The organism is Microbacterium sp. SORGH_AS_0862, assembly GCF_030818795.1.
In the GTDB taxonomy this organism is placed as follows: Bacteria; Actinomycetota; Actinomycetes; order Actinomycetales; family Microbacteriaceae; genus Microbacterium.
Genome location: NZ_JAUTAY010000001.1, coordinates 1,377,103 through 1,598,270, shown reverse-complemented (window position 1 = coordinate 1,598,270; position 221,168 = coordinate 1,377,103). Strand labels below are relative to the sequence as shown.

Genomic DNA, 221,168 nt, shown 5'->3' with positions numbered 1-221,168 from the left:
ATCAGGAGGATGTCGACGTCGCGGTAGCGCGCCTGGAAGGCGGAGCCCCGGTTGTTGGCGATCGAGTTGATGAAGTCGTTCGTGAACTCTTCGCTGGAGACATAACGCACGCGGATGCCGGGATACAGGCTCAGGGCGTAGTCGCCGATGGCATGCAGCAGGTGTGTCTTACCCAGACCCGAGTCCCCGTAGATGAAGAGCGGGTTGTACGCCTTGGCGGGTGCCTCGGCGACGGCGACCGCGGCCGCGTGGGCGAAGCGGTTTGACTGGCCGATGACGAACCGATCGAAGGTGTACTTCGGGTTCAGACGTGTGTCGGCGCGCGCGGATGCGGGATCCGCGGTTTCCGCGGCAGGTGCGGGTGCGGCGACGGGCTGCTCGATCACCATGGTCTGCACCGGCACTTCTGCCGTGAGGTGCGCGTCGATCAGCTCCGGATTGACGACGACCCTGAAACCGGTGACGTCGTTCGTCGACGCCTGCGCGAGCGCTTCCAGGATCATGGGACGAAGCCGCTTGTTGAGCTGGGCGGCCGTGAGATCGTTGGGAACGTCGAGGTACAGGAATCCCGACATCACGCCCTGAGCGACCGCGAGGTTGAGGAACCCGTGCATCTGCGGCGAGACCCGGGCGTCAGCGCCGAGGATCTCGAGGGCCGCCGACCACACCGGGACGTCGGGAGTGTCTTGCGCGGTCATGATCCCCTTCTTGGCCCGGCGAGAACGCGCCGGTGCGCGACACCTGTGGATAACTGCGCGAGCCACGCTAGTCAGCGAGGCTCCAGAGAGCAAACTCCGGCGTCGTTCCGGGGGTGTGTCGATTCGGGGGGTCGGGGACAGCGCTGTGGATAATGGCGGGTTGACCTCCACGGTTTGAGTTCTCGGGGTTCGCGCCTTAGTCTTAGTCGGTTGACTTATGCCCTCGAGGCAGTCCCCGACCACGTCTGAAGGCTTCGCCTTCGGGTGGCAACCGTTTCCCGGAGAGATCCCATGAGCAAGCGTACGTTCCAGCCCAACAACCGCCGTCGCGCCAAGAAGCACGGCTTCCGCGCTCGCATGCGCACCCGCGCCGGCCGCGCCATCCTTTCGGCACGCCGCGCCAAGGGCCGCACCGAGCTCTCGGCCTGACCCTTCCGTTGCTCTCGCGGCCGAACCGACTGACCGACGGCGCCGAGTACAAGGCTGTCGTCCGTCGCGGCGTGCGATGTTCCGGTCCCCACACCGTGACGTACGTGGTGGCATCCGGTGACGATCGCGCCGCTCGGTTCGGATTCATCGTGAGCAAGAAGGTCGGCACGGCGGTCGTTCGCAATCGTCTCCGCCGGCGGCTCAAAGCAATCTGCGCGTCCGCGCTCCCGACTGTGGTCAGGGGCGCGGACGTTGTCGTGCGCGTGCTGCCTGGCGGAGCGGATGCCTCGTTCGCCGAGCTCGACGCCGAAGTGAAGCGATGCCTGGCGCGGAGGGCGTCGTGAGCACCTCGACGCTGCCGATGGCGTCGGTCGGCGAGGCGACGATGCCTGAGCACGGCTGGCTCCGCGCGATTCCGCTGCTGCCGCGGAACATCATGCTCGGTCTTCTCCATGGTTACCGTGCGACGATCTCGCATACGTACGGCGATGTCTGCAAGTACTACCCGTCCTGCTCCGCCTATGCGGTGGGGGCGGTTCAGCAGCACGGTGCGGTGAAGGGCGCGGCGCTGACCGCGGCTCGAATCGCTCGGTGCCACCCCTGGGCCGAGGGCGGGATCGATGATCCGCCTGGCCACACGCACTTCTCCCACGCACTGACCCGGCACGGATTCGTCGTGCCACTGAGAAAGGACTGATCCCCGTGGATCTGGTACTTGCGACCGCGACGCAATCATCGGGCGGCTTCGACCTGATCGGGACGATCCTGTGGCCGCTCAAGTGGGTCGTCGAGATGGTGCTCGTCGCCTGGCACGCGATCTGGACGTTCCTCGGTCTGCCCGGCGATTCGGGTCTCGCCTGGGTCCTCTCGATCGTCGGCCTCGTGATCGTCGTGCGTGCGGCTCTCATCCCGCTCTTCGTCAAGCAGATCAAGAGCCAGCGCAAGATGATGGAGATCGCTCCGGAGCTGCGCAAGGTGCAGGAGAAGTACCGGGGCAAGCGCGACCAGCTCTCACGCGAGGCCATGAGCCGCGAGACCATGGCGCTGTACAAAAAGCACGGCACCACGCCGATCTCGGGATGTCTGCCGCTTCTCGTGCAGATGCCGATCTTCTTCTCTCTGTACAGCGTGCTGAACGACGTCGCGAAGCACGCGGCGGCCGGGATCGGTGGTGTCGGGTTCCTCGATGCGAACCTGACGTCCGAGTTCTACAACGCCAACCTCTTCGGTGCGTCTCTTCACGACACCCTCGTCGGCGCCTGGGGTCGGCCGGACGGCACGGTCACTGTCATCATCCTGCTCGTCCTCGTCGTCCTGATGATCGCATCGCAGTTCTTCACGCAGCTGCAGATCATCTCGAAGAACCTCTCCCCCGAGGCCAAGACCGGCCAGGCGTACCAGATGCAGCGCATCATGCTCTACATCCTGCCGCTGGCGTTCGTCTTCTCCGGCATCTTCTTCCCGCTCGGCGTCGTGGTGTACTGGTTCATCAGCAACATCTGGACGATGGTGCAGCAGTTCCTCGTCATCCGGAACCTGCCGACCCCGGGGTCCGAGGCCGCCAAGGCCCGCGAAGAGCGTCTTGCCCGCCGTGGCAAGGCCATCGACAGCAGCGGCAAGGTCGTCCCGATCGAGAAGTACCAGGCCGAGCAGCAGCGTCTGCTCGAGGAGGCCGAGCGCAAGCGCGCCGCTGCCCCGAAGCGCCAGCAGCCCGTGGGTAAGCAGCGCGCCAAGAAGCAGTCCGGCAAGCAGCCGCCCGCCGCCAAGAGTGGCGCCTCCGACTCCGAACCCTCCAGCTGAGGAGACCGTTATGACCTCTGAACTCTCCCCCACCACGACCGACACCGTCGAGCAGCTCGAGCAGGAAGGCGATGTCGCCGCCGATTTCCTCGAGGGACTCCTCGACATCGCCGACATCGGCGGCGATCTCGCGCTGGATGTCCGCAACGATCGTGCGTACGTGTCGATCGAGTCGGATGGTGACGACTCGCTTCGTGTGTTTTCCGACCCTGACACGGTCAGTGCGCTGCAGGACCTGACCCGTCTCGCCGTGCAGAACCGTACCGGTCGGTTTTCCCGCCTCATCCTCGACGTCAGTGGGTCGCGCGACGCGCGTCGCCGGGAGCTCGAGGCCTTGGTCGACCGTGCCGCCTCACGTCTGGAAGACGGCGCGTCACAGGCGTCACTCCCGGCGATGTCGAGCTATGAGCGCAAGGTCGTCCACGACATCGCGGCCGAGCGCGGGCTCGTCTCCGAGTCCTACGGTGAGGGCTCTCAGCGCCACACTGTGCTCCGTCGCGCGTGAGTGTTTCACGTGAAACATTGATGGAAGAACTCGAGCCGGAACCGGATGCGGCGTCCGCGATCTTCGGAGACGGGATCGATCGCGCCCGCGCCTTCACGCACAATCTCGCCAAGGAAGGTGAGTTGCGCGGACTGATCGGTCCGTTGGAGCTGCCACGGCTGTGGACACGCCACATCCTGAACAGCGCGGTCATGGCGCCGCTCGTTCCGGTCGGTCTCATCGGTGACGTCGGTTCCGGTGCGGGTCTCCCGGGTATCGTCGGGGCGATCGCACGCCCCGACGTCCGGTGGGTGCTCATCGAGCCGATGGAGCGACGCACCCAGTGGCTGCAGGAGCAGGTGGACGAACTCGCGCTGGAGAACGTGGAGGTCTTCCGTGGTCGGTCGCAGGACTGGACCCGGGGCGCCGTCCTCGATGCCGTGACCGCGCGCGCGGTGAGTGCGCTGCGCACGCTTCTTCCGATCACTGCACCCCTCGTGCGCGATGGCGGTGAGCTCGTCCTCCTCAAGGGTGCCGCTGCAGACGCGGAGATCGAGAAGGCCGCCAAGCAGGCTCGCACTCACCGGGTCGTCGATCTGCGCGTCGAGGTCGTGGGGGAGGGCCTTCTGGACGTTCCGACTCGGGTCGTCCGGGGGCGGGTGCAGAGATCCTGAGGCGATGTTTCACGTGAAACATCACGACGTGGCTGTCGATGGCGGCGATTAGAGTGGACAGAGTTCGATGCTGGCGAAAGGCGAAGTGTTTCACGTGAAACAATCCGACGACACCACGACGGACTTCGGCGACGACACCCCTCTTGCTCGCGAACTCGCGGATCTGCGCGCGCGACGTCGCGCCCTCGAGGACTCGGCCGTGACGCTTCCGACCGGTACCCGTACCCTGACTGTGTCCAATCAGAAGGGCGGTGTCGGCAAGACGACGACGACCGTGAATCTTGCGGCCGCGCTCGCGAGCGTCGGTGCTCGCGTGCTGGTGATCGACCTCGATCCACAGGGGAACGCATCCACTGCACTGGGCGTGCCGCACACCGCCGACATCCCGAGTGTCTATGACGTGCTGATCGACGAGTTCCCGCTCGCCGACATCGTCCAGACGAGCCCTGAGTCTCCGTTGCTGACCTGTGCGCCGAGCACCATCCACCTCGCCGGCGCGGAGATCGAGTTGGTCTCGCAGGTCGCACGCGAGCACAGGCTGCGCCGCGCGCTCGAGGAGTATCTGGCCGCCGCCGAGGAGCCGCCGCATGTCGTCCTCATCGACTGTCCGCCCTCGCTGGGATTGCTCACCATCAACGCCTTCACCCGCGGCGGACGAGGTTCTCATTCCCATTCAGTGCGAGTACTACGCCCTCGAGGGCCTGAGCCAACTGCTCGGCAGTGTGCAGATGATCCAGAAGCACCTGAATCCGCCGCTCCACGTATCGTCGATCCTGCTGACGATGTACGACGGGCGTACCCGGCTCGCGCAGCAGGTCGCCGAGGAAGTGCGCGCTCACTTCCCGAAGGAAGTCTTGAACACGGTGATCCCCCGCTCCGTGCGGGTATCCGAGGCGCCGAGCTTCGGTCAGACCGTCATCGCGTACGACGGCCAGTCGGCGGGCGCCGTCGCCTACCGTGAAGCTGCTGTCGAACTGCTGGCTCGCGAGGCCGATGAGGCTGCGTCGAGCACGAACGAAGGAGAACACTGATGGCCAAGCGAACGGGACTCGGTCGGGGGATCGGGGCTCTCATTCCGACATCGGAGGCTTCTGAGGCGCGTCCGGTCGACGTGTTCTTCCCCGGTGCGCCCGCCCCGACGAAGGATGCGGCGAAGGAAGACGCTCCGCAGGAGGATCTGCTCGCCGTGCCCGGCGCCCGCTTGATCCAGGTGGATCCGCACGCGATCGTCCCCAACCCTCGTCAGCCGCGGACGAACTTCGATCCGGACGACCTCGCGGAGTTGGTGCACTCCGTGCGCGAGTTCGGTGTGCTGCAGCCGGTCGTCGTGCGCGATACCGGCGACGGAACCTACGAACTCATCATGGGCGAGCGGCGTACCCGCGCCGCGCGCGAAGCGGGGCTGGAGACGATCCCCGCCATTCTCCGTGAGACCGCCGACGAGGACCTGCTCCGCGACGCCCTCCTCGAGAACCTCCACCGGTCGCAGCTGAACCCGCTCGAGGAAGCGTCGGCGTATCAGCAGCTGCTCGAGGACTTCGGTATCACCCAGGAACAGCTGGCGACGCGGATCGGACGGTCGCGCCCCCAGATCTCCAACACCATCCGCCTGCTGCGCTTGCCGGTTCCGGTGCAGCAGCGTGTCGCCGCCGGCGTGCTCTCGGCGGGGCACGCCCGTGCGATCCTGTCCGTTGAAGACGGTGAGAGCATGCAGCGTCTCGCGGACAAGATCGTGAACGAAGACCTGTCCGTCCGTGCGGCGGAAGCCGCGGCCAAGGGCGCCGCCTCAGTCAAGCGCCCGGCGCCGAAGGCGGGGGCGCGCCGCGCACATCTCGATGAGATCGCAGAGCGGTTGGGGGACCGCCTCAATACACGTGTGAAGATCTCCATCTCCGCACGAAAAGGCCAGATCGCGATCGATTTCGCCACCATCCAGGACTTGAACCGCATCCTCAGTGAGCTTGGCGAGGAAGAGCTCGGCTCATCTCGCTGACGTGAGCGGAGAATCGCTCCTGACGAACTGAAACGGGGCGCTCTGACGTGGTAGAACCACGTTCGACGCGGCGCCGTGACTTTGCGTCTCGAATCGGTTCGCTCGGTCAAGAGGCCGTGGGCGAGGACCCGAGGGCATCGGACGACGGCGATGCCCTCGGGGACCCCGTCCCCTCGCACGAAACGTAGGCTGGAATCATGACCTCCGAATCCCCACGCCGTCGAGCCAGTCTCGAACTGCTGCGGGCGGAAGCCGCGGACGAACTGGCCGCCCTCATCCATGAGCGACTCCGTGAGGGGGAGGACCCGTGGGACTTCATGGAAGACCTCCCCACGGTCGATGAGCTCGTCGTGTTCCTCCTGCGCGCCGAGAACATCGCCGAAGCCGGCGGCAGCAAGCCGTCACAGGCGCGCCACTATCGCGTGCTCCGTCAGATCGCCCTGGACTATCCGCCGCTGACCCGTGCCGTCTGGCGTCTGCTCGGCGACACGAATACCTCACGCCGGTGGGACGCCACCGTGCGGCCCGAAGCATCCTGAACCTCGCACGGAAGAAGCCCCCGGAGATTCTCCGGGGGCTTCTTCCGTCTGGGAAGCGGATCAGCCGATGAACGCGGCCAGATCCTGCTCGAGCGCGAACTTCGGCTTGGCGCCGATGATCGTGGTCTTGACCTCGCCGCCCTGGAACACCTTCATCGCCGGGATCGAGGTGATCTGGTACTTCATCGCGAGATCCGGGTTCTCGTCCACGTTGAGCTTGAGGACCGTGATCTTCTCGGGGTTCTCCGCCTGGATCTCATCGAGAACCGGGGCGACCATGCGACACGGACCGCACCATTCCGCCCAGAAGTCCACCAGGACAGGACCGTCTGCTTCGAGGACATCCTGGTTCCAGGTGCTCGAGCTGGTCGCCTTCGCGCTCATTGTCATTTCCCTTCGTAAGCCTTACTCGTACCGAACACCCGACGGGGTCCGGATGTTCCCTCAGACGACCGGCAGACCCTCGATCTGATCGGCGTCGGGCTGCGGTGCGCCCGCCTCGTCCAGCGCGGCGAGGAAGTGCTCCGCGTCCAGCGCGGCGATCGTCCCGGATGCGGCCGCGGTGACCGCCTGGCGGTAGGTCGGATCGATGACGTCGCCCGCGGCGAAGACACCGGGCACCGAGGTACGCGACGACCGTCCGTCGACCCAGATCGTTCCCTCGGGGGTCAGGTCCAGCTGGCCGTGGACGAGCTTCGTGCGAGGGTCGTTGCCGATCGCGACGAACACGCCCTGCAGGTCGAGCTCGCGCGTCGAACCGTCGACCGTATCCTTCAGCACGACACCGGTGACCGCCTCGTCACCGAGGATGTCGACCACCTCGCTGTTCCACACGAACTCGATCTTCTCGTTCGCGATCGCGCGCTCCTGCATGATCTTGGACGCGCGAAGCTCGTCGCGGCGGTGGATCACGTACACCTTCGTGGCGAAACGCGTCAGGAAGGTGGCCTCCTCCATCGCGGAGTCGCCGCCGCCGACGACGGCGATCGTGCGCTCGCGGAAGAAGAAACCGTCACAGGTCGCGCACCACGAGACGCCTCGGCCGGAGAGGTGCTCTTCCTTCGGCAGGCCGATCTTGCGGTAGGCGGAGCCGGTCGCGAAGATCACGGCCGCGGCCTCCTCGACCGCGCCGGAGCCCAGCTGGACACGCTTGACGGGGCCTGCGAGGTCGAGCTCGGTGACGTCCTGGTAGAGGATCTCGGCGCCGAACTTGCGGGCCTGCTCCTCCATCTTGGTCATGAGCTCGGGACCCTGGATCCCCTCGGGGAAGCCGGGGAAGTTCTCCACCTCGGTGGTGTTCATGAGCTCACCGCCGACCTCGACGGAGCTGGCGATGACCAGCGGCTTGAGGTTGGCCCGGGCCGCGTAGATGGCGGCGGTGTAGCCTGCGGGGCCGGAGCCGATGATGATGAGCTGACGCACGTGCGTTCTCCCTCGTGGTTTCAAAGTGCCCAACATATGGTATCCGCGGGACATTCCCGCGGTCCCTTTGTCAGCGTCTGGAAAGGATGCGGCGAAGCGGTCGCAGCGCCGGGGCGAGTTCAGGGGTGCGCAGCGCCGCAAGCACTCCCAGGTACACGATCAGGGTGACCGCGCCGATGATGCCGGTGCCGATGGCGCCGAAGATCTTGTCGGAGGTCGTCCACCCGGTGTCACCTCCGAGGAGGAGGTAGACCCCCCATCCGGCCGCGGCCGCCGGCAGCGCGGCGACGGTGTAGCGCGCGATCGCGACGAACCACGAACGGATGCCGAGCGAACCGATCCGGCGGCGCAGCAGGATGGCGGCGAGCACCGCTTGTACGGTGATGGCGATCGACTGACCGAGCGCGACGGCGGCCGCGAGCCATGGCGTCGGCGCGAGCCAGGCCGCGGCGAGGGCGGTGGCGATCACCAGAACCGCTTGCACGGTCGTGAAGACGAACGGTGTGCGCGTGTCGTCGTAGGCGTAGAACGTGCGCTGCAGGACGAAGAGCACCGAGAGCGGCAGCAGGCTCACGAGGTACGCGATGAGTACGGGGGCGAGCTCGGCCGCATCCACCGCGTTGTTCACGATGATGCGCGAGGCCGGGACCGACGCGACCACGAGCGCAGCCGTCGCCACGACGATCAGCAGGCTGATGATGCGGATGCTGCGCGACACGTCGCCGCGCACCTCATCGTCGCGGCCCGCCGAGGCGTGCTCGCTGATCTGCGTGAAGTACGGCGTCCCGATCGAGAGCACGATCACCGAGTAGGGGAGCATGAAGATGAGCCAGGCGGTCTGTGTCGCGAGCGTCGAGGCGCCGTCGCCGGTCGCCTCGGAGATGACCCGGCTCTGAATGAGCCCCGCGACCTGCCCGACGACGACCATCGCGGCGGTCCAGCCCGCCAAGCGGCCCATGTTGCGAAAGCCCAGTCCGCGCCAGTGGAAGTCGGGGCGCAACCGGAGCCCCGTGCGTCGCCAGGACACGAGCAGGATCAGTGCCTGCACCGCGATGCCGAAAGTGGCGGTGCCGCCCAGGGCCGCGATGGATGCGGCGCCCCAGTCCGACACCGCGGAGCGATCACCACCGATGACGAGCATCAGAAGCAGGAAACCGGCGATGGAGATGACGTTGTTGAGGACCGGGGCCCAGGTGAACGGCCCGAAGATGCGTCGGGCATTGAGCGTCTCTCCCAGGAGGGAGTACAGGCCGTAGAAGAAGATCTGCGGCAGGCACCAGTAGGCGAACGCGGTCGCCAGGGCGTGCTGCTCGGGGCTGTAGGCGGGCGCGTAGAGCGTGATCAGCACCGGTGCGAGCAGCATCGCCACAGCCGTCACGGCGAGCAGGACGACGATTCCCGCGGTGAACAGCGCGGAGATGAAGCGCTGGCCGCGATCCTCCCTCGCGCTTGTCCGCACGATCTGCGGAACGATGACCGCCGTGAGCACACCCGCCGAGATGATCGCGTAGACGTTGTTCGGCAGCTGGTTGGCCTGCGCGAAGGCATCCCCCGCGCGGGAGGACATCGTGCCGAGGACCGCCACCAGCACGATGGTGCGGATGAGGCCCGTGATCCGGGAGACGAGTGTTCCCGCTCCCAGCAGCACGCTCGCCCGGCCCAGTCCGCTCACGCGTTCTCCTCGTCGTCGGTGCGGCTCGCATCCGCCTTGTCGCGTCTGCGGCGCCGGACGGTGCGGACCACGCCGATGGTGAGGAACGCGGCCGCCACCACGACGAGCGCGGCAAGGCCGATTCCCTCCCAGTCGGCTCGGACGTTGACGTCGACCGTCTGCGTCTGGCCGATGGGCACGTACGCGGGGCTGCGCAGGCTGAGGTCGATCCTGACGTCGCCGTTGCCGATCCGTGCGTTCACGGGGACCTCGACGAGCGTGTTGGCGGATGCGGCGGCGACCACGGCATTCTCGCGTTCGACGTCGACGCGCAGATCATCCGGGGAGGCGACGAGCACCACGTTCACCGGGTAGGGCAGGTCGTTGCGTACCCAGAAGCGCAGGTTGGTTCCCGCCGTCAGCAGGTTGAGCGCCGTCGAGGGGACGATCGACACCGAGTCGAGGGTCGCCGTGGTCGCTTCCGCGTGTGCCGTGACGGCGCCCTGCCAGCCCGACGGATCGCCGAGCCATGCGCCGCCCAGCACCTGGAGGATGGCGGCGCGCTCGCGTCCTGTGAGCAGTGAGGGGTCGTCGAGGATCGTGGCGAAGCTCTCGATCTGCGCGGCGCCGGCGAGCATGCTCGTGAGTGCCGCCGGACGTGAGGGATCGACCGATCCCGCCGAGACCTGGAGCTCTGTCGGGGAGGCGCCGAGCAGGCTCGACAGACCCACGGCGGTCATGCCCGTGGTCGCCGCGGAGATCGCTCCGCGCAACCCCTGCGGGTCGCGGACGGCCGATCGTCCCAGCGTGACGAGGATCGGGGAGCCCTGCGCCGTCGCGGACGCGAAGGTCAGATGCGCAGCAGCGGCAGCCGCATCCGCCGCGCGGGTCGTGGGCTGAGTGGCGGTGGACGCGGCCTGCAGTGCCGCGGATGCGCCCGCCGACGCGACCAGCAGCTCACCGCCACCGGCCCGCGCGTGCGAGGTGGATGCGGCGGCCACCTGCGCGCTGTCGACGATCGTGATCGCGCCCGGCGTCGCCGCGGTGAGCCACCCGATGAGCTCAGGTGAGGCGGTGCCCGACGGCGGCCAGTAGATCGTGGAGGCGCCATCGGCGCCCACGTCCAGGAGCGCGTCGAGGGTCGGCGGCGTGGGGTCGGACTGCTGCGTGTCCGTCGGAGCCGGCGTGGGCGCGCTCGGCTGCGCCTTCAGATCCACGTACGCGTTCAGCGATGTCGGCGTCAGCGGCGCGCCGAGTCCCGCCGCGAACTGCGTGCTCACGTCGGCGTCGCCGTACTGCAGCGCGAATCGCGGGTTGGGCAGATCCATCAGCCGCTGGAGCCACGCCTGCGCGGACTCCGGAGCGGAGGTGCCGCGCGCCCGGATCGAGGCCACGATCGCGGGGTCGACGGCGAGGATCGCGGAGGTTCCCGAGACGGCGTCGAGCTGCGCGGTCAAAGCGCCGTCGGCCGCGGTGAGTGAGGCCAGCTGGTCGGTCGACAGCATCCCCGTCGTCAGGGCAGGCGCGGTGATGGGCACGATGACCGCGACGGTGCCCGTGGGGCCGGTGCCGATCGTGACCACGGAGCGCGCCGTCTCTCCGGCGACGCTGACCCATAGCGGGTAGACACCCGCGCCGCGGCCCGCGAGTGCGGGGTCGTCGGCCGCGACGACAACACTCGCCGAGCTCGACTGCCCGGGTTGCGTCTCCTCGATCGCGCTGGATCCGACGACGCGCCCCGCGGGGGCATCGGACGACCCGGACAGCCAGGCGTCGAGGGCGGCGGACCCGTCCAGCGGTGCGTCCGCGAGCAGCAGCTCCGCCGTCGAACCGGGGGTTCTCGCTGTCGTGCTGTTCTCGAGGGAGACGAGTGCGGTGAGCGCCTCGCCCGTCGCCAGCACGCCACCGGACAAGGGCGCCACCGACACCTCTACGGTTCTCGTCTCGGACGGCGAGGGCGTCGGGGTGGCGGCGGTCGCGGGGGTGGCGATCCCCAGCACGATCGCGACGGCGATGAGCGGCGCGAGCAGAAGTCGTCGCCGCCGGAATGCGGGGGTGCCCGTGCGGGCCGAAGTCGGAATCATTCGTAGCTGAGCAGGATCCTGTGCGGAGAATCCGCAGGGTCGGGAGCGAGTCTACGGGCCCCGGCCTGGGATTCACCGAGCGCACGCCCGGGTTGAATGGACTCATGCACACCGCCATCGCCCACCGCCTCGCCGACGATCTGCACGCGGCGGGTTTCACGACCGCGGTTCTTCAGTCGTTCATCGGCGTCGCCGCCGAGTCGGCGCTCACGCGGGCCGTCGCCGTGCCGGCCCGACGGGTGCTCGCTCGGCATCCGCATGAGGCGGTCGCCGTGCTCGCGCGCCTGTTCGTGCTGGGGGACGCCGTCGACGCCGCATCCGTCGCCGCGGCGCTGCCCATGACGGGACTCGAGGATGCGGAACGGCTCGGCGTGATCGAACGCCGCGGGCAGCGTGTGGTGCCCGCCGTGGCGCTGCGCCCGCACGTCTTCGCCGACGGCGGCGACGGATGGATCGCGAGCGATCTGGACGAGCTCGCCGGTGTCTTCCCGCTGCGCGCGGACCACGTGCTCGGCGTCGGCGGCGCCGGCAGGACGCTCGTCTCCCTGCTGCCGGCAACCGGGAACGGCCGCGCCCTCGACCTCGGATGCGGGTGCGGGCTGGTGGCGTTCGAGTTGCGCCGGAGGGGGTTCGAGGTCGTCGCGACCGACATCTCGCCCCGGGCGCTGTGGTTCACGCGGCTGGGTTCTGCGCTGAACCGGCTGGAGGGCATCGACGTCCGCGAGGGCAGTCTGTACGAACCCGTCGGCGACGAGCGCTTCGAACTGATCGCCTCGAACCCGCCGTTCGTCATCACCCCCAGGGTCGCCGGCGTGCCCGCCTACGAGTACCGGGACGGCGGTCGGGCCGGGGATGAACTCATGCGCGAGGTCGTCGCCGGTGCCGCATCCCATCTCGTCGACGGGGGGCGTGCGATCATGCTGGGCAACTGGGAGGACCCTGACGGCCTGGCGGGGCTGGAGCGGGTGCGCGCGTGGACGGAGGGCGTCGGCGCGTGGGTGATCGAGCGCGAGCAGCTCGATCCGGCCCGGTACGCGGAGCTCTGGGTCCGCGACGGCGGCACCAGGCCCGGCAGCGACGAGCACGAGGCGCTGATCGGTGCCTGGCTCGACGACTTCGAGACCCGCGGTGTCGCGGGCGTCGGGCTCGGCTGGGTGCAGCTCATGCGCGGTTCGGGACTGCGCCGCTTCGAGCGGGTCGCGCAGGGGGTCGACACCGCCGTGCTCGCCGCGCACACCGCCGCCGTGTGGCGGGCAGCGGCGTGGCTGGATCGCACCGATGACATGGTGCTCGCCGCATCCGTGCTGCGCGTCGCCGCCGACGTCACCGAGGCCCGGCACCACCTTCCCGGTGCGGAGGCGCCCAGCGTGATCGAGCTGCGCCAGGGAGGCGGACTCGCCCGCACGGTGTCCGCGGACCCGGCGCTCGCCGCGCTCGTGGGCGCGAGCGACGGGGAGCTGCCCGTCGGCGTGCTCATCGACGCCATCGCGGACCTGCTCGAGGTCGATGCCGGAGCGCTGCGAACCGACCTGCTTCCGAAGGTCCGGGAGCTCGTGCTGACCGGGATGCTGGAGGTGCCGCACCGCGCGGCCGATTAGGCTCGTTGCATGCTCAACATGGCCGAAGGTCTCTCGCGCCTGGGCACCCTCGCCTCCTCACCCGTCGTGGTCGTGCTCGCGGACGCCTTCGCGGACGCGGGACACGAACTGGCCGTCGTCGGCGGCCCGGTGCGCGACGCGCTGCTGGGGCGGACGACGCACGACCTGGACTTCACGACGGATGCGGATCCCGACGAGATCCTGCGCATCGTCACGCCGATCTCCACCGCGCAGTGGGACATCGGCCGGGCATTCGGCACGATCGGCGCCCGCATCCGCGGCGAGCAGGTCGAGATCACCACGTACCGGGCCGACGCCTACGACGGCGAGACCCGCAAACCCGTCGTCGCGTTCGGCGACTCGCTCGAGTCCGACCTCGTGCGTCGCGACTTCACCGTCAACGCGATGGCGCTCCGTGTGCCGGGCCCGCAGCTCGTCGATCCGCACGGCGGCATCGAGGATCTCGTCGCGGGCGTGCTGCGCACCCCCACCGATGCGCGGATCAGTTTCGGCGACGACCCCCTGCGGATGCTCCGCGCAGCGCGCTTCTCGTCTCAGCTCGGCTTCACGGTCGACGCCGATGCGGTCGCGGCGATCTCCGAGCTGCGTGAGACGCTCGGGATCGTGAGCCCGGAGCGCATCCAGGGCGAGCTCGTGCGTCTGTTGCAGACCGATGACCCCGTGCGCGGTCTGCGTCTGCTTGTCGACACGGGGCTGATCGACCTGTTCCTCCCCGAGGTGCCGGCGCTGCGCCTCGAGGTCGATGAGCACCACCACCACAAGGACGTCTACGAGCACTCGCTCACCGTGCTGCGGCAGACGATCGAGCTCGAGCGCACGCGGCATCCGGACGCCGCTCCCGACGTGCCGCTGCGCCTCGCGGCGCTCCTCCACGACATCGGCAAGCCCGCGACGCGCCGGCTCGAGCCCGGCGGCGCGGTCACCTTCCACCACCACGACGTGAAGGGATCGCGGATGGCGCGCAAGCGCCTGCGTGAGCTGCGGTTCGACTCGGCCACGATCGAGTCCGTCGCGCTGCTCATCGAGTTGCACCTGCGCTTCTTCGGGTACGCCGAGGGAGCGTGGACGGATGCGGCGGTGCGCCGCTACGTGCGGGATGCCGGCGACGAGCTGGAGCGCCTGCACATCCTGACCCGCGCCGACGTGACCACGCGGAACAAGCGCAAGGCCACGCGGCTGCGTCTGGCCTACGACGACATCGAGCGGCGCATCGACGAGTTGCGTGCGCAGGAGGAGTTGGACGCCATCCGTCCGGAGCTCGACGGCAACCAGATCCAGCAGATCCTCGGCATCTCGCCCGGGCGAGAGGTGGGCGAGGCGTACCGGTTCCTGCTCGATCTGCGGCTGGATGAGGGCGTCCTCGGGCCCGAGGAGAGCGAGCGCCGCCTGCGCGAATGGTGGGCGGCGCGGGGCTGATGCCCGCCGACCGGTGCGTGGCCGCATCCGGTGCTCGGCCGCATCCGCCCGACAGGAAAAACCGCCCATCAGGACGCTCTGACGCGAATCGTCCTGATGGGCGGACATCTCCTGCGGGAGGGATGCGGCGCCGGCTCAGACTGTGGCGGACGCGGCCTCTGCGATCGAGCGACCGCCATCGCGCGCGGCGTCCTCGGCGGCGGACTTGATGTCGGCGGCGATCTCGGAGAACTGATCCAGCGCGGGGTTCACACCCACGAGGGTGAACGAGCGCTGCACGACGCGGAGGTCGAGGCCCCACACGTCCTCGAGCACGCGACGCAGCCATGCAGTCGAATGGTCCCAGCCCTCCTTGGGCGTGCCGGCGTCGTAGTTGCCGCCGAGCACCGTGACCAGCACGGCGGGCTTGCCGCGCAGCGCCGTGCCCTGCGGATCGATGCGCGGGTCGGTGTAGGCCAGGTCGAACCAGGTCTTCGCGTGCTGCGAGACGCCGTAGTTGTAGAGCGGGACCGTGAGCAGGAGGGCGTCGGCGTCGATGAGCTCGTCGGCGAGGCGCGTCGCCAGGGCGAGGGCCTCGCGCTGCTCGGCGGTGCGGTCGGCGTCGGGCAGGTTCCTCCCGGTGACGGCGGCCGCCCACGCTGTGGCCGGGACCGGCTCGGCGGCGAGGTCGCGACGGACGACCGTCTGGTCGGCGTGGGTGGCGAGCCACTCGGTCTCGACGATGTCGCCGAGGGCGCGGCTGGCGGAGGTGGGGGGAAGGATGCTCGCATCCAGACGGAAGAGGGACATTGTGCTCCAATCGACCTAGCGGCTAGTAAAAAGAGAGTGACTCCGTGAACGCTAGCACGGCTAGACTGGGGTGCGTGGCCGCAGAGCAGCACGACGAGCGTCAGTGTGACGCCGCCGTGTCGCGCGCCTTCTCGGTTCTCGGCAAGCGCTGGAACGGCATGATCCTCGACGTGCTCGGCGAGGGGCCCCTGTCGTTCGTGGGGCTGCGCCGGGCCGTCACCGGCATCAGCGACGCCGTGCTCTCGGATCGCCTCGTCGAACTCGCCGACGCCGGCCTGGTCGTGCGCGATGTGGATGCAGGTCCTCCGGTCGCGGTCTCCTACGCGCTGACGGATGCGGGCGCCCGCCTCGTCCCGATCCTCGCCCAGCTGGGCGCCTGGGCCGACGGCAACCTCTCCGCCACCCGCTGACCCCCGCGTCCCCGCCTCCGCCCGCCGGCGCGCGCCCGTTCGCCGGTGCGCCCGCCCCGCCCCGCGCGCGCCCGTCCGCCGGTGCGCCGGTGCGCCCGCCCCGCCGTCAGCATGTCCCACTTCCTGCAGTGCATGTCCCACTTGGCGCAAGAAAGTGGGCCCGGAACTGCGAAAAGTGGGACATGGATGTCGATGACCCCGCACACACCAACGTTCCCCTGTCACAGATCGACGTCCGGACGTCGATCTGTGACAGGGGAACAGGGGGTGTGGGTCCACGAAGTGAGGGCGTCAGGGGGAGGAGCACCCTCAGGGGGAGGTTCCTCAACCGGGGCCCCTCGGCGCGGAGGTTCCTCAAGGGGTCCCACCGGACGGAGGTTCCTCAAGGGGCCCCTCGGCGCGGAGGTTCCTCAACAGGGGTACCTCGGGACGAAGGCTCCTCAGTCGCGAGGGTCGGAGTCGAGGGCCTCGCGCACCAGGTGGCTGATGTCGATGCTCACGATCCGCGCCGGTCCGGCGGGTGGGGGCGGCGGAGCCGCGGGGGCGTCACCGTTGGCGGACGCATCCGGGCGACCCTGACCGATCATGCTCATGGCGTCGCCTCCACCTCGGGTGCGGGCTCAGGAAGAGGCGCCGTATCCGTCCCCGTACTGGGCCCGAGCGTCGGACTCGGCGTCGGTTCCGTGCCGGCGTCCGGCTGCGCGGGCACGGCCGGAACCTGTGCGAACGGTGCGCGGGGCAGGGTCCCGATGGCGGTGTCCGCATCCCACTCGCTCACGCCCGTCGCCTCGCGCAGCGGGAACACGTTCCACAGCGGGGAGCGCCCCGTGCCCTCGTAGGCCGTCGTGACTGGACCCCCGCCGCCCAGGAAGTACTCGTCCCACCACCATCCGTTCATGACACCCTCGGTGCCGACGGTCGTCAGCGGGGTTCCCTGGTCGGTGTACAGCTGCACGTTCTCGAGCGGGTTGCCCTCGGCGTCGTAGGCGAACACGTTGCGCACGCGCTCCCCGTCCAGCACGAGACCGGGCTGAGTCGTGTCCATCGGGACGTAGTTCGCATACGCCGACTGCGAGGCGAAGTATTGCGGCAGCACCGTGGGCGCCGCGATCAGCGCGATCGCCGCGACGATCGTCGCCGCCACGTTGAGCGCGCTCCGCAGGCCCCGCACCCAGCGGTGAGGCAGCCACTTCCCGCGCCCCCACTGGATGCTGAGGAGCACCAGAGCCGCCAGGATCGCCCACGCCACGATGTTCGTGGGCACGTAGTCCGCCCTGCCGATGAACGGAATGGTCAGGAACACCAGCATGAGGTAGAACGCCACCCCGCGCGCGATCCACCAGACCGGGCGCAGCGACACGAGCAGATCGAGCGTGGCGGAGCCGAACCGGGATGAGCGGATGCGGGTGGCTGCCGCCTGCCGGGCGCGCTCCAGCTGCTCGCGCACCGGCACCTTGACGGCTCGACCGTTGCGCTCGGGAAGTCCCGCGGCAGCGCGGAGCTCCGCGGCGTAGGTCGCCGCATCCGGGAGGGAGAACGCCTCGCCGCTGTCTTCGGCCTGTTCGGACAGGTCGGCTTCCAGACCGTCGAGCAGGTCGTCGACCTCGTCGGCGGGCAGGTCGTTCAGTTCCGCGCGGACGGCGGCGGCGAAGGCCGGGATGTCGGCTCGGGGCTGAGTCGTGGCGTTCATCGTCCTTCTCCGATCGTGCGCAGCGCGGCGGGTTTTACGAGAGGCGTCGAGCAGCGTGCTCAGCGCGAGCGAGAACGAGGCCCAGTCCTCGCGCTGCGCGTCGAGTGCCGCGCGCCCCTGCGGGTTGATCGCGTAGTACTTGCGGTGCGGACCGCCGTCCGAGGGCACCACATAGCTCGAGAGCGACCCGGCGCTGTAGAGCCGGCGAAGCGTCCCGTAGACGGATGCGTCGCCCACCTCGCCGAGGCCGGCGTCGCGCAGGCGTCGCACGATGTCGTACCCGTAGGCGTCCTCGTGCTGCACGACCGCCAGCACGGCGGCGTCCAACACCCCCTTCAACAGCTGCGTGGTGTCCATCCGCGCTCCTCTCTCCTCTGCGAAGCAAGCTACCACGCAGTGCGCAGTAGTGCGAGCAGTGCAGTACCGTGTGTCGCACAACGACCCTGTCGCACCGCGTGCCGCGTGCCTACACTGAAGCCACCTGATCACCGTCGATCGGAGTCGTTGTGCCCTCGCCCTGGTCTCTGCGTCGCGAGGCGTCGGCCGAGAGCTCGCGCCTGCTGATCGAGCGCGCGCACGAGGAGTTCGTCGGCGGCAACGCGCAGGATCCGCGGGTCACCGCCGTGCGCGGTCTCGTCCGCGAGAGCTGGCAGCGCTCGGCCCGAAGCCTCGTCGGCGTGGAGGCCGTGCCGCCCCTGGATCTCATCTCGGACGAACTCGACGCCTACCGCCGCACACATCCCCTCGCGAGCGTCATGGACATGATCCGCCAGCTGCTGTTGCCGGGCGATGAGGACGAGTCGGGCGTCGTCGTCGCGGTGGGGGATGCGGCGGGCCGTCTGCTGTGGGTCGAGGGGGATCGCCGCATCCGCGACCTCACGGGCGACATGGGTTTCGTCGCGGGGGCGAACTGGTCGGAGCAGGCCGTCGGCACCTCGGCGCCCGGCACGGCCCTCGCCCTCGACACGTCCGTCCAGATCCGCGGAGCCGAGCACTTCAACCGGCTCGTCCAACCGTGGTCGTGCACGGCGGCGCCGGTGCGCGACCCGGAGAGCCGACGCGTGCTCGGGGTCATCGATGTGACCGGGGGCGCCGAGGTCACCACGCCGCAGGCGCAGTTGCTCGTCGACGCGACGGCGCGGGCGATCGAGGGGGAGCTGCTGGTGGCCAGGCTGCGGGCGCGCGCCGAACCGCCCGTGAAGAGCCGGCCCCCGCGTCGTACACGCGGCGCCACCGAGCACGCCACCCTCCGCGTGCTCGGGCGCGACCTCGCCGTGCTCGACGTCGTCGACGACCGGGGCACCACTGTGACCGAGCTGAGCGCACGGCACGCGGAGATCCTGCTCATGCTGGCGGTGCACCAGCAGGGGCTCTCGGCGGAGCGACTGGCCGCCCTCGTGTACGGCGAAGCCGCGCCAGTGGAGACCCTGCGCCCGGAGATGGTGCGACTGCGCCGGGTACTCGACGCCGTCGCCCCCGCGCTGATCCCCGCATCCCGTCCCTATCGGCTGACGAGCCCTCTCCAGACCGACGCCGACCATGTCGTGTCGCTGCTCGATCGCGGCGCGCACCGCGTGGCCCTCACCGCGTATCGCGGTCCCGTCCTCCCGGACTCCCGCGCGCCGGGGGTGGAGGAGCTGCGGCAGAGCGTGCAGGCGGCGCTGCGCGAATCCCTCCTCGCCGGGGCGGGGCTCGATGTGCTGCTGGCCTATGTCGACACGGATGAGGGACGCGAGGATGCGGATGCGCTGCGCCTCTGCCTCGGGATGCTCGCTCCGCGTTCGCCGCGTCGCGGGCCGATCGTCGCGCGCTTGGAGCAGCTCGGCGCCTAGTCGTCTCGACGCGCAACCCGATGCAACCCGGGGGTGCTTACGGTGTCGGGCAACGAGCGCGGCGCCGATGCCGCCTCCGTCCTGATCGTCGAAGGAGATGACATGACCATCGTTGAAGACGGCGTCTCGAGCGTCTACGCCGCCCCCGGGTCCCGCGGATCGGTCGCCGAGTACCGCAGCCGCTACGGCCACTACATCGGCGGCGAGTTCGTCGAGCCGATCAAGGGCCAGTACTTCGAGAACATCACCCCGGTCACGGGCAAGCCGTTCTGCGAGGTCGGTCGGGGTACGAGTGAGGACATCGACCGCGCCGTGGATGTGGCGTGGCAGGCGTTCGAGAGCTGGAAGAAGACGACGCCCGCCGATCGTGCGAACATCCTCAACAAGATCGCCGGCCGCATCGAGGCGAACCTCGAGAAGATCGCCGTCGCAGAGACGTGGGAGAACGGCAAGCCGGTGCGCGAGACGCTCGCCGCCGACATCCCGCTCGCGGTCGACCACTTCCGCTACTTCGCGGGGGTCCTGCGGGCGCAGGAGGGCTCGCTCAGCCAGATCGACGAGGACACCGTCGCCTACCACTTCCACGAGCCGCTGGGCGTGGTCGGCCAGATCATCCCGTGGAACTTCCCGATCCTCATGGCCACGTGGAAGCTCGCGCCCGCCCTCGCCGCCGGCAACTGCGTCGTGCTCAAGCCCGCCGAGCAGACACCAGCATCCATCCTCTTCCTCTTCGATCTCATCGGTGACCTGCTGCCGGCCGGCGTCGTGAACATCGTCAACGGCTTCGGCATCGAGGCGGGGGCGCCGCTCGCGCAGCACAAGCGCATCCGCAAGGTCGCCTTCACGGGCGAGACCACGACCGGCCGGCTCATCATGCAGTACGCCTCGCAGAACCTCATCCCGGTGACGCTGGAGCTCGGCGGCAAGAGCGCGAACATCTTCTTCGAGGATGTGGCCCGCGAGCGCGACGCCTACTACGACAAGGCGCTGGAGGGCTTCACGTTCTTCGCGCTGAACCAGGGCGAGGTCTGCACCTGTCCGAGTCGTGCCCTCATCCAGCGCTCGATCTACGACCGGTTCCTCGGGGACGGCCTGGAGCGGGTCGGCAAGATCGTGCAGGGAAACCCGCTGGATCCCGCGACCATGATCGGCGCGCAGGCTTCGAACGACCAGCTCGAGAAGATCCTGTCCTACATCGAGATCGGCAAGGCGGAGGGCGCGAAGCTGCTCGCGGGAGGGGAGCGCGTCGACCTCGGAGGCGACCTGTCCGAGGGCTACTACGTGGCACCCACGGTGTTCGAGGGTCAGAACAGCATGCGCATCTTCCAGGAGGAGATCTTCGGTCCGGTCGTCTCGGTCACGAGCTTCGAGGGCTTCGACGACGCCATCCACACCGCGAACGACACCCTCTACGGTCTGGGCGCCGGGGTGTGGAGCCGATCGGCCGACACGATGTACCGCGCCGGGCGCGGCATCGAAGCGGGGCGGGTGTGGACGAACACGTACCACCAGTACCCGGCGCACGCGGCCTTCGGCGGATACAAGCAGTCGGGCATCGGACGCGAGAACCACCTGAAGATGCTCGATCACTACCAGCAGACGAAGAACCTGCTCGTCTCCTACGCCGACGGGCCGATGGGCTTCTTCTGAGTCACGCCCGCCGCATCCGTGTCCCACTTTCCGCAGGAATCAGGGGTGAAACCTGCGGCAAGTGGGACACGGGATGCGGCAAGTGGGACACGGGATGCGGCAAGTGGGACACGGGAGGAAGGAAAAAGGGATGGACGAGGAACCGATCGAGCGGACGGCGGAACGGGTCGCGGTGACGGATGCGGCCGCATCCCTGCTCGTGGAGCTCACCGCGCAGCACGGCCCGCTCATGTTCCACCAGTCGGGCGGATGCTGCGACGGCTCCGCACCCATGTGCTACCCCGTCGGCATGTTCCTCACCGGACCGAGCGACGTGCGACTCGGCGCGCTGCGCGTCGCCGATCTCGCGCCCATCGAGGTCTTCATGTCCGAATCGCAGTTCGAATACTGGAAGTACACGCACCTGACGATCGACGCCGTACCGGGGCGCGGCGCGGGGTTCAGCGTGGAGGCGCCGACGGGGATGCGGTTTCTTATCCGGTCCCGGATGCTGGAGCCCGCGGAGCTCGAGGCGTTCGGCCTCGCGGCGGGCTGATCAGACGCCGACGCGCTCGCGCGCGGGAGCGGGCGCGACGACGACCTCCGGGTCGGGGTCGCGGCGGAAGATGATCTTGAAGATCGGGAAGAACACGGCGCACGAGATGAGGGCGTTGATGAGCATCGTGACGACGTCGGCCAGGGTCTCGCCGGTGGCGCCCATCGCCCAGACCGTGATGAACAGGTCGTACACGGGCGCCTTGTAGAAGCCCTGCAGCGCTGCCGCACCGAACGTGATCACGACGTAGGCGAGCGTGTACCAGAGCGCCGCCCACCACGGGTTGCTGTTGGACTTGAAGGTGATGTTGCGCTGCGCGAAGAAGTTCACGACCTGCGCGATGGCGAGAGTGAGCTGCACGGCGAGGAAGTAGGCGAGCCCGCCCCCGCCCGCCGGAAGAGCGCCGGCCGCGTAGTCGAAGATGAAGTAGTCCGAGCCGATGGGCAGGGCCTGGAAGCCGGTGTCCACGAGCGGCGTGAGGGCGAAGACGGCCTTGAACACCGGCATCAGTACGAGCTGGAGCACCGTCATCCCGACGTTGAGCAGCGAGAACACGATCAGCTGCGCCCACGTGGGGCGGGCGTCGGCGAAACGGGTCCATCCCCGTCGGATTCCTGCGAACATCCGTGGCTCCTTCCGAGGGCTCCGCCGGGCACCTGCATCCCGGTCCCGCGCGACGAAGCCGCAGCGAGTCCATCAGGCGTAGGAGCCTCCGACGTCGACGCCCGCAGAATCTGTCGGTTCCGCCGCACGAACGGTCACCGACGAGAACGACGAAGGGATGCGACCCCTGCGGGCCGCATCCCTTCGTCCGTGTGAGTCGTGGGACTCAGGCGCAGAGCTTCGTGAGCTCGTCGGACGCCGTCTTGAGGCGCTCGCTCGAGGCCTGCACGTCGTCGTTGATCTTGGTGAGTTCCTCGAGCTTGGAGGGGTCGGAGCCCGCGGCGGCGAGAGCCGACATCGACTCGCCGATCGTCTTGTACTCGTCGGAGACGGCCTGCAGCGGCTTCTTCACGTCGGGGTTCGTGACCTCGGCGAGGGCGTCGTCGAGTCCCTTCTGCACCGTCTCGAACAGGTCGGTCGTGGCCTCGCTGTCGCCCGAGGCGGCCGCCGACATCGAGTCGGTCAGCTTGCTCTGGGCGTCGCTGAGCTTGTCCTGGGCGATGGAGCACGCCTCCTGGACGGACTGCGACGAGGCGGCCGCGTCGCCGCCGCCGTTGTCTCCGCCGCCTGCGCAACCGGCGAGGGCGAACAGGGCGATGGCCGAAAGGGCGAGGGGTGCGAGTTTGCGCATGAGAATCCTCCGTGTGCTGCGTGTGCGGACATGGGTCCGCCCCCGTCACGGAAGACGCCCCCGCTCTTCACGCTAGAGGGCCGCCGCGGCCCGTCGTCCCCCCGTGAGAGGGATCTCATTCTGTACTAAGGATCGACGTAGGCTATGCCGGTGGATACGACGCGCATCGCGGAGGCGATCGTGCGTCGCTTCGCCCGCCGCACGAATCTCATGATCGCCTCGCGCACAGTGCGGGTCGACACCGCGCCCGCCCACCGCGTCGTCGCCGAGCGACTCACGGCTCTGCTGCACGATCTGGGTGCGGTCCTCACGACCGGGGCGGCCTCGGATGCGGGGATGCTGCGCTTCGACTTCACGGCTCTTCCCGCCGGCGCGGATCCCACGGATGTGCCTGTCCTCCTCGGCGGCGCGCCGCTGCCCGAGCGGCCCGACGCCGCGGCACGCATCGCCTTCGCCGCCTCTCACATGCCGGTCTCGGCGACCCTCGCCGAGGACATCGACGTGCGGGGTCTGCGCATCGGCGTGTGCATGGTGCTCGAGCCGAAGACCGCCCAGCTGGCGCTCCTGCTGCGCTCTCGCGGCGCCGACGTCGCGGTCTACGGTCACCCCGACGAGACGGATGCGGCCGTCGCCGCGGCGCTCGCGCAGCGGGGGATCCCCGTCGACGGCGGCGCCGACCTGTCGGGTCTCGAGGAGCGCGCGGCGGCCGAGAGTTTCCTGCGCCGGGGCTTCGACATTCTCATCGACGACGGCTCGCACCTCATCCGCCTGGCCCACGAGATCGACCCCGCGATCGCCGCATCCTGGATCGGTGCGAACGAGGAGACCACTTCGGGTCTCACGCCGCTGCGGCGGATGGATGCGGCGGGGCTGCTGCGCACCCCGGTCATGGCCGTCAACGACGCCGCCGCCAAGACTCGGTTCGACAACCGCTATGGCACCGGCTTCTCCTGCGTTCTGGCGATCGCGGACCTCCTCGATCAGCACGGGCTGACCGTCCGCGACCAACCCGCGCTCGTCATCGGCTACGGCCCCGTCGGCGAAGGCGTCGCGGCATACCTGCGCGCCCTGGGTGCGGCCGTCTCCGTGGCCGAGGTCGACCCGGTGCGGGCTCTCACCGCGCGCCACGACGGCTATGCGGTCGGCCCCGCATCCGCATTGGCGGACGGCGCGCTCGTCGTCTCGGCCACCGGCGTCGCCGGCACGATCGACGCGGCCCTCGCCGAGCGCGCCGTGGCGATCGCCGTCGCAGGCGGCGTGCCGGGAGAGGTGACGGCGGCGGCCGCCACATCCGCAACTCTCCTGCTCGGTGCCGGCGGAGCGGTGAACATCACCGCCGCCGAGGGCAACCCGATCGAGATCATGGACCTGTCGTTCGCGGTGCAGCTCGCCGCCCTCGACCACCTGCTGCGCACCCGCCCGGGTGTCGGCGTGCACGCGCTCCCGTCCGAGATCGACGACCGTGTCGGCCGTGCGGCGCTCGCCGCCCGCGGCGTGCGGATCGACGAGCGTTCCGCGACCGCCGGTTCGGACGGCGACTGGCGCTCGGCCCGCTACGAGGAGACCCGCGGATGAGCGTGGTGCTGTACTCGGCCGATCTGGTGCTGCCCATCACCGCACCGCCGATCCCGCAGGGAGCGATCGCCGTCAGCGGCGGCCGCATCCGCCACGTCGGCGATCGCGACTGGGTGCGCCGCGAGCTCACAGCCCGCGGCGCCTCGTTCACCGAGGTGCACTGGCCGGGGGTCCTCCTGCCGGGGCTCGTCAACGCCCACTCGCACCTGCAGTACACGGGCATGGCCGAGGTCGGTCGCGGCAGCTACCGCGGCTTCGAGGACTGGGCGGCAGCGTTCGACCCGGTGTACGAGCGCGGACACGACTGGAAGGCGGATGCGGACGCCGGAGCACGCGCGGTGATCGAGGCGGGCACCACCGCTGTCGCCGACATCGTCACCGATGCACCCGCAGCCGGTGTGCTGCACGACGCGGGCCTTCACGGCATCACCTACTGGGAGGTGATGAGCTGGACCAACGCCGACTGGGCGGCGACCGGCAGAGCGCAGGTCGAGGCGGCGCTGGACGCGCTGCCGTCCCCACCCGGCACCGGGCTCTCGCCCCACGCGCCGTACTCGCTGGACGTCGAGCCGCTGCTGGAGATCCCCGACATCGTGCGCGAGCGCGGCGGCCGCATCCATCTGCACCTCGGTGAGGCCGCGTTCGAGCGCGAGTCGGGCGGCCCGCATCCGACGCCGTGGCAGGAGCGTCGCGCCGGCAGCTTCCGCGAGCTGCGCGGCGACGGTTTCGGCACGGGGGCGACCGAGTTCGTCGATCAGCTCGGCGTGCTCGGACCCGACTGCCACATCGCGCACGGCGTCTACATGACCGCACGCGATCGCGCCCTGCTGCGCGCCCGCGGCACCTCCGTGGCGCTCTGCCCCCGCTCCAACGCCGTCATCGGCCTCGACGAACCGCCCGTCGCCGCCTACCTCGCCGAGGGCAACGGCATCGCCGTCGGCACGGACTCCCTCTCCTCGAGTCCGTCGCTGGACCTGCTCGCGGATGTGGCGGCGCTGCACCGCATCGCCAGGGCGCAGGGCTACTCCGACCGAGCTCTCGCGGCTCAGCTGCTGCGGGCCGCGACCCTCGGCGGCGCGCACGCGATGGGCATCGACACGGGCCCCGATCGCACCGGCTACCTCGCGGTCGGAGCCCTCGCCGACCTCGCCTTCCTCGACATCCCCGTCACGACGATCGACGACACGATCGAGCACCTCGCCACCGACGGCGCGGGCCACGCGGCGGCCACCGTGATCAGCGGCGGGTTCCGACACACGACACCCTCCTTCACCGAGCACACCGGAGTCAGCGCATGAGCACCCGTCCCGCCACCGCCGTCACCCTCGATCTCGCTCCGCATCCCGAGGGCGGTTGGTTCCGCCGGATGTGGACCGCGACCGCAGGGGTGGAGACGCCGACGGGCCCTCGGCCGGCGGCCACCTGCATCCACTACCTACTCACACCCGGCGAGCACAGCGCGTGGCACGTCGTCACGAGCGACGAGATCTGGCTTTGGCACGGACCGGGAACCCTCGAGCTGAGCTTCGGGGGCGAGGGCGACGAGCCGGTCGCCGAACGCACCGTGACCCTCGGGCCGGACCTCGCCGCCGGACACCTCGCGCAGGTGACGGTGCCGGCAGGCGTGTGGCAGTCCGCCCGGCTGGGCGGCGAGGTCGAAGCGCTCGTCAGCTGTGTCGTTTCGCCAGGTTTCAGCTTCGAGGACTGGCGACTCGCGCGTGATCTAGGCTGAGCGCGGCGTCGGCCACAGCAACCCGCCGACGCCCGACCCGACACCCCCTCTTCCTGCTTGGAGTCCCCGTGATCACGACCTCCCGCCTCCGGCGCCTGACCGCCGGTGCCGCCCTCGGCGCCGTCGCAGCGCTCGCCCTGACCGCCTGTGCCTTCGCGGGGGAGTCCGCCCCCGCCGCATCCGAGGACGGGTCGCTTCCGACCCTCACCGCGGGCAAGCTGACCATCGCCACCGGCGAGCCGGCGTACGACCCCTGGATCGTCGACAACGACCCCTCCAACCAGAAGGGTTTCGAGTCGGCCGTCTCATACGCGCTGGCGGAGAAGCTCGGCTTCTCGGCCGACGACGTCGTGTGGGTGCGTTCCACGTTCGACAGCGCCATCGCGCCGGGGCCCAAGGACTGGGACCTCAACATCCAGCAGTTCTCGGTGACCGACGAGCGCAAGCAGGCCGTCGACTTCTCGTCGCCGTACTACACGACCTCGCAGGCCGTCGTCACCTCCGACAGCTCGGCCGCGGCGAACGCGACGACGATCGACCAGCTCAAGGGCTACACGGTCGGCGTTATGAGCGGCACGACCAGTTACACCGTCGCCGCCGAGGAGCTCGGCACCGACAAACTCAGCGTCTTCAACAACAACGACGACGTCGTGCTCGCCTTCCAGTCCGGCCAGATCGACGCGTTCGTGATCGACCTGCCCACCGCTTTTTACCTCGCGAACGCCGAGCTCGACGGCGGCAAGATCCTCGGTCAGTTCGCCGACACGACCGGCGGCGACCAGCTCGCCTACGTGCTGCCCAAGGGCTCGGAGCTGACCGACCCCGTGTCGAAGGCGCTCGACGAGCTCCGCGCGGACGGCACGCTCGACGAGCTGCAGAAGACCTGGCTCAGCGAAGCCGTCGACGTTCCGGTCCTCGGCTGAACATGACCACGACCGACGCCGCGTGGCAGCCGAGCGAGCTCGAGCTCGCCCGGCGCGCCACGCGGCGCCGGCAGTCCACGAGATCGGTGCTGATCGCCCTCGCCAGCACCGTCGTCTTCGTCGCCGTCATCGGCTACGCGATCGTCTCCAGCCCCGGCTGGGAGGACGTGCGCCGGAGCTTCTTCGACGTCGACATCGCGCTCGCCGCCTTCCCCTCGGTGCTCGCCGGGCTGTGGGTCAACATCCAGGTGCTGCTGGTGGCTGCCCTCGCCGTCGCTGTGATCGGCACGCTGCTCGCCGTGATGCGCTCGCTGCGCGGCCCGGTGTTCTTCCCGCTCCGTGCCCTCGCCACCGTCTACACCGACCTCTTCCGCGGGATGCCGCTGCTGATCGTGCTGTACCTCGTCGGGTTCGGCATCCCCGCGCTCGGCATCTTCGGCCGCGTGCCGGTGGTGCTCTGGGGCACGATCGCGATCGTGCTCACCTACTCGGCGTACGTCGCCGAGGTGCTGCGCGCGGGCATGGAGGCGGTGCATCCCTCGCAGCGGATCGCCGCCCGGTCGCTCGGACTCAGCCACGCGCAGACCCTGCGCATCGTCGTCATCCCGCAGGGCGTGCGCAAGGTCGTGCCCGCTCTCATGAACGACTTCGTGTCGATGCAGAAGGATGTGGGACTCATCTCCGTCCTCGGTGCCGTCGACGCCGTGCGCGCCGCCCAGATCCAGGTGGCCGCGACCTACAACTTCACCCCGTACATCGTGGCGGGGCTTCTCTTCGTGGCCATGAGCCTGCCGATGATCCGTCTCACCGACTGGGTCTCGGCACGTCTCGCCCGCCGCGAGCAGACCGGGGGTGTCGTGTGAGCGTTCTCGACGTCATCGGCGTGCGCAAGGACTTCGGCGACCACCAGGTGCTGCGCGGCATCGACCTGACTCTCGCCCAGCACGAGGTCGTGGTGCTGATCGGAGCCTCGGGCTCCGGCAAGTCGACGCTGCTGCGCACGATCAACCTCATCGAGCAGGTCGACGACGGCCGCATCCTGCTCAGCGGCGACGACATCACCGATCCCACGGTCGATCAGGATGCGGTGCGCGCCCGCATCGGCGTCGTGTTCCAGCACTTCAATCTCTTCCCGCATCTGCGCGTGATCGACAACGTCACCCTGGCGGCGCGGCGCGTACACGGCGTGCCGCGCGAGCAGGCGCGTGCCCGCGGCATGGAGCTGCTCGAGACGCTGGGCCTCGGGGCGAAGGCTCGTGAGTTCCCCGACCGCCTCTCGGGCGGGCAGCAGCAGCGCGTCGCCATCGTGCGCGCGATCATGACGGATCCCGAGCTCCTCCTGCTGGACGAGATCACCAGCGCGCTCGACCCGCAGCTCGTGGGCGAGGTGCTCGATCTGGTGCGCGAGCTCAAGACCCGCGGCTCCACCATCCTGATGGCGACGCACGAGATGTCGTTCGCGCGGGAGGTGGCCGACCGCATCGTGTTCATGCAGGGCGGCACGATCATCGAGCAGGGGACACCCGCGCAGGTCTTCGACGCGCCGCAGCATCCCGAGACGATCCGGTTCCTCGAGCGCGAACGTCGCGGCGGCGCCCTCGCCTGAGCCCGTGCAGCGCTGGGTTTAGCGGGGGAGGGAGAACAGGAAGACGAGCGCCAGCACGTAGGCGCCGACGAAAGCCGCCAGGATGAGCAGGCCCTTGAGCAGCTCCCGCTTCTGGCGCAGACGCCGACCGCCGGCGGCGACGGCGGGCGGTGGGGTGATCAGCGGAGGCAGCGGCTCGTCGGATGCGGTCTCCGGCAGCTTGTCATCGCGCCAACGCGTCCATCGGTCGAGCTTCTGAGTGACGGCATCGACGGTGGTCATGAGCCACGTCCAGGTCGCGGGGTCCGTGGTGACCAGAGGACGCTTCGCGTACAGGAACAACCAGTCGTCGACGATCTCGACATCCAGCTGGGCGGCGTTGTCGATGAGCCGCGCCATGATGTCCGGCGTGAAGAGGTAGAGCGCGTCGCGTTCGTAACCTTCGGGGCAGTACAGCGCGAAGTACTGGTCGAACTCGCCCTCGAGGCTCAGGCGCTGTCCAGGGCCGAGCGTGACGGGCAGGTTGGACTGTCCCCACAGGCCGTTGTTGCCCAGAGCGTCGAGCACGATGTTCGGCAACGCGGTATCGAGCTTGATCGCCACGTAGCCCCAGTGGTACTTCGCACCCCGTTGGTTCGAGTAGCGGTAGTTCGCGAACTCGACGAAGCGGCCGCTTTCGCGGCGCAGGACGGGGAAAGCTGCGCGGAACTTGCCGCGGTGGAAGATGACACCCGGCAGATCGCGGTCGATCTCCTTCCACTCGTTGGCGAGCCCGTTGGCCCGCGCGAACATGTCGGTCCGGTACTTGAAAACGTGATGCCGTTCGACAGCCTCGCCCGACAACCTCCATCCGCCGGCAGCGAGCAGCAGGGCGCCGAGCAACGGCAGCACTCCCCAAAGAAGCGTGACCTCGAGGGATTCGCCCACGAGACCGACGAAGACCGCGAAGAGCGCGAAGGCGGTCCCGCCCACCCCGAGCAGCAGCATCGCGTTGCCGAGGGCCCCGTCGTCGGGTCCCGTCCTGGTGGGATTCCTGCGGGTGAACTCCTTCAGCTCGGCCGGGTCGACCGGAGCGGTGAGCGGCGTCGTGTCGAGCGTCATCGGTTCACCGCGTCCGCGTCCCATTGCAGCGACGAACCCGCGGGCAGCGGGAGGGCCTCGAGCGCGGGGTCTGCGCACAGGGCTTCGATCAGCTCCGCGTCGCCGCCGACGATGGTGGAGTCGAAGTCCACCTCGGTCGCCAGCACCCAGGATCGGTCCGAGGGCCACACGAGCGACGGGGATGCGGCGAACTGGGCGAATCCGGCGCGCTCCATCTCTTGGTCGCGCCACGGGACCTCGTGCGGCCACATCGGATCGGCGAAGACGTCCAGCGGTCCCCAGAACAGCACGTAGTCGCGGCCGGGCAGCGACAGCCGCGGTCCCCGCGAGACGGCGTCGTCAAGGATGCCGGACTGCCAGCTCTCCTTCGCATACGGGCGGTTGAAGGGGTCGTGCATCGCGTGGGCGAGCATCTCCTGGTGGCGCTCGAGGTCCGGCTCGTCGGACGAGGAGGAGAGGAACGCCCGCGTCGGCGCGATCCCGAGATGGCCGACCAGTCCGCCCCAGCCCTCCCACACGGCGGCGTAGCCGACGGCAGTGCCGCGGGCGGCGAGGTGCTGACCGATTGCGGCGAGAGTCGCCGCATCCAACTCGCCCTCGCGCGGGGCGTCGTACTCCCACCCGTCGTCGGAGCGCGAGCGTGCGCCGTAGACAGGGCCGTCCACCGGCGCGCGGCCGACCAGCGCGCCCCACTGTGCCGTGGCGTGAAGCTCGGTGCCGAAGGATGCGGCCGCGTCCCGCCATCGGGCGGCCTCGGTGTCGATCTCGGGCTGCGCGTCGGCGAAGGCGTCCCACGCGCGGCGGTGCTCGTCCTGCGGAAGAGGCGGCCACGCCATCCCGACCGGCCGCGACCGGGTCGTCGGATGGAACACACGGGCATAGGCCGCGAAGCCGCGGGGAACGACATCGTGCACGGTCCCCTGCCAGGGATCGTCCGTCCGCTCGCGCAGCCAATCGCCGACAGAGACGTCCGGGGTCCACTCCATGCGGCCACGCTACCGGCCGCGATCAGGCCTGGATGCGGCGGCGGGCCGCATCCGCTAGACTTCTGAGGTTGTCTGGACACGTCTGTGTCCCGACACGTGCATTACACCCTCCTGCTGCCGGGAAGTGCCCGGTAGCCGTTCTAGTCCGAAGGAGGTGGGTTAGTGACGCACTCGCACCAGTACGAGCTCATGGTCATCTTCGACCCCGAGATCGACGAGCGTCAGGTTGCCCCCAACCTCGACAAGTTCCTGAAGGTCATCACCAACGATGGCGGTTCGGTGGACAAGGTCGATGTCTGGGGCCGTCGTCGTCTCGCGTACGAGATCCAGAAGAAGTCCGAGGGCATCTACGCCGTCGTCAACTTCGTCGCCACCAGCGAGGCCACGCAGGAGCTCGACCGTCAGCTGAAGCTGAACGAGTCGATCCTTCGCACCAAGGTCCTCCGTGCCGAAGAGGCGATCGCTCAGGTCGCCGCCGAAGCCAAGCGCTCCGAGGAGAAGGCAGCCCGCAAGGCCGCCGCTCCCGCGAAGGCAGCGAAGGCCTAAGGCTCATGGCCGGCGAAACCGTCATCACCGTCGTGGGTAACCTCACGGCCGATCCCGAACTGCGTTACACGCAGAACGGGCTCCCCGTCGCGAACTTCACGATCGCCTCCACGCCGCGCAACTTCGATCGCGCGTCGGGTGAATGGAAGGACGGCGAAGCGCTGTTCCTTCGTGCATCGGTGTGGCGTGAGTTCGCCGAGCACGTTGCGGGTTCGCTGACGAAGGGAAGCCGTGTCATCGCGACCGGCCGCCTGAAGCAGCGCTCCTACCAGGACCGTGAGGGCAACAACCGCACCTCCATCGAGCTCGAGGTCGACGAGATCGGCCCGAGCCTGCGCTACGCCACCGCTCAGGTGACGCGCGCAGCCGGTGGCAACAGTGGTGGTGGCGGCGGACAGTCGCGTGCCCAGGTCGCCGACGAGCCGTGGGCGACCCCCGGCTCGCCTGCCGGCGGCAACAACACGGCGAACGGTGCCGACGCATGGGGCGCCCCCGGCGCCTACGGCGACGACACCCCGTTCTGACAACACACTTCTTCTTAAGGAAACAACATGGCTGGAAAGTCGAGCGGCGACCGCCGCAAGCCGCGGAAGGGCGCGAAGAACGCTGCTCCCGCGAAGGCGATCCGCGTCGGCGTCATTGACTACAAGGACGTCGCCACGCTTCGCAAGTTCATCTCGGAGCGTGGAAAGATCCGCGCCCGTCGTATCACCGGTGTCTCGGTGCAGGAGCAGCGTCTGATCGCCCGCGCGATCAAGAACGCCCGTGAAATGGCGCTCCTGCCCTACGCTGGCGCAGGCCGGTAAGGGGTACCGACATGGCAAAGCTGATTCTCACGAACGAGGTCACCGGGCTCGGTAGCGCCGGTGACGTGGTCGAGGTCAAGAACGGGTACGCCCGCAACTACCTCATCCCCCAGGGCTTCGCTGTCGCGTGGACCCGTGGTGGCGAGAAGCAGGTCGCGTCGATCCGCGCCGCCCGCGAGGCTCGCGCGATCCACGACCACGAGGACGCCGTCGCACTGAAGAACGCTCTCGAGGCCGACAAGGTCAAGCTCACCGTCAAGGCGGGCGCTGAGGGTCGTCTCTTCGGCTCGGTCAAGACCGAGGACGTCGCCAACGCCGTCAAGACCGCCGGCATCGGCGAGATCGACAAGCGCAAGGTGCAGTTCACGTCGCCGATCAAGTCGGTGGGTGTGCACGAGGCCACGGTTCGTCTTCGCGACGACGTGACCGCCGTGATCTCCCTCCAGGTGGTCGCCGCGAAGTAACGCCTTCGGGCATGCCGGATGGCGGGGAGTCGATGAGACTCCCCGCCATCCGCCGTTTCCACCCTCAGATCTGAGCGTGACGGCGGCGGGCGATCAGCGCGATGAGCGCGCCGAACCCTGCCAGGAGGAAGGCGCCGAGCGCGAGGCCCGCCACATCCGCTCCGCCGGTCATCGCGAGCGATCCGTCAGCAGCCCGTGCGTCTGCGCTCACGACGCCGGTCACGGCAGCGGGGCTCCCGTTCGCACCGGGCGTTCCCGGGGTGCCGGGGGTACCAGGCGTTCCGGGGGTACCAGGCGTTCCGGGAGTGCCGGGCTCACCGGGCGTGCCGGGCTCGCCGGGGGTACCGGGCTCACCGGGCGTGCCGGGCTCGCCGGGGGTACCCGGCTCACCGGGCGTTCCGGGCTCACCAGGGGTACCGGGCTCACCAGGGGTTCCCGGGGTGGTACCCGGGTTCTCGGTGGTCGCGTCGCCGGTCACCGAGATGGCGTTGCCGCCCAGCGTGATCGGCGCCGTGATGGGAAGACCCAGCTGCGTCCCGCCGAGGATCCCGTCCTCACCCGAGGTGAGCGCCGGGACCGTGCCGTTGCCGGTCGGAGCGGCCGTCTCAGCGTCGGTGGAGGTGCTGTCGCCCGTCAGCGAGATGGCGTTGCCGCCCACGGTCACGGGAGCGGTGATCGGTGCGAGCACCTGCGTGCCGCCGAGGATGCCGTCGGTGCCGTCCGTCATCGCGCCGCCCGCGCTGCCGGTGCCGGTGGTGCCGGACGCCGTGGCGGCGTCGGTCGTGGTGCTGTCTCCGGTGAGGGAGATGGCGTTGCCGCCGACCGTGACCGGTGCGGTGACGGGTGCGACGACCTGGGTGCCGCTGACGGCACCGTCGGAGCCGCCGGTCATCGCGCCGTTGGTGCTGCCGGTGCCGGTGGTGCCGGACGCCGTGGCGGCGTCGGTGGTGGTGCTGTCTCCGATGAGGGAGATGGCGTTGCCGCCCACGGTCACGGGAGCCGCGATCGGGGCGACCGCCTGCGTGCCGCCGAGGATGCCGTCGGTGCCGTCCGTCATCGCGCCGCCCGCGCTGCCCGAGCCGGTGGATGCGGGTGCCGTGACGGCGTCGCTCGTCGCGCTGTCGCCGAGCAGCGAGATCGCGTTGCCGCCCACCGTCACCGGAGCGGTGACGGGCGCGACGACCTGGGTGCCGCTGACGGCACCGTCGGAGCCGCCGGTCATCGCGCCGTCCGCGCTGCCGGATCCGGTGGTTCCCGTGGCGGTGGTGGCGTCCGTGGTGTCGCTGTCACCGAGCAGCGAGATGGCGTTCCCGCTGACGGTGGCCGGGGCGGTGACGGGTGCGACCACCTGGGTACCGCCGGCGACGCTGTCGGTTCCGTCGGTGGTGGCGGGCGAACCCGCATCCGATGTCGGCGCGGCGGGAGCCGTCTCGGCGCCGGACGACGTGCTGTCGCCGGTGAGCGAGATGCTCGTGCCGCTGACGGTGACGGGGATCGTCACATCGACCAGCGCCTGGGTGCCGCTGGCGACCCCATCGGTGCCTGATGTCTCGTTCGAGCCCGTGCTGGCCGTGGGCGCGGCCACCTCGGTCGCCGCATCCTGCGACGCGGAGTCTCCCAGCAGGGAGATGGCGTTGCCGCTGACCGTGACGGGGACCGCCACGTTGATCAGGCCCTGGGCGCCCGAGAGCAGGCCGTCCTGCCCGTCTGTCTCGGCCGCGTTCGCGACCGTTGCTCCGGCGATGGCGATGCCGCCGCCGATGAGTGCTCCGAGGAGCACTCGCTTTGCGAATGTACGCATGATTCTGTCTCCTGATTGATCGATTCGGACCGCGCGGAAGCGCGGATGCACGCGAGCGTGCAGGGATGTGTCGCGTGCGAGACGCGACCCGAATCGGTCAGTCGGGGGCGACGTCGGTGTCGAAGACCGGGGAGGAGGGAAGATCATCGTCGCCATCGCGGGGAGCGACGGCCGAGCCTGCAGAACCAGGCCACGCGGAGCCGTTCACCCATCCGAGGGCGAAGCTCAGCGGGCCGGACGAGGAGCCCGAGGAAGACGAGCCGGAGGGCGCAGAGCCCTCCCACGGAGCGGAGTGTCCAGGCAACGGCGGTGCGCCGAAGAGATCCAGGCTGCGGGCGGGCGCGGCCGCACTCGGCGTGGCGAACGCGGCTCCGCCGGCTCCCGCGACGCTCGCATGGCGCGCGTCCACCGTTGCTGTCAGCGCGGCCACGAGGGCTGCGGTGGCCGCTTCCTGCGTCGGGTGAGGACTCGCGCCGGGCTCGGACACCTGATCCGTGCCCGGAATGGGAACGGACGGGACGACTCCCCCGTTCGTCGGCTGACCGGGCGTGCCGATGACGGTGCCGACCGTGTCGTCCACCGAACCGACCACACCGGGAACAGCGCCGACCACGTCGGAAACGACGCCCACCACGCTCGGAAGGTCGATCGCGCCGACGACGTCGGAGACGACGGGAACCGGCTCCACGATCCCACCCACCCCGTCGACGACCGGCTGCACGACGTCGGTGACGACCGGCTGCACGATCTCTGTGACGACGGGTTGCACGATCTCCGTGACGACGGGCTCGACGACGGGCTGAAGCTCCGGGACGACCTCGGGCACGTAGGCGACGGTGTCCGACACGGCGGTCGTCACGGTCGAGACCGTCTGCGAGGCCGCATCCGTCACGGGGGCGACGGGCGGAAGGATGTCGCCGACCGCGCCCGTGGTCGCGCCGACGAGGTCTGACGCCGCGCCTGTGACGCCGCCCACGAGCCCGATCAGGCCGCCGCGATCGTCGTCGTCCGCGTGCGCGGAGGAGGTGGAGGTCAGTACGGAGACGCCCGCCCAGAGCAGGCCGACGCCGGCGGCGAGCAGGAGAATCCGGCCCACGCGTCGCGGTGATCCGTTCACTGACTCGTCCACGTCACCCCCTGTGCGTCATCGTCAGGCCAGTTGTGCCCGGCAATTTACTGGTAGGCGGGTCTGACGTGAGGGGGCTTGCGCAATGGGGGGAAACGTGGCAGGCGCCAGCGTGCCGAACTCCTCATCCCAAGACCGGACCTGTGCACAACTCAGGTCGATTCGCAACCTTAAAGCAGGACTTCAACCACATGACATTCCGCAGGTGTGGGTAACGCGAAATCCCAGATCAAGAGCCTGAAAAGTGGTGTGTACGGGAGGCTGTTATCCACTTATCCACAGTATCCGTCCACAGGGTGCGCGGCGTTTCGCGCAATTTCCCCACAGGGTTATCCACAGGGCCGTTTGCATGGAGAATGGGCCGACTTTAGCGTGGGGGAGGCTTCAGAGCCGGCCCGAGAAAAGGGCCCGCGTGCGTCAGGGGAGACGCGATGTCGGAGGCGGGTGATGTGCTTACGCATCGTCCCGTTTCTGTGTGCGCGGGTGCGCGGAACGCGGGTCGATCACGTTCGAACAGCGACGCCTTCCGGCGCCAGAGGGGAGTGTGGGCACTCGTGTCCATCGCCGACATCCCAGCGGACCGCCTCGAGCCCCGACGCGAGTACGAACGAACGCCCCCGCATGACGTGCTCGCCGAGCAGAGCACCCTGGGCGGCATGCTCCTCTCGAAGGATGCGGTGGCCGACGTCATCGAGAGCCTGCGCGGCGCGGACTTCTATGTTCCGAAGCACGAGCTGATCTTCGAGGCCATCCTCACGCTCTACTCGCACGGCGAGCCGACCGACGTCATCGCCGTCACCGACGAGCTCATCAAGACCGGCGACCTGCAGCGCGCGGGCGGCGCCGACTACCTCCACACGCTCACCTCGATCGTTCCGACGGCGGCGAACGCCGGCTACTACGCCTCGATCGTCTCCGAGCGGGCGTTGCTGCGCCGCCTCGTCGAGGCGGGCACGCGCATCGTGCAGATGGGCTACGCCGGTCAGGGTGAGGCGACTGAGATCGTGAACTCGGCTCAGGCCGAGATCTACTCGGTCACCGGAACCGAGACCACCGAGGACTACGTTCCTCTGACGACGGCGGTGGATGCGGCCGTCGAGGAGATCGAGGCCGCCCGCGGTCGCGATGGTTCGATGACCGGTGTGCCCACGGGCTTCGCCCAGCTCGACGAGCTGACCAACGGCCTGCACGGCGGTCAGATGATCGTCGTCGCCGCCCGCCCCGCCATGGGTAAGTCGACCCTCGCGCTCGACTTCGCCCGTGCGGCCGCGATCAAGCACAACATGCCCGCGATCTTCTTCTCGCTCGAAATGGGCCGCAGCGAGATCGCGATGCGTCTGATGAGCGCCGAGGGTGCCATCCCGCTGCAGAACATGCGCAAGGGAACCCTCGACCAGCGCGACTGGACCACCGTCGCCGCCACCCGCGGCCGCATCAACGACGCGCCTCTGTACATCGACGACAGCCCCAACATGACGCTCGTCGAGATCCGCGCGAAGTGCCGCCGCCTGAAGCAGCGCGTCGGACTCAAGATGGTGATCATCGACTATCTGCAGCTGATGACCAGCGGCAAGAAGGTCGAGTCCCGCCAGCAAGAGGTCAGCGAGTTCTCGCGTGCGCTCAAGCTGCTCGCGAAGGAGCTGCAGGTTCCCGTCATCGCGCTCTCGCAGCTCAACCGTGGGTCCGAGCAGCGCCAGGACAAGCGCCCGCAGGTGAGCGACCTGCGTGAGTCCGGCTCGATCGAGCAGGACGCCGACATGGTCATGCTGCTGCACCGCGACTCGGTGTACGACAAGGACGTGCGCCCCGGCGAGGCCGACCTCATCATCGCGAAGCACCGTAACGGCCCGACCGCGACGATCGAGATCGCCTTCCAGGGTCATTTCTCCCGCTTCACCGACATGGCCGCGGGGATGTAGCGGGGCGTTCTTGCAGATTCCGGCTGATCACGTCCGATTCCGAGTACAAATGTCCCGAAGTGTCCAATTGGACATTTACCCCTCGGGAGGTCGCGAAGATGCGAGGAAGAGAAAGTGACAAGCCGCGAGATGCTTGACGTCAACGCTCCTGCCGCACGTCACATTCCAGACGACCCCGCGGTTGTCGATCTGCTGTCGTTCGATGCCATCGCACAGACCATCACCGATGCACTACTCGGTCAGCAGCTTGACCCGGTGGCACTGGGGCTCTCGGGAAACTAAGGCAGCGGCAAGACCACCGTGCTCAACCTCGTCGAAAGCGAAGTCCATCGACGCGCGACCGGGCATCGCCTGATCGTCGTCGTCAGGACAACTCCGTGGCGCTGCGACCCGACGGTGGGGGCAAAGGAGGCCTTTTACTGGACCGACGACGGCAACTCTTCGTTTCTCGGTGCTCTCGGACCCTCCCTTGGGCGGCTAGGCGCGGTACGTAAGCTCAACATCGATTTAGTACGCGTTGCCGTCGCCGTGTACAGCTCGTGCTGGCTTGACGCGTACGGATTCTTCGGGACCGATGTATGGCGGATTCGGAGCCGGTGAGCTTGTGAGGAAGACTGGTGCGGTGAAGGACAACCCTCGATCGCGTCGCGGCCGCCCGGTGGGCGGTACTGAGTTGAACCGCCAGGAGGTGCTCAGGGTCGCGCTGGGGATCGTTGATCGGGATGGTTTGTCGGGGATGACGATGCGCTCTCTCGCTACCGCTGTGGGGGTGCGGCCGAGCGCGTTGTACTGGCATTTTCGGACAAAGGAGCAGCTCGTCGGGGAAGTGTCGGCGTTGGTCTTCGACGACCTAGAGCTGGCAGACGACCAGGGAACACAATGGGATCTCTGGCTCGCCGATCTGGCACGGAAGATGCGCAGTGCGATGCATGAGCATCCACATTTGGCAGGGATCGTGACAGGTCAGATGCTCGTTACCGACCGCGGCCTGCCCTTGGCGGAACGCATCTTCCGAGTCCTTGATCGCGCTGGTTTCTCCTCGACCGAGCTGGTTGAGGTCTACAACGTGTTCTTCGGCGTCGTCCTCGGCTGGGTGGCAATGGAACTCTCAGCCCCTCCACAGGGTGATGACGATTGGCAGGCAACTCTCGCGGCTGACCTGAGAGCTGTGGACAGCACCCTTTTTCCCACGCTCGCACGAGTGATGCCGGTCGCCGAGGACCAGGCGTTCATGTTGCGATGGACCTCGGGGCAGGCAAACCCACTCGATTCCTCGTTTACAGTGATGCTTGAAACAGTATTTGCGGGGCTACGTGTTCGTTTGAGCTGAAGCGACGCATTGTTCTCACTCGGGTTGGCCCGGTGTTGTCGCGGCGGCGGCGCTGGTTGCGGGCGCTTCTTCCCGAGCGGCGATCTCTTCGATCTCACGTGAGCGGGCTAGACCGTTGAGGAGAGCGTTGAGCATTGTCTCGAAGCTGGACCCAAGGGGCGAGCCGGCCCCCGATTCCCACCGCAACATGTATGCCCGGTTTGCCGCCAGCGGCCAGAGATCCCGGATGTTGGGATAGCGGTCAGTGTCGGCCGTGAGCCCTTCGATCGCGGAGCGGGCGCTTCCGCCGGTCTCTTCAGGATTCGCGGCGAACTCACCTGTGATCCATCCGAAGACGGCTCCGGTGACTGCGTTGTATGCGCGCACGAGGTCGTGCCCTGCGAAGCCTGCACGCCGCAGCGCCGCGATCGTGTGTTCGGCGATGTCCAGGGAGGACTGGCTGGTCTGGATGTTGCTGACGAAGTATGCGGCGAATCGTGGGTGGCTTCCGATCACCTGCCGAGTCCGTAGGCCGAAGGCGAATAGCCAATCTCGCCAGGGGAGGTCTGCAGGTGGCAGCTCAATACGCGACAGCACTTTCTCGCAGACCAGACCGAGGAGCTGGGACCGGTTGCCGACGTGCCAGTAGAGCGACGCCGGGAATACCCCCAGCTCGGATCCGAGACGACGCATGGTGAGAGCATCGATTCCCGACCGGTCGATGATGTCAAGCGCCGTCGTGACGATCTCATCCGGGGTGGTCAGAGCTCGCGACGTTGACGCCTTCCCGGTGGTCTCCTCACTCATGCCTTGATGATAACGATGCCAGTCATCACAACCCCGTGAGCAGGCGAGCGGGGTTGATGACCGTCATTGTGTCGAATTCTTCATCCGTGACTCCAGCTGTGCTGAGCGCCGCGCGGAAGCCGTCGAGGATGAAGCCGAAGCCGTTCCCACCTGAGGCGCGGAGGTGCGAGGTCAAGCACACGTCGTGACTGAGGAGGATGCGTTCGACATGGCCGGCGCGGATGAGCTTCACAATCTGCGTCACGCGGAAGTCCACCGCCGAAGGCGCCGCGGTGTTGATGGTGTCGAAGCCGACCGTGACTCCTCTCCTGATGAGGCTGAGGGCGTAATCCGGGTCGGCCACGGTGTCGACGTGGCCAACGACGACGCGGGTGGGGTCTACTCCTTCGTGGGAGAGGATGTCGAGCTGAGCGTGCCCGACAGGCCACCGTGCGGCATGGGTGTACAGCAGCGCGTTCGTGCGGCGGCTTGCTCGCGCCGCCGCACGGAAAGAGCGTTCTTCGGTAGCGGAAACGAACCATTGATCGGCGCCGATCTCGCCGATGATGCCGGCACGCGCGCCCGTGCCTGGGATTCCCGCCGTGAGGTCGCGGACGATGTCATCGGCGACATCGTCGATAGTGAGCCGGTCGAAAAGTGCTCGGTCGATGAAGGGGTCTCGGTAGTGCCCCGTTCCGAGCACTACCTTGACCCCGGTCGCGTGGGAGACGCGAGCCACAGCAAGGACGTTGTCAGCCGCGCGGGTCTGCCCAGGAAAGGTCGCTGTAAACACTGGGTCCGCGGCGAGAGTCGAGCCGGGTGTGAGTTCTGCGGTCGTCAGATCCCAGATGGTTCCGCCGCCCTGGTTCGCAAAGACCGACAGTTCCTCAACAAGCAACGTCTCGTCCGTGACGAGACCGTCGCCGCGGCGCTCGCGCATCAAGTTGATGAACAGGTGCTCGTGCGGCAGGGTGACGCCGAGGTCAGCGACGTTGACCTCCTCCCCGGTTGCGGTAGGGACCGTGCTCATCGTGCCGACTCGGCGAGAACGTGGCCCACTTCGAAGGCCAGGTCAGCTTCGACCCGCGTGAGGACGCGGTTGAACCTGCTGATCAGATCGCTCATTTCCTGAGGGGTGATGGTCAGCGGTGGGGCGACAAGGACTGCTTCGATGTAGCCGCCGGTGGTCGGATACAGGAGAAGGCCTTCCGCGACGGCGGCTTTGAAGATGCGCGCCGCGAGCTCCCCTTGAGGCCGCGCGGTCGTGGCGGCTCTGTCGACGAACTCGACTCCACGGAGCATCCCGCGTCCGCGCGTGTCAGCGATGAGGGGGTGCTTGTCGGCGAGATCGCGCAGTCCCTCGGCGAGGGTGGCTCCCATGGCTTGCGCACGGGTGACGAGCTGCTCCGAACGGAAGACGTCGAGGACGGCGCCGGCCACAGCTGCCGAGAGAGGATTGCCGCCGTAGGTGTGACCTCCCAGCACACGGCCGCTGCCGGTCTCGATGGTGTGGAGGATGCGCGCGTCCACGAGTGTTGCCGCGATGGGCGTGTACCCCGCACCGAGTGCCTTGCCCACCGCCACCAGGTCAGCCCGGATGTCGTCCTGGAAGGAGGCCAGGATCTCGCCCGTCCTACCGAGGCCCGACATTACTTCATCGGCGATGAAGAGTGCGTCGAACTCGTCGCACAGCGCACGCAACCCCCGCAGGTACCCGCGCGGGGGAGTGGTGGCGGCGAGAGTGGCGCCACCAACAGGCTCGATGATGATCCCTGCGAGTTGGGTGGCATAGCGCTCGAACACGGCACGGGCCTCGGTAAGGAGCTGTGCGCAGTACTCGTCTTCGCTCAGATCGCCCTGGTCCGCGAATGCGTAGGGGGTAGGCAGGGCTGGGATGTCGAGGGCGATGCCCGCGATGGCCTTGCGGCGGGCGTGCCCGGAGGCGGAGAGCGCGCCGAGGGTGTTGCCGTGGTAGCCGCGCCGGGCGGAGAGAAAGACGGTCCGCTCGGCGGCGTTGATCTCCTGGAAGTACTGCAACGCGAATTGCATGGCGGCTTCGACGGCCTCCGAGCCGGAGTTGACGAACCAGATTCCTGCGTACCCGGTGAGCTCGGCGAGGTGGTCAGCGAGCTCGACGAGCGGGGCGCTCGTGAAGGCCCCGCGATGCGTGAACGTGACACGGCCCGACTGCTCAGCGATCGCCGAGAGAACGGCGGGGTGGGCGTGGCCGATGGCGGTGACGACCGCGCCCGAGCAGCCGTCCAGGTATCGGGTACCGTCGGCGTCCCACAGCCAGACACCATCACCGTGATCGATGGTGGGCAGCTGGGCGTTGAGGGCGTTGTGGATCAGTGTGGAGCTCATAGTCACAACACGGCTTTCAGGAATTCTCGGGTACGGGCATGTTGGGGCGAATCGATGACTTCGGCGGGAGTGCCGTCTTCGACGACCACTCCGTCCGCCATGAAGACGATGCGGTCGGCGACTTGACGGGCGAAGCCGATCTCGTGGGTGACGACGATCATGGTCATGCCCGAGGCGGCGAGATTCCGCATCACGGCGAGGACGTCACCAACCAGTTCCGGGTCTAGCGCGCTGGTCGGCTCGTCGAACAACATGACCTTGGGGTCCATGGCAAGGGCGCGCGCGATGGCGACCCTCTGCTTCTGCCCGCCGGAAAGCGCGGACGGGTAGGCGCTCGCCTTGTCGGCGAGCCCCACGAGCGTCAGCAACTCATGCGCCCGGGCAGTGGCTTTCGCTTTCGGGATTCGTTTTATGCCGATCGGCGCTTCGACAATGTTCTGCAACACGGTCATGTGCGGGAAGAGATTGAAGTGCTGGAACACCATGCCGGTGCGGCGGCGCTGTGTTGCGATCTCGGCCTCTTTCAGCTCGTACATTCGGCCACCGGCTGCCCGGTAACCGACCAGTTCGCCGTCAACCTCTATGCTGCCGGCGTCGACGGTCTCGAGGTGGTTGAGCGTCCGCAACAGGGTGGTCTTGCCCGAGCCGCTGGGGCCGATCAGGCAGACCACCTCGCCGGACGACACCTCGAGGTCAACGCCACGGAGGACGTGGTTGTGGCCGTATGACTTGTGCACTCCGAGTGCTGAGACGAGTGGGCGTGCAGGAGAGGTCGTTGTCATCGGCGGACTCCCTTCGTGGCGACCCGTTCAAGGAACGACTGGCAGATAGACGCGGCAATGACGAGGAGGAAGTACCAGAACGTGGCGACGGCGAGCATCTCGACGACGCGGTAGTTGGACGCGGCGATGTTCTGCGCTTCAGTGAGTACGTCCCCGCCCGCGATGATGGCGACGAGACTGGTGGCCTTGATGAGGGTGACGAACTGGTTACCCAGCGGTGGGATGATCAGACGGAAGGCCTGAGGGAGAAGTACACGGCGCATGATGTAGCCGGGCGGCATCCCGAGGGCCGCCCCGGCCTCGCGTTGTCCGACATCAACGCCGAGAACTCCGCCGCGGACAATCTCAGCGACGTATGCGGCCTCGTGAAGGGCGAGCGCGATCACGGCCGCGGTGAATGGTGCGATGAGGTCGTTCGTGTCGAGGGCGAAGAACCGCACATCGGTGAAGGGGATACCGATCGACACCTGCTGGACGATGAGGCCGATGTTGCCCCACAGCAGGAGCTGCAGCAACGCCGGAATGGAGCGGAAGATGGTCACGTACGTCGACGCGATGAGACGCAAGACCCTGTTGTGAGACAGACGGGCAATGCCGATGAGGGTGCCGAGCAGGACGCCGAACACCATGGAGAGCACCGACAGTTGGATGGTGACCCACACGCCCTTGAGGATGCGAGGGTTGAAGAGCCATTGCCCGGTCACCCCCCAGTCCAGGCGAGGGTTGGTGGCGAGGGCCGTGACGACGGCGATCATCAGCGCGGACAGGGCCGCCGCGACGATCCAGGGCAAAACTGCGCGGCGTCGGATGACACGGGGAGGTGTGGGGGTGGCGGGGTCCGTCACTGGAGCGCGAGGCGAACGCACGGGGGGAGTGGTCATGGAGTTCTCCGCTTGTGATCCGGCCCGAGCAGGTGGTGACGCTCGGGCCGGATCTGTCGGTTACTGGTTGACGGGGAACGCGGCGGTCGACCCGGTGTTCACCCCGATCTGGTCGGTCTCCAGCGCTATGTCGGCGACATCCCACTTCTGAAGGATCTGGGTGTACGTGCCGGTGTCGTACAACTTCTGAAGCGCGCCCGCGAGAGCCTTCGCGAGGTCGACGTTGTCCTTGGTCACGCCCATGGCGAATGGGTAGTCGGGATAGTTCGCGTCGGTCACAGCAAACGCTCCTCCGGAGGTGTCCACGATCCCCTGCAAGATCATCCGGGGAGCGACATATGCGTCCGCACGGCCGGACTGCACCTGCGTGAGCGCGTCCTTGGGGGAGGGGAACGCGGTCACCTGGACGGGATCGGACCCGCACGACTCCGAGCTGACCGTGTTCGCGCGCTTCTCTTGCTGACTCCCGGACACCACGGCGAGGACCTTGCCGCACATGCTCGTGATGTCGGTGATCGTCGACCCGGCCGGCACCAGAAGCGTGGATGTGTTCTGGAACTGCGGCACCATCGTCAGCACCTGCTCACGAGCAGGGCTGTCCGACAGGTAGCCCATCGACAGATCGAGGTTGCCAGACTGTATCGCGGTCACGGGGTCGGCCGTCTCCTCCCACTCGAACTGCACACCGAGCACCTGGCCCAGGGCGGCGCTGAGATCGACGCTGATGCCCTCGGGCTCACCTGCGTCGTCCGTGAAGATCGACGGCTTGAGCGCGTAAGGTGCCCCGACCTTGAGGATGCCGGACGACTGGGCGCTTTCAGGAAGCAAGGCATGCAGAGCCTGATCGACGGACTCGGTCGGGATCGGTTCGGACGTTTCGGTTTCGGCGCCCGCGTCAGAAACGCCGGACGAACAGCCCGCAAGAAGGGACAGGGTCAGGGCGCCTGCGGCCAGGGCCGGAGCCAACCGCCGCACGCGAGTCAGAGTGGACATGCGATATCTCCAGGTCTAGTTGAACAGTGTAAAAGAAGCTGTGTGAACTGACTGTCCTGTGCTTTTGTTTCGCCGGAGTTTCGGAGGGTCGCGTCTCATGTAACAGTTGTCCACCGTTAAATTCGCTTCCTCAAGAACACGCCGAACCTTGGCCGGAACCGCCCTCCGAGGCGCGATTCAGGACGACTCGCGGTGATGCTCCCAGCCCTCGAACGCCGCTGACCCGGGCGACTGGCTGTGGCTCCGCACTGCGTTACGAGGCCGTAACGTAGAAATGAAAATGAGCGCCGTTCATCACAAAATGAACAAAGATCTTTTATGGTCTGACCAGCGGACCCACTCGCCACACCTTGTCAATGCTTCTAAGGAACAGATCGATGCCTCTTTCCCGCGCCGTCGCCAACCACCTTGTCGACAACTACCTCGCTGCTCTCGCTGCCGCCAACATCAAGGCGGTACTGGGTCTGTTCGCAGACGACAGCGTTGTCAGCTCCCCGCTGTACGGCGACCTGGCCGCGAACGAGTTTTACCCGCTGCTGTTCGCGGACACCGCTCAGTCCTCCCTCACCTTGCGCAAGACGCTTCACGACATCGACGGGGCAGACGCGACCGTCGCGTTCTGGTTCGACTTCGCCTGGACCCTTGCCGACGGAACGCCCGCCCCCTTCACCGCAGTCGACGTCGCCGAGCTCGACGCCACCGGCCGCATCACTCATCTGCACATCGTCTACGACACCCACCCGATCCGCGCGGCATGGGAAACCCAGCAGAAACTCAGCAGCACCTCCGACTGACCCGAACCCGGAAGTCAGGACCGCTCATGCAGCTAAAAGCCGAGCCGCACCGACACTTCGCCGGTGAGCGCTCTTAGTCTGCGTCCGTAAGTCGCAGCTTCACAGCACGACGCATTCGCATTTCGATCTCCTCGATCATCACCGGCGTGACGGAGACGGATACCGGTTGCGCGATCGTATGGTTCTCTGGTCCGCCGGCGGCAAGCGTGACACGACACTCTGGCGCGTCGTCTGAGGGGGGTCAGCGCGAACGACCGAGCGCCTGCTCGATCAGGGGCACCTGAAGCGGCAGACGGACGAGCGACGCCGCGAACGCGGCCCACGCTTTCAGGGTGCGCCGGCGAGCGGCCCGGCGGCCGAGATCGACGCTCATCTGCGCATTGGCGGGCCAGACCGCGGCGAGCACCACCGCGCTCGCGCGGCCTGCGGCCACGCGTGTCGACGGCACAGCCAGGCCGGCCGCGCACGCCAATTCGGCGACGCCCGAGACGATCACCAGCGCCTTGTCCCACCGTCGAAGCGCGCGAGGGATGATCGGCGTGAAGACGCTCGGTCGCACGAGGTGGATGACGCCCGACACCGCGAACGGGATCATCACGATCCATGGGATGCGGGTTGCGGGCTTCTTCGCGCGGCGTGCCATCAGGCCATTGTCCGACTGTTCGCTCGGAATCGGGCGCGAAGCTCCGCAGCCCACGTCGACTCGCCGCCGACTCCGCCCATCGGCACAATGGACGGATGCCTCGCATCCAGCTGACCGGAACGCTGATCTGCGCGAACGAAGAGCAGGCGGCGATCGTCGCGATGCACCTGCCGGGCCACATCGAGCTCACGCGAGCGGAGGCGGGATGCACGCGGTTCGACGTGACACCGACGGCCGACCCGCTGGTGTGGGATGTGGCCGAGCTGTTCGCCACGGAGGAGGCGTTCCGCGCGCACCAGGAGCGCGTCGCGGCGAGCGACTGGGGCACCGCGACCGCCGGGATCGAGCGGAAGTACTCGATCCAGCAGCTCGCCGACTGACCCTCGGACCCCCGGCACCTGCGCCCGTGTCACTCGCTCGGCGTCCGGGGTGTCTGTACGTTGACCGGGCGGGGTGAGACGAGACGCCGAAGCGAGGGAGCAGGGATGCGGTACGACCTCAAGCGAGATCTCGGGGCGTTGTACAAGCCTCCGTCCGGTCGGTTCGTCCGGGTCGACGTGCCCGAGATGCAGTACCTCGCGATCGACGGGCACGGCGACCCGAACACCGAACCGGCGTACCGGGCCGCGGTCGAGGCGCTGTACGTGTCGGGCTATCAGGCCCGCAGCGCGTTCAAGACACGCACCGGTTCAGACTTCGTCGTGGGGCCCCTCGAAGGACTGTGGTCGAGCGACGACCCCACCACTTTCGTGCAGGGCAGGAAGAGCGACTGGGACTGGACCATGCTGATCCCGCTGCCCGCCCCGGTGAGTGCGGAGGACGTCGCGGCGGGGCTCGCCGCCGCATCCGCGAAGAAGCCCGGCGCACCGATCGCGCAGGTGTCGCACCTCACGATGACCGAGGGGCTCTGTCTGCAGACCCTGCACGTCGGCTTCTACGACGACGAAGCGCCGGTACTGGCGCACCTCCACGACGAGCTCATGCCGGAGCTCGGTTTCACGTGGAACGGCCGGCACCACGAGATCTACCTGGGGGATCCGCGGCGTGCAGCGCCCGCAAAGCTGCGGACCATTCTGCGCCAGCCGGTCATCCCAGCCTGACGCGCGGGCGTTTCGACTCGCGGTGCTCGCTCAACGACCGGCGGGCACCGCATCCGCGACCCGTTCGGAGAGTGAGCGCGCCGCGGCGGCGAACTCCGGCGGAGCCAGCACGGTGAACGGCGCATCGAAGCGCAGGATCCACGACAGTACCCCGGCCCACGACCACGACCCGACGCGGATGCGGCACGTCGCCTCGGAGACGGCGACTCCCTCCGCGTCCCCGAGCCACGGCGTGGCAGCGCGAAGTGGCAGCTCCAGCAGGACCTCGCCGTAGACGGGCCACGTCTCCGGGCTGTCGGAACCCTTCATCCGCGCCGAGAGGAACGCCACGGCATCGCCGTGGGGAATCGGCCGCGGTGCGAACGGCGCTCCGAGTGGGATGCGGGGCACCATCCGGTCGAGCCGGAAGATGCGCCAGTCCGCGGCGTCGAGATCCCACGCGACCAGGTACCACCGACCGCCGCGGGCGATGACGGCATGCGGCTCGGCGTGGCGGGATAGGTCGTCGCGGTAGTCGAAACGCAGGACGCGGCGGTTCTCGGTCGCGGCGCTCGCCGCCTCCAGTACGGCAGGGTCGACGGTGTCCGAGCCTGCGGCGTCGGTGAAGCGGATGCCCTCGATGCGGTGCCGGAGCCGGGACGGCATGACCTGCCGCACGGTGGCGAGGGCGCGCGCGGCGGCCTCGGCCACATCGACACCCGTCGCGGGAGCGCTCTGCAGGGCGACGGCGATGGCGACTGCCTGCTCGTCGTCGAAGAGCAGCGGCGGCAGCTCGGATCCCGCGGCGAGTCGGTACCCGCCGTCCGGACCTTTCGCCGCGTCGATCACGTATCCCAGCGCCCGCAAGCGCTCGATGTCGCGCCGCACGGTGCGCGGCGTCACGCCCAGGCGCTCGGCGAGCACTCCGCCGGGCCAGTCGCGCCGCGCCTGCAGCAGCGACAGCAGCGACAACATGCGGGAGGACGTCGCGGACATGTTCTCCATTCTCGATCGACTAGCGGACAGAAAGCGTCCTCTATGTGGTCGAACGTGGAGATCGCGGCGCTCGCCGCATCCCATCTACCGAGGACGCACCATGACGATCACGACCACCACCCACCTCAACTTCCGCGGCGCCGCACGCGAGGCGCTCGAGTTCTATCAGTCCGTCTTCGGCGGCCACCTCATCGTCGCCACCTACGAGGACATGCGCATGCCCGCCGACGCGCCCGGTGCCGACCGCGTCGTCTTCGGCCAGCTCGAGAGCGCCGACGGATTCCGCGTCATGGCCTACGACATCCCCGGGCAGGATGCGGGCGCCGCGGATGCCGGAACGACCAGCCGCGCGAACGGCGTGACCCTGACCGACCGCACGTTCTTCCAGTCCGTGCGCGGCCAGTCGCTCGAGGAGATGACGGTGATCTGGGAGCGTCTCGCGGAGGGCGCCGACATCATCGAGCCGCTCGCCGCCTCCGCGTGGAGCCCCGGCTTCGGCATGCTCACCGACCGCTTCGGCGTGACGTGGGTCGTCGACGTGCAGGCGGCCTACGCCGGCTGACACACTCCCGGTCGTTGAGTGGGCGCGGTGAGACGAACGGGGCCCGCTCAACGACCGGTGCCGCTGTATCCAGCGTTGGACGGGACTGTCCGACAGGACGGCCCGTGACGCCCGCTGCGGCGATCACCGCTCTCGTAAGGTGAGCACGTGTCGCTGTTGATGACCCTGACCTCCGGTCTGCTGTGGCTGACGGCGGGCAAGACCCGCCGCGACTTCTCGGGCAGCACGTACCTGCAGGCCGTCGATCCGGGTCGGGCGCCGGCGCCTGTCCCGCGAGGCGCTGCGCGCTGGGGTTCGATGAGCGTGCAGGAGATCGCGGGGCGGCCCGTCCGACGTTGGCAGCCGGCCGACCACGTAGCGGGACGAGAGCTGATCTACTTCCCCGGCGGAGCGTTCGTGAAGCCGCTCGCAACGGCGCACTGGTGGATCATCCGCAGGCTCATGACGCGCACGCGCGCTGCCGTCACGATCGCCGACTATCCGCTGACCCCGGAATACACCTACGAACAGGCCCGAGCTTTCGTCGATGCGGTCTACGCGCATGTGGCCGACAGCCCCGGTACGACGACACTGTTCGTCGCCGGAGACTCCGCCGGCGGCAACGTGGCGCTCTCGCTGGCGCTTCGCGTGCGGGACGAACGCCGTCGCCCGATCGACGGCCTCATCCTGCTCGCGCCGTGGGTCGACCCGACGATGCGCAATCCCGAGGCGGCGCGTCTGCAGCGCCGCGATCCGTCGCTGCGCTGCGATGGCCTACGCGCGGCGGGTGTCGCGTGGGCGGGGACCCTGCCGACAGACGACCCGCAGATCAGCCCGATCTTCGACAACCTCGCCGACCTGCCGCCGACCCTGCTGTTCCAGGGCGGACGCGACATCTTCCTCGCCGACGCGCAGCTCTTCGCCGCGAAAGCGTACCGGGCGGGCAGCCCGGTACGGCTGATCGTCGAGCCGGACGGCTTCCACGTGTACCCGGGCGCGTACTGGACGCGCGAAGCGCGCGAGGCCTACGACCTCGTCGCGCGCTTCGCGGACGACCCGGCGGGCGTGAGCTCGGGCTAGATTCTCGCCATGGCGGATTCGGACGAACGCTTTGCGGTGATCCAAGCCGCGGAGACAGCCCTGCTCTCGAGCGCGATCCGTGGCGACCAGGATGCGGCGGCGGGACTGCTGCATCCCGACTTCACCGAGATCGGACGCTCCGGACGCCGTTGGACGCATGCCGAGATCCTCGACGCGCTCGCCGACGAACCATGGCGGGACGCCCCGTCGACCGACGAGTGGTGGTTGGTGGACGTCGCGCCCGACACGGTTCTCGTGACGTACCGCCTGCGCGCGGCGACGACCGTCAGCCGGCACTCGTCGCTGTGGGTCGTGTCGGACGGGATGCCGCGCATGCTCTTCCATCAGGGCACCCTCGTACCGGACGACTGAGCGCGCGCGTCACTCCTTTCCGGTGTCGGCTGGCTCGTCCGACTCGCCGGAATCGCCGCCCTTGGACGTCATGCCGATGACGAAGAAGCTCATCGCGAGCACGAAGAACGGCAGTGCGACGGCGATGTTGTCCATCGTCAGCTAGAACGCGACCGCGATCGCGAGGAACGGGATCGCCACGGCCACGTACGTCGAGTTCCAGGACTGCTTCTGGTCGCTCATGACGCGAGCCTACGAGTGCGCCACCGCGTTGCGGATCCCCCTCGAGACGGAGAACGCACTCTTCTCACGGCCCGCGCCGGGTTGCTGCGTCGATGCCGATGCCTACGCTCGTCGGCGGTGCACCCCTTCTACGATCCGACCCTGACCTACGAGCAGAACTACGCGCGCGGGCCGTTCGGCGCATTCGCCGAGCCCGAGCCCGAGCCGGATGCTGTCGCCCCTCGCGTCGGAACCCGCTTCCTCGGCCGGCCGGTCGGCATCCCGTTCGGCATCCCCGCGGGGCCGCTGCTGAATGCACGCTTCGTGGCGGCCGCCTTCGCGCACGGCTACGACCTCGCCGTGTACAAGACCGTGCGCACGCGCGCGCACCCGAGCAACCCGTTTCCGAACGTGCTCGCGGTGCACGTCGACGGCGACCTGACCCCGGATGCCGATGCCGTGTGCGCGGACGGCGACTTCACCCCGCCGCTGTCGATCAGCAACTCGTTCGGCGTGCCCTCGCGTGACCCCGACGTCTGGCAGCCCGACATGGCCGCCGCGGTCGCCGCCGCGGGGGACGGGCAGCTGCTCATCGGCAGCTTCCAGGGAACCCGAGGCTCCAGCGGCGATCTGGCGCTCGTGGCCGATCACCTCCGTGCCGCCCGGCTCGTGGTCGAGACCGGCGCACCGGTGCTCGAGCTCAACCTGTCGTGCCCGAACGAGGATGCCGCATCCCTGCTCTGCTTCGACATCCCGCGCGTGCGCCGCATCCTCGCCGTCGTGAAGGACGAGATCGGCGACGTCCCCCTGCTCGTCAAGCTTGCGTACTTCGACACGGATGCGGCCCTCGAACGGTTCGTCGACGCGACCGCGGAGTTCGTGGCGGGCTACGCGGCGGTCAACACGATCCCCGCCCGGCTGGTGACCGCATCCGGGGCACCCGTGCTCGGCGCCGGACGCGAGAGCGCGGGCGTGTGTGGCGCCGCCATCCGGTGGGCGGGGCTCGAGATGACCCGCCGGCTCGCCCGCATCCGCGCGCTCCGCGACGCCGACTTCGCGATCGTGGGCACCGGTGGCGTGGCGAGCGCGGCGGACTACCTGGCCTACCGCGAAGCGGGAGCGGATGCGGTGATGAGCGCCACGGGAGCGATGTGGCGCCCGCGCCTCGCGCGAGAGGTGGCGCGGGTCGCCTCGGCGGGCTGACGTCGGCTCGGGCATCGGGGATGCTGCGCGCGGGCTCCGGTCGGAGGTTCGGGGCGGAATCCTCCGACATCGGGCCGAATCCCCGACGGAAGCGGAGGGGCGACGACCGCGACGGAAACCACTCTGAGGTAGCAGGCGCGAGATACTTCCGAGGGATGTGGGCCTGTCGCCCCGATTCGTAGCGTCGAGGGGTGGACGTCGTCACCGATCTCATCCTCCAAGCCGCCGCCTCGCCGTGGCTGCTGCCGGTCATGTTCGCCGCGGCCGTGATCGACGGGTTCTTCCCGCCGATGCCCAGCGAGACCGTGCTCGTGGCCGCGGCCGCCGTGGCCGCCACCACCGGAGACCTGCCCATCCTCGTCGCCCTGTGTCTCGTGGCCGCGCTCGGTGCCGCCATCGGCGACAACATCGCCTACGCGATCGGTGGCAGGGTCGGCACGACCCGGTACGGCTGGATGCGGCGGCCCCGCGTCGCGGGAGCCTTCGAGCGCGCCCGCGGGACGCTGACTACGCGCGGTGCTCCCCTCATCCTGGGCGCCCGCTACATCCCGGTCGGTCGGGTCGCCGTGAACATGTCTGCCGGAGCGTTGGGGTACCCGTGGCATCGGTTCGCTCCGCTGAGCGTCGTCGCCGGCGTCAGCTGGGCGCTCTACAGCGTCGTCATCGGAACCCTCGCGGGTCAGTGGCTCGGCGACCAGCCGGTGCTGAGCGCCGTGATCGGCGTCGCCCTCGCCCTCGGGGTGGGCATCGCCATCGACCGCATCGCCGCGGTGCGTCGCCGCGTCCGCGACATCCCCGAGACGACGGAGCGCGAGCCGGCGTCGGCCACACTGGGAGCATGACCGAGATCCCGCGCTCCGCCCCGCGCTCGCGCGCGCAGATCCTCGGGCTCGTCGCGCTCGCCGTCACGGGCGTCGCTCTCTTCAGCGTCCTCGTGCCGCTGCACGCCGTCTTCTACGGCACCCCCCTGGCGCTTGCGATGCTCCTCGGCGCGGGCGTGTGCGCGGCGCCGTGGATCTCCCTCACGCGCCCACGCACCGCCATCGTGGTCTTCGGCGTGACGGCCTTCGTGCTCCCCCTGGTCGTGAGCGTTCCGCACGACGGCGCGTGGCCCTGGCCGTGGTCGGTGCCCGCGATGATCGCCTTCGTCGTCTTCGTGCTGGTGATCACGACGCTGCACGGCTGGCGACTCGGCCGCTGGCCGTGGGCCGTCGGCAACCTCGGTTCGCTCGTCGCGCCGCTGATCATCACGGATGCGGCGCCCGCCGCCACCGCGAACCTGATCGTGACCGCGTCGATCTCCACCGCGGTGCTGCTCATCGGAGTGCTCCTGGCGGGCCGCATCCGGTTGAACGAGCAGCTCACCCGCGAGCGCGAGCTCACCGCATCCGAACAGTCCCGGCGCATGCTCGTCGAGGAGCGCACGCGCATCGCCCGTGAACTGCACGACGTTCTCGCCCACAGCATGTCGGTCATCCAGGTGCAGGCTTCCACCGCCCGTTACCGTCTCGCCGGCCTCTCCGACGAAACGGTGCAGGAGTTCGACGACATCGCCGCGTCGGCGCGTGCGTCGTTGGGGGAGATGCGCCGGCTGCTGGGTGTGCTGCGCACCGAGGAGCAGACGCCGGAGCTCGCGCCCCAGCAGGGAATGGCGGACATCCCCGACCTGGTGGACAGCGTCCGTCGCGCGGGCGTGCAGGTGGGCCTGTCGCTGGCCGTCATGGCCACCCCACCCCCCGCGGGTGTGCAGATCGCCGCGTATCGCATCGTCCAGGAGGCGCTGAGCAACGCGGTGCGCCATGCTCCCGGTGCGGCCGTCGAGGTCAGGGTCGAGGCGCGCGACGGGCACGTCACGATCCGCGTGCACAACACCACGTCTCCCGAGCAGGCGGTCGACGCCTCCGGAGCGGGTCACGGACTCCGCGGCATCCGCGAACGCGTCGCCCTGCTGGGCGGAACGGTCACCGTCGGCACCGATCCCGCGGGAGGATGGACGGTGGCAGCGACACTGCCCACCACCGGCGAGGAGTCCCCATGAGCATCACCGTGCTGATCGCCGACGACCAGGCGATGGTGCGCGCAGGCTTCGCCGCGCTCCTGGACGCGCAGGACGGAATCCGCATCGTGGGACAGGCCGCCGACGGGCAGGAGGCGGTCGCGCTCGCGGCGCGGCTCGATCCCGACGTCATCCTCATGGATGTGCGGATGCCGCAGCTCGACGGCATCGCGGCGACCCGCCGCATCCTCGGGCCCGCGTACCCCGCCGCACACGTGCCGCGCATCCTCATGCTGACCACGTTCGACATCGACGACTACGTGTACGACGCGCTCCAGGCGGGAGCGAGCGGCTTCCTGCTCAAGGATGCGCTTCCCGAGGAGCTCGTGCAGGCCGTCCGGGTCGTCGCCGCCGGGGACGCCCTGCTCTCGCCCCGCGTCACACGACGTCTCATCTCGCAGTTCGCCACGCAGAAGCCGCGCGAGCCGCGAGGCGGAGCGCAGCTGGCGGAGCTCACCGACCGGGAGCGCGAGGTGCTGGTGCTGCTCGCCAAGGGCATGTCGAACACCGAGATCGCGAGCGAGCTCTTCATCGCGGAGCAGACCGTGAAGACGCATGTCGGCAAGCTGCTCGCCAAGATCGGCGCACGCGATCGCGTGCAGGCCGTGATCTTCGCCTACGACGCGGGCCTCGCCGAGCCCGCATCCTGAATCTCACTCCGAGGTAGGGGGTCGGACGACCCCTGGGAGTGATGCCGCAGCACGCGCCGCATCCATAGCCTTCTCGAGACCCACTCGAGGAGGACGCATGGTCATCACGCTCACCGCACCGCGGACCGCGATCGCACCCGCTGCGGGCCGCGACACCGGGATCGATCTCGCACGCGCGATCTGCGTCGTCATCGTCGTTCTCCTCCACGCCGTCATGGTCGGCGTCACCGTCACCCCCGCGGGTCCTGTGTTCGCGAACGCCGCCGAGGGCACCGCCTGGTTCGCCCCGCTGACCTGGGTGGCGCAGATCATGCCGCTGTTCTTCGTCATCGGCGGCTACGCGGGCGCGCTCGCGTATCGACGGATGCGCCGCACCGGTGGCACGGCGGGGGCCTTCGTGGCGGCGCGCGTGCACCGGCTGCTGGTGCCGGCCCTGCTCACCTTCGCCGTCGTCGCCGTCGCGCTCGCCGCCCTCCTGGCCGCCGGCGTCGACGGCGAGCTCGTGCGGATCGCGGGCTTCCGTTACGGGCAGCCGTTGTGGTTCCTCGCCGTGTTCCTGCTGTGCCAGGCGCTGCTTCCCGCGCTGCTCGCTGCCCACGACCGTGCGCCGTGGCTGACGATCGCGCTGCTGGTCGCCGCCGCCGGCGCCGTCGATGTGATGCGCGCGGTCACCGGCATCGATGCCATCGGCATGCTCAACCTCGCGTTCGTCTGGCTGGCGCTGCAGCAGCTCGGCTTCGTCATGGCCGACGGCACGATCGACGCGCTGCGCCGACGCACGCGCGTCGTCATCGGCGTCGCGGCGGTCGCCGTGCTGGCGGCGAGCATGATCGGAGGCGTCTTCTCGGCCGATCTCTACGAGAACCTCAACCCGCCCACGACGGCGCTGCTGCTCGTGGGGATCGCGCAGACCGCGCTGCTCTCGCTGCTGCGCGCACCGCTCGCCGCGGCGAGTCGTCGTCCGGCGGTGGCGGCGTTCACCGGGTTCGTGACGGCCCGCACCATGACCATCTACCTGTGGCACATGCCGGTGCTGCTCACGATGGCGGGGGCCTCGGCGCTCGTCGCCCTCACCACCGGTGTCGAGCTGCCCGAGCCCTCGAGTCCGACGTGGTGGCTCACCCGCCTGCCGTGGTTCGTCGTCGCCCTGTCGCTGACGGCAGTGGTGGCGTGGGCGCTGGCGGGTCTCGAGCGACGCCGGATGCCGCGGCCCACCGCATCCGTCGCGCGCATCTCCCATGCCGTGCTGCTCGGACTCGCGGCGATCGTGCTGCTCCTGGCTGCGGGTACCAGCGTGCTGACCGCCGTCGTGGCGATCGCCCTCGGACTCAGCGCCCTCGCCCGCATCCGCGCCCAAGGGTCGGCGCTGACGGCGGGCTGACGAGGCCGGCCTGCTCCGTCGCGTTGGAGAAACGGGCTTCGGTCGGAGGTTGCGGCCTGCATCCTCCGACATCCGCGCGAATCTCCGACCGGCGGTGACCAGCCGACACGGGCGAGACCGCTCAGGCGCCGCTGAACCAGAGCCAGGCGATGGGGGCGATCATGACGACGCCGAGCACGATCGGGGCGATCGACAGGCCGTAGGGCGTGCCGCGCCGCGCGCCCACGGCGACGCCGCCGACACCCAGCAGCAGCACGGCCGCGCCGATGACGGCGAGCATCGGGATGAGCAGGATGCGCAGCCACCAGATGGGGTTCATGTCGGGGATGAAGCCGATGAGGAAGATGCCGAGGGTCGGCAGGATGGCGATCGCCGCCATGGCCACACCGGTCGTGCCCCACGCATCCAGCTTCGGCTTGCGGCGGCGGATCGGCTGATCGGATGCGGTCACTTCTCCCCCTCGGTCGACTGTCCGACAGTACCGAACCGGCTTCGCCTGTCACAGATCGACCGCTTCGCGTCGATCTGTGACAGGCGAGCGGGGAGGGAAGCGGGAAGGAGAGAGGTGCGCGGGGAGGGCGGCGGGTAGGAGAGAGGCGAGCGGGAAGGAGAGAGGCGAGCGGGAAGGAGAGAGGTGCGCGAAGCGGGGGAAAGGAACGCGAAGCGGGGAGGGCGGACGCGGGCGCAGCGGGGCCGGGAAGGTCAGCCGACCGTGGTGCCGAAGAGGCTGCCCACCGCGTAGGTCGCCACGAGCGCGAGTGCCCCGCCGATCACCGTCCGCGCGATCGCGCGGGGCCGGTTTGCGCCGCCGATCCACGCCGCGACGTAGCCGGTGATCGCGAGCGCGATGAGCACCGCGACGAAGGTCAGGGCGATGCGCAGCGGATGCGGTGCCAGCAGGATCGTGGCCATCGGCAGCAGTGCCCCGACGAAGAACGCGATGGCGGAAGCGAGCGCCGCGTGCCATGGGCTCACCACGTCGTCGGCGTCGATGTTGAGTTCGGCCGAGAGATGCGCCTTCAACGCATCCTTCGCCGTGAGCTCCTTGGCAACCCGGGTCGCGGTCTCTTCGCTGAGCCCCTGCGCCCGGTACAGCCCGATGAGCTCCTCGAACTCCTCCTCGGGCTGCTCTCGCAGTTCGCGCGTCTCCTTCGCGATGAGCGCGCGCTCGGAGTCGCGCTGGCTCGACACCGACACGTACTCGCCGAGTGCCATCGAGATGGCGCCGCCGACGAGAGCAGCCGTGCCCGCGAGGAAGACGGGGGCGACGTCGGAGGTCGCCCCGGCGACGCCGACCACGACGGCGGCGGTCGAGACGATCCCGTCGTTGGCGCCCAGCACACCCGCGCGCAACCAGTTCAGGCGCTGCGACAGGCCTTGACGGTGCGGCTCGTCGGGGTGGACCCCGTACTCGGCGGATTCGCTCACGCCGTCAGGCTATTGCCGCGCCGCAGCACCCGCCACGAAGGTAAGGCGGCGCTTGCGGCTCAGTCGACCGCGCGGCGCACGAGCTCGCGGAACGTCTTCTCGGCGGCGGGCGTCATCTCCAGCACGGCGAAAGAGGTCGGCCACATCTCGCCGTCATCGAGCGTCGCGGTCTCGTTGAAGCCGATCGAGCCGTAGCGGGTCTCGAACTTCGACGCGGGCTGGTAGAACACCACCACCTTGTCGTCCTTGGCGTACGAGGGGAACCCGTACCACGTCTTGGGTGCGAGCCCCGGTGCCTCCTCGGTGACGATGACATGCAGTCGTTCGGCGATCTGGCGGTCGCTGCCGGTGAGCGCGTCGATGGCCTCGAGGCAGGCGTCATACTCCTTCGCCCGCTTCGCGGCGCCCTTCACGCCCTTCATCTCCTTCAGCTCGGCCGCCCGCTGCTTCATGGCCTCGCGCTCCTGCGCGGAGAATCCTGTCGTGCTCATGCCTGCTGCTCCTTGTTCTGCTGGATGCGGATGAGGTTGCCCGCGGGATCGCGGAACGCCGCATCCCGCAGCCCGTAGTCCTGCTCGATGGGTTCCTGCACGATATCGGCCCCCGAGGCCTCGACGCGTGCGAAGACCGCGTCGAGATCGTCGGTGGCGAGGTTCACGCCGAAGTAGCTGCCCTTGGCGATCAGCGCGAGCAGGAACTCCTGCTCCTCGTCCGACAGATCGCGCCCGACGCTCGCCGGGTGCAGCACGATGGCGGTCGAGGGCTGGCCGGCGGGTCCGACCGTGATCCAGCGCATCTGCTCGTATCCGACGTCGAGTCGCACCTCGAACTCGAGCACGTCGCGGTAGAAGGCGAGCGACGCCTCAGGATCGGTGTGCGGAAGGAAGCTGGAGTGAATCGTGATGTCCATGCCGCTCACGCTAAGGCGCCGATCATCCGTCACGCTTCTCGATTCCTGACCGGACGTGTGAGGTGCTTGGCGATGCAGGGCAGCATCCCCTCGCGAAACGGCGGATCCAGCGTGCGGTACACGCTGGGAGGCACGCCGACGAGCTCGGTGAAGCGCGTGCTGAATGTGCCCAGCGATGAGAAGCCGACCGCGAAGCAGATCTCGGTCACACTCAGATCGCCGCGGCGGAGCAGCGTCATCGACCTCTCGATGCGCCGCGTCATCAGGTACTGGTAGGGAGACTCGCCGAACAGGCGACGGAACTGCCGGCTGAAGTGACCGGCCGACATCGGGATGCTGCGTGCCAGCGCTTCGACGTCGAGCGGCTTCGCGTAGTCGCGGTCCATGCGGTCGCGCGCTCGCCGCAGCTGCGCGATCGTCGCCAGGTCGGGAACCTCCACGAGGCGATCATGCCAGCGGCTCAGCGCGCACGGCTACGCACGGCGCCGGCCGCGCACAGGATGACCGCTGCTCCGCCGAGCACGGTCGCCCAGGTCAACGGTTCGCCGAGGATCAGGGCCGCCCACACGATCGAGAGCACCGGCTGCACCAGTTGCAGCTGGCTGACGCGCGTGATGGGCCCGATCGCCAGCCCGCGGTACCAGGCGAAGAAGCCGAGGAACATGCTCACCACCGCGAGGTAGCCGAACGCCGCCCACTGGCCCGGCGTCGCCGTCGGCGGCTCGGCGACGGCCGAGACCGCCGTCAACGCGGCCATCACGGGGGCGGCGACGACGAGGGCCCACGAGATCGTCTGCCACGAGCCGAGCTCGCGCGCCAGCAGCGCTCCTTCCGCGTATCCGATCGCGGCGGCGGCGACGGCCCCGAGCAGCAGCAGGTCCGACCAGTGGAAGCCGCCCCATCCGCCGCCGATGACCGCGAACACCGTCGCCGCGACGGCACCGGCGGCAGTGAGAACCCAGAACGTCCGTCCGGGGCGCTCGCCGGCGCGCAGAACGGCGGCCACAGCGGTCGCGGCCGGCAGCAGCGCGATCACGACGGCGCCGTGGCTCGCCGGTGCCACCGTGAGCGCGTAGGAGGTGAGCAGCGGGAAGCCCGCGACCACGCCGCCGGCCACCACGGCGAGCCGCATCCATTGACTGCCGCGCGGCAGACGCGATCGGGTCGCGGCCAGGGCGATGGCGGCGAGGGCCGCGGCGACCACCGCGCGCCCCGCACCCACGAACAGAGGCGACAGCGAGGCGACGGCGATCCGCGTGAAGATCACCGTGAACGAGAACGCCAGCACGCCGAGCGCGCCCCAGAGCAGTCCGGATGCGGCAGATCGCGTCATCCCCCGAGTCTGCCCGCGCGGGGCTTCTCGCCACGGGGGCCAATCCGCAGTGCGTGGCCGCCGGGCTCGCTCAGGCGCGGGAGAACTCCGAGGCGCGCGCCACCTGCTCGGGTGTGGGCGTCACGCCCGTATAGCGCGCGAACTGCCGAGCTGCTTGGAGCGCGATGACCTCGGCGCCCGTGATGACGGCGACGCCCCGTTCGCGCGCGGCGCGGATGAGGGGGGTCTCGGACGGAAAGGCGACCACGTCGAACACGCGCTCCGCCGCTTCGATGTGCGCCGTGCTGAAGGCGAGCGCGTCCGCATCCGCCCCGTTCATGCCGAGCGGCGTCACGTTCACGATGACCGCGTGCCCGGGCGCCGGATCCTCCGTGACGGCCTGGAACCCGTAGCGCCCCGCGAGAGCCTGGCCCGCCTCGGCGTTGCGGGCGACGACGGTGAGATCGCGGAAGCCCGCACCGTGGAACGCCGCGACGACGGCCTTCGCCATCCCGCCCGACCCCCGCACGAGCACGGATGCGGCCGGGTCGACGGCGTGCTCGGCGAGCAGCTGCGCCACGGCCTCGTAGTCGGTGTTCGAGCCCGACAGCCGGCCGCCGTCGTTGACGATCGTGTTCACGGAGTCGATCGCGGCCGCGGACGGCTCGATCTCGTCGAGCAGCGGGATCACGGCTTCCTTGAAGGGCATCGACACGGAGCAGCCGCGGATCCCCAGGGCGCGAACTCCCGTGATCGCCCCCGCGATGTCATCGGTCGTGAACGCCTTGTAGACGAAGTTCAGACCTAGCTCGTCGTAGAGGTAGTTGTGGAAGCGCGTCCCGATGTTCGAGGGTCGCCCGGCCAGCGAGATGCACAGGGTCATGTCCTTGTTGAGAATCGGCACACCTCATTGTGTCGCGCGAGCGGCCGCCGTCGTCCGTTCACGGCAGGCTCCTCATCAGCACGACCTAGACTGGGGGTATCCGTTCCGCCGCCGTCCCCACCTCACGAGTCGAGCCATGACCAGCAGTTCTTCCGCGCGCGCCTTCGAGCCGCGCCACCTCCAACTGGTTCGAGCCCTCTTCGCGGCCGTCGCGGCCGTCATGATCACGTTCTCGCCGGATCACTCCGCCGCGGTGGGACTGTCCGTCTTCAGCGGTTTCGCGATGGCGTCGGCGATCGTGTGGCTGCTCTCGGCGTGGCTCGTGTACGGCCCCGGTCAGCGCCGGCTGCCCGTCGTGCTGGGTGCTCTCACCCTCATCGCTGGCGGTGTCTCCGGCATCCCCACCCTGCGCACGACGCTGGCCTTCTTCGTGATCGTCATCTCGTGGGCGCTCGTGACCGGCCTCATCGAGGGCATCGCGGGCCTGCGGGGCCTGCGCGCCGCAGAGCGCGGCAGCGTCGCCCGTTCCGAGGCACGCGACGCGTTGACGGTCGGCATCGTCGGCGTGCTGCTCGCGCTCGGCACCCTCGCCGTCCAGCCCGCCTATGCATTGCAGTACAGCATCGAAGAGGCCGGCTCCTTCACGCTCACCGGCATCACGATCGCCGTCGGACTCTTCGGCGGCTATGCGGCGATCATCGCGGTCTACCTGGGGATCGCGGGCTTCTCCCCGCGCCGCGAGTCCGCCCCCGCGCCCGAGGAGGCGGCATGACAGACAAGCCCACCCGTCGCGACCTCATGAAGCCCGCTCAGCTGATCGGGCTCGCTCTCGCGGCCGCTCTCTTCGCCGGCATCGTGACACTCGTCTCGATGGGCTTCTTCCAGAACCGGGTCGCCGGACAGTCGGGCCACGCCCTCATGGTCGGCGGCATCGTCGCCGGCATCACCTTCATCGCGACGCTCGTGATCATCGCGCTGCTCATGCTCGCGGTCGACCCGGCGCAGGTGAACCGCACGGTCGATCGTGCGGTGCTGCTGCCCAAGGAGGAGTCCGAGGACGCATCCGGCGACAGCCCCGCATCCGACTCCGCCGACGGCGACACCCCGCCCCGCGCCTAGCGTCTGCGCGCCTGCGGGGACACGCCCTCGGGCGGGCCTCCCGCTCGCGCGGCCCCACACGCGCGTGTCTTTACCATCCCGCGAGACTGCATCTTTCGCACGAGATCACGGGTGAACACAGCGATCTCGTGCTGAGAATGCAGTCTCGCGTGGGGAGATGGGATGGGCCCCATGCCGTGACCCCGGATGCGGCGCGCCCCGGATGCAGGGAGCCCGGCCCCCGAATGCGGCGCCGCCCCGGACGCGCGCCGCCGCCCGGATGCGAGGAGCCGCCGGTCGTCAGGCGCCGGTGACGAGAGAGGCGGCGAGGCCCGTGTAGGTGGCCGGGGTCAGCGCGAGCAGGCGCTCCTTCGCCGCGTCCCCGATGTCGAGGCCGCGCACGAACTCGGCGAGATCGGCACCCCCGACGCGATGACCGCGGGTGAGCTCCTTCAGCAGCGCGTACGGGTCGGTGATGTGCGAGCGACCCGCGACGACCTCGGCGCGGATGACGGTCTGGATGGCCTCGGCGAGCACCTCCCAGTTGGTGTCGAGGTCGGCCAGCAGAATCTCGCGCGAGAGCGAGATCTCGCCGAGCCCGCGCAGCAGGTTGTCGAGCGCGAGCAGCGAATGACCGAACGCGACGCCGATGTTGCGCTGCGTGGTGGAGTCGGTGAGATCGCGCTGCAGGCGGCTCGTGACCAGGGTCGCGGCCAGGGTGTGGAACAACCCTCCCGCGATCTCGAGGTTCGCCTCCGCATTCTCGAAGCGGATGGGGTTGATCTTGTGCGGCATGGTCGACGAACCGGTCGCGCCCGCCACCGGGATCTGGGCGAAATAGCCGAGGGAGATGTACGTCCACACATCCGTCGCGAGGTTGTGCAGGATGCCGCCGGCGTGCCGCGCGCGGTCGTAGAGCTCGACCTGCCAGTCGTGTGACTCGATCTGGGTGGTGAGCTCGTTAAACCCGAGCCCCAGTCCCTCGACGAACCCGCGCGAGATCTCGACCCAGTCCGCATCCGGATCGGCCGCGAGGTGGGCCGACCAGGTTCCGGTGGCGCCGGAGAACTTCGCCAGGTACTCCGAGGACTCCAGCTGTGCGAGCACCCGCTCCAGGCGCCACGCGAAGACGGCGATCTCCTTGCCCATCGTGGTGGGGGTCGCGGGCTGACCGTGGGTGCGGGCGAGCATCGCCGCATCCGCCAGCTCGACAGAGATCGCCCGCAGGCGCTCGATGACCTGCCGCAGCTTCGGCAGCCACACCTGCGTCACGGCGCGCTGGACCGTGAGCGCGTACGAGGTCGAATTGACGTCCTCGCTCGTGAGGGCGAAGTGCGTGAGCTCGGCGATGCGGTCGAGTCCGAGGGAGGACAGGCGATCGCGTACGAGGTACTCGACGGCCTTCACGTCGTGACGCGTGACGGCCTCGCGTTCGGCGAGCCAGTCGATCTCCGCCTGACCGAAGTCGCGGTACAGCGCGCGGAGGGATTCCTTCTCGGTGTCCGAGAGCGGCGACTGTCCGAACAGGCCCCGGTCGGTGAGGGTGATGAGCCACTCGACCTCGACCTCGACGCGGGCGCGGTTGAGTCCTGCTTCCGAAAGGAAGCCGCCGAGGGCGGAGACGGCGGCCTGGTAACGACCGTCGAGGGGGCTGAGCGGCTGGGCGGGGAAGTTCGACACGGTACTCCGTCGAGGGCGGTGGGCCGCGCGGGTCATCCCGCGGAGCGGATGGCGGGTTCGAGTTGCCGGAAGAGCGCCCGGCACGCGCTCTCGATCATAGCGAGCACCTCGTCGAACGCCTCGGGGCCGGCGTAGTACGGGTCGGGGACATCCAGGTTGTCGTCGGTCTGCGGGTCGAACGCGCGCAGCAGCACGACCTTGTCGGAATCGTTCTCCGACCGCGCCCACGCGCGCAGGTTGCGTTCGTGCGATCGGTCGAGGGCGATGACCAGGTCGTTGCGCTCATAGTCCGAGAAGTCGAACTGGCGGGCGCGGTGATGTCGGCCGTCGTACCCGTGGCGCTCGAGGGCCTCGACCGTGCGCGGATCGGCCGGCTCGCCGACGTGCCAGTCGCCGGTGCCGGCGCTCGTGGAGATCACGCGGTCGCCGAGCCCCACTGACTCCGCGAACCAGCGGAAGACGATCTCGGCCATCGGGGATCGGCAGATGTTCCCGGTGCACACGAAGACCACGCGGAACGGCGAGGACGCGGGCATGGCTCCATTGTGGTCCTGACGACCTCTCCTGCACAGTCGCGATCTCGCGGCGAGCGATCCTCGGATCGGATGCGGCCGCGCCTCGCGCCTCTGACGCGGAGCGAGCATCGGGGGATGGCAGACACCCTCGACGATGTCGTCTTCTCGTTCGACGCGGCGCGGCGCGACGTGCTCTCGGCTGTGGAGCTCATCGAGACGGTCATCCGCGATGCCTCGGGCCTCGCCGCGGCGACCGCCTGGGCGTCGCCCGCGATGGGCGCCTTCCAGCTCGCGCACGACGCCTGGACCACCGCGCTCGCCGATGAGCGCCGGCGCCTGCTCGATCTCGACGACGTGATCGCCGAGATCCGCACTAGGGCCTTGGTCACGGGTGGCGGCAACCTCTTCGGATGGTCGTCGTGACCGACGAGGTCGACATCTCCTCCGGCGGAGCGGTCGCCGTCGACACGGCGCGGTTGCGGGATGCGGCCGCAGTGCTGGTCGGGGCGGCGGCGCGGCTGGACGAGGCCGTCGCCGACATCGCCCGCGCCGATGCCCGGATCAGCGCGCACATGCTGCCGGTGCTGGGGCTCACCCAGGACGACCGCCTGCGTGAGGTGGGCGCACTGGCCGATCGCGCGCGGGAGCAGCAGGATCGGCTGCTGATGTGCGCGGCGGCGTACGAGCTCGCCGAGATGCGTGCCGAGGCGGCTCTCGCATCCGCCGTGGGAGACGCGGATGCCGTCGCGCACGCTCGAGACCGCATCGCCGCGATCGAGCGGGCCTACCCCGGGGCCGCAGAGCTGCTGCGGGCGGATGCCGGCCTCGGCGGCGGCTGGGCGTGGTTCACCCTGCTGATGCCCTTCCTCGCCGGGGCAAGTCTGGCGTCGGGGGCGGCCATCGCGCGCCTCACCGCGGCTCGCGGCCGCATCCCGTTCGGCACGCACCTGGCGCCCACGGGACGACCCGTGCCGGAGATCGTGCCGCTTCCCCCCGCCGAGTATTCGGCCGCGGCCCCCGCAGCCCTCGCGCCGGCTCTCGGCCGGATCCCGCAGGGCGGCGAGGCGCGGGTGCGCATCGAGAAGTACGCGACCGCATCCGGAACCGCGTACGCCGTGTACGTCGCCGGCACGAGCGGACTCGGCGGCGACGAGGTGTGGGACATGCTCTCCAACCTCCAGGGGTACGGCGGGGAGCAGTCCGACGCCTACCTGGCGCTGACGGCGATGCTCGCCGAGGCGGGTGTGCGCCCCGGCGACACGCTCTATCTCTACGGCCACTCGCAGGGCGGGATGCTGGTGGGCCAGGTCGCGACGACCGGAGACTACGACGTGCGCGTCGTCGGGACCGCGGGCTCGCCGACCGCCGCCGACCCCGGCGCCGAGGCGATGGCCGTCGACCTGCGGCACGGCGACGACCCGGTGGCGATGCTCGCCGGCGGAGGGTTCGCCACGCGCGTGGGGGCGGAGGGGAGCTTCGTCGCCACGCGCGTCGTGGACCCCGCGCCGGGCCCGCAGGATCTCGGCTTGCCCGCGCACCATCTCAGCGCCTACGCCGACACCGCCGAACTCGTCGACGCTTCGGCCGATCCGCGCGTCGCCGCGGTGCACGAGCGCATGGCCGAGCTCGAGGGCGCCCGTCTCATCTCGACGCAGGAGTTCGGGGCGCGCCAGGTCGATGCCGTGCCCCGGCGGCGCGGCGGTGCGGTCAGTCCCGTCGCTTCGGGCGCAGGATGACGCCGAAGATGCCGTTGATGACGGCGATGACGAGGGCCGCGACGACGCCCCACCAGAAGCTCTCGACGCGCAGGCCCCAGTCCCAGAACTCGGTGATCCAGCTGGTCAGCCAGAGCAGGAACCCGTTCACGATGAGCGAGAACAGACCGAGTGTGAGCACGTAGAGCGGGAACGCGATCACCTTCACGACCGATCCGACGATCGTGTTCACGAGTGCGAAGACGAGCGCCACGATCAGCAGCGACAGCACGATCTCGAGCGTTCCGCCCGGCGGGAACGCGATGACGCTGACGCCGAGCACCGGGATGAGGGTCACGACCCAGATGGAGAACGCATTCACCACGACGCGGATGAGAAAGCCCATGCCGGAAGTGTGGCACGCGCCCCGCTTCCGCGCTCCTAGACTCTCGGTGTGACAGAGCCGATTCCCGTTCGTGTGCGCCCCGAGATCGCGGCCCTGCCGGTCTACCGACAGGGAAAGCCGGCCGGTGCCGACGCGTTCAAGCTCTCGAGCAACGAGAACCCCTTCGCGCCGCTGCCGCGAGTGCTGGCCGCCCTCCGCGCCGCCGAGACGGTGAACCGCTACCCGGACGCGACCGCGGCGAGGCTCCGCGTGCGTCTGGCCGAGCGCTACGGCGTCGACGCCGACGAGGTGCACATCGGCGCCGGAAGTGCATCGCTGCTCTCGCAGCTGATCCTCGCGGTCGCGGGCCCCGGCGACGAGGTCGTCTACGCGTGGCGGTCCTTCGAGGCCTACCCGAGCTTCGTCACGGTCGCCGGCGCCGACCGCGTCGAGGTGCCGCTGACGTCCGAGGGCCGTCACGACCTGGTGGCGATGGCCGCGGCGATCACGCCGCGCACGCGCGCCGTCATCGTGTGCAGCCCGAACAACCCCACGGGCCCGGTCGTGACGCAGGACGAGTTCGACACCTTCGTCGCGGCGGTTCCCGCCGACGTGCTCGTCATCCTCGACGAGGCGTACGCCCGAGTTCGTGACCGCGCCGGATGCGGTCGACGGCCTGCGCCGCACGGGCGTCACCCGCCCGAACGTCGTGGCGCTGCGCACCTTCTCGAAGGCCTACGGGCTTGCGGGGCTGCGCATCGGATACGCGATCGGCCACCGTCGCGTACTGGATGCGGCGCGCGCCGTCGCCATCCCGCTCTCGGTTACCGCCACCGCCGAAGAGGCGGCGCTCGCGAGCCTCGACGCCGACGCCGAGCTGCTCGAGCGCGTGCGGGTGATCGCCGAGCGCCGCGACCGGGTCGTCGCGGGACTCCGCGACGCAGGATGGCGGGTCCCCGACGCGCAGGGCAACTTCGTCTGGCTCGCCACGGGAGAGGCCACGACCGACGCCGCGGCGGCCTTCGACGAGGGCGGCTTGGTGGTCCGCCCCTTCGCGGGAGACGGCGTGCGGATCTCGATCGGCGAAGAGGAGTCTGTCGAGCAGATCCTACGAATTGCCGCATCCGTTGTACGTGACCTCCCAGAGGGCCATCCCGCCAGCAGATAGCGTAGAGCCCGTGACCTCGCCCGACACGTTCTCTCCGGCCGACGACGACGCGCGGATGGTGCGGGTGCTGGCGGCGGACGGTTCGTTCGCGCCGACCCCCGCCGCCGAGCCCTACCTCGCCGCCGTGGCCGCGATCGACGACGCCCAGCTCGAGACCTTCTACCGCGACATGGTGGTCGTGCGCGCCTTCGATCGGCAGGCGACGAACCTGCAGCGTCAGGGTCAGCTCGCCCTCTGGCCGCCGAGCTGGGGTCAGGAGGCCGCGCAGGTCGGATCCGCCCACGCCGCGAGAGCGCAGGACCACCTCTTCCCCTCGTATCGCGAGCACGTCGTGTGCACCATCCGCGGCGTCGACCCGATCGACATCGTGCGGCTCATGCGCGGCCTCACCCACGGCGGGTGGAACCCGTACGACCCGAAGAACGGCAACACGCACATCTACACGCTCGTGCTCGGCTCGCAGACGCTGCACGCCCGCCGGCTTCGGCATGAGCCTCGTCTTCGACGGCAAAACCGGCACCGGCGACCTCGACCGCGACGAGGCCGTCATCGTCTACTACGGCGACGGCGCGTCCAGCCAGGGCGATGTGCACGAGGCCATGGTCTTCGCGGCGAGCTATCGGGCACCGCAGGTGTTCTTTCTCCAGAACAACCAGTGGGCCATCTCGGTCCCCGTTGCCACCCAGGCCTCGGCGCCGCTCTACCGTCGCGGCGAGGGCTACGGCATGCCGAGCGTCCAGGTCGACGGCAACGACGTGCTGGCGAGCTTCGCCGTCACGCGCCAGGCCCTCGACGAGGCGCGCGCCGGCGGCGGACCCCGCGCGATCGAGGCGATGACGTACCGCATGGGCGCGCACACGACCAGCGACGACCCCACCAAGTACCGCACCTCCGCCGAGGAGCAGTCCTGGGCCGAGCGCGACCCGATCGCCCGGATGGCGGCCTACCTGCGCTCGCGCGGCGCGTCGGACGCGTTCTTCGCCGACGTGGACGCGGCCGCCGCCGACTACGCCGAAGACGTCCGCGCCCGCACGGTGGCGCTCGGTTCCATCGGCACGGAGATGATGTTCGACCACGTCTACAGCGAGCCGCATCCGCTCGTCGACGAGCAGAAACGCTGGCTGGCCGAGTACGAAGCGTCCCTCGAGGGAGGTCAGGCATGAGCGAGATGACCACCCTGCCGATGAGCAAGGCCCTGAACGCGGGTATGGCCCAGGCCATGCGCGACAGTGACCGCGTGCTGCTGATGGGCGAGGACATCGGTCCGCTCGGGGGCGTCTTCCGCGTCACCGAGGGCCTGCAGGCCGAGTTCGGCAAGAACCGCGTGATCGACACCCCGCTCGCCGAGTCGGGCATCATCGGCGCCGCGATCGGTCTCGCGATGGGCGGGTTCCGACCCGTGTGCGAGATCCAGTTCGACGGCTTCGTCTTCCCCGGGTTCGACCAGATCACCACGCAGCTCGCCAAGCTGACCAACCGTCACGAGGGCGCGCTGCGTATGCCGGTGGTCATCCGCATCCCCTATGGCGGGCACATCGGCGCCGTCGAGCACCATCAGGAGAGCCCCGAGGCGTACTTCACGCACACCCCGGGCCTGCGTGTGGTGAGTCCGTCCACGCCGAACGACGCGTACTGGATGATCCAGGATGCGATCGCCTCCGACGACCCGGTCGTCTTCCTCGAGCCGAAGAGCCGCTACTGGCCCAAGGGCGAGGTGGACCTGTCCGCTCGCGCGCTGCCCCTGCACGCCTCCCGCATCGTGCGGCGGGGCACCGATGTGACTCTCGTCGGGCACGGCGCGATGGTCTCGACCCTGTTGCAGGCGGCCGCGCTCGCCGAGAGCGAGGGGACCAGTTGCGAGGTCGTCGACCTGCGCTCGCTCTCGCCGGTGGATTACGGCCCCATCCTCGATTCCGTCGCCCGCACCGGGCGCATGGTCTACGCGCAGGAGGCGCCGCAGTTCACCTCGCTCGGCTCCGAGATCGCCGCGACCGTCACCGAGCGCGCGTTCTACTCGCTCGAGGCACCGGTGCTGCGCGTGTCCGGGTTCGACGTGCCCTTCCCGCCCGCCAAGCTCGAGGGGCAGTACCTGCCCGATGCCGACCGCATCCTCGAGGCCGTCGACCGCGCCCTCGCCTACTGACCCCTCCCGCCCCTACCGACGCCCCATCCCGCCCCTCATGACCGCGAGAATGTCCCCACGTCCACTCCAGGGCAGCTACGCTGCCGCGGAGCCTCTGGACGCGTGCGCCCAGTCTCGAGGGTGAGGAACCGGCGAAAGGAACCGCAATGAGCACGCAGACCTTCCACCTCCCGGATGTCGGCGAGGGTCTCACCGACGCCGAGATCGTCACCTGGCACGTCAAGAGCGGTGACACGGTCGCCGTCAACGACGTGATCGTGGAGATCGAGACGGCCAAGTCGCTGGTCGAGCTGCCGTCGCCCTTCGCGGGCGTGGTTGGCGAGGTGCTCGTCGAGGAGGGGCAGACGGTCGACGTCGGAGCTCCCATCATCACCATCGCGGATGCGGCGGCTCCCGCATCCGATGTCCCCGCGCCCGGCGACCCGGTGCTCCCCGCGGCCGAGCCCGAGGCCGGCGGTTCCGTCCTCGTCGGCTACGGCTCCGCCGGTGCCGTCACCTCGCGACGCCGCAAGCCCGCCGCGGCGCCGGCCGCATCCGCCGCCGGGGTCGTGGCGAAGCCGCCGATCCGCAAGCTCGCCCGCGACCTGGGCGTCGACCTGTCCGCGGTGACGCCGAGCGGTGCCGGCGGCGAGGTGACGCGCGACGACGTCGTGAAGCACGCGTCGCAAGCGAGCGTGTTCCGCAACATCGAGACGCCGGAGTGGCCCGAGGTGCGCGAGGAGACGATCCCGGTCGCCGCATCCGTCGCCGAGGCCGACCCGCGCGAGGAGTCCATCCCGGTGCGCGGCGTGCGCAAGGCGACGGCCGGCTCGATGGTGCGAAGCGCCTACTCCGCCCCGCACGTGACGGTGTGGACCGACGTCGACGCGACCCGCACGATGGAGCTCGTGAAGCGCCTGAAGGCGTCGCCCGACTACGCCGACACGAAGGTCTCGCCGCTGCTGATCATGGCCCGCGCGGTCATCTGGGCCGTGCGTCGCACGCCCATGGTCAACGCCGCCTGGGTCGACGGCGACGACGGTGCGCAGATCAACCTCCGCCACTACGTGAACCTCGGCATCGCGGCGGCGACGCCGCGCGGTCTGATCGTCCCGAACATCAAGGACGCCCAGAACCTGAGCATGCGTGAGCTGGCGAAGGCCCTGGAGCGCCTGACGCTCACGGCGCGCGAGGGCAAGACCCCGCCCGCCGACCAGCGGCAGGGCACGATCACGATCACCAACATCGGCGTCTTCGGGATGGATGCGGGGACCCCCATCATCAACCCGGGCGAGGCCGGGATCATCGCGATGGGAACGATCCGGCAGAAGCCGTGGGTGGTGGACGGCGAGGTGCGCCCGCGCTTCGTGACCACGGTGTCCGGTTCGTTCGATCACCGCGTCATCGACGGTGACGGCATGAGCCGCTTCATCGCCGACGTCGCCGCCGTGCTCGAGGAGCCCGCCCTCCTCGTGGAGTGACCCCGTACGTGGCGCACATCGCCGCTCGCGGTTGTGTGCCGTTCGCGGTGGTGCCGTCGGCCTATGCACGAGTTGCGTCGCATCTGCGCAGATGCGACACGTCTCCGCATCCGCCACAGTCATTCTCTGTCGCATCTGCGCAGAAGTGTGGCGGATGCGGCGGCGCCAGGCCCGCACGATACGCCCCCAGCGCCCCCGCTGCATTGGATGCGGCTCACCGAGCCCGAGGCAGAACGCCATCACGGCCTGGTGTGCCGGCAGGAGCGTCCGCGTGGAAGGGCCACACTTTTGCGCAAGCGCGCCTGTCAATGACTGATGCGTTTGCGCAGAAGTGGCGCAGATGCGCACATGCGACGCAACTCGGTCAGAGAGGGGGCGAGAGCGAAGAACGGTGAGATCGGCGGAAAGACGCGGCGGATGCGGATGCGGCACGCGCCGGATGCGGGCACTGTCGTGGCCGCGAAGCGCCTGCTGCAGCGATTTTGATAACGATTATCAGTAGGCGTAGAGTGACCGCCATGCCCCTGAAGACCCGACTTCTCCTCGTGCCCGCCTTCGTCGCCGGCGCCGCCCTCACGCTCGCCGGATGCGCGTCGGCCACGGCCGATCCGTCGCAGAGCTCCGCATCCGACGGCGCGATCACCATCGTCACCTCGACGAACGTCTACAGCCAGATCGCCGAGGAGATCGCGGGGGATGCGGCCACGATCACGCCCGTGATCTCGTCCGCCGCGCAGGACCCCCACGACTACGAGGCCACCGCAGCGGACCAGCTGACGGTCCAGAAGGCCGACCTCATCATCCAGAACGGCGGCGGCTATGACGCGTTCATGGACTCGCTCATCGACGCGAGCAAGTCCGAGGCGCCGGTGATCGTGGCCGCCGAGTACTCCGACAGCTGGCAGGGCACCGAGGCGACCGAGCACGACACGGAGGAGCTCGAGGCGAGCCCGCACTCCGAGCTGGAGCACGACCACGACCACATCGAGGGCTTCAACGAGCACGTCTGGTACGACCCGCACACGATCGAGCACGTGACCGAGGCCATCACCGAGGAGCTCTCGCGTCTCGTTCCCGACAAGGCGGACACCTTCCAGGCGAACTCGACAGCTTTCCTCGCACAGGTCGCCGGTCTCGAGAAGTCCCTCGACGACATCAAGGCTGCCCACGGCGGTGCCGAGGTCTTCGTGACCGAGCCGGTGCCGGGCTACCTGATCGCCGCTGCCGGACTCGAGAACGCCACGCCGGACGAGTTCAGCGAGGCCGTCGAAGAAGGCCAGGACGTTCCGGCGGCCGTTCTGCTCGAGGCTCTCGACGAGGTCAAGTCGGGAGAGGTCAAGGTCGTGATCGCCAACGCGCAGGCGGGTGGCGCCGAGACGATGCAGATCATCGACGCGGCGGGCACCGCGGGTGTTCCGGTGCTCGAGTTCACGGAAACGCGCCCCGACGACCAGACTTACATCCAGTGGATGCAGAAGAACATCGAGGACCTCGCCGGAGCCCTCGCCAAGTGACGCCCGAGCGCGACCCGCTCGTCATCGCGTCCGCTGCGCTTCGGCGCGGCGGACGCGACTTGTGGCGCGGGCTGGATCTGACCGTCGCACCCGGCGAGCTGGTGGCGGTTCTGGGCCCCAGCGGCGCGGGCAAGACGACGCTGTTGCGGGCCATCCTCGGCCTCGACAGGCTCAGCGAGGGAACGATCACCGCTCTCGGGGCGCCGGTCACCCGTGCGGGGAACCGGCGCATCGGTTACATCCCCCAGCAGCGCCCGCTGCCGCGCGACACCTCGATGCGCGGGCGCGACGTCGTCGCCCTCGGCGTGGACGGCCACCGCTTCGGCCTGCCGATCTCCCGCCGACGTGACCGGGCGCGCGTCGACGAGCTCCTCACCGCCGTGGGTGCTGAAGCCTTCGCCGACCGTCCTGTCGGACTTCTCTCTGGCGGGGAGCAGCAGCGGCTCCGCGTCGGACAGGCGCTCGCCGACGATCCGCGCCTGCTGCTGTGCGACGAGCCGCTGACGAGTCTCGACCTCGCGAACCAGCAGGCCGTCGTGTCGCTGATCGACCGGCATCGCCGCGAGCGCCAGGCCGGCGTCCTGCTGGTGACCCACGACATCAACCCGGTCCTCGACACGGTCGATCGCATCCTCTACATCGCCGGCGGCACCTTCATGCTCGGCACCCCCGATCAGGTGCTCGACTCCGCCGTGCTCAGCGACCTCTACGGCGCGCCCGTGCACGTGCTGCGCGCGGGCGGACGCCTCGTCGTCGTCGGAGCACCGGATGCGGAGCAGTCGCACCATCACCATCACGACCACGAGGACCACGCATGAACTGGAGCGACGTCGGCGACGCGCTGTTCGGAGGCGTGGCACCAGTACGGCCAGATCCTCGAGCTCGTACAGAACTCGGTGTGGGCGGGCGCCGTCCTCGGCATCGTCGGCGGTCTCGTCGGCGTGTTCGTGATGCAGCGCGACATGGCCTTCGCGGTGCACGGCATCAGTGAGCTCTCGTTCGCCGGCGCCGCTGCCGCCCTCCTGCTCGGCTTCGACGTCGTGACGGGATCCATCGTCGGCTCGATGATCGCCGCCGCGCTCATCGGCTGGCTCGGCTCCCGCGCGCGCGACCGGAACTCGATCATCGGCGTGTTGATGCCCTTCGGTCTCGGCCTCGGCATCCTCTTCCTCTCGCTGTACAACGGGCGAAGCGCCAACCGGTTCAGCCTGCTGACGGGCCAGATCGTCTCCGTTCAGACGGGGCAGCTCGGCGTGCTCATCGCGATCGCCGCCGTGGTGCTGGTGGGCCTGCTGCTCATCTGGCGCCCGCTGCGCTTCGACTCGCTGGATCCCCAGTCGGCCGCCGCTCGCGGCGTGCCCACGAGGGCGGTCTCGCTCGCGTTCATGCTGCTGCTCGGGCTCATCGTCGCCGTCGCCGTGCACATCATCGGCGCCCTGCTCGTGCTCGCGTTGCTCGTGACCCCGGCGGCGGCCGCGATGCGGATCTCGACCGGCCCGCTCGCGGTGCCGCTGTGGGCGGCCCTGTTCGGTGTCGTCTCCGCCGTCGGCGGCATCCTGCTCGCCGTGGCCGGCACCCTGCCGGTGAGCCCGTACATCACGACCATCTCCTTCGTCATCTACATCGTCTGCCGCGCGATCGGAGCACGTCGCGACCGTGTGACGCGTGCCGCCTGAGAAGAGCGCCCGGCCCGCTGCCAGGGTGCGCGGGTAGGATTCGGGCATGGCTCAGCGCAACACCTGGCAGCGCGAGCGCGTCCGCGAAGCCCTCTCCGACGCGCAGGGTTTCGTCAGCGCCCAGACGCTGCACGCGCGGCTGCGCGACGACAACACCGGCATCGGCCTGGCCACCGTCTACCGCGCACTCGCCGGGCTGGCCGCCGGCGGCGACGCCGACTCGCTGCAGAGCCCCGAGGGCGAGAACCTCTATCGCGCCTGCGTAACGAGCGGCCATCACCATCACCTCATCTGCCGGCAGTGCGGTCTCACCGTCGAGATCGAGGCCTCGGAGGTCGAGGAGTGGGCTCAGCGCACGGCCGCGAGCCACGGCTTCACCTCGGCCGAGCACGTCGTCGACATCTTCGGGCTCTGCGGTGCGTGCACCGCCGCCCGGGCGAATGAGCGTGACGACTAGTCGCACCGAGCGCGCGAGGTCGGCGCCCCCGCGGCGCTCGACCGGCTCGCGTACGTCCGTGGCGCTCAGTCTCGGACTGGCGCTCATCGTCGTGATGGCGGCGATCTACATCTTCGCCCCGCAGCTGCTCCCGGCGGACGTCCCCACACGCCTCCAGGACGGCGTGACGCTCGCGCTCAGCGTGCTCATCGAGTCGCTGCCGTTCGTGGCGCTGGGCGTCGTGCTCTCGATCCTCGTCCAGGTGTGGCTGCCGGCAGGAGTCCTGGAGCGGTGGATGCCCCGTCGCGCCTGGGCGCGGCGGGCGGTGCTGTCGCTGCTGGGCATGATCGTTCCGGTGTGCGAGTGCGGCAACGTGCCGTTCGCACGCGGTCTGCTCATGCGCGGCTTCAGCGTCTCCGAGACCATGACCTTCCTGATCGCGGCGCCGATCGTGAACCCCATCGTGATCATCACGACGCACCAGGCCTTCGGCTTCAGCGACGGCATCCTCATCGCCCGCTTACTGGGCGGCTACGCGGTGGCGAACCTCATCGGGTGGCTCTACAGCCGTCACCCCTCACCCGACGCGCTGCTGACCGATCGTTTCCGCGCGACGTGCGAGGTCGTCGTGCACGAGCGCGGCGGCCGCGGGCGCCGCTCCCTGGCACAGTTCCTCGTCGAGCTGCGCGCGGTCATGCCCGCGCTCGTGATCGGCTCCGCGCTCGCCGGCGCGGTGCAGGTGCTCGTGCCGCGCAACGCGCTGCTGGCGATCGGTTCGAACCCCGTGCTGTCGATCGTGGCGATGATGATGCTCGCGATCGTCGTCTCCATCTGCTCGAACATCGATGCCTTCTTCGCGCTCTCGTTCGCCTCGACCTTCACCCCTGGCTCGCTGGTCGCCTTCCTGGTGACGGGTCCGCTGGTGGACGTGAAGATGATCGCTCTGCTGCGCACGACCTTCTCCACCCGCGCACTCGTCGGGATCGTGACCACGGTCCTGTTGTTCGCCTTCGCGCTCGGAGCGGTGGTGAATCTCCTTGCGTAGCGTTCTCACCCGGTGGCTGGGCGCGGGGCTTGCCGCAGCCTTGGCCGTCATCACCCTGGTGCTGGCCGTCACCGGCCGCATCGGCCTGTACATCAACCCGGACGGGGCGTGGTTCGCGATCGGGATGGCCGTGGTCGTGCTCGTCGGAACGGCGCTGAGCTTCGTGCTGCCGCTCGGGGCGGAGGACGACCACGGCCATGACCACGGCGACGCCCCCGATGAGGAGCATCCGCATCACGGCCACGAACGCCGGGTGTCGGCGGGCGCCGTGGCCGCGGTGGCGGGCGGCGTTCTCGCGTCGGGCGTCGTGGTGACGATGCTGGCGCTACCGCCGGCATCCCTCTCGGCGGAGCTCGCCGCATCCCGCGACGTCGGTGCGCCGCCGTTGTTCGCGGGATCGGATGTGGTCTCACTCGCCTCGACCGGCGACACCTCGAAGTTCGGGGTGGGGGACTGGGCCGCGGTGTTCGCCACGGCGACCAACCCCGACGCGTTCGAGGGCGATGCGGTGACGCTCACGGGATTCGTCAGCGGCGACACCGACGGCGGGTTCGATCTCAGCCGTCTCGTCATCACGCACTGCGTGATCGATGCGCAACCCGCGCGCCTGGCCATCTCGGCGGATGCGGCCGCGCCGTCCACGGGGCAGTGGGTCACCGTCTCGGGCACGGTGCGCGCGACCGGATCCGGACAGCTGGCGATCGTCGCCGAACAGGTCACGCCGATCGACGAGCCGAGCGATCCCTATGAGTACTGAGGGCCGGCGCCCCTCGCGGCGCGAGCAGTCCCGGCGCCGCCGCATCCGCGCGTATCTCGGCGCGTTCGCGATCGTGCTCGCGGTGCTGGCGCTCGCGGGCGCCGCCGCGGGAGCGGTCGGGACCCTCCAGGGCCCCCGTGTGACGAACGTGCAGTTCGACCCACAGGCGGCGGTGTCCACGTCCGGCTCACGCCTGATCCTCACCACGTCGCAGACGCTCACTTCGATCGACCCCTCGCAGGTGACGGTGAGTCCCGTCGCGGACTTCGCGGTCGAGACCTCCGGCCGCAGCATCGGAGTGCGCTTCACGCTGCCCCTGCGCGACGACACCGACTACACGGTCTCCATCGCGGGTGTCACGGGGCAGGGTTCGGATGCGGCCGTCACGCTCACCGAGAGCTTCCACACCCCGCCGCTGTCGGTGTACCTGCTGCAGCGCGGTGAGGACGGCGAACACGACACCGTCTTCCGAACCTCGCTGTCGGGCGAGGATGCCGTCCCCGTCTTCACGCACCGGCACATCGAGGACTTCCGCGCGACGAGTGCACACCTCGTGATGTCGGTCGTCGACGACGACGGCTCGAACGAGCTCATCGTGACCGACCCCGACGGGACGGGACAGCGTTCGCTGCCGCTCCCCGGCACGGGGCCCATCCAAGACCTGCAGACCGCCGATCGCGGCGAGACCATCGGCTACACCTACACGGACCCCGACATGTCGGCCCAGGGGGCCCGGGCGAGCGTGCTCTACACCGCCTCGCTCAAGCCGGCCGACGCCGACACCCCGCCGACCCGCATCGACGTGTCGGGGGAGCCGGCGAGCGTCGCGCAGTGGAGCTTCGTCCCCGACACCGACAGCATCCTCATGCTCTCGTTCCAGGGCCGGCTGCTGCTCGCGCCGCCGTCGGGGGAGGACCCCGTCGATCTGGGGGCGGCCGCGCAGATCGAGGGCATCGCCCGCGGCTCGACAACGGCCATCGTGCTCCGCGCCGACGGCCTGGTCACGATCTCGCTCGTCGACGGCTCGGAGGAGCCGCTCGTCTCGGCGCAGGATGCGACGGGCTATCTCGGCGGAGTCGTGCCGCTCACCGGCGATCGGACGCTCCGTCAGTACACCGACCCGAACGGCGCGGGCTCCTCGCTCCTGCTGGTCGACGGCGAAGGCCACGCGAAGCCGGTGTTCACGGTGGCGGCGAGCTCGGCGCTGCTGCAGACGTGCGTCTCGCCGTCCGGTCGCTACGCGGCCGTGCTCGTGCAGCCGGATGCGGCGAAGAACCCGTACGTGACGAGCTACGCCCTGCCGGTGCCCGAGACGGTCGAGACCCACATCCTGGATCTCGACAGCGAGACCGAGGTGTCCAGCCTCGGCGCCTTCGACATCTCGTGGTGCCGGGTCCCGCTGCGATGACGACCCACGTGCCGGCCACGCGCGAGGCGCTGAGCGCCCTGCCGGTGGAGGTCGCGCCGCTCCTGCTCGACGCACTGCTGGAGACCGAGCTCGACGGCGAACGCGTCGTGCTGCGCCTCAGCGAGGTCGAGGCCTACCACGGCCGCGGGACCGGTGACGTCCCCGATCCCGGTTCGCACGCGCGCATGGGGCCGACGCCTCGAAACGCCACGATGTGGGGCGAGCCCGGGCACCTCTACGTGTACCTGAGCCACGTTAGATATCGATAACCATAGTCTCACCGATTCGTGGTCTGATCTCGACTTTTTTGGCGGCAACGTGGACGGTTATGCGCTCGATGAGATCCCGGAGGCCCTCTCGGCAGGCTTTCACGCTGGATACGTCCCACGTCTCGAGCAGCAGACGTGCGCTCGCTTGTGGCAGTTTCGGGGCGATGGCGATTGAAGCCTCGTGCCGAGCGAGCGTGGCGCTCAGGGTGCTGATGCGAGCGTCGTAATGCTGTGCGGTAGCAGAGTAGGCACGCTCGGGGATCTTTCCACTCGTGAAGTCGACGGTCAGTTTCACCAGCGCTTCGTTGAGATCTTGGATCTCGCGGGCGAGGCGCTGCGCCTCCGTCTGCGGCGGTGAGACATGCTCGCGCTCCGGGAAGTGCTCGAGATGGCTGTACTGCGCCAGCCAGGCGCTGACGGCTTCCTCGACTGCCTTTAGGCGGACGTATCCCGGACCGTGTTCGGGAGTGAAAGACAGGCTGTTGCAGCGGTACGCGATGTAATCGGCTCGGCCAGGGTGCGCCGCATTGCGCACTGTCTGCCCGTACATTGCGACGCCGCACGAGCCGCACGTGAGCAAGCCCGACAGCAGGTAGTTGGCGCGCGGCGCCCGCTTGCCAGCACGCTCAATCCGCAGGGCGCGGTATCGCTCGAAGGTTTCGGGCGATACAAGACCCTCGTGCACGCCGGGGCGAGTCTCGCCGTGGTAGGTCACCTGACCGCTGTGAATGGGGGAATCGAGAAGGCTCGTCACGGTGCAGCGCTCCCAGCGGGTGCGTCCCCGCGCGGTGAGATAGCCGTGCTGCTCAAGCCATCGTGCAAGTGTGGTCGTGCCGTCGCCGCTGATGTACATCTCGTAGAGCTGTGGAATCGCCGGGGCCTGATCGGGGTTCGGCGCGATGGTGCCGTCGTCGTTGTGGAGCCATCCCCAGGGGACGGTGCCCGGCGGGAGTCCCCGCTTGAATCGAGACTCCTGCACCTCTTTCCACTGCTCGCCGATGCGTTCCGATTCGAACGCGTTCATCTCGACCATGACACCGCGCCCAAATCTGCCGGCGGCAGTGGTGTCGTTGGGCTCAGTGGCGGATTCGATCGCGCCGCCAGCCACGTCGATGCGGTCGGCGGCGACGGCCCAGTGCTTTCGGTTTCGCGATAGCCGCGACCAGCGCCAGAGCACGATGACATCCGCGCGGCCCTCTTCGACAGCGGACATGACGCGTTGCACGGCGGGGCGCTGCCAGGTCCGTCCCGAGATGCCAGGGTCGGCTTCCACGTCTACGACGGCGTACCCCTGTCGATCGCAGTACTGACGGCAAGCCGTCTCTTGGAGCAGCAGGCTGATGCTCTCTTCGCGGTACGTCGACTGGCGTAGATAGAGGATCGCGCGCGGCGTCGAGGCGGCTGCGCGGATGGCTGCGTTTCTCATGCGTCTCCCGGTTGCGAGTGTCTGATGGGTAAGACAGTATCGAACATCAGTTCGAAACTATGGGGGAGACATGACTCTGACGGTAGGCCAGGTGGGCGAGTTCGCGGCAAAGATCGGCGTGAAGCCGTCAAACCTGCTGCGCTGCTACGCGCGCGGATGCCTTGTCGAGCACGTCGCCTGGATCAACCCCGAGTGCCTGGCAGATCTCAGCGAGCGCGGGGACGGGGATATCCCGCTTGCCGTTGAGGTAGCGCAGGAGCGTGCCCTTAACCATGCCGGCCTTCTCTGCGAGGGCTTCGACGGTTATCTGCTGGGCTCCGCGCTCTCCGCGTAGTTCGGCCGCTACTGCCGCATTGAAGCGGGCTGCATAAGACGCCATGCGGATAACTATAGGCCCATACGGATAACTCTGGTCACCACTCGACGACGAGAAATGACCACACGGTGACCAAACGGTGTGCTACGGTATCCGCATGGTCACCAAGAGGGCAGCGACACAGGGCGCGGACGCAGTTCGAGCAATCGCAGACGCGGAGGGCGTGAAGCGCTCTTCGCTGGCGAAAGCGGCGCACGTGAGTGCGTCTCCGATCATGCGCATGATCCGCCGCAAGGGTGAGCTGACGGTGGGAGAGGCCGCGTCGCTCGCAGCGTCGCTCGGCAAGACCCCGGCGCAGCTCATCGCTGAGCAGGCGAGGCGCGCATCGTGAACCCTGTCGAGCGCTTCCGGCGTCGCATGTCGGACGACTACGCCGAACTGTCGAAGCTGACCGTCGAGGAGCACGCCAAGCGCGCGCACCGCGTCGGAGGCCCGTCGCTCGAAGCGCTCGAAGCGCGCATCCGCGAACTACGCGCGATGCCGCTCCCGGTGGCCGCTTAGGCCAGCTACCAGCAGGCCGATTCAGGGCCGTATCGCTGGCACGCATCCGCACTTTGACAACTCCACAGGGATAACCCTCACCGAGGGATACGGGGAACTCGGCTCGTCACGCGCTTAGCGTCGGCCGCTCCCAAAACGGACACGAAACGCGATGACGCGCGGGGCAAACCAACGGACGTGTTCAGGACGACAGGTGAGGGGACGAGGGATCAGTGCACCGAACACGCGCGCAGCCTCCATCGGACGGAATGCCGGGACGACCGGCCTCTTGCGCCCTTCCGAGGTGTCGCGCCGTGTGGCGTGCAGATCCCACGCCCTGACCGACCGGTGGACACAGGTCCGACGTCGGCACTGCGCGGGTTCGACTCCCGCTCAGGGCACGGGGGTGAGCAGCAGGCGAGCCCATGACGAAAGGACGGGGCCGTGAGCACCGTTGCACCCGCGCCCACCGTGGCGCCCCAGACAGAGCCCGACACGACCCGCGCCGCCCTCGAGCTGGTGGCGGCGCGGCACGGGATGACCGTCGAGCAGTGGGAGGAGCGCGCAGCGTTCCTCGACCGGCAGGAAGCGCGACACCGCGCGACCGTCAACATCATGCGGCAGACGCCGCGCTACCGAGAGGGGTTCGCAGCGTGAGCATCCGAATCGCAGTCGAGCGTCGTGCTGCGGCGTTCGCGAAGATCGCGCCCTACATGAGCGCCGACAAGCGGCGCGCGCTCGCCGAGGAGATCGCCGAGGAGCTGCGACCGTTCCGCGCATCGGGTGGCGCGACGCAGTCGACGGCGCCGGAGCCGGTCGAGCAGCCGCTCCCGCCGATCGTCGATCCGCCGGGAACGCTCAGTGTCGTGTCGTTCCTCGCCGAGCGGGGATTCCAGTCGGCGGCGCTCGTGAAGGCGACCGGCAGGCTCACGTCGATCTTGTCGCGTGAGTGGGTGGCCCGCTACGGCGACGATCCCGAGCACCCGGTGGGGGTCATCCCCGCGACTGAGCGGCCGCTGCTGGAACGTCTCTACGACCAGCACTCGCTCGAGCTGCTGCTGCTGTCGAAGGTCGCCTGATGCCCGATCCGTACTCCGTAATCGTCGGGCTCGTCGCGGTGATCCTCGTGTGGGCGTGGCTCACGGATGGACATTTCGATGACGACGACCCGAGTCGCCCTGCCACCTGAGAGGACACATGACCATCACCAAGCCGATCGCGCTCGTCAGCTCCAAGGACGAGAACGCGTGGCACAAGGGGCGCCGCTCCGGCGTCACGAAGACCGACGTCGTGCGCCTCATCTCCGGCGGCATCCGCACGAAACAGCAGATCTACGCCGAGAAGCAGGGCGAGGGCCGGTTCCACGGCAATCAGCACACCGAACGCGGCCACGTGCTCGAGCCTGTCGTGCTCGAGTGGGTCGAGCGCAGCCTCGGCATTCCCGAATCGGGCACCCTGTACGCGCACGGCGAGAACCGCCGCCACCTCGCCACCCCCGATGCCTACGAGTGGGTCGACGGCGAGGGAGCCCTCGTCGAGATCAAGACGCACTCCGGCTCGTGGGCGACCGGTGTCCCGCTGAAGATCCTCCGCGACATCTACTGGCAGGCGTACGTGCTCGGCGCCGGCTATGCCGCGCTCGCGCACTGGGAGGTCGACGAGGAGGGGCAGCCGCTCACGATCGAGCCCGAGTTGATCGAGATCCCGCTCGACGCCGACGAGACGGCGCGGCTCATCGCCGCCGCCGACGACTACCTCGCCTGGGTCGATGCCGGCCGCCCCGAGTTCGACGAGGCCGGCGTGCCGCTCGAGATCCGCGAACTCATCGCCCGCAACGTCGCCGCGAAAGCGGAGATCGACGAGACGGATCGACTGATTCGCGAGTTCATCGCCGCCGAACCCGAACGGGCCGAGAAGGGGCTCAAGCTCAACGTTCCCGAGGGGTCGCTGAGCTTCACCGTCTCGACGTCGAGTGAGTTCGACAAGGCCGCCTGGATGAAGGCGAGCCCGGACGCCTACGCGGCGTGGGAGGCCGCGCAGAAGGACTACCGCAAGCCGAAGCAGCGAACCTCGCTGCGCATCGCGCCGCCGGCCGCGGAGGAGCCGGCACAGATCAAGGAGGCCGCGTGAACGGCGACAAGACCCCGACCGCAACCGCTGAGAAGCCCGTCGTCGAGCTGATCCCGCAGAACCGCGCGGCGCGACGTCGTGCGGCGCAGCAGGATGCCCGCACGGCCCGCCAGGTGCGTCGCCGCAACGTGCGCATCGAGCGCGCCCTGAGCAAGTACCCGGAGGAGTCCGCAGCATGACCCGTCTCACGACCACCGTAGCCGCCGCTCTCGGCATCGCCGAACTCGCGCCCACCGCCCCGGAGGAGCGCGGCGTGCCCGACGAGTACCAGCCGCCGAAGCGCCTCCGCTTCCGCCGCCGCGACCGCTTCCGCCCATACGGCACCGACAGCATCGGCATCGTGCTCACCGACCCGCAGCGCAACCGCCGCTCGGTGCAGTTCCGGTATCGGCACGACCCCGACACCGTGCACACGCTCAAGGCGCACGAGTTCAACGAGCGCTTCGCCCGCATCATCCCGATGCGCAAGCCGCAGCAGTCGGCGCAGCCGCGCACGCTGCCGCCGCGCCGCCCGTTGCCCGCGGGCCTCATCCCGACCCTCGGAAAGGTGGCCGCGTGACCGACACCAACGACGAAGCCAAGGGGCTGGGGGTCGCCGAAGCCCGCGCCGCGGTGCAGACATCCGGCCAGCTCGAGGGCATCGAGGGGCCGCTCTTCCTCGCGGAGAACGAGACGGAGTGGCTGCCCTACTTCGTGGCCCGCTACACGCCGGATGCGCACCCGGTGGCCGCGAAGGTGATCGTGACGCGCGCCGGACAGAAGCCGCGAGAGATCGTGATCTCCTGGGACGAGTACGCCGAGATCATCGAGCCGGATCCCGAGCAGGCGGAGCGTGAGCGCGACTGGAACGCCACGCGCGCCCGCAAGCCGATGTCGGTGTTCGGCGCCGAGGTCGAGCGACACGCCTACCGCGTGGTGTTCGCAGACATCATCGAGCCGCTGATCGCCGCGAAGCGAGCGGCGCCCGCGCCGGTATCGGCTCGCCTCGAGGTGAACGTCGCGCAGTACGTCCCGGAGTCGCGCGACTGGATCGCCGACGTCGACAATGCGCAGACCCCGCAGGCTCTCGACATCCTCCACGACGAAGCGCGCGCGGCGGGTGTACTGAAGCTCAACGCCCCGCTGATGAGCGCGTTCTCGAAGCGGATCGGTGAGCTGACCGCGAAGGCGCCTGCCGCTGCGCCGGCCACGCCCGCCGACATCGTGCTGCCGAGCGCGCCGTCGCCGCTCGCCGTCGCTCGCGCGTCGAAGCCGCTCACCGCGAGCGCGCCGCCGCAGCGGGACCGCAAGCGCCGTCGACCGCCGAAGCCGCAGGCGGCGTAACCGGATGCCGTACACAGTGCCCGGCACGGGCGAGGTGCTGCCGATCACCGAAGGGTGGACGCAGCTCCGCGCCCGTGCCGAGCGCATGCGCGAGTACAAGCCGGAGACGCCCGCCGAGGTCGACCGGCTCATGCGCGCGATCGAAGATCTGAGCTTCGAACTGGCCGACTTCCTCGTGGCGGTGAACAACGAGCGCTACGACGCCGAGATCGCCTACTCGAAGCGCAAGAACGCCGCCCTTGCCAAGCACGGCGAGGTGCAGCGATCCGTCACCGTCGCGAAGGCGCTCGCCGAGTCGGACGCCGAAACCGAGTACCGGGACTGGCTCGCAAAAAAGGCGATCTACCACCACGTCGAGGACATCTCGAAAGCACTCAGCACGAAGCACTACGGGCTGATGAATACAAACAAGGGCATCCAAGCGCAGCTCGGAAGCGCCCACCGGAGGGGTATCTAGTGGCAAAGAGCAAGGACCAGAAGCGCGCCGAGGCCGCCGAGCGCCAGGCACGTTACGACGCGATGCCGACCTTCGACAAGCTCGCCGTCGTGCACTCGCGACCGGGTGAGGCGAAGCGCGAGCGCGACCGTCTGCTGAAGGCGGCCGGCGCATGACGCCTCGGGCTGTCTGATGCGCCGCGACACGGTGTCGGCCTACCGGCGCCGCGCACGCGACACCGAGCAGAAGGTCGACGAGTCGGCGGCGGTGGTGAAGGCTGAGCGCGCCGCGGACTGGGACGTGCGAAGGCGGGCGGCGCAGGAGGCGCGCGCTGCGGACACGGCACGCCCGAAGACGCGTGAAGACCTGATCGGCGCGACGCTCGTCCGCGACCGCTACGGCTGGCATCGCATCGCCAAGGTGAACACGACGACGGTCGATGTGTACATCAGTCCGGGCGTAACGAAGCGGCTTCAGATAGGCCGCGTTCTCGAGGCGAGTTCGTTCCCCTGAGAGGCCGTCTCATCCTCACCGGGCGCGCGCTTGCCGAGCGGAACCGTCTCATCGACGACCGCGAGATGCAGGCATGCGCCCGGTGCGGCGTCGTGATCTGGAACAACGGCTCACGGCATCACCGTCTACTGCGCTCGCGTAACGGCGGCGACGAAGTCTCAAACGGCGTCCTCATGTGCGGATCCGGCACGACCGGCTGTCACGGATGGGCGCACGCAAACCCTGCCGACGCGACCGCGCTCGGCTTCATGGTCCCGTCCGGCGTCTTGCCCGGCATGTGGCCGATTCTGCACGCCCTCTACGGATGGGTCGTGCTCTACGACGACGGGACCGCCGAGGGGGTGGATCCCGCAGCATGGAAGGAAGCGGTGGGATGGCCCACAGCGACGACTCGAACCTGATCAACCTCGACACGGAGCGCACGAAGCGCCGCGGCGCGACCGCGATGACCGGGAAGGAACTCGTCGACGAGGTCGTGTTCCTCCTCGATCAGGGCACGCACCCGCTGCTCATCGCCGACACGATGGGGCTCAAGTGGGCCTCGATCCTGCGCGCCGCTGCGCGGCTCGGTCGATCCGACGAGCTGAACCGCATCGACCTCGACGAGTGGCGCCGCTGGACGTTGCCCGAGCGGAGCGGGTGGGGGTACGCCGCGTGATCGGCGTCAGTCAAGATGTGCGAGCGCTCGATCTGTTTGCGGGAACGGGCTGGGGTGTGGCGCTGAAGGCTCGCGGCATCCGCGAGGGAGGCGTCGAGATCATGCCCGAGGCGCGGGCATCGCGCGCGGCGGCAGGTATGGAGACGATCTATCACGACGTCTGGGATGGTCTGCTGTCTGACGACCCGATCGTGTTCCAACATGCGCTTCAGATCGCCTCGCCCCCCTGCCAGTCCTTCAGCCTTGCCGGAAAGGGCGCGGGCCGCGCGGCGCTCGACGACGTGCTGCGCGCGATCGACGATGGAGCCTATCGGGAGCCCGCTCGGCTCCGCGCGCTCGGCGCCGAGACGGACGATCGCACCGCGCTGGTCTTGACGCCACTCGCGCACGTGCACCGCGACCGACCGACCTACGTGACCTGGGAGCAGGTTCCGCCGGTACTCCCCGTGTGGGAGGCATGCGCCGCCGTCATGCGTGACATGGGTTACTCGGTGTGGGTCGGCATTCTGCGCTCAGAGCAGTACGGCGTGCCACAGACTCGCCGTCGCGCCGTGCTCATCGCGCGAGCGGACGGAGTCGATGCCGCGCCGCCTGCGCCGACTCACTCGCGCTATTACGAGCGCGACCCGCAACGTCTCGATCCGGGTGTATCTCCCTGGGTCAGCATGGCCGACGCGCTCGGGTTCGGTGGATTCGAACTCGTCGGTAATCAGGTGCCCCGTGGCCGCGAGCGGGGTGACTACCACTCGCGGCCATCGTCGTATCCCGCGCAGACCTTGACGGGGGCTGGGCTGCGATCGTGGATACTCCGGTCCAACTACTCAAGTGGCAGCAGCGCTGCGGAGCCGCCGAGAGGGAACAAGCTGCCGCGCACGGAACGGGCGTTGACCGAGCCGGCGATGACGCTCACGAGCAAGGCCGGAAGCATGAAGTGGGTCTACCGCAACGGAAACCAGGCGAGATCCGCAAGGCGAGGCGTGAACCTACCTGCGCCAACCGTGATGTTCGGGCACAACTCGAACAAGGTGGAGTGGGTGCCGGAGGCTCATGCCGATGACCCGCGTTCATCGGGAGTTCGTGTCACGGCCGAGCAAGCAGCGGCATTGCAGTCATTTCCGAGTGGGTTCCCATTCGCCGGCTCAAGGTCAAAGATCTTCTTGCAGATCGGGAACGCTGTGCCGCCGCTCATGGGCGGCGCAATCATCGACGAGATTCTGAACCCGGCAGCGCAGCGGGAAGTCCTCATGGAGAGGGCTGCATGACGTCGTCCGTCTTCGCGCTCGCCGCGGCTCGATATCACGAGCTGCGCAGCGACTACGAGCTGGTGCTCGAGGCTGCTTACGCGAGCGCGGAGGCGGCCACGAACGGGCACATGCTCAATCGCCGCGCCCGTGACGCGGGGATCTCCTCGTGGGATCTCTTCACGCACAACGGCACCTACGCGCGGGCGTACGCCAGCGAGGAACTGCTCGAGCATTGGGCGAGTAACCCGCGGCCGACGTTCAGCTCGTACGAGGCGCAGATGCAGGAGCCGGGGTGGCTGTAGACGCGCAGCCGTGGAGCACGCCGCGCTCGAGGGCAGCGACGCGGGCTGATCTCGCCGCGATCGACACTCGTCACGCGCGGCATCCGGCGTGCCGTCTCTGCGGTCAGCGCGCGCTCAAGCTCGACACGTTCGGACTCTGTTCGAAGATCACCGTCGCTCATCAAGCGCGACGGGGCGCCCCGGCAGTCAAGCCGCGCGGGCGCCGATAGACGCACCGGGAGGGGGCGCCATGTTGGTAACGATCTACGCCGTGTACTGGCCGCAGCATGGCGTCCTCAAGTTGGGCCGCACTCGCTCGGCCCGCCGCTACCGCGAGATGTGCGCGACCGGCGGCGAGGTCGTGCTGCTCATGCGCGGACGACCCGAGTCGGACGAGCTGGCGGCCCTCGCCGAGCTGGACGCCGAGTTTCATCCCGCCTTCGCGAGCGAGAGCGACGCCGAGCGTCTGCTCCCGCGGGGGCGCGGCTTCACCGAGAGCTTCCGCGTCGCAGCTCACGAGCTGATGCGAGCACTACGAACGATCTACCGGGGCATTGCCCGATGGGAGCACCTACACGATGGCGATAACGCGACAGAGGTCCGTGACGCCAGACGCGTTTCTGAAGCCGCGGCTGCTGATGCTGTCGCCGCAAGCGCGTCTGACCGAGATCGGACTCCGCCTGTACGCGGACAACTACGGCCGCGAACTGGCGATGTCGCGTCTTCTGACGGCGGCGATCTTCCCTCTCGACCGCGACATGCGCGAAGAGGACATGGACCGGATTCTGCTCGAGCTGGACGACGCCGGATGCATCGTCCTCTACTCGGCCTCCGGTCAGGACTACTACCAGATGACCGACTGGCCGGCAGTGCAGCATCCCGGCGCGAAGTCGAACCATCCCGACCCGCCCGACAGCTCTCACGAGCCCTTCATGAATGGCTCACGAGAGCTTCATGGCGAGGGAGAGGGAGTGAGAGTGAGCGAGGGGGAGCGAGCGAGCGAGAGCGGGGGAGGTCTTCACGACACCCTCATGCCGCCGTCGCCGTTCTGCAACGCCCACCGGGCTACTGGTGGAACGGACACCCCGTGTCGGGCCTGCGGCCGAGCCCGGATGCAGCGGAAGGTCTTCGACGATCAGCAGATGGCCGGCGTGCGATTCGAGCCTGAGCCGTGAGCCGCGCCGAGCACACCTACTCGAGCGGCGAGACATCGGTGACGCTGGTCGTCCCTGACGGTGTCGAGGTGCCGCCGTGGATGCGACTGAAGCTCGACGGCGACCTCGTCGTGTTCGACCATTCCGGCGTCCGCAACGTTCGCGCCGCGGCGAAGCGCCGCACCCGGCAGCCCGTTACGGCGCAGCGCATCTCGGCCGACTGGCGACCGGGTGCCGCCGTGCTCGAGAAGGCCGCGGCCGACTTTCCATCGGTGAACCTCGAGCACGAGTCGGCGCAGTTCGTCGACTACTGGCTCGGTCAGGGGCGCCCGATGGTCGATTGGGTCGCGACGTGGCGGCGGTGGATGCGGAAGCAGCACGCCGAGAACGTGGCGAAGGGCTGGAAGCCGCAGGCGACGCCGCGCGACGAGGACGCGAAGGCTCGCTGGCTGCGCGAGCACGGAGTGACGGCCGAGGAGTACGAGCGCCGGAAGGGAGACGCCGAGTGGCTGAACATGATCAACCGTCGCGGTCGGGTGGCGTGACGCACTTCGACCGTGAGGCCGAGCGCGCCGCTCTGGGCGCGATGATGCTCGATTCCCGCCGCGTGTGGGACGTGCTGGACGTCGCACAGCCGGGTGACTTCCACGACCCCGTGCACGAGGTGATCGCCACGGCGATCCATCGGCTCGCGACGCGCGGAAGCGGCACCGACGCGGTGCTCGTCGAGGCGGAGATCGCGGCGATGGGCGACCATCTGCCGCGCGGGCCGGGCTACCTCTTCGAGCTGTCCGGCTCGGTCACCACGGCGAGCAACGCCGCGTACTACGCCGAGCAGATCGTGGAGCACGCGCAGCGTCGCAGGCTCGCGGATGCCGCATCGACGGTGAACGCGCTCGCCGCCGATCGCCGCCAGCCTGTCGCGGAGCAGATCGAGAGCGCGCGCGCCGCGGTCGATGCGGTGGCGCGGAGGCGTGCCGCGACCGTGCGGCCGGTCGGTGACTCGATCGACGATCTCTTCGCGGCCATGACCGAGCCTCCTGTGTACACGCCGACGCCGTGGCGGTCGATCAACGACCTGATCGGTGGGCTGCGTCCTCGAGCGTTCTACGTGGTGGGTGCGCGGCCGGCGTCCGGGAAGACGATCATGGCGCTGAACATGGCGACCGCCCTGGCCGTGAATGGCAACGTCGCGGTGTCGTCGCTCGAGATGGGCGAAGAGGAACTGCAGAAGCGTCTCGTCTCCCAGCTCGGCGAAGTGCACATGACGCACCTCGTAAACAACGCGATGGACGACGACGACTGGCGTCGAGCGCAGATCGCCCGGCCGAAGATCATGCGGCTGCCGCTGTTCGTCGATGACCGGCCGGGGCAGACGCTCGCGCAGATCCGCAGCCATGTGCGCTCGGTAGCGCATGAGGGACCGCTCGCGGGAGTGGTCGTCGACTACCTGCAACTCGTCGAGACGTCGGACCCGCGCAAGGACCGCCGGGCGCACCTCGGCGAGGTGTCCCGCGCCCTCAAGGTCATGGCGAAAGAGTTCGACTGCCCGGTGATCGCGCTCGCGCAGCTCAACCGGAAGTCGGAGGAGCGCGCCGGCAAGAAACCGATGCTGAGCGACCTCAAGGAGACGGGCGACATCGAGCAGGACGCCGACGTGGTGCTGCTGCTCTCACGGGACACCGACGACCCCGACCGGCTCGGCGAGGTCGACGTACAGGTGGCGAAGAACCGTCACGGCAACACGGGCGAGATCGCCCTGGCCTGGCAGGGGCACTTCGCCCGCATGAAGGACATGGGCGCCGAGTGGGCGCCTGGGATGTGAGGAACAGATGACGAGTTCAACGATCCGCCTCGACGCGTTCGTGGCGAACGAGCCGAAGCTCGGCCGACTGCCGAACGGCACCCCCGTGCTCGATCTCCGGCTGCCGCACACGCCCCGCCGGCTCAATGAGCTGACGAAGCAGTGGGAGAACGTCGGCGAGACGACGTGGCACAGCGTCTCCCTCTTCGGTGACGAGGCCGAGCTGTATGCGCCGCACGTCAGCAAGGGAACGCGCGTCGTCGTGACGGGCACGCCGGAGCTGCGGCTGTGGAGCAAGGACGGCCGTCATGGCGGCGAGATCGTGGTCAAGGCCGCGAGCATCGCGCTGAAGCTGCGGCCGAAGCAGAATGCGGCGGCGCCGCAGGCCGAGGACGCATGGGCGACGCCGAACGGCGGGCAGGACGAGACGCCCTGGTGATGCAGCCGTGCGCACGCGGCTGCCTGATCCACCTCGCTGAGTGCCCGTCGTACGGAACGAAGGGCGGCGACTGCCGCGGGTGCGCGCCGCGCATGTGCAGCGGCGACTCACTCATCTGTGCCAACTGCTACGGCCGCACGCGGGCGATGCTCGAGGCGGTGCCGGACATGGCCGCGCACCTTCGGGCGCTCACGAACCCGCTCAAGGGCACGCAGTACGACCGAGACTCGGGCGGCGGTGGCGGCAAGCTGCACGCGCCGCCCCCCGTCCCGGTCGAACTGCTCGACGCGGCCGACTTCATCGTGACGCTGCTGTGGTCGACGACCGTCGTCGTGCGGGGTGAGATGCCCGAGGGGCGCATGCAGGTTCCGGTCGCGGCTGACGCGGTCGACCTGTACGTGTTCACGCGGGACGCGCGAGACGAGATCCTGCGGGGCCTGTCGGCGCTCTCGCGGCGGCCGGAGATCGTGCCCTTCGCGGATGCGGTCATCGGCCTCCCGGAGACGCGCGACGAGTGGACGCTGCGAACGATCTTCGAGCGATGGTCGCTCGTCGAGGCGCCGTGGTGGGCTGCGCAGCCGTGTCCCGCCTGCGACAAGAAAGCGATCAAGGTCACGCCGGCTCCGACGCCGGCCGCCGAGACGAGATACCGGTGCGAAGCCTGTAAGTGGGTCGCACCCGACGATGTCGACGGGCTCTGGGCCGCGGGCTTCAGCCGTCGAGAAGGGAAGGCCGCCTGATGACGACAGGGCTCAACGACACGGTGCCCGACGCCGTGATTGTGAAGCTGCGGGAGCTGGGCTACGACCCCGACAGGATGATCCGCCATCGACTCGGGCCGAGAGGCTACGAATACTACGACGGCGCGGGTAACCGCTTCACCGCGGAATGGACGCGCCCGGGGGATTGGCTCGAGATCAAAGCCTGCTTCGTCGCGCCCTCCGTTGACATGGTGAACCATCCGCCGCACTACACGTCGGATCCGTCCGGTGTCGAGTGCATTCAGATCACGCGGCATCGCAACTTCAACATCGGGAACGCGATCAAGTACCTCTGGCGAGCTGGCCTGAAGGCGGATCCCGATAAGTCGGCACGTGCGAAGCAGATCGAGGATCTGCGCAAGACCGTGTTCTACGTGCAGGACGAGATCAAGCGGCTCGAGGCGCTGCCGGCGTGACCAACGCGCGCACGACGCAGACCGGCATCCGGGTGGCGCTGTGCGCGACGTGCGACCGCCGTCACCCGGTCACCCGGCCACATTGCACAGGATGCAGCACGGCGTCCCTGTTTCTGAACGGCCACGGGCGATGCCTCTCGTGCATCGCCCGTGGCGAGAGTGGAGAGGAGACGCGATGAGCGTTCTCGAAGAGGTCGCCGCCGAGCGCGCGCGACAGTGCGCGAAGTGGGGCGTGCAGCGGCACCCGGACGGGACCGGCCCCGACTCGATGCCGCTCTATGCGGAGACGGCGACCGGGATCGCAGACAACGACGAAGCGGCCTACCTCCGCGACGTCATGCAGGGGCGCACCGAGTGGCGCTTCCATGACACCTCGACGCGCGATCAGCCGGGCACATGGACCGACATCCTCCTCGAGGAGGTGTTCGAAGCGCTCGCCGAGTCCGACCCGGAGAAGCTGCGCACCGAGCTGATCCAGGTCGCCGCGGTCGCGATGCAGTGGGTCGAAGCGATCGACGATCGGCCGGCGGCCTGATGCGCCGCTGCGGCTGGTGTGGTGTCGTGTTGCGTTGGTGGCAGATCAATCACTGCCGAACGTGCCGCCTCTACATCAGCGTCATCATGCTGAGCCCGCCGTGCGCAGCGGGCTCCCGCTGGGAAGGATGTCCCGACCGGTTCTGGGGCGACTACCGTGCGGCATGGCGGGCCGGTCGTAGCGAGCTGATAGCTGTGCGGACCCGCCAGTGCGCAGAGAGCGCAGTCGGTTGACGCTCTCGACGCCGTGCTGGCTCCGTTCCCATGCGGAGTGCACGACGAGAACCCTGCACGGGACGCGTTGCGCGTGCTCGTGCCACGCAGATGAGAACGACAGCCGGGAGGCGCATGGCGATCTATGACCGAGAAGGTGCGGCAGAGCGCGTAGGGCGCAGCGCTCGCACTATCAAGCGGTGGGAGGAGCGCGGGTGGCTGACGTTCACGCTCGGTCGTGTCCGCGAGTCGGACCTCCTCGACGCCGAGAAGCAAGCACGTGAGAACGGCCGGCGCGGTGGGCGCCGGAGTAAGGGGCAAGCAGTGGAATCGAACGACATCGACCTCGAAGGGTCGGCGTGGCCTGAGGGTGCGGTGGCTGACGGTCGCGTGTACTCGCTCAATCTCAGTCGCATGATGCGGTTTGACGCGGAGATCGCGCGCGAGTGGTTCCTCGGCGCTGACGTCGACCCGTGGGTGCCGGCCGAGCCGGACATCGTCGAGCCGCCGTTCCCTGTGGAGACGATGACGGGAACATACACGGATGTGGCGCGGCGGGCGGTGCATCTCAACGCGAAGCTGCACGCGAACGGCATCAAGGCGTTCGCCTACTTCCCGCACCCGCTCGAGCCGCAGGCTGCGCGATGACCGTGGATGATGACGAAGCCGACGAAGAACTCGACGCCGTCACGTGCTGGGTGGAGTACCGCTGGACGTGCCCGCAGTGCTGCGAGGTGAACGACGAGGGTGACGTGGAGCCCTCTGGCGAGACGCAGTGCAGCGAATGCGGCGCAGTGGCGCTTGTTGTGGGCACCGTCTAGGAATCGGTGTCATAGCGTGTCGCGATTCCGTGGTATGCTAGCGGCATAGCGCGATAGTTGGGTCAGGACCGGTTGAAGAACCGTCCCGGCCCTTTTTTCATGCCCGCATTCGCTGGGCCGGTCGCGCTCGCCCCGGCCGCTTGCCCCTCGGCCGGGGCGCTCTCACTTCCCCGCCGCTCGCTCGTCCTCATCGAAGCGCGCGGCCACCTTGCATCGTCGGTGGATCGGACTGCTCAGCAGCGATCCCGGCGGCGCGCTCGCGTTTGGCGTCAGTCGCGGACACGCGTCGAGCCGAGCGGCGGGGATAACCGAACAGAGGAGGTGCCGGGATGGCACTGAAGGACAAGCTCGCGGCGCCTCCCGCCTCGAAGCGCATGAACGTCATCGACACCTGGCGGGACGGGTTGGACGACTCGACCCGTGCGGCGTTCGACGCGGCGGTGGTCGACCGTAACTGGACGACGAGCGCGCTGCACTCGGTGTTGCTCGAGGAGGGCTTCGAACTCGCACGGGACACGCTCGCTCGCTACCGGGGCCGCAAGCTGCGAGAGAGCGCATGACGCTCGCCGATGCCCTCTCGACGCCGCCGGCCACGGACGACGCTCCCCGCATCGAAGCGGACGCGAACGGCGGCACCTTCAGCGGCATCAAGTCGACGAAGCCGATCACCGATTGGTCGAACATCTTCGCCGAGTTCGATCTCGACCCGGACGTGTTCGAGGTCGTCGAAGACACGGTGCGGATGTCGAAGTGGCAGCAGTCGAAGCGACTCGAGAACGGCGATCGCGACATCATCTGGCTGTACTCGTACCGGGGGAGCTTTCGACGTCGCTCGGATCGCCTCGACCTTCCCGCGCTGCACGCCGCGGCGCGGCAGCGTAAGCCGCGCCCGTTCAAGCCGGCCGACAGCGACCGGGTGACGGTCGTCGTGTTGTCGGACGTGCAGGCCGGCAAGGTCGGCAGCCGCGGCGGCACCCCCGAACTCATCGAGCGCATGGCGGATACGCGCCACGCGCTCACCGCTCACCTACGCGTGCGCAAGCCCTCTCGGCTCGTGCTCGCCGAGGCCGGCGACCTCTTCGAGGGATTCGAGTCCGGCGGCAACCCGATGTTCACGAACGATCTCAGTCTGACCGAGCAGATGGATCTCGCATCCACGGAGCTGTACGAGTTCGTGCAGCTCATGCAGCGCCACGGCCCCGTCGAGGTCATGGCGGTGCCGTCGAATCACACCGCCTGGCGCAACGGGAAACAGAACCTCGGGCGCCCCGGAGACGATCTCGGCCTCGGCGTGCATCGCCAGGTCGCGAAGCTCGCAGCAGCATCCCGGCTCAACGCGCGCTGGAACTTCCCTCGCGCTTACGACGAGTCGATGGCACTCGACGTCGGCGGGGCGGTGCTCGGGCTCGTGCACGGGAATCAGTTCTCGCCGGGTCGCGCCGCGGAGTGGTGGTCGAAGCAGCAGCACGGCGGCCAGCCTGTCGGCGCCGCCGACGTGCTCATCACCGGCCACTATCACCACCTCTCGGTCATGCCGACCGGGCGGAACCCGCACACGGGTCGCGCGAAGTGGTGGCTTCAGGCGCCGACGCTCGACAACGGGTCGGACTGGTATCGCAACGTGCAAGGCGATGACAGCTCGCCGGGCCTGCTGGTCTTCGATGTGACGAGCGACGGCTTCGACCTTCAGTCGCTCACGGTCCTGTGATCCGCGTATAAGCGGATGGCTAATCTTCGCCGGATATCAGCCCGGCGACGGCAACCCCGGAAGCCGCAGCAATGCGGGGCGCGAGGTCACGACGCGATGAATCGTGACGTTGGGTGCGTAGCTCAGTCGGTAGAGCACCGGCCTTCCAAGCCGGCCGCGCGGGTTCGAACCCCGCCGCACTCTCGACGTTTGGGAGCAGGCCGCTCGGCCTGCCGCGTCGGGCCACCCGCCCGTGAAGGGGACCACCGCGAGCCTGGGGCGCGGTATACGAAGTACCCCCGCAGCTTTAGGGAGGCGCAATGGTGCACGACCCGACCGAGCGTGAGGCGAAGAGGCGCACGCTCGAGGACTTCCACGGCACGGATGTGGGCGACTGGCTCGCTGATCGCGTCATCGTGCGCGACGTCGGGCCGGCTCCCGAGGCGCATCCGGCCGGGGATTGAACCATCAACCGAAGAGACAAGGGGCACCCGATGGGACGCAAGAACAAGGAACAGATCGCATCGCTCGAGCAGCAGCTCGCCGAGGCGCAGAGCAAGATCGGCGCGCTCGACTACGAACGCAGCATCCTCCTCGCCGCCAAGCAGGATCGTGAGCGACGCGAACGACGCGAAGCGGAGAAGGCTCAGCGAGAGGCGCGGGCAGAGGAGCATCGCAAGAACCTCGCCGACCTCGCCATCGGCCTGGTGTCCGTCGAGGACGCCGACGTGAGCTTCCACAACGACAAGGACGCCGACCACAAGTCGGTCACGATCGAGCTGGATCTCGACGAGGAGCAGGCGAAGGCGCTCCGGCGCTTCGTGGACAGCCGCGACGTCGCCCCGGCCGCCACGATCACTGGCACCTCGATGCTTCAGAACATGATCGACGCTCAGACGGTGCGCTCGGTGATGTCCGCGGATCGCATCTTCGGACATCGCTACAACGGCGGAGTGGTGGTCGTTTGAGCGCCCTTCCCGAGCCGACCGCGGAGGACCGGGCTCGCGCCCGGTTCTTCACGGCCACGTCCGGCCAGCCGGCGACCGACGAGCAGCGCGCCGCGGTGACGCGGATCAACGAGGCCGTGGTCGCACTCGCCGTGGTGATCGAGGCGAACACTCCCTCGAGCCGGAACAAGTCGATCGCGCTGACCGCGCTCGAGGATGTGTCGATGCGGGCGAACCGCTCGATCTTCGCCACGGGGCCTCTCGCGTGACGGCGGCATCTTTGCCCGCACCGTTGCGGGACGCGCTCGCCGGAGAGCAGGTGCTCGTCGTCGCGAACACCATGCGAGAGGTCGGCGAACTCGTCGAGCGGGTCATGCGGATGGATGTCGTCGCGTCGGGTCAGGCTCCGCACATCAAGATCGTGCGGGCCAAGGGCATCGAGTGCATCGAGTTCACGGGCGGCGGGGTCGTGCGGTTCACCTCGCTGCGAGCTGTCGAGCACTATGGTGCGGGCCGCGGTCGTACGTTCGATGCGATCTACGCACCTGTGCCGCCGCGCGGTGAAGTGGGCGCCATGCTGTTGCCGTGTCTGGCGACGTCGAAGCGCGGTCGCTACGTCTACTGCATGGTCGCACCGTGGTGAGGTGCCTCGTCGCCGTGCTGCTGGTCACGGTGCTCTGGCTCACCCCCTACTGGGTGACGCAGCCGGCGCGCCCTGAGCCTGGCGCACGTGCCGTCGTCGCCTCGGTGCTGGTGGACAGTGCCTCGGGATCGAAGGGTGGCCGATGGCGGGAGTCCGATCAGGTAGGCCGTGGCAGACGGTGCGTCAGGTCGTCTTCGCTGAGGAGACGCACTGCCACATCTGCAAGCAGCTCGTCGACAAGTCGCTGCCATACAGGGATGCCCGCACGGGCAAGGTCAATCCCCAGAGCAAGTCGGTACATCACCTAGACCCGCACCCCACCAAGGAGACGGTCGCCATTCGCTCGAGGCTGCGTCTCGCACACGTGGGATGCAACTCGAGCTTCGGGGATGGCAGCAGGGTGCGCACTCGCACCTCGCGTAGGTGGTGACAGCGTGCGGGATCCGCGATGAGAAACCTTCGGGTCATCACGGATCCCGCACCGCCCGGATGCTGCCCCACCTATGGGTAGAGACACGTCCCCATGTAGGGGAAGGGCAGTGCGTGCAGCCCGATGGTGTGAGCCGCACGCACAGGGACGCCGAGACGCGTCGAACCATGCCAATGAGGGCATGAAAGTAAGGGCATAAGCCGCTTCGAACATGTCTTCGAGCACCCCTGGGGGGCACCCCTTGCCCCGAACGGCACGGAACCCCGCCGGGGAGTCAAAGTTTCTCTCCCCGCGTCTCGCCGGAGATCTTTTCGAAGGGAGCCGCGATGGCTGCTGCCCGTTCGAACCCGCACGGCCTTGAGGCCCGCGGCCTGCGACTGTTCAAGTCGATCAGCGAGGGCGTGAAGCTCTCCGAGCCCGAGATCGTGAACCTCGTTGAGGCGTGTCGCCTTGCCGACCGGCTCGAGAAGCTGAACGCGCTCATCACTGGCGACGCGGACGCGTGGTCATACGTGAAGCTGCCGCGCGGCGACGGTGACCCCGTTGAAGTCATCATCAACGACCCAATGAAAGAGGCGCGGCAGCACGCCGCCGCGCTGCGCTCCGCGCTCGCACCCTTCGAGGTCGCCAAGCCCGAGCAGAGCGTGGGGGAGGTGCCGAGCAATGTCGCGAGCATCAAGGACAAGCTCACGGCGCCGGCAGGTCGTACCTCCTCGCGTTCGAAGCGTCCCGCGGTGTAGCGGGACCGCGGGTGACGCCGCGATCGAGCTTTACGAGCTGTCGGGCAACGTGCTCGACGAGTGGCAGAAGGCCGCCGTCCGGGACGCCCTGGCGCAAGCTCGCGACGGTCAATGGGCGGCGTTCGAGTTCGCTCTGATCGTCCCGCGTCAGAACGGCAAGGGCGCCGTTCTCGAGTGCATCGAGCTTGCCTTCCTCGTCCTCTTCGACGCCCGGCTTGTCATCCACACGGCGCACGAGTTCAAGACCGCGCAAGAGGCGTTCATCCGCATCCGAACGGTCTTCGAAGGCACCCCCGAACTCATGGCGCTCGTCAAGCGCCGGGGCGATCGCATCATCGGCATTCGCAACGCGAACGGCGAGGAAGGCATCGAGCTTCAGTCCGGCGCCCGCCTGCGATTCCTGGCCCGATCGAAGGGCTCTGGCCGCGGATTCACCGCTGACCTGATCATCCTCGACGAGGCGTATGACCTCCCCGAGGAAACCCTCGCTGCGATCATGGCAACGCTGACAGCAGTTGCGAACCCGCTCATCATCTACACCTCGAGCGCCGCGCTCGATACCTCGGCAGTTCTGCGCCGCATCATGGCGCGCGGCCGACGAGAAGATGACCGGCCGAAGGACGCCACGCTCGCCTACATCGAGTACAGCGCGCATCCCAAGGCGAACTTCGACGACCCCGAGACATGGCGCTGCGCGAACCCGGCGACCGAGTCGGGCCGCGTGACGATCGCCAAGCTCGCGAAGCTGCGCGCCGCGACGCCCAACGATGCCAAGTTCGGTCGCGAACACCTCGGAATCCTCGACGAATCCGCCGGCCAGGCAGTCATCGACATGGACCGCTGGCACTCGCTCGCCGACGAAGACTCGATGATGTGGGGCGGCGTTCCACGCGTGCTCCGCAAGGGCGTCACGTCCCTGGCGATCGACGTCAACTTCGACGGCTCAATGGCATCCGTCGCGCTCGTCGGCCGCCAGGCCATCCACAAGGGTGGCCGCTGGCAGGCGGGACCGAAGCTGCACGGCGAGATCATCGCCCGCGAACGCGGCACCGGCTGGGTCGTCGACTTCGTCAAGGGCATCGTGCAGCGGTGGGGGCCGATCGAGATCGTGCTCGACGCCAAGGGCTCCGCAGGCAAGCTGCTACCGGCCTTCGAAGCGGAGTCGATCGACGTCACGAAGATCTCCTACTCGGAACACGTGCAGGCGTGCATGTTCTTCGAAGAGCTGATCATGGGGCCGGTCGACGAGCACGGGCGTCACGATCCGGCGCACCCGAAGCTATTCGTTCACCTGAACGATGCTCACCTAAATGACGCCGTCGAAGCCGGCCGCAAGCGCACCCCCGGCGAGGCCGGCGAGTGGCTGTGGCATCGGCGCGACACCACCGACATTTCCGCGCTCGTCGCGCTCACCCTTGCTGTCTTCAGCTTCACCCGGTCAGAGAACCGCGTCGAGGACAAGCGTCAAGGCGTGTCCACGGCGATGTACGCGTTCAACTGAGGGAGGCCGCTTTGGATCTCGATACAGCGAAGCGGCGGGCATCTCAGGGTGCCGAGTGGCTTCGCGCCAATGAGTCGGACGCCAAGGAGCGCGAGGAGTACGTGCGCGGCAAGCAGCGCGACCCGTGGGCGCCCGAGGGCATCGGCGAGGAGCACCAGGAGCTGCGCAAGCAGTCGAAAGCGAACTGGGTTCAGCTAGCCGTGTTCGCGCCGATTCAGCGCCTGCGGTTCGAAGGAATCCGCACGGGCCACGGCAAGGACGTGGACCGGAAGACGTGGCAGAACTTCTGGGCGGCGAATCGTCTCGAGGCGCGTCAGACGATCATCTACGAGTCGATGATGACGCACGGCCGCGGAATCACGGGTGTGTGGACGAACGATAAGGACTCGACGAGGCCGCTCGTGCGTCCGCAGTCAGTGCGGAATGTGTACCTGCATCCCGACCCGGAAGACCCCTTCGAGCTTGACTACGCGGTGAAGATCATTGATCGCACGGACGCCGCGCCGAACGGCCTCATCGTGCCGGCAGGCGTTCGGCCCGCGACGAAGGTCGCGTACGTCTACGACCGTGAGTCGTGGGTGCGTCTCGCCTACGAGGGCGGGGCATGGGTCTTCGAAGTGGGCGGCGAGCACCCGCTCAAGCAGGTGCCCTTCGTCACGTCCGACTATCGTCCGAACGCGAACAGCGAGATCTTCAGCCCCGTTGCGCCGCTGATTCCGCAGCAGGACGCGATCAACACGATTCGTTTCAACATGCTGCTGGCGATGCAGTTCTCGGCGTTCCGGCAACGCGTGGTGACAGGTTTCGACCCGGTCATGCGCGACGAGAGCGGCCAGATCGTCTACAAGAAGAACCCGGATGGCTCCACCTTCCGCACGCCGGAGGGCCGCATGGTGCCGCTGCTGAATGACTTCGGGCGCGCTGCGGTCGACCGCATGCTCGTGTTCAACGGGGATCAGACGAAGGTCTTCGACATGCCCGAGTCCAACCTCGCCAACTACGTCACGATGCTGACGGAGTTCCTGACGCAGTTCTTCGCGACGTCCCAGGTGCCCCCGCAGTACCTCCTCTCCCGCATGGCGAACCTCTCCGGCGACGCCATCTCCGGTGCGGAGTCAACGCTCACGAGTCTGCTCGGCGAGCTGAAGCGCTACGTGCAAGAGGGGTGGGTCGAGACGGCGACGCTGTGGTCGCGAGCTGCGGGCATGAAAGAGCCCGACCCGGACATGGAACTGCTCGCGGCCGACATGGAGGTCAAGAGCTTCGGCCAGATCGTCGATGGCATTCAGAAGCTCATCACGACTGGATTCCCGCGCCGCGGCGCATGGGAGATGATCCCCGGCGCTAATCAGGCGAAGGTCGACCGCTGGGAACAGCTCGCGCAAGACGAACTGAAGGACGACATCGCCCGACTGGTGAAGGAAGAGATGCCCGATGGTGATGACCTTCCCGACAGCCGCGACACAGCACTACAACTCGCAACGCCGGATCGCCGCCTCGACGCTGCGATCCAGTAAGCGTCTGTGGCGCCGCGTCGGAACTGACTTCGACGCAGGATGGGCGCTCATCGCCGCCGAGCTAAACGCCATCATCGCTGACGCGATGCGCGAGGCGGCCGAGGGCGGCATCGCGTACGTCCCCGAAGTGCTTGCGCAGACGTCGCAGCCCACGTCTGGGCTCGCCACCGTGAGCGCAGCGGCATTCGTCGGCTGGACCCGCGAGGGACTGCCGGTCGATGAAGTGCTACACGCGTCGGTGCGAATCGCCAAGCAAGCCATCGCGAGTGGGGCATCCCCTGCGGGGGCGGCGGTCATCGGTGGGCGCTCGCTCGACCGAGTCGTGACGTCGGTCATCGCCGATGCTGACCGCCAGGCCGTGCAGGTCACGCTCACGCCGACGAGGGTCGGTGGATACGTGAGGATGGTCCGCGCCGGAGCGTGCCGACGATGCATCGTGCTCGCCGGCCGCTGGTATGCGTGGAACGAAGGGTTCGAGCGGCATCCGAATTGCAACTGCCGCCACATTCCCGCATCGGAGGACCGCGCGGGGGACTGGTCGACCGACCCCTACGAGATGTTTCGCTCGATGTCTCCCGAGGAGCAGGAGCGCGTCTTCGGGCGATCGGAGGCGCGCGCGATCCGCGAAGGCGCCGACATCTTCCGCGTCGTCAACACAGAGCGGCGCGGCCTTCCTGGGCCGCGCGCGCACAACGCGCCCCGCCTCACCGTCGATGAGATCTACCGCACCGCAGGATCACGATCCAACGCGGTGCGGATGCTGACGGAACAGGGCTACATCCTGCCAGGCGGCCAGCAACGCGAAGGCGTCATCGGATACGGCGATCTCGGGCTCGACTCCAAGGGGTCGCACTACTTCGGATTCGGGGCGCTCGGCCGCGGCGGCACTCGTGCCGGTGCCGCCTACGTGCATCGACTCGCCGCGACGACGGGGCGTCGAGATCCGCTCGCGCGAGAGACGATGACGGCCGCCGAGCGGCGGCTGAATGACGCTGTCCTCGCTGCACGTGCTGTAGCTGAGGGACGGAACCCGTACGGGACCTACAAGCTCACCGACGCTGGGCGTAAACGCGCTGTCGACGACCTCGCGCTCGAGATCGACAAGCTGCGCCGCAAGGTGCACCCGCGCCAAGTTCACAAGCTCGCCGACATGCTCGGCGTTCTCTACTGAGAGGGGCAGACATGCTCAAGACTCGACGGCTCCCGCCGTTCCTCATGCTCAACGGCACCGAAGTGACGGGCTCCGCGCCCGCGAGCGACCCGCCGCCCGCCGCTCCACAGGAGCCCGCGGCGCCCGCGGCACCCGCCGCGCCGCAGGAGCCGGCAGCCCCCGCGGCGCCGCCCGTCCCCGCTGCTCCTGTCGCGAGCCCCGCGCAGCCGCCTGTGCCGACCGCAGATCCCGCCGAAGCCGCGCGCCAGCGCGAGGAGACGGCCAAGAACGCCGCGGCGCTCCTACAGCTCACCGCGGCGATCGACAACGGCATCACCAAGGACGAGCGCGCGCTGCTCACCGGAACCACGCAGGAACAGCTCAACGAGCAGATCGCGGCGATTCTCGCTCTGCGCAAGCCGGATGTCGCCTCTGCGCGTGCCGCCGGCATCACAAGCGCGGGCGGCTCCGGACCCCAGCGAGCGAAGACCCTCGGTGAGGCCGTCGCCGCCCGCATCAACAAGACCAGCAACTAGGAGGCAAAATGCCCATCACTCTCGCTGACGCACAGGTCAACACGCAGGACGACATCGACTTCCACATCATCGATGAGTTCCGCAAGAACTCGTCGCAGGTTCTCAACCGGATCACCTTCGACGACTCGGTCAGCCCCGGCACCGCCGGAGCGACGCTCGTCTACGGCTACACGCGTGTCAAGACCGAGCGAGGCGCCGACTTCCGCACGCAGAACACCGAGTACGCCAAGGAGAAGGCGACCCGCGAGCGCTTCGCCGTCCCGCTCTCCCCGCTCGGCGGCGCATACGAGGTCGACCGCGTCCTCGCCAACCTCGGCGACGCGCAGACGAATGAGATCGTCTTCCAGCAGGGCCAGCTCATCAAGTCGTCCGTCGCACGCTTCGTGGATGAGTTCATCAACGGCACCGAAGGCGACTTCTCCACCTCGGCCCCCGGGTTCGACGGAATCGACGTCGCGGTCACCGGCTCCACCACGGAGAGCTTCGCAACCGGCACGACCCCGCACGACTGGTCGCAGATCGACACGAAGGACAAGGCTCTCGCTGCGAAGCGCGAGCTGCTGCGCTGGCTGCGCACGATGGACGGCGCCACGGTCATCTACGGCAACTCGGACGGTGTCGCGGCCCTCGAGGCGGTGGCCGACTACATCGGCTACTACAACGCGACGAGCGACGAGTGGGGTCAGACCGTCTCCACGTTCCGCGACATCCCCTTCGTCGACATCGGAAAGAAGGCCGGATCCGACGACGACGTGATCGCCACCAGCGGCGCCGGCATGACGTCGCTCTACGCCGTTCGCTTCGGCCTGGACGGCGTGCACGGCGCGTCCGTCAAGGGCGGCGACATCCTCTCCCAGTGGCTCCCCGACTTCTCCACCTCGGGGGCCGTCAAGACGGGTGAGGTCGAACTCGGACCGATCGGCCTCGCCATCAAGGCGACGAAGTCCATCGGCGCCTTCCGCGTGAAGGTCGACTGATGGGGACGGTCACGGTCCACGCGGCAACCCCGATCAGCCGGAGGGTTGCGGGCGTCGCGTTCATCGACGGAGTGGCGAGCGTGGACGAGGGCAGCGCGGCGCACGCGTTCTTCGTCCGTAACGACGCCTTCCGCCTCGACAACGAGGTGCCCCCCGCTGGCCCCCCGCTGACGCCGGATGAAGTCGAGCGCGCCGCTGCGCATGGCTCCGCGAGTGGCGGTGAGGAGCAGTCCGATAAGCCGCCCGCCGAGAAGCCGCCCGCCGAGAAGCCGCCCGCCGAGACGGCGCCCAAGCGCCCGCACCCCGTGCGGGACGACAAGGGGAAGTGGTTCACCTACCTGTCGGCGCTGAAGCCCGATCACGGCTTCGCGCTCGAGAGCGTCGGCCGCGGCGAGCTGATCGCCGCCGTCGAGGAGATCGAAGCCGCGCAGGCTTCCGCGTGACAGAGGAGGGGGTGCCCGCATGACGAATCCGATCGCCGACATTGAGCGGCTGAAGGGCGCGTTCGAGCGCCCCCTCGTCGAGACGGTCGAGCTGCGGGAGGAGACGGCAGCGACGCAGTGGCTCGATGACGCGTGGGGGATCATCCTCGACGAGATCCCCGGCGTCGAGTATCGGCTCGCTCTCCCCGGAGGATGACCCGTCGCGGCTCCGCAAGGACACCGTCGCGCGGGTCATGGTGGCGGCGGTCATCCGAGTTCTTCGGAACCCGGATGCTCGCCGCCAGCTCGGCGAGGACACCTTTCAGGAGACGATCGACCAGGCGGTGTCGTCTGGCCAGCTCTACATCACGGAGACGGAGCGCGGTCGCATCGTGGCCGGTGCCGGATCCGCGAGTGCGCCGGCTGCGGTGCTCGGTGGCGTCTACAACGTGGGCTTCGGGGGCTGACATGCCGATGTCGCTCTCTGCTCAGAACCGTGGCCGCCGCGCGGCCGAGGCGGATATGCGCGACAGGTGCATCGCCACGGCCGCGACCGGCGGCACGGTCTGGGATCCCGTGAAGCTCGAGGACGTCCCCGCGACGGCTACCGCCTACGCGGGCAAGTGTGAGCTGTATTGGTCGACGCAGAGCATCGTCACCAAGGGCGGCGTGACCGTCGAGGGCTACGTGCTGAAGGTGCCCGTGTTCGCTCCGCCTCTTCCGATCGGCGCGCTCGTGCGGATCAGCGAGGCGTACAGCGACCCGCTGCTCGTCGGTCGTGAGTTCGTCGTGTCGAAGCTCGCCGCCGGCTCGCACATCCTGTCCCGCCGGTATCAGATCAAGGAACCGACAGCACCCGGTGGCTAAGCCGGCCGTCGCCGTCTACAACCCCGGCGGCAAGAACGGCATCGACAACAGCGAAGTAGCAACGCTCGCGCATGACCTCGTCGAGGCGTCTGTGTCGATGCAGTGGAAAGCGCCCGCTGTCGTGAAAAAGGGCGCGGTCAATATCAAGACCGACGCTCGGCGGATCATCGCCGACGCGCGCGCAGTTCGGACCACGATCCCCGCCTACCCGTACGCGATCGGCTTCAGCCTCATGGGGCACAGCCTCACAGAGGCTGAGATCGGGCCGACTCGACGCAAGGGCAAGCAGGGCAAGCTCGGAAACCTTCTCGAGTACGGCGGCATGTTCAACGCGCCGATTCCGCACCTTCAGCCCGCACTCGAGCGAGAGGCGCCGAACGTGGCGCGACACCTACTCAGCGAGGGAGCCGACATCCTGTGAGTCTCACGACATGGGCGCTCGAGCGTCTGCGAGCGGAGCTTCCGCACGAGCCGATCTTCGACGGGCCGCGAACCGGCCGCACATTCGACGGCGTGCCGGTGCCGCCTGAGGCGCAACGGCTGATCGTCGTGCACACGGTCGGAGCGAGCCATCGAGACGTCACGCTTGCACCGAGCGAACGTGCACCGGCTCTCGCTCGCGCACGGCTCATCATCCACACGTTCGCGCTCACCCGCCGAGAGGTCGAGGAGCGCCGCAAGGCAATCGGGCGTGCGCTGCGTTACCGCGTTCCCGAGGATCCCGACTACTCGTGGAGCTACCCCGAGCACGACGAGGTCCGGGACGGTGACCCCGACTTCACGCTGGTGGCGCCGCAGCTCCACGCGATCGACGAGTTCGCCTACGCCGGATTCGAGAAGTAGAGCCCCCGCATCGTCGGGGGCTCTCCCATTTTCAGGAGGCCGCATGGCTCTCGTGCAGGGGTACGTCAACGGCCGCCCGGCCATGATCCCCGCCAACTTCATCACCCTATGGCCCGAGGTGTTCAGCCTCGAGCCGCCCGAGGGTGCTCAGGGTGCCGCCGAAGAGGCGAGCGCCGCATCCGAATCAGCCGGCGAGGAGCCGGCATCGAAAGCGCCGGCACCCCGCCGCGCGCCGAAGCGAAAGGTCGTCCAGTAATGGCACGAGTTCTCTCCAAGGGCCGCAAGAAGCTCACGTTCGTTCCCAAGTCCATCGCGCCGACCGCGGCCGAGGCGCGCAGCCTCACCGTCCTGAACGGCGCGGGCGTGTTCTACGCCAGCGACTACGCCCTCGCCGATGGCTTCCAGCTCGGCTTCGGCGACCCCGCGACCGCCGACGCGACCCCCATCGGCTCGCCCCGCACGGTGAACGTCGTCGGCGAGGGCGAGGTGAACGCCAACATCAACTTCGCGCGCGACACCGACCCCGCCGCCGACAAGGCGTGGGAGTTCCATCAGACCGTCGATGTCGAGTTCTGGGGCGTCCTGCGCGACGGCCCGACCCTCGCGAGCGTCCCGTGGGCCGCGGGCGACGAGGTCGACGTGTTCGACCTGGCGACCACGGACCCGAACCCCCGGCAGGACGCCGAAGTGTGGTCGTTCAACGAGGTGTACGGACAGGGCGCCGGCCACGAGCGCCGCGTCGCCGTCACCGCCTGACGACTCCCAGCCCCGTGGGGGCGAGCTGCCTGCGTGCTCGCCCCCACGGCACCCCCCAACGCAGGCCCACGACTTTCACGCAGGGAGCGCGCATGACGACCAGCCTTCAGAACGACGCCGACGAGCTGAACCGGATCCAGGATTTCGACCTCGACGCCTGGCTCGACGACATCGAGCCGCCGCAGCGATCGGTCACGGTGAACACCCGCGGCGACATCCTCGCCGCCTACGGGCGACTCGAGCACGAGCGCACTCAGGTGCTGCAATCGCTCATCGCGCTGGCGCAGTCCCTCCCCGATGACGAGAAGCCCGACCCCGCGGCCACGCTCGCCGACGACGGCAACGACGCCGCCCGCGCGCGCTTCGCAGAGGCGCAGGCGAAGGTCGCGGACATTGACGAGCGCATGGCTGCGCTCAGTGACACGTACGCCCGCAACAAGGCGACCTTCACCCTGAAGGCCATCGACCCGAGCGAGCGCGCGCGCATCACCGCCAAGCACGGCGACCACAAGACGAAGGTGGGCGCTGAACTCCCAGACGACATGCTGAAGCTCTTCCTCGCATCCGTCGTCGACATCACCATCATGCGCGACGGCCACGAGGTCAAGCAGCGTCCGACCGACTGGACCGCACCCCGACTCGCCAAGTTCATGGCGAAGATCGGCGACGGCCAGACCGGCCTCCTCTGGCAGGCGTACTTCGGCACGGCCATGCAGGATGTGACGCCCCCTTTCTCGCCCGAGTCCTCGTCTGGGGGAGCTACCAGCACGTTCTAGACGAGCTGAAGACGGCCGCGCAATGGTCGGTGCCGCCGTCCCGGATCAGACACGGCCGCGGCTCGTGGAAGCACGAGAAGAACCGGCTCATCGCGCAGGCGTTCGTGATCTACAACCGATCGCTGCACAGTGCATGCGGTCACCCGATGGAGAAGGCATTCAGTCCTTCGCTTAACGGCTGGGTGCAACCCGAGTGGGTCAAGTGCCAGATCTGCGACGCGCGCGAGCGCGCCAAGACGGAGCTGCCGAAGGACGACCCGAAGCACGGCAACGCGTGGGCAGCGATGCCGGTCGATCACTTCCCATACCGCGACGAGCACGAGCCGTTCGTGCCGTGGCGGTTCGCGCCTCGGGCGCTCGACACCTGATGAAGGGAGGCCGGAGTGGCTGAGAACCGCACCGTAAAGGTCACCCTGAAAGCCGAGGTGGCGGCCTACGTCGCGAACATGATGCGCGGCGCGCAGGCCAACGTCGGATCTCGGCAAGTCTGCGACGTCGGCCGCGTCGGACATCGATCGCGCTCTCGCTCAGTCTGAGAAGGCGGCGAAGTCCAGCGAGCAGACGTTCGACCGGTGGGGCAAGGTCACGAAGATGGCGTTCGCCGCCACGGCGCTCGCGGCGGGCGGGTTCTTCGCGGCGTTCCTCACGCAAGGCGTGAACGCGAACAGCTTCGCTGAGCAGAACCAGATCGCTCTCACGACGATGCTCGGGACGACGAAGGCCGCGAAGCAGGCGCTCGATGAGGTGTACGGGCTCGCGACCGAGACGCCGTTTCAGTTCCCGGAACTGACGCGGCAGTACAAGAACTTCGTCGCGGCGCAGCTCGATCTCGAGAAGATCATCCCGCTGATGCGGGCCTACTCATCCGCGGTTGCCGCGCTGGGTGGCGATAACGCGCAGCTCGCGATCGTGTCGGATGCGTTGCAGGACATGATCACGCTCGGCAAGGCGCAGGGCGACCAGCTCAACCGGCTGACCGAGCAGGGCATCCCCGCGTGGAAGCTGCTCGCCGACCAGATGGGCGTCAGCGTCGCCGAGGTGCAGAAGCTTGCCTCTGAGGGCATGATCTCAGCCGATCAGGCCGTGGACGTCCTCACTGCGGGCATGGAAGCCAAGTTCGGCGCGATGCTCGAGAACATGGGCGACTCCTACGCCCGCTGGGTCGATAAGGCCGGCTCTGCTCAGCGCCGAGCCGCCGAGCAGGCATCCCGCCCGATCATGGATATCGGGCGCCAGATCCTCATGTCGATTACCGGCATGTTCAACGCCGCGACCGCGGGTATGAAGCTCGCCGATTGGTCGCCCCTCCTCGAGCCGCTTGAGCTGATCCCCGACACGATCGACCGCATAGCGGATCGCATCAACGCGGGAAGTGTCCAGGACGTCATCGACGGCGTGGGAACGGCGCTCGAGCTGGTGGCCGCGGCTGCCGAACTCGTGATCAACGTCGCATCGCCCGTAGCAGAGCTGTTCGGCGTCGCCGCTCAGGCCGCGATGCCGCTCGTCGATGTCGTCTCGAGCCTGCTCGGTGCGTTCAACTCGCTGCCGGGGCCGGTGCTCGCCGCCATCGCCGCACTCGCTCTCATCCGCACGCTCAACGGCTCGTACGCAAGCCTGATCGCGGCGACGACCGGCTGGGTGGCTTCCACGCGCGCGTCGATCGCTGAGCAGATCCGCTACCAGCAGGTGCTCCACACCGGATCCGTCCTGAATGGTACGGCGGCGACGACGGTCAATCGACTGTCCTATGCATGGGGAGCGGCGACGACGAGCGCCCGTGGCCTCGGAACCGCCGTGCGCGGAGCAGGATCGTCGCTGGTCGCTGCATTTGGCGGTCCGGTGGGGATCGCGGTTGCGGGCAGCCTCGCAGCCATCACCCTCGCAACGAGCGCATGGACCGATGTCCAGCGCCAGGCGGAGGAAGCGGCCTACGAACAAGAAGCGGCGATCGACGCCGTGACATCCGCTCTCGACCGCAACACGGGTGCCTTCACGGAGAACGCTCGCGAGGTCGTCGCCAAGAAACTCGTCGACGAGGGGCTACCCGAGCGGCTGAGTTCGCTCGGGATCAGCCTGGGCGACTTCGAAGCTGCCCTCTACGGCACCTCGGACGCGCAGAGCGACTTCCGAGCGCGTCTCATCGAGATGGCGCAGACGGACGACTTGCAAGCGTTCCTCGAGCGCACCGGGCTGTCGCTCGACGACGTGATCTCGAAGCTCAAGGCCGCGGACGGCGAGCAGTTCGGCATCAAGGTTGCCGGCCTTGAAACGCTCGCGCCCGACGCCTACGCCGCGATTGCCGCGCTGCAACTCTTCGACGGGCAGATCAGCACGAACTCGAGCGCGCTCGAGCGATTCCGCGATACCGCGGAGCTGGCCGGCCGAGAGGCCGACTTCAACGCGACCCCTACGGTGGATGCTTCGCAGGCGAAGTCGGCGCTCGACGAGATTCGCTCGGCTGCGAGCAAGGCGCTGTCGAGCTTCATCAAGCTGACCCCGCAGAAGCGGAAGACTGCGAGCGGTGGAGGCAAGTCCGGCGAAGACGAAGCGGTGAAAGCCGCGAAGGCTGAGCAGGCGGCAATTCGCAAACGCACCGACGCCGAGAAGAAAGCCGCGTCGGAGTATGAGAAGACGATGCAGGAGCGGGCGCGCGCCGCTCGTGAAGCTGCCGACGAGGCCGAGCGTGCCGCGAAGGATGCCGCATCAGCGGAGGAGGCGGCGCTCGATAAGTCCCGCCGCGCCGTCGACGCCTATGTATCTGCGCAGCGCCAGCGGCAGGCGATCCAGCGCACGCTCGACGCCGAGTCGGATCCGGTTCGGCGTGCACAGCTTCAGCAAGCTCTCGCCGACGCGACCGAGCACGAGGCGCGCGCGCTCGACGCGAAGCTACTCGCCGAGCGCGAGGCTGCGAAAGCGACGATGGAGCACGCCGAAGCTCAGGCGCGCGCTGCGCAGACGGTGCAGGACTCGACGACAGCGCAGGCCGAGTATGAGGTGGCGGCAGCCGCCGCCGCAGCGACTCAGGAGCGCGCCGCCGCTCAGATCGAAGCCGCCGCCGACCGGCTGGCCGCAGCGACCGAGCAGGCCGCCGACCGAGCCGGCGGGGCAATGTCCGACGCCGCTGACGAGGCGATGGAATCGCTCGACGAGTGGATCGCCCGCATGTGGGAGCAGATCACCGCGCAATCCGAGTGGGCCGACAATATGGTGTGGCTCGCAGGTAAGGCATCCTCCGGCGTCGTCTCTCAGTTCATGGAGATGGGGTCGGACGGTGCATATCTGCTGGCCGAGCTGCGCCAGAGCGGCGGCGCTGAGCTTGCCGAGCTTGAACGGCTCGCGTCTGCTCGAGCGGACGGGACGAAGCTCGAGCTGCTGTCCGGGATGGAAGCGGTCGGCCAGATCTACCCGCAGATCGTCGCGCGCTTCGGGCGCAAGGCTGCGGATGAGCTGACGTCGGCCGTCGCCGAGGGGCGCGTGAAGGTCGACGACATCATGCGCACGCTGAAGGCGAACTACGACGGCCAGCGATGGACGCTCGGGATCGACGCGTCGACCTCCGACGCGATCCGCGCGGCCGACTCGGTCGTGAGCTACATCAACAACCTGCGTCCGAAGCTGACCCTCTCCGGCATCTACGGCGAGATCCGCATCGCGAACGGGTGGAGCGGCGGCATCACCCGCTCGAAGGGTGGAGCGATCGACGGCCCCGGACCCAAGGGCAAGGACTCCGTTCCGGTGCTCGCGGCGCCGGGTGAGCATGTCCTCACCGCGAAGGACGTCGACCTCATGGGCGGCCAGCAGGGCGTGTATGAGTTCCGTCGCAACCTCGCCCGCGGCAGTGATACGCCGCCGGATGTCTCGGCGGGAGCTGCGCACGCCGGAGCGCCCGGCGGATCCGGCGGAACCGTCATCTATCAGAAGGTGTACTACCCGCTGCCCGAGCCTGCATCCAAGGCGATCAACCGGGTTCTGCAACAGGAGGGCGGCTGATGTCGAGCTTCATCTACTCGGTTGACGGGATCTCTCTCGCCGACGCGCAGGGGCGATGGTGGGTGACCGCGGACGGATCCGCGCACTCACCCGCCGTCGCCCTGCGCTCGGTGGGTGCCAACGTGCCCAGCATGTCGGGAATCCCCGACGTCGGATACGAGCCGCGTGAGGCTGTCGACCTACCGCTGCGGGTCATGGTCGCGTCCCGGAACGCTGGCACGCGCGAGGCGTACTGGGAGGCCGTGAAGGCGCTCTTTGCGCAGGGTGTGCCCTTCGTGCTCGGGCGGGCTGTCGATGGCGTCGAGCGGACCACTACCGCGAAGCTGAAGTCGATCGGCGAGCCCGATTTGAACGCCCGCGTTGGGTCGCTCGTCGGCGTCATCACCGTGACGCTGCTCGACGGACTCTTCCACGGCAAGGTGCAGGACATCGAGCGTTCGCTCACGTCCGAAGTCGCCGCGCCGATCGGGCATCTCGCCGGCACGGCTCCCTGCGAGGACTGGCAAGTGCAGATCCGCGGCCCGTTGTCCGCGGCGACCGTCACGGACGTCTTCACCGGCACTGGCGTGAGGTGGGTCGGCGGCCTGACCTCCGGGCAGTACGTGACGATCACGGGCGCCGCGGCTCGCCTGACGACCTCCGCGGAGGCTGGCTGGGCGGGTGGGGGATCCGATGTCTCGGGTCAGCTCGTCATCCCGTCGACAGGGCTGCTGCGGCTCACGCCGCGCCCCATCGCCGCGGATCCGATGAACCGGCACACCGTCGTATCCACGGCAGCAGTCAGCGCATCCGGGACGGCGCGCGTGATCTTGAGAGCGAGGGCCGCCTATGCCTGACCTAAGCCTTCAGTTCGGCGTCTACCAGCCGAACGGGCCGCGCATTGCGACGCTGCCCTACCCCCTGGCCGCGTCGCTGTCTGACGTGCTGAACGACCTCGGATCGGGCTCGATCGACTATCTCGCAACGGTGCAGCACGCGAGCAAGCTCGAAGGGCTCTGCGAAGTCTCCGCCGAGATCGCGGTAGCGGGCGGGGAGTGGCGCGAGTTCGGGGCGCGGTGGCTGCGGCTCAAGCGCGGCGCATCGTTTATCGAAGAGACGCGCACGCGGCGCTACACGCTGCACTCGTACGGATTCCAGCTCGGCAAGGTGCGCATGCTCCGTGAGGAGCTGCTGAACGAGAACGGCGAGCGGATCATGGCTGACTCGACGGTGGGAGCGGTCGTGAAGACGCTCATCGACGAGGCGAAGAGCCGCGGCAACATCAGCGGCCTGACCTACAGCTTCACCGCGGGCCAGGACTCGGCCGGCGCCGCCTGGCCTGCGATCCCGCCGCAGGCGATCCGCTTCGGCGACGACCTCCTGTCGTTGCTGCGGACGATGTCTGAAAACGGGCTGGTTGACTGGGTGATCGTCGGACGGGAGCTGAAGCTCTACAAGGCCGACACCTTCGGGGTCACGCGAAACGTCACGCTGCGCAACGGCATCGATCTGATGGAAGCTCCCGACGACGAAGACGCCACCGAGATGGCCGGCCGGGTCGGCGTGCTCGGCGACGACGGCCGCACCTACGAGCACGTCTCACCAACGGTCGGTCCCTGGGGGCTCTGGGAAGAACTCGTCAACGCATCCGGCGTGAAGGACATCGGCGCGCTTCAGTACATCGGCGAGGTGGAGCAGTCGCGGCGAGATGCGCCGCGGGTGCAGATGACCCGCGGGCTCCGGCTGGCCGGCGTCGACTACCTCCCCGGCGTGCACTACGGCGTCGGCGACACCATCACCGCACCGAACGACCGCGGCGACGACGCGCAGCTCAGGGTGCGCCAGATCACGCTCGGGCTCGCGCAGAACGGAGTCACGGGCAATCTCGTGCTGGGCGATCGGTTCCTCGAGCGGGACGTGCGCACCCGGCGCAGCGTTTCGGGCCTCCTCGGAACCGCTGCGGCGTCCGCGGGAGGAGCCGGCACGCCAACGCCTGCGGGAGACGACAAGCGGAAGCCTGCGAAGCCGACCGGCCTCGTCGTGTCGACCGTTCACCGGTTCACCCCGGCGGGCGACACGTTCGCGATCGTCGATGCGCAGTTCGTGCCCGTCGCGACGGGTGAGGACGGTCAGCCGCTCTCGATCTCGCGGCATGAGATGTACTCGCGGCCGAACATTGCCGGCGATCCCTGGGTGAAGCTGACCGACTCGGTGCAGGGCACGAACCGTCTCACGTACAGCCCACTGCCGGCCGGTGACGATTGGCAGTTCAAGCTCCGCGCCGTCTCGGCGCAGGGAGTGGTCGGCGACTTCACGGATCCGGTAACCATCACGCTCGCCGACGACACCGAACCGCCGCCCAAGCCGGCGACTCCCACGGCCTCGTCCCGCCTCGGCCAGGTCAGCGTCCTGTGGTCCGGGCGCGACGCCGCGGGGAACCCGCAGCCGGTCGACTTCTCCCACGCTGAGGTGTGGCTGTCGTCCACCCTCGCGGGCTCCGGGAGCCCGGTGGGGACGATTCTGGCGGGCGGGGATACGTTCTATGCTCCCGAGCAGCCTTACGGCGAGGAGCGGTGGTTTTGGCTCGTCTCGGTCGACCGGGCGGGGAATCGTTCGGAGCCGTCCGAGAAGGTGGCCGTCACGACGCAGCCGCTCGTCGACACGGATGTGATCGGCGAAGTGGTCGCGGGGGCGAACATCGTCTCCGGGTCGATCAACGCAGCCGACAAGATCATCGGCAACACGATCACGGGTGAGCTGATCCAAGCTCTCACGATCGAGGGTGGACACCTCAAGGGCAACACGATCACGGGTGACAAGATCCAAGCCGGGTCGATCGACTCACGGGTGATCAAAGCCGGCTCGATCACCGCCGACAAGGTCGTGATCGGGAACGAGAACAACCTCGTACCCGACGCCATCTTCCTCTCGGGCATCGGTGACGACGCTGGCTGGTCGCTCGCGACGACCGGGTGGGACGCCGGCATGTGGTCGGTTCAGGACATCGGCGGCGGATGGCAGCGAGCTATTCGCTTCCAAGGGACGAGTAGCGGCGGCTACGCGGGCGTCGGCAGCAAGCAGGTACCGATCCGCGGCGGCCTTCAGGTCACCTTCTCAGTCGGCATGCACCGGCAGAGCTGGTCCGGTGGGCTCCCATTCGCGCGAGCACAGTTCTCCGACATCACCGGAGCGACGGTGGGTTACTGGGACTTCACGCACAACGAGAGCGGAAGCTGGGTCAGCTACAGCACCAACGGCGCGGTTCCCGCGGATGCGGCGTTCGTGCGCGTGCTGTTCTACATCAACCCAGGAGGCTCCGGGACTGCGTTCTTCGGAGTCCCGACCATTCGCAGCCGGGTGGACGGCGCGCTCATCGTCGATGGGGCGATCGACGGTAAGACGATCACGGGTGCGACAGTGCGAACGGCGGCGAGCGGCGCGCGCGTCGAAATGACGCCGCAGGGTATTCGACAGTACGACGCCGGCGGAAACGTGCTCACGCAAATCGGGCACGGTACGGCGACGGGCATGCAGATCCGAGATCCAGCGTCGGGCCAACAGGTGTCGCTAGCGGCGATGGCATTCGGAGCGCAGGGAGTGACGCGCACCGATCAGGCGCTGACGCCGTGGCCCCCTACTGACGACGGCTCGTGGGGGCCTTGGACGAACGAAGTCATTGGCACGTACTCGTCGCCGACCGGTCGTTTCTTGCTGCTCTTCTCGGCATCGATTTACGACCCGCTGGCGAACTATCAGCAGACACGAGATCTCGCGGTGCAGATCAATGCCCTAGATAGCGGCGGAACGATCCTCGCGTCGACCCCGATCATGATCACCTACGGCAAGCAACTAGCGGGAGGCCAGGCGTTCATGAGCCTGTCGCCAAACACGCCGTACACCTTCAGGTGGGCTTGGTCCGGAAATCGCTTCGTCGGCGGATACGCCGCTCATCTCGGCACCCGCACTCTGGCCGTGCTGCCGACATAGACAGGAGGCAATAGACATGGCTACTTACAGGAACGGTGAGATCCCTCTCGCCGTGATGGTGAAGCTCGGTGACACGTGGTATCTCCCGCCGGGCGCTGCTGCCCGCTGGCAGTGGATCGTCCGCGCGGCTAAGGAGAAGTACGGGGTCATGCTGCGGCCGTCGTCGGGGTGGACGTGCTACCGGCCGGTGGTGGAGCAGCAGGCGGCGTGGGATGCGCGCCTCGCGTACCTCGCAGGAGGCGCGTTCGCCGCGTCCGCAGCTTACCCGCGCACGTCGAACCACGGGACTGGCAACGCTATCGACGTCGCGAACTGGCGCGACCTCGCACCCGGTAACGAGGCGCTCGCGTGGGCGCGTTTCACGGCCCTGTGCCGCCTCGCCGGTTTCGTCACGGGCCTCGTCAGCGGCGAGCCGTGGCACATCACTTTGCAGGCCGACCCGTGGGTTATCCCCGCAGGCCTCGAGGTGACCCCGATTACAACCACAGTCCCAAAGGAGGACGACGACATGCGCGCGATCCGAAAGGCCGGGGTTCCCGACTCCGGCATCATCATCCAGTCGGGCGTCCCGCCCTACAGCCTGCCCGATCAGATCTACGACGCGCTCCGCGGTGCGTACGGGCTCGCCGACGTCGAGCTGGCCGACTGGCAGTACGACACCGTGCGTCGTGAGCACTGGGCGGCGTTCGATGTCGTGCAACGCTTCGCGTCGAAGGAAGCGACGCTGGCTCAGGCCGAGGTGGTCAAGGTCGCCGACGCGACGCGAGACGCGATTCGTACCAGCTTCCCGGCCGCAGTCGGCTGAGGCTGTGAATCTCGATCCCCCAGCCTGGCTCGTCGATGCCCTCGAAGCTGTGAGCGTATGGGAGCTGGCGATCTGGGTGATTGGCATCGGCGGCCTACTCGCCTGGCTGATCCGATTCGGCCCCCGAGCGTGGCGCGGAACGAAGGCATTCGCGAAGGGAATCCTGAGCGCGGCGGCAATCCTGGCCGCTGTGCAGGAGCTTCCGGGCGTTCATCGAGCGCGCGGATCGCCGTCACGAAGACCTCGTGCAGAAGGTCGGCGAGATCCACCACGAGGTGCATTACAACAACGGTTCCTCGATCAAGGACTCGCAGCTTCGGACCGAGCGCGTCATCGAGCAGGAGATCCTTCCGGCGATCGTCAAGCTCTCCGAGGTCGATGACTGGCTGTCCGAAGAGATCGAGCGAACCAACCCGATCCGAAGGGAGGGCGACAATGTCGACCCCAACGATTCCTGAGCCGGCCGAACCGGTCATCCCCGACGAGCAGGCAAAGGTGCTCTGGGTGCTGCTGTCGCTCATCGCAGTGTCGGCCACGCCGATCACGACGCTGACCGTCATCGACTGGGCCGCATGGTCCGAAACGATCGCGGGCCAGGTCGCCGCGCTGATCGTGGGCTGGGCCGGTTCTATCGGTGTCGTGCTCGGTCTGTCCCGGTACGCTCGCACGACGCCGAAGGGCTCCGAGTGAGCTTCACCGTCACGGGCGCGATCGACATCGGCGGGGGCGACGCTCCCGCCGATGTTGGCGTCGTCGGCAATGTTGTGCGCGTGCGCTCGGTGCACGGTGCGAACGTGGCCGGCCGGACCCTCCTACCAGATCCCGTCGACTACCCGATCGCCGAGGATGGCACGTTCTCGGTAGATGTGGCGCCCCTCCCCGAGGGGCACGCGTACGAGTGGGTGTTCGTGCTCGGCGGAGGGCGCTGGGCGAGCCGTGCGCGGCTCACCGCGCCTCCCACGGCCAACACGGCGTACGCCGACCTCGTGGATGTCACCGCGCCGTCGCTGCCGGGCTACGCGCCACCGCCGTGGGCTGCGGGCGTCCTCGAAGCGCGCGACGAAGTGACCGAAGCGGTGGGTGCCGTCGCGACGACCGCGGGCGAGGTCGCCACCGCGCGCGACGAAGTCATTCTCGCGAAGCGGGACGTCGAGGCCGTGGTCGCCACGAACGACGGCATCATGTCCACCGTCGCGGCAGACCCCGCGAGCGCCTTCAGTCAGCAGCTAAGCACGAGCATTGCTGGGGTGGTTCGGACCGCCGCTCACGATCAGTTCCTCGGGGAGGCGGATGGCCCGCTCCTGGCGGGGACGATCGCAGACTCCTCGCAGCCGTACACCGTGCGCGCGAACCCGAGCACCGCGGGTTTCAAGCGCGTCGGGGGATCGCTGACGCACACGCTCCCCGCCTCCGGCGTCGCAGCGGCCTATGCGGGCCTTGAGCTGGGCGAGGACGTGTCGTCGATCTGGGCGAACTTCCTCATCCCGTCGGGGTCTGGAACTGCCGAGTCAATTGTCCTCATCGTCTCGTCGGCGCAGTTCACCGTCGACACCGGTCTGCCTGCATCCGCGGCCCACCTCGTAGTGAATCAGACCGGCTGGTCGTATGAGACGTTGGACGTGCCATTCGCTACTCCGGTCGTTTCGGCGGGCCAGTTCGCGACGCCGCTGCCGGTGGATACGGAACTTCAGCTCGCTGTTCAGTTCCGCGGCGACCGTGCATCGATCGTTCTGCCGAATGGCGAGGTGGTCCTGACCCCGGCGAACGCGAAGATCCTGAGCCAGCGCGGCGCGCACGCGACCCTGGAGCTGTACACGTCGAGTTCCGCTACGGCGAAGGCGATCCGTGTCCTTGCGTGGGGTGCCGACGACGCGCCGGATGTGGGCGAAGTGTCGCGCTCGGGGCCTGGACTGTACGACCTCGGACGGGCGCTCGACGCGCTCCCGAAGGGGCGACCTCTCGGCACATCCTTCTTCCTCACGAACAGTTCCGACATCCCGATCGGCACCGATCGCATCGAGATCATGCGTTCCAGCACGCTCAGGATCGCTCGGTCCAAGAAGGTGCGCGTCACCGCTGACTTCTGGGTCAACGAGTTGATCCCGACGACTCAGGCGACACGGTCCCTTCTCGTCGGCGCATTCGTCGACGGCAACGAGTCGTACGGATCAATGGTTCGGCTGGTGGACGGGTACTCGCGCCCGAATGGGCTCGGCTCAGCGCACACAGAGGGGCGGATGTATCACGTCGAACTGGACATCGACGAGTCGGCGTTCAATGTGGGCAACGCCTACCCGATCATCGTGAAGGCTCAGGCGTCCGCGTCGGGCGTGTTCACCATCCGGCAGGACACATCGTCGCAACGTCGAAACGCGGTCGCCGTCTACGAGGTGCCCTAAGCCTCGCGAACATGAGCGGGAACGCCCACGGCGAGAGCACCGTCCGGGACATCCTTCGTAACCACCGCGCCGGCACCGACCTTCGCGTCGGCTCCGACGGTGACGCCGCCGATCACCGATGCGCCCGTGCCGAGGTATGCCCCGTCGAGGATCGTCGGAACGTTGCGCGGGTCAGCGCCTGACACTCCGAGTGTGACGCGGTGATAGATCGTGACGTCTCGACCGATGGTGCTGTTCGCGTTGATGATGACCCCGCGACCTGCGTGGGGGAGACGCAGCCCCGGGCCGCACTTGACAGTCCCGGGCAGCTCCGCCCCGATGGTGAGCTGCGTCCAGAGCAGATCGAGGATCTTCGCGAGCGGACGCTTCACTGCGACAAGACACCCTCGGTGTGCAGCCTGATTCAATCGGAAAACCAGGACGGTAGCCCGGTCGAGGCCGCGGGCATTCACCCGGAAGTCCTCACGCAAGGTGTCTCGCAGTTCGCACATCGTCATGCCCCCTGCGCACGATCCTATCGGGCCTTACTCAAAGGGTGACCCACCAAAGCACGAAATACGTTCAGCCCCTCGGGCTCGCCATCGTGGCGGGCTCGAGGGGCTGAAGTGTCGTTGGCGGCCGACCGCAACACGTCCTAAGCTCGAGGCATCTCCCGAAGACGGGAGCGCCCCCGCCGCTGTTGGAGCAGCAGACGGGGGCTGACGACATCCAAGCAAGTGGAGATCGCCATGAGCGACATTACCGCGCCCGAGACGGCGCGCAGCAGCATCGCAGACGAAGCAGCCCGCGAGTTCCTGGGGCGATACCGCGGAGGAACGAGGACGCTGTACACGGCGGATCTCCGCATCTTCTTCGAGTGGTGCGAGACGCAGGGTGTCGATCCGCTCGCCATCCGCCGCACTCACCTCGAGCGCTTCCGCACCTACCTCGAGGACGATCGGGGGAACGGGCCGCGCTCGGTGCGGCGCCGACTTCAGACTCTCCGCACGTTCTACCGGCTCGCGGTTGCCGACGAGCGCATCCACCGCGACCCGACCGTGATGCTGCGGCTCCCGAAGCATGAGCCGTTCAGCGCGGACATCGCGTGGCTCGACAGGTTCCAGGTGGGGGCGCTGCTCCGCACGGCCGCCGCTGAGTCGCCAGCGCATCACGCTCTCGTCGCACTGATGTGCATGCTCGGGCTGCGAGTGACCGAAGCGTGCAACGTGCGCATCGAGGACTTCGCCGAGGATCAGCTCGGGTATCGGGTGCTGAGTGTGGTCGGCAAGGGCGGTAAGTCGGCTCTCATGCCGGTGCCCGTGCCGCTGCTCCGCATCCTCGAGCAGGCGCGCGGTGACCGCCTGGATGGGCCGCTCGTGCTGCGCCGCGACGGTCGACAGCAGGACCGCAACGGCGCCTATGCCTGGGTGAAGATCCTGTGCCGGAAGGCGGCCCTGCCCGAGAACATCCACCCGCACTCGTTGCGCCACTCGGCGGTCACGGCCGTGATCGACTCCGGGGCGGATCTTCGCGAGGCGCAGGAGTTCGCGCGCCATGCCGATCCGGGGATGACTGTGCACTACTTCAGGCGAGGAGGGAACCTCGATCGTCACGCGGCGCACGTGGCAGCGCGAGTCTTCGCGTCGGCCGCATAGAAGGGGAGTCGAGCGGGCGTGCCGCCATGTCTCACGTTGGTGGCACGCTCCTGCCGTGGCTGAGTGGCATCCGATCATGACCGCGCAGGAGGTCGAGCCCGGCGTGTGGGTGCTCAGTGATCCCGCGGGGAAGCCATACGGCAGCATTCAGATTCGCCGCACGACGGATGGTCCGCGCTACCGGACTGAGTACCGGGGCGAGTTGATCGGGTGGGGGTCGAGCCTCCGCGAGTCGTGCATGCGGCTGCATCAGATGATGCTTCGGGCGAGCACGCCGGGCCTGCCGGCGACGAGCCCGTGGCCGGATCGCGATGGCCGGAAGCTGCCCTAGAGTCGGCGCACGCTGAGAAGGCGCCAGCCATCAGGCACCTTCGCCTCGAGCGCGGCCATGTCGTCAGCCTCGATCTCTTCGACGGCCGTCGCCGCGTAGGTGCCGGTGGCTGAAAGCTCGGTGGTGCCCTTCGCCATGCGCACGGGGCCGGCGGCGAGCACGAAGCCGGGAGGGGTCTTCGCGACGAGCTGCTGATGCACGTCCTCGAGCGTGTGCCCGGTGACTTCGACCGTCTGTGTTTCCCGAGGCTGAACGAGTCCGGCGAGCATCTTGTCAGCCTATGTCGATGGCGTCGCGGGGATCCTCGCGACGCGTCGCGGGTGGCCGCGGGCAACGCGTCGGATTGCTCAGGAGCAGGCGATGTCGCTGAGCTTGAACTCGTGAACCTCGGTGTTCGACGTTTGGAACTGGATCTTGCCGCGATCGTGCATCCGTAGGCCGCTCAGCGTGTCGTTCGTCCAGTCGATCGCGGAGCCGCCGTCGTCTACCAGGCTTGCCTCGGCGTAGAGCCTCGGGCAATCGCGAAGGGCCACGACCAGGAGTGTGGCGCAAGCGCCGCGATCGCACGCCAGCTCGGAGGAGCTGTCGGCCCACTTCACCGCTACGTCGTCACCAATCTGCTTGTAGCCGACTGGGATCGACGGCGCATCCGTCTCTGCCGGTGCGGCGTTCGGTGTGGCGGGCGATGAGCACGCGGTCAGCATGATGCCGAGTGCGAGCAGCGCCCCCCAGGTGGCTACTCGTGTCATGTCGAGAAGCGTAGTCGAACGCGCCGCGGGTATTCATATGGTTATCGGTGGATGCCGCACGGCATCCACTCCTGCGTGAACGTGGTGTGCGGGCCCGCGGGGGTCGCCGGCGGTGTGCTCCTGCGCGGCGCGGAGGTCGTCGAGGGTGCGGATGCGGCCCGTCGCCGCCGCAGCGAGCGCGGTGTCGTGCGCCACGACCGCGACCTGGCGCGCGGACCGGGGCGTCTCGGTGATGCCTCGGGGCTGCGTCATCCCGTGCACGACGGCATCGACGCGGTGACCGGTGAGATCCGGGCAGGGGCCCGCGCCCGGCTCCTCCTGCCGGTGAGTCCTCGCCGAGACATCACCACGGGACCGCGCGTCGGGGTGGCGGGGCTCGCCGGCGGCGACGAGTTCCCGTGGCGCTTCTGGATCCCCGACGACCCCACCGTCTCGGCATTCCGCTGGGGACGCGGCGCCGGCCCCGGGCTGAGCGCTGCGCGGTGACCGCGGCGAAGGGTCGGGGTCGTCAGCCCGCGATGTACGCGTCGGTGAGAGAGTCGTCGGGCTCGATGTCGATCAGGATCGCGTGGCCGAAGAACAGGTCGCCGTCGTCGTAGTACGGCGTCACCGACCCGTCACTGGAGATGACCAACTCGCTCAACGAGATCCGCTGCGCGAACGTCGCGGGCGTGACCGGTTCGGTGGTCTCATCGTCCTCTCGCTGCCATGCATTGGCCGATTCGATGAGTTCGGATGCCGCAAAGGCGCGCCACCGCGCATCGACCGCGGGCACGTCGGCGAGCAAGCCCCTGAGGCGGGCGAGGGCCCGATCGCAGGTTTCCGCACCCTCGGGGGCGTCGTCGTCGACGGTGAGGCTGACCGACACGCGACCCTCGCCCCACGGGAGGTCTCCCGAGAACCATCCGAGCGAGCGGTCGAGCTCGAATCTTCCCTCGTCGGTGGAGAGCGTGATGGGCTGCATCCACTCCTCGCGCCGCTGATCGAGGGCCGGAACGTGCAGGTCGCGCTCGAGCACGTCGTCGAGGGCGAAGTGGTGCGAGAGGTCGGGGACGGGCATGTTGTACTTCGCGTACTCCGACGGGTCGGGGGCAGCGCGACGGACTCTCACCCGGTACTGGGTCAGGGGTGCGAGGTTGTGGATCCACGTGTCGCGCTGCGCCTCGGTCGCGAGCCACGACAAGCGACCGTTCGCGGTGACCGGCGCACCGGTCTCGTCGATGTAAGCGATCAGGTCTGCCGACGGCGTCCAGAGCAGCGCGCCTCCGGGCTTGCCGGCGCCTCCGACGCTCTGGCCGGTGAGCACGGTGATCTCGATCGACTGCGCGGCGTGACGACCATCGAAGGCCGCTCGTTCGCTGCTCTCTGACACGCCGATCAGACTAGTTGCGCAGGTCGGCGTACGGCACCCCTGGCCGCGGCGCCGGCCCCGGGCTCAGCGCAGCGCGGTGACCGCGGCGAAGGCGGCCTTGATGGCCCGCATCCGCTTCTCGTAGCGGGCCGCCAGGAAGATGAGCGCGACACCGCCGAGACCCAGCCACAGCCACCAGAAGGCCACGTAAGCGGCGGCGATCCACGGCCACAGCTGCGCGACCGCGTGCACGAGCAGCACCGCCGAGCCCACCACGAGCGGCGCCTGCAGAGCGCGGACCGCGCCGATGACGACGAGCGCGATGGCCACGGCGCCCAGGGCGATGACGCGCCACAGCACCGCGTCCGGGTCGAAATCGTACGCGAGCGACGGCAGCGTCAGCAGCGCGAGCCACCCCCCGAGTGCGGACCACGAGCGCCGGGCGGGTTCGGCCCGCATCCGGGCGATGCCCACCGCGAGCCCCGCGAGAGCGGGCGGCGCGGTGATCACCTCGATGATCGTGATCACGGCGGGCGCCGTCGATGCCGCGGTGACGAGGGCGAAGGCGCCGGCGGCGCCCAGCAGCACGAGGCCGTTGCGGCGGCGCAGCGCCCAGCCGGCGGTCCCCGCCGCGCTCAGCACGACCATGATCAGCAGGACGCGAACGCTGGTCTGCGCCGTGTCGAACACGGTGAGCTCGGCGATCGTGAACGCGCCGACCGCTGCCGAGAGCAGGATCATCGCGGCGAGATCGACACCTGTGCCGGCGCGGGTGCGCAGCGCCGCGACCGCGACGGCGGTGACGAGCCCGAGCGCCGTGAGACTCCAGATCTCCGGTTCGATCGTGAAGAGCGCGCCCGGCAGCTTCGTCAGGAGCAGGATGCGGGTTCCCGCCGCGATGGCCAGCGTGACCGCGCTCGCGACCGCCGCGACGGCGGCGACGCCCCGCCAGCGCTCGTGTCCGAGAACGAGAGCGGAGGCCACACCGACCAGCGCCGCGGCGCTCATCGTCACGGCCGTCGTCGCGGGCGCTCCGTCGAGCCGCAGGGCGAGGGTCACGACCACGAAGACCGAGCCGACGGCGGCGACCGCGGAGGGGACACCTGCCCGCGAGCCGATCCGGACGAGCCCCGCCGCCACGGCGACCGTGCCGACACCGACGACCAGCGCTGCGATGGTGGGTGCCGCCGCATCCGTTCCCGCGATGCGCACCGCCATCGCCCAGGCGGCGACCAGGAGCACGAGCGCGGACGGCGTCTTGAGGCGGCCGATGTCGGGCAGCGGGGCGAGCACGAGGATGAGGGCGGCCGCAAGTGCCAGCGAGATGACCAGCCATGCGCGCAGCGGCTCTGCGGGGGCGAACACGCTCGGCAGGGCGGTGAGCGCGAGGCCGGCCAGCCACACTGCGCGTTCGAGGGGGCTGGTGCGGTCGGCGCGCAGGGCGGCGATGATGGCCCCCACCGCGAGCGCGACGCCCGCGGGCGCGAAGGCCAGCTCGACCTCGGTGAACACGCCGCCGGCGAGCATCAGGGAGCCGGCGACCAGCGCGACGGCCCACGTGGTCCAGCGCAGGGCCGGTGTCAGCGGGATGCGGTGCGCGCCGGCTGCTGCGACGTGCAGCGCGAGCAGGGCGAGCATGAGCGTCAGACCCACCACGAGCGAGTCCTGCGTCGCGACGGCGCTGATGACGGCGGCCGCGGACACGACGGTCGCGACGGGGCCGGACACGGTCGCGACGCTCACCGCAGGGGCGGAGGTCTCCCGCGCGAGGCCGACACCGACGACCAGCGTCACGGCCACGGCGGCCGCCGACCACAGGCCGGCGACCGCGGGTCCGCTGACGACGAGGCCGCTCGACGCGAGGAGCAGTGCGCCGAGCGCCGTGGCGGCCGCGGCGAGGCCGGGAGCGGACGAACGAAGGCGCGCCAGGAAGGCCGACGCCCCGGCGATGGCCGTGGCGAGCACGGCCGCGACGATTCCGCGCGTCGCGTCCCCGCCCAGCGCGGTGGCCGCGGACGGGAGAAGCCCCAGGCCCACGCCGAGCGCCGCCGCGACCGTCGCCTCGGGAAGGCGGCCCAGTCTGCTCAGCAGGACCGCGAAGGCGACCAGGCCCGCGGCCGGCGGGACGACGTGCGCCTCCAGGGCGGCTTCGGGCCATGCCGATCCGAGCCACAGCCACAGCGCGGCTGTCGCTGCCGCGAATGCCGGCCAGGCCAGCAGGCGTCGCGGAGCCGCGGCGAGGGGAACCCCGCCCGCGCGCGCGGCGCGCCAGCCCCGGGTGACGGATGCGGCGCCGATCGCGATCGCGATGATCGCGACGAAAGCCCCGCGCCACTCGGTCGGTACCGAGAAGAGCACCCGGCCGCCCGGGAGCGGAGCCGGCCAGGCCGCCAGCAGGATCACGACGGCCGCGCCCAGATCTGCCGCCAGACGTACACGGGTCATGCGGGTGCGCAGCGCGAGGGCCGCGCCGCCTCCGATGACGACCGCGGCAACCGCGACCGTCACGAGCGCAGTGGTGAACGGCGGCGCGGCGATCAGAGTGAGCAGGGCCAGCGCGCCGTTCGCCGCGGTAGGCGCGACGAATGCGGCACTCGCCCAGGCGACCGGGCTCTCGCCGTGCCGCGCGGTCAGCGCGAGCAACGCGACGACCAGCAGGGCTGCTCGCGCGATGCCGAGACCCGGTTCGAGCAGGGCGCGCTCGGCGAGCGGCGAGGTGCCCAGCGTCGCCGCGGCGGGGAGGGAGACGGCGAGCAGCGCGGTCGCGGCGAGGGTGAGCGCTCGGCGCGATGCGGCGTCGTGCCAGCCCAGCAACGAGGCGAGCGCCGAGACCAGGGCGACCCACTGCAGCAGCACGAACGCGCAGCCGGCGGCGGCGGCATCCGATGCTCCGCCGAGCTGCACGGCCAGCGCGTTCGGCGCGATGATCGACGAGACCGTGAGCACGGCGATCGGAAGGATGGCGAAGGCGACGGCGAGGCCGCCCGCCGCACGCGAAGCGAGCCGATGAGCAACGGGCAGCAGTGCGGCGACGGCGACTGCGGCGACCCACAGCCAGATCGCCGACAGGCCTGTCAGGTAGGCGGCGCCGGCGCCGATGAAGCCCGCGGCGACCCATCCCGCCATGTCCGCACGCCGGCGGATCGCGACGACGGATGCGGCCGCAACGACGACACCGCCCGCGACCGCCGCCGCCGGGATCAGGCTGAGCGCCGCGGCGCAGGTCAGGAGGAGCGCGCCGACGATCGGGCGGACGTGCCGAACGGCGTCTCGTCGTGCCGTGGGAGCGGAGAACAGGAGCACGCTCAGCACCACCGCGGCGACGAGTGCGAGCAGCGGGATCTCGAGCGAGGCGCCGGCGGACTCGAACGCCGACGTGCGCCACAGCGCCCAGTTGCCGGAGATCGCGAGCGCTGCCCTCGCCGACCACATCACGATGTGTACGGCGAGGGAGCAGACTGCGACGATCCCGGCGGTGATGGCCGCGGGTGTCAGCCAGGGCAACCGGATCCGCAGACGATCCAGCGCGACCGCCGTGGCGACCGCCAGGACCGGCGCCACGAGCACGCCGAACACGGGCAGATCGCTGCGGGCGGCGAGCTGCCACCCGGCGGTTGCGAGGGCGAGGGTCGCCAGTACGGATGCCGCAGCGCCGAGCCACGCGCCGGCCACGCGTTCGGGTGCCGCCGGGCGCTGCGCGAACGCGTACGCCGAACCGATCACGAGAACGCCGCCATTGGCCCAGATCGCTGCGCCGAGCCCCTCGGCGAACAACGGCGTCAGCAGCGCGCCCGCCGCGAGGGCGGACAGGCCGACGATCGCGAGCGCCGAGCGCTCGACGGCTCCCGCCTCACCCGCGCGCGCCGACGATGCGGGCGCGGGAAGCGCGTGCGCGAGCCCGCCGAGCGCGGCGCCCAGGAGTCCTGCGATCAGCGCCTCGGACGGCGGTAACGCGACGGCGCCCCCGACGAGGAACCCGATCCCCGCGGGGAGTGCGAGCGATGCGGCGACATCGGGGGTGCGCAGCCGCGAGACACGTGCCCACGCGCGGCAGATGACCGCCACCGCGAGGGCGCCGATGCCCGTCCACACGGCCGGCCGGAGGATCGCCGCGCCGAACAGATCGTTGGCGTACACCGCCCAGGTGTCGAGCCCCAGCAGCACGACGCCGAGCGCCGCGATGCCCTCCGCCGTGGCCGTGAGGCCCCGGCGACGCAGCAGCGACGCGCCGCCGATCGTGAGGAGCGTGATCGCGCCCACGATGACGGCGCGCAGGGCGATGCCGGCCACGAACCAGGCGAGCAGCAGGAAGAACACCGCCGCCACGCCGACGAGCGAGACGCCCACGATGAGCAGCAGCACCGGCACCGTGAGCCGCCGTCGGCGAGGTGCCGGCTCTGCGGCCGGCGGCTGCGCCCCGGGATGCGGGGAGGTGGGATCAACGGGTGCGGAGCGGACGGGATCCACACGTACGGCCTCGGCCGCGAGCGCGCGGGCGTCCGACGCATCGGGCGCGGCGGCGGCGACGGGCGCGGGGACGACGGGCGCCGGGGGTGTCACTCGCCGCTGGGCGGCGATAGCGGCCTCTTCGGCGAGGGCGGCCTGCTCCGCGAGGGCCGCCTGTCGCGCGGCGACGGCGCTCTCGCGGACGGCGGACATGATGCTCTGGCGCGTGGCCTCCGCATCCGCCATCGTCTGGCCGATAGCGAGGACCTGCCCCATCCGCGGGTCGTCCAGCGGCTGCCCGCACACGGAGCAGGGCGAACCGCTGATCACCGCGAAGCAGGAGGGGCACTTGTGGGGATCGCCGAGCTCGCGCGCGGATGCGGGCCAGCGTCCGCCCTGCGGTGTGTCCGTCATCGTCTCCCCCGAATCGACGGCGTCGCAGCCGTCACGCCATCGTGGCAGTGCGGCTCCGGCCGAACGTGCCAGCGCGCGGTGCGCTGTGGACAACGTGGTGCGAAGGTCGGCAGGGGAGGGCTGTCGTCAAGGCGACACGCCGCGCGTGCTAGACTGACTCCTTGTCTGTGCGCACTCCTGCGCGCAGTTCGTGTCCACATCCTCTTCCGGGTCGGAAACGGCCGGGTCGATCGTGGGCGCAGACAAGGGATCTTGGGTGGCGCCGTCCGGCGTCACGGTACAGAAGGAGACATCACCATGGCAGCAGTGTGCCAGGTGACTGGAGCGGTTCCCGGCTTCGGTCACAACATCTCGCACTCGCACCGCCGGACGAAGCGCCGCTTCGACCCGAACGTGCAGAAGAAGACGTACTACGTGCCCTCGCTGGGTCGTAACGTCAAGCTCAACGTCTCGGCGAAGGGCATCAAGGTCATCGACGCACGCGGCATCGAGTCCGTCGTCAAGGACCTCATCGCGAAGGGTGTGAAGCTCTAATGGCGAAGAAGGCTCAGGACGTCCGTCCGATCATCAAGCTGCGTTCGACCGCCGGCACGGGCTACACCTACGTGACGCGCAAGAACCGTCGCAACAACCCCGACCGCATCGTGCTCAAGAAGTACGACCCGGTCATCCGCAAGCACGTCGAATTCCGAGAGGAGCGCTGATCCATGGCTAAGAAGAGCAAGATCGCGCGCAACAAGCAGCGCCAGGAGGTCGTCGACCGCTACGCCGCCAAGCGCGCCGAGCTGAAGAAGGCGCTCGTCTCGCCCGAGTCCACCGACGAGCAGCGCGAGGCCGCCCGTGTCGGCCTGCAGAAGCTGCCGCGCAACGCGTCGCCCGTGCGCCTGCGTTCGCGTGACGTCATCGACGGTCGCCCCCGCGGTGTGCTGTCGAAGTTCGGCATCTCGCGTGTGCGCTTCCGCGACATGGCCCACCGTGGCGAGCTGCCCGGTGTGACCAAGTCCAGCTGGTAAGCACCCGCATCCGTACGAAGGCCCGGAACCCTTGAGGTTCCGGGCCTTCGTCGTTCCCGACCGCCACATCGGGCCGATTCCGACCCTTCCGGGTGATTTCGGGCGAGACACGCCGTCACATGTGGGCGGTTCACGCCCGAAATCCGCGGAATCACGGGGTTCGTGGGTATATTCGTGCTCGGTCGATCCGACCAACCGGGGCCGAGTCCCGGACCGAAGTCAAGAAAGCGGCGCACCGCCGCCTGGAGGACAACCCACATGGCCGACAAGTCCATCACCAAGACCGAGCTCGTCGCGAGCATCGCCAGCGCCACGGGACAGAGCCAGTCCACCGTGTCGAGCGTGCTCGACTCCCTCTTCTCCACGGTCTCCGAGGCCGTCGCCAAGGGCACCAAGGTCTCCATCCCCGGTTGGATCGCGTTCGAGCAGGTCGAGACCTCCGCTCGCACCGGCCGCAACCCGCAGACCGGCGCCGAGATCGCCATCCCCGCCGGCAAGCGCGTCAAGGTGACCGCCGGTTCGAAGCTCAAGGCTGCCGTCAAGTAATCGACGACCGTCTGTGAGGGGGGAGCCGTGAGGCTCCCCCCTTTTCGTCGTCTGGGCGAGCTGACAGCGCACCGCGCCTAGGCTGGAGCAGTGATGACGACCGCCTCCGCCCGCGCCGCCGGCCCCCGCTCGGGTGGTCCAGGAGCGGTCTCGGCGACCACGCTGCGCGTGGCCGGCCCGGTCATCCTCGGAGTCACCGCTCTCGTGGCGCTCATCGTCGCCCTGGCCTACGGCGGAGGCGCGGCTCCTCTCGTCATCGCCGATGCCGGACCCGTCGTCCGCTGGGGCCTTCCCATCGCCACCCTCGTCCTGAACCTCGCGGCCCGCGACCATGGTCGGCGCTCTCGTGCTCGCGCTGTTCGGCCTGCGGCCCGAGGACCGCGCCTTCGAGGTCGCGCTGGACACCGCATCCATCGGCGCCGCGGTGTTCACCGTCGCGGCTGCCGTCACCGGGTTCTTCACCTTCGTCAACGTGTTCAACGCGGCCCCGAGCGCGGATGCGGTCTTCGGGCAGCAGCTCGGCCGCTTCCTCGTCGAGGTCGAACTCGGCCGGACATGGCTCATCACCACCGTCGCCGGCGCCGTGCTCACTGTGCTGACCTTCGCGGTGCGTGCCTGGACGCCGACCCTGCTCGTCGCCATCCTCGCGCTGGCCTCCCTCGTGCCGATGGGCACACAGGGCCACTCCGGAGAGCTGGCGAACCACAGCGTCGCCGTCACCTCGCTCGTGCTGCACATCCTGGCCGCGGCCGTCTGGCTGGGAGGACTCGTGCTGCTGGTCGTGATCCGGCCGGTCGTGGCGCGCTCGGGTCAGATCGCCCTGCTGCGGCGCTACTCCAGCATCGCCCTCGTCGCCTTCATCGTGGTCGCGGTCTCGGGCTCCGTCCGCGCCTGGGTCAGCGTCGAGGCGCTCCCTGCTCTCCTGAGCCCCTACGGCGGCATCCTCGCCGTCAAGGTCGTGGCCCTCATCGGACTCGGCCTGCTCGGCGCGTGGTACCGGCTGCGGCTCATCTCACGGATGAACGAGAACGCGAGCGCCCGGCGGTTCTGGACGCTCATCGGTGTGGAGCTGGCCCTCATGGGCATCGCGAGCGGAGCCGCCGCCGCTCTCGCGCGCACACCCCCGCCCACCGATCAGCAGCCGCCGGTCGCGCAGACCCCCGCGGAGTTCCTCACCGACGCGCCCGTGCCGCCGGAGCTCACGCCGCTGCGGTGGATCACGGCGTGGAACATCGACCTGCTGTGGCTGTTCGTCGTCGCCTTCGGGATCTTCCTGTACCTCGCCGGCGTATGGCGGCTGCATCGCCGCGGCGACCGCTGGCCGCTCTACCGGACGATCATGTGGGTCGCCGGCATGCTGCTGCTTCTCTGGGTGACCTCGGGTGCGGTCAACGCGTACCAGGAGTATCTGTTCAGCGTGCACATGGTCGGCCACATGCTGCTCACGATGGCGATCCCGCTGCTGCTCGTGCCCGGCTCTCCGGTCACGCTGGCACTGCGCGCCATCCGCAAGCGCGACGACGGCACGCGCGGCGGCCGCGAGTGGATCCTGTGGGCGGTGCACACGCCCTTCGCGAAGGTCGTCACGCATCCGATCTTCACCGCGCTCAACTTCGTGGCGTCGCTGTGGATCTTCTACTACACCGACCTGTTCCGCTGGTCGCTTTACGACCACCTCGGGCACATCTGGATGGTGACGCACTTCCTGATCACGGGCTACCTGTTCGTGCTGTCCCTCATCGGGATCGACCCGGTGCCGCTGCGCTTCCCCTACCCCTTCCGGCTGCTGACCCTCGTGGTCGTGATCGCGATGCACGCCTTCTTCGGCGTCGCGATCATGATGCAGACGGGCCTGTTCGCCGCCGAGTGGTTCGGCGCGATGGGTCGGACATGGGGCGCGACACCACTCGAGGACCAGTACGTCGGCGGCGGCGTCGCCTGGGGCATCGGAGAGATCCCGTCCCTCATCCTCGGCATCACGGTGGCGATCCAATGGAGCCGCAGCGACGAGCGCCTGCAGCGATCCAACGACCGACAGGCCGATCGCACCGGCGACGCGGAGCTCGAGGAGTACAACGCACGCCTGGCGGCCATCGCCGCCCGCGATGCGAGACGCGGTCGGGGTTGACTCAGAGCCCGGGGTCGTAGCCGCCGATACGGATCGACGCCGTGCCGTCCGGGAGGATGTCGATCGTGCCGTTCACCACGAACGGCACGTCTTCGGACACCTCGCGCAGCGAACCATCGGCCAGGGAACGCACCTCGAGATCGATGTGCGCGACCGCATCCGCGTCGGGGATGACCCAACCCGCACCGTTGGGAAGGACCTCGATCGTGGGCTGCTCGGTGATCGACCAGGTCGGGAGCTTCTCGACGCGGTTGCGCACGACGAAGCCGAACGGGCAGCCCGTCGGCTGCAGCACCTGCTGCGTGGTGCAGGCCGTCAGGAACTCCTCCACCCGCTGCTGCACAACCTTCACGAAATCGTCCGTCGGCTTCGTCTGTACGGTGACGGGCACATTGACCATCGGCGCGTCCGCGAGAACGGCGACCCCATCGGAGGTCGAGAGCGCGCTGTCGACCGTGACCGAGTAGAGATTCGGCGAGAACACCAGCAGCGACACGGGTGCGACGGGGTCGGCGTCGACGCCGTCGGGGGAGACCTGGCGACGGTCGACGCGGAACCCGTTGATGTCGAAGGTGGACGAGCCGAGGACCATGAGGTTCATGACGGCGAGGGGGCTCTGGCTGAACCGCCACGTCGGGATGATGCCGAGCGTCCCGTTGCTGCGGACCCGGAACGAGGTGGTCCCGTCGTGCCCGCCCGGCGACGTAGCTGGCCGTCACGACCGTGTCGGCGCCGTCCGTCTGCTCGGACACCACGCGGGCGTCGGTGAGAGAGCTCAGTGCGGCGCTTCGCAGGAGGGCGTCGGATGCGGATGCGGGCAGTCCCGCATCCGTCAGCTCGGAAGAATCGAGCGAGACGCCGGGCAGGGCCAGCGCGTCAGCGGCGCGTCCGGATTCGAGCATGCTCAGATAGCGCTGCACGAAGGCGGAGGGGCTGTAGAACTCCTGGTACAGGGCCGCGGTGCCGGCACCCAGCGCCGCGAGCAGGAGGGCGCCGATGAGCCCGAGGGTTGTGAGATCGAACGCCAGGCGCACGCCACGGCGCCGGGTTCGTCTCAAGCGGCTCACGGGGCAAGTCTAGGAAAGCGTCCCCGCGAAAGCGCGGGGAGTCGCCCCCGGGCGTCATGCGGCCGCGCGGCGCCTAGCATGGATCGGTGAGCACCCCCGCCCTGTCCGCCGAGCAGCAGGCGCTGTTCCGGCTCATCGAGGACACCCGGGAGCACGTGTTCGTCACCGGCCGTGCCGGCACCGGCAAGTCGACGCTTCTCCAGCACCTGGCCTGGAACACGTCGAAGCAGATCGCCGTGTGCGCCCCGACGGGCGTCGCCGCTCTCAATGTCGAGGGTCAGACCATCCACTCGTTGTTCCGGCTGCCCATCGGACTCATCGCGAACAGCGAACTCGACCAGTCGGATGCCACGCGCAAGCTCCTCAACGCGATCGACACGCTCGTGATCGACGAGATCTCGATGGTCAACGCGGACCTCATGGACGCCATCGACCGGGCCCTGCGCCAGGCCCGGGGCCGGCGGGCCGAGCCCTTCGGCGGGGTGCAGATGGTCATGTTCGGCGACCCGTACCAGCTGGCGCCCGTGCCCCCGCGGGGCGACGAACTGCGCTACGTGCGCGACCACTACCACTCGTTCTGGTTCTTCGACGCGCACGTGTGGGCGGGGGAGTCGAGCGGTGACGGGCTCATGGACATGGGGCGGTACGGCGCCGACCTCCACGTCGCCGAGCTGCGCGAGATCCATCGGCAGTCGGATCCGGGGTTCAAGGCGCTGCTGAACGCCGTGCGGTATGGCCAGGTCACGGCGGACATGGCGAAGATCCTCAACGACACGGGCGCCCGCACACCCCCGGAGTTCTCCGCGGACGAGCCCATCATCACCCTCGCGACCCGCAACGACCGCGTCAACGCGATCAATCGGCGCCACCTGGACGCTCTCGCCGGTCGTGTACAGACCGCGCGCGCCGAGGTCAGCGGCGACTTCGGCCGGGGAGAGGCCGCCTTCCCGGCCGAGCAGGAGCTGCAGCTGAAGGTCGGAGCGCAGGTCATGTTCCTCCGCAACGACACCCAGTCCTACGGCGACGGCCCGCGGTGGGTGAACGGCACGATCGGCACGGTGGTCAAGATCGCCGGCAGCATCGTCCGGGTCGAGATCGACGGTCGCGACTACGACGTCGAGCCCGCGGTCTGGGAACGTTTCCGTTACGCGTACGACGCCGCATCCCGCTCGCTCAGCCGGGAGGTCGTGGCGGAGTTCACACAGTTCCCGCTGCGACTGGCGTGGGCGGTCACCATCCACAAGTCGCAGGGCAAGACGTACGACCGCGCCATCGTCGATCTCGGAGCGGGGGCCTTCGCGCCCGGACAGACCTATGTCGCGCTGTCCCGGCTCACCTCGCTCGACGGGCTGTACCTGTCGCGGCCGCTGCGGCCCTCCGACATCCGCGTGGACGCCGACGTGCAGCGGTTCATGTCCCGCGCCCGCGCCTGACCGCATCCCCCCGACTCCGCGCCCTTGGGCTCTCCCCTTCCTTGCCCGAGTTGCGTCGCAGTTGCGCAAGTGCGCCACTTCTGCGCAACCGCGGCAGTCATTGACTGTGGCGGTTGCGCACAAGTGTGGCTGTCGGGAGGGGGGCGGCGGATGCGGTGGCCGGGTCGTCGGTCGTGGACAAGCTGCCGGTGGGACGTCCGGGAAGGCCCGCCGGCTCCGGGCGCAGGCGGGAGCCAGGGTGGGCTGGGTTCAGGTGGATGGGCTGCGGGAGGGGCTACAGTTCCGCGCAGATGCGCCAGAGACTGACTGTCGCGGATGCGGAAAGGTGTGGCAGTTGCTCATATGCGACGCAACTCGGGCAGAGGAATGCGGATCCCTCCCGGATGCGGCGCGCCGGGTCAGGCGGCGGCTTCGGCCTTCGCGCGGGCGAGGTCCTCGAAGAGCTCGGTGTTGAACCGGTAGGCCAGCAGCACCTCGTCGATCACGCGCTCCTTCTCGGCCTCGTCCCAGGGGGCGGAGTCGAGCTGCACGCGGTAGTGCTCCTTGAACTCCTTCGGGTCGGCGATGTCCGCGAAGATGTAGAACCCGATGCCGTTGGTGTCGAAGCCGAACCGGCGCTGCATGAGCTTGCCGATGAACAGCCCGCCCGACAGGTCGCCGAGGTAGCGGGTGTAGTGGTGGGCGACGAAGCCGCCCGGCCACGTGGCGCCGACCTGGTTGATGCGGTCGACGTAGCGCCGGGTGGTCGGCAGCGGCTCGATGCGCTCGCGCCAGTCGGGACCGACGAGGAACTCGAGATCGGCGGCGAGAGCGGGAAGACGGGTCAGGCGCTCGCTGATGAACACCGCCGCCACCGGGTCGCGCCGCATCCGCTCGGCCGCCGACTCCAGCGCCTCGTAGATGAACCAGTGCTGCGCGACGAGTGCGATGTAGTCATCGCGCGTGCCCTCGCCCTTGATGAGGTCGGACATGAATCCGGCGCCCTCACTGCCCGAGTGGGCACCGCTGGAACGCTCGCGGAGGGCTGCGGAGAACGGGATCGGGTCGCTCATGCGGCCCACTATACCTTCAGGTAAGCAGAACCTAAATGATCAATTCACCCAGGATGTCGGATGCGGTCAGTGAGGGCGTGGTTCGATGCCCAGCTCCGCGCATGCGGCGTCATACAGTGCAACGATCTCGCGTCGCACCTCGGCCCGCTGCGTGATGGGCCCGCCCGGCCACGTCAGCCGCATGTCGACGCTCGCGCCCCCGGCCGCCGTGATCACCCAATCCCCGCCGTCGCCGTCGAACCCGACCATGCGGGCGCCGACGGGCGCCGGATGCGGGCCGAAAGCGCGTGCGAAGAGCATGTTGTCGTCGGAGTGGTCGGAGTTCATGTGCCCGAGAACACCGGCCAGTGTCTCGTCGTCGAAAACGTGAGTCATGCAGCACAGCCTAAGAGCCGTGATGGTCTTGTGATGTGGGTGTGTTTGAATGCTGGAGCACGACCGCGGGGGTGAAATGCCGATCAGTTCCGGCTTCAAACGCGCTGCCGCCGCGATCGCCGGCGCAGCCGTCATCGTTCTCGCGCTCGCGGGATGCACGCAGGCCAAGAGCGTCGAGATCGACGTGCCCACGCAGGTCGAGGGTGCCTTCCCCGCCGACACGCAGGCGCAGCTCGAGTCCGCGGTGAACTTCGCGATGGCCGCCACCGGTTCGACCGGTGCGATCGTCGGTGTCTGGGCGCCCTGGAGCGGATCCTGGGTGGCCGGTGTCGGCGACGCCTCGGTCGACGACGTGTTCCGGGCGGGCGAGCTGACCCGCCCGATGATCTGCGACGTGCTGTACGAGATGGTCGATGCGGGAACCGTCTCGCTCGACGACGAGGTGCGCACGTACGTCCCCAGCGTCGCCGGCCTCAGCGGTGTGACCCTCGGCATGCTGTGCGACGGAACGAGCGGTCTGGGCTCCTACGGTGCTGTGCTGCAGGACGACGCGATCGAACTGCCCTCACGCGAATGGAATGCTGCGGAGCTCGCGGCTTACGGCATCACCGGATTCGACCCGGCCACGGCCGGCACCGCGTGGCGCGACTCCGACACGGCGTACGTGCTGCTCGGACTCGCCCTCGAGAACGCCGGTTCCGAGACCGCCTCGGCCCTGCTCGACGAGCACGTGTTCGCGCCGCTGGGGTTGACGCACACGAGCCTTCCGGGGCGCACGGCCGCCAAGCCCGGACAGCCGTCGCTGACGGGTCTGCTGTCGCAGCCGGGCCCCGACGGCGCCATGAACTGCGCCGAGCCGCGCGACATGACCACGATGTCCTCCAGCTTCGGCTTCACGAACGCGGGAGTCGTCTCCACGATCGCCGATGTCGGCCGCTACACGCAGGCGCTCGCCACCGGATCGTTCGGCGGCGAGGAGCGCTTCGAGTCCCCGATGCTCGTCTCGCCCGACCAGCCGTCGTGGCTCACCGCCACGGGCGGCGCCTTCCAGGCCGGTTCGCTCGTCGGACAGTTCGGTTCGGTGCCCGGGTACATCACCGCATCCTTCGCCGACCCGACCACGGGCATGACCGTCTCGGTCGTGCTCAACAACTCAGCCGCGACCGACTGGGTGGGCGCGTACCTGGCGTGGGAGCTCGCCTCCATCGCCTCCAAGGCGCCGGCGGTCAGCGGCCAGAGCATTCCGGATGCGGGTCTGCCCTGGACCGCGCAGCAGTATCACGACGCGATCGCCGCTGCGGCCGTGTGCCCGCTGCCCGCTTCGTGACCGCTCGCTCCGGATCCACCTCCGCCGTCGCCCTCGTCCTGGTCGGCCTCGCCTGCCAGGAAGTCGGCGCCTCGCTCGCCGTCCTGCTTTTCGACGAGGTCGGGCCCCTCGGCATGGTCATGCTGCGGCTCGTCTTCGCGGCGATCGTGCTGCTGCTCATCGCTCGGCCGAGCCTTCGGGGACACTCGCGGGCGGCGTGGTGGGCCGTCGTGCGATTCGGGCTCGTGCTGGCGCTGATGAACGGGCTGTTCTACCTCGCTCTCGAGCGCCTGCCGCTCGGCGTCACCGTGACGATCGAGGTGCTGGGGCCGTTGACGCTGTCGATCATCGCCGCGCGCCGGGCCTCGGCGTGGCTCTGGGCAGGGCTCGCGTTCCTGGGCGTCGTCGCGCTCGGCGGCGGCGGGTGGGACCGTCTCGATCCGCTCGGTGTGGCCTTCGCTCTGGGAGCCGCCGCGAGCTGGGCGCTGTACATCCTCGCCTCGGCGCGGGTCGGACGCGAGTTCGTGCGGCTCGACGGCCTCGCGTTGGCCATGGCCGTCGGCGCTGTGCTCTCGCTCCCCTTCGGCATCGTGGATGCGGGCGGCGCGTTGCTGCGGCCCGACCTGCTGGCGATCGGGGCCGGGGTCGCCGTGCTCTCGTCGACGATCCCCTACGCGCTCGAGTTGTCCGCATTGCGGAGACTGGCCGCATCCACGTTCGCGATCCTCATGAGCCTCGGACCGGCGACGGCGTCGATCGCCGGATTCCTCCTGCTCGGGCAGCACCTGAGTGTGCTCGAGATCGCGGGCATTGCGCTGGTGATCGCCGCCAGCATCGGTGCCGTGCTCATGGCGCCCCGTCCCGGGCGCCAGGGCGAACCGGTGGCCTGAGTTCTCAGCCCGCGAGGATCGTGTCGATCAGGTGGTCGGCCACACTCGCGTCGACGTCGAGCACGACGCGCGTGCGCACGCCGTCGTGGTCGCGCATCGCCACGCGCTGACCGCGCAGGTCGGCGATCGTCTGGCCGCGCCCCGGTCCGTCGGTGACGTCGACCGTCACCGGTACGCGGGGTGCGCGCGACGGGGTGATGCCGCCGACGATCGCGGCGGCGAGCGGGTCGTGCAGCGCGCACGTGCGGTGTCCGTAGGTGTCGCGGTAGAAGTCGAAGTAGTGATCGAGGATGCGTCCGATCGCCGAGACGAACGGGCGCTCGTCGGCGACGAGCCGCTCGCGCTGCTGCTCGCTCATGGTGTGCTCCATGGTGGCGTCCAAGGGCACGAGCGTGACGTCCCAGTCGGCCGCGAGGAGGGCTGCCGCCGCCTGCGGGTCGTTGTAGACGTTCGCCTCGGCCGCTGTCGTGATGTTGCCGGGCGCGAGAGCAGCCCCGCCCATGGCGGTCACGGCGGCGACGCGCTCGGGCAGGGTGGGATCGGCCTCCAGGGCGTGCGCGAGGTTCGTCATCGGTCCGATCGTCAGCACGTGCAGGCGCCCGGCGTAGGCGTGCGACAAGTCGATCAACAACTCGACGGCCGTGCGGGAATCCGCCGCCCGCGGGCTTCGCGGCAGCTCGACGCCGCCGATGCCGTTCTCGCCGTGCACCCACTGGGCGCCGCCCCCGTAGGGGTGGTCGAGATGATCGTGCGCGCCCAGCGCCACGGGGATGTCGTCGCGACCGGCCAGTGCGAGCAGGTCGAGCGTGTTGCGTGTGGCTTCGGCCGCGGAGATGTTGCCGCTGACGGTGCCGACCCCGACGAGGTCGATCGTCGGGGAGGCCAGCAGGTACGCCAGCGCGACGGCGTCGTCGACGCCGGTGTCGCAGTCCAGGTAGACGGGGGTGGGCTCGGTCATCGTTCTCCTCGGTGGGTCGGGGCGCGACCCCCTCGTCCGCCTGTTCGGTTATATCTCGTCACGGGCTGAGGCGCCGCATCCGAGGCCTCGGCGCGTGGTGGAATGGGGAAATGCTCGGTCCTCTCTGCGTCGTCGGAAGCATCAACGTCGATCTGACGGCCACCACCGGGCGGCTGCCCGGCGCGGGCGAGACGGTTCTGGGCGGCCGGTTGCGGCGTGATCCGGGCGGCAAGGGCGCCAACCAGGCGGTGGCTGCGGCGCGTCTGGGCGCTCGTGTGCGTATGGTCGGCGCCGTCGGCGATGACACCGACGGACACGCGATGCTGCAGAACCTGCGGGATGCGGGCGTCGATACGAGCGATGTCTGGCTCGGCGACGATCCCACCGGCACCGCACTGATCATCGTCGACGAGGCCGGCGAGAACCAGATCGTCGTCTGTCCGGGAGCGAACGACACGGTGCGCCCCGACGGGGTAGAGTTCCACGCGGACGAGGCGGTCCTGGCGCAGCAGGAGATCCCGGTGTCCGCGATCGCGGCGCTGGCCGAGGTGCCCGGTTTCCTCGCCGTGAACGCGGCACCCGCGCGCGAGGTGCCGCAGGCGGTGCTCGAGCGCGCGGACCTCGTGATCGTCAACGAGACCGAGTACGAACTGCTGCCCGCGCTCGCCGCCGCCCGCCGCGTGGCGGTCACTTACGGCTCTGCCGGCGCGGCGCTGCGAGAGGGTGGCCGCGAGGTCGCGCGAGTGAGCGCCCCGAAGGTCGACGCGATCAACTCCGTCGGGGCGGGCGACGCGTTCTGTGCCGCTCTGACCCTTGCGCTGCACGCCGGATGGGACGACGTCGCGGCCCTCACCGCCGCCTGCGCCGTCGGCGCGGACGCGGTGACCCACGAGGGGGCGCAGCCGCCTCTGCGGCGGCTCGACACCTACCGCTGACGCGCTCGGGCGACGTGTGAGCGCGCCGGACCCGTGGGAATTGTCTGGACAGATGTCGAAGCACGGTGCGTGAGGCGCGGAGCTATCGTGAACGCACCCTCGGCCCCTGCGGCTCGAGTGCGCTCCCCCTCAACGACTGTGAAACACAAGACACCCTGGAGGTTTCCCATGGCCTACGTGACCACCGAAGACGGCGCAGAGATCTACTTCAAGGACTGGGGCAGCACCGACGCCCAGCCCATCGTGTTCCACCACGGCTGGCCGCTCTCGTCGGACGACTGGGACGCCCAGATGCTGTTCTTCCTCAGCAAGGGCTTCCGCGTCATCGCGACCGACCGTCGCGGCCACGGCCGTTCCTCGCAGATCGGCACCGGGCACGACATGGACCACTACGCCAGCGACGTGAACGCGGTCGTCGAGCACCTCGATCTGCACAACGCGATCCACATCGGGCACTCGACGGGCGGCGGCCAGGTGGCCCGCTACGTGGCGAAGTACGGCGAGCCCCAGGGTCGCGTCGCCAAGGCGGTGCTCGTGTCGTCCGTGCCGCCGCTCATGGTGCAGACCGACGCCAACCCCGAGGGCACGCCGATCTCGGTGTTCGACGGCTTCCGTGAGGCGCTCGCCGCCAACCGTGCCGAGTTCTTCGAGGCCGTCGCATCCGGTCCCTTCTACGGCTTCAACCGTGAGGGCGTCACACCCTCGCAGCCCGTGATCGACAACTGGTGGCGTCAGGGCATGACCGGCAGCGCCCTCGCCCACTACCTGGGCATCAAGGCGTTCTCCGAGACCGATCAGACCGAGGACCTGAAGGCCATCACGGTTCCCGTGTTCGTCATCCAGGGCGACGACGACCAGGTCGTCCCGTACAAGGATGCGGCCCTGAAGCAGCACGAGCTGTTGCAGAACTCGACGCTGAAGATCTACGAGGGCTACCCGCACGGCATGCTGACCACGCACGCCGATGTGATCAACCCCGACATCCTGGCCTTCATCCAGGAGTGACCCGTTGAGACCCGGCCCCGATCCCGCAGCCGGCTGCGGGATCGGGGCCGGGTGTCGTCCGGGTGTGGCAGGCTTGCGAACTGCACCCCTTTCCCTCCCGAAGGATCGTCATGCCCATCGCCGCCGATGACCCCCGTCTGCTTTCGCCGTACATCGCGAAGGCGACCCGCTATGACGACGTGCCGTTCGCGCGTGCCGGCGCCAGCGGGGTGCGTCTGCCCCGTGTCTCACTGGGGCTGTGGCAGAACTTCGGCCGTGGCCGCTCGATCGAGGCGCAGCGCGAGATCCTCCTTCACGCGGTCGACCGCGGCGTCGTGCACGTCGACCTCGCGAACAACTACGGCCCGCCCTACGGCGCTGCCGAGACGACCTTCGGCACCGTGCTCGACAGCGACCTGCGCCGCTACCGCGACGAGCTGTTCCTGACGACGAAGGCCGGCTACGACATGTGGCCGGGGCCGTACGGCGACGGCGGTTCGCGCAAGTACCTGATGCGTTCGCTCGAGCAGAGCCTCACGCGGATGCGCACCGACTACGTCGACGTGTTCTACTCCCACCGCGTCGACCCCGACACGCCGCTCGAAGAGACGATGCAGGCGCTCGTCGACATCGTGCGCAGCGGCAAGGCGTTGTATGTCGGCATTTCCAACTACCCGGCGGAGCTCACGCGGCGCGCGCACGCGCTGCTCGCCGCCGAGGGCGTGCGCCTGCTCGTACATCAGCCCCGTTACTCGCTGTTCGACCGCACCCCCGAGGCGGAGCTGTTCCCCGCCCTGCGGGAGCTGCAGGTCGGCAGCGCCGTCTTCTCGCCGCTGGCGCAGGGGCTGCTGACCGCCAAGTATCTCGACGGCACCGTGCCGGCCGACTCTCGCGCCGCCGACAGCCACTTCCTCAACAGCAGCGCGCTCACCGACGACTACCTGCGCCGCATCCGGGGCATCGACGGCGTCGCGCGGGATGCGGGTCTGTCGATCCCGCAGCTCGCGATCGCGTGGGTGCTGCGCGACGAGGTCGTGACCACCGCGATCATCGGCGCCTCGCGCCCGGGTCAGATCGACGACGCGATCGCCGCGAGCAAGGCCGAGCTCTCGCCCGAGGTCGTCGCCGCTCTCGACGAGTTCGCCGCGCCCGTCGGCGGCTCGGTCAACTGACGCGGGTTCACCCGCGGGCACGCCGCCCGCGGCAGGATGGACGCGGAGGCAGGAATGTCGCGAAACGACCAGAAGAAGCTGGCTCAGCACCGGCGGATCGCCGAGCTGCTCGAGACCGAGCCGCTCTACGTGATCACCCGGGCGCTGCAGAACGTACCGCGCAAGCGCGAGACCACCGAGGGCGGAGCGCGCGCAGCCGTCGAGCGGTGGAACGCGCTCCTGCGCACGCATGACGTCGACGGCCTGCGGCAGGCGCTCCTCGGCGACGACGACGAGAGTCGCGCCATGCGCAACAACTTGGTGTTCGGGGGCATCGTGCCCCGCGACGAGGACGCGGCGTGAGCCGCCTGCTCGTCGGCATCGAGACCGGCGGCACGAAGATCGTCTGCGCGGCGGCGCCGGAGGGGGACCCCCGCCGCATCCTGAGCCGCACCTCGGTCGCGACCGGTGAGCCCGACACGACGCTCGCCGCGGTCGGCGACTTCATCCGGTCACTCGACGACGAGATCGCCGGTGTCGGGATCGCGGCCTTCGGTCCGCTCGACCTCGACCCCGCCTCGCCGGCCTACGGATCCATCACCTCGACGCCGAAGGCGGGGTGGGACGGCGTCGACGTGCTGGGCCGCATTCGCGCGGCGGCCTCGGATGCTCCCGCCCGCATCACGACCGACGTCACGGGCGCCGCGCTCGGCGAGCTGCAGTGGGGCGCCGCGCAGGACTCGAGCGACGTCGCCTATGTCACCGTCGGCACCGGTGTGGGCGCCGGGCTCATCGCCGGGGGCCGAGTGCTGGTGGGCACCGGCTGGCCCGAGATCGCTCACCTTCCCGTCGCACGGCACCCCGACGACACCTTCGCCGGTATCTGCCGCTTCCACGGCGACTGTCTCGAGGGCGTCGCGTCGGGCCCCGCCGTCCGTGCGCGCAACGGCATCGACAGCCAGGAGCTGGATGCGGCCGCGCGCGCGAAGAGCAACGAGATCGCCGCGTTCTACCTCGCCCAGCTCGCCGCCACGCTGTACTTCACGCTGGGCATCGAACTGATCGTGTTCGGTGGCGGCGTGCTCAAGACGCCCGGGTTGATCGAGGCGCTCCAGGAGGCCGCCGCCGTGCGCGTGGGTCCTGCCGGGTCGCGGGGCTCGTCACGGGAGCTCGCGATCGCCCGCACCGAACTCGACGGCGAGGCCGGGCTCTACGGCTCGCTGCTGCTCGCCGAGCAGGCCGCCGCGGGCTGAGCGGCTGGCAGGGGCGTCCCTACGCGGCGCGCTGCGCTCGCCGGTCGAGCGCGACCTGCATCGCCAGGACCGCCAACACGACGGCGGCGCCGGCGGCGGCCAGCAGCACCGGGCCAAGTACGTCTCCCGATGGCGCGGCGGCGCGGCCTGCCGCATCCTGCCAGGGCCAGAGAGCCCGGAGGGAGCCGAGCATGAGTCCGGTCATGATCGCGAGCATCGCCGCGTGGAAGCGGGCGAGCAGCATCCGGAGGATGTTGACGAACAGGCTGAGGCCGACGATCGCGCCGACCGCGAAGGCGAGGATGTAGGGCACGTTGCGCTCGTTCAGGGCGACGAGCGTCGTCTCGTAGAGGCCGAACACGAGCAGCAGGAAGGCGCCGGACAGGCCGGGAAGCACGAGGGCGCAGACGGCGACGGATGCGGCGAGGGCGACGATCACGAGCGGCGGATCCTCGAGGGTGCCCGAGGGCAGGCCCGTGAGGAGGAAGGCGGCGACCGCCGCGCCGAGGGCCACGACGGCGAGGCGCCAGGTCCAGTCGCGTCCCAGCATCCGGATCGGGATGAGCAGGGATGCGGCGATCATGCCGCCGAACACCGCGCGGGTCTCGGTCGGGAACTCCTGCACGAGCGGGGCGAGGAGCTTCGCGCCGAGCACGACCGCGAGCGCCATCCCGAGGAGCACCGGCGCGACGATTCGCCAGCGCACGGCGCGGAAGTGGGATGCGGCGCGGGCCAGGCCCTTGCGACGGAAGACATCAGTGAGCGCGAGCGTGCCGCGCACGACGTGGCTGGCCGCTTCGATGAGCGTGGCGTAGACGCCCACGATGAGGGCGACCGTGCCGCCGCTGACCCCCGGGATCACCTCCACCGCCCCGATCAGGGTGCCGCGGACGAGATCCACGGCGGGTCGGAGGGGTGAACGTCGGTCGGCAAGGGTGTCGGCCATACCTCCCCACGCTACGGGAGGGGCCTGTGAGGGGGCTGCTCGGGCAGGGCTTTCGACGAGACCGCGGCATACCCAGGTGAGCCCTGGTATCCCGGCGGAAGCCTCGACGTCTCCGTTTGAGTTGCGTCGCATGTGCGCAACCGCCACACCTTCCCGCATCCGCGACAGTCATTGACTGGCGCATCTGCGCAGAACTGTAGCCACCGGCCCGGCAGACGCTGACCGCCGGGCCTTCTCTCGTGTGAGGGGCTGACGGTCCCCAACGCTTCTCCACACGCGGCTGCGCCGCGCGCGGGGCCTCGGCGTTGTGGGCCCACTCAAGGGTTCGATTCACTCTGCCGATACATGGAAATAGCGGCCCGGACGAGCCGGACCGCTATTTCCATACGAGGGGCTGACGGGAATCGAACCCGCGCTGTCTGCTTGGGAAGCAGAAGTTCTGCCATTGAACTACAGCCCCGGGGGTACGCGGCCAGCATAGCAAAGGGCATTGCTCGCTAGGCTGGGCGGGTGCTGCTCTCGGATCGCGACATCAAGCAGGAACTGGCCGACGGACGCATCGGGCTGGAGCCCTCCGATCCTCAGATGGTGCAGCCCTCCAGCGTCGACGTGCGCCTCGACAGGTACTTCCGCCTGTTCGACAACCACAAGTACCCCTTCATCGACCCGGCCGAAGACCAGCCCGAGCTCACCCGGCTGATCGAGGTGCGCCCCGACGAGCCGTTCATCCTGCATCCGGGCGAGTTCGCTCTTGGCGCCACCTTCGAGCGCGTCACGCTGCCCGACGACGTCGCCGCCCGCCTCGAGGGCAAGTCGTCGCTCGGCCGCCTCGGCCTGCTGACCCACTCGACGGCCGGCTTCATCGACCCCGGCTTCACCGGTCACGTGACCCTCGAACTGTCGAACGTCGCGACCCTGCCGATCAAGCTGTGGCCCGGCATGAAGATCGGCCAGCTCTGCTTCTTCCGCCTCAGCTCCCCCGCCGAGAACGCCTACGGCTCCGGTCCCTACGGCAACCGCTACCAGGGCCAGCGCGGACCCACCGCATCTCGCTCCTCGCGCAACTTCCACGTCACCGACGTGGGCATCACGGATGCGGGAGCCGCCGGCAGCTGACCCGGTTCAGCCTCGCGCGCGGTCGCGGCCGAGCGTCGCCGCCATGCGCGCGGCCTGACGCAGGGTGAGCTGAGGCAGGTAGCACCGCACGAGCGCGAGACCCGTCGCCGGCAGCGCCGCCGAATCGGCGACGACGAGCCAGACGGGCGAGAAGTCCGGCTGGAACTTGCGCTTGAAGCTGTGCAGCGAACGGAACCCGTAGCCCGGCTCCAGCAGCGAACCCGCGAGATCGAGCATGCGCTGCACGGCATCCGACTCCGCTCCGGCCTCCGCCGTATACGCGAGGGGCGCCCCCGACAGGCTCAGCGTCTCCAGCCCCTCCTCCTTCAGCTGCACGACGACCGCCCCGATCACGAACTCCATCACGCCGTTGAACGCCTCGTGCCGCCGCCGCATCACATCGAGCACATAACCGCGGAGCCCATCGGGCCCATAAAGAGGCAGCCAGCTCGTGATCGCCTCGATGCGGCCGTCTTCGGCGATGGCCAGCATGAGCCGCACATCCGGATCGTCGACCTGGTCGAGCCCGCCGAGCGTGAACTCCATCTCCGGGAGCTCCTTGTCGGCCAGCCACGACTCCGACAGGGTGCGCAGCTGGAGGTGCTGCGCGATGCTGAGATCGGCCCATCGCGTCCACACCGCCGTGACGCCCTCGCGCGCCGCCTTGTTCGTCGCCGTGCGGATGTCCTGCCGCTTCTTGCCCGCCGGGGTCCAGTCCCGCGCGTCGAGCAGCGCCTCCTCGGCGATCCGCAGCCGGTACCAGCCCCGCGACGCGAGCTCGGCGCTGGGCCCGTCGCTCACGCTGTAGAACACCGGCTGCCAGCCGTTGTCGCCGCAGAACGCCGCGAACTGCTCGAACACCCGCACGTCGGCGAACGCCGGGCCGAACGGACCGCCGACGGTGACGGCGACGTTGTGGTGCACCTGATACGCGATCGCGGCGGTGCCGTCGGGCGAGAACCAGTAGGAGTTGCCGGGCCAGGTCGACATGAAGCTGAACGAGTCCCCGCCGCCCGCGCGCAGCAGCTCGCGCGCCCGGATGCGGTCGTTGCGCTCGCCCACGGCCGCCGGAGCGAAGATCAGGCACGCCGTCGCGAGCACCGCCCCGGCCCAGAAGATCGCGGGCGGCAGGTACCAGAAGATGCGGGCCTCGAGGGTCTCCGGCACGAACGAGACCACGTCGGGCGGCAGCAGCGTCGGAGGGATGAAGCGCAGCGGCAGAGCGAGCAGGATGTCGCCCAGATCGATCACCGGGTCATGGCCCTGGCGGGTGAGCACCTGTCCCGCGGTCGCGACGAGCGCGGTGAGCAGTGTCGCGGTTCCCAGTACCACGAGGTAACGCCGCCGCGCCGCGGGGCTCGACGTCACGCGGAGGTGCCGGCGCAGCACCAGCAGCGCGATCGTCGTGCCGAGCGGTGCGACGGCGGCCAGCAGCGCGCCCGAGATCGTCTGCCAGACGTACGTCTCCGCATCCGTCCCCTGATACGCGGCGATGTCGGCGACCGTCTCGGGCTGCAGCGTTATCCACTGCACGAGGATCCAGCCGAACACCGCCGCGTTGAGCACGACCGCGATCCACAGCGCAGCGCGCCGGCCGCGGAGGATGCCCCAGGCCGCGATCAGCGCGATGATCATCGGCAGCAGCGCGATCCAGCCCGCCGCCGGGAACACCTCGGCCGCCGTCGTGTACTCGGAAGGACAGTCGACCGCGGAGCCGAACGCGCACGTCGTGCCGTCGACCACGACGACGGGGTCGATGCTCAGGAATCCGTAAAACGACAGCAGGCCGGTGCCCGATCCGAACCACGTCGCGATGACGGGTCCGATGCCGCCCACCGCCACGAGGGACGCGAGCAGCACGCGGATCTCGTGATGTGAGCTGCGCACGACGAGGGTCCGCGCCCGCCGGCCGCCGAGGAGGAAGCCCACGCCGAGTCCGACCGGCAGCGCCACGAGGATGAAGAGGCTGTCGGCGTCGCCGCGGTAGAGGAAGAGCACGCACACGGCGAGAAGGGATGCGAGGCGCACCCGCCGTCGCCAGAGCGCACCGATGAAGCAGCTGGCCGCCATCGCCGTGCACACGATCGCGGCGAGCGGGGTCAGCGTGAAGAAGAAGACGTCGTTGAGCGGCAGGAACGCGAGGAAGCGCTCCTCCAGCAGCCCGACCGCGATCGACACCGAGGTGACGAGCACCCCGCCGGCGACGTAGGCGATCGCCGCCCGCGCCCGTACCCATGACCCGTTCCGCCTGGCCCACCACGACGACCGCCAGGACCAGCGTCGTGAGCAGCTCGGGCACGGAGCCCGTGACGAACATGGGCGTGATGGCCGACCACCAGCGGAAGTCGTCGAACGAGTCGTTCCACGGCGGAAGCAGCCCGGTGTCCGCATCCGGGGGAGAGGTGATGACGATCTGCGCCACGCTCGTCACCAGCATCACGAGTAGAAGCCCGGTCGTGAACGGATGCCGGCGCAGCCACGCCGCCACCATCGCAGCGATGCCCCGCATCCTGCCCAGTGGCGACTCCGAAGTGGATGCGGGTGGAGCTGTCGACATGTCGTCATTGTCGCAGGAGGACCTTTCGGCCTCCTTCGCGCCACGGCGCCGGCCGGAGCCCTAACCTGGATCGAGAATGCGACCACGGGGGCCGGGAGACACCACGATGACTGTGCAGGAAGTGATCTCGGAGTACGAGGTGCTGGGCAACCCTCCCGATGCGCTGCGCTCGGTCGTGGAACTCGCCGCCTTCGTCGCCGAGGTCCCGATGGCGACGATCAACATCATCACCGACGACGCGCAGCATCAGCTCGCGGCCGTCGGGTTCGACGCGGCCATCTGCCGCCGCGAGGACTCGATGTGCGCCCTCAACCTGCACCTCGGCCAGCCCGTCGCCGTCGCCGACGCCAGCCAGGATCCGCGCTACCGAACCAACCCGTTCGTCACGGGCGACCTCGGCAACGTCCGCTTCTATGCGAACCATCCGCTCGTGCTCGCGGGGGAGACCATCGGCACGCTGTGTGTGTTCGACACCGTGCCGCGAGAGATCGACGAGCACCGCACGGCGCTGCTGGCCGTGCTCGCCGCGCGGATCGTCGACATCCTCGAGCTGGAGCGCCGCACCCGCTACCTCCACACCGTGCTGCAGCGGGCGGAGGACCTGCGCGACGAGCTGCGTCGCTCGAACGATCACCTGTCCGCCTTCGCAGGCCAGATCAGCCACGACCTCGCCGGGCCCCTCACGTCCGTCACGATGTCCTTGCACCTGCTGCAGGAGCAGTTCGAGGAGGAGCTGAAGGTTCCCCCGTCCGTGGAGAAGTGGGTCGCGACCGGCATCCGCGGCACGTCCCGCATGCAGGAGATGATCCGCGACATCCTCGCCTTCGCGCGTCTCGGCGGCGTGCTGAACCTCGCCCCCACCGACCTCGGCGCGCTCGCGCGCGACGTGCGCGCCGACCTGGGCGTCGCCGACGACGACCCGCGCGTCACGATCGGCGAACTCCCCCTCGTGGCGGGCGATGCCACCCAGTTGCGCGCGATGCTGCAGAACCTCGTCTCCAACGCGCTGAAGTTCGGCGGGAAGGATCCTCGGGTCGACCTGCGCGCACAGCGCACGCCGGAGGGATGGCGCATCGAGGTCGGCGATCGCGGACCCGGCATCGACCCCGACGACGTCGAGCGCGTCTTCGACCCGCTCGTGCGGGCGAACACAGAGGTCGAGGGCACCGGCATCGGGCTGTCCACCTGCCGTCGCATCGTGCAGGCGCACGGCGGTTCGATCGGCATCCAGCCGCGCGAGGGCGGCGGCACCACCGCGTGGTTCGAGCTGCCCGCATCCGGCGGCTGACGCGGCCATTACCCCGCGGCGCTGCGCCGCACAAGAGGCGACGGGGCCTCTCGCGCGACCTGACTACGGTGAGGTGGTGAGCACCGCACCCGAATCGGCCAACCCGCCCGCATCCGCGCCCACTCGAGGAATCGCCCGGTGGGTCTTCTGGCCCGCCGCATCCGTCGTCCTGGTCGCCGCCGCCTTCGCGATCATCTTCCCGAACGCGGCGGAGGTGTTCTTCGGCACCATCCAGACCGGCATCGTCAACACCTTCAACTGGTACTACGTGCTGATCGCGGCATTCTTCGTCGCGTTCGCGCTGTTCATGGGCTTCAGCCGCTTCGGCGACATCAAGCTGGGCAAGGACACCGACGAGCCCGAGTTCTCGCTCGGCGCCTGGTTCTCGCTGCTGTTCGCGGCCGGGATGGGCATCGGCCTCGTGTTCTACGGGGTGAGCGAGCCGCTCAGCCACTACGTCGATCCCCGCCCCGGTGTCACCGGAACACCTGAGCAGCTCGCGCAGGGCGCGCTCACCCAGACCTACCTGCACTGGGGTGTGCAGGCCTGGGCGATCTACGTCGTCGTCGGACTCGCCCTCGCGTACGCGATCCACCGCCGCGGGCGCCCCATCTCCATCCGCTGGGCGCTGGAGCCTCTGCTCGGGCGCCGCGTGCGCGGCGGGTGGGGAAACGCCATCGACGCGATCGCGCTGTGCGGCACGATCTTCGGAGTCGCGACGTCGCTCGGTCTCGGAGTGCTGCAGATCGGTTCCGGCCTGCAGGCGGCGGGCCTGCCCGAGCCCGACACCCTCATGAACGTGCTGATCATCGCCGTCATCACCGTCTTCGTGCTCTTCTCGGTGCTCTCCGGCGTCGCCAAGGGCATGAAGTGGCTCTCGAGCGCGAACCTCATCCTCGCCGCGGTTCTGCTCGTGTTCGTCCTCGTGTTCGGGCAGACGGAGTACCTCCTGCGCGAGTGGGTGCAGTCGATCGGCGCCTACCTGCAGAACTACATCGGACTCAGCTTCACGGTGAGCGCGTTCCAGGGAACCGCGGGCGAGGAATGGCAGGCGGCGTGGACCTCGTTCTATTGGGGCTGGTGGATCGCGTGGGCTCCGTTCGTGGGTGTCTTCATCGCGCGTGTCAGCCGCGGCCGCACGGTGCGTCAGTTCGTGATGGGCGTGCTGCTGGTGCCCACCCTCGTCGGCATCCTGTGGTTCGCCGTGCTCGGCGGGTCGGGCCTGTACCAGGAGCTGCACAACCCGGGCTCGATGCTCACCGACGGCGAGGTCGATCTGCAGGGCGCCTTGTTCCGCCTGTTCGAGTTCCTGCCCGGCACTCCGGTGCTGACGATCGGTGCGATCGTGCTGATCGCCATCTTCTTCGTCACCTCTGCGGACTCGGGAGCCCTCGTCATGGCGATGCTCGCGACCGGCGGCAACCCCGAGCCGAAGCGCTGGGTGCGCGTGTTCTTCACCCTCGCCACCGCGGTGCTCGCCATCGCGCTGCTGATCGCCGGCGGTCTCACGGCGCTCCAGTCCGCCGCCATCCTCATCGCGCTGCCGTTCAGCGTCGTGATGCTCCTGATGTGCTGGGCGACGATCGTCGCCTTCCAGCGCGAGAGACGGGTGTACGACCGGGCGCAGCGCGCGCAGCTGCTCGAGCAGATCGGCGACCATTACGGCCTCGAGGTCGAGCAGGAGAACGAGGGCGGGCTGCGCATGCCCGCCTGGATGCGGCGCCCCCGCACTAACGTGAAGGAGTGACACAGCTCTCGTACCGCTTCGCCCGTCTCTCGGACGTCCCCGCCGAGACCCTGTATCGGCTGATGTGGCTGCGCGTCGCGGTGTTCGTGGTGGAGCAGGCCGCTGCGTACCCCGAGCTCGACGGACGCGACCTCGAGCCGGATGCGGAACTGTTCTGGGCCGAGCAGGAGGGTGAGATCGTTGCGACCCTCCGCCTGCTGCACGACGAGGACACGGGTCGCGCACGCATCGGTCGCGTGGCGACGGCCGAGGCCGCGCGCGGGCGGGGCGTCGCTGCCGAGCTCATGACGCGTGCCGTGCTGCGCGCGGGGGAGCGCTGGCCCGGCGCGGCGATCGTGCTCGACGCGCAGGAGCACCTCGCGCCCTGGTACGCGCGCTTCGGGTTCGCCGTCGACGGCGAGCGCTTCCACGAGGACGGCATCCCCCACGTGCCGATGCGGCGGATCGCCGACTGAGCGGGAATGCGCTGCATCCGTCGGCGTTGTGCTTCAGCATGACACGCGTCGGAATCATCGGAGCAGGACACATCGGATCGGCCCTCGCGAAGGGCCTCGTCGACCGGGGATACGAGGTGGCGATCGCCAACTCGCGCGGGCCGGAGACGCTCGCAGACCTCGTCGCGGAACTCGGTCCGAAGGCGCACGCCGCCACGGCAGCGGATGCGGCCGCCTTCGGTGAGTGGGCCGTGGTCACGGTGCCGCTGAAGGCCATCGATCAGCTGCCGGTCGCGGAGCTCGCCGGCAAGATCGTCGTCGACACGAACAACTACTACTGGGAGCGGGACGGCCGCATCCAGGCGCTCGAGGACAAGCAGACCACGACGAGCGAGATGCTGCAGGAGCGGCTGCCCGAATCCACCGTCGTGAAGGGCTTCAACCACATCATGGCCGCCCAGATCAACACCGACGGCACCCGCGCGGGCACCGAGAACCGCCGGGCGCTGGCGACCGCGGCCGACACGGACGAGGGCCTCGCCTTCATCGCGGCCCTCTACGACGAGTTCGGCTACGACACCGTTACGGTAGGGCCCCTCGCCGAGAGCTGGCGCGTCGAGCGCGACCAGCCCGCCTACGTCGTGCGTCAGAACGCCGACGAGCTGCGCGCCAACCTCGCCCGCGCCACCCGCTGACCTGCATCCCGCCCTCCCACTCACCGCGAGACTGCATCTTTCGCACGAGATCACTGGATTTACCCGTGATCTCGTGACGGAGATGCAGTCTCGCGGTCTCTGGGGTGGGGGTACGAGGGGGGTTACGAAGATGAGTCGGCGGAGCGGCGGGATGCGGCGCGCACCGGGATGAGCATCGCGAGGCCGATGGCCAGCACCAGCACGATGCCGAGGATCCCCCAGAACTGCTCGCCGCCGATGACCACGAACAGTCCGAACGCGCTGGGCGCCAGGAACACCGCCGCGCGACCGGTCGTGGCGTAGAGGCCGAAGACCTCGCCCTCGCGCCCGGGCGGGATGAGTCGGGCGAGGAAGGTGCGGGATGCGGACTGCGCCGGCCCGACGAACAGACACAGGATCAGGCCGAACACCCAGAACATGCCCGCGCCGCCGGTGTGGAAGATGAAGATGCACGAGCCGCTCACGATGAGTCCGATCAGCGCCACGACGATCAGCGGCTTCGGGCCGAAGCGGTCGTCGAGGGGTCCCGACAGGATGGTCGCGAGACCGGCGACCACGTTCGCCGCGATGGCGAAGATGATGACCTCGCCCGGGCTGAAGCCGAAGGTGCCCGCCGCCAGCACGCCGCCGTACGTGAAGACGCCCGTCAGCCCATCGCGGAACACGGCGCTGGAGAACAGGAAGTACACCGTGTGGCGGCTCTCCCGCCACAGCTTGGCGATGTTGCGGAACAGCAGCGCGTACGACGCGAAGAACCCGACCCGCTCTGTCTCGATCGGACGCAGGAGGGTGTTCTCGGGCACGGCGATCAGCACGGGGATCGCGGACAGCCCGAACCACACCGCGGCGACGATCATCGATACGCGCACGGCCCAGCCGTCCGCGCTCGTCACGCCGAACAGCCCGACCTCAGGGTTGATGAAGCCGAAGTAGACGATGAGCAGCAGCACGATGCCGCCGAGGTAGCCCATGCCCCAGCCGAAACCGGACACCTTGCCGACGGTGGTCGGCGTCGAGACCTGGGCGAGCATCGCGTTGTAGTTGACGGATGCGAGCTCGAAGAACACCGTGCCGATCGCGAGCAGCACCAGACCCAGCCAGAGATACGCCGGGTCGGGCGCGACGAGCGACATGAGAGCGAGCATCAGCACGACCACGGCCGTGTTGATGGCGAGCCAGCGCTTGCGGTGCGCCGACACGTCGGAGCGCTGACCGGTCACCGGAGCCGTGAGGAGCACGACGATCCCGGCCGCGGCGAGGGCGAACGACATGGCCGCCGAGGTCTCGGCCGTGCTTCCGAACGAGCTGCTGGTGAGGTACACCGTGAACACGAAGGTCGTGGCGACCGCGTTGAACGCCGCCGATCCCCAGTCCCACAGTCCCCAGGCGATCACAGGTCCGCGGCGGGTTCGTTCGGGGGCGGGAGTGGCGGCGACGATCGCCGCCGCGACTTCCGCGGCGGCCGGGACAGGCTTGTCGGACATGTCGGGCACGGTAGGACCTCTCGGTGAACAGCCGGTGCCGCGGATGCGCCGGCCCGCGTCGTCGCGGTGCGCTCAGCGTAACCGCTGCCGTCCGCATCCCTGAGGAACAAAGTTGAGCGCATTCATATCAAGTTCACTTGACGCTCAGGTTCGATGTGTCTATCCTTGAGTCATCGCGGCTCAACCTGAGTCGGCGAGCAGATTTCACACACATCGGGCCGTCGCATCTCGCGAGGGTCCTTGCAAAGGGAGAGGGAAACACATGCCCCGTGCAGTAGGTATCGACCTCGGTACGACGAACTCCGTCGTCAGCGTCCTCGAGGGCGGCGAGCCGAAGGTCATCGCGAACGCCGAAGGCTTCCGCACCACCCCGTCCGTCGTCGCTTTCACCAAGGACGGCGAGGTTCTGGTGGGTGAGACCGCCAAGCGTCAGGCCGTCACGAACGTCGACCGTACGCTCACCTCGGTCAAGCGCCACATGGGCACCGACTGGAAGACGCAGGCGATCGACGGCAAGCAGTACACGCCGCAGGAGATCTCGGCCCGCATCCTCCAGAAGCTCAAGCGCGACGCCGAGCAGTACCTCGGTGACAGCGTCACGGATGCGGTCATCACCGTTCCGGCGTACTTCAACGACGCCGAGCGCCAGGCGACGAAGGAAGCCGGCGAGATCGCGGGTCTGAACGTCCTGCGCATCATCAACGAGCCCACCGCTGCAGCTCTGGCCTACGGCCTCGACCGCGGCAAGGAGGACGAGCTCATCCTCGTCTTCGACCTCGGTGGCGGAACCTTCGACGTGTCCCTCCTCGAGGTGGGCAAGGACGACGACTTCTCGACCATCCAGGTGCGCTCCACCGCCGGTGACAACCGACTCGGTGGTGACGACTGGGACCAGCGCGTCGTGGACTACCTCATCAAGCAGTTCAAGGACACGACGGGTGTCGACGTCTCCGGCGACAAGATCGCGCTGCAGCGCCTCAAGGAGGCCGCGGAGCAGGCGAAGAAGGAGCTGTCGAGCTCGACCTCGACCTCCATCAACCTCCCCTACCTCTCGCTGACCGACTCGGGCCCCGTGTCGCTGAGCGAGACGCTCTCGCGCGCCAAGTTCGAGGACCTCACCAAGGACCTCCTCGACCGTACGAAGAAGCCCTTCGACGACGTCATCCGCGAGGCCGGCATCAAGGTCGACGACATCGACCACGTCGTGCTGGTCGGTGGTTCGACCCGCATGCCGCAGGTGACCGAGCTCGTCAAGAAGCTCACCGGTGGCAAGGAGCCCAACAAGGGTGTCAACCCGGACGAGGTCGTCGCCGTCGGCGCCGCCCTGCAGGCCGGTGTGCTCAAGGGTGAGCGCAAGGATGTGCTGCTCATCGACGTGACCCCCCTGAGCCTCGGCATCGAGACCAAGGGCGGCATCATGACCAAGCTCATCGAGCGCAACACGGCCATCCCGACCAAGCGCAGCGAGACCTTCACGACCGCCGACGACAACCAGCCGTCGGTCGCGATCCAGGTCTTCCAGGGGCGAGCGCGAGTTCACCCGCGACAACAAGCCGCTCGGCACGTTCGAGCTGACCGGTATCGCTCCCGCTCCTCGCGGCATCCCGCAGGTCGAGGTCACCTTCGACATCGACGCGAACGGCATCGTCCACGTCTCGGCGAAGGACAAGGGCACCGGCAAGGAGCAGTCGATGACCATCACGGGCGGCTCGTCGCTGCCCAAGGAGGACATCGAGCGGATGGTGCGTGAGGCCGAGGAGCACGCCGCAGAGGACAAGAAGCGGCGCGAGTCGGCTGAGACCCGCAACCAGGCCGAGACCCTCTCGTACTCCGTCGACAAGCTGATCTCCGAGAACGCCGACAAGCTGCCCGCCGAGGTCAAGGACTCCGTGCAGGCCGACGTCGACGCGCTGAAGGCGGCGCTCGCCGGTGAGGACGACGACGCGGTCAAGACCGCGTTCGACAAGCTCAACCAGAGCCAGAGCCAGCTGGGCGAGGCCCTGTACCAGGCCGCACAGGCTGAGGGTCAGCCCGCCGACCCGTCCGCCACCGATCCGGGCAGCGGCACCACGCCGAACCCCGAGGAGGACGTCATCGACGCCGAGGTCGTCGATGACGAGGACGAGAAGAAGTAAGAGATACGACCATGACGGACAAGAACTTCGAACAGCCGGACGACGGCGACGAGGTTCGGCCCGGCGAGGAGGGGTCGGAGGCGCACGCCTCCGACCCCGCTTCGCAGGAGCCGGAGCTGACGGTCGACGACATCCTGGGTGCCGAGCAGAACGCGGATGCGGCTGCGGAGGACCCCGATCTGCTGGGAGATCTCAAGCGCCTGCAGGCGGAGTACGCCAACTACCGGCGTCGCACCGAGGAGCAGCGGGAGGTGGAAATCGAGCGCGCGAAGGGCTCGGTCGCCAAGAACCTGCTGCCCGTGCTCGACGATCTCGATCGTGCTGCCAAGCACGGCGATCTCGCCGAGGGCACCCCGTTCGCGGCGATCGCCGAGAAGCTGCGCGGCGTCGCCGAGCGCATGGGCCTGGTCACCTACGGTGCGGCCGGCGAGGCGTTCGACCCGCAGCAGCACGAGGCGATCTTCCAGCAGCCGACACCCGGTCAGACCGAGGCGACGATCCTCGAGGTGGTCGAGGTCGGTTACCGACTCGGCTCCGTCGAGCTGCGCCCCGCGAAGGTCGTGGTCGCCGTGCCGGCGGACTAGGAGGAGAACGTGGCCAGTCAAGACTGGTTCGACAAGGACTTCTACGCGGTGCTCGGCGTCGCGAAGGACGTCTCCGATGCCGATCTGAAGAAGACGTACCGCAAGCTCGCCCGCCAGTACCATCCGGATTCGAACCCCGGGGATGCGGCGGCCGAGGCGCGCTTCAAGGAGATCAGTGAGGCGTACTCCGTGCTCAGCGACAAGGAGCAGCGTGAGGAGTACGACCAGATGCGCGCCATGGGCTCCGGCGCCCGCTTCACCGCGGGCGGCGCGGGCGCGGGCGGCTTCGAGGACGTGTTCTCGCGCTTCGGCCAGGGCCGCGGTGGCAGCCAGTTCGACGCGGGTGGCTTCGAGGACTTCTTCACGATGTTCGACCGGGGCGGATCGAGTTCGTTCGGATCGGGCCGCTTCGGTCAGACCTCGGGCGGCTACCGCGGCTTCGGTGGACCCACCAAGGGTGCCGACGTCACGGCACGCACGACGCTCGATTTCGCGACGGCCGTGGGCGGCGAGACCATCACGCTCCAGGGCGAGGACGGCAAGCCGTTCAAGGTGAAGATCCCCGCCGGTGTCGCCGACGGACAGAAGATCCGACTCCGCGGCCGCGGGCGTCCCTCGCCCGACGGCGGCGAGGCCGGCGACATCGTCGTGCAGGTCTCGGTGCGTCCGCATCCGGTCTTCGCGCGCGACGGGCTCAACCTGCGCCTGACCGTCCCGATCACGTTCACCGAGGCCGTGCTCGGCGCGACGATCGAGGTCCCCACCCTGGGTGGCGACCCGGTGCGCCTGCGCGTCGCTCCCGGCACGCCGTCGGGCCGGGTCCTTCGGGTCAAGGGGCGCGGCGTCCACACGCAGAAGGGCACGGGCGATCTGCTCGCCGAGGTGCAGGTGGCGGTTCCCGCCCACCTCGACGATGCGGCCAAGGAGGCGCTCGAACGCTTCCAGGAGCTCGAGCCCAAGGAGAACCCGCGCGCCGAGCTGATGGCCAAGGCGCGCAACTGACGAATGATCCGCAGGTGCCGCATCCGAAGACGGATGCGGCACCTGCGGACGACGAGACGATCGGGGCAAGGAGGTGAGCGGGATGGACGAGAACGAGATCGACGACGAGGCGCCGGTGTTCGCAATCGCGACGGCCGCGGAACTCGCCGGCATGCACCCGCAGACCCTGCGGCAGTACGACCGGCTGGGACTGGTCGTGCCCGGACGCACGAAGGGCGGCTCGCGCCGGTACTCGGTGCGTCACATCGAACAGCTGCGCGAGGTGTCGCGCCTGTCGGCGGACGGCATGAGCCTGCCCGCCATCGCCCGCATCATCGAGCTCGAGAACCGCGTACGGGAGCTTCACGGCCGCGTGCGCGACCTCGAGAACGCGATGCGCGCTGAGCTCGATCGTCGGCCCGGAGCGCGCGTGTTCGCCGCCGGGCCCTCGGGCTCCGTGGTCCCACTGCGCTCAGGCACGCGCGTGCGTCGCTCCACCGAGATCGTGGTCTGGAGACCCCGGCGCGAGCTCCCTCCCGCGGACTGAGTCCGCCTCGAGGGCACGCCGATGGGCGATGTCTTTGCATGCGTCAGCCCGGGTTTAGTAAGGTAAGGCTTACCTTTGTGCCTCCCGTTCGGTATCTTCGACGAGCAGCGGTGACGGCTTCCCGAACGAAAGGCCCCACCGTGCTCCGCTCCGCCTTGTCGCGCCTCGGCGCCGTCATCCTCGTTGCCGCCTTGTCGTTCGCGGCTGTGTCGGTACCTTCCGCAGCGATCGCCGCAGACGGCGCGGATACGCCGAACGCCGCGTACTACGCGGCGTTCGCCTCGACGCCGGCGGGAGCCGAAGCAGTGCCATCCGACGCCGTCGTGACTCTCGCGGCGTCGTCCGGCGGGGATACGACCCTGCGGACGGTCGCGTCCGGCGGGATGACCGTTGTGCAGCGGGTGGACGAGACCACAGGGGCCGTGGTCGAGGCGCTGGACGTCTCGGGCCGCATCGACGTCGTGCGGGATGCATCGAGCGTGCGCGACTACGGTGGGAGCGCTCCGTATCCCGAGAACGTGTACGTGCTCGGACGCGCGGACGGCGAAGCGACCCTCGTGCGGATCGTTGCTCCGGGCACGCTCGCGGGCTCCGGGACATCCGTGGAAGCCTTCGACACCGACGCGTTCGCGCAGCGCAGCGGGATCGCGTTGTCCGACCTCGTGCTCCTACGGCCTTTCAGCACGGGCCTGTTGGCCGTCTCGGCCGACGGAGACGGATACCGCGCGACCAGGCTGGACTACGACCTGACCCCCCAGGCCGGACGTGCGCCGTTGGAGCTTCCGTTCTCGGGGGAGCGGACCTTCGCCCTCGACGATTACGGGGATCTCTACGCGAGCCGGGTCGGCGGCATCGACCGCGTCTCGATGTACGACCTCGCCCGCGTCGTGTCGGTCGACGCCCCGGATCTGGGACTGGTTCGACTATGGGCCGCGCAGCCGTACCAGCAGCTCGCCGTCGCAGATGCGGACGGCACACTCGCCGCAGTGAACCTCGCGGGAGGCGGATTCGACTCGATGTTCGCCGTCGACCTCGGCGCCCCCGCGGCATCCCTCGCTCTCGTCAACCAGATCGGGGAGGTGCAGGTCGCGACCGCAGGCGCCGCCTCCATCCGGCGGTTCGCGGTCGGTGACGGAGCCGAGCGCACCCCCATCGGCGCACCGGGGGTCGTGCTGGCCGGATCGCTGCGCGCTTACAGCTCGTACGCGCCGTCGGTCACCTACCTGGCTGATGTCGACCATGCGGTCTACGCGTACAAGACCGAATACATCTCGAGCCCCAAGGCGTACTCGACGTTCTCGCTCGAGGCCGCCGACCGCGTCAGCGGCGTGGACTTCTCCTACGGCGCCGCCGGCACCGGTCTCGATCTCGACCGCGCCTGGTACGAGTACAGTCTCGACGGCGGGGAGCACTGGGCCGAGCGCGACCAGTCGTGGAGCGAGGCCGTCGCCGACCGCGGTTCGCTCGTCACGCCGCCGGGAGCCCTGCCCGCTCCGATGGACGGCGTCGCCCCTCACCTGCGACAGGTCACCGACGAAGATCTCTGGACTTCGGTGACGATCGGCTCATTCGAGGCCGCCGTCTCGCTCACGCCGGCGCAGTACGACGCCCTGTGGCGGTACCGCGTCGAGAGCGACTACGGCTCCGTCGCGAGCGCTTCGACGCGCATCGTCGTGGCTTCCGAGCAGGAGGTGGACCCGACGCTGCGGGTCACGCAGCACCCCGCCTCCGCCCGCGTCAGCGTCGGCGAGGCGGTCACGTTGAGTGCGGCCGGAACTGCGGAGACGGAGCCGACGCTGCAATGGCAGCGGTCGGCCGACGGCGAGAACTGGAGCGACATCGAAGGGGAGAACGCATCCGAGTTGCGCCTCGTCGCCTCGGCAACGGATGCGGGTGCGCGTTACCGCGCCATCCTCCGCAGCGGCTCGTCCGAGATCGCGACCGAGTCCGCGGTTCTCGACGTCATGTCGCCCTCCGCGCCGATCGCCCCCGCCGCGCCGCTCGGCGCCGTGACCGCATCCGGGGCGACGCTGGGATTCGGCTTGTCGTCGTACAGCCAGGAGTGGCTCCGCTCCCCGGCGGGCTCACACGTCGCGCTCAGCGACACGGGCTTCTCCTTCCGAGAGGGCGCCGGATGGGTCGATGATGTCTCCGTGCAGGCGCAGCTCTCCTGGGAGGGCACGGCCGTGTATCGCCCCTACGGCGGCTATCTGGGCCTTTATCTCGCTTTCGCCAACCCGCATCTCGCCGTAGCCGCCGATGGGCGCGCGACATTGACCGCCGAGGTGGCCTGGAACGACGGCGCAGGTCACTGGAGCGGGCCCGTCGACCGCGCATATCGCAGAGTCATCGTCGCGACCTTCGCCGCGAGCGAGCTGATCGCGGGCGCCGACGGAACCGTTCGCTTCGCGGGGACCCCGGAGTGGCAGGGTCGCGCCTACAGTGCGGGTGCCGGCGAGGTGCGTGCCGACAGCTTCCCCTCCTCCTTCGTCGACTACCTCGACCCCAGTAACCAGGGCTGGTTCCTCGCGACCGGGAGCGCTCGCGACCCCGAGAAGGCGCCTCTTCCGGTTACGGCGACGGCGAAGGTCTCGGACGATCCCGCCGCCACGACGGGAACCGTGGTCGATCCGCTGGACCCGCTCGGCGACGGTCGTGATCCGTTCACCCCGAGCACCCCCGTTCTCACCGCTCACCCGCAGTCGGCCACGATCGCCGTGGGCTCGGCGACGGTGCTGACGGCTGCCGCGTCCGGCTGGCCTCGCCCGCACGTGCAGTGGCAGGAGCTCGTCGAGGGGCAGTGGGTCGATGTCGACGGCGCGACGGAAGCACAGCTCAGCGTGTCAGGCGAGCAGGAGGGGGAACGCTCGTTCCGCGCTGTCTTCTCCGGCCAGGGGGTGACGATCGCAACAGATGCGGCCATCGTCACGGTGACCCCGGCTTCCGGCGGTCCCGACCCCGTCACGCGTCCCGCCTTGACCGCCTCGCCCGCAGCGGGGCTGCCCGACGGCGGGTCGATCGACGTATCGGGCGCCGACTTCGCGCGCAACACCAACCGCTCTGGCGTGTATCTGCTGTTCGGCTATGCGCGCGTACTCCCCTCTCAGGGTGGCGTGCTGGGGCGCGACTTCGACTATTCGGCGGGAACGGACAGTCAGCGTTTCATCGCGTGGCCCGAGGCGTCGACCGCGGGCGCAGCCCAGGCGGTGTTCACGGATGACGGCGGCTTCACCGTCTCCGACTTCACGGTGCGCTCCGGGTTCGTCGGTGCCTCCGGCCAAACGGTCGACTGCCGAGCGGAAGGCGTGCAGTGCGGTGTGTTCACCATCGGTGCGCACGGCGCGACCGACGGCGCTGTCGAGTCCTTCGCGCCCATCACCTTTGCGCCCCACACCACCGAGCCCGGTACCGATCCGGGGACCGAGCCCGGTACCGATCCGGGGACGGAGCCCGGCACCGACCCGGGGACGGACCCCGGCACGGACCCGGGGACGGACCCCGGCACCGATCCCGGCACCGACCCGGGCGCGGGGGGCCTCAAGCCGTCGGAGACCGATCTGGTGGACGCGCTCGAAGGCGGAGTTCGTGCCCCCGCGAACGCCGTCGTCGGATCGAGCATCCTCGTCTCCGTCGGCGCTGACCACGCGGGCGAGACGGTCTCGGCGTTCCTGTTCTCGACGCCGACCGGGCTCGGATCCCGCGTCGTGGGGGCGGATGGGACCTTCACGCTGCGGTTGCCGGAGGGGGTCGTCGGGCAGCATCGCCTCGCCGTCTACGGCGCCGATGGGGCGGTGATCGGCTGGGTGACGATCTCCATCGCACCGGCATCGACATCGGTCGAAGCGGCCCTTCGCGACGCCGATCTCGCGGCGACCGGTGCGGTCGTCTCGCCGGCGACGCTGACGCTCGGCGCGGGAATCCTGCTCCTCGGGATCGCGCTCATCACGCGCCGGAGACGCTCCTCTGCGCGGTCGTGACCGTCGAGGCGAGGGGCGCAGCGTCCCCGGATGGCGCTGCGCCCCCGTCGGGCCGCTGCGCCCCCGCGGATTTGACCGGCGGGGAAGCGCGGTGCAACGCTGACTGTTAACCGACGACAGTGAGGTGCTCGTGTCCGATCTCCGCCCCCTTGCGATGGGTGACCAGATAGCCCATCGCCTTCGCGTCGAGATCATCAAGGGGATCATCCCCGCCGACACGCACCTCGCGGAGGACGCCCTCGCCACGCGTTTCGACGTCAGCCGTGGTCCGGTGCGCGATGCCCTGCGCCACCTGGAGGCGGAGGGCCTGGTCGAGGACCGTCGCAAACGGATCTATACCCGTGCGGTCGGCATGACCGACATCGAAGAGCTGTACATGCTGCGCGAGGTGCTGGAGTCCCTCGCCATCCGGCTCGCCATCGCCAACGCCAGCTCCAAGGACTGGGACCGTGTGCAGGCGATCGTCGACGACATGGCGGCGGCCGCCGAGAGCGACGACGGCGAGCGCTTCGCGGATGCGGACATGCAGTTCCACACGAGCTTCTACGTCAACGCGCGCAACCGTCGGCTGATGGAGGCGTGGCGCCCGTATCAGCGCATCTTCGCCATCCTGTTCGAGCTCAGCGACACGAGCGACATCGCCTCGGCAACCGCCGATCATCAGGGCTTTCTCGATGTGATCCGCACCGGTGATGCCGACGCCGCCGTCAAGCGGCTGCACCTTCACCTGACCCTGGCCAAGGGTCACGTGCGCGACGCCCTGCGCAGCCTGCCCGACGCCGCTCACTGACGCTTCCGTCGTCGATACCCGTCTGTCGGGTATTTGACACGGCCCTCGCACTGTCCTATGTTGACTGTTAACAGAAAACAGATCGTTCAACGGTGACCGGTCGCTCCGCCTGGAGCAGCCCTGACCCGTTTCGAGGAGGGGCTCCCAGATGGCAGGACACGATTCGACCGCACCGGTGGGTGCAGGTCGCACCGTCATCGTCGGACCGGTCCGTTACCCGGCCCTCTGCGCCTCCGGCCGTGCGCTGCTTCTCGAGCACGGCTTCACGCTCGTCGAGAACGAGTCCACCGTGCCGTGGACGGCCCAGGAACTGCACGCACGCATCGCGGATGCGGACGCCGCCGTCGCCGGCGTCGAGGTCTACGACGCCGATGCCCTCGACCGCGCCGGCCGGCTGCAGATCATCTCGCGCCTCGGCGTGGGACTCGACAACATCGACCTCGACGCAGCCCGCGCCCGCGACATCCGCGTCGTGAACGTCCCCGGCGGCAATGCCGCGGCGGTCGCCGAACTGGCCATCGGCTTCATGCTGGCTCTGCTGCGCCGCATCCCCGAGCTCGACGCCGCGACCAAGAACGGTCGATGGGACCGCTACGTCGGCCGCGAGCTCGCGGGCAAGAGCATCGGCCTCATCGGTTTCGGCGCCATCGCGCAGACCGTCGCCCGCCGTCTCGTCGGCTTCGACGTCGACCTCGTGGCCTTCGACCCGTTCGCCGACCGCCAGGCGGCCGAGCGCCTGGGTGTGCGCATCGTCGACCGTGTCACGGATGTCGTGCGCGACGTCGACATCGTCTCGGTGCACGCTCCGCACACGCCCGACACCCACCACACGGTCGATGACGGGCTGATCGCGGCGATGCGTCCCGGCACCCTCCTCATCAACACGAGCCGCGGCGGCCTCGTCGACGAGGCGGCGCTCGTGCGCGGACTCGCGTCCGGCCGCATCGGCGGGGTAGGACTGGACGTGTTCGAGGTGGAGCCCGTCGCCGCGGACAACCCCCTCTTCTCCTTCCCCAACGTCGTCGTCGCCCCCCACGCCGCCGCCGACAGTGCGGAGGCGTACGAGCGCATCGGCCTCGCCACCGCGCAGGCCATCGTCGACGTCTTCGCGGGTCGTGTGCCCGCCGCCCTCGCCTTCTGACCCGAACCCCACGCACCACCCACCTCCTGAAAGGAACAACGATGTTCACGACACGCAGACCCCGTCGGCTGGTCATCGGTATCGCTGCCGGCGCCGTCGCGGCCCTGGGCCTGACCGCCTGCGCCGGCGGCGCAGGCGACGCGGGCGACTCCGCCGACGTCTCCGAGATCACGGTCGTCGCCGCAAACAGCCCCTGGGTCGAAGGTCTGAAGACCCTCGGCACCCAGTACGAGCAGGAAACCGGCGTCAAGGTCAACATCGAGGCCTACGGCAACGAGCAGCTCAACGACAACTACAAGGTCAAGCTCAACGCGCAGTCCGCCGACTTCGACGTCATGGCCTTCCAGGTGCAGGACGTCATGCGCGAGTTCTCGCGCAACGGCTGGCTCACCGACATGACCGAGCAGGTCGAGAGCGACGCAGACTGGAACTGGGAGGACTTCCAGTCCGCCGCCCGTGACGCGGTGGAGCTCGACGGGGTCGTCTACGGCGTTCCCGTCATGACCGAGCGTCAGATCGTCTACTACCGCACCGACCTGCTCGAGGCCGCGGGCATCCCCGTGCCCAAGACGCTCGACGAGCTGAAGTCGGCGGCCGCCGCCCTCAACGACCCGGACAACGGCATGTACGGAATCGCCATGCGCGGCTCCCGCGTGCCGCTGGTCACGCAGCTGTCATCGTTCCTCTACAGCTTCGGCGGCGACTTCCAGGACGAAGACGGCAACGCCAGCGTCGACACCCCGGAGGCGAAGAAGGCCTACGAGTTCTACGGCGACCTGCTGCGCGAGTCGGGCCCTCCCGGAGCCACCAACATGGGCTGGGTCGAGGCGTCCGCGCTCTTCGCGCAGGGCAAGGCGGCGTTCTACATCGACGCGGACAGCCAGGCGTACACCTTCCTGGACGCCGACAACAGCGCCGTCGTCGACACGGTCGGCTTCGCGCAGTTCCCCGAGGGACCGGCCGGCTCGAAGTTCTACAATATCGTCCCGCAGACCATCGGCATCAACGCCTTCTCCAAGAAGAAGGAGGCCGCGTGGGAGTTCATCAAGTGGGTGACCAACGAGGAGAACACCAAGTGGCTGCTGGCCAACGAGACGGTGCCCGGCGCGCGTGAATCGGCCTGGAACGACGCCGAGGCCACCGCATCCTTCCCCGCCGGTCTCGTCGAGATCATCCAGAACGTGGGCGACCACGGCGTCGGCCACGACCGTCCGCAGCTGGAGCAGGTCGCCGCGGCCCGCGAGATCGTCGGCGGCCCCGCCATCACCGCGATCGAGGGGGGCGACGTCGCAGACGCCGCCAAGACCGCGAACACGCAGTTCCAGGAACTGCTCGACTCCGAGAAGTGATCTCAGGCCCCGGGCGGCGCTCGCCGCCCGGGGCCACCCGGACCAAGGAGGCTCCGTGTCCTCGCTCACCGCGCGCAGGTCGACGTTCGGCAACCGCGCACTCAACTGGATCGACGCTCGTCTGAAGTGGATCCTGATCGTCCCGTCGGTGCTGTTCATCGCGCTGCTGATCGCCTTCCCGATCGGCTACACGGTCTTCCTCTCCCTCACCGACTCGGCGGGCGCGGTCACCCGGCCCTTCTCGTTCGTCGGACTCGACAACTACGTCACCTGGCTCGGCGACACCGACCGGTTCTGGCCTGCCGTCGGTCGCACGGCCTACTTCACGATCCTGGCACTGGGCATCGAGCTCATCCTGGGTCTCGCGATCGCGCTCCTGCTGCGCAAGACCTTCCGTGGTCAGGGCCTGGTGCGCGTGTTCATCCTGCTGCCGCTGGTGGCCACGCCCGTCGCCGTCGGCATGATGTGGCTGCTGATCTTCGAGCCCTCCATCGGCTTCGCCAACAGCGTCATGCAGTTCCTCGGCCTTCCGCGCCAAGGCTGGCTGAGCGATCCCTCGACCGCGTTGAACACCCTCGTCTTCATCGACGTCTGGCAGTGGACGCCGATGGTCATCCTGATCCTCCTGGCGGGCCTGTCGACCCTGCCGGAAGAGCCCGACGAGGCGGCGCGGGTGGACGGCGCCAACGCGTGGCAGCGCTTCCGTCACATCACCCTGCCGCTGCTCGCGCCGGTGATCGGTGCGGCCGCCATCCTCCGCTCCATCGACGCGATGAAGACCTTCGACATCATCTACGCCACCAAGGGCATCGGAGGCGGCTCGAGCCATGAGGCCGAGACGCTCAACATCCTCGCCTACGGGCAGGCTTTCCAGTTCTCGCAGTACGGCAAGGCGTCGGCGCTGCTGATCCTCTTCTTCCTGCTGATCGTGGTGGTGCTGCTGGCCCTCGCGATCCTTCGCAAGAAAGGAACCCGGGTATGAGTGAGACCCGCGCCCTCGTCCAGCCCGTCGGCCGCCGCGGCCGTCGCGCTGTCGCCATCAAGCGCCGTCCTCGTCGTCCGATCGACATCGCCGGGCAGACCGCGCGCGTCGTCGGAATCGTCCTCGTCGTGCTGGCCTTCCTCGTGCCGCTCGTGTGGATGCTGCTGGCCAGCTTCAAGCGCAACCTCGACGTCGTGAACCCGGACAAGATGTTCGCGTTCGAGCCGACGCTCAAGAACTACGAGACCGTCTTCACCGTGCAGAACTTCCTGCCGGTCATCGGCAACAGCCTGCTCGTGGGCGTCGGAGCCACGCTGCTCGCGCTCGTGATCGGCGTCCCGGCGGCCTACGGCATCGCCCGGTACAAGGTTCGCAGCACGACCGGCTTCCTGCTGATGGCGCGCGTGATCCCCGGTGTGAGCCTGCTGATCCCGTGGTACTTCCTCTTCTCACAGGTGCAGCTCGTCGGCAGCTACACGGTGCTGATCCTGACGCACCTGTTCGTGACGATGCCGCTCGTGGTGGCCATCATGTCGAGCTTCTTCGACGGCATCCCGACCGAGCTGGAGGAGGCCGCGCAGATCGACGGCTCGAGCAAGATCGGCGCCTTCGTCCGCGTCGTGCTTCCCCTGTCGCTGCCCGGCATCGCGACCGCGTCGATCCTGTCGTTCATCTTCAGCTGGAACAACTTCCTGTTCGCCCTGGTGCTCTCCAGCCAGTCCACCCGCACGCTGCCCGTCGCGATCGTGAACTTCACGAGCTACGCGTCGGTCGACTGGGGCGGTCTGATGGCCGCCGCGGTGGTCATCACGGTCCCGGTCATGATCGTCGCGCTGTTCGCGCAGCGCTACGTCGTCAGCGGTCTGACCGCCGGCGCGACCAAGGGCTGAGATGGGCGAGGCGACACGAACCGCCTGGGTCGTCGGCGGCGGAACCGGCATCGGCCGCGCCGCGGCCCAGGCGCTCGCACGCGACGGTTTCCACGTCGTCGTGTCGGGCCGCCGGGCGGCGGAGCTGGACGCGACCCTCGACGCCGTCCATCGGAGCGGCGGGGCCGCATCCGCCCTCATGCTCGACGTCACCGACGACGACGCCGTCCAGGATGCGGCCGCGCGTCTCACCGACACGCACGGCCACATCGACACGCTGGTCTACTGCGCGGGCACGAACGTCGCCGGCCGGTTCTGGGACCAGGTCTCGGCGACCGACATCGCACACGTCATGGACGTGAATCTCCAGGGTGCGGTGCGCACCGTGCACGCGGTGCTGCCCGGGATGCGAGCGGCCGGCGCGGGACTCATCGTGCTGGTGTCCTCCTGGGCCGCGTGGCGCCACTCGCCCGGCGCGGGCGCCGCCTACGCCATGAGCAAGACCTCGCTCGGCGTGATGGCGGAGACCCTCAACGCGCAGGAGCGGCTGCACGGCATCCGCGCCACGCACCTGTGTCCCGGCGAGGTGGCCACCGACATCCTCGACACCCGGCCGAACCCGCCCTCCGCCGAGGCGCGCGCCCTCATGCTCGCGCCCGACGACGTGGGCGAGACCGTCGCCTGGATCGCCCGTCAGCCCGCGCGCGTCTGCGTGAACGAGCTGGTCCTGACTCCCACCGCCAACACCTCCTACGCGTGAGCGGCCCGCTCCGCATCCTCTCGAAAGGCATCGACATGACCCGTCGCGACATCGTGACCGCCATCCCCACCAGCTTCCACGCCGACGGCTCGCTGGATCTCGACGGCAGCCGCTCGATCTTCCGGTACGTCGGCGAGTCCGGCAACGAGGGCGCCTTCGTGCTGGGCACCACGGGCGAGTTCCCTGCGGTCGACGACGAGGAGTTCGCCCAGCTCATCCGCGCCGCGGTCGAAGAGCTCGCAGGTCGTATGCGCGTCATCGCCCACGTCGGCCAGCCGAGCGCCTATGAGGCCGTGCGACGCGTGAAGATCGCGAAGGATGCGGGCGTCACCGAGTTCGCGGCCCTCACGCCCTACTACCTGCCCGCTGCGGAGTCGGCGGTCTACGACTACTTCGTGCAGGTCGCAGAGGCGGTCGGCGACGGCGCCCTCTACGTGTACATCTACCCGCGACGCAGCGGCATCACCGTGAGTCCCGAGCTGCTGGCGCGGCTCGCCCAGCTTCCTGCGGTGGTGGGGGCCAAGGTCAGCGAGCTCAGCCTCGACGAGCTCGCCGCGTACCGCGCGGTCGTGCCCGAGGACTTCATCCTGTACACGGGTGCCGACAAGGATCTCGTCGCCGCCGGTCAGGTCGGCGCGCAGGGCGTCGTCTCCGGCGTCTCCTCGGTGCTGCCGAAGCCGTTCCGGGCGCTCGCCGCAGCGGCGGACACGGGCGACGCCCAGAAGATCGCGGATGCCCAGGCCGCCGTCGACGACATCGTCTCGATCATCGGCGGGGACATGGCCCGGATGAAGGCCGCCTACCGGTCGATGGGGGTCGCCGACGGCGCGTGCCGCATGGCTCTCGTACAGCCCGACGAGACGGCGCTCGCCGAGATCGAGCGCGTCATCGCGACGTACCGCTGAGCCTGTCGTGGCTTCGTCGATCGCGGTGCTCGGCAGCGCCAACATGGACCTCGTCGTCCGGGTGGCAGCCGCGGTGCGTCCGGGGGAGACCGTCAGCGGGTCCTCGTTCGCGACCGGCCCGGGCGGCAAGGGGCTGAACCAGGCCGTCGCCGCCGCGCGGGCCGGAGCGAGCGTGCGCTTCCTCGGCGCTGTCGGCGCGGACGAGTTCGGCGGACGCCTGCGCGGCTTCCTCCTCGCCCAGGGGATCGACGCATCCGGACTCGTCCCGAGCGCGGAGCCCACCGGGATCGCCGCCATCACGGTCACCGACGACGGCGAGAATGCCATCGTCGTCGTCGCGGGGGCGAACGCGGACGACCGGTTGTCCGACTCGGACCGTGCCGCGATCGCCGGCGCCGGCTATCTCGTCGTCCAGCTGGAGCGACCGGTCGCCCTGGTCCTCGAGGCCATGCGCTGGGCGCGCGGACACGGTGTCACGACGGTGCTCACACCGGCGCCCGTCCCCGATTCCCGCATCGACGAGCTGGTCTCGCTGAGCGACGTCCTTCTGGTCAACGAGCACGAGGCCGCTGCGCTGAGCGGCGACCCGGATGCGGCGGGCGCCGCCCGCGTGCTCAGCCGTGCCGCCGGGACGGTCGTCGTCACCCTCGGCGCCGCGGGGGCGCTGGTCGCGCAGGGCGGCGAGGTCACGGCCACCGTGGCCGCGCGTCCTGTCTCAGCGGTCGACACCACTGGTGCGGGTGACACCTTCGCCGGCGTGCTCATCGCCTGGCTCGCCGCCGGCGCCACGCTCCATTCCTCACTCGAGGCCGCGTCCGCCGCGGCCGCCCTCACCGTCACCCGTCCGGGGGCCGCGGCGTCGATGCCGCAGCGCGCCGACATCCTCACTGCTCTGCAAGGAGACCGATCATGACCTACACCCTCCCCACCGCACCCGCCGCTCTCGTGGCACCGCCGCGCACGGCGTACCTGATCTCGTCGGGCGACCTCCGCGAGTCGGCGAACGTCGCCGGCTGGCCCGCGCAGGTCGAGCTGGAGGCCGCCGTGACCCGCGTGCTCGGAGATCTCGGCTGGAGCGTGGTCAGGGCCAATGACGTCGACCCCGCGACCGGCCACGGCTTCATCTCGAGCCAGCGCATGGGCATGGAGGTGTTCAAGAGCATCCCCGCCGACGCGCCGCTCATCGTCGCCGAGGCGGTGTGGCAGTACTCGCACCACGTGCTCGCGGGGCTGCGCACCCACCGCGGTCCGATCCTCACGGTCGCGAACTTCGCCGGCGAGTGGCCGGGCCTCGTGGGGCTCCTGGGGCTGAACGCGGGCCTCACGAAGATGGGCACGCCCTACGCCACGATCTGGTCGGTCGACTTCGCGGACGACTGGTTCCGCGAGGGGCTGCTCGAGTGGACGCGCACCGGCCGCATCGCCCACGACGCCTCCCACGTGCGGCCGCTGCCGGCGCTGGCCGAGAGCCCGGAGCGGGAGCTCGGCGAGGCGATCGGGCGGCAGCTGCGCGAGGAGAAGGCCATCATCGGCGTCTTCGACGAGGGCTGTATGGGCATGTACAACGCGATCTTCGACGACGAACTGCTGAATCCGACCGGCATCTACAAGGAGCGTCTGTCGCAGTCCGCGCTCTACGCCGAGATGCTCGCGGTCACGGATGCGGACGCCGACGCCGCATTCGACTGGCTGATCGAACGGGGGATGACGTTCCGCTTCGGCGAGGACCCGGCCACCGAGCTCACCCGCGACCAGGTGCAGTGGCAGCTGAAGATGTACATCGCCGCGCTGCGCATCGCGGACGACTTCGGGCTGGATGCGGTCGGCATCCAGTACCAGCAGGGTCTGAAGGATCTCTTGCCCGCATCCGATCTCGCGGAGGGCATCCTCAACACGAGCGAGCGGCCGCCGGTGTTCTCGCGCGACGGAGGCCGCGAACTGCACGCGGGCCGGGCGCTGCCCCACTTCAACGAGGCCGACGAGGGCGTCGCGGTCGACGCGCTCGTGACCGATCGCGTGTGGCGCGCGATGGGCCTCGTGCCCGACAACACGCTGCACGATGTGCGCTGGGGCGAGGAGTTCGACGGCGAGTTCGTGTGGGTCTACGAGATCTCGGGTTCCGTTCCCGCGTCCCACCTCGGCGGCTGGGACAAGGCCGAGGGCTGGCGGCAGGGACACGTCTTCTTCCCGGCGGGCGGCGCGACGATCAACGGCGTGAGCAAGCCGGGCGAGCTCGTCGTCTCGCGCGTGTTCATCGCCGAGGGCGTGCTGCAGGCCGACATCTTCCGGGCGAGCGCGGTGGAGCTGCCCGAGGAGGAGACGCGCCGCCGCAAGGAGGCGACGAACCCGGAGTGGCCCATCGCACACGTCGTGCTGCACGGCATCGGCCGCGACCAGTTCATGGCCCGTCACAAGGCGAACCACGCGCAGGTCGTCTACGCGCCGGATGCCGAGACGGCCGACCGCGCACTCATAGCGAAGGCCGCGGCCTTCGACGCCATGGGCATCCGGGTCAACCTGGTCGGCGACGTCGCGGTGTGAGGCGACCCGGTGCGCTCTAGAGTGCAGGTGTGCACGGGGACGGGCGGCAGCAACGCGGCGCGGGGGTGAACCCGCGCGGTGAGACCGCGGCCACCGCCAGGTGGGAGCGGATGACGTACTGGCCGCTGACGATCGCGGCGCTCGTGTTCATCCTCACGCAGACGGTGCACGTCATCGCGGACGTGTCGGGGGTCGCCGCGATCATCACCTCGTCGATCCTCACGATCACCTGGGTGATGTTCATCGTCGACTACCTCGCGCGGCTGGCGATGTCGCGTCCGAAGTGGCGGTGGTTCCGCACGCACCTGTTCGATCTCGCCGTAGCGCTCCTGCCGATCCTGCGGCCGATCCGTCTGCTCGGGGCGCTCACGCGCATTCCTTCGTTCACCCGCACCGCGGCCAGCTCCCTGCGGGCCAGGATGCTCGTGTACGGCATCGCGGCCGCGCTGTTGCTGATCTGGACCGCGGCCCTCGCCGTGCTCAACGTGGAACGTCACGCGGCGGGCAGCAACATCCGGAGTTTCGGAGATGCGGTGTGGTGGGCGTTCTGCACCGTGACGACCGTGGGCTACGGCGACTTCACACCCGTCACCGTGCCGGGCCGCGTCATCGCGGTCGCGCTCATGGTGGGCGGTGTCGTGCTCGTGGGACTCATCGTCGCGACCTTCTCGTCGTGGGTCATGGAGCGCGTCACCCGCGGCCATCAGGAGCAGCTGCCCGCCACCCGCGCCGACGTCGCGCGGCTCGAGCAGGAACTCGCGGCGGCGCGCGCGGCGCTCGCCGCGGCGGAGAAGCCCACGCCCTGAGCGAAATCCTCCCGCCGGCGGATGCGGGGTGTCGGAGCTCGGGCCTAACCTGTGCTCGGCGTGTGAACCGCGCCCCGCCTCGGGAGGCATCGTGCTCGTAAAACTCCTGCTGCGCTATCTCGCGCCCTATCGCTGGTGGCTGCTGGGTCTGCTGGTCTTCCAGTTCGCCTCCGCCATGGCATCGCTCTACCTGCCGCGTCTGAACGCCGACATCATCGACAACGGCGTCACCCGCGGCGACACCGGCTACATCTGGTCGACGGGCACGATCATGCTGGTGATCTCGCTCGGGCAGATCACCGCATCCGTCATCGCCACCTTCTTCGCCGCCCGTGCCGCGATGTCGGCCGGCCGCGACATCCGTCGTGACGTGTTCCAGAAGGTCAGCGGCTTCTCCGAGCGCGAGGTCTCGCAGTTCGGCCCGGGCTCGCTCATCACCCGCAACACGAACGACGTGCAGCAGGTGCAGATGCTCGCGATGATGGGCTCCACGATGCTCGTGACCGCACCCCTGCTGGCCATCGGCGGCATCGTGATGGCGGTGCAGCAGGATGTGGGGCTCAGCTGGCTGATCGCGGTCGCGGTGCCCGCGCTGCTGCTCGTGGCGGGCCTCATCATCGCGCGCATGGTGCCGTTGTTCCGGCAGTTCCAGAAGAAGCTCGACGCCGTCAACCGCGTCATGCGCGAGCAGCTGACGGGCGTGCGCGTCGTGCGCGCGTTCGTGCGCGAGTCGATCGAGGCCGAGCGCTTCCGCCTCGCCAACACCGACATCATGGTCATCGGACGCAAGGTCGGATCGCTCTTCGTGCTCCTGTTCCCGCTCGCGATGCTGGTGCTGAACGTCACGGTCGTCGGAGTGATCTGGTTCGGCGGCCGTCAGATCGACGCCGGGGGCGTCGAGGTCGGAACGCTCTTCGCCTTCATGCAGTACGTCGGGCAGATCCTCATGGGGGTGCTCATGGCGAGCTTCATGACGATCATGATCCCGCGCGCCGCGGTGTCGGCCGAGCGCATCGGCGAAGTGCTCGACGCCGAGGGAGGGCTCGCCCGACCCGTGCAGCCCGTCACGCTCTTCCCCGCGCCCGGCGCTCTGGAACTCGACGACGTGTCGTTCAGCTACCCCGGCGCGAACGCTCCCGTGCTGCAGGGCATCTCGTTCCACGCGGCGCGGGGTGAGACGGTCGCGATCGTGGGTTCGACGGGGTCCGGCAAGTCCACGCTCGTCTCGCTCATCCCTCGACTGTTCGACGTCACCGGCGGTGCCGTGCGGGTGGCGGGCGTCGATGTACGCGAGGCGGACCTCGACCTGCTCTGGAAGGGCATCGGCCTCGTGCCGCAACGTCCGTTCCTGTTCACCGGAACCGTCGCCTCCAACCTCCGCTTCGGCCGTGAGGATGCGAGCGACGACGAGCTGTGGGAGGCGCTCGAGATCGCGCAGGCGAGGGACTTCGTGTCCGAGATGTCCGGCGGCCTCGAGGCCACCATCGCGCAAGGCGGCACGAACGTCTCGGGCGGCCAGCGTCAGCGCCTCGCGATCGCGCGAGCGATCGTGCACCGCCCCGACCTCTTCGTGTTCGACGATTCGTTCTCCGCGCTCGATCTGCGCACCGACGCGCGGCTGCGCCAAGCGCTCTGGGAGCGGCTGCCGGACGTCACCAAGATCGTCGTCGCGCAGCGGATCTCGACCGTCACGGGCGCCGACCGCATCGTCGTGCTCGACGGCGGTCGCATGGTGGGCGTGGGCACGCACGAAGAACTGCTCGCCGACAACGACACGTACCGAGAGATCGTCGAATCGCAGCTGGGGGTGGACGCATGAGCACGCCCGACGCGCTGACAGAAGAAGAGCGCCTCGAACTGGAGCTCGCCGAGCAGGCGCGCCAGAACTCGGGCAGCTGGGACTCCGTCGCACCCGGCAAGGCCGCGAACTTCGGAAAGTCGTTCCTGCGGCTCATCGGGTTGCTGAAGCCCCACGCGGTCGCCTTCACCCTCGTCTCCCTCGCGGGTGCCGCCGGCGTCGTGCTGGCCGTCATCGCGCCTCGCGTGCTCGGCGAGGCGACGAACGTCATCTTCGAGGGCGTCGTCTCTGCGGGTCTGGGGGGCCAGTTCCCCGCGGGCGCCTCGCAGGCCGACGTGGTCGCCGCGCTGCAGGCGGCGGGGCAGGGAGACATCGCCAACATCGTCGGAGCCATGCCGAACTTCGCGGTGGGTGCGGGCATCGACTTCGAGCGACTGCGGGTGGTCACCATGGCCGCCCTGGCGATCTACATCGCGTCCGCCGTGCTCACGTGGTTCCAGGGCTACGTCATCAACGTGATCATGGTGCGCACGATGTGGCGCCTGCGTGAATCCGTCGAGGCGAAGATCAACCGTCTGCCGCTGTCGTACTTCGACCGGGTGCAGCGCGGTGAGCTCATCTCCCGCGTCACGAACGACATCGACAACATCACCCAGACGATGCAGCAGTCGCTCTCGACCGTGGTGACATCGGTTCTGACGGTCGTCGGCGTGCTCGTGATGATGTTCTCCATCTCGTGGCAGCTCGCCCTCGTCGCCCTCGTCTCGCTGCCGCTCATGGCGGTCATCTTCGGCGTCATCGGGCCGAAGTCGCAGAAGTCCTTCGCGCTGCAGTGGCGAAAGGTGGGGCGGCTCAACGCCCGCGTCGAGGAGTCCTTCTCGGGTCACGCGCTCGTCAAGGTCTACGGACGCGAGGCGGATGCGCGCGAGAAGTTCCAGGCCGAGAACGAGGAGCTGTACCGTGCGAGCTTCCGCGCGCAGTTCCTGTCGGGCATCATCATGCCGGGCATGATGTTCGTCGGAAACCTCACCTACGTGGGCATCGCGGTGCTCGGTGCCCTGATGGTGGCATCGGGTCAGCTGCGTCTCGGCGACGTGCAGGCCTTCATCCAGTACTCGCAGCAGTTCACGCAGCCGCTGTCGGAGCTGGGCGGGATGGCGGCCGTCATCCAGTCGGGCACCGCATCCGCGGAGCGTGTGTTCGATCTGCTCGACGCCGAGGAGCAGGAGCCCGACTCCGACGACGCTCCCGCACCCGCGGGCGGCCGGGGCGTCATCGAGTTCCAGAACGTCGCGTTCTCCTACTCGCCCGACAAACCGCTCATCACCGACCTGTCGTTCCGGGTCGAACCCGGACAGACGGTGGCGATCGTCGGACCCACCGGCGCCGGCAAGACCACGCTCGTCAATCTGATCATGCGCTTCTACGAGCTCGACGGCGGCCGCATCCTGCTCGACGGACAGGACATCGCCGAAGTCACCCGCGACGACGTGCGCTCACGCACCGGCATGGTGCTGCAGGACCCGTGGCTGTTCGCGGGATCCATCCGCGAGAACATCCGCTACGGGCGCGCCGACGCCACCGACGAAGAAGTGGTCGAGGCCGCCGTCGCGACGCGTGTCGATCCGTTCGTCCAGACGCTCCCCGACGGGTACGACACGGTGCTCGATGAGGATGCGGCGAACGTCTCCGCCGGAGAGAAGCAGCTCATCACGATCGCCCGAGCGTTCGTCGCGCGCCCCGAGGTGCTGATCCTCGACGAGGCCACCAGCTCTGTCGACACCCGCACCGAGCTGTTGCTGCAGCACGCGATGGCGGCGCTGCGCGAGGGACGCACCTCGTTCGTGATCGCGCACCGGCTCTCGACGATCCGCGACGCGGATCTCATCCTCGTGATGGAGCACGGCGACATTGTCGAACAGGGCACGCACGAGCAGCTCATCGCCGCCGAGGGCTCCTACTGGCGCCTGTACCGCTCGCAGTTCGAGCAGGCCGCGGCCGAGCTGGTCGAGGAGGCGCCGGTAGCGCCGGAGACGACGGCGGATGCTGCTGCCGAGTCCCTGAGCCCGGAGGACGTCCCCTCCGCCCCCGTTCCTCCGTCGGGGCCGCCCGCACCGGGCGTTCCCCCCAGCTGAGCGCCGCCGCCCGGCCCGTCGGTCGGGCGGTCAGGCCGGGTCGATGCGCAGGACGTCGGGCGACTCGCCGATCGGCAGGTCGTCGACCGCCCGCAGCGTGCGCGCGAGGGCATCCACGGCCGGGACCGCGGTCTTCACCCGCTCGCGGTCGCCGAAGACCGCGGTCAGCGTGATGAGGTGCGTGCCGATGTCCCACGTGTAGGTCGCAAAGGGCGGCGCCTTCGGGTTCGACGGCAGGTCCATCAGCAGGCGCTCGCCCGTACCCAGGTGCGGGTTGCGGAAGTCCTCTGTGTCGTCGTACTCCATCGGCATCATGGCGCGGGCGGTCCGCAACTGCGGCGTCGCCTCCTGCACCTGCGCGAGCACGACGACGAGCTCGGGGTCCGCGCGCCACATCCACGCCAGGACGCGTCCGGCGGCGCGTCTCATGAGCAACGGCGTCGCCTGGCTCACGAGCCACGCCGCGAAACCGCTGCCGGTGCGCTGCTCGGCGCCGGTGGCGAGCGAGCCCTGTGCCATCAGCATCCGCAGTGCTTTCTTGCGGTGACGACGGCCGCGCAGCCCCAACGATTCGGTGACGGCGACCCACTGGGTCTCATCGGCGTCGGCCTGCAATCGCATCATGACAACCAGCGTAGGGCGGGGTGCCTCGGTGGCGCTCGGGAGGGCTCCGGTAGACTCGGGATGCCTGCGCACCCCGCAAACGACCCCCCCAGAGAGGCAGCCACCACACGTGACTACCCCCTCGACGCCCGATGTCCCCGAACCGGCGCCGGATACCGAACGCCCCCTCACGATCGTCATCGGCTGCGACACGTTCGCACCCGACGTGAACGGGGCCGCGCGTTTCGCCGAGCGGCTCGCCGCCGGTCTCGCGAGCCGTGGCCACGACGTGCACGTCGTCGCCCCCGGCCTGAAGTACCGCACGTACCCGCCGGCGACCGAGATCATCGAGGGCGTGCCGGTCACGGTGCACCGCCTGCCCGCCGTGCGCTGGAAGCCGCACGACTGGCTCCGTTTCGTCTGGCCGTGGCGCTCGAAGCACTACGCGCGGCAGGTGCTCGACAGTGTGAAGCCGGACGTCGTGCACATCCAGTCGCACATCGTCATCGGTCGCGGTCTCGCGCGCGAGGCGCGTAAGCGCGGCATCCCGGTCGTCGCCACCAACCACGTCATGGCCGAGAACATCCTCGACTTCACGACGCTCCCGCCCGTGCTCGACAAGGTCTTCGTCAAGCTCGCGTGGGACGACGCGTCGCGCACCTTCCACATGGCGCGCGCGGTCACGACCCCCACGCGCCGTGCGGCCGACTTCCTCGAGGCCACGATCGACATCCACGGCGTGATCCCGATCAGCTGCGGCATCGACGCCTCCGGGTACACGGCCGATCTGTCGCCGCGCGACGAGAACCGCATCCTGTTCGTCGGGCGCCTCACCACCGAGAAGCACGTCGATACCCTGCTGCAGGCAGTGACCAAGCTCGACCCGGCGCTCAACGCCACCGTCGAGGTCGTCGGCGGGGGTGACCAGCGCAAGTCGCTGGACGCGCTCGTGCAACAGCTGGGTCTCGCCGATCGTGTGACGTTCCACGGTCGTGTGGAGGAGGAGGAGCTGCGCCGCATCCTCACTCGCGCGACGGTGTTCGCGATGCCCTCGATCGCCGAGCTGCAGTCGATCGCGACCATGGAGGCGATGGCGTCGGGTCTTCCCGTCGTGGCCGCCGACGCGCTCGCGTTGCCGCACCTCGTGCGCGACGGGGAGAACGGCTGGCTGTTCCGGCCGCAGAACGCCGACGACCTCGCCGAGAAGCTCACGCGGGTGCTCACCGCATCCCCCGAGGAGTATCGCGCGATGCAGGAGGCGTCGCTGAAGGGTGTCGAGATCCACGACATCGCGCGCACCCTCGACACCTTCGAGAAGCTCTACCGGGGCCAGTCGGTCGAGCCGTGACGGCAGCCGGGCCGCTTCGGCTGTTCTTCGACGCGCGGTACATCCGTACGGACTTCCACGACGGCATCAGCCGTTACTCCGCGGAGCTCGCCGCCGCGGTGTCGGCGGCCGCGGAGGATGCGGGCGTCGAGGTCACGTTCCTCGTGCACGACGCCCGGCAGATCCCGCTGCTGCCGAACGGTGCGCAGACGCTCGCGATCCACGCGCCGACCTCGTGGCGCGAGCCCTTCACCGCACGGCTGCTCAACCGTTTCGCGCCGGATGTCGTCTTCTCCCCGATGCAGACCATCGGCACCGGCGGACGTCGATTCCGTGTCATCCTCACGCTGCACGACACGATCTACTACCGCCACCGCACGCCGCCGAAGGATCTGCCCGCCCCGGTGCGGCTCGGGTGGCGACTGTTCCACCTCAGCTACCTTCCGCAGCGCCTGACGCTCAATGCGGCGGATGTGGTCGCCACGGTCAGCGAGACGAGCAAGCGGCAGTTCGCTGCCGTGAACCTCACGTCGCGGCCCGTCGTCGTGATCCCCAACGCTCCGCAGCGCCTGGCCGATCGCCTCGACGGCGTTGCGGTGGACGCGAGCGGACCCGTGCGGAACATCGTCTACATGGGCTCGTTCATGCCGTACAAGAACGTGGACAACCTGGTGCGCGCGATGGCCTCTCTTCCGGGTCGCACCCTGCACCTGCTCAGCCGCATCTCGACCGAGCGCCGCGCCGAACTCGAGGCGATCACGCCCGCCGGCACCGACGTCGTGTTCCACAACGGCGTGAGCGACGAGGAGTACGCGCGCCTGCTCGCCGACCGCGCGGTGCTCGCGACGACCAGTCTCGACGAGGGTTACGGTCTGCCGATCGCCGAAGCGCTGGAGCTGGGCGTTCCCGCCGTCGTCACCGACCTCGAGATCTTCCGCGAGGTGGCCGGTGACGGCGCCCTGTACGTCGATCCGCACGACCCACGGGCGTTCGCCGCGGCGGTCGCGAAGCTGGACGATCCCGATGTGCGCGCCGCGACCGTCGCCGCCGGTCGGGAGCACGTGGCGCGGTTCTCGTGGGAGCGGTCGGCCCGCATCCTGCTCGACACGGTGCGGGCGATGACCCCGTACCGCCGCGCCCCGCGCGACTGACCCGCAAGACACGCCGGCCGGACCGGGAGTTACGCGCGCGCGGTGGAGCTGACGCGTTCGAGGGATGCGACGTGCGGCGTCTCGGGTGCCGCGACCGCGACACGGGTCCCTCGAACGCGGGACGGCTGCGCGTCGGTGGTCGAGGGCGCGACGGGCGAGGAGGGGGCCACAGGGTCGTCGCGGTCGGGGAGGCGGCTCCAGTCGGTGCGCACCGGGCCGTAACCGTCCCGCGCGACGGCGATGACGGTGGCGACGATGGCCACGATCGAGAGGATGCCGAGGACGATGAGTGCGATCATGGCAGAAAAGCTATGTGTTGTGCGATCGTGCCACGACTGGCAGAATTGCCCATAAGCGCGTTAATACTGCCAACTCGGAGAGTCCATGAGAACTGTCGCCGTCGTCGTCCAGCACGGGTTCACCCCGTTCGAATTCGGCTTGGCCTGCGAGGCGTTCGGTATCGATCGCACCGACGACGGCATCCCGATGTTCGACTTCCGCGTCTGCGCCATCGAGCCGGGCGCGATCATGTCGAACCTCGGCTTCTCGATCAATGTCGAGCACGATCTCTCGTTCGCCGACGAGGCCGATCTCGTGGTCGTCACTCCCGTCCCGCGCGACACCTGGGGCACGATCGACGCGCGGCTGGCCAACGTGCTGCGCCGTGCGGAGCGCCGCAACGCCTGGCTGCTGAGCGTGTGCAGCGGGTCGTTCGTGCTCGCCGCATCCGGTGTTCTCGACGGACGCCGCGCGACGACGCACTGGAAGTACACCGACCGGATGTCCGAGATGTACCCGAGCCTCGACATCGACCCGGACGTGCTCTACGTGCAGGACGGCAAGGTCATCACGAGCGCGGGGACGGCCGCGGGGCTGGATGCGTGCCTGCACCTGCTTCGGCAGGAGCTCGGGGCCGAGGCGACCAACACGATCGCACGCCGCATGGTCGTGGCCCCGCAACGCGAAGGCGGCCAGGCTCAGTTCATCTCGCGACCGCTCGCGCCGACCGCGTCGCTTTCGCTCGCGCCGGTGACGGAGTGGATGGTGCAGAACCTGCGTCAGGAACTGTCGGTCGAGCAGCTCGCGGCGAAGGCGCACATGTCGCCCCGCACCTTCGCACGGCGCTTCAAAGCCGATCTGGGGGCCACGCCGGCGTCCTGGCTGGCCCGCCAGCGGGTGCTGCACGCGCAGCGGCTGCTCGAGCAGACCGACTACGGACTGGATCGGATCGCTGCGGAGTGCGGGTTCGGCTCCGCGGCCGTGCTGCGGCAGAACTTCACGCGCGTCCTGTCGACGACGCCGACCGCCTACCGTGCCCGGTTCGCGTGTCCGGCCGATGAGGCGGTCGCCGCCGTCGCGTGATCGCCGCGCTGAACTGCAGGCCGCCGCGGCTCAGTTCACCAGGCGCAGGATGCTGCGGTTGCGGTACAGCTCGCCCTTGGCTGCGGCGCGTGCACCGATGACGGCGAAGATGACGCCCACGATCCACACGAGCCCGCCCACGGGCACGTTGATGATGAACGCCAGGATGCCCGCCACGACCATCCCGAGGAAGACCGTGATCTGCAGGTTGAGCGCCTCCTTGGCCTGCTCGTAGAGGCTCGAGCCCGTCCCGCGCTGCACGAGGAAGACGATGAGGCTGGGGATGAACGAGAACAGGATGCCGCCCAGGTGCGTCAGCACGGCCGGGGTGTTCGACGTGGAGCCGGTCTCAGCGGTGGGCTGGGGCATGGAGGTCATGGGGGGATGTTCCTCTCGGAAAGCGGATGCGGATGCGCCCGACGGGTAGCGGGCCGACGCGAGAGTACGGTCCCGTCGGCGTGCCGGGGGTGCATTGCTGAGTGATCGTCACCTCCTGCGCCACGGGATTGACGTCCGCGGTGTCGGAGCGCGAGCATCGGAAGCGGATGGGACCGCCCATCGTCGTGATCGCGCACCACCGCGGCGAAGGGAGGAGGCCCGCATGCCCCACAGTCTGAGCCGGCCTACGCCGGTCACCCGCCTACGCCGGCTTCCCGTGCAGGAGCGTTCGAACGAGCGGGTGGAGGGGCTGCTGCGCGCCGCCGCATCCGTCGTCGACCGGGTGGGGGCGATCGAGCTCACGCCCGCCCTCGTCGCGGAGGAGGCGCATACCTCGGTCGGCACCGTCTACCGCTACTTCCCGGATGCGAAGGCCGTCATCGTGGCGCTCGGTGAACGCAACTTCCAGCTGCTGCGCCGTCTCATCGCCATAGCCCTCGCGCAGCCGCACCCGGACGGGCAGAGCGTGTTCCACGCGCTCGTGCGGTCGCTGCTCACGGCGTACCGCACCATCCCGTCGTTCCGCGCCATCCGCACCGCGGGCTGGCTGCTCGTGGACGTCCCGGCCCGGGACACGCCTGCCGACCTCACGATCCTCGACGATGTCGTGGCTGCGCTGGAGCGCCAGGACGCGGTCGCGCTGACGCCGCACGCGCGCGCAGCGCTCGGGCGCGCGTTCGTGGTGGTCGACGCCCTGGTCCTCGCGGCATTCCAGCGAGACGCCGCGGGCGACCCGGAGACGCTGCACCTCGCCGTGCGTCTCGGGATGCGGGAGGCGGCGGCCGCCTTCGCTCAGGCCGATGTCGCGGAACGGCTGGATGCGGCTCCGCTCGCGGACTGATCGCCGACGCCGCTTCGCCGCAGCCGCCCCGCCAGGGCCACGCCGCCGAGGGCGGCGACGGTCGGCGCAACGACGGAGAGGGTGATCGTGAGGAGCTGTGCGGCGAGTGGCATGGGCGTCATCACGCCCGTCGCGTACGACACCGCGATGCTCGCGGCTCCGGCGACGATGCCACCGCACGCGTGCAGCAGGAGCGTCCACCGGCGGTATCGCGTGACGAGGAACGGCAGTTCGCAGGCGGCGCCCCACCAGAGGGTCGCGAGGATGACGTAGGCGCCCTGCGGGCTGAAGGGCGTCATCGCCAGTCCCGCGACGAGACCCGTGAGAACCCCGACGCCCGGGCGGCGAAGCAGCGCCAGCGCGAGTGTCGCGGGCACGGCCCAGAGTCCGGCGAGGATGTACGCCGACGGCGGGAACACCGGGATCAGGAGCTTGGCGGTGAGGTTCGCGACCGTCAGGAGCACGGCGGCGGCAGCGCCGATCGCGGCGCAGCTGAGGAGCACGCGGGTCGTCAGGGGCATGCGTGAGGCTCGGCGGATCACCGCAGCACCGTAGCCGCTGCGTCGACCGTCCGGGCGGCTACGTGACGAACGCTCATCTGCGGTGCCCTCTGGTGCTCGAAGACCCTCGGTGATAAACTTGAGCCTGTGAGACTCAAGTTTGAGTCCCGGAGATTTCAGGAGAACATATGAACGCCACGCAACAGCCCGGGCAGGAGGAGTCGCAAAGTGCCCTCGAGCAGTTCGGCATCAACCTCACCGAGCGCGCCCGTCAAGGCAAGCTCGACCCCGTCATCGGGCGCGACAGCGAGATCCGGCGCGTCAGCCAGGTGCTGACCCGCCGCACCAAGAACAACCCCGTCCTCATCGGCGAGCCCGGCGTTGGAAAGACCGCCGTGGTCGAGGGGCTCGCGCAGCGCATCGTCGCGGGCGACGTCGCCGAGAGCCTCAAGAACAAGGAACTCGTCTCCCTCGACATCTCCGCGCTGGTGGCAGGCGCCATGTACCGCGGCCAGTTCGAGGAGCGTCTGAAGAGCGTCCTCAAGGAGATCACCGAATCCGACGGGCGCATCATCACCTTCATCGACGAGCTGCACGTGCTCATGGGCGCGGGCGGCGGCGAGGGCTCTGTGGCCGCATCCAACATGCTCAAGCCCATGCTCGCGCGCGGTGAGCTGCGCCTGATCGGCGCGACGACGCTCGACGAATACCGCGAGTTCATCGAGAAGGATGCGGCCCTCGAGCGCCGCTTCCAGCAGGTGTACGTGGGCGAGCCCACGGTCGAAGACACCGTCGCCATCCTGCGCGGACTCAAGGAACGCTACGAGGCCCACCACAAGGTGGCCATCGCCGACGGTGCTCTGGTCGCTGCCGCCGCGCTGTCGAATCGCTACATCCCGTCGCGGCAGCTTCCCGACAAGGCGATCGACCTGATCGACGAGGCCGCATCGCGTCTGCGCATGGAGATCGACTCCGCACCACTGGAGATCGACGAGCTGCGTCGCCACGTCGACCGCCTGAAGCTGGAGGAACTGGCGCTCAAGAAGGAGAAGGACGCGGCCTCGAAGGAGCGCCTCGAGAAGCTCCGCGAGGACCTCCGCGTCGAGCAGGAGCGCCTCGGCGAGCTGCAGGCGCGGTGGGAGCAGGAGCGTGCGTCGCTCAACCGTGTCGGTGAGCTCAAGACCCGCCTGGATGCGGCGCGCATCGACGCCGAGCGTGCGCAGCGCGAGGGCAACCTCGAGCGTGCCTCGCGGCTGCTGTACGCCGAGATCCCCGCGTTGGAGCGCGAGCTCGGCGTGGCCGAGCAGGCGGAGTCGAGCGGCGACCGGATGGTGAACGACCAGGTCACCGACGAGGACATCGCCTCGGTGATCGCGGCATGGACCGGCATCCCGGTGGGACGTCTGCTGCAGGGCGAGAGCGAGAAGCTCGTGCATCTGGAAGCCGAGCTCGGCAAGCGTCTGATCGGTCAGAAGGAGGCGGTGAAGGCGGTCTCGGATGCGGTCCGCCGCTCGCGTGCGGGAATCAGCGACCCGAACCGGCCCACGGGTTCGTTCCTGTTCCTGGGGCCCACCGGCGTCGGCAAGACCGAGCTCGCGAAGGCTCTCGCGGAGTTCCTCTTCGACGACGAGCACGCCATGGTGCGCATCGACATGTCGGAGTACGGCGAGAAGCACTCGGTCTCGCGCCTCGTCGGCGCCCCTCCCGGGTATGTCGGTTACGAGCAGGGCGGTCAGCTGACCGAGGCCGTGCGTCGCCGTCCCTACTCGGTCGTGCTGCTCGACGAGGTCGAGAAGGCGCATCCGGAGGTCTTCGACGTGCTGCTGCAGGTCATGGACGACGGCCGCCTCACCGACGGCCAGGGGCGCACGGTCGACTTCCGCAACGTCATCCTGATCCTCACCTCGAACCTCGGCTCGCCGATCCTGATCGACCCGATGCTGACGCTCGAGCAGAAGCGCGAGCAGGTGCAGGTACTGCTGCGGCAGGCCTTCCGTCCCGAGTTCCTCAACCGCCTCGACGACATCGTGATGTTCCAGGCCCTGAGCCAGGACGACCTCGCACAGATCGTGGAGCTGTCGGTGGATGCGCTGCAGCGTCGGCTGAAGGACCGCCGGCTCACGCTCGCGGTCACTCCGGACGCCCGCGCCTGGCTCGCCGAGCGCGGCTACGACCCGGTGTTCGGCGCCCGGCCGTTGCGCCGGCTCATCCAGTCCGAGATCCAGGACCGCCTCGCGATGGCGATCCTCTCGGGCGGCGTGCACGACGGCGACGTCGTGCGGGTGGATGTCGCCGCCGACGGCTCGCAGCTCGTGCTGACGAGTGCCGGCACGGCCGCATCCGAGTCCGCTCCGGACGACGACGATGTCATCGAGGCCGAGCTGCTCGACGACTGATCGACGCACGAGAGGCCCCGCATCCCGACGGATGCGGGGCCTCTCGTGCGTGCTCAGAGGATGCCGGCGAAGGCCCAGACGCCGGTGACGATGAGGGTCGCGATGGTGGTCCACATCGTGATGGCGATGGCCTGCCACACCAGGATCCGGCCCTTCGTGACACCGGCGCCGGCGAGCATCGCGGAGGTGAGCTGCGTCGGAAGCAGCAGCGGCCCGAGCAGGCTCACGCCCGGCACGCCGTAGCGCACGAAGGCGCGCTGGAACTTCTCTCGGCGCGGCGACGTCTCGGTGACCTGACCGACGGCGGTGGCGGCGCGCCCGGAGGTCACGGCGGATCGGACGCCCGCCCCCACGAGCACCACGATCGCGACGCAGACGAAGTTGCCGACAGCGGCGGCGACGGCGGCGACGATCGGGTGGATGCCGCCGACGATGCCGATGACGGTCGCACCCTCGCCCTCGACGAACGGGACGGCGCCCGCGAGTGCGACGATGAGCGGTTGCACCAGCTCGGGGACGGTGGCGATGAGATTCTGGAATCCTGCGATGAGATCGTGCATGTCGGCTCCGTCGGGGTGGGATGCGCGGTCGGGGGAACGTCTCCATCCCACCGGGCCGCGTCCTTCGTCGGCAGTGCCGTCGCGTCACCTCCGCCGGGGAGGAAAGGGCGGGTCGGGCATGACTTTTGTCATGCCCGTAGCCTGGTCGGCGTGAGTGCTTCATCACCCCCGGCCGCCGCCGAGCCCGCCGTCGGTCGCGGCGTGCGCGCGACGTGGTGGTACACGTTCTCGTCCGCCGTGTTCTTCGCCGTCGGCACGCTCACGGTGTGGGCCATCCCGACCTGGGTCACCGAGTCCGCCCCGGAGCTGATCGTGTTCGCGGCCGCATCCCTCGCCTGGCTTGTGGCGTTCGTCATGACGGGCCTCGACTACTTCCGGGCGGATGCGGCGGGAAGCCGACGGTGGATGCGCGTCGCCGCGTTCGGCCTCGGTGCGGCGGCAGCCGTGGCGATCGGGGTCGTGACCGGCAGCATCACGCTGGCGCTGGCCCTCGTGGGAGCACTCGTGTGCACTCTGCCCTGGCCGAGGGGCGTGCGGGCCCGGGTCACGGGACTCGTCACCGTCGTACTCGCTGCCGTCGCGGTGATCGAGTACCTGCGCGCGGTCGAGGGTGAGGCGACCCTCGTCTACGGACCCATCTTCGTGCTCTTCATGTTCCCGGTGGCGTTGCCGATCACCGTCGTCAGCATGCTCTGGTGGTGGGACATCGTGCGCGAGCTCGACCGCGCCCGCCTCACCGAGGCGAACCTCGCGGCGACCCAGGAACGACTGCGCCTGGCAAGCGATGTGCACGATCTGCAAGGCCACCATCTGCAGGTCGTTGCGCTGCAACTCGAACTCGCCGAACGCCTGAGCGCCGACCCGCCCGCCGCACTCGAACACATCCGCGCCGCGCGACGCGAGGTCGATGAGGCCCGTGTGGGCACGAGGGCGCTCGCCGCGCGCTTCCGCGGCGTTCCGCTCCCGGACGAGCTGGCCAACGCCGCCGACCTCTTGCGTGCGGCAGGACTCAGCGTCGAGCTGGCCGTGAGCCCGGATGCGGCCGGCGCACCCCGCGACGCGCTCGGACCCGTCGTGCGCGAGAGCACGACCAACATCCTCAAACACGGCGGCGGCCGCTTCGCCCGGCTCTCGTTGGAGCGGGACGCCGGCGGCTGGCGGTACCGGGCTGAGAACGACCGCGGCGGTGCGGCCACGGGGGAGGGCGCGGGGATCGACGGCATGACGGCGCGTCTCGCCGAGGCGGGCGGATCGCTCGTGACCGAGCTCGACGACGATGTGTTCGTCCTGGACGCGCGCGTGCCGACGGGGGTGAGCGCATGATCCGGGTGCTCATCGCCGACGACGAGGACATGATCCGCACCGCGCTCGCCGCGCTGCTGCGGTTGGAGCAGGACATCGAGGTGGTCGGCGAATGCGTCGACGGCGAGCAGGCGGTGGCGGCGGCGCTACGCCTGCAGCCGGACGTGTGCCTCTTCGACGTCGAGATGCCGGTTCTGGACGGCATCGATGCGGCGGCGCGGGTGCGCAAGCAGACGCGTTCGCGGGTCGTCGCGGTGACCCGGCACGCGCGGCCGGGTGTGCTTCGGCGCGCGCTGCAGGCGGGGGTCGAAGGCTTCCTTCCCAAGTCGCGTCCGGCGCAGGACGTCGCCGACGTCATCCGGCAGGTCGCCGCGGGGCGTCGGTACGTCGATCCCGAGATCGCCGCCGATGCTCTCGCTGACGAGCGGAGCCCCCTCACGGACCGTGAGCTCGACGTGCTGCGGGCCGGTGCCGAGGGACAGACGATCGCCACGATCGCTCGGACACTGCACCTGTCGCCCGGCACGGTGCGCAACCACGTCTCGTCGATCCTCGGCAAGCTGCACCTGGAGACGCGTCAGCAGGCGTTGCTGCGCGCGCAGGAGCGCGGCTGGATCTGAGGACCGTCTGCGCCGCATCCTTCGTCAGGAGATCGCCACGGTGCAGGATGATCCTTCGCGAATCGTCCTGCGGGAGGGAGATCTCCTGACGGGGCGGGGCGCCGGATACGCTCGACGGGTGACGGATGTGGCCGAGGCGTACGACCGGCGGGCCGCCGAGTACGCGCAGGCACTGGGAACGATGGCCGCCGTGCACCCTTTCGACCGTCAGCTGGTCGAGACCTGGGCCGACGGCATCCACGGCCCGGTCCTCGATGCGGGGTGCGGGCCCGGCCACTGGAGCGCGCACCTCGCCGAGCGCGGTCTCGACGTGCGGGGCATCGACCTGACGCCGGAGTTCGTCGAGACGGCCCGGGCGAATCACCCCGGCATCCGGTTCGATCTCGGCACGATCGACGCGATCGACGCGCCGGACGCGTGTGTGGGCGGCATACTCGCGTGGTTCTCGACGATCCACCACGCACCGGCTCGCATCGGCGTGCCCCTCGCCGAGTTCGCGCGGGTGCTGCGCCCGGGTGGGTCTCTCGTGCTCGGATTCTTCGATGCGGATGCGGTCGAGCCGTTCGACCACGCGGTCGTCGGTGCGTGGCGCTGGCCCGCCGCGGAACTGGAACGGTGCCTGGAGGGCAAGGGGTTCGAGATCCTCGAGACGCACCGTCGCGCGGCCCGCGGTGCACGCCCGGTCGGCGCCATCGTGTGCCGACGGCCGGATGCGGTGTAGACAGGAAAGGTGCCTTCTCCGCAGTCGCTCGACGACGCCGATCGTCGCCTGGTCGCGGCCTGGGCGGCGGAGTGCGCCGAGCGCGTGCTCGCCCTGTTCGAGGCCGAGGCTCCCGGTGACGATCGGCCTCGCGATGCCATCGCCCGAGCGCGTGCATACGCGCGCGGAGAGCTGGATGCGGCAGGCGAGATCAAGCGGCGTTTCGTCGCCGGCCGGGCCGCGCACGCGGTGACCGGCGCACCGGCTGTCGCGGCCGCCCGCTCCGCGGCACAGGCGGCCGGCGTCGCGCACATGGGTGCGCACGCGCTGGGCGCTGCCGCTTATGCCGCGCTGGCGGCGGATACGGCGGCTCCCGGTTCGTTCGACGCCGAGATCGACCGGCAGCTCGCGCTTCTCACCCGGGATACGCGCGCGGCGCTGCGCCTTCTGCCTCCGGTCGGTCGCGACGCATCGGGCCCCCTGGTCGCGGGCGGGCTTCTCGCGCGGGGCCGCCTGGGCGCGGCGATCACCCGCATCCAGGCCCAGGTCGTCGCGGGCGACTGACCGGCGCGTCGCCGTCAACCCGCGAGGCAAGACGGATGCGGCCGCTTACGGTCGGAGCATGACCCGAGCCCTGGCGAGTGTGCGCGCGCTCTGGGCGTCCACGCATCCGGGTCCCGCCCTTGTCGTCACGGTGCTCGCGCTCGCGCTGGGCGTCTCGGCCGGGCTCGCACCGTGGCGCATCGCGCTGCTGACGGCCGCCGTCTTCGCCGGTCAGGTCTCGATCGGCCTGTCGAACGATGCGATCGACGCCGGCCGGGATCGGGCCGTCGGCCGCACCGACAAGCCGCTCGCGCGCGGCGAGGTCGGCCTCCGTACCGCCTGGGCGGTCGCCGCCGCATCCGTCGCCGGCGCGCTGCTGCTGTCGGCGCCGCTCGGATGGGGACTGCTGGTCGCCCAGGCGGTGACGATCGCCTCCGCGTGGCTGTACAACGCGCCGTTGAAGGCAACGCCGTTCTCGATCGTGCCGTTCCTGGTGAGCTTCGGGCTCCTCCCGTCGCTCGCGACTCTCTCGGCCGCGGAGCCGGCGCTCGCGGCACCGTGGGCGACCGCCGCCGGAGCGTCACTCGGGGCGGCGGTGCACCTGGCCAACGTGCTGCCGGATCTCGACGACGATCAACGCACCGGCATCCGCGGACTGCCGCATCGGATCGGCGCGCGCTGGTCGGGCGCGCTGGCGGGCGTCGGGATCATCGGCGGCGCGGTGGCCGTGCGGCTCGGGCCGGCGAGGGATGCGGCGCCGATCGTCTCGTGGGTCTTCTTCGCCGCCGTGGTCGGCGTGGCGGTCGTGGCCGTGGGATGCGCGTGGGCGCGTCGCCCCGGACGCATCGTGTTCCGCCTCGTGATGGGAGCCGCGCTCCTGCTCGCTGTGCAACTCGTGGCGACCGGCGGCTCGCTGACCGCCTGAGCGCTTCTACCCGGCGCACTCCCGCGATTCGTCCGTGATGATCCACGACGACGCGTCGCGGTGCATGACGACCGTCCCGCAATCGCCGGACGCGCCGTAGGTGACGAACAGGGTGGCGTCGGTGGCCGTCTCGGACTGCACCTGCACATCGACGTCGGCGCTCTGGCCGGTGGCGCGGTAAAGCTCCGAGGTCGCCTGGATCATCTCCTCGCAGGTGGTGAGGTCGAGCCCGTTCTGGTTCAGCTCGGCGAGCATGCGCTCCGCCAGAGCGGGCGACAGCGCCGCGCACGCCGCGGCGGGATCGGGCGTCCGCGTCGCTTCGAACCACGCGCGGAAGCTCTCGACGGGCCCGTCCGCGGTGTCGGCGGATGCTGCGGGAGCGGGAGCGGGAGCGGTCGACGGTGCATGCGTGGCGGTCGGGCTCGACGATGCGGACGGCTCGGCCGCATCGTCCGGTGCCGCGGTGCACGCTGTCAGCACCAGTGCTGCCGTGGCCAGGGTCATCGCGCCGAGGGTCCGGAACCGTCGCATGCTCACGGGTGAATGCTGTCAGATCCGCTCGCGCGCCGCCGGTGCCTGTGGGCAACCTCAGCGGGCGTCGGCGTCGAAGCCCATCGCGTAGGCACGCGTGAGCACGGCCCCGACGGGGCTGCGCAGCAGCATCCCGAGCGCCGTACCGCGGATGCGGTGGGTCACCGCGCCGGCCGGGCGCCCGAGCGCGGTGTTCACGGTGGCCATTGCGGCCGCGATCCGCGCGGAGCGCACGCGGCGGCGCTCCCATCGGTCGAGCGCGGGGGAGGTGAGAGATCCGGTGCGGAGCGCCTCGGCGACGAGCGGGGCGAGCGTCACCGCATCCAGCAGCCCGAGGTTCATGCCCTGCCCGCCGATCGGGCTCACTTCGTGGGCCGCGTCGCCCACGACGACGAGACCGCCCCGCCGCAGGCGTGGAGCGACGAGGCGCCGCACCCGGAAGGCGGTCACGACCTCCATACGGTCGGCGGCCTCCTCCTCGCCGCGCTCGCGCAGCGCGCGCCGCATCCGCTCGCGTCGGGCGTGGGGCTCGTCCGGGCCGCCTTCGGCGTCGTGCAGCACGAAGCGGCGGGCGGAGCCGGGCAGCGGGAAGGACTCCATGACACCGGCGGCGTCGAGCCGGATCACCGCCACCGGGTCGGACGCGTCCATCGCCGTATCGGTCATGAGATACCGGTCGCGGTACTCGTGCACCCGAAGCGCGCCGGGGCGGTACGCGAGGTCCCGGCCGCCCCAGCCGCCGGCAACGATCACCACGCGCGCGGTGAACTCGCGGCCGTCGGCCGAGCGCACCCGCATCCGGTCGCCGTCATCGTGCACGGCCGCCACCGTGACCCCGCGCTCGATCGGCCCAGCGAGATCGGCGAGCACGCCCTCCGTCACGCGCTGCGGGAGGGTCGCGACGAAGGGGAAGCGGGCGGACAGACGACGGAAGTCGACCGCGCCGACCAACCGGCCGCCGGTGCGCGCCTCCCCCCTCTCGACGCGCACGGCGTCGGCGAGCAGGCGCTCCGTCGCACCGCAGGATTCGAGCGCGGCGAGCGTGGGCGGATGGATGCCGATCGCCCGCGTGCCGTCGCCCGGGCCGGGCCGCCTCTCGAGCGTGGCGACCTCTACGCCGAGCCGGCGCAGCTCCGCTGTGAGAAGGAGCCCCACGGGGCCCGCGCCGACGACGATGACCTCAGGCACGGGGCTCCCTCACCGCCAGCACGCGGAAGCGAGCAGGACGCTCCACCCGCCATCCCTCGGGAAGGCGCGACGCGAGTTCGGCGACCCGATAGCTGCGCCGGATCGAGCGGAGTCCGTCGGTGCGCAGGAAGGTGCCGGGGGCCAGCGGAAGGATGCCGACGCCGTAGAGCGCGTACGCCAGGCGCCCCCGCTCGATGTCGCCGTGCAGGACGAGCCCCGTCGAGAGCGCGGCGGAGTCGTCGACGAACGCGGCGAGCTCCGCCGCATCCAGATGATGCAGCACATGGTTCGAGAGCACCGCGTCGAAGCGCTCGCCGCTCTCGCGCAGAGCGCGCGAGCCGGTGCAGCGGAAGGACACATCGGATGCGGCACGCACGGCCGCGGCCTCGATGGCGCGCGAATCGGGGTCTGCGCCGACCCACTGCACCCGCAGCCCGTCGGCGCGGGCGAGCGCGGCGAGGTGCGCAACCACGTCCCCGCCGCCGCATCCCAGATCCAGCACGCGTGCCGGGCGTCCGAGGCCGGACAGATACGGACGGAGCGTCCGACGGTAGACGCCGGTCCACCCCGCGACCAGCCGGTTCACGAGACCGAAGCGGCGGTACGTCGCCGCGAGCAGCCGCGGGTCGCAGTCCGGGTCGTCCATCAGCTCGCGGAGCGAAGCATCGCGCTCCGCGAGGTTCACGCGTCGCCTCGCACGAGGAGACGCCCGGACTCGACCGTGAGTCCGGGGCCGAAGGCGAGGAGTCCCAGCGTCGTGCCGTCGGCGAGGGCGGGGTCGCGCCGCATCCGGTCGAGGATGAACAGCACCGTCGCGCTGGACATGTTGCCGAACGCGCGCAGCACCTCGCGCGACGGGGCCATCTGCTCCTCGGAGAGTCCGAGCCCGGCGGCCACCCGATCCAGGACGCTGCGCCCGCCCGGGTGGATCGCCCAGGCGGTGGCGCCGTCGAGGTAGGCGACCGCATCGGCGACCTCACGCCCCGCGATGCGGGGCACCTCGGCGGTGAGCGTCATCTCGAAGCCGTGGTCGCCGATGGTCCACACCATGTCGTGCTCGCCGTCGTCGCTGAGTGCGGTGCGGAACTCGTCCAGCTCGAACCGGCGCCCCGCGTGCTCGCGGGAGGTCACGACAGCGGCCGCGGCGCCGTCGGCGAAGAGGGATGCGGCGACGATCTGCTCCGGATCGTCGCTGACGCGCAGGTGCAGGGAGCACAGCTCGGCGCACGCGACGAGCACGACGGCGTCCGGCTGTGCGACGGCGATGCGGTGGGCTGCGCGCAGCGCCGGCACGGCTGCGGCACAGCCGACGAACCCGTGGTGGTAGCGCTCGGTCGCCGGGCGCAGACCCAGGTCGCGCACGAGCAGCATGTCGGGGCCGGGGGCGAACAGCCCGGTGCAGCTGACGGTGATGACGTGCGTCACCTCGTCTGCGGCGACTCCGGCATCGGCCAGCGCCGCTCTGCCCGCTCGCGCGAACAGATCGGGCGCGAGGCGGCGGAACTCGGCGTTTCGCGCGGAGGTGCTCGGGTCGAGAAGCAGGTCGCCGTCGCGCACCGCGAGAGCTTCGGGCGGGGCATCGCCGGTGAGCGATGCCAGCACCGTGTGGCGGGTCTCGATGGCCGCCGCGTCGAACGCGGCACCGAGGATCCGTTGCGCGCGGCGGTCGAGACCGGGCTGCGCGAGGAAGAGGTCGCGGATCTGCGACTGGGTGAGCCGGGTGTCCGGCACGGCTGTGCCGACTCCGACGATGCTCGGGACCATGCCTCACGATAGGCACGTCGCGCGCAGACGTCGCGCAGGCTGGTGCCCGGATGTGGCGGCGTCTAGAGTGCCGGGCCCCGATGTGCCCCGTCGCGCCCCGCCGTCGCGCCCGGTCGACCCGAAACGACAGCTCGCCTGTCACAGATCGAGCGCGGAGCGTCGATCTGTGACAGGCGAGCTGGGGGGTGGCGTGGTTCCCCTGTCACAGGTCGAGCCTCGGGGGGCGATCTGCGACAGGGGAACCACGGGGTGCGGGCGGGCGCGCCGCTCATGCGAGGGCGCCGCGGGCGGGGAGCACAACGCGGAGAGCCGCGCGCGGGGAGTGCCGCGGGGGCGGAGGGGATCAGTCGTTGACGACGACCGACTCCTCGATGGGGCGGCGGACGCGAGGAGCGCGCTCGCCGTCACGGGCGAACTCGGGGGCGTCCTCGATCGTGCCGTGGTTGCCGACGGCCATGATCGAGAAGGGCGTGAACTCGGGCGCGAGGTCGAAGGCCCCGGAGACGGCGGCCGCGTCGAAGCCGGTGAGCTGGTGGGTGTACAGACCGTTGGCGTGCGCCTGCACGGTGAAGTGCGCGGCGGCCTGGCCGAGGTCGTAGAACGCGGAGGGGAACTGGTGCTCGCCGCGAGAGGTCTCGGCGATGAAGACGACGAGCGCGCCGGCGGGGGCAGCCCACGCCTGGTTGAACTCGACCATGCTGGCGACGACCTTGGCGTGGGTCTCGGTGCCGCGGCGGGCCACGATGAAGCGCCAGGGCTGGTTGTTGTAGGCCGAGGGGGACCAGCGGGCCGCCTCGAGCGCGCCGCGCAGGGCGTCTTCGTCGATCGGGGTCACGCTGTCGTAGGCGCGGGTGCTCCAGCGCTGCGAGAGCACGTCGAGAATAGGCGCGTCGGTGGGCGCGGTGCGGTCGAGAGTGTCAGACATGAGGATCTCCTCGGGGTCGAATATGCGGGGGGACGTCATCGGCCCGATCCATGCAACGGTATACAGAGGCGGAATGTTCCCGAATCCGAGCCGGGTGTGAATGTGGAAAGAACTTCACCGAGCGCACCGCACGGTTCCGGCATCCGGCGTCCTACCGTGGACGCATGGTGATCGCGACGGCCGACGTGTACGACGAGCGGGGTGAGCAGCTCGACTCGCTCGCGCTGCAACTGCGAGACCTGGGGGGACGGCGGGCCTTCGACGGTCCGGTCCGCACAGTGCGCTGCCACCGCGACAACGCCCTCGTGAAGTCGCTGCTGCAGACGCCGGGAGACGGGGCCGTGCTGGTCGTCCACGGCGGCGGCTCGCTGGAATCGGCCCTGGTCGGCGACATCATCGCGGGCGCCGCGGTCGACAACGGCTGGGCCGGCATCATCGTCTTCGGCGCGGTCAGGGATGCGGCCGTGCTCGAGACCCTCCCGCTGGGGGTGAAGGCGCTCGGCACGAACCCCCGCAAGAGCGCGAAGGACGGCGTGGGCGAGGTCGACGTGGCTGTCGAGATCGCGGGCGTCGTGTTCACCCCCGGCCACCACGTCTGGGCCGACGCAGACGGCGTGCTCGTCGAGCGGTGAACCCGCATCCGCCCTCGACAGTCGCACGCGGTGGGAGCAAGCTGGGGCGTGACGATCGAGGGGGATCACGATGTTCACACCGGATGCCGCGTTCAGCGGCTTCAGCATCGACGACACGGATGCGGCCCGCACGTTCTACGCGGACGTGCTCGGCCTGACGGTCGTCGACAATCCCATGGGCTTCCTGGAACTCGAGCTCTCGTCGGGGGCGCGCGTGCTGCTGTACACGAAACCGAATCATGAGCCGGCGGCCTACACCGTGCTGAACTTCCCCGTGACCGACATCGACGCGGCGGTCGACGACCTCCGCTCTCGAGGGGTGGAGACGAAGATCTACTCCGACGAGGAGTTCGCCACCGACGAGCGAGGCATCCTGCGCGGCGGCGGGTACGGCCCCGACATCGCGTGGTTCACCGACCCCGCGGGCAACGTGCTGGCGGTGCTGCAGCCCTGACGCGGGTCAGGGCAGCTGCGGCCAGGTGGCGGGACCCGCGGATCCGGCCGGATACTCGTCCAACGGCGTCTCGCCGCGTCGCCATGCGTCCAGCACGGGCTGCACGATGCGCCAGCACTGCTCGGCCGCGTCGCCGCGGACCGCGAGGGCCGCGTCCTGGTCGAGGATGCTGGAGAGCACCTCGCTGTAGGCGAGGAGAGCGCCGTCGCCGAGCGTCACCTCCACGTCCTCCCGCACGAGCGAGAACGGCTCCTCGTTGCCGTTGACGTTCAGGCCGAGCGAGATCTTGTCGGGGCCGAGCGAGAACCGCAGGGTCGAGCCGGGCGCGTGCCCGGTGAAGCCGGCGGGCAGGTGGCGCACCGGCCGGAACGTCAGCACGATCTCGGTGTCCTTGCGTCCGAGCGCCTTGCCCGAACGGAGGGTGAAGGGAACGCCCTCCCAGCGGGCCGTTCGCACCTCGAGGGTGACCTCCGCCAGCGTCTCGGTCTCGCGGGCGGGGTCGACGCCGGGCTCGTCGGCGTAGGCGGGGAGCTCCTCATCACCCACGCTGCCCGCGGTGTAGCGGGCGCGGCGGGCGGAGCACACGGCGTTGTCCTCCCACAGCGATGTCGCACGGAGTGCGGCCGCGGTCGCGTCGCGCAGATCGGTCTCGTGCAGGGTGGCCGGGGGTTCCATCGCCACGATCGCCATGACCTGCAGCAGGTGGCTCTGGATCATGTCGATCAGGGCGCCCGCCTGGTCGTAGTAGCCGGCACGGTCCTCGAGCCCGAGCGTCTCGTCGAAGCGGATGACGACGGACTCGACGTCCTCGGCCGACCACGCCGGCTCGAACAGCCGGTTGGCGAAGCGCAGACCCAGCACGTTGAGCACCGTGGAGCGGCCGAGGAAGTGATCCACGCGGAAGATCTGGTTCTCGGGCACGACGCGGCGCAGGGTCTCGTTCAGCGATCGGGCGCTCGCCTCATCCGTGCCGAAGGGCTTCTCGAGCGCGAGGGTGAGCCCTTCGGGGAGATCCATGCCCGCGAGCTGTTCGCACGCGGCCTCCGCGACCTGAGGCGGGACGGCGAAGTAGAACACCGGCCGGCCCTCGACCGCATCCAGCACGCTCTTCAGGTCTTTGGCGTCGGTCGGATCGGCGACGATGTAGCGCGCGTCCGCGACGAGACGGTCCACAGCCTCCCCGTGGCCCTCGCCCACACCCGCCTTCAGCAGGTCGCGCCACTGCTTGTCGCTGAGCTCCCGGCGGGCGGCGCCGAGCAGGTGGACGGTACGGCCTGGTTCTCGATCCAGCAGCTGAGCGAGCGCGGGAAGCAGCAGCCGGGACGTGAGGTCGCCGGTGGCGCCGAAGATGACGAGCGTGGTGTCGGTCACGAAGGCCACGTTAGTCCCCGCTATGAGTTGCCGCGCCGGACGCGGCCCAGGCCGCGCGACACGGCATGATCGGACCATGAGCGCCCCGATCGAGGACTACGCCGTCCTCAGCGACTGTCGCACCGCCGCCCTGGTCTCGCGCGAGGGCAGCATCGACTGGTTCTGCGCACCGCGGTTCGACTCCGCATCCGTCTTCGGCGCGCTTCTCGGCGAGAACGAGCAGGGCGCGTGGCATCTGCGACCGGAGGACGCGGATGCCGTCGCGAGCCGGCACTACGACGGCGACACCTTCGTGCTCGTGACCCGGTGGGAGAGTGCGAGCGGTGTCGCCGAGGTGCACGACTTCCTGCCCATCGACGGAGGACGCGTCGACATCGTGCGCCGCATCGTCGGCATCAGCGGCGTCGTCGAGTTCACGACGCATCTGCGCATCCGCTTCGACTATGCGCGCGCGATCCCCTGGGTGCGTCAGGTGGGGGATGCGGCGGAACCGGCGCTCCACGCGATCGCCGGTCCGGACGCACTCGTCGTCCGCGGCGTCGCGCTCACCCCGCACGGGCGGGCGCACCGCGGGCGCGTGAGCGTCAGCGCGGGTCAGACGGCCGACCTCGTGGCCACCTGGAACCCTTCCTACCTGCCGACGCCCGCGCCGCTGGACGTGGATGCGGCCCTCGAGCACACGCGGGCCTGGTGGACCGGCTTCGCCGCATCCATCGATCACGACGGACCGCATCGCGACGAGGTCGTGCGTTCTCTTCTCGTCCTGCGGGCGCTCAGCCATCAGGACACGGGCGGCATCGTCGCAGCGGTCACCACGTCTCTCCCCGAGCAGATCGGGGGAGAGCGCAACTGGGACTACCGGTACGTCTGGCTGCGTGATGCGGCACTCACCCTCGAGGCGCTCGTCGCGCACGGGTTCCTCCAGGTCGCCGAGCAGTGGCGGTCCTGGCTCATCCGTGCGATCGCGGGGGATCCGCGCCAGATGCAGATCATGTACGGCGTCGCCGGCGAGCGCGACCTGCCGGAGCGTCAGCTGACGAGCCTGCCCGGCTACGAGGGATCGGCGCCGGTGCGGATCGGCAACGGTGCGGTCACGCAGTATCAGGCCGACGTCGTGGGTGAGGTCATGGTGTCGCTCGAGGCGGCTCGCGTGGCAGGCGTGCCCGACGACCCGCTCGCGTGGGCGCTGCAGCGCGCGCTGCTCGACGGCGTCGAGGCCCGTATCGACGAACCCGACAACGGGATCTGGGAGGTGCGCGGCGATCCGCAGCGCTTCACCCAGTCGCGCGCGATGATGTGGGCCGCCTTCGATCGCGGCGTACGGGCGGTGCGCAGATATGGGCAGGACGGACCGGTCGCGAAGTGGGAGGCGCTGCGCGACCGGCTGCGTGAGGAGATCGACGCCCACGGGGTGGATGCCGCATCCGGAGCGTTCGTGCAGCACTACGGCTCGACGGAGGTCGATGCCTCCCTGCTCCTGCTGCCGCAGGTGGGCTTCTGCGAACCCGACGATCCGCGCATGGTCGCGACAGTCGCGCGCATCGAGGCGGAGCTCATGCCCGACGGGCTCGTGAACCGGTATCGCACGCAGACCGGCGTGGACGGGTTGGCGGGCGGCGAGCATCCGTTCATCGCGTGCACGTTCTGGCTCGTGGAGCAGTACGCGCGGGTGGGGCGGGTCGACGACGCGCGGACGCTCATGGACCGCGCCTGCGAGACCGCGAACGATCTGGGGCTGTTCTCCGAGGAGTACGACCCGACAGCCCGCCGGCAGATCGGCAACACGCCACAGGCGCTGTCGCACCTCGCTCAGGTGCGCGCGGCCGATGCGATGGGCGGGCACGGCGGTCGCGCCGCCCATCGCACCTGAGGTCGCGTTTCGTCTCCTCGCTGAGCTCGTCGCTCAACGACCGGCGGGGTCAGCACCGGTCGTTGAGCGAGCGAAGCGAGACGAGACGCGGGATCAGCTGCGCGAGAGCGCCTCGGACAGCTTCACGCGTGCCCCCATCCGCAGCAGCGAACGGCTGTAGATGCGTGAGCCGACCCAGATCGCCAGGACGCACGTGATCGCGAGGACGACGAGCGAGACCAGCGGCTCCCACCACATCGCGTCGCCCAGGTAGAGCCGCAGCGGCATCGCGACCGGAGCCGAGAACGGCACGTAGGACATGATCGTCAGCACGAGCTGGTTGTCGTTGAAGAAGATGACCAGGAAGTACGGCAGCATCACGAGCATCGTGAGCGGTGCCGTCGTCGAGCCGATGTCCTCCATGCGCGACACCATCGCGCCGGCCGCGGCGAACAGCGAGGCCAGCAGGATGAAGCCCAGCAGGAAGAAGATCGCGAACCACACGATGGGTCCGCCGAGCCCGGTGAGCACGAGATCCTGCCCCGTCATCGACAACCCGACGATCGCGATCGCCGCCAGCACCACGATCTGACCCATCGCCAGGATCGTGTTGCCGATGACCTTGCCGGCCAGCAGCGCCCGCACCGGGATGGCGGAGATCAGCAGCTCGACGACGCGGGTCTGCTTCTCCTCGACGACCGACTGCGCGATCGTGCCGCCGAAGGTGGATGCGGCCAGGAGGAACACGACGCCGAATCCGAGGGCCACGAAGTAGCGCAGCAGGAAGTCGGTGCTCGAGGGCTCCAGCAGGTGCACCGGCGGCGACTGGCTGAGCAGCGGGAGCAGCCCGGAGGGCAGATCGTCGTTGCCCACCACCGTGTAGTCGAACGAGCCGGAAGCCGTCACGTCCGGAACATCCGCGGTGGGGACGAGAGCCGCCTCGACGGTGCCGTCGGTGACGAGCGCCATGGCGGCGTCGGAGGAGTCCGCATCCGTCACGTCGAGTCCCGAGACACCCGAGACGACGGATGCGGTCGCCGGCGTCACGGCCACCTTGATGCCGCTCGTGTCGCTCGCCGTGAACCCGCCCCAGACGACCGCGCCGAGGGCGAGCACGAAGAGGATGACGGTCGAGATCACGAACGACTTGCTACGCAGCTTGGAGCCGATCTCGCGTTCGGCGACCAGCCAGACGCTCTGGGCGGTGGTGGGGGCTGCGGGGATTCTCGCGTTCATCGGATGACCTCCCGGAAGATCTGCGTGAGTGTGGGACGTTGCGGCGAGAAGGCGTCGACGTCTCCGGACGCCGCCGCGCGGGAGAGGACGGCGCGGGCGACCTCGGGGGAGGCCTCGAACACGGCCTCGCCGCCGGCGAGCTCGACGACGGTGACTTCGGGCACGTCGCGGAGCCAGCCCAGGTCGCCGCCGGTGACGAGCTCGAAGCGCGGTGAGCTGTACTCGGCGCGGAGCTGCTCTCGACCGCCCGCCGCGCGGATCGTGCCGCCCGCGATGATGACAAGGTCGTCGCAGAGGCGCTCGACGACGTCGAGCTGGTGGGACGAGAAGAGCACGGCGACTCCCGACGCGGCGCGCTCGGCGAGCACGCCCGCGACGACCTCGACCGCGAGCGGGTCGAGGCCCGAGAACGGCTCGTCGAGGATGAGCACCTCGGGGTCGTGCACGAGCGCTGCCGCGATCTGCGCGCGCTGCTGGTTTCCGAGCGAGAGGGTCTCGACCGTGTCGCCGAGGCGCTCGCCGAGTCCGAGGCGCTCCAGCAGCTTCTCCGCGTTCGCGGTGGCGGCGGCCTTGCTGTAGCCGTGGAGGCGAGCGAGGTAGGCGATGTGCTCGCCGACCTTCATCTTGGGATACAGGCCGCGCTCCTCGGGCATGTATCCGAAGCGGCGACGGTCCTCGCTCGTGATGGGCGTGCCGTCGATCTCGACCGTGCCCGCATCCGCCGAGAGCACGCCCAGCGCGATGCGCATCGTCGTGGTCTTTCCGGCGCCGTTGCCGCCGACGAAGCCGGTGAGCCGGCCGCTCTCGACGGTGAACCCGACATCGTCGAGCACCCGGCGTGTGCCGTAGTTCTTTGTCACTCCTGACAGGCGCAGCATGCGTCCTCCTTGGTCCGTGCTCCGACGTTACGTCCGCCGCATCCGAGCGCACCTCCCTCCCCGGACGGGTTCGTGACCTCCCCCTTCCGGCGGAGCGGCCTTCCTCGGCGGATGCGGTCGAGAACCGCGACATCTGCACGACGCGCGGTGCAGGAGTGACCGGGCGGGGTGGATGGGACGCCCTCGGAGCCACCCGTCGTGCAGACGTCGCGCTGCACGGGGTCCGGCGGGTGCCGCATCCGGGGGCCTGGCGGTGCCGCATCCGGGCCGCTCAGCGTGGGCGGGGCGCCGCGCGACTGCCGCAGCCGCGCCAGAAATGCGCGGCCGCGGCAGAGATCAACAGGTGCATGTGCGCAGAAGTGGCGCATCTGCGCACATGCGACGCAACTCGGGCAGAGAGGTGCTGAGGGTGAACGGAGTCAGGCGAGGCCGTGGCGATGGGCCAGGACGACGGCCTGCACCCTGTCGCGGGCGCCGAGCTTGGCCAGCACGTTGGACACGTGGGTCTTCACCGTCGCCTCGCCGATGTAGAGTCGCTCGGCGATCTCACCGTTGGACAGCGCATCCGCCATGAGGCGGAGCACCTCCTCCTCGCGCTCGGTCAGCGGGCTCGAGACCGGCAGCGGTTCGGGAGCGGATGCCGAGACCGCCGGGTTCGCGAACCGGGCGATGACGCGACGGGTGACCTCCGGGGCGAGCAGCGCGTCGCCGGCGGCGACGACCCGCACGGCGGCGGTCAGCTCCTCGGGTCCCGCGTTCTTCAGCAAGAACCCGCTGGCACCGGCGTCGAGCGCGGCGAACAGGTAGTCGTCGCGGTCGAAGGTCGTCACCACCAGCACGGCCGAGGGGATGTCGGGATCGGCGATGATCCGCCGGGTCGCCTCCAGCCCGTCGAGGTCGGGCATCTGCACGTCCATGCAGACGACGTCGGGACGCAGGGCGCGGGCCTGCGCGATCGCCTCGGCACCCGTACCCGCCTCGCCGACGACGTCGATGCGATCGTCGAGGGTCAGGATGGTGCGAAAGCCCGCCCGCATCATGGCGTGGTCATCGGCGAGGACGACCCGGATGCGGCCGCTCACCGGGCGTCCACCGCGACGAGCGGGGTGAGGGGAACGCGCACGCGCACGACGAATCCTCCGCTGGATCGGGGTGCGGCGTCGATCGTGCCGCCGGATGCGGCGGCACGCTCCCGCATTCCGATCAGGCCCATCCCGGGCGTGATCTCGGCCACCGGGCGGCCGGTGTTGGCGACCTCCAGCTCCACCCCTTCGGGGCCGTAGCGCAGACGCACGTCGGCGCGCGCGCCGGGGCCGGCGTGACGGCGGGCGTTGGTGAGCGCCTCCTGTGCGATCCGGTACAGGTTGACCTGGACCGTGTCGGGCACGTCGCGCTCCTCACCGATGATGCGCAGCTGCGAGGCGACCCCCGCCGCGCTCGCCTCGGCGACCAGCTTCTCGAGCCCTTCCAGGCCGACGGATGTCTCCTCGCTCGTGTCGCCGGGCGTTCGAAGCGTCTCGAGCAGGTGCCGCAGCTCGCTGAGAGCTGAGCGCGCCGACTCCTCCACGCGCGCCAGCGTCGCGCCGGCGGCCTGCGGATCCTTGCTCATCACCATGCGCGCCGCGCCCGCCTGCACGCCCATGAGGGAGACGTGGTGGGCGACGACGTCGTGGAGCTCGCGGGCGAGCCGCACCCGCTCCAGCGCCACCGCCTGCTCGGCGCTGCGTTCGCGTTCGCGTTCGAGCTCCGCGGTGCGCTCCTCGAGCAGCGCGCGCTGCTGCCTGCTCGCCCAGGTGCGCTCGCCGAAGAAGTACGCGCCGCCGAAGTAGAGGGCGTTGATGAGGAGCGTGAGCAGCATCGAGGCGACGTACGGCGAGAAGGCGCCCGCACGCGAGACGCCGTCGATCTCGATATCGCTCGTCGCGTCGACGAACATCGTCACCATCAGCCACACCGCCATCCCGGCGATGATGCCGATGCGGGTCCACATCGCGCGCCGCCGGTTCGGCGACCAGGCGCCCACCGTGTAGATGGCGATGAACATGGCGATGTTGCCCGCGTAGATCTCGGGGACGCGGAGGGTCACGGCGGCGAAGTATGCGCCGCAGACGACGACCGCGACCGTGGCCGGCCAGCGTCGGCGGACCGCGAGCGGGACGGCGAGCACGAACGCGTAGGCGACGGCGGCGGCCATCGAGCCCTGGTGCTCGCCGTAGATGCCGGCGACGGAGGAGAGCGCAGCGCTGATCAGCGCGCCGATGCACATGGCGGCGGCCAGCAGGAGGTCACCGCGCTGTTGTGCGGGCGTAAGCGGCAGCATCCTCCCAACCTAGAGCGGGCCGTCGGATGCGGCATCCCCCGCCAGACGGAGAGCATTGACGCCCCGGGGTGTCTCTCCCACCGGTGTTCCCCTGTCTCAGATCGACGCCGCGGCGTCGATCTGAGACAAGGGAACGGAGGCGGTCAGCCGAAGATCATGGGGCGGTCGTCGTCGTCCTCGTCGCCCGCGAAGTCGAGGTCGACGACGACGGGCACGTGGTCGCTGGGGATCTCGCCCTTGCGTTCGTCGCGGTGGATGGCCGCGCCCGCGACGGCATCCGCGAAGGCGTGCGAGCCGAGGATGAAGTCGATGCGCAGGCCCTCGTTGCGGGGGAAGCGCAACTGCTTGTAGTCCCAGTACGTGTAGCCGGTGGGCACGAGCGGGCGGACGGTGTCGCTGAGGCCCGCATCCAGCAGGGCGCGGAACGCCTCGCGCTCGGGAGGCGAGACGTGCGTCGTGACGCCCTCGACGACGGTCGGGTCGCCGTTGTCGGCATCGGTCGGTGCGATGTTGAAGTCGCCGACCAGGGCGAGCGGCAGATCGGGGTTCGACGTGAGGGTCTCGCGGGTGTATCCCGTGAGCGCGGCGAGCCAGTCGAGCTTGTAGAGGTAGTGCGGGTCGTCGAGTCCGCGACCGTTCGGGACGTACAGGCTCCAGACCCGCACGCCGTCGATGGTCGCACCGATGGCGCGGGCCTCCTGCGGGAGGTCGGGCCCTTCGTGCCCCTTGAGGAACCCGGGCATGCCGGGGAAGGCCGTCTCGACCTCGGTGATCGGCTCACGGCTGGCGATCGCGACGCCGTTCCACTGGTTCAGGCCGTGGGCGACCACGTGGTAGCCGGCCTCCTCGAAGGCCGCGTAGGGGAACTGCTCCGGCTTGCACTTGATCTCCTGCATGGCCAGGACATCGATGTTCTCGCGGACGCAGAACTCCACGGTGCGAACGACGCGTGCGCGGATCGAGTTGACGTTCCAGGTGGCCAGGCGCATGCGTCCAGCCTAGAACCCGGGCCCGACGCCGCACGCCGGCGACCGAGGAACTGTACACCTTTGGACTGGTTGTCCACAGTGGCGAATTGCGCCCGCTGCCGGCGGGGTATCTTCCTCGCATGCGCACGCCACTTGCCGAGCTGTTCACCCGCGTCGACGAGCTGAACGCTCCGGATTCGCCGTTCGTCTTCCGTGCCGTCGGGGACCGCATCCAGGGCACCTGGGACATCGCGCACGTGCAGTACGTCGCGCTGCTGGGCGCGGGGCAGATCGACGACGCCTACTCGATCGAGGTGACCTTCGACGAGGATGCGGGCACCTTCGACACCGACGAGACGCAGACCACCTCGAAGATGTCCGGAGGGTTCTCAACGGACTGGTCCTTCCACTTCGGCGGGAGCACCTCGACCTTCACGGGCAAGCAGTCGCGGATGAGTCGCAGCGTCGTCACCGGCACGCGCGTGACGACCCCGGAGCGTGACGGCACCTCCGCCAGCTGGTCCTTCGACACGGACCGCATCAAGCAACCCCTGTTCGACTTCCTCGCCGCGAACGGCTGGGAGAAGAAGAAGGGGTTCTTCGGCCGCCTCTTCGGCGGCTGATCCCGGTCGTCCCCTCATCCCGTCGAACCCTGAAGTCGAACCCGGAAGTCGAACCCTGAAAGAGGAGCATCATGACCCAGCCCATGCCCCCCATGTCCCAGCCGCCGCAGCAGTCCGTTGCTGCTCCGAACGGCTCGTACCCCGGCAAGACCCTCGGAATCGTGGGTCTGATCGTCTCGTTCTTCGCGAGCCTGATCGGCCTGATCCTGTCGATCGTCGCCTACGCGCAGTCGAAGAAGGCCGGCTACAAGAACACCCCGGCGCTCGTCGGCATCATCCTCGGCGCCGTCTTCCTGGTGATCGGCATCATCGTGGCGATCAGTCTGGGAGCCGTCTTCGCCAACCTCATCTCGCAGTGCGCCGACCTCGGACCGGGAACACACCTGGTCGACGGCGTCACCTACACCTGCTCCTGAGCGGCGCGACCTCGCGTAAACGCGTTCCCTGCCTCAGGCGAGGTCCATCCCCGGTCCATCTGCGGGTCGGGGCGTGAATCCGTTGCGCTCGTAGAAGGCCCTCCGGCCGCGCGCCGCGAACAGCTGCACGTCCTCGACTCCCCGACGCCGCGACTCCCGTACGAGCGCATCGAGGATGAGCGCTCCCGTGCCGCCTCCTCGCGCCTCGGTCGCCACGATGAGCTCGGTGACGAAGGCGTGCAGCACGCCGTCGCTGATCAGGCGGCCCATGCCCACGAGCGCGCCCACGTCGTCGCGCGCCGAGCACACGACCCAGCTGCCGGCCAGCGCCGTACCCAGCTCCTGCGCCGTGCGCTCGCCCCATCCGGTGCTCGCGTAGAGGGCGGCGAACTCGTCGGCCGTGGGCGGTGTCATCGTGAGGTGCACCATCGGACGCTATCGCGTTCGTTAGTCCCGGTGCGCATCGGGGACGGAGGCGGTGCCGTGCGGCGTAGCCTGCGCCCATGACGGTGCCCCGAACGCTCCGCGTGACCCTGCTGGTCGTGGCATGGTTCAACCTCGCCTCCGCGCTGGCGGGGATGATCGGGCTGACCGTGGGCGGTGGGATGGGTATGCCCCTCGAATGGCTCGAAGGCACGCCCTTCGCCTCGTACTTCTGGCCCGGCGTCATCCTCGGTGTCATCGTCGGCGGGATACAGGCGCTCGCCGTCGTCGCGCAGTACCGTCGTTACGCCCTGGCCTGGGGTCTGCAGGCTGCTGCGGGGCTCGTGATGATGGTCTGGATCTTCGTCGAGCTGGCGATGCTGCTGGTCTGGTCGCCGCTGCACGGTATCTACTTCGCCACCGGCCTGGTGCAGACCGTGCTCGCGGTGCTCGCCCTCGGTGCGTGGCCCCGTCCGTTCCTCTCGCGCACGCCCGCGGTGCGGATCGGCCCGCGCCCCTAGACTCGACGGTGTGACCGCCGCATCCACTTCCGAGCTCGAATCCGACCGCCAGGCGCTCATCGCGCTGATCGGCGCCGAGGCCGTCTTCCACGGTGACTTCACCCTCTCGAGCGGGAAGAAGGCGTCGTACTACGTCGACATGCGCAAGCTGACGCTCGACCACCGGGCGGCCCCCGCGATCGGCCGGATCATGCTCGATCTGATCCGCGACGTGGACGGCGTGGTCGCCGTCGGGGGCCTCACCCTCGGCGCGGACCCCATTGCCAACGCGGTCATGCACGAGTCGGTGCACGCGGGCACGCCCCTTGACGCGTTCGTCGTGCGCAAGGAGCCCAAGGACCACGGCCGCGGTCGCCAGATCGAGGGCGCGGACGTCGCGGGCAAGCGCGTGGTGGTCGTCGAAGACACCTCCACGACCGGCCAGTCTGCACTGAAGGCGGTCGAGGCGCTGCGCCGTGAAGGCGCCGAGCCCGTCGCCGTCGCCGTGATCGTGGACCGCAAGACCGGAGCCCAGGCCGCGGTCGAAGCCGAGGGTCTGCAGTGGCTCGCCGCGATCGACCTCGACGATCTCGGTCTTCCGGCTCAGTGATGGCTGTCGCCAGCATCCGCAATTCAGGAGATCTGTGTTCTGCAGGACGGATGCGGCGCGATCGTCCTGTTCACGGGATTCCTCCTGCGGGGCGGTGCTGACGATGGATGATCGCACCCTCATCCTGCTGGTCGCGCTCGTCATCACGGCGGGCGCGCTGGTGACGTTCATCCTGCAGCTCATCCGGTTCCTGCGCCGCGAGCGTGACGATCGAGAGCGCGACGACAGGGAGCCGCGCGACGACTGAGATTTCGCAGCTGTGGATAATCTCTGCGCGGCCTGTGCGCCTCGTGGCAGCCTTCCGGGACACCCCTCGGAAAGGACATACGCATGAAGAAGCGCACTCGCCTCGCTGCAGGACTCCTCGCCGCCGCGGCTCTCGCGGGAGCCGGGACCGCAGTCGCCGCCCCGGCGTTCGCCGACGAAACCGTCGTGCTGCACGGCTTCCCGACGAAGGGCATCTGCCAGGTCGCCGAGCAGGTCACAGGATGGGCCATCAACGCCTCGGGTCACCAGGTGTACGCCGGTGACTCCTGCGCCTACTGGGGCCCCGACAAGCTCTACGGATTCAGCATCACCTACCGCTGACCCAGGCCACAGAAGATCCCGGTTTCACGAGGAGCGGGTCCAGCCGGATACCGCGACGACGGCGCAGCTCATCGCTTTCCTGGCTGCAGACGGTCTGCGTCTCGACTGTCAGTGCGAGACCACTCCGAGTTCGATGATGAGTACCCCGACCGCGATGAGGACGATACCGACTCCCATCCTGCGGGTGAGAGCTTCTTTGAAGAACACCCGCGCGCCGACCGCGGTCAGTGCAACGCCGCAGGCCGCCCAGATGCCGTAGGCGATTCCGACCGGTACACCGGCGGCCAGTGCAACGGCCAAGAGCCCGAAGGCGAGGGCATAGCCGGCGGCGATGGGGGCGATCCATGCCTTCTTGCGAAGGCCCTCGGAGGCGCGCAAGGACAGCGTGGCAGTGACCTCCGCGAGGACCGCTCCGGCGAGGATGAGCCAGGTCACGGAGCCACCTCCGGGTTCGTCGAGACGGTCTTCTCGTGCCCCGTTTCGACGAGCACGACTCCGACGATCACGATCGTGATGCCCAGACCGATGAGGAACGTGAACGGCTCCCCGAACACCACGGAGCCGAGCACCGCAGTGAGTGCCACGCCCGCCGCGGCCCAGATGCCGTAGATGACGCCGATGGACGCTCCCCGGCGCAGCAGCGCGGACAGCGCGACGAAGGCGCCGATGTAACCGACCACGGTCAGCGCCGTCCACCATGCGTTGTCTATCGCGGCGCGGAGCGCCAACGTTGCGGTCACCTCCAGCGCAATCGCCGTCGCCAAGATCAGCCAGTTCTTCATCCATCGCTCCTTCCGGGGCCCTGCGGGGGTCGCGGCAAGACTATCGATAGTTGGTCAATCGACAAAGTCGAGTGACCATGTCGTTTGACATGTGACGGGTCGAGGGCTCTACAGTGCTTGTATGGCTGATCACGGTTCGACCCGCATGAGCCTGGCTGAGCGACGCGCGCAACTCCTCGACGCAGCGACGACGGTGATCAGCCGGCGAGGCCTCGCGGCGGCGAGCACACGGGCGATCACGGAGACCGCCGGAGTTCCACAGAGCGTGTTCCACTACTGCTTCGATTCCAAGGCAGCGCTCCTTCGCGCGCTGCTCGAGCGGGAGAACGAGCGCATCCAGGCGATCGTCGAGGCGAGTCCGCCGTTCTCGGTGCCCCTCCGCACCGCACTCGAGTCCGCGTTCGTGGCGCATCTGCGACGGGTGCAGGCCGACCCGTGGCACTTTCTCGCGTTGAGCGAGCTCGGTGTCCACGCGCGCACCGACGACGAGCTCCTGCCTCTGACGCAGCGTGCGCGCCGACGCGATCTCGACGCGATTCGGTCGCTCCTGCAGAAGTGGCGCGCGAACCTCGAACCTCGTTCGGTCGAGGCCTGGGCATCCGTCATTCTGGCGGGAGTGGACGGGATCACCGAGGCATGGCTCACCGACCGTGACGACGATGCGGCGCTCCGGTCCGCCCAGTTGCTCGCCAGCGCGATGGAGACCCTGGGCGGCGATCCCGGTCTATCGAGGACGAGCACCTAGCTGTACCCGGTCATGAGGTTGGTGACATTCGGATAGGGAGAAGGCCTCCACGATTGGTGGTGTCTAACGTCACCGAAGTGGAGGCCTTCTCTTGGTCCACCGTAATGCGCGGCTCACTGTCGCGGGTCGTCTGATTCTCGTGCGCCGGGTTCTCGGCGGACGTCCCGTCTCGCACGTTGCCAAGGAGATGGGCGTCTCGCGTCAGTGCGCTCATCGCTGGCTGGCCCGCTACCGCGCTGCGGGCGAAGCAGGGCTGTCCGATCGGTCTTCGCGTCCGGTGTCGTCTCCGACGGCGACTGCCGCCGCGACAGCAGCCGCCGTCGTTGAGCTGCGCTCGCGTGAGCGGCTCGGGCGCGACGACATCGCCCGCGCTTGCGGGGCCAGCCCGCGCACCGTTTCCCGGCTGATCGCGAAGGCGGGGCTGCCGGCGCTGCACGAGCTGGATCCGGTCACCGGCATCGCGTTGCGCGCGTCACGGCGCACCCAGGTCCGCTACGAGCGTGACGCCCCAGGGGATCTGATCCACATCGATGTGAAGAAGCTCGGCCGCATCCCCGAAGGCGGCGGCTGGCGCGTCCAAGGCCCCGCCACGATCGACCATCACAGCGGTCGGGACCGGAAGGTCAAGCTCGGCTTCGACTACGTCCATGTCGCCGTCGACGACCACTCCCGCCTCGCGTTCGCGCAGATCCTGCCGGACGAGAAGGGCACCACCTGCGCAGCGTTCCTCGCCGCCGCGACCGAGTTCTTCACCCGTCACGGGATCCACATCCGTGAGGTCATGACCGACAACGCCAAGAACTACACCGTCTCGGCCGCGTTCCAAGGCCAGCTGTCCCTCCTCAACGCGAGGCACATCACCACCAAGCCGCACTGCCCCTGGCAGAACGGCAAAGCCGAACGATTCAACCGGACCATGCAGGAACACTGGGCCTACCGGGCCCCCTACGTCTCCAACCAGCACCGCTCCGAAGCGCTCGCGCCCTGGCTCGAGCACTACAACTACGCTCGAGCACACACCGCCTGCGGCGGCCAACCCCCAATCAGCCGGGTGTCACCAACCTCATGACCGGGTACAGCTAGCCCAGCGTTTCAGGCTCCCGCCATCGGTCTGCGGCCCAGGCGGGGACGCGCGCGATCAGATACCTTCGGGCATCTCCGACTCGACCGGCTCGGGGGCGATGAGCTCGGCGACCGAGGTGAGCACCTCGTCGGGGCGGAAGGGGTAGCGCTCGATCTCGGCCGGGTCGCTGATGCCGGTCATCACGAGCACGGTGTGCAGGCCCGCCTCGATGCCCGCGACGACGTCGGTGTCCATGCGGTCGCCGATCATGCCGGTGTTCTCGGAGTGCGCACCGATGCGGTTGAGGGCGGAGCGGAACATCATCGGGTTCGGCTTGCCGACCACGTACGGCTCCTTGCCGGTGGCCTTCGTGATCATCGCGGCGAACGATCCCGTCGCAGGAACGATGCCGTTGGGGGTGGGGCCCGTCGCATCCGGGTTGGTGACGATGAACCGCGCACCCGCGTTGATGAAGCGGATCGCCTGGGTGATCGCCTCGAACGAGTACTGGCGCGTCTCGCCGACGACGACGTAGTCGGGCTGCGTCTCGGTCATGACCACGCCTGCCTCGTGCAGCGCGGTCGTGAGCCCCGCCTCGCCGATGACGAAAGCCGAACTGCCGGGCATCTGCGACTTCAGGAACTCGGCCGTCGCGAGCGCCGAGGTCCAGATCCGCTCCTCGGGCACGTCGAGCCCCGAACGCTTGAGGCGCGCGCTCAGATCGCGAGGCGTGAAGATCGGGTTGTTCGTGAGCACCAGGAAGGGTGTGCCGGTGTCGCGCCACTGCGCGAGCAGCTCCGCCGCCCCCGGGATCGCCTGGTTGTCGTGCACGAGCACGCCGTCCATGTCGGTCAGCCAGCATTCGATGTCATCGCGCGTGCGCATGGCCTCAGCCTAGGGCTCCCGCGGGCGGTATCCGAGCCCGCGGAGCCAGGTCATAGCGGCGTCCGAGGGGCGGCCAGGCTACCCGGGCGCGAAGGAGTGCTCAAGAGTGGAGGGGGCACCTCACGCGGCGCACTAGGGTCGTACGCGTGAGCGCTCGCGAGGCGGATTGGAATCCGCACCGGCTGCCCGACCTGACGGGCCGGACCTACCTGGTGACGGGCTCGAACGCGGGCCTCGGGTACTTCGCCAGTGAGCAGCTCGTGAACGCCGGAGCGCGCGTGATCATGACAGGGCGCAACCCCAACCGGCTCGCCGCTGCTCGCGCCGCCGTGTCGGCACGCCTGCCGCACGCGACCGGCGCCGCCGAGACGCTGCTGCTGGACACGAGCAACCTCGGCTCGGTGCGCGCGGCGGCTGCCACCGTCCGTCAACGCGGACGTCTCGACGGCCTGCTGCTGAATGCCGGGATCGTGCATCCGCCCGCCCGGCGCGAGACCACGCGAGACGGCAACGAACTCGTGCTCGCCACGAACGCGCTCGGCCACTTCGCCCTGGCGGGCGCGCTGCTGACCACGCTCGCCGCCCGTCGCGGTCGGATGGTGTGGCTCGGCAGCATGTCGACCTCGATCTCGAAGTACGACCCCACCGATCCCCAGCTCGTCGAGCGCTACTCGCCGTGGCGCGCGTACGTGCAGTCGAAGGCCGTCACCACGGTCGTCGGCCTCGAGGCAGACCGGCGCCTGCGCGACGCCCGCGTGCCGGTGACGAGCGTGATCGCCCACCCCGGCTACTCCACGAGCGGCCGTACCGTCGGCATCCGCGGGGTCAACGAGCCCTCGCGCTGGGGTCGGTTCCTCGACAACCTGCAGGCTCCCGTCACGCAGTCCAAGGAGCACGGCGCCTGGCCGCTCGTCCGCGCCCTGGTCGATCCCGATGTGGAGGGCGGGCAGATGTGGGGCCCCGGGCGCGTCGTCACCGGCCTGCCCCGAGCCGCGCAGCCGACGGCGTTCCTGCGGGAGCCGGCGATCGGGGAGCGGCTGTGGCTCATGTGCGAGGCGGCCACGCGGATGCGGTGGCCGTTCGACGCAGCCCGCCGCTGAGGCGGCGCGCGCCGCATCCGCTCGCGTCAGGCGGAGAGCCAGATCGCGTGGTGCGCCGCGGGAGGGATGCTGATCTCGGTGCCGTCCACGCGGACGCGCAGGGCAGGAGCGGGCTCGAGCACCTCCACGCGGTGGTCGACGTCCAAGCCGCGGCGTTCGAGCTCGCGGAGCAGATCGGGATCGCGGTCGTTGACCCGCAGCACGCGGCCCACGTGCCCCGCCGCAGCGTCGGCGAGCAGCACGAACGGCACGCGCTCCACCTGGCCGAGCACGTCGGGGATGGCATCGCCGTGGGGATCGAAGCGCGGCCGCCCGAGGCGTTCGTCGATGCGATCGAGCAGCCGGTCGCTGAGAGCATGCTCGAGGATCTCGGCCTCGTCGTGCACCTCGTCCCAGGTGTAGCCGTACTCGCGTACGAGCCACGTCTCGACGAGGCGGTGGCGACGCACGATCGCCGCCGCGCGCGCGAGGCCCTTCTCGGTCAGCGTGATCGGGCCGTATCGGCGATGGCTCACGAGCCCCGCCGCGGCGAGCTTCTGCACCATCTCCGTGACGCTCGATGGCGCGAGCCCCAGCTGCTGCGCGAGCTGCGACGGCGTGATCCGCTCGTCCTGCCATTCCGTGTGCTGGTACACGACCTTCAGGTAGTCGTCGACGGCTGCGGATGTGGGCACCCCGTCAGGCTACCCGCCCGTGATGACGAGCCAGATGAGCAGCGCGTTGAGAGCGACCAGGAACACGGATGCGGCTGCTCCCGCGACGGTCGTCGCGATGCGGTTGCGGTACCGGCCGAGCAGGCCGCGCTGGGCCGTCAGCCAGACGAGCGGGATGAGGGCGAACGGGATGCCGAACGAGAGGACGACCTGGCTGAGCACCAGCGCGAGGGTCGGGTCGAGGCCGAGTCCCAGGATCACGAGGGCCGGAATCAGGGTGACGAGCCGCCGAGCCAACAGCGGCACGCGTACGTGCAGCAGCCCCTTCATGATCTCGGAGCCGGCGTAGGCGCCGACCGAGGTCGAGGCCAGCCCGCTCGCGAGCAGGCCCACGGCGAAGAGCGTGGCGACGACCGGTCCGAGCCCCGCCGACAGGGCCGCATACGCGCCCTCGAGGGAATCGGTACCGGGCACTCCGGCGAGGCTGGATGCGGCCAGCAGCAGCATGATGAGGTTCGTCGTGCCGGCGACGGCCATGGCGATCGTGACGTCCCACCGCGTGGCGCGCAGGAGGCGGCGCTCACGATCGGCGGGGGCGGCATCCGTCAGCGGGAAGCGGTCGCGCGCCAGCGAGGAGTGCGCGTAGATCGCGTGCGGCATGACGGTCGCACCCAGGATGGATGCGGCCAGCAGCACCGAGTCGGTGCCTTCGAAACGGGGCACCAGGCCCTGTACGAGGCCGTCCGCATCCGGCGGCGAGAAAATGATCCCGGCGCAGAAGCCGACCACGATGACGATGAGCATCGTGATGACGACGGTCTCGAACGCGCGGGCGCCGCGGCGCGACTGCACCGTCAGGACGGCCATCGACACGACGCCGGTGATCACGCCGCCCCACAGCAGCGGGATACCGAAGAGGAGATTGAGCGCGACCGCGCCGCCGATCACCTCCGCCACATCCGTGGCCATCGCCACGAGTTCGGCCTGCAGCCAGTAGAGCCGCCGGGCCCACGGGCGGCGGATGCGGCGGCCGAGGAGGTCGGGCAGGCTCTGGCCCGTGACGATCCCGAGCTTCGCGGACAGGTACTGGATCAGCCACGCCATGAGGTTGCCGAGCACGACGACCCACACGAGCAGGTAGCCGAACGTGGCGCCGGCGGTCATGTTCGCCGCGACGTTCCCCGGGTCGAGGTAGGCCACCCCGGCGACCAGCGCCGGCCCCAGCAGCCACACCATCCGACGCGCGGGCGCCTGGACGGGAGCGACGGTCAGAGTTTTCGGCATGCCGAAACCGTACCTCATTTTTCGGGATGCCGAAAAGAGCTGTTCCACGGGGTGAGAAGCGAACGCGGGCGCGGCTAGCCTGGGTGGATGACGGATGCGGGCGAGCCGGAGGACACCACCGCGGACACCGCTCCCGAGCACGGCGTCGGGCCCTGGGAGGGGCCGTGGCCCGACGAGGCGCACTTCGATCCGGACCTGCTCGCCGCGGGGGACCGCCGCAACGTGATCGATCGCTACCGCTACTGGCGCATGGAGGCGATCGTCGCCGATCTCGACGCGCACCGGCACGGATTCCACGTGGCGATCGAGAACTGGCAGCACGACATGAACATCGGCTCGATCGTGCGCAGCGCCAACGCCTTCGCCGCCGCGGAAGTGCACATCATCGGCCGCCGCCGCTGGAACAAGCGCGGCGCCATGGTCACCGACCGCTATCAGCATGTGCGCCATCACGACGACGTCGCGGCGTTCGCGGCATGGGCGGCGGCCGAACATCTCCCCGTCATCGCCGTCGACAACGTTCCCGGCTCCGTCCCCGTGCAGGATGCGGAGCTCCCCGAACGCTGCGTGCTCGTGTTCGGTCAGGAGGGGCCGGGACTCTCTCCCGAGGCTGTGGCGGCCGCATCCGGGGTCGTCGAGATCTCGCAGTACGGCTCGACGCGCTCGATCAACGCGGCCGCGGCCGCTGCCGTCGTCATGTACGAGTGGTGTCGCCGCTGGGCGCGCTGACGCGCATACGCTCCCGCAACATCGCGTGACGTGGACTGTTCCTCCCGAACTCCGGAGGACACATGCCGCACACGCGCATCTCACCCACCCGCCTCATCGCGGCCGTCGCGGCCGTCGCGGGCGTGGCGCTGCTGACACTCGCTCCCCGGGCCTTCGTTCATCCGCTGCGGGGCCGCGTCGTCTGGCTGCTGCAGGATCTCGCGGCGCCCGTCTTGACGTGGCTGCCGGGCGGGCCCGATCAGGTGCTCAACACGCTCTTGTTCATCCCGGTGGGTGCCACCCTCGCACTGCTGCTGCCGCGCCGAGCGTGGCTCGTCGCGATCATGGCCGGATTCGTGCTGTCGGCGCTCGTGGAGATCGCTCAGGAGTCGATCCCCGGCCGGGTGCCGGATGCCGGCGACGTGCTCTGGAACACCTGCGGCTGCGCGATCGGCGTGATCGTGGCGACGCTCGTCCGCGCCATCGGATCGGGTCAGCGCGGCAGGTGAACCGTGACCTGCAGTCCGCCGGTGGGGCGCGCAACCACGGCCAGCGTCGCCCCGTGTGCGCGCACGATCGAGGCGACGATCGCGAGTCCCAGGCCGGCGCCGGAACGGCCGTGTGTCCCGCGGGTGCGGCCCGCGCCGCGCACGAAGGGCTCGGTGAGGGTCGCGGCGACCTCGGGGGTCAGCTGCTCGCCGCCGTTCTCGACGATCAGTGTGCCCTCCCGCACGCGCACCAGCATCCATCCGTCGTCGACGTTGTGGACCACGGCGTTGCGCAGGAGGTTGGCGGCCAGTCGCAGCAGCAGCGCCTCGTCGGCGGTGACGATGGATGCCCGCAGATCTGTGTCGATCCGGATGCGGCCGGCGTCCGCATCCGGGCGGACGTCCGCGAGCGCCGTCTCGACGACCGCCGCCAGGTCCACCCGCTGCAGGGCGAGGGGTGCGCCGCGGCCCACCCGCGCGAGCGCGAGCAGCGCCTCCGTCGCCTCGATCGCACGGTCGTTCGTCGCTCCGATGCGGGCGAGCGTCGTGTCGATGTCGCGTCCGGCGGGGTCCGCTTGCGCCACCTCGACGAGCGTGCGGATGACAGCGTGCGGGGTGCGCAGTTCGTGTGACGCGTTCGCGGCGAACCGGCGCTCCTCGTCGAGGGTGCGCTCGATGCGGTCGAGCATCGCGTCGAGGGTGTCGGCGAGCTCGGTCAGCTCGTCGCGGCGTCCGGGCAGAGCGACCCTGTGGTCGAGGCGGCCATCGCGTACGAGGGCGACCGCATCCGTCATGCGCTTGAGCGGGCGCAGCACGATACCGGCGAGGATCCAGCCGCCGACGAGGCCGAACAGCACCAGCGCGATGATCGCCCAGACGGCGTAGCGCGTGAAGACCTCGAGCAGGTCGGCGCGGTTGGGTGCCCAGTCGCCGTCGGTGCCGAACAGGGCGCCCTGGGGCACGAAGCGCAGGACGAGAAGCCCGACGGCCACCAATGCGCCGCCGGCGACGATGAGGAAGCCCGCGTAGCTGAGCGCGAGCTTCAGGCGGATCGAGACGCCGACGCCGCGGGGCGTCACGGCAGCATCCGGTAGCCGACGCCCGGCACGGTCTCGATGACCCACGGTTCGCCGAGGCGCTTGCGCAGCGTGGAGATCGTGATCCGCACGGCGTTCGTGAACGGGTCGGCGTTCTCGTCCCACGCCCGCTCCAGCAGATCCTCCGCACTGACGACGCCGCCCTCGGCGCTCATCAGGACGTCGAGCACCGCGAACTGCTTGCGGGTGAGGGCGACGTAGCGTCCGTCGCGGAACACCTCGCGTCGGAATCGATCCAGAGTCACCCCCGCGCGCTCGGCCGTCGGAGGTGCGCCGGCTGCGGGGCGGCGCCCCAGCGCGCGCAGCCGGAGCACGAGCTCGCGCAGGGCGAACGGCTTGGTGAGGTAGTCGTCCGCGCCGCTTGCGAAGCCCCGCCTCCTTGTCGTCGAGCCGGTCGGCGGCGGTCAGCATGAGGATGCGGGGAGCCGCGGCTTCGACTGTCAGGCGGCGGGCGATCTCGTCGCCGTTGGGGCCGGGGATGTCGCGGTCGAGCACGACGACGTCGTAGGAGTTGACCGCGAGCTGCTCGAGCGCGGTGTCGCCGTCTCCGGCGATGTCTGCGGCGATCGCCTCGAGACGCAGCCCGTCGCGGATCGCCTCGGCGAGGAACAACTCGTCCTCGACGATCAGCACCCGCATGCGGCGAGTCTAGGTGGGAGCGCATATCGCGGACATATCCGATTGTGCTGACACTGTGATAACACGCACCCGCGTGGGATGTGGGGCATGCACAGTTCTGTCGTACCCGCATCCGTCATCGCTCCGGCGCGGTCCCGCCGGCTCGTGTTCGCCGTCATGGGTCTGGTCGCCGCGATGCTGCTGGCCGCGCTCGCCGGCGTGTGGCTGCGAGCCGTGCTCACCACGGACGGGTCGTTCGCGCCCGACGAGGCGAGCGGCCTCATCCGGGGCGACCAGGCCGTCACCGTCGCCGACGATCACCTGCCCGCCATCGCCGGGCTCGACGCAGGACTGCGCGACGCGATGCGCGCAGCGACAGCCGACGCGGCGGGTGACGGGGTGGCGTTGCTGATCTCCAGCGGATGGCGCAGCGAGGCCTATCAGCGGTGGCTGCTGGGCGACGCCATCCGTTACTACGGCGACGAGGAGACCGCGCGTCAGTTCGTGGCGACCCCGGAGGCCTCGCAGCACGTGACGGGTGACGCCGTCGATATCGGACCGCTCGACGGCCAGCTCTGGCTCGGTGAGCACGGCGCCGCGTACGGTCTGTGCCAGACCTACGCCAATGAACGCTGGCACTTCGAGTTGGCGACCACTCCCGGCGGCACCTGCCCCGACATGCGCGCGGATGCCACATCCTGACGTGGGGGGCATGACGGTGCGGCTGCCGCCGGGGTTCGACGCGCCGCCGGGGGCCGGTTCTGGCGCTGGGGCCGGCCCTGGGCCTGGGGCGGCTGGCCGGCGCGGGGGCCGGCGCTGGCTCTGGGGCGGCCGCTGGCGCTGGGGCCGGCGAGGGCGGGGGATGCCACGGCTGAAGTGCGTGCCCGCATCCCCCGCACCCTCTGCGTGTCTCCCTTGCCCGTGTGTGTCTCTGGCCACGTCTGTGTCCCAGTTGTGCACGTCGAGTGCGGTCCACCCGTGCATGAGTGAGACACGAAGGGGGTGTCCGGGCATGCGTGTCTCACTTGTGCACGGAACAGCCCGCGTGAGGGTGAACGTTTGAGACACGCAGGGTGAATCGCGCCTGCGCCGGAGCACCCGCGCGCGGCGTTGGCGCGCGCTGTCGGATGCGGAGCGCGCTCAGGCGGGGATGCGCATCCACGCGACGGTGCGCACGCGCCAGCCGAGGGTGACAGCGCGCGCCAGCATGTAGACGCCGAAGAAGACGATCGCGAGCCAGGCCAGGCCGGCAGCTCCCGCGGCGCCGGCCCACATCACCACGAGCAGCGCCGGAACGAACGGCACGAGGTTGGCGAGTCCCGCGAGGGCGAGGTACTTGCCGTCGCCGGCGCCGATGAGCACACCGTCGAGCACGAACACCACGCCGCACAGCGGCTGCGCGACGGCGAGCACGATCAGCGCGGGCTGCACGAGCGCGGCGACGGCCGCATCCGACGTGAAGACGAGTCCGATCACGCCTGAGAAGCCGCCGATCAGCGCCCCGACGATCACACCGAACCACACGCCCCAGGCGACCGTGCGGCCGAGCACGCGGCGCACGAAGGCGGGGTCGTCCTCTCCGAGCCCGCGACCGACCAGGGCCTGCGCCGCGATCGCGAGCGCGTCGAGGGCGAACGCGGCGGTCGAGAAGATCGTGAACGCCACCTGCCAGCCGGCGAGTTCCGGGGTTCCCAGCGCCGTCGCCACGGCGACCGTCGCCAGGAGGGCTGCGCGCAACGAGACGGTGCGCAGGAACATCCAGCCGCCGCTGCGTGCGGCGCCCGACACACTGTCGCGCCGCGGACGGATGGATGCGTCGTGTCGCCGCGCCAGCCGGCCCACCACCAGCACGTACACGGCGACCATGCCCCACTGGGCCACGACGGTTCCGACCGCGGAGCCGGCGATGCCCCATCCGAACCCGTAGATGAACAGCCAGTTCAGCCCCGCGTTCGCCGTGAACCCGGCGCCCGCGATCCAGAGCGGAGTCACGGTGTCCTGCATGCCGCGCAGCAGACCCGTCGCCGCGAACACGATGAGCATGGCCGGCAGGCCCCACATCGAGATTCCGAGGTAGGCCTCGGCCTCCGCCGCGACGTCGGCGGCGGGTGCGAACAGGCCCACGAGTGTGGGGGTCGTGAGGTATCCGGCCACCGCGAGGATGAAGCCCAGGCCGAGGGCCAGCCACATCCCGTCGATGCCTGCTGTCACCGCGGAGCCGTGCTGCCCGGCGCCGAAGCGACGCGCCACCGCGGGAGTCGTCGAGTAGGCGAGGAACACCATGAGTCCGACGATCGTCTGCAGCACCGCGGATGCGATGCCGAGACCCGCGAGCGGCACGACGCCGAGGTGACCGATCATCGCGGCGTCGATGATGAGGAACAGCGGCTCCGCGATGAGCGCGCCGAGCGCGGGCACCGCGAGGTTCAGGATCTGCCGATTGAGTGTCGCCGCCACCCCTCGACCCTATTGAGCGACGCCGACGCTCCGCACCCGTCCACTCTTTCGCGCTCGCGGGGTCTCAGGGAGGGATGCGGCGGCACTCGCGGTCGGCTGGAGCCCTCACTCAGCGGCGCGGCATATCCTGTGCGCATGACCGACTCCCCCCGTTCCGGTCTCGCGCTCGACGAGCTGAGCAACGAGATCCGCCCGCAGGACGACCTCTTCCGCTACGTCAACGGCGAATGGATCGCCCGGACCGAGATTCCCGAGGACAAGGCGCGCTGGGGCTCCTTCCATCTGCTGGCCGAGCAGGCGGAGAAGGATGTCCGCGCCATCATCCTCGAGTCGCAGGATGCCGAACCCGGCACCGAGGCGCGCAAGATCGGCGACCTGTACACGAGCTTCATGGACACCGAGCGCATCGCCGAGCGCGGCACCGAGCCGCTCGCCGATCAGCTCGCGCGTGTGGATGCGGTCAGCGATGTCGCCTCGCTCCTCCGGCTCGTGGGCGAGCTCGAGCGCGACGGCATCGGCGGGATCGTCGAGCTCTACGTCGAGCCCGACCCGGGCGACCCGCAGCGCTACCTGCCCTTCTTCATCCAGGGCGGTCTGTCGATGCCGGACGAGAGCTACTACCGCCTCGGCTCGTTCGAGGAGACGCGGCAGGCGCTGCGCCACCACATCGAGCGGATCCTGACGCTCGCCGAGGTCGCGGATGCGGCGGACGTCGCGGAGCGCGTCGTGGCGCTGGAGACCGAGCTGGCCTCGCACCACTGGGACAACGTCCGCAGCCGCGACGCTGTGGCGACCTACAACCTCAAGACGTGGGACGAGGTGGTCGCGCTCGCGGGCGTGGACCTTGCCCCGTGGCTCGACGGCGTCGCCCCGCACCACCCGGATGCCTTCGCCGAGATCGTCGTCTCGCAGCCGAGCTTCATCGAGGCGCTGGGGACGCTCCTCACGGAGCAGCGTCTCGACGACTGGAAGGCGTGGCTGCGCTTCAAGATCGTGCACGCCGCCGCAGCATTCCTGCCCGAGCCCTTCGTCGACGAGAACTTCTCGTTCTACGGCACCCAGCTCACCGGCGTCCCGGTCAACCGCGAACGCTGGAAGCGCGCCGTCGGGCTGGTCGAGGCCGCGCTGGGCGAGGTCGTCGGCAAGGTCTACGTCGAGCGGCACTTTCCGCCGGCCGCCAAGACCGCGATGGACGAGCTGGTCGCGAACCTCATCGAGGCGTACCGCCAGTCGATCTCGCAGCTGGAATGGATGAGCCCCGACACCCGCGAGCGGGCGCTCGCCAAGCTCGACGCCTTCACGCCGAAGATCGGCTACCCGGTGAAGTGGAAGGACTACTCGGGTCTCGAACTCGACGCCGCAGACCTCGTCGGCAACGTCCGCCGCGCGCACTTGCACGAGCACGACCGTCAGCTGGGCAAGGTCGGGCAGCCGATCGATCGCGACGAGTGGTACATGACGCCGCAGACCGTCAACGCGTACTACAACCCGCTCATGAACGAGATCGTGTTCCCCGCGGCGATCCTGCAGTATCCGTTCTTCGACGAGACCCGGGATGCGGCCGCGAACTACGGCGGCATCGGCGCGGTCATCGGGCACGAGATCGGGCACGGGTTCGACGACCAGGGCAGCCGCTTCGACGGCGACGGGTCGCTGCGCGACTGGTGGACGGATGCGGACCGCGAGGCCTTCGAGCAGCGCACGAAGAGCCTCATCGCCCAGTACGACGCCCTCGTGCCGCAGGGGCTGCCCGAGGAGAACCACGTCAACGGCGCCCTCACGATCGGCGAGAACATCGGCGACCTGGGCGGGCTCGGTATCGCGATCCGCGCGTACCGGCTGTCGCTGGGGGATGCGGAGGATCCGGTCATCGACGGGATGACCGGCATCCAGCGGCTGCTGCTCAGCTGGGCGCAGATCTGGCAGCAGAAGAGCCGTGACGCGGAGGCGATCCGTCTGCTGACGATCGATCCGCACTCGCCGAACGAGTTCCGCTGCAACCAGATCGTGCGCAACATCGACGCGTTCTACGAGGCGTTCGACGTCACCGAGAGCGACGCCCTCTGGCTCGACGCCGACCAGCGCGTCACCATCTGGTAACTGCGCCGTGACCCGTCGGGCGTAGTCTCGCCCGCATCCCGTGCCCGAACCGGTAGGAAGGATCTGCGCCGTGCCCAGCTCTCCCGAGGCTTCTCGCGGAATGGAATCGGCACCGCCCTCGCGGCGGGGCGCGAAGCGTCTGCCTCGTCGCGCCGCCGCGGGACGGCGTTCGTTCACATCGACGCTCAAGGCGCTCGACGCGCTCGCCGCGTCGGGAGCACAGGTCTCGGTGCGCATCGACGACCTCGACCTCGGCTCGGCGGTGCTCAGCGGCGACGACTTCCGCAGCCTCCCGATCGCGGGGCTGGGAGTCGTGCCGCTGCTCGTGGAGACGGCGGCGCAGTTCGAAGCGGGAACCCTCGAGCCCCTGGAGATCATCGATCGCGCGGGCCTCGAACCCGTCTCCGTCTCGGGCATCTGGCAGCACTTGAAGGCGCCGGCACTGCCCCTGATCGATGTGGCCCTGCTCGCCGCGTCCTCGGGTGACGCCCTCGCCGCCAATGCGCTGATGTCCCGCGTGGGTCTGCCGGCGGTCCGCGCGCGCGTCGAGCAGCTCGGACTCACCCGGTCCGCGCTGATGGACAGCTTCCGCGATACGCGCGGCCCCGATGACGCCCCGCACGTCGCGCTCGGCGCGGCGCGCGAGTACGCCCACCTGTTCGCGGAACTCGTGAACAGCACCGCGGTCAGCGCGGGCGTCAGCGCGCAGGTCGCGGAGTGGCTGAGCCACGGGCACGATCTGTCGCTCGTGGCCGCGGCGACGGGTCTCGACCCGTTCGCACACGACAACGACGAACACGGTCTGCTCTTCGTCAACAAGACAGGGCGGGCATCCGGCATCCGCACCGAGGCGGGGGTGCTCGCCGGCCCCCGTGCCGGCGTTGCCTACGCGCTGTTCGTGTGCTTCGACGACCTCTCCATCGCACACCGGCTGCGGGTGCACGACGCCTTCCGCGTGCTCGGCGTGGAGCTCATGGAGTACGTGTACTGACGGCTCACCCGCGTCGGCGGACTCGTCGCTCCGCGACGAAGGCGATCGCGCCCGCTCCCAGCAGGCCGAGGGCGGCGAGCGTGAACGGCAGCGGGTCGTTGCCCGTCGCGGCCAGCGCCGATACGGGCGGAGTGGATGCCGGAGCCGGTGCGGCGCTCTGGCTCGCCGACGGCGTGGGTTCCGGCGTCGGAGTCGGAGTCGGCTCGGGCGTCGGTTCAGGGCTCGGCTCCGGCGCCACCGCCCACTGTGCGGTGAGAGCGAGGTCTCCCGTGAGCGGTGCGGCGAAGTCATATGCCGCGCCCCCTCGCTGCCACCCGTCGAAGGTGAATCCGCTGCGTACGGGGTCCGCGGGTCGGGTCGCGGTCGCTCCCGCCTCCAGCACGACGGACTGCGCGGCGATGGGGCTGCCGCCGGCGGTGTCGAAGGTGACGGTGGCCACCGCGGTAGTGGGCAGGTCGTTCCAGGTCGGCTCGGTGTAGCCGCCGGCGAAGCGCTCGTCGCCGAACCGCCACGGATACAGCGCCGTCGCCGGCGGGGTGGTTGCGATCGTGCCGAAGGTGGTGGGCGGGGGTCCGAGCAGTTCGATGACCGAGAGCGGGTTGTCTCCGAAGGGCGCGAAGCCGAGGTCGGTGATGGTGGAGGGCAGTGTCACCCGCTCGAGCTGGCTCTGCGAGAACGCGAAGCTGCCGATGCTGGTGAGCCCCTCGTTGAACGTCACACTGCGGATCGAGTTGAGCGCGAACGCCTGATCGCCGATGGTGCGCACCGAGGCGGGAAGCGTCAGCGAGGTGAGAGCGTTGCTCTGGAACGCCGCGAAACCGATGTCGGTGAGCGAATCCGGCAGGCTCAGCGAGGTCAGCGCCGTGCCCCCGGTACGGTCGAACGCGCTGTCGCCCACGGCCGTGACGGTGTAACGGACGCCGTCGACCGTGATCTGCCGAGGGATGGTGACCGCTGAGGTCTGCACGACCTGCCCGGTGACCGTCGCGGTGTCCGCGGTGAGGGAGTACGTGAGTCCGTCGACTTCGGTGTCGGCGGCGGATGCGGCGGGCGCTGCGACGAGCAGAAGTGCGGCGGCGAGAACGCCGGCAGCCGCTCCCTGGAGTGCGCGCCGGAGGCGCCGGGAGGCGGGGCGTTGTGTGTCGGGCATGGCCGGACGCTATCGGCGCCTCGGCCCGAGGACGGCGATAGCTGAGTCCTGTTCACTTCCGGCGGCCCGACGTGGCGCCGGCCCGCGACCACGCGAGTCCGCGCTGCCAGAATGGGGCGGTGAGCGACACCCGACAGGCGCCGACTGCCAGCATCGGCCGTAAGCGGTCGCCGGCGCACCAGATCCTGACCCTTTTCGGGGACTACTGGTGGGGGGTGGGCGCGGCGATGCCGACCGGGGCGTTGCTGGCCGCGATGGCGGATCTGGGCGTGAAGGCGCCCGCGACGCGGGCGAGCCTGACGCGGCTGACCGACCGCGGCCTGCTCGTGCTGAGCAGGTCTGGGCGGCGCACGAGTCACGCCCTCACCGACCGCGGCGCATCGGTGCTGGCCGACGAAGCCCAGTGGCTGCAGCGATTCGGCCGGGAGGATCCGGTGTGGGACGGCCTGTGGAGCGCCGTGCTCTTCTCCATCCCCGAGAAGGAGCGGCCTCTG

At 69.4% G+C, this 221,168-nt stretch carries 239 protein-coding genes, 2 tRNA genes and 9 pseudogenes (2 of these 250 only partly in view); 176 read left to right on the top strand and 74 right to left on the bottom strand.

Translation table 11 applies throughout. The features are described 5' to 3' along the window. Positions 1–698: the 5' end (the start) of a chromosomal replication initiator protein DnaA gene (gene dnaA, locus QE377_RS07640; protein ID WP_307321388.1), read on the bottom strand. Its footprint begins 715 nt before the window's first position; the window shows 698 of its 1,413 coding nt (coding positions 1–698); it begins with the start codon at positions 696–698; its stop codon lies off the left edge, out of view. A 291-nt stretch (positions 699–989) separates the two neighbouring features. Here dnaA and rpmH point away from each other — a divergent pair, with 291 nt between their 5' ends. The 9 genes and pseudogenes from rpmH (at position 990) to QE377_RS07595 (ending at position 6,617) form a co-directional block, all read left to right on the top strand. Then, the gene (rpmH, locus tag QE377_RS07635) at positions 990–1,127 is read left to right on the top strand and encodes a 50S ribosomal protein L34 (protein WP_022879826.1); all 138 of its coding nucleotides are present in this window, start codon (positions 990–992) and stop codon (positions 1,125–1,127) included. 71 nt (positions 1,128–1,198) lie between these two features. Then, positions 1,199–1,471 (top strand): ribonuclease P protein component, encoded by a 273-nt coding sequence (gene rnpA, locus QE377_RS07630; RefSeq protein ID WP_307325904.1) that lies wholly within the window; start codon positions 1,199–1,201, stop codon positions 1,469–1,471. Next, positions 1,447–1,824 (top strand): membrane protein insertion efficiency factor YidD, encoded by a 378-nt coding sequence (gene yidD / locus QE377_RS07625; RefSeq protein WP_373459522.1) that lies wholly within the window; start codon positions 1,447–1,449, stop codon positions 1,822–1,824. Before rnpA ends, yidD begins: the two co-directional genes overlap by 25 nt. 5 nt (positions 1,825–1,829) lie before the next feature. Next, positions 1,830–2,927: a membrane protein insertase YidC gene (yidC, locus tag QE377_RS07620; protein ID WP_307321385.1), complete on the top strand. Its 1,098-nt coding sequence runs from the start codon at positions 1,830–1,832 to the stop codon at positions 2,925–2,927. Positions 2,928–2,937: 10 nt separating this feature from the next. Then, positions 2,938–3,432: a R3H domain-containing nucleic acid-binding protein gene (locus QE377_RS07615; RefSeq protein ID WP_307321383.1), complete on the top strand. Its 495-nt coding sequence runs from the start codon at positions 2,938–2,940 to the stop codon at positions 3,430–3,432. 20 nt (positions 3,433–3,452) lie between these two features. Beyond that, positions 3,453–4,085: a 16S rRNA (guanine(527)-N(7))-methyltransferase RsmG gene (rsmG, locus tag QE377_RS07610; RefSeq protein WP_307321379.1), complete on the top strand. Its 633-nt coding sequence runs from the start codon at positions 3,453–3,455 to the stop codon at positions 4,083–4,085. A 67-nt stretch (positions 4,086–4,152) separates the two neighbouring features. Then, a pseudogene (locus QE377_RS07605) lies at positions 4,153–5,116 on the top strand (ParA family protein). Next, positions 5,116–6,078 carry a ParB/RepB/Spo0J family partition protein gene (locus tag QE377_RS07600; protein ID WP_307321376.1) on the top strand — a complete coding sequence of 321 codons (963 nt, stop codon included), beginning with the start codon at positions 5,116–5,118 and terminating at the stop codon, positions 6,076–6,078. Before QE377_RS07605 ends, QE377_RS07600 begins: the two are co-directional and overlap by 1 nt. Positions 6,079–6,275: 197 nt before the next feature. After that, a complete protein-coding gene (locus QE377_RS07595; protein WP_307321373.1) occupies positions 6,276–6,617 on the top strand; it encodes a tryptophan synthase subunit alpha in 342 nt (113 codons plus the stop codon). Between the two features lie 60 nt (positions 6,618–6,677). On the opposite strand, the gene trxA is transcribed toward QE377_RS07595, so the two are convergent. From trxA to QE377_RS07575, 4 genes are all read right to left on the bottom strand, one after another. Next, positions 6,678–7,001 carry a thioredoxin gene (gene trxA / locus QE377_RS07590; protein WP_137418515.1) on the bottom strand — a complete coding sequence of 108 codons (324 nt, stop codon included), beginning with the start codon at positions 6,999–7,001 and terminating at the stop codon, positions 6,678–6,680. 60 nt (positions 7,002–7,061) lie between these two features. Beyond that, the gene (gene trxB, locus QE377_RS07585; RefSeq protein WP_307321368.1) at positions 7,062–8,039 is read right to left on the bottom strand and encodes a thioredoxin-disulfide reductase; all 978 of its coding nucleotides are present in this window, start codon (positions 8,037–8,039) and stop codon (positions 7,062–7,064) included. Between the two features lie 70 nt (positions 8,040–8,109). After that, complete coding sequence (gene murJ, locus QE377_RS07580; protein WP_307321365.1) at positions 8,110–9,711, bottom strand: murein biosynthesis integral membrane protein MurJ; 1,602 nt, start codon at positions 9,709–9,711, stop codon at positions 8,110–8,112. Next, the gene (locus QE377_RS07575; protein WP_307321362.1) at positions 9,708–11,774 is read right to left on the bottom strand and encodes a DUF6049 family protein; all 2,067 of its coding nucleotides are present in this window, start codon (positions 11,772–11,774) and stop codon (positions 9,708–9,710) included. The genes murJ and QE377_RS07575 overlap by 4 nt, the downstream gene beginning before the upstream one ends. A 104-nt stretch (positions 11,775–11,878) precedes the next feature. Here QE377_RS07575 and QE377_RS07570 point away from each other — a divergent pair, with 104 nt between their 5' ends. Further along, positions 11,879–13,372 (top strand): methyltransferase, encoded by a 1,494-nt coding sequence (locus tag QE377_RS07570; protein ID WP_307321359.1) that lies wholly within the window; start codon positions 11,879–11,881, stop codon positions 13,370–13,372. 9 nt (positions 13,373–13,381) lie between these two features. Next, positions 13,382–14,809 carry a CCA tRNA nucleotidyltransferase gene (locus QE377_RS07565; RefSeq protein ID WP_307321357.1) on the top strand — a complete coding sequence of 476 codons (1,428 nt, stop codon included), beginning with the start codon at positions 13,382–13,384 and terminating at the stop codon, positions 14,807–14,809. A gap of 135 nt (positions 14,810–14,944) precedes the next feature. On the opposite strand, the gene QE377_RS07560 is transcribed toward QE377_RS07565, so the two are convergent. Continuing rightward, entirely contained in the window at positions 14,945–15,598 is a 654-nt protein-coding gene (locus tag QE377_RS07560) for an FMN-dependent NADH-azoreductase (protein WP_307321355.1), read from the bottom strand. A 74-nt stretch (positions 15,599–15,672) separates the two neighbouring features. Between QE377_RS07560 and QE377_RS07555 the strand changes: the two genes are divergently transcribed. Then, positions 15,673–16,008, top strand: coding sequence for a helix-turn-helix domain-containing protein (locus QE377_RS07555; protein ID WP_307321352.1), 336 nt, complete (start codon positions 15,673–15,675; stop codon positions 16,006–16,008). A 440-nt stretch (positions 16,009–16,448) separates the two neighbouring features. Here QE377_RS07555 and QE377_RS07550 read toward each other — a convergent pair whose 3' ends face one another. Then, positions 16,449–16,601 carry a hypothetical protein gene (locus tag QE377_RS07550; protein ID WP_307321349.1) on the bottom strand — a complete coding sequence of 51 codons (153 nt, stop codon included), beginning with the start codon at positions 16,599–16,601 and terminating at the stop codon, positions 16,449–16,451. Between the two features lie 1,142 nt (positions 16,602–17,743). Beyond that, positions 17,744–18,055: pseudogene (locus tag QE377_RS07545) on the bottom strand (PadR family transcriptional regulator); the annotation flags it as partial. Between the two features lie 149 nt (positions 18,056–18,204). Between QE377_RS07545 and QE377_RS07540 the strand changes: the two are divergent. From QE377_RS07540 to QE377_RS07530, 3 genes are all read left to right on the top strand, one after another. Next, on the top strand, positions 18,205–19,530 hold the full coding sequence (locus QE377_RS07540; RefSeq protein ID WP_307321347.1) for a transcriptional regulator: 1,326 nt from the start codon (positions 18,205–18,207) through the stop codon (positions 19,528–19,530). 102 nt (positions 19,531–19,632) lie between these two features. Continuing rightward, positions 19,633–21,180 carry an aldehyde dehydrogenase family protein gene (locus QE377_RS07535; protein WP_307321345.1) on the top strand — a complete coding sequence of 516 codons (1,548 nt, stop codon included), beginning with the start codon at positions 19,633–19,635 and terminating at the stop codon, positions 21,178–21,180. Positions 21,181–21,310: 130 nt separating this feature from the next. Next, complete coding sequence (locus QE377_RS07530; protein WP_307321343.1) at positions 21,311–21,715, top strand: DUF779 domain-containing protein; 405 nt, start codon at positions 21,311–21,313, stop codon at positions 21,713–21,715. Here QE377_RS07530 and QE377_RS07525 read toward each other — a convergent pair whose 3' ends face one another. Next, positions 21,716–22,339, bottom strand: a complete 624-nt coding sequence (locus QE377_RS07525) for a hypothetical protein (RefSeq protein WP_137418528.1) — start codon at positions 22,337–22,339, stop codon at positions 21,716–21,718. A 205-nt stretch (positions 22,340–22,544) separates the two neighbouring features. Then, positions 22,545–23,009: a hypothetical protein gene (locus QE377_RS07520; protein ID WP_307321340.1), complete on the bottom strand. Its 465-nt coding sequence runs from the start codon at positions 23,007–23,009 to the stop codon at positions 22,545–22,547. Positions 23,010–23,159: 150 nt separating this feature from the next. Between QE377_RS07520 and QE377_RS07515 the strand changes: the two genes are divergently transcribed. The 6 genes from QE377_RS07515 to QE377_RS07490 all read left to right on the top strand — a co-directional run bounded on the left by QE377_RS07515 (position 23,160) and on the right by QE377_RS07490 (position 28,845). Beyond that, entirely contained in the window at positions 23,160–24,584 is a 1,425-nt protein-coding gene (locus QE377_RS07515) for an adenosylhomocysteinase (protein WP_307321338.1), read from the top strand. Next, positions 24,581–25,882 carry an amidohydrolase family protein gene (locus tag QE377_RS07510; RefSeq protein ID WP_307321336.1) on the top strand — a complete coding sequence of 434 codons (1,302 nt, stop codon included), beginning with the start codon at positions 24,581–24,583 and terminating at the stop codon, positions 25,880–25,882. The genes QE377_RS07515 and QE377_RS07510 overlap by 4 nt, the downstream gene beginning before the upstream one ends. Beyond that, positions 25,879–26,316: a cupin domain-containing protein gene (locus QE377_RS07505; RefSeq protein WP_307321333.1), complete on the top strand. Its 438-nt coding sequence runs from the start codon at positions 25,879–25,881 to the stop codon at positions 26,314–26,316. The genes QE377_RS07510 and QE377_RS07505 overlap by 4 nt, the downstream gene beginning before the upstream one ends. Positions 26,317–26,384: 68 nt before the next feature. After that, complete coding sequence (locus QE377_RS07500; RefSeq protein ID WP_307321330.1) at positions 26,385–27,239, top strand: ABC transporter substrate-binding protein; 855 nt, start codon at positions 26,385–26,387, stop codon at positions 27,237–27,239. A gap of 2 nt (positions 27,240–27,241) precedes the next feature. Further along, the gene (locus QE377_RS07495; RefSeq protein WP_307321328.1) at positions 27,242–28,102 is read left to right on the top strand and encodes an amino acid ABC transporter permease; all 861 of its coding nucleotides are present in this window, start codon (positions 27,242–27,244) and stop codon (positions 28,100–28,102) included. Further along, the gene (locus tag QE377_RS07490) at positions 28,099–28,845 is read left to right on the top strand and encodes an amino acid ABC transporter ATP-binding protein (protein WP_307321326.1); all 747 of its coding nucleotides are present in this window, start codon (positions 28,099–28,101) and stop codon (positions 28,843–28,845) included. The genes QE377_RS07495 and QE377_RS07490 overlap by 4 nt, the downstream gene beginning before the upstream one ends. 18 nt (positions 28,846–28,863) lie before the next feature. Here the strand turns inward: QE377_RS07490 and QE377_RS07485 are convergent, their stop codons facing one another. After that, positions 28,864–29,925, bottom strand: coding sequence for a hypothetical protein (locus QE377_RS07485; protein ID WP_307321324.1), 1,062 nt, complete (start codon positions 29,923–29,925; stop codon positions 28,864–28,866). Beyond that, the gene (locus QE377_RS07480; RefSeq protein ID WP_307321322.1) at positions 29,922–30,911 is read right to left on the bottom strand and encodes a hypothetical protein; all 990 of its coding nucleotides are present in this window, start codon (positions 30,909–30,911) and stop codon (positions 29,922–29,924) included. The genes QE377_RS07485 and QE377_RS07480 overlap by 4 nt, the downstream gene beginning before the upstream one ends. A 189-nt stretch (positions 30,912–31,100) precedes the next feature. On the opposite strand from QE377_RS07480, the gene rpsF reads away from it, so the two are divergent. Genes rpsF through rplI form a run of 4 tightly spaced genes read left to right on the top strand, consistent with a single transcriptional unit; the run spans position 31,101 to position 32,727 of the window. Further along, entirely contained in the window at positions 31,101–31,457 is a 357-nt protein-coding gene (gene rpsF / locus QE377_RS07475; RefSeq protein WP_137419238.1) for a 30S ribosomal protein S6, read from the top strand. A 5-nt stretch (positions 31,458–31,462) separates the two neighbouring features. After that, entirely contained in the window at positions 31,463–31,981 is a 519-nt protein-coding gene (locus tag QE377_RS07470) for a single-stranded DNA-binding protein (protein ID WP_234074055.1), read from the top strand. Positions 31,982–32,008: 27 nt separating this feature from the next. Next, positions 32,009–32,263, top strand: coding sequence for a 30S ribosomal protein S18 (gene rpsR, locus QE377_RS07465; RefSeq protein WP_137418536.1), 255 nt, complete (start codon positions 32,009–32,011; stop codon positions 32,261–32,263). Positions 32,264–32,274: 11 nt separating this feature from the next. Next, positions 32,275–32,727, top strand: coding sequence for a 50S ribosomal protein L9 (gene rplI / locus QE377_RS07460; protein ID WP_137418537.1), 453 nt, complete (start codon positions 32,275–32,277; stop codon positions 32,725–32,727). A 64-nt stretch (positions 32,728–32,791) separates the two neighbouring features. Here rplI and QE377_RS07455 read toward each other — a convergent pair whose 3' ends face one another. Both QE377_RS07455 and QE377_RS07450 read right to left on the bottom strand, forming a co-directional pair. Continuing rightward, positions 32,792–34,528, bottom strand: coding sequence for a hypothetical protein (locus QE377_RS07455; protein WP_307321318.1), 1,737 nt, complete (start codon positions 34,526–34,528; stop codon positions 32,792–32,794). Between the two features lie 97 nt (positions 34,529–34,625). Further along, complete coding sequence (locus QE377_RS07450) at positions 34,626–35,657, bottom strand: hypothetical protein (RefSeq protein ID WP_307321315.1); 1,032 nt, start codon at positions 35,655–35,657, stop codon at positions 34,626–34,628. A 551-nt stretch (positions 35,658–36,208) separates the two neighbouring features. Between QE377_RS07450 and dnaB the strand changes: the two genes are divergently transcribed. The 3 genes from dnaB (at position 36,209) to QE377_RS07435 (ending at position 38,903) form a co-directional block, all read left to right on the top strand. Further along, positions 36,209–37,573, top strand: coding sequence for a replicative DNA helicase (gene dnaB / locus QE377_RS07445; protein WP_137418539.1), 1,365 nt, complete (start codon positions 36,209–36,211; stop codon positions 37,571–37,573). A gap of 114 nt (positions 37,574–37,687) precedes the next feature. Then, the gene (locus QE377_RS07440; protein ID WP_307321311.1) at positions 37,688–37,855 is read left to right on the top strand and encodes a hypothetical protein; all 168 of its coding nucleotides are present in this window, start codon (positions 37,688–37,690) and stop codon (positions 37,853–37,855) included. Positions 37,856–38,195: 340 nt separating this feature from the next. Next, positions 38,196–38,903, top strand: a complete 708-nt coding sequence (locus QE377_RS07435; protein ID WP_307321308.1) for a TetR/AcrR family transcriptional regulator — start codon at positions 38,196–38,198, stop codon at positions 38,901–38,903. 15 nt (positions 38,904–38,918) lie between these two features. Here the strand turns inward: QE377_RS07435 and QE377_RS07430 are convergent, their stop codons facing one another. From QE377_RS07430 to QE377_RS07405, 6 genes are read right to left on the bottom strand one after another with little or no spacing between them, the layout of a single operon-like run. After that, positions 38,919–39,689: a TetR/AcrR family transcriptional regulator C-terminal domain-containing protein gene (locus QE377_RS07430; protein ID WP_307321304.1), complete on the bottom strand. Its 771-nt coding sequence runs from the start codon at positions 39,687–39,689 to the stop codon at positions 38,919–38,921. A gap of 25 nt (positions 39,690–39,714) precedes the next feature. Continuing rightward, positions 39,715–40,698: a phosphotriesterase gene (locus QE377_RS07425; protein ID WP_307321302.1), complete on the bottom strand. Its 984-nt coding sequence runs from the start codon at positions 40,696–40,698 to the stop codon at positions 39,715–39,717. After that, the gene (locus QE377_RS07420) at positions 40,695–42,032 is read right to left on the bottom strand and encodes an aspartate aminotransferase family protein (protein WP_307321299.1); all 1,338 of its coding nucleotides are present in this window, start codon (positions 42,030–42,032) and stop codon (positions 40,695–40,697) included. Before QE377_RS07420 ends, QE377_RS07425 begins: the two co-directional genes overlap by 4 nt. A 2-nt stretch (positions 42,033–42,034) precedes the next feature. Then, a complete protein-coding gene (locus QE377_RS07415; RefSeq protein WP_307321297.1) occupies positions 42,035–42,814 on the bottom strand; it encodes an amino acid ABC transporter ATP-binding protein in 780 nt (259 codons plus the stop codon). Further along, positions 42,811–43,695 carry an amino acid ABC transporter permease gene (locus QE377_RS07410; RefSeq protein WP_307321294.1) on the bottom strand — a complete coding sequence of 295 codons (885 nt, stop codon included), beginning with the start codon at positions 43,693–43,695 and terminating at the stop codon, positions 42,811–42,813. Before QE377_RS07410 ends, QE377_RS07415 begins: the two co-directional genes overlap by 4 nt. 60 nt (positions 43,696–43,755) lie before the next feature. Then, positions 43,756–44,688, bottom strand: coding sequence for a transporter substrate-binding domain-containing protein (locus QE377_RS07405; RefSeq protein ID WP_307321291.1), 933 nt, complete (start codon positions 44,686–44,688; stop codon positions 43,756–43,758). A gap of 377 nt (positions 44,689–45,065) precedes the next feature. Here QE377_RS07405 and QE377_RS07400 point away from each other — a divergent pair, with 377 nt between their 5' ends. Then, positions 45,066–45,482, top strand: coding sequence for a nuclear transport factor 2 family protein (locus QE377_RS07400; RefSeq protein ID WP_307321287.1), 417 nt, complete (start codon positions 45,066–45,068; stop codon positions 45,480–45,482). A gap of 241 nt (positions 45,483–45,723) precedes the next feature. On the opposite strand, the gene QE377_RS07395 is transcribed toward QE377_RS07400, so the two are convergent. Further along, positions 45,724–46,125: a DoxX family protein gene (locus tag QE377_RS07395; RefSeq protein ID WP_307321284.1), complete on the bottom strand. Its 402-nt coding sequence runs from the start codon at positions 46,123–46,125 to the stop codon at positions 45,724–45,726. Positions 46,126–46,220: 95 nt separating this feature from the next. On the opposite strand from QE377_RS07395, the gene QE377_RS07390 reads away from it, so the two are divergent. Beyond that, positions 46,221–46,505, top strand: a complete 285-nt coding sequence (locus tag QE377_RS07390) for a putative quinol monooxygenase (RefSeq protein ID WP_307321281.1) — start codon at positions 46,221–46,223, stop codon at positions 46,503–46,505. A 105-nt stretch (positions 46,506–46,610) separates the two neighbouring features. Beyond that, entirely contained in the window at positions 46,611–47,225 is a 615-nt protein-coding gene (locus QE377_RS07385; protein ID WP_307321278.1) for a GyrI-like domain-containing protein, read from the top strand. 30 nt (positions 47,226–47,255) lie between these two features. On the opposite strand, the gene QE377_RS07380 is transcribed toward QE377_RS07385, so the two are convergent. Next, on the bottom strand, positions 47,256–48,200 hold the full coding sequence (locus tag QE377_RS07380; protein WP_307321275.1) for a YafY family protein: 945 nt from the start codon (positions 48,198–48,200) through the stop codon (positions 47,256–47,258). A 100-nt stretch (positions 48,201–48,300) separates the two neighbouring features. Here QE377_RS07380 and QE377_RS07375 point away from each other — a divergent pair, with 100 nt between their 5' ends. The 3 genes from QE377_RS07375 to QE377_RS07365 all read left to right on the top strand — a co-directional run bounded on the left by QE377_RS07375 (position 48,301) and on the right by QE377_RS07365 (position 50,193). Beyond that, positions 48,301–48,762, top strand: coding sequence for a VOC family protein (locus QE377_RS07375; protein ID WP_307321272.1), 462 nt, complete (start codon positions 48,301–48,303; stop codon positions 48,760–48,762). Between the two features lie 147 nt (positions 48,763–48,909). Beyond that, a complete protein-coding gene (locus QE377_RS07370; RefSeq protein ID WP_307321270.1) occupies positions 48,910–49,821 on the top strand; it encodes an alpha/beta hydrolase in 912 nt (303 codons plus the stop codon). Between the two features lie 9 nt (positions 49,822–49,830). Then, on the top strand, positions 49,831–50,193 hold the full coding sequence (locus tag QE377_RS07365; RefSeq protein ID WP_307321268.1) for a nuclear transport factor 2 family protein: 363 nt from the start codon (positions 49,831–49,833) through the stop codon (positions 50,191–50,193). A 9-nt stretch (positions 50,194–50,202) separates the two neighbouring features. Here the strand turns inward: QE377_RS07365 and QE377_RS07360 are convergent, their stop codons facing one another. Then, positions 50,203–50,328 (bottom strand): hypothetical protein, encoded by a 126-nt coding sequence (locus tag QE377_RS07360; RefSeq protein ID WP_307321265.1) that lies wholly within the window; start codon positions 50,326–50,328, stop codon positions 50,203–50,205. A 204-nt stretch (positions 50,329–50,532) separates the two neighbouring features. Between QE377_RS07360 and QE377_RS07355 the strand changes: the two genes are divergently transcribed. The 5 genes from QE377_RS07355 to QE377_RS07335 all read left to right on the top strand — a co-directional run bounded on the left by QE377_RS07355 (position 50,533) and on the right by QE377_RS07335 (position 55,684). Next, a complete protein-coding gene (locus tag QE377_RS07355; protein WP_307321263.1) occupies positions 50,533–51,597 on the top strand; it encodes a tRNA-dihydrouridine synthase in 1,065 nt (354 codons plus the stop codon). A gap of 191 nt (positions 51,598–51,788) precedes the next feature. After that, complete coding sequence (locus QE377_RS07350; RefSeq protein ID WP_307321259.1) at positions 51,789–52,439, top strand: DedA family protein; 651 nt, start codon at positions 51,789–51,791, stop codon at positions 52,437–52,439. Continuing rightward, positions 52,436–53,635 (top strand): sensor histidine kinase, encoded by a 1,200-nt coding sequence (locus QE377_RS07345; RefSeq protein ID WP_307321256.1) that lies wholly within the window; start codon positions 52,436–52,438, stop codon positions 53,633–53,635. Before QE377_RS07350 ends, QE377_RS07345 begins: the two co-directional genes overlap by 4 nt. Next, positions 53,632–54,303: a response regulator transcription factor gene (locus QE377_RS07340; RefSeq protein ID WP_307321253.1), complete on the top strand. Its 672-nt coding sequence runs from the start codon at positions 53,632–53,634 to the stop codon at positions 54,301–54,303. The genes QE377_RS07345 and QE377_RS07340 overlap by 4 nt, the downstream gene beginning before the upstream one ends. A gap of 97 nt (positions 54,304–54,400) precedes the next feature. Next, the gene (locus QE377_RS07335) at positions 54,401–55,684 is read left to right on the top strand and encodes an acyltransferase (protein ID WP_307321251.1); all 1,284 of its coding nucleotides are present in this window, start codon (positions 54,401–54,403) and stop codon (positions 55,682–55,684) included. Between the two features lie 121 nt (positions 55,685–55,805). Here the strand turns inward: QE377_RS07335 and QE377_RS07330 are convergent, their stop codons facing one another. From QE377_RS07330 to QE377_RS07300, 7 genes are all read right to left on the bottom strand, one after another. Beyond that, positions 55,806–56,135, bottom strand: coding sequence for a hypothetical protein (locus QE377_RS07330; RefSeq protein ID WP_307321248.1), 330 nt, complete (start codon positions 56,133–56,135; stop codon positions 55,806–55,808). A 251-nt stretch (positions 56,136–56,386) separates the two neighbouring features. Next, positions 56,387–57,112 (bottom strand): VIT family protein, encoded by a 726-nt coding sequence (locus QE377_RS07325; protein ID WP_307321245.1) that lies wholly within the window; start codon positions 57,110–57,112, stop codon positions 56,387–56,389. 59 nt (positions 57,113–57,171) lie between these two features. Continuing rightward, on the bottom strand, positions 57,172–57,603 hold the full coding sequence (locus QE377_RS07320) for a hypothetical protein (protein ID WP_307321242.1): 432 nt from the start codon (positions 57,601–57,603) through the stop codon (positions 57,172–57,174). Next, the gene (locus tag QE377_RS07315) at positions 57,600–58,022 is read right to left on the bottom strand and encodes a VOC family protein (protein ID WP_234074031.1); all 423 of its coding nucleotides are present in this window, start codon (positions 58,020–58,022) and stop codon (positions 57,600–57,602) included. Before QE377_RS07315 ends, QE377_RS07320 begins: the two co-directional genes overlap by 4 nt. Positions 58,023–58,051: 29 nt before the next feature. Then, positions 58,052–58,408, bottom strand: coding sequence for a helix-turn-helix transcriptional regulator (locus QE377_RS07310; RefSeq protein WP_307325896.1), 357 nt, complete (start codon positions 58,406–58,408; stop codon positions 58,052–58,054). A 74-nt stretch (positions 58,409–58,482) separates the two neighbouring features. Continuing rightward, complete coding sequence (locus QE377_RS07305; RefSeq protein WP_307321237.1) at positions 58,483–59,355, bottom strand: DMT family transporter; 873 nt, start codon at positions 59,353–59,355, stop codon at positions 58,483–58,485. Between the two features lie 70 nt (positions 59,356–59,425). Further along, a complete protein-coding gene (locus QE377_RS07300) occupies positions 59,426–60,238 on the bottom strand; it encodes a shikimate 5-dehydrogenase (protein ID WP_307321234.1) in 813 nt (270 codons plus the stop codon). 115 nt (positions 60,239–60,353) lie between these two features. Here QE377_RS07300 and QE377_RS07295 point away from each other — a divergent pair, with 115 nt between their 5' ends. Continuing rightward, positions 60,354–60,989, top strand: coding sequence for an acyl-CoA synthetase (locus QE377_RS07295; protein ID WP_307321231.1), 636 nt, complete (start codon positions 60,354–60,356; stop codon positions 60,987–60,989). Continuing rightward, positions 60,986–61,336 (top strand): amino acid transporter, encoded by a 351-nt coding sequence (locus QE377_RS07290; RefSeq protein WP_307321227.1) that lies wholly within the window; start codon positions 60,986–60,988, stop codon positions 61,334–61,336. The genes QE377_RS07295 and QE377_RS07290 overlap by 4 nt, the downstream gene beginning before the upstream one ends. Before the next feature lie 279 nt (positions 61,337–61,615). On the opposite strand, the gene purB is transcribed toward QE377_RS07290, so the two are convergent. Further along, a complete protein-coding gene (gene purB / locus QE377_RS07285) occupies positions 61,616–63,031 on the bottom strand; it encodes an adenylosuccinate lyase (protein ID WP_373459521.1) in 1,416 nt (471 codons plus the stop codon). Beyond that, positions 63,028–63,531, bottom strand: a complete 504-nt coding sequence (locus QE377_RS07280) for a low molecular weight protein-tyrosine-phosphatase (protein ID WP_307321221.1) — start codon at positions 63,529–63,531, stop codon at positions 63,028–63,030. The genes purB and QE377_RS07280 overlap by 4 nt, the downstream gene beginning before the upstream one ends. A gap of 114 nt (positions 63,532–63,645) precedes the next feature. Here QE377_RS07280 and QE377_RS07275 point away from each other — a divergent pair, with 114 nt between their 5' ends. Continuing rightward, on the top strand, positions 63,646–63,933 hold the full coding sequence (locus tag QE377_RS07275) for a hypothetical protein (protein WP_307321218.1): 288 nt from the start codon (positions 63,646–63,648) through the stop codon (positions 63,931–63,933). Then, complete coding sequence (locus tag QE377_RS07270) at positions 63,921–65,246, top strand: hypothetical protein (RefSeq protein ID WP_307321215.1); 1,326 nt, start codon at positions 63,921–63,923, stop codon at positions 65,244–65,246. Before QE377_RS07275 ends, QE377_RS07270 begins: the two co-directional genes overlap by 13 nt. Here QE377_RS07270 and QE377_RS07265 read toward each other — a convergent pair. Continuing rightward, entirely contained in the window at positions 65,218–65,610 is a 393-nt protein-coding gene (locus QE377_RS07265) for a phage holin family protein (RefSeq protein ID WP_234074025.1), read from the bottom strand. The two genes, QE377_RS07270 and QE377_RS07265, sit on opposite strands and share 29 nt — an antisense overlap. A 48-nt stretch (positions 65,611–65,658) precedes the next feature. Between QE377_RS07265 and QE377_RS07260 the strand changes: the two are divergent. From QE377_RS07260 to QE377_RS07200, 13 genes and pseudogenes are all read left to right on the top strand, one after another. Continuing rightward, positions 65,659–66,757, top strand: a pseudogene (locus tag QE377_RS07260) (histidinol-phosphate transaminase). A gap of 55 nt (positions 66,758–66,812) precedes the next feature. Next, positions 66,813–67,920, top strand: a pseudogene (locus QE377_RS07255) (thiamine pyrophosphate-dependent enzyme). After that, positions 67,917–68,900: an alpha-ketoacid dehydrogenase subunit beta gene (locus QE377_RS07250; RefSeq protein ID WP_307321208.1), complete on the top strand. Its 984-nt coding sequence runs from the start codon at positions 67,917–67,919 to the stop codon at positions 68,898–68,900. Before QE377_RS07255 ends, QE377_RS07250 begins: the two are co-directional and overlap by 4 nt. 146 nt (positions 68,901–69,046) lie before the next feature. After that, positions 69,047–70,360, top strand: a complete 1,314-nt coding sequence (locus tag QE377_RS07245) for a dihydrolipoamide acetyltransferase family protein (RefSeq protein ID WP_307321205.1) — start codon at positions 69,047–69,049, stop codon at positions 70,358–70,360. Positions 70,361–70,708: 348 nt separating this feature from the next. Further along, positions 70,709–70,846: a hypothetical protein gene (locus tag QE377_RS07240; protein ID WP_307321202.1), complete on the top strand. Its 138-nt coding sequence runs from the start codon at positions 70,709–70,711 to the stop codon at positions 70,844–70,846. Between the two features lie 32 nt (positions 70,847–70,878). Then, positions 70,879–71,874 carry a metal ABC transporter solute-binding protein, Zn/Mn family gene (locus QE377_RS07235; RefSeq protein ID WP_307321199.1) on the top strand — a complete coding sequence of 332 codons (996 nt, stop codon included), beginning with the start codon at positions 70,879–70,881 and terminating at the stop codon, positions 71,872–71,874. Continuing rightward, positions 71,871–72,692 (top strand): metal ABC transporter ATP-binding protein, encoded by an 822-nt coding sequence (locus tag QE377_RS07230; protein WP_307321196.1) that lies wholly within the window; start codon positions 71,871–71,873, stop codon positions 72,690–72,692. The genes QE377_RS07235 and QE377_RS07230 overlap by 4 nt, the downstream gene beginning before the upstream one ends. Next, a pseudogene (locus tag QE377_RS07225) lies at positions 72,689–73,550 on the top strand (metal ABC transporter permease). The gene QE377_RS07230 and the pseudogene QE377_RS07225 overlap by 4 nt, the downstream one beginning before the upstream one ends. A 46-nt stretch (positions 73,551–73,596) precedes the next feature. Continuing rightward, positions 73,597–74,007 (top strand): Fur family transcriptional regulator, encoded by a 411-nt coding sequence (locus tag QE377_RS07220; protein ID WP_137418581.1) that lies wholly within the window; start codon positions 73,597–73,599, stop codon positions 74,005–74,007. Next, a complete protein-coding gene (locus QE377_RS07215) occupies positions 73,991–75,031 on the top strand; it encodes a permease (RefSeq protein ID WP_373459520.1) in 1,041 nt (346 codons plus the stop codon). The genes QE377_RS07220 and QE377_RS07215 overlap by 17 nt, the downstream gene beginning before the upstream one ends. Continuing rightward, complete coding sequence (locus QE377_RS07210) at positions 75,024–75,788, top strand: TIGR03943 family protein (RefSeq protein WP_307321191.1); 765 nt, start codon at positions 75,024–75,026, stop codon at positions 75,786–75,788. Before QE377_RS07215 ends, QE377_RS07210 begins: the two co-directional genes overlap by 8 nt. Next, positions 75,778–77,196, top strand: coding sequence for a hypothetical protein (locus QE377_RS07205; RefSeq protein ID WP_307321188.1), 1,419 nt, complete (start codon positions 75,778–75,780; stop codon positions 77,194–77,196). The genes QE377_RS07210 and QE377_RS07205 overlap by 11 nt, the downstream gene beginning before the upstream one ends. Further along, positions 77,193–77,450: pseudogene (locus QE377_RS07200) on the top strand (DNA-3-methyladenine glycosylase); the annotation flags it as partial. The gene QE377_RS07205 and the pseudogene QE377_RS07200, both read left to right, overlap by 4 nt. 1 nt (position 77,451) lies before the next feature. Here QE377_RS07200 and QE377_RS07195 read toward each other — a convergent pair. Both QE377_RS07195 and QE377_RS17360 read right to left on the bottom strand, forming a co-directional pair. Further along, positions 77,452–78,891 (bottom strand): recombinase family protein, encoded by a 1,440-nt coding sequence (locus QE377_RS07195; protein WP_307321185.1) that lies wholly within the window; start codon positions 78,889–78,891, stop codon positions 77,452–77,454. Between the two features lie 127 nt (positions 78,892–79,018). Beyond that, on the bottom strand, positions 79,019–79,270 hold the full coding sequence (locus tag QE377_RS17360; protein WP_373459519.1) for a helix-turn-helix domain-containing protein: 252 nt from the start codon (positions 79,268–79,270) through the stop codon (positions 79,019–79,021). Positions 79,271–79,463: 193 nt separating this feature from the next. Between QE377_RS17360 and QE377_RS07185 the strand changes: the two genes are divergently transcribed. The 54 genes from QE377_RS07185 (at position 79,464) to QE377_RS06920 (ending at position 117,426) form a co-directional block, all read left to right on the top strand. Next, complete coding sequence (locus QE377_RS07185) at positions 79,464–79,598, top strand: hypothetical protein (protein WP_307321179.1); 135 nt, start codon at positions 79,464–79,466, stop codon at positions 79,596–79,598. After that, positions 79,595–79,768 (top strand): hypothetical protein, encoded by a 174-nt coding sequence (locus tag QE377_RS07180; RefSeq protein WP_307321176.1) that lies wholly within the window; start codon positions 79,595–79,597, stop codon positions 79,766–79,768. Before QE377_RS07185 ends, QE377_RS07180 begins: the two co-directional genes overlap by 4 nt. Positions 79,769–80,191: 423 nt before the next feature. Further along, on the top strand, positions 80,192–80,404 hold the full coding sequence (locus QE377_RS07175) for a hypothetical protein (RefSeq protein ID WP_307321173.1): 213 nt from the start codon (positions 80,192–80,194) through the stop codon (positions 80,402–80,404). Beyond that, the gene (locus tag QE377_RS07170; RefSeq protein ID WP_307321170.1) at positions 80,401–80,826 is read left to right on the top strand and encodes a hypothetical protein; all 426 of its coding nucleotides are present in this window, start codon (positions 80,401–80,403) and stop codon (positions 80,824–80,826) included. The genes QE377_RS07175 and QE377_RS07170 overlap by 4 nt, the downstream gene beginning before the upstream one ends. A gap of 118 nt (positions 80,827–80,944) precedes the next feature. Beyond that, positions 80,945–81,877 (top strand): YqaJ viral recombinase family protein, encoded by a 933-nt coding sequence (locus QE377_RS07165; protein WP_307321167.1) that lies wholly within the window; start codon positions 80,945–80,947, stop codon positions 81,875–81,877. Then, on the top strand, positions 81,874–82,056 hold the full coding sequence (locus tag QE377_RS07160; protein ID WP_307321164.1) for a hypothetical protein: 183 nt from the start codon (positions 81,874–81,876) through the stop codon (positions 82,054–82,056). Before QE377_RS07165 ends, QE377_RS07160 begins: the two co-directional genes overlap by 4 nt. Beyond that, on the top strand, positions 82,053–82,436 hold the full coding sequence (locus tag QE377_RS07155) for a hypothetical protein (protein WP_307321162.1): 384 nt from the start codon (positions 82,053–82,055) through the stop codon (positions 82,434–82,436). The genes QE377_RS07160 and QE377_RS07155 overlap by 4 nt, the downstream gene beginning before the upstream one ends. Next, positions 82,433–83,200, top strand: coding sequence for a hypothetical protein (locus QE377_RS07150; RefSeq protein WP_307321157.1), 768 nt, complete (start codon positions 82,433–82,435; stop codon positions 83,198–83,200). Before QE377_RS07155 ends, QE377_RS07150 begins: the two co-directional genes overlap by 4 nt. 4 nt (positions 83,201–83,204) lie before the next feature. After that, positions 83,205–83,657 carry a hypothetical protein gene (locus QE377_RS07145; RefSeq protein ID WP_307321154.1) on the top strand — a complete coding sequence of 151 codons (453 nt, stop codon included), beginning with the start codon at positions 83,205–83,207 and terminating at the stop codon, positions 83,655–83,657. After that, positions 83,657–83,812 (top strand): hypothetical protein, encoded by a 156-nt coding sequence (locus tag QE377_RS07140; protein WP_307321152.1) that lies wholly within the window; start codon positions 83,657–83,659, stop codon positions 83,810–83,812. Before QE377_RS07145 ends, QE377_RS07140 begins: the two co-directional genes overlap by 1 nt. Positions 83,813–83,828: 16 nt before the next feature. Further along, positions 83,829–84,149, top strand: a complete 321-nt coding sequence (locus QE377_RS07135; protein WP_307321150.1) for a hypothetical protein — start codon at positions 83,829–83,831, stop codon at positions 84,147–84,149. 373 nt (positions 84,150–84,522) lie between these two features. Next, positions 84,523–84,807 carry a hypothetical protein gene (locus QE377_RS07130; protein WP_307321148.1) on the top strand — a complete coding sequence of 95 codons (285 nt, stop codon included), beginning with the start codon at positions 84,523–84,525 and terminating at the stop codon, positions 84,805–84,807. After that, positions 84,804–86,069, top strand: a complete 1,266-nt coding sequence (locus QE377_RS07125; protein WP_307321145.1) for a DNA cytosine methyltransferase — start codon at positions 84,804–84,806, stop codon at positions 86,067–86,069. The genes QE377_RS07130 and QE377_RS07125 overlap by 4 nt, the downstream gene beginning before the upstream one ends. Then, a complete protein-coding gene (locus tag QE377_RS07120; protein ID WP_307321141.1) occupies positions 86,066–86,353 on the top strand; it encodes a hypothetical protein in 288 nt (95 codons plus the stop codon). Before QE377_RS07125 ends, QE377_RS07120 begins: the two co-directional genes overlap by 4 nt. Positions 86,354–86,934: 581 nt before the next feature. Next, positions 86,935–87,507 carry a hypothetical protein gene (locus QE377_RS07115; RefSeq protein WP_307321140.1) on the top strand — a complete coding sequence of 191 codons (573 nt, stop codon included), beginning with the start codon at positions 86,935–86,937 and terminating at the stop codon, positions 87,505–87,507. Then, positions 87,504–88,031, top strand: coding sequence for a hypothetical protein (locus QE377_RS07110; protein ID WP_307321137.1), 528 nt, complete (start codon positions 87,504–87,506; stop codon positions 88,029–88,031). Before QE377_RS07115 ends, QE377_RS07110 begins: the two co-directional genes overlap by 4 nt. Then, complete coding sequence (locus QE377_RS07105; protein ID WP_307321134.1) at positions 88,028–89,311, top strand: DnaB-like helicase C-terminal domain-containing protein; 1,284 nt, start codon at positions 88,028–88,030, stop codon at positions 89,309–89,311. Before QE377_RS07110 ends, QE377_RS07105 begins: the two co-directional genes overlap by 4 nt. A 7-nt stretch (positions 89,312–89,318) precedes the next feature. After that, a complete protein-coding gene (locus QE377_RS07100) occupies positions 89,319–89,729 on the top strand; it encodes a single-stranded DNA-binding protein (RefSeq protein WP_307321132.1) in 411 nt (136 codons plus the stop codon). A 167-nt stretch (positions 89,730–89,896) separates the two neighbouring features. Continuing rightward, positions 89,897–90,469, top strand: a complete 573-nt coding sequence (locus QE377_RS07095) for a hypothetical protein (protein ID WP_307321129.1) — start codon at positions 89,897–89,899, stop codon at positions 90,467–90,469. A gap of 23 nt (positions 90,470–90,492) precedes the next feature. Then, positions 90,493–90,906: a DUF3310 domain-containing protein gene (locus QE377_RS07090; RefSeq protein ID WP_307321125.1), complete on the top strand. Its 414-nt coding sequence runs from the start codon at positions 90,493–90,495 to the stop codon at positions 90,904–90,906. A 175-nt stretch (positions 90,907–91,081) separates the two neighbouring features. Beyond that, positions 91,082–91,441: a hypothetical protein gene (locus QE377_RS07085; protein WP_307321120.1), complete on the top strand. Its 360-nt coding sequence runs from the start codon at positions 91,082–91,084 to the stop codon at positions 91,439–91,441. A 536-nt stretch (positions 91,442–91,977) separates the two neighbouring features. Continuing rightward, on the top strand, positions 91,978–92,301 hold the full coding sequence (locus tag QE377_RS07080; RefSeq protein ID WP_307321116.1) for a hypothetical protein: 324 nt from the start codon (positions 91,978–91,980) through the stop codon (positions 92,299–92,301). Continuing rightward, entirely contained in the window at positions 92,298–92,474 is a 177-nt protein-coding gene (locus QE377_RS07075) for a hypothetical protein (protein ID WP_307321114.1), read from the top strand. The genes QE377_RS07080 and QE377_RS07075 overlap by 4 nt, the downstream gene beginning before the upstream one ends. A 329-nt stretch (positions 92,475–92,803) precedes the next feature. Next, positions 92,804–93,034, top strand: a complete 231-nt coding sequence (locus QE377_RS07070; protein WP_307321112.1) for a hypothetical protein — start codon at positions 92,804–92,806, stop codon at positions 93,032–93,034. After that, positions 93,031–94,182, top strand: coding sequence for a hypothetical protein (locus QE377_RS07065; protein ID WP_307321110.1), 1,152 nt, complete (start codon positions 93,031–93,033; stop codon positions 94,180–94,182). Before QE377_RS07070 ends, QE377_RS07065 begins: the two co-directional genes overlap by 4 nt. Before the next feature lie 111 nt (positions 94,183–94,293). Further along, a tRNA-Gly gene (locus tag QE377_RS07060) sits at positions 94,294–94,365 on the top strand. Positions 94,366–94,481: 116 nt separating this feature from the next. Then, positions 94,482–94,625, top strand: a complete 144-nt coding sequence (locus tag QE377_RS07055; protein WP_307321108.1) for a hypothetical protein — start codon at positions 94,482–94,484, stop codon at positions 94,623–94,625. Between the two features lie 30 nt (positions 94,626–94,655). Then, on the top strand, positions 94,656–95,129 hold the full coding sequence (locus QE377_RS07050; protein WP_307321106.1) for a hypothetical protein: 474 nt from the start codon (positions 94,656–94,658) through the stop codon (positions 95,127–95,129). Then, the gene (locus tag QE377_RS07045) at positions 95,126–95,377 is read left to right on the top strand and encodes a hypothetical protein (RefSeq protein ID WP_307321104.1); all 252 of its coding nucleotides are present in this window, start codon (positions 95,126–95,128) and stop codon (positions 95,375–95,377) included. The genes QE377_RS07050 and QE377_RS07045 overlap by 4 nt, the downstream gene beginning before the upstream one ends. Beyond that, positions 95,374–95,751 carry a hypothetical protein gene (locus tag QE377_RS07040; protein WP_307321102.1) on the top strand — a complete coding sequence of 126 codons (378 nt, stop codon included), beginning with the start codon at positions 95,374–95,376 and terminating at the stop codon, positions 95,749–95,751. Before QE377_RS07045 ends, QE377_RS07040 begins: the two co-directional genes overlap by 4 nt. A 756-nt stretch (positions 95,752–96,507) precedes the next feature. Continuing rightward, a complete protein-coding gene (locus QE377_RS07035) occupies positions 96,508–96,921 on the top strand; it encodes a hypothetical protein (protein WP_307321100.1) in 414 nt (137 codons plus the stop codon). 49 nt (positions 96,922–96,970) lie between these two features. Then, complete coding sequence (locus QE377_RS07030; RefSeq protein ID WP_307321099.1) at positions 96,971–98,422, top strand: hypothetical protein; 1,452 nt, start codon at positions 96,971–96,973, stop codon at positions 98,420–98,422. Between the two features lie 11 nt (positions 98,423–98,433). Next, on the top strand, positions 98,434–99,939 hold the full coding sequence (locus QE377_RS07025; protein ID WP_307321096.1) for a phage portal protein: 1,506 nt from the start codon (positions 98,434–98,436) through the stop codon (positions 99,937–99,939). Then, positions 99,863–101,110, top strand: coding sequence for a hypothetical protein (locus tag QE377_RS07020; RefSeq protein ID WP_307321094.1), 1,248 nt, complete (start codon positions 99,863–99,865; stop codon positions 101,108–101,110). Before QE377_RS07025 ends, QE377_RS07020 begins: the two co-directional genes overlap by 77 nt. Positions 101,111–101,121: 11 nt before the next feature. Further along, the gene (locus tag QE377_RS07015; RefSeq protein WP_307321092.1) at positions 101,122–101,625 is read left to right on the top strand and encodes a hypothetical protein; all 504 of its coding nucleotides are present in this window, start codon (positions 101,122–101,124) and stop codon (positions 101,623–101,625) included. 8 nt (positions 101,626–101,633) lie between these two features. After that, positions 101,634–102,602: a major capsid protein gene (locus tag QE377_RS07010; protein WP_307321089.1), complete on the top strand. Its 969-nt coding sequence runs from the start codon at positions 101,634–101,636 to the stop codon at positions 102,600–102,602. Continuing rightward, positions 102,602–103,045, top strand: a complete 444-nt coding sequence (locus QE377_RS07005; RefSeq protein WP_307321087.1) for a hypothetical protein — start codon at positions 102,602–102,604, stop codon at positions 103,043–103,045. Before QE377_RS07010 ends, QE377_RS07005 begins: the two co-directional genes overlap by 1 nt. Before the next feature lie 19 nt (positions 103,046–103,064). Beyond that, positions 103,065–103,241: a hypothetical protein gene (locus tag QE377_RS07000; RefSeq protein WP_307321085.1), complete on the top strand. Its 177-nt coding sequence runs from the start codon at positions 103,065–103,067 to the stop codon at positions 103,239–103,241. A 37-nt stretch (positions 103,242–103,278) separates the two neighbouring features. Continuing rightward, positions 103,279–103,491 carry a hypothetical protein gene (locus QE377_RS06995; RefSeq protein ID WP_307321083.1) on the top strand — a complete coding sequence of 71 codons (213 nt, stop codon included), beginning with the start codon at positions 103,279–103,281 and terminating at the stop codon, positions 103,489–103,491. 1 nt (position 103,492) lies between these two features. Beyond that, complete coding sequence (locus QE377_RS06990; RefSeq protein ID WP_307321082.1) at positions 103,493–103,891, top strand: DUF6093 family protein; 399 nt, start codon at positions 103,493–103,495, stop codon at positions 103,889–103,891. Continuing rightward, positions 103,884–104,312 carry a hypothetical protein gene (locus QE377_RS06985; protein ID WP_307321080.1) on the top strand — a complete coding sequence of 143 codons (429 nt, stop codon included), beginning with the start codon at positions 103,884–103,886 and terminating at the stop codon, positions 104,310–104,312. Before QE377_RS06990 ends, QE377_RS06985 begins: the two co-directional genes overlap by 8 nt. Next, on the top strand, positions 104,309–104,734 hold the full coding sequence (locus QE377_RS06980; RefSeq protein WP_307321077.1) for a hypothetical protein: 426 nt from the start codon (positions 104,309–104,311) through the stop codon (positions 104,732–104,734). Before QE377_RS06985 ends, QE377_RS06980 begins: the two co-directional genes overlap by 4 nt. 43 nt (positions 104,735–104,777) lie before the next feature. Continuing rightward, positions 104,778–104,990, top strand: coding sequence for a hypothetical protein (locus QE377_RS06975; RefSeq protein WP_307321075.1), 213 nt, complete (start codon positions 104,778–104,780; stop codon positions 104,988–104,990). Beyond that, positions 104,990–105,490 (top strand): hypothetical protein, encoded by a 501-nt coding sequence (locus tag QE377_RS06970; protein ID WP_307321072.1) that lies wholly within the window; start codon positions 104,990–104,992, stop codon positions 105,488–105,490. Before QE377_RS06975 ends, QE377_RS06970 begins: the two co-directional genes overlap by 1 nt. Before the next feature lie 92 nt (positions 105,491–105,582). Continuing rightward, positions 105,583–106,266: a hypothetical protein gene (locus QE377_RS06965; protein WP_307321069.1), complete on the top strand. Its 684-nt coding sequence runs from the start codon at positions 105,583–105,585 to the stop codon at positions 106,264–106,266. A 146-nt stretch (positions 106,267–106,412) separates the two neighbouring features. Beyond that, complete coding sequence (locus tag QE377_RS06960; protein ID WP_307321067.1) at positions 106,413–106,634, top strand: hypothetical protein; 222 nt, start codon at positions 106,413–106,415, stop codon at positions 106,632–106,634. A gap of 15 nt (positions 106,635–106,649) precedes the next feature. Next, on the top strand, positions 106,650–106,802 hold the full coding sequence (locus QE377_RS06955) for a hypothetical protein (protein ID WP_307321066.1): 153 nt from the start codon (positions 106,650–106,652) through the stop codon (positions 106,800–106,802). Between the two features lie 55 nt (positions 106,803–106,857). Next, on the top strand, positions 106,858–110,256 hold the full coding sequence (locus QE377_RS06950; RefSeq protein ID WP_307321063.1) for a tape measure protein: 3,399 nt from the start codon (positions 106,858–106,860) through the stop codon (positions 110,254–110,256). Next, the gene (locus QE377_RS06945; protein ID WP_307321061.1) at positions 110,256–111,092 is read left to right on the top strand and encodes a hypothetical protein; all 837 of its coding nucleotides are present in this window, start codon (positions 110,256–110,258) and stop codon (positions 111,090–111,092) included. The genes QE377_RS06950 and QE377_RS06945 overlap by 1 nt, the downstream gene beginning before the upstream one ends. Next, positions 111,085–114,222, top strand: a complete 3,138-nt coding sequence (locus QE377_RS06940) for a hypothetical protein (protein WP_307321058.1) — start codon at positions 111,085–111,087, stop codon at positions 114,220–114,222. Before QE377_RS06945 ends, QE377_RS06940 begins: the two co-directional genes overlap by 8 nt. A gap of 16 nt (positions 114,223–114,238) precedes the next feature. Then, a complete protein-coding gene (locus QE377_RS06935; protein ID WP_307321055.1) occupies positions 114,239–115,027 on the top strand; it encodes a D-alanyl-D-alanine carboxypeptidase family protein in 789 nt (262 codons plus the stop codon). A gap of 245 nt (positions 115,028–115,272) precedes the next feature. After that, positions 115,273–115,485: a hypothetical protein gene (locus tag QE377_RS06930; RefSeq protein ID WP_307321052.1), complete on the top strand. Its 213-nt coding sequence runs from the start codon at positions 115,273–115,275 to the stop codon at positions 115,483–115,485. Continuing rightward, positions 115,463–115,717, top strand: coding sequence for a hypothetical protein (locus tag QE377_RS06925; protein ID WP_307321050.1), 255 nt, complete (start codon positions 115,463–115,465; stop codon positions 115,715–115,717). Before QE377_RS06930 ends, QE377_RS06925 begins: the two co-directional genes overlap by 23 nt. After that, positions 115,714–117,426, top strand: coding sequence for a hypothetical protein (locus QE377_RS06920; RefSeq protein ID WP_307321048.1), 1,713 nt, complete (start codon positions 115,714–115,716; stop codon positions 117,424–117,426). Before QE377_RS06925 ends, QE377_RS06920 begins: the two co-directional genes overlap by 4 nt. On the opposite strand, the gene QE377_RS06915 is transcribed toward QE377_RS06920, so the two are convergent. Beyond that, the gene (locus QE377_RS06915) at positions 117,423–117,797 is read right to left on the bottom strand and encodes a serine O-acetyltransferase (RefSeq protein WP_307321046.1); all 375 of its coding nucleotides are present in this window, start codon (positions 117,795–117,797) and stop codon (positions 117,423–117,425) included. The genes QE377_RS06920 and QE377_RS06915 overlap by 4 nt on opposite strands. Positions 117,798–118,154: 357 nt before the next feature. Here QE377_RS06915 and QE377_RS06910 point away from each other — a divergent pair, with 357 nt between their 5' ends. Next, positions 118,155–119,060: a tyrosine-type recombinase/integrase gene (locus QE377_RS06910; protein ID WP_307321042.1), complete on the top strand. Its 906-nt coding sequence runs from the start codon at positions 118,155–118,157 to the stop codon at positions 119,058–119,060. Between the two features lie 327 nt (positions 119,061–119,387). On the opposite strand, the gene QE377_RS06905 is transcribed toward QE377_RS06910, so the two are convergent. Together QE377_RS06905 and QE377_RS06900 are read right to left on the bottom strand one after the other, a co-directional pair. Beyond that, complete coding sequence (locus tag QE377_RS06905) at positions 119,388–119,660, bottom strand: hypothetical protein (protein ID WP_307321039.1); 273 nt, start codon at positions 119,658–119,660, stop codon at positions 119,388–119,390. Between the two features lie 78 nt (positions 119,661–119,738). Next, positions 119,739–120,140: a hypothetical protein gene (locus QE377_RS06900; protein WP_307321037.1), complete on the bottom strand. Its 402-nt coding sequence runs from the start codon at positions 120,138–120,140 to the stop codon at positions 119,739–119,741. Between the two features lie 51 nt (positions 120,141–120,191). Between QE377_RS06900 and QE377_RS06895 the strand changes: the two genes are divergently transcribed. Continuing rightward, positions 120,192–120,626, top strand: a complete 435-nt coding sequence (locus tag QE377_RS06895; protein WP_307321035.1) for a DNA-3-methyladenine glycosylase — start codon at positions 120,192–120,194, stop codon at positions 120,624–120,626. A gap of 22 nt (positions 120,627–120,648) precedes the next feature. On the opposite strand, the gene QE377_RS06890 is transcribed toward QE377_RS06895, so the two are convergent. Then, positions 120,649–121,512: a DUF2262 domain-containing protein gene (locus QE377_RS06890; RefSeq protein WP_307321032.1), complete on the bottom strand. Its 864-nt coding sequence runs from the start codon at positions 121,510–121,512 to the stop codon at positions 120,649–120,651. Positions 121,513–121,575: 63 nt separating this feature from the next. Beyond that, complete coding sequence (locus QE377_RS06885; protein WP_307321029.1) at positions 121,576–126,351, bottom strand: SCO7613 C-terminal domain-containing membrane protein; 4,776 nt, start codon at positions 126,349–126,351, stop codon at positions 121,576–121,578. A 297-nt stretch (positions 126,352–126,648) separates the two neighbouring features. On the opposite strand from QE377_RS06885, the gene rpmB reads away from it, so the two are divergent. From rpmB to QE377_RS06860, 5 genes and pseudogenes are all read left to right on the top strand, one after another. Continuing rightward, the gene (gene rpmB, locus QE377_RS06880; protein ID WP_137418587.1) at positions 126,649–126,885 is read left to right on the top strand and encodes a 50S ribosomal protein L28; all 237 of its coding nucleotides are present in this window, start codon (positions 126,649–126,651) and stop codon (positions 126,883–126,885) included. Beyond that, on the top strand, positions 126,885–127,055 hold the full coding sequence (rpmG, locus tag QE377_RS06875) for a 50S ribosomal protein L33 (RefSeq protein ID WP_005051772.1): 171 nt from the start codon (positions 126,885–126,887) through the stop codon (positions 127,053–127,055). Before rpmB ends, rpmG begins: the two co-directional genes overlap by 1 nt. Before the next feature lie 3 nt (positions 127,056–127,058). Further along, positions 127,059–127,364 (top strand): 30S ribosomal protein S14, encoded by a 306-nt coding sequence (gene rpsN, locus QE377_RS06870; protein ID WP_137418588.1) that lies wholly within the window; start codon positions 127,059–127,061, stop codon positions 127,362–127,364. Positions 127,365–127,622: 258 nt separating this feature from the next. Next, positions 127,623–127,910, top strand: coding sequence for an HU family DNA-binding protein (locus QE377_RS06865; RefSeq protein ID WP_137418589.1), 288 nt, complete (start codon positions 127,623–127,625; stop codon positions 127,908–127,910). A gap of 93 nt (positions 127,911–128,003) precedes the next feature. Then, positions 128,004–130,038, top strand: a pseudogene (locus QE377_RS06860) (cytochrome c oxidase assembly protein). Position 130,039: 1 nt separating this feature from the next. Here the strand turns inward: QE377_RS06860 and QE377_RS06855 are convergent. Beyond that, complete coding sequence (locus tag QE377_RS06855) at positions 130,040–130,639, bottom strand: hypothetical protein (RefSeq protein WP_307321023.1); 600 nt, start codon at positions 130,637–130,639, stop codon at positions 130,040–130,042. A gap of 552 nt (positions 130,640–131,191) precedes the next feature. Between QE377_RS06855 and QE377_RS06850 the strand changes: the two genes are divergently transcribed. Next, complete coding sequence (locus tag QE377_RS06850) at positions 131,192–132,538, top strand: ATP-dependent RecD-like DNA helicase (protein ID WP_307321021.1); 1,347 nt, start codon at positions 131,192–131,194, stop codon at positions 132,536–132,538. A gap of 398 nt (positions 132,539–132,936) precedes the next feature. On the opposite strand, the gene QE377_RS06845 is transcribed toward QE377_RS06850, so the two are convergent. Then, positions 132,937–133,590 (bottom strand): heme oxygenase (biliverdin-producing), encoded by a 654-nt coding sequence (locus QE377_RS06845; protein WP_307321018.1) that lies wholly within the window; start codon positions 133,588–133,590, stop codon positions 132,937–132,939. Positions 133,591–133,656: 66 nt separating this feature from the next. Next, the gene (locus tag QE377_RS06840; protein ID WP_234074009.1) at positions 133,657–133,965 is read right to left on the bottom strand and encodes a DUF2470 domain-containing protein; all 309 of its coding nucleotides are present in this window, start codon (positions 133,963–133,965) and stop codon (positions 133,657–133,659) included. Between the two features lie 76 nt (positions 133,966–134,041). On the opposite strand from QE377_RS06840, the gene QE377_RS06835 reads away from it, so the two are divergent. Next, a complete protein-coding gene (locus QE377_RS06835; RefSeq protein WP_307321013.1) occupies positions 134,042–135,292 on the top strand; it encodes a serine hydrolase in 1,251 nt (416 codons plus the stop codon). Further along, complete coding sequence (locus tag QE377_RS06830; RefSeq protein WP_307321010.1) at positions 135,289–136,161, top strand: DMT family transporter; 873 nt, start codon at positions 135,289–135,291, stop codon at positions 136,159–136,161. Before QE377_RS06835 ends, QE377_RS06830 begins: the two co-directional genes overlap by 4 nt. Positions 136,162–136,165: 4 nt before the next feature. Here the strand turns inward: QE377_RS06830 and QE377_RS06825 are convergent, their stop codons facing one another. Next, positions 136,166–137,119 carry a nucleoside hydrolase gene (locus QE377_RS06825; RefSeq protein WP_307321008.1) on the bottom strand — a complete coding sequence of 318 codons (954 nt, stop codon included), beginning with the start codon at positions 137,117–137,119 and terminating at the stop codon, positions 136,166–136,168. 110 nt (positions 137,120–137,229) lie between these two features. Here QE377_RS06825 and QE377_RS06820 point away from each other — a divergent pair, with 110 nt between their 5' ends. From QE377_RS06820 to QE377_RS06800, 5 genes are all read left to right on the top strand, one after another. Continuing rightward, complete coding sequence (locus tag QE377_RS06820) at positions 137,230–138,054, top strand: ribokinase (protein WP_307321006.1); 825 nt, start codon at positions 137,230–137,232, stop codon at positions 138,052–138,054. A 168-nt stretch (positions 138,055–138,222) separates the two neighbouring features. Then, positions 138,223–139,059, top strand: coding sequence for an alpha/beta fold hydrolase (locus QE377_RS06815; RefSeq protein ID WP_234074004.1), 837 nt, complete (start codon positions 138,223–138,225; stop codon positions 139,057–139,059). A 110-nt stretch (positions 139,060–139,169) separates the two neighbouring features. Continuing rightward, positions 139,170–140,210: an aldo/keto reductase gene (locus QE377_RS06810; RefSeq protein ID WP_307321000.1), complete on the top strand. Its 1,041-nt coding sequence runs from the start codon at positions 139,170–139,172 to the stop codon at positions 140,208–140,210. A gap of 54 nt (positions 140,211–140,264) precedes the next feature. Continuing rightward, positions 140,265–140,552 carry a hypothetical protein gene (locus tag QE377_RS06805; RefSeq protein WP_307320998.1) on the top strand — a complete coding sequence of 96 codons (288 nt, stop codon included), beginning with the start codon at positions 140,265–140,267 and terminating at the stop codon, positions 140,550–140,552. Further along, the gene (locus tag QE377_RS06800) at positions 140,549–141,442 is read left to right on the top strand and encodes an ROK family protein (RefSeq protein WP_307320995.1); all 894 of its coding nucleotides are present in this window, start codon (positions 140,549–140,551) and stop codon (positions 141,440–141,442) included. The genes QE377_RS06805 and QE377_RS06800 overlap by 4 nt, the downstream gene beginning before the upstream one ends. A gap of 19 nt (positions 141,443–141,461) precedes the next feature. Here QE377_RS06800 and QE377_RS06795 read toward each other — a convergent pair whose 3' ends face one another. Together QE377_RS06795 and QE377_RS06790 are read right to left on the bottom strand one after the other, a co-directional pair. Continuing rightward, entirely contained in the window at positions 141,462–142,388 is a 927-nt protein-coding gene (locus QE377_RS06795) for a DUF368 domain-containing protein (protein ID WP_307320992.1), read from the bottom strand. A 389-nt stretch (positions 142,389–142,777) separates the two neighbouring features. Further along, positions 142,778–142,848, bottom strand: a tRNA-Gly gene (locus QE377_RS06790). Positions 142,849–142,898: 50 nt separating this feature from the next. On the opposite strand from QE377_RS06790, the gene dcd reads away from it, so the two are divergent. Then, positions 142,899–143,504, top strand: a complete 606-nt coding sequence (dcd, locus tag QE377_RS06785; protein WP_137418612.1) for a dCTP deaminase — start codon at positions 142,899–142,901, stop codon at positions 143,502–143,504. Positions 143,505–143,510: 6 nt separating this feature from the next. On the opposite strand, the gene QE377_RS06780 is transcribed toward dcd, so the two are convergent. Beyond that, a complete protein-coding gene (locus tag QE377_RS06780; protein ID WP_307320988.1) occupies positions 143,511–145,697 on the bottom strand; it encodes a bifunctional lysylphosphatidylglycerol flippase/synthetase MprF in 2,187 nt (728 codons plus the stop codon). Between the two features lie 41 nt (positions 145,698–145,738). Here QE377_RS06780 and QE377_RS06775 point away from each other — a divergent pair, with 41 nt between their 5' ends. From QE377_RS06775 to QE377_RS06755, 5 genes are all read left to right on the top strand, one after another. Then, positions 145,739–146,125, top strand: coding sequence for a hypothetical protein (locus QE377_RS06775; protein WP_307320986.1), 387 nt, complete (start codon positions 145,739–145,741; stop codon positions 146,123–146,125). Positions 146,126–146,167: 42 nt separating this feature from the next. Further along, positions 146,168–147,349 carry an ATP-binding protein gene (locus QE377_RS06770; protein ID WP_307320984.1) on the top strand — a complete coding sequence of 394 codons (1,182 nt, stop codon included), beginning with the start codon at positions 146,168–146,170 and terminating at the stop codon, positions 147,347–147,349. Between the two features lie 73 nt (positions 147,350–147,422). Further along, on the top strand, positions 147,423–149,096 hold the full coding sequence (locus QE377_RS06765) for a BCCT family transporter (RefSeq protein ID WP_307320980.1): 1,674 nt from the start codon (positions 147,423–147,425) through the stop codon (positions 149,094–149,096). Beyond that, positions 149,093–149,551: a GNAT family N-acetyltransferase gene (locus QE377_RS06760; RefSeq protein ID WP_307320977.1), complete on the top strand. Its 459-nt coding sequence runs from the start codon at positions 149,093–149,095 to the stop codon at positions 149,549–149,551. The genes QE377_RS06765 and QE377_RS06760 overlap by 4 nt, the downstream gene beginning before the upstream one ends. A gap of 38 nt (positions 149,552–149,589) precedes the next feature. After that, a complete protein-coding gene (locus QE377_RS06755) occupies positions 149,590–150,225 on the top strand; it encodes an NADPH-dependent F420 reductase (RefSeq protein ID WP_307320975.1) in 636 nt (211 codons plus the stop codon). Between the two features lie 122 nt (positions 150,226–150,347). Here the strand turns inward: QE377_RS06755 and QE377_RS06750 are convergent, their stop codons facing one another. Next, complete coding sequence (locus QE377_RS06750; protein ID WP_307320971.1) at positions 150,348–151,709, bottom strand: MFS transporter; 1,362 nt, start codon at positions 151,707–151,709, stop codon at positions 150,348–150,350. A gap of 262 nt (positions 151,710–151,971) precedes the next feature. Between QE377_RS06750 and dnaK the strand changes: the two are divergent. The 17 genes and pseudogenes from dnaK to QE377_RS06665 all read left to right on the top strand — a co-directional run bounded on the left by dnaK (position 151,972) and on the right by QE377_RS06665 (position 174,009). After that, positions 151,972–153,844 (top strand): annotated as a pseudogene (gene dnaK / locus QE377_RS06745) (molecular chaperone DnaK). A gap of 11 nt (positions 153,845–153,855) precedes the next feature. Next, positions 153,856–154,428 (top strand): nucleotide exchange factor GrpE, encoded by a 573-nt coding sequence (locus QE377_RS06740; protein WP_137418619.1) that lies wholly within the window; start codon positions 153,856–153,858, stop codon positions 154,426–154,428. A 9-nt stretch (positions 154,429–154,437) separates the two neighbouring features. Beyond that, positions 154,438–155,430 carry a DnaJ C-terminal domain-containing protein gene (locus QE377_RS06735; protein ID WP_307320966.1) on the top strand — a complete coding sequence of 331 codons (993 nt, stop codon included), beginning with the start codon at positions 154,438–154,440 and terminating at the stop codon, positions 155,428–155,430. A gap of 82 nt (positions 155,431–155,512) precedes the next feature. Beyond that, positions 155,513–155,956, top strand: coding sequence for a heat shock protein transcriptional repressor HspR (locus tag QE377_RS06730; protein ID WP_307320963.1), 444 nt, complete (start codon positions 155,513–155,515; stop codon positions 155,954–155,956). A 110-nt stretch (positions 155,957–156,066) separates the two neighbouring features. Further along, the gene (locus tag QE377_RS06725) at positions 156,067–159,933 is read left to right on the top strand and encodes an immunoglobulin domain-containing protein (protein ID WP_307320961.1); all 3,867 of its coding nucleotides are present in this window, start codon (positions 156,067–156,069) and stop codon (positions 159,931–159,933) included. Positions 159,934–160,063: 130 nt separating this feature from the next. After that, entirely contained in the window at positions 160,064–160,723 is a 660-nt protein-coding gene (locus tag QE377_RS06720; protein ID WP_234073982.1) for a GntR family transcriptional regulator, read from the top strand. A 148-nt stretch (positions 160,724–160,871) separates the two neighbouring features. Further along, the gene (locus tag QE377_RS06715) at positions 160,872–161,864 is read left to right on the top strand and encodes a phosphoglycerate dehydrogenase (RefSeq protein ID WP_307320955.1); all 993 of its coding nucleotides are present in this window, start codon (positions 160,872–160,874) and stop codon (positions 161,862–161,864) included. A 41-nt stretch (positions 161,865–161,905) separates the two neighbouring features. Continuing rightward, positions 161,906–163,213, top strand: a complete 1,308-nt coding sequence (locus QE377_RS06710) for a sugar ABC transporter substrate-binding protein (protein ID WP_307320953.1) — start codon at positions 161,906–161,908, stop codon at positions 163,211–163,213. A gap of 55 nt (positions 163,214–163,268) precedes the next feature. Continuing rightward, positions 163,269–164,195 carry a carbohydrate ABC transporter permease gene (locus QE377_RS06705; protein WP_243226399.1) on the top strand — a complete coding sequence of 309 codons (927 nt, stop codon included), beginning with the start codon at positions 163,269–163,271 and terminating at the stop codon, positions 164,193–164,195. Next, complete coding sequence (locus QE377_RS06700) at positions 164,192–165,085, top strand: carbohydrate ABC transporter permease (protein WP_307320947.1); 894 nt, start codon at positions 164,192–164,194, stop codon at positions 165,083–165,085. Before QE377_RS06705 ends, QE377_RS06700 begins: the two co-directional genes overlap by 4 nt. Before the next feature lies 1 nt (position 165,086). Further along, a complete protein-coding gene (locus QE377_RS06695; RefSeq protein WP_307320944.1) occupies positions 165,087–165,824 on the top strand; it encodes an SDR family oxidoreductase in 738 nt (245 codons plus the stop codon). Beyond that, complete coding sequence (locus QE377_RS06690) at positions 165,821–166,729, top strand: dihydrodipicolinate synthase family protein (RefSeq protein WP_307320941.1); 909 nt, start codon at positions 165,821–165,823, stop codon at positions 166,727–166,729. Before QE377_RS06695 ends, QE377_RS06690 begins: the two co-directional genes overlap by 4 nt. Positions 166,730–166,736: 7 nt before the next feature. Beyond that, positions 166,737–167,642 carry a ribokinase gene (locus QE377_RS06685; protein WP_307320938.1) on the top strand — a complete coding sequence of 302 codons (906 nt, stop codon included), beginning with the start codon at positions 166,737–166,739 and terminating at the stop codon, positions 167,640–167,642. After that, a complete protein-coding gene (locus tag QE377_RS06680) occupies positions 167,639–169,270 on the top strand; it encodes a fucose isomerase (protein ID WP_307320935.1) in 1,632 nt (543 codons plus the stop codon). The genes QE377_RS06685 and QE377_RS06680 overlap by 4 nt, the downstream gene beginning before the upstream one ends. A gap of 29 nt (positions 169,271–169,299) precedes the next feature. Next, positions 169,300–170,076: a potassium channel family protein gene (locus tag QE377_RS06675; protein WP_307320932.1), complete on the top strand. Its 777-nt coding sequence runs from the start codon at positions 169,300–169,302 to the stop codon at positions 170,074–170,076. A gap of 91 nt (positions 170,077–170,167) precedes the next feature. Then, positions 170,168–171,895, top strand: a complete 1,728-nt coding sequence (locus QE377_RS06670) for an ABC transporter ATP-binding protein (protein WP_307320929.1) — start codon at positions 170,168–170,170, stop codon at positions 171,893–171,895. Beyond that, positions 171,892–174,009 (top strand): ABC transporter ATP-binding protein, encoded by a 2,118-nt coding sequence (locus tag QE377_RS06665; protein WP_307320927.1) that lies wholly within the window; start codon positions 171,892–171,894, stop codon positions 174,007–174,009. Before QE377_RS06670 ends, QE377_RS06665 begins: the two co-directional genes overlap by 4 nt. 30 nt (positions 174,010–174,039) lie before the next feature. Here the strand turns inward: QE377_RS06665 and QE377_RS06660 are convergent, their stop codons facing one another. Continuing rightward, a complete protein-coding gene (locus QE377_RS06660; RefSeq protein ID WP_307320924.1) occupies positions 174,040–174,633 on the bottom strand; it encodes a hypothetical protein in 594 nt (197 codons plus the stop codon). A gap of 109 nt (positions 174,634–174,742) precedes the next feature. Here QE377_RS06660 and QE377_RS06655 point away from each other — a divergent pair, with 109 nt between their 5' ends. Both QE377_RS06655 and QE377_RS06650 read left to right on the top strand, forming a co-directional pair. Continuing rightward, positions 174,743–175,960: a glycosyltransferase gene (locus QE377_RS06655; protein ID WP_307320922.1), complete on the top strand. Its 1,218-nt coding sequence runs from the start codon at positions 174,743–174,745 to the stop codon at positions 175,958–175,960. Then, positions 175,957–177,090, top strand: coding sequence for a glycosyltransferase family 1 protein (locus QE377_RS06650; RefSeq protein ID WP_307320920.1), 1,134 nt, complete (start codon positions 175,957–175,959; stop codon positions 177,088–177,090). Before QE377_RS06655 ends, QE377_RS06650 begins: the two co-directional genes overlap by 4 nt. Positions 177,091–177,119: 29 nt before the next feature. Here QE377_RS06650 and QE377_RS06645 read toward each other — a convergent pair whose 3' ends face one another. Next, on the bottom strand, positions 177,120–177,389 hold the full coding sequence (locus QE377_RS06645; RefSeq protein ID WP_307320917.1) for a hypothetical protein: 270 nt from the start codon (positions 177,387–177,389) through the stop codon (positions 177,120–177,122). An 85-nt stretch (positions 177,390–177,474) separates the two neighbouring features. On the opposite strand from QE377_RS06645, the gene QE377_RS06640 reads away from it, so the two are divergent. Continuing rightward, positions 177,475–178,452, top strand: a complete 978-nt coding sequence (locus QE377_RS06640; RefSeq protein ID WP_307320915.1) for a helix-turn-helix domain-containing protein — start codon at positions 177,475–177,477, stop codon at positions 178,450–178,452. Between the two features lie 30 nt (positions 178,453–178,482). On the opposite strand, the gene QE377_RS06635 is transcribed toward QE377_RS06640, so the two are convergent. After that, a complete protein-coding gene (locus QE377_RS06635; protein WP_307320913.1) occupies positions 178,483–178,830 on the bottom strand; it encodes a DUF4870 domain-containing protein in 348 nt (115 codons plus the stop codon). 223 nt (positions 178,831–179,053) lie between these two features. On the opposite strand from QE377_RS06635, the gene QE377_RS06630 reads away from it, so the two are divergent. Continuing rightward, complete coding sequence (locus tag QE377_RS06630) at positions 179,054–179,731, top strand: TetR/AcrR family transcriptional regulator (RefSeq protein ID WP_307320910.1); 678 nt, start codon at positions 179,054–179,056, stop codon at positions 179,729–179,731. On the opposite strand, the gene QE377_RS06625 is transcribed toward QE377_RS06630, so the two are convergent. Continuing rightward, a complete protein-coding gene (locus QE377_RS06625; RefSeq protein ID WP_307320907.1) occupies positions 179,683–180,252 on the bottom strand; it encodes an ECF transporter S component in 570 nt (189 codons plus the stop codon). The two genes, QE377_RS06630 and QE377_RS06625, sit on opposite strands and share 49 nt — an antisense overlap. Before the next feature lie 167 nt (positions 180,253–180,419). Between QE377_RS06625 and QE377_RS06620 the strand changes: the two genes are divergently transcribed. Continuing rightward, a complete protein-coding gene (locus QE377_RS06620) occupies positions 180,420–182,627 on the top strand; it encodes an ATP-dependent Clp protease ATP-binding subunit (protein ID WP_307320904.1) in 2,208 nt (735 codons plus the stop codon). A gap of 53 nt (positions 182,628–182,680) precedes the next feature. Here the strand turns inward: QE377_RS06620 and QE377_RS06615 are convergent, their stop codons facing one another. Beyond that, positions 182,681–183,187, bottom strand: coding sequence for a small multidrug efflux protein (locus QE377_RS06615; protein WP_307320901.1), 507 nt, complete (start codon positions 183,185–183,187; stop codon positions 182,681–182,683). Positions 183,188–183,337: 150 nt separating this feature from the next. Between QE377_RS06615 and QE377_RS06610 the strand changes: the two genes are divergently transcribed. The 5 genes from QE377_RS06610 (at position 183,338) to QE377_RS06590 (ending at position 187,277) form a co-directional block, all read left to right on the top strand. Continuing rightward, entirely contained in the window at positions 183,338–184,510 is a 1,173-nt protein-coding gene (locus QE377_RS06610) for a sensor histidine kinase (protein ID WP_307320899.1), read from the top strand. Beyond that, positions 184,507–185,109, top strand: a complete 603-nt coding sequence (locus QE377_RS06605) for a response regulator transcription factor (RefSeq protein WP_307320897.1) — start codon at positions 184,507–184,509, stop codon at positions 185,107–185,109. Before QE377_RS06610 ends, QE377_RS06605 begins: the two co-directional genes overlap by 4 nt. 118 nt (positions 185,110–185,227) lie before the next feature. Continuing rightward, entirely contained in the window at positions 185,228–185,830 is a 603-nt protein-coding gene (locus QE377_RS06600) for a class I SAM-dependent methyltransferase (protein WP_307320894.1), read from the top strand. Between the two features lie 9 nt (positions 185,831–185,839). Further along, complete coding sequence (locus tag QE377_RS06595) at positions 185,840–186,373, top strand: putative immunity protein (RefSeq protein ID WP_307320891.1); 534 nt, start codon at positions 185,840–185,842, stop codon at positions 186,371–186,373. Between the two features lie 58 nt (positions 186,374–186,431). Then, on the top strand, positions 186,432–187,277 hold the full coding sequence (locus tag QE377_RS06590; protein WP_307320888.1) for a UbiA family prenyltransferase: 846 nt from the start codon (positions 186,432–186,434) through the stop codon (positions 187,275–187,277). 6 nt (positions 187,278–187,283) lie between these two features. On the opposite strand, the gene QE377_RS06585 is transcribed toward QE377_RS06590, so the two are convergent. The 5 genes from QE377_RS06585 to QE377_RS06565 form a co-directional block, all read right to left on the bottom strand. Further along, on the bottom strand, positions 187,284–187,808 hold the full coding sequence (locus tag QE377_RS06585) for a hypothetical protein (protein ID WP_307325891.1): 525 nt from the start codon (positions 187,806–187,808) through the stop codon (positions 187,284–187,286). Positions 187,809–187,865: 57 nt separating this feature from the next. Then, entirely contained in the window at positions 187,866–188,996 is a 1,131-nt protein-coding gene (locus QE377_RS06580; protein WP_307320885.1) for an NAD(P)/FAD-dependent oxidoreductase, read from the bottom strand. After that, entirely contained in the window at positions 188,989–189,681 is a 693-nt protein-coding gene (locus QE377_RS06575; protein ID WP_307320883.1) for a methyltransferase domain-containing protein, read from the bottom strand. The genes QE377_RS06580 and QE377_RS06575 overlap by 8 nt, the downstream gene beginning before the upstream one ends. Next, on the bottom strand, positions 189,678–190,760 hold the full coding sequence (locus tag QE377_RS06570) for a type III polyketide synthase (RefSeq protein ID WP_307320881.1): 1,083 nt from the start codon (positions 190,758–190,760) through the stop codon (positions 189,678–189,680). The genes QE377_RS06575 and QE377_RS06570 overlap by 4 nt, the downstream gene beginning before the upstream one ends. A gap of 343 nt (positions 190,761–191,103) precedes the next feature. Then, positions 191,104–191,685 (bottom strand): nitroreductase family protein, encoded by a 582-nt coding sequence (locus QE377_RS06565; protein ID WP_307320880.1) that lies wholly within the window; start codon positions 191,683–191,685, stop codon positions 191,104–191,106. Between the two features lie 164 nt (positions 191,686–191,849). Here QE377_RS06565 and rraA point away from each other — a divergent pair, with 164 nt between their 5' ends. Both rraA and QE377_RS06555 read left to right on the top strand, forming a co-directional pair. After that, positions 191,850–192,317 (top strand): ribonuclease E activity regulator RraA, encoded by a 468-nt coding sequence (gene rraA, locus QE377_RS06560; RefSeq protein WP_307320878.1) that lies wholly within the window; start codon positions 191,850–191,852, stop codon positions 192,315–192,317. Between the two features lie 70 nt (positions 192,318–192,387). Beyond that, positions 192,388–192,771 carry a VOC family protein gene (locus QE377_RS06555; protein WP_307320876.1) on the top strand — a complete coding sequence of 128 codons (384 nt, stop codon included), beginning with the start codon at positions 192,388–192,390 and terminating at the stop codon, positions 192,769–192,771. A gap of 6 nt (positions 192,772–192,777) precedes the next feature. On the opposite strand, the gene QE377_RS06550 is transcribed toward QE377_RS06555, so the two are convergent. Next, positions 192,778–194,142: a glucose-6-phosphate dehydrogenase gene (locus QE377_RS06550; RefSeq protein ID WP_307320874.1), complete on the bottom strand. Its 1,365-nt coding sequence runs from the start codon at positions 194,140–194,142 to the stop codon at positions 192,778–192,780. A gap of 76 nt (positions 194,143–194,218) precedes the next feature. On the opposite strand from QE377_RS06550, the gene QE377_RS06545 reads away from it, so the two are divergent. Beyond that, positions 194,219–196,012, top strand: a complete 1,794-nt coding sequence (locus QE377_RS06545) for a glycoside hydrolase family 15 protein (RefSeq protein WP_307320872.1) — start codon at positions 194,219–194,221, stop codon at positions 196,010–196,012. Between the two features lie 93 nt (positions 196,013–196,105). Here QE377_RS06545 and QE377_RS06540 read toward each other — a convergent pair whose 3' ends face one another. The 5 genes from QE377_RS06540 to QE377_RS06520 all read right to left on the bottom strand — a co-directional run bounded on the left by QE377_RS06540 (position 196,106) and on the right by QE377_RS06520 (position 201,414). After that, positions 196,106–197,227, bottom strand: coding sequence for an ABC transporter permease (locus QE377_RS06540; protein WP_307320870.1), 1,122 nt, complete (start codon positions 197,225–197,227; stop codon positions 196,106–196,108). Then, entirely contained in the window at positions 197,224–198,105 is an 882-nt protein-coding gene (locus QE377_RS06535) for an ABC transporter ATP-binding protein (protein ID WP_307320867.1), read from the bottom strand. Before QE377_RS06535 ends, QE377_RS06540 begins: the two co-directional genes overlap by 4 nt. A 419-nt stretch (positions 198,106–198,524) precedes the next feature. Then, a complete protein-coding gene (locus QE377_RS06530) occupies positions 198,525–199,187 on the bottom strand; it encodes a response regulator transcription factor (RefSeq protein WP_307320864.1) in 663 nt (220 codons plus the stop codon). After that, positions 199,184–200,425 (bottom strand): sensor histidine kinase, encoded by a 1,242-nt coding sequence (locus QE377_RS06525; protein ID WP_307320862.1) that lies wholly within the window; start codon positions 200,423–200,425, stop codon positions 199,184–199,186. The genes QE377_RS06530 and QE377_RS06525 overlap by 4 nt, the downstream gene beginning before the upstream one ends. Positions 200,426–200,568: 143 nt before the next feature. Continuing rightward, positions 200,569–201,414 (bottom strand): exodeoxyribonuclease III, encoded by an 846-nt coding sequence (locus QE377_RS06520; RefSeq protein WP_307320860.1) that lies wholly within the window; start codon positions 201,412–201,414, stop codon positions 200,569–200,571. Positions 201,415–201,533: 119 nt separating this feature from the next. Between QE377_RS06520 and QE377_RS06515 the strand changes: the two genes are divergently transcribed. Together QE377_RS06515 and QE377_RS06510 are read left to right on the top strand one after the other, a co-directional pair. Next, positions 201,534–202,016, top strand: a complete 483-nt coding sequence (locus tag QE377_RS06515; protein WP_307320857.1) for a hypothetical protein — start codon at positions 201,534–201,536, stop codon at positions 202,014–202,016. Positions 202,017–202,087: 71 nt separating this feature from the next. Next, entirely contained in the window at positions 202,088–202,432 is a 345-nt protein-coding gene (locus QE377_RS06510) for a DUF4190 domain-containing protein (protein WP_307320855.1), read from the top strand. Positions 202,433–202,465: 33 nt separating this feature from the next. Here QE377_RS06510 and QE377_RS06505 read toward each other — a convergent pair whose 3' ends face one another. Then, positions 202,466–202,846 (bottom strand): GNAT family N-acetyltransferase, encoded by a 381-nt coding sequence (locus QE377_RS06505; protein WP_307320853.1) that lies wholly within the window; start codon positions 202,844–202,846, stop codon positions 202,466–202,468. Positions 202,847–202,935: 89 nt separating this feature from the next. On the opposite strand from QE377_RS06505, the gene QE377_RS06500 reads away from it, so the two are divergent. The 4 genes from QE377_RS06500 to QE377_RS06485 all read left to right on the top strand — a co-directional run bounded on the left by QE377_RS06500 (position 202,936) and on the right by QE377_RS06485 (position 204,553). Next, positions 202,936–203,376 carry a hypothetical protein gene (locus tag QE377_RS06500; RefSeq protein ID WP_307320851.1) on the top strand — a complete coding sequence of 147 codons (441 nt, stop codon included), beginning with the start codon at positions 202,936–202,938 and terminating at the stop codon, positions 203,374–203,376. A 10-nt stretch (positions 203,377–203,386) separates the two neighbouring features. Beyond that, entirely contained in the window at positions 203,387–203,965 is a 579-nt protein-coding gene (gene pyrE / locus QE377_RS06495; RefSeq protein WP_234073942.1) for an orotate phosphoribosyltransferase, read from the top strand. 103 nt (positions 203,966–204,068) lie between these two features. Then, positions 204,069–204,212, top strand: coding sequence for a hypothetical protein (locus tag QE377_RS06490; RefSeq protein ID WP_307320848.1), 144 nt, complete (start codon positions 204,069–204,071; stop codon positions 204,210–204,212). Between the two features lie 83 nt (positions 204,213–204,295). Further along, a complete protein-coding gene (locus tag QE377_RS06485; protein WP_307320845.1) occupies positions 204,296–204,553 on the top strand; it encodes a hypothetical protein in 258 nt (85 codons plus the stop codon). Positions 204,554–204,661: 108 nt separating this feature from the next. Here the strand turns inward: QE377_RS06485 and QE377_RS06480 are convergent, their stop codons facing one another. Together QE377_RS06480 and QE377_RS06475 are read right to left on the bottom strand one after the other, a co-directional pair. Continuing rightward, positions 204,662–204,988, bottom strand: coding sequence for a multidrug efflux SMR transporter (locus tag QE377_RS06480; protein WP_307320843.1), 327 nt, complete (start codon positions 204,986–204,988; stop codon positions 204,662–204,664). Then, entirely contained in the window at positions 204,985–205,335 is a 351-nt protein-coding gene (locus tag QE377_RS06475; protein WP_307320840.1) for a multidrug efflux SMR transporter, read from the bottom strand. The genes QE377_RS06480 and QE377_RS06475 overlap by 4 nt, the downstream gene beginning before the upstream one ends. Before the next feature lie 121 nt (positions 205,336–205,456). Here QE377_RS06475 and QE377_RS06470 point away from each other — a divergent pair, with 121 nt between their 5' ends. Together QE377_RS06470 and QE377_RS06465 are read left to right on the top strand one after the other, a co-directional pair. Beyond that, positions 205,457–206,080 carry a TetR/AcrR family transcriptional regulator gene (locus tag QE377_RS06470; RefSeq protein ID WP_307320839.1) on the top strand — a complete coding sequence of 208 codons (624 nt, stop codon included), beginning with the start codon at positions 205,457–205,459 and terminating at the stop codon, positions 206,078–206,080. A gap of 91 nt (positions 206,081–206,171) precedes the next feature. Continuing rightward, complete coding sequence (locus tag QE377_RS06465; protein WP_307319508.1) at positions 206,172–207,149, top strand: IS481 family transposase; 978 nt, start codon at positions 206,172–206,174, stop codon at positions 207,147–207,149. Positions 207,150–207,218: 69 nt separating this feature from the next. Here the strand turns inward: QE377_RS06465 and QE377_RS06460 are convergent, their stop codons facing one another. Next, the gene (locus QE377_RS06460; protein ID WP_137418668.1) at positions 207,219–208,028 is read right to left on the bottom strand and encodes an HAD-IIA family hydrolase; all 810 of its coding nucleotides are present in this window, start codon (positions 208,026–208,028) and stop codon (positions 207,219–207,221) included. A 146-nt stretch (positions 208,029–208,174) separates the two neighbouring features. Between QE377_RS06460 and QE377_RS06455 the strand changes: the two genes are divergently transcribed. Continuing rightward, a complete protein-coding gene (locus tag QE377_RS06455; protein WP_307320836.1) occupies positions 208,175–209,128 on the top strand; it encodes an SDR family NAD(P)-dependent oxidoreductase in 954 nt (317 codons plus the stop codon). Positions 209,129–209,154: 26 nt separating this feature from the next. On the opposite strand, the gene QE377_RS06450 is transcribed toward QE377_RS06455, so the two are convergent. Both QE377_RS06450 and QE377_RS06445 read right to left on the bottom strand, forming a co-directional pair. Beyond that, positions 209,155–209,802, bottom strand: coding sequence for a metal-dependent transcriptional regulator (locus QE377_RS06450; protein ID WP_307320833.1), 648 nt, complete (start codon positions 209,800–209,802; stop codon positions 209,155–209,157). Positions 209,803–209,811: 9 nt separating this feature from the next. Beyond that, positions 209,812–211,065 (bottom strand): Nramp family divalent metal transporter, encoded by a 1,254-nt coding sequence (locus QE377_RS06445; protein ID WP_307320831.1) that lies wholly within the window; start codon positions 211,063–211,065, stop codon positions 209,812–209,814. Between the two features lie 87 nt (positions 211,066–211,152). Between QE377_RS06445 and QE377_RS06440 the strand changes: the two genes are divergently transcribed. Together QE377_RS06440 and QE377_RS06435 are read left to right on the top strand one after the other, a co-directional pair. Further along, positions 211,153–211,794 carry a TrmH family RNA methyltransferase gene (locus QE377_RS06440; protein WP_307320829.1) on the top strand — a complete coding sequence of 214 codons (642 nt, stop codon included), beginning with the start codon at positions 211,153–211,155 and terminating at the stop codon, positions 211,792–211,794. A gap of 62 nt (positions 211,795–211,856) precedes the next feature. Further along, positions 211,857–212,282: a VanZ family protein gene (locus QE377_RS06435; RefSeq protein ID WP_307320827.1), complete on the top strand. Its 426-nt coding sequence runs from the start codon at positions 211,857–211,859 to the stop codon at positions 212,280–212,282. Here the strand turns inward: QE377_RS06435 and QE377_RS06430 are convergent. After that, positions 212,267–213,340: a HAMP domain-containing sensor histidine kinase gene (locus QE377_RS06430; RefSeq protein WP_307320825.1), complete on the bottom strand. Its 1,074-nt coding sequence runs from the start codon at positions 213,338–213,340 to the stop codon at positions 212,267–212,269. The genes QE377_RS06435 and QE377_RS06430 overlap by 16 nt on opposite strands. Next, positions 213,337–213,997 (bottom strand): annotated as a pseudogene (locus QE377_RS06425) (response regulator transcription factor). The gene QE377_RS06430 and the pseudogene QE377_RS06425 overlap by 4 nt, the downstream one beginning before the upstream one ends. Before the next feature lie 87 nt (positions 213,998–214,084). Here QE377_RS06425 and QE377_RS06420 point away from each other — a divergent pair. After that, positions 214,085–214,678 carry a M15 family metallopeptidase gene (locus QE377_RS06420; protein ID WP_307320822.1) on the top strand — a complete coding sequence of 198 codons (594 nt, stop codon included), beginning with the start codon at positions 214,085–214,087 and terminating at the stop codon, positions 214,676–214,678. Positions 214,679–215,116: 438 nt separating this feature from the next. On the opposite strand, the gene QE377_RS06415 is transcribed toward QE377_RS06420, so the two are convergent. Then, positions 215,117–216,433, bottom strand: coding sequence for an MATE family efflux transporter (locus QE377_RS06415; protein ID WP_307320818.1), 1,317 nt, complete (start codon positions 216,431–216,433; stop codon positions 215,117–215,119). 135 nt (positions 216,434–216,568) lie between these two features. On the opposite strand from QE377_RS06415, the gene QE377_RS06410 reads away from it, so the two are divergent. Then, positions 216,569–218,533 (top strand): M13 family metallopeptidase, encoded by a 1,965-nt coding sequence (locus QE377_RS06410; protein WP_307320815.1) that lies wholly within the window; start codon positions 216,569–216,571, stop codon positions 218,531–218,533. Positions 218,534–218,633: 100 nt separating this feature from the next. Beyond that, positions 218,634–219,524, top strand: a complete 891-nt coding sequence (locus QE377_RS06405) for a serine hydrolase (RefSeq protein ID WP_307320813.1) — start codon at positions 218,634–218,636, stop codon at positions 219,522–219,524. Between the two features lie 4 nt (positions 219,525–219,528). On the opposite strand, the gene QE377_RS06400 is transcribed toward QE377_RS06405, so the two are convergent. Continuing rightward, positions 219,529–220,674 carry a leucine-rich repeat protein gene (locus tag QE377_RS06400; RefSeq protein WP_307320810.1) on the bottom strand — a complete coding sequence of 382 codons (1,146 nt, stop codon included), beginning with the start codon at positions 220,672–220,674 and terminating at the stop codon, positions 219,529–219,531. 119 nt (positions 220,675–220,793) lie between these two features. Here QE377_RS06400 and QE377_RS06395 point away from each other — a divergent pair, with 119 nt between their 5' ends. Continuing rightward, a protein-coding gene (locus tag QE377_RS06395) for a PaaX family transcriptional regulator C-terminal domain-containing protein (RefSeq protein ID WP_307320808.1) crosses the window boundary here: on the top strand, positions 220,794–221,168 show its beginning. The gene runs 504 nt beyond the window's last position; the window shows 375 of its 879 coding nt (coding positions 1–375); the start codon lies at positions 220,794–220,796; its stop codon lies beyond the right edge, outside the window.

Excerpts from the sequence above, each read along its gene's own strand:
- QE377_RS06710 (WP_307320953.1), top strand. The coding sequence starts at position 161,906 with ATGTTCACGACACGCAGACCCCGTCGGCTGGTCATCGGTATCGCTGCC.
- QE377_RS06695 (WP_307320944.1), top strand. The coding sequence starts at position 165,087 with ATGGGCGAGGCGACACGAACCGCCTGGGTCGTCGGCGGCGGAACCGGC.
- QE377_RS06510 (WP_307320855.1), top strand. The coding sequence starts at position 202,088 with ATGACCCAGCCCATGCCCCCCATGTCCCAGCCGCCGCAGCAGTCCGTT.
- QE377_RS06420 (WP_307320822.1), top strand. The coding sequence starts at position 214,085 with ATGCACAGTTCTGTCGTACCCGCATCCGTCATCGCTCCGGCGCGGTCC.
- QE377_RS07425 (WP_307321302.1), bottom strand. The coding sequence starts at position 40,698 with ATGAGCACGGTCCCTACCGCAACCGGGGAGGAGGTCAACGTCGCTGAC.
- trxA (WP_137418515.1), bottom strand. The coding sequence starts at position 7,001 with ATGAGCGCGAAGGCGACCAGCTCGAGCACCTGGAACCAGGATGTCCTC.
- QE377_RS07340 (WP_307321253.1), top strand. The coding sequence starts at position 53,632 with ATGAGCATCACCGTGCTGATCGCCGACGACCAGGCGATGGTGCGCGCA.
- QE377_RS06410 (WP_307320815.1), top strand. The coding sequence starts at position 216,569 with ATGACCGACTCCCCCCGTTCCGGTCTCGCGCTCGACGAGCTGAGCAAC.
- QE377_RS06605 (WP_307320897.1), top strand. The coding sequence starts at position 184,507 with ATGATCCGGGTGCTCATCGCCGACGACGAGGACATGATCCGCACCGCG.
- QE377_RS07095 (WP_307321129.1), top strand. The coding sequence starts at position 89,897 with ATGGCCGCGCACCTTCGGGCGCTCACGAACCCGCTCAAGGGCACGCAG.
- QE377_RS07485 (WP_307321324.1), bottom strand. The coding sequence starts at position 29,925 with ATGACGCTCGACACGACGCCGCTCACCGCTCCGGTCGACCCGGCCGAG.
- rpmB (WP_137418587.1), top strand. The coding sequence starts at position 126,649 with ATGGCAGCAGTGTGCCAGGTGACTGGAGCGGTTCCCGGCTTCGGTCAC.
- QE377_RS07245 (WP_307321205.1), top strand. The coding sequence starts at position 69,047 with ATGAGCACGCAGACCTTCCACCTCCCGGATGTCGGCGAGGGTCTCACC.
- rpsF (WP_137419238.1), top strand. The coding sequence starts at position 31,101 with ATGGTCATCTTCGACCCCGAGATCGACGAGCGTCAGGTTGCCCCCAAC.
- QE377_RS06620 (WP_307320904.1), top strand. The coding sequence starts at position 180,420 with ATGAACGCCACGCAACAGCCCGGGCAGGAGGAGTCGCAAAGTGCCCTC.
- QE377_RS07100 (WP_307321132.1), top strand. The coding sequence starts at position 89,319 with ATGACGAGTTCAACGATCCGCCTCGACGCGTTCGTGGCGAACGAGCCG.
- QE377_RS06635 (WP_307320913.1), bottom strand. The coding sequence starts at position 178,830 with ATGACCTCCATGCCCCAGCCCACCGCTGAGACCGGCTCCACGTCGAAC.
- QE377_RS07600 (WP_307321376.1), top strand. The coding sequence starts at position 5,116 with ATGGCCAAGCGAACGGGACTCGGTCGGGGGATCGGGGCTCTCATTCCG.
- QE377_RS06665 (WP_307320927.1), top strand. The coding sequence starts at position 171,892 with ATGAGCACGCCCGACGCGCTGACAGAAGAAGAGCGCCTCGAACTGGAG.
- QE377_RS06485 (WP_307320845.1), top strand. The coding sequence starts at position 204,296 with ATGAAGAAGCGCACTCGCCTCGCTGCAGGACTCCTCGCCGCCGCGGCT.
- QE377_RS06715 (WP_307320955.1), top strand. The coding sequence starts at position 160,872 with ATGGCAGGACACGATTCGACCGCACCGGTGGGTGCAGGTCGCACCGTC.
- QE377_RS07145 (WP_307321154.1), top strand. The coding sequence starts at position 83,205 with ATGCCGTACACAGTGCCCGGCACGGGCGAGGTGCTGCCGATCACCGAA.
- yidD (WP_373459522.1), top strand. The coding sequence starts at position 1,447 with ATGCCTGGCGCGGAGGGCGTCGTGAGCACCTCGACGCTGCCGATGGCG.
- QE377_RS06810 (WP_307321000.1), top strand. The coding sequence starts at position 139,170 with ATGCCCATCGCCGCCGATGACCCCCGTCTGCTTTCGCCGTACATCGCG.
- QE377_RS07510 (WP_307321336.1), top strand. The coding sequence starts at position 24,581 with ATGAGCGTGGTGCTGTACTCGGCCGATCTGGTGCTGCCCATCACCGCA.
- QE377_RS06500 (WP_307320851.1), top strand. The coding sequence starts at position 202,936 with ATGACGGTGCCCCGAACGCTCCGCGTGACCCTGCTGGTCGTGGCATGG.
- QE377_RS07320 (WP_307321242.1), bottom strand. The coding sequence starts at position 57,603 with ATGAGCACGACAGGATTCTCCGCGCAGGAGCGCGAGGCCATGAAGCAG.
- QE377_RS07020 (WP_307321094.1), top strand. The coding sequence starts at position 99,863 with ATGACCTTCCCGACAGCCGCGACACAGCACTACAACTCGCAACGCCGG.
- QE377_RS07390 (WP_307321281.1), top strand. The coding sequence starts at position 46,221 with ATGCCTCGCATCCAGCTGACCGGAACGCTGATCTGCGCGAACGAAGAG.
- QE377_RS07310 (WP_307325896.1), bottom strand. The coding sequence starts at position 58,408 with ATGGACCGCGACTACGCGAAGCCGCTCGACGTCGAAGCGCTGGCACGC.
- QE377_RS07415 (WP_307321297.1), bottom strand. The coding sequence starts at position 42,814 with ATGACAACGACCTCTCCTGCACGCCCACTCGTCTCAGCACTCGGAGTG.
- QE377_RS06805 (WP_307320998.1), top strand. The coding sequence starts at position 140,265 with ATGTCGCGAAACGACCAGAAGAAGCTGGCTCAGCACCGGCGGATCGCC.
- QE377_RS06405 (WP_307320813.1), top strand. The coding sequence starts at position 218,634 with ATGGAATCGGCACCGCCCTCGCGGCGGGGCGCGAAGCGTCTGCCTCGT.
- QE377_RS06910 (WP_307321042.1), top strand. The coding sequence starts at position 118,155 with ATGAGCGACATTACCGCGCCCGAGACGGCGCGCAGCAGCATCGCAGAC.
- QE377_RS07120 (WP_307321141.1), top strand. The coding sequence starts at position 86,066 with ATGACGTCGTCCGTCTTCGCGCTCGCCGCGGCTCGATATCACGAGCTG.
- QE377_RS07360 (WP_307321265.1), bottom strand. The coding sequence starts at position 50,328 with ATGGACAACATCGCCGTCGCACTGCCGTTCTTCGTGCTCGCGATGAGC.
- QE377_RS07155 (WP_307321162.1), top strand. The coding sequence starts at position 82,053 with ATGACCCGTCTCACGACCACCGTAGCCGCCGCTCTCGGCATCGCCGAA.
- QE377_RS07565 (WP_307321357.1), top strand. The coding sequence starts at position 13,382 with ATGCTCAACATGGCCGAAGGTCTCTCGCGCCTGGGCACCCTCGCCTCC.
- QE377_RS06885 (WP_307321029.1), bottom strand. The coding sequence starts at position 126,351 with ATGACGGACACACCGCAGGGCGGACGCTGGCCCGCATCCGCGCGCGAG.
- QE377_RS06845 (WP_307321018.1), bottom strand. The coding sequence starts at position 133,590 with ATGAGCGACCCGATCCCGTTCTCCGCAGCCCTCCGCGAGCGTTCCAGC.
- QE377_RS07570 (WP_307321359.1), top strand. The coding sequence starts at position 11,879 with ATGCACACCGCCATCGCCCACCGCCTCGCCGACGATCTGCACGCGGCG.
- QE377_RS06940 (WP_307321058.1), top strand. The coding sequence starts at position 111,085 with ATGCCTGACCTAAGCCTTCAGTTCGGCGTCTACCAGCCGAACGGGCCG.
- QE377_RS06535 (WP_307320867.1), bottom strand. The coding sequence starts at position 198,105 with ATGCTGCGCCTGTCAGGAGTGACAAAGAACTACGGCACACGCCGGGTG.
- QE377_RS07195 (WP_307321185.1), bottom strand. The coding sequence starts at position 78,891 with ATGAGAAACGCAGCCATCCGCGCAGCCGCCTCGACGCCGCGCGCGATC.
- QE377_RS07220 (WP_137418581.1), top strand. The coding sequence starts at position 73,597 with ATGGCTCAGCGCAACACCTGGCAGCGCGAGCGCGTCCGCGAAGCCCTC.
- QE377_RS06775 (WP_307320986.1), top strand. The coding sequence starts at position 145,739 with ATGACCCGTTCCGCCTGGCCCACCACGACGACCGCCAGGACCAGCGTC.
- QE377_RS07550 (WP_307321349.1), bottom strand. The coding sequence starts at position 16,601 with ATGAGCATGATCGGTCAGGGTCGCCCGGATGCGTCCGCCAACGGTGAC.
- QE377_RS06970 (WP_307321072.1), top strand. The coding sequence starts at position 104,990 with ATGGCACGAGTTCTCTCCAAGGGCCGCAAGAAGCTCACGTTCGTTCCC.
- QE377_RS06570 (WP_307320881.1), bottom strand. The coding sequence starts at position 190,760 with ATGGTCCCGAGCATCGTCGGAGTCGGCACAGCCGTGCCGGACACCCGG.
- QE377_RS06640 (WP_307320915.1), top strand. The coding sequence starts at position 177,475 with ATGAGAACTGTCGCCGTCGTCGTCCAGCACGGGTTCACCCCGTTCGAA.
- QE377_RS06925 (WP_307321050.1), top strand. The coding sequence starts at position 115,463 with ATGTCGACCCCAACGATTCCTGAGCCGGCCGAACCGGTCATCCCCGAC.
- QE377_RS06660 (WP_307320924.1), bottom strand. The coding sequence starts at position 174,633 with ATGATGCGATTGCAGGCCGACGCCGATGAGACCCAGTGGGTCGCCGTC.
- QE377_RS07010 (WP_307321089.1), top strand. The coding sequence starts at position 101,634 with ATGCCCATCACTCTCGCTGACGCACAGGTCAACACGCAGGACGACATC.
- QE377_RS06400 (WP_307320810.1), bottom strand. The coding sequence starts at position 220,674 with ATGCCCGACACACAACGCCCCGCCTCCCGGCGCCTCCGGCGCGCACTC.
- QE377_RS07520 (WP_307321340.1), bottom strand. The coding sequence starts at position 23,009 with ATGCGCAAACTCGCACCCCTCGCCCTTTCGGCCATCGCCCTGTTCGCC.
- QE377_RS07595 (WP_307321373.1), top strand. The coding sequence starts at position 6,276 with ATGACCTCCGAATCCCCACGCCGTCGAGCCAGTCTCGAACTGCTGCGG.
- QE377_RS06630 (WP_307320910.1), top strand. The coding sequence starts at position 179,054 with ATGCCCCACAGTCTGAGCCGGCCTACGCCGGTCACCCGCCTACGCCGG.
- QE377_RS07530 (WP_307321343.1), top strand. The coding sequence starts at position 21,311 with ATGGACGAGGAACCGATCGAGCGGACGGCGGAACGGGTCGCGGTGACG.
- QE377_RS06815 (WP_234074004.1), top strand. The coding sequence starts at position 138,223 with ATGGCCTACGTGACCACCGAAGACGGCGCAGAGATCTACTTCAAGGAC.
- QE377_RS17360 (WP_373459519.1), bottom strand. The coding sequence starts at position 79,270 with ATGGCGTCTTATGCAGCCCGCTTCAATGCGGCAGTAGCGGCCGAACTA.
- QE377_RS06855 (WP_307321023.1), bottom strand. The coding sequence starts at position 130,639 with ATGAACCTCATGGTCCTCGGCTCGTCCACCTTCGACATCAACGGGTTC.
- QE377_RS06505 (WP_307320853.1), bottom strand. The coding sequence starts at position 202,846 with ATGACACCGCCCACGGCCGACGAGTTCGCCGCCCTCTACGCGAGCACC.
- QE377_RS07455 (WP_307321318.1), bottom strand. The coding sequence starts at position 34,528 with ATGCGTACATTCGCAAAGCGAGTGCTCCTCGGAGCACTCATCGGCGGC.
- QE377_RS06555 (WP_307320876.1), top strand. The coding sequence starts at position 192,388 with ATGTTCACACCGGATGCCGCGTTCAGCGGCTTCAGCATCGACGACACG.
- QE377_RS06950 (WP_307321063.1), top strand. The coding sequence starts at position 106,858 with ATGGCGTTCGCCGCCACGGCGCTCGCGGCGGGCGGGTTCTTCGCGGCG.
- QE377_RS07430 (WP_307321304.1), bottom strand. The coding sequence starts at position 39,689 with ATGAGTGAGGAGACCACCGGGAAGGCGTCAACGTCGCGAGCTCTGACC.
- QE377_RS07405 (WP_307321291.1), bottom strand. The coding sequence starts at position 44,688 with ATGTCCACTCTGACTCGCGTGCGGCGGTTGGCTCCGGCCCTGGCCGCA.
- QE377_RS07395 (WP_307321284.1), bottom strand. The coding sequence starts at position 46,125 with ATGGCACGCCGCGCGAAGAAGCCCGCAACCCGCATCCCATGGATCGTG.
- QE377_RS07420 (WP_307321299.1), bottom strand. The coding sequence starts at position 42,032 with ATGAGCTCCACACTGATCCACAACGCCCTCAACGCCCAGCTGCCCACC.
- QE377_RS06585 (WP_307325891.1), bottom strand. The coding sequence starts at position 187,808 with ATGCGACGGTTCCGGACCCTCGGCGCGATGACCCTGGCCACGGCAGCA.
- QE377_RS06520 (WP_307320860.1), bottom strand. The coding sequence starts at position 201,414 with ATGCGCCTGGCCACCTGGAACGTCAACTCGATCCGCGCACGCGTCGTT.
- QE377_RS07050 (WP_307321106.1), top strand. The coding sequence starts at position 94,656 with ATGGGACGCAAGAACAAGGAACAGATCGCATCGCTCGAGCAGCAGCTC.
- QE377_RS06445 (WP_307320831.1), bottom strand. The coding sequence starts at position 211,065 with ATGCCGAAAACTCTGACCGTCGCTCCCGTCCAGGCGCCCGCGCGTCGG.
- rpsN (WP_137418588.1), top strand. The coding sequence starts at position 127,059 with ATGGCTAAGAAGAGCAAGATCGCGCGCAACAAGCAGCGCCAGGAGGTC.
- QE377_RS07235 (WP_307321199.1), top strand. The coding sequence starts at position 70,879 with ATGCCCCTGAAGACCCGACTTCTCCTCGTGCCCGCCTTCGTCGCCGGC.
- QE377_RS06525 (WP_307320862.1), bottom strand. The coding sequence starts at position 200,425 with ATGCTGCCGCTTACGCCCGCACAACAGCGCGGTGACCTCCTGCTGGCC.
- QE377_RS06540 (WP_307320870.1), bottom strand. The coding sequence starts at position 197,227 with ATGAACGCGAGAATCCCCGCAGCCCCCACCACCGCCCAGAGCGTCTGG.
- QE377_RS07265 (WP_234074025.1), bottom strand. The coding sequence starts at position 65,610 with ATGGGCTTTCTCATCCGCGTCGTGGTGAATGCGTTCTCCATCTGGGTC.
- QE377_RS07065 (WP_307321110.1), top strand. The coding sequence starts at position 93,031 with ATGACGCTCGCCGATGCCCTCTCGACGCCGCCGGCCACGGACGACGCT.
- QE377_RS07495 (WP_307321328.1), top strand. The coding sequence starts at position 27,242 with ATGACCACGACCGACGCCGCGTGGCAGCCGAGCGAGCTCGAGCTCGCC.
- QE377_RS07480 (WP_307321322.1), bottom strand. The coding sequence starts at position 30,911 with ATGGAGTGGACCCCGGACGTCTCTGTCGGCGATTGGCTGCGCGAGCGG.
- QE377_RS07385 (WP_307321278.1), top strand. The coding sequence starts at position 46,611 with ATGCGGTACGACCTCAAGCGAGATCTCGGGGCGTTGTACAAGCCTCCG.
- QE377_RS07380 (WP_307321275.1), bottom strand. The coding sequence starts at position 48,200 with ATGTCCGCGACGTCCTCCCGCATGTTGTCGCTGCTGTCGCTGCTGCAG.
- QE377_RS07135 (WP_307321150.1), top strand. The coding sequence starts at position 83,829 with ATGCGCCGCGACACGGTGTCGGCCTACCGGCGCCGCGCACGCGACACC.
- rsmG (WP_307321379.1), top strand. The coding sequence starts at position 3,453 with ATGGAAGAACTCGAGCCGGAACCGGATGCGGCGTCCGCGATCTTCGGA.
- QE377_RS06965 (WP_307321069.1), top strand. The coding sequence starts at position 105,583 with ATGACGACCAGCCTTCAGAACGACGCCGACGAGCTGAACCGGATCCAG.
- QE377_RS07275 (WP_307321218.1), top strand. The coding sequence starts at position 63,646 with ATGGCAGACACCCTCGACGATGTCGTCTTCTCGTTCGACGCGGCGCGG.
- rpmH (WP_022879826.1), top strand. The coding sequence starts at position 990 with ATGAGCAAGCGTACGTTCCAGCCCAACAACCGCCGTCGCGCCAAGAAG.
- QE377_RS06750 (WP_307320971.1), bottom strand. The coding sequence starts at position 151,709 with ATGTCCGACAAGCCTGTCCCGGCCGCCGCGGAAGTCGCGGCGGCGATC.
- QE377_RS07005 (WP_307321087.1), top strand. The coding sequence starts at position 102,602 with ATGGGGACGGTCACGGTCCACGCGGCAACCCCGATCAGCCGGAGGGTT.
- QE377_RS07280 (WP_307321221.1), bottom strand. The coding sequence starts at position 63,531 with ATGCCCGCGTCCTCGCCGTTCCGCGTGGTCTTCGTGTGCACCGGGAAC.
- QE377_RS06895 (WP_307321035.1), top strand. The coding sequence starts at position 120,192 with ATGCCGCACGGCATCCACTCCTGCGTGAACGTGGTGTGCGGGCCCGCG.
- QE377_RS06565 (WP_307320880.1), bottom strand. The coding sequence starts at position 191,685 with ATGTCTGACACTCTCGACCGCACCGCGCCCACCGACGCGCCTATTCTC.
- QE377_RS07215 (WP_373459520.1), top strand. The coding sequence starts at position 73,991 with ATGAGCGTGACGACTAGTCGCACCGAGCGCGCGAGGTCGGCGCCCCCG.
- QE377_RS07400 (WP_307321287.1), top strand. The coding sequence starts at position 45,066 with ATGCCTCTTTCCCGCGCCGTCGCCAACCACCTTGTCGACAACTACCTC.
- QE377_RS07470 (WP_234074055.1), top strand. The coding sequence starts at position 31,463 with ATGGCCGGCGAAACCGTCATCACCGTCGTGGGTAACCTCACGGCCGAT.
- QE377_RS07070 (WP_307321112.1), top strand. The coding sequence starts at position 92,804 with ATGGCACTGAAGGACAAGCTCGCGGCGCCTCCCGCCTCGAAGCGCATG.
- QE377_RS06995 (WP_307321083.1), top strand. The coding sequence starts at position 103,279 with ATGGTGGCGGCGGTCATCCGAGTTCTTCGGAACCCGGATGCTCGCCGC.
- rpsR (WP_137418536.1), top strand. The coding sequence starts at position 32,009 with ATGGCTGGAAAGTCGAGCGGCGACCGCCGCAAGCCGCGGAAGGGCGCG.
- rpmG (WP_005051772.1), top strand. The coding sequence starts at position 126,885 with ATGGCGAAGAAGGCTCAGGACGTCCGTCCGATCATCAAGCTGCGTTCG.
- QE377_RS07525 (WP_137418528.1), bottom strand. The coding sequence starts at position 22,339 with ATGTTCGCAGGAATCCGACGGGGATGGACCCGTTTCGCCGACGCCCGC.
- QE377_RS07575 (WP_307321362.1), bottom strand. The coding sequence starts at position 11,774 with ATGATTCCGACTTCGGCCCGCACGGGCACCCCCGCATTCCGGCGGCGA.
- QE377_RS06820 (WP_307321006.1), top strand. The coding sequence starts at position 137,230 with ATGCTCGGTCCTCTCTGCGTCGTCGGAAGCATCAACGTCGATCTGACG.
- rraA (WP_307320878.1), top strand. The coding sequence starts at position 191,850 with ATGGTGATCGCGACGGCCGACGTGTACGACGAGCGGGGTGAGCAGCTC.
- QE377_RS07295 (WP_307321231.1), top strand. The coding sequence starts at position 60,354 with ATGACCAGCAGTTCTTCCGCGCGCGCCTTCGAGCCGCGCCACCTCCAA.
- rplI (WP_137418537.1), top strand. The coding sequence starts at position 32,275 with ATGGCAAAGCTGATTCTCACGAACGAGGTCACCGGGCTCGGTAGCGCC.
- QE377_RS07035 (WP_307321100.1), top strand. The coding sequence starts at position 96,508 with ATGGCTGCTGCCCGTTCGAACCCGCACGGCCTTGAGGCCCGCGGCCTG.
- QE377_RS07535 (WP_307321345.1), top strand. The coding sequence starts at position 19,633 with ATGACCATCGTTGAAGACGGCGTCTCGAGCGTCTACGCCGCCCCCGGG.
- QE377_RS06835 (WP_307321013.1), top strand. The coding sequence starts at position 134,042 with ATGCCGATCAGTTCCGGCTTCAAACGCGCTGCCGCCGCGATCGCCGGC.
- QE377_RS06825 (WP_307321008.1), bottom strand. The coding sequence starts at position 137,119 with ATGACCGAGCCCACCCCCGTCTACCTGGACTGCGACACCGGCGTCGAC.
- QE377_RS06740 (WP_137418619.1), top strand. The coding sequence starts at position 153,856 with ATGACGGACAAGAACTTCGAACAGCCGGACGACGGCGACGAGGTTCGG.
- QE377_RS06990 (WP_307321082.1), top strand. The coding sequence starts at position 103,493 with ATGCCGATGTCGCTCTCTGCTCAGAACCGTGGCCGCCGCGCGGCCGAG.
- QE377_RS07015 (WP_307321092.1), top strand. The coding sequence starts at position 101,122 with ATGCTCAAGACTCGACGGCTCCCGCCGTTCCTCATGCTCAACGGCACC.
- QE377_RS07375 (WP_307321272.1), top strand. The coding sequence starts at position 48,301 with ATGACGATCACGACCACCACCCACCTCAACTTCCGCGGCGCCGCACGC.
- QE377_RS06700 (WP_307320947.1), top strand. The coding sequence starts at position 164,192 with ATGAGTGAGACCCGCGCCCTCGTCCAGCCCGTCGGCCGCCGCGGCCGT.
- QE377_RS06470 (WP_307320839.1), top strand. The coding sequence starts at position 205,457 with ATGGCTGATCACGGTTCGACCCGCATGAGCCTGGCTGAGCGACGCGCG.
- QE377_RS06475 (WP_307320840.1), bottom strand. The coding sequence starts at position 205,335 with ATGAAGAACTGGCTGATCTTGGCGACGGCGATTGCGCTGGAGGTGACC.
- QE377_RS06625 (WP_307320907.1), bottom strand. The coding sequence starts at position 180,252 with ATGCCCCTGACGACCCGCGTGCTCCTCAGCTGCGCCGCGATCGGCGCT.
- QE377_RS06770 (WP_307320984.1), top strand. The coding sequence starts at position 146,168 with ATGACTGTGCAGGAAGTGATCTCGGAGTACGAGGTGCTGGGCAACCCT.
- QE377_RS06460 (WP_137418668.1), bottom strand. The coding sequence starts at position 208,028 with ATGCGCACGCGCGATGACATCGAATGCTGGCTGACCGACATGGACGGC.
- QE377_RS07240 (WP_307321202.1), top strand. The coding sequence starts at position 70,709 with ATGCGACGCAACTCGGTCAGAGAGGGGGCGAGAGCGAAGAACGGTGAG.
- QE377_RS07055 (WP_307321108.1), top strand. The coding sequence starts at position 94,482 with ATGGTGCACGACCCGACCGAGCGTGAGGCGAAGAGGCGCACGCTCGAG.
- QE377_RS07075 (WP_307321114.1), top strand. The coding sequence starts at position 92,298 with ATGACCGTGGATGATGACGAAGCCGACGAAGAACTCGACGCCGTCACG.
- QE377_RS06840 (WP_234074009.1), bottom strand. The coding sequence starts at position 133,965 with ATGACTCACGTTTTCGACGACGAGACACTGGCCGGTGTTCTCGGGCAC.
- QE377_RS07290 (WP_307321227.1), top strand. The coding sequence starts at position 60,986 with ATGACAGACAAGCCCACCCGTCGCGACCTCATGAAGCCCGCTCAGCTG.
- QE377_RS06975 (WP_307321075.1), top strand. The coding sequence starts at position 104,778 with ATGGCTCTCGTGCAGGGGTACGTCAACGGCCGCCCGGCCATGATCCCC.
- QE377_RS07270 (WP_307321215.1), top strand. The coding sequence starts at position 63,921 with ATGGTCGTCGTGACCGACGAGGTCGACATCTCCTCCGGCGGAGCGGTC.
- QE377_RS07250 (WP_307321208.1), top strand. The coding sequence starts at position 67,917 with ATGAGCGAGATGACCACCCTGCCGATGAGCAAGGCCCTGAACGCGGGT.
- QE377_RS07615 (WP_307321383.1), top strand. The coding sequence starts at position 2,938 with ATGACCTCTGAACTCTCCCCCACCACGACCGACACCGTCGAGCAGCTC.
- QE377_RS07000 (WP_307321085.1), top strand. The coding sequence starts at position 103,065 with ATGACGAATCCGATCGCCGACATTGAGCGGCTGAAGGGCGCGTTCGAG.
- QE377_RS06935 (WP_307321055.1), top strand. The coding sequence starts at position 114,239 with ATGGCTACTTACAGGAACGGTGAGATCCCTCTCGCCGTGATGGTGAAG.
- QE377_RS07315 (WP_234074031.1), bottom strand. The coding sequence starts at position 58,022 with ATGGACATCACGATTCACTCCAGCTTCCTTCCGCACACCGATCCTGAG.
- QE377_RS06545 (WP_307320872.1), top strand. The coding sequence starts at position 194,219 with ATGAGCGCCCCGATCGAGGACTACGCCGTCCTCAGCGACTGTCGCACC.
- QE377_RS06515 (WP_307320857.1), top strand. The coding sequence starts at position 201,534 with ATGCGCACGCCACTTGCCGAGCTGTTCACCCGCGTCGACGAGCTGAAC.
- QE377_RS07335 (WP_307321251.1), top strand. The coding sequence starts at position 54,401 with ATGGTCATCACGCTCACCGCACCGCGGACCGCGATCGCACCCGCTGCG.
- purB (WP_373459521.1), bottom strand. The coding sequence starts at position 63,031 with ATGACCCGCGCGGCCCACCGCCCTCGACGGAGTACCGTGTCGAACTTC.
- QE377_RS06905 (WP_307321039.1), bottom strand. The coding sequence starts at position 119,660 with ATGCTCGCCGGACTCGTTCAGCCTCGGGAAACACAGACGGTCGAAGTC.
- QE377_RS07305 (WP_307321237.1), bottom strand. The coding sequence starts at position 59,355 with ATGACGCGATCTGCCGCATCCGGACTGCTCTGGGGCGCGCTCGGCGTG.
- QE377_RS07505 (WP_307321333.1), top strand. The coding sequence starts at position 25,879 with ATGAGCACCCGTCCCGCCACCGCCGTCACCCTCGATCTCGCTCCGCAT.
- QE377_RS06730 (WP_307320963.1), top strand. The coding sequence starts at position 155,513 with ATGGACGAGAACGAGATCGACGACGAGGCGCCGGTGTTCGCAATCGCG.
- QE377_RS07365 (WP_307321268.1), top strand. The coding sequence starts at position 49,831 with ATGGCGGATTCGGACGAACGCTTTGCGGTGATCCAAGCCGCGGAGACA.
- QE377_RS06680 (WP_307320935.1), top strand. The coding sequence starts at position 167,639 with ATGACCTACACCCTCCCCACCGCACCCGCCGCTCTCGTGGCACCGCCG.
- QE377_RS06960 (WP_307321067.1), top strand. The coding sequence starts at position 106,413 with ATGGAGAAGGCATTCAGTCCTTCGCTTAACGGCTGGGTGCAACCCGAG.
- QE377_RS06795 (WP_307320992.1), bottom strand. The coding sequence starts at position 142,388 with ATGGCCGACACCCTTGCCGACCGACGTTCACCCCTCCGACCCGCCGTG.
- QE377_RS07085 (WP_307321120.1), top strand. The coding sequence starts at position 91,082 with ATGAGCGTTCTCGAAGAGGTCGCCGCCGAGCGCGCGCGACAGTGCGCG.
- QE377_RS07205 (WP_307321188.1), top strand. The coding sequence starts at position 75,778 with ATGAGTACTGAGGGCCGGCGCCCCTCGCGGCGCGAGCAGTCCCGGCGC.
- QE377_RS06490 (WP_307320848.1), top strand. The coding sequence starts at position 204,069 with ATGGATGATCGCACCCTCATCCTGCTGGTCGCGCTCGTCATCACGGCG.
- QE377_RS07410 (WP_307321294.1), bottom strand. The coding sequence starts at position 43,695 with ATGACCACTCCCCCCGTGCGTTCGCCTCGCGCTCCAGTGACGGACCCC.
- QE377_RS06755 (WP_307320975.1), top strand. The coding sequence starts at position 149,590 with ATGACACGCGTCGGAATCATCGGAGCAGGACACATCGGATCGGCCCTC.
- QE377_RS06900 (WP_307321037.1), bottom strand. The coding sequence starts at position 120,140 with ATGACACGAGTAGCCACCTGGGGGGCGCTGCTCGCACTCGGCATCATG.
- QE377_RS06615 (WP_307320901.1), bottom strand. The coding sequence starts at position 183,187 with ATGCACGATCTCATCGCAGGATTCCAGAATCTCATCGCCACCGTCCCC.
- QE377_RS07130 (WP_307321148.1), top strand. The coding sequence starts at position 84,523 with ATGGCCCACAGCGACGACTCGAACCTGATCAACCTCGACACGGAGCGC.
- QE377_RS07560 (WP_307321355.1), bottom strand. The coding sequence starts at position 15,598 with ATGTCCCTCTTCCGTCTGGATGCGAGCATCCTTCCCCCCACCTCCGCC.
- QE377_RS06645 (WP_307320917.1), bottom strand. The coding sequence starts at position 177,389 with ATGATCGCACTCATCGTCCTCGGCATCCTCTCGATCGTGGCCATCGTC.
- QE377_RS07165 (WP_307321167.1), top strand. The coding sequence starts at position 80,945 with ATGACCATCACCAAGCCGATCGCGCTCGTCAGCTCCAAGGACGAGAAC.
- QE377_RS07345 (WP_307321256.1), top strand. The coding sequence starts at position 52,436 with ATGACCGAGATCCCGCGCTCCGCCCCGCGCTCGCGCGCGCAGATCCTC.
- QE377_RS06440 (WP_307320829.1), top strand. The coding sequence starts at position 211,153 with ATGACGGATGCGGGCGAGCCGGAGGACACCACCGCGGACACCGCTCCC.
- QE377_RS06590 (WP_307320888.1), top strand. The coding sequence starts at position 186,432 with ATGACCCGAGCCCTGGCGAGTGTGCGCGCGCTCTGGGCGTCCACGCAT.
- QE377_RS06865 (WP_137418589.1), top strand. The coding sequence starts at position 127,623 with ATGGCCGACAAGTCCATCACCAAGACCGAGCTCGTCGCGAGCATCGCC.
- QE377_RS06435 (WP_307320827.1), top strand. The coding sequence starts at position 211,857 with ATGCCGCACACGCGCATCTCACCCACCCGCCTCATCGCGGCCGTCGCG.
- QE377_RS06945 (WP_307321061.1), top strand. The coding sequence starts at position 110,256 with ATGTCGAGCTTCATCTACTCGGTTGACGGGATCTCTCTCGCCGACGCG.